Raw genomic sequence first — 196633 nt, 5'->3', positions numbered from 1 at the left:
CCCTCCAGCCGCGACACCGCGGTAAACGCCGCGTCGCGATCGAAGGCCAGGGCCGAACTCATGCATCGAACATTAGTTCGAACCACCGACAGGAACGTGCTTGCCTGAAACCGATCCGAAAGCTGCGCACACCATCCGCACACAGAACAGCCCCCGCCGTGGCGGGGGCTGCTGCTGTGGTGCAGGTCGAACGAATCAGGCGGCAGGCGGCCCGCCGTTGAGCACACGCTGCATGTCAGGGACCATCAGCTGCAGCTGCTGTCCCCAGTAGCCCCAGCTGTGCGTGCCGTTCGGCGGGAAGTTGAACACGCCGTTGGTGCCACCGGCGGCAATGTAGTTGTCGCGGAAGGTGACGTTGGTCCGCAGGGTGAAGCCCTCCAGGAACTGCGCGGCCATCAGATTGCCACCGCCACCGGAGGTGTCGAGGTCCGACGGGGTGCCGGTGCCGCAGTAGATCCAGATGCGGGTGTTGTTGGCGACGAGGCGGTTGATGTTGACCATCGGGTCGTTGCGCTTCCAGGCCGGGTCGCTCGACGGGCCCCACATGCTGGTGGCGTTGAAGCCGCCGGCGTCATTCATGGCCATGCCGATCAGCGTGGGCCACCAACCTTCGGAGGGGTTGAGGAAGCCGGAAAGCGATGCGGCGTAGGTGAACTGGTCGGGATGCCAGATGGCCTGGGTCAGCGATGCCGAACCGGCCATCGACAGACCGACCGTGGCGTTGCCGGTCCGCGACACGCCGCGGTTGGCTTCCAGCCAGGCGGGCAGCTCCTGGGTCAGGAACGTCTCCCACTTGTAGGTGTAGTTCTGGCCGTTGCCCTGCGAGGGCTGGTACCAGTCCGCGTAGAAGCTGGACTGGCCGCCGACCGGCATGATCGTCGACAGGCCGGTGTTGTACAGCCACTCGAACGCCGGGGTGTTGATATCCCAGCCGTTGTAGTCATCCTGGGCGCGGAGTCCGTCGAGCAGGTAGACCGCGTGCGGGCCGCCGCCCTGGAACTGGATGCGGATCTCGCGGCCCATCGAGGGCGACGGGATGTTCAGGTATTCGACGGGCAGACCGGGTCGGGAGAAAGCCCCGGCTGTTGCCGCGCCCCCGGCGATCCCGATCAGGCCGGGCAGCGCGGCAGCCGCAACCGCGGCGACCGTCAGCCGGCGCAGGGATGCCTTTGCCGTACCGCGCAACTTCACGCGTACTTTCTCTGCGAGCCTCACGACTGTCGCTCCTCCATATTCGTAATTACAAGCCTGTGTTACTGATGTGACGTAAGTGAAGCATGGGATTCGCGGGTGACGCCCCCGGAAAACCCCGTGCTGGTATCGCGGTTGCCTAACGATTGGGAGTCACGACGGAAGCCGATTCGTCACCGCGTTGTGACCATGCCCGGGCGTGTTGACGCACACCGATAACCCGACGGGAGAGCTGTTCTCCCAGCGCAATCGGTTGCTAGCAGTACCAGGCCGAACCCGAGGTCACAGTTCTTCGGGAGAGGAGGACAGAGCGCGGGAGACGGCTTCGTCGGCGTGTCGATGACCGATCATCTCGAAGCCGACGACCGTCACCACCGGTGCCAACATCACCACCACCAGACACACCGCCATCGTCACGCCGGCACCAGCCAGGGCGACGGCCACACCAAGGACGGCGAGCGATCCGGCGATCAGCAGCAGGTGGAATGCATCGAAGGACCGCACCAGAACGAGATAGAGCCCGAAGATGCCCAGGATGTACACCCCGACCGGCACCGCCACGGCCAACACAGTGGTGACGGAGTCCAGCTTGGACTGGTTCTCGATGAAATAGGCGGCAGCGTGTAGTCCCGCACCCGTGGCGACGACGGCGCCGAACAATGGGATGTGGCCGTAACCCCAGCGGAAGGACCGCTCGCGGTGCACGTGCAGCAGCTGCGCCGATGGCACCACGAAGTACACCCACCACATACCGAAGGTGAGGCCGATCCCGGCGACGGCCACCAGCGCCGCGTCGAGCGTCCAGCCCTGCTTGTCGAGCACCGCCGTCAGAGAGGCCACCGTGCCCACCACTCCTTCACCCAGCGCGATGATGACCAGCAGGCTGTACCGCTCGGCGATGTGGTGCGCGTGCCAGGGCGTGAGACCGAAGCGGCGCTCGGCGATGATCGGCCCGGACATCTCCACGACCGTCATCACCGCGACGAGCAGGAAGGTCACCGCCAGCGATGTGTGCGCGATGATCACCCCGACCCAGCCGAGCTGGGCGATCGTGATGGCCGCGGCGTAGGTCAGGCACGCCTGACGTCGCGCGGGATCCTGTCTGGCGGCCCGTAACCACTGAAACACCATGGCAATTCGCATCACGATGTAGCCGGCGACCAACACGCGGTTGTCGACGTGTTCGCCCTCTTCGATGGACCGGAACATCGGCGCGATGCCCAGCGCCAGGATGACGACGCCGACCATCTGCAGCATGGTGGTGAGCCGGTACACCCAGTCGTCGGTGTCATACGCCGAGGCGAACCACGTGAAGTTGATCCAGGCCCAGACCACCGCGAAGGTGGCGAATGCGAAACCGGCCAGCCCGGCGAGAATGTGGTCTTCGGCGAGCGCGTGCGCTAGTTCCGATGCGGCCACCCCGAAGCCGATGACGAAGGTCAGGTCGAACAGCAGCTCCAGCGGGGTGGCGACCCGGTGTTCCTCGTGTGGATCGCGGCCGGTCATCCGGCGCAGGCGATGTGCGGGGGTCGCCGGTCGGGAACTCGGATGGGGCTGCTCGGCTTCGAGATCGCTCACCGCAACATCCTCTCAGGCGGGGGTTCCACCCGCAGAAAAGTCACAGGTACGGTAGTTAGGCAATCCTAAATTCAGAGAGGGCGACGATGGGGCTACCACGGAGGTTGATCGCGGCGGTCGGCGCGCTGACATTGCTGCTGGGGATGTCGGGCTGTTCGAACTCCGGTGGCGGCGACGAGCTGTTGATCTACAACGCACAGCACGAATCACTGACCAAGGAGTGGATCGACGAGTTCACCAAGGAAACGGGCATCAAGGTCACCTACCGCCAGGGTGGTGACACCGAGCTCGGCAACCAGATCATCGCCGAGGGCGACGGGTCCCCGGCGGATGTGTTCCTCACCGAGAACTCCCCGGCGATGGCCGCCGTCGAACAGGCCGGGTTGTTCACCGAGGTCGGTGCCGACACCATCGCCGCGGTCCCTCCGCAGTACCGCCCGGCGTCCAACAAATGGACCGGTGTGGCGGCCCGCACCACCGTGTTCGTCTACAACAAGGCCAAGCTGCCGGTCGACCAGCTACCGAAATCACTGTTGGATCTGCAGAGCCCGGTCTGGCAGGGACGTTGGGGCGCACCACCGCAAAAGGCTGATTTCCAGGCCATCGTCGCGGCCCTGCTTGACCTCAGGGGTGAAGCCGCCACCTCCCAGTGGCTGGCCGGGATGAAGACGAATGCCGTGTTGTTCCAGGACAATATAGCCACACTGAAGGCGGTCGACGAGGGCCAGGTCGACGGTGGCGTGATCTACCACTACTACTGGTTCCGCGACCAGGCCAAGACCAAAGAGATCAGCGGCAACACCGCGCTGCACTACTTCCGCAACGAAGATCCGGGCGCCTTCGTCAGCATTTCCGGTGGCGGCGTGTTGAAGTCGAGCAAGAAGCAGGACCAGGCCCAGCAGTTCCTGAAGTTCGTCACCGGCAAGGCGGGGCAGGAGGTGCTCGAAAACGGCACCTCGTTCGAGTATCCGGTCGCCAGCGGGGTGCCGGCGAACTCCGCTCTGGAGCCGCTCGATCAGCTGCAGGCGCCCGCGGTCAACCCGTCGGACCTCGATGCCAAGAAGGTGTCCGATCTGATGACGAAGGCAGGGCTGCTGTAGGTGGCTGTTCCCGCGATGTCGCGGCGCGCCGTCGGCACCCGGCCCGGCCCGGTGGTCTCCGCGACCGTCGGTGTCCTGGTCGCCGCCACGTTCGTGCCGCTCGGCTATGTGGCCTGGGCCGTGGTGAGCATCGGACCGGCCCAGGCCTATGCCCTGCTGGTCCGCCCACGCGTCGGAGAACTGCTCGTCAATACCGTCTCTCTGGTGGTCATCACGGTGCCGCTCTGTGCACTGATCGGAGTGGGGGCGGCGTGGCTGGTGGAGCGTACCGACCTACCGGGGCGAGCCTGGTGGCGCCCGATTTTCGTTGCGCCACTGGCTGTTCCGGCGTTCGTGAACAGCTACGCCTGGACCAGTGTGGTGCCAACCATGCACGGGCTGGGGGCCGGCGTGCTGGTCTCGACGTTGTCGTACTTCCCGTTGATCTACCTGCCGGTGCTGGCGACGCTGCGTCGGCTCGACCCGGCGGTCGAGGAGACGGCCCGCGCCCTGGGTTCGGACTCGGCCGCCGTGTTCGTCCGGGTGGTGTTGCCGCAGTTGCGATTGGCGGTTCTGGGTGGCGGTCTGCTGATCGGTATCCATCTGCTTGCCGAATACGGCGCGTTCGCGCTGCTGCGGTTTGACACGTTCACCACGGCGATCTTCCAGCAGTTCCAGGCTACCTTCGACGGCGCCGCGGGCAGCATGCTGGCCGCTGTGTTGGTGCTGTTCTGCCTGGTGCTGCTCGTGATCGAGGCGGCTGCGCGCGGTAACGCCCGTTATGCCAGGATCGGTTCGGGCGTTGCGCGCTCGTCGACACCACTTCGACTCGGCGCCAACACGTTACCGGCGGAGCTGGCACTTGGCGGCTTGGCCGTGCTGGCACTGGGTGTGCCGCTGTGGACCATCGTGCGCTGGCTGTGGATCGGTGGTGCCGGCATCTGGGATCTCGGCGATCTGACCGATGCGCTGGCTCAGACCGCGGGTCTGGCCGCATTTGCCGCGATCATCACGACCGCGCTGGCATTTCCGATCGCCTGGGTGGCGGTGCGCACGAGCGGAGTGTTGGCGCGCTCGGTGGAGGGCGCCAACTACGTCACCAGTTCGCTGCCCGGAATCGTGACCGCCCTGGCACTGGTCTCCGTCGCGATCCACCTGGCGCGGCCGTTGTATCAGACGCTGGCCCTGGTCGTCGGTGCCTATGTGTTGATGTTCCTGCCGCGCGCCCTGGTCAACGTGCGGGCTGGCCTGGCGCAGGTGCCGATCGGCGTCGAGCAGGCGTCGCGGTCACTCGGTGTGTCTGCCGGCGGGACCTTCGCCCGGGTCACCCTACCGCTGACGGCACCCGCTGCGGCTGCCGGCGCTTCGCTGGTGTTCGTCGCGGTGGCAACGGAACTGACCGCCACCCTGTTGCTCGCACCGACTGGCACCCGGACCCTGTCCATGCGCTTCTGGTCGTTGAGCAGCGAGCTGGACTATGCCGCCGCCGCGCCCTATGCGCTCGTCATGGTGGTGCTCGCAATCCCGGTCACCCTGGTGCTGCTGCGCCAGTCGACGCGGCTGGTGACGCGATGAGTGCCGCCGAGATCGTCGGGGTCGACGGGCTGACCAAGAGCTTCGGTGAGCACACCGTGCTCGACGGCATCCGGCTGTCCTTGTCCGCGGGCTCGTTGACGGCGGTGGTGGGCGCGTCCGGTTGCGGCAAGACCACCCTGCTGCGGCTGATCGCGGGTTTCGACACGCCCGACGGCGGCACCGTCACCATCGCTGGACGCGAGGTCGCCGGACCGTCGGGTTTCGTTGCGCCACATCGGCGTGACGTCGGCTACGTTGCGCAGGACGGTGCGTTGTTCCCCCATCTGAGCGTCGGCCAGAACATCGCCTACGGGCTGCGCGGTGGGCGGCGAAGCGCCCGGATCAAGGCCAGGGTGGTCGAACTGCTGGAGATGGTGTCGCTGACCGCCGACCATGCCACACGTCGACCGCACGAGTTGTCCGGCGGTCAGCAGCAGCGTGTCGCGCTGGCCCGGGCGCTGGCCCGCCAACCGGTGGTGATGCTGCTCGACGAGCCGTTCAGCTCCCTGGACACCGGGTTGCGGGCGGCGACCCGCAAAGCCGTCGCCCACACCCTCGTAGAGGCCGGTGTCACCACCCTCCTGGTCACCCACGACCAGGAGGAGGCCTTGTCGATCGCCGGTCAGGTCGCGGTGATGCGGCGGGGCCGCTTCACTCAGATCGGTTCTCCGCAGCAGGTATACGCCGAACCCGAGGACCGGTTCACCGCCCAATTCCTGGGTGACTGCGTGTTTCTGCCCGCCACGGTCGGAGTAGGCAGCGCCGACTGCGCTCTCGGCGCGGTGCAGATCCGGTCGACCGATATCCACGGCGCGGCGACGATCTTGCTGCGGCCCGAACAGCTCACCGCCACCACCGTGAGCGACAGGGAACGGGGCACCGGCGTCGGCACCGTGATCGCGACGGAATTCCTCGGCTCCGACGTGGTGCTCACCATCGACCTGCAGGGCGATCAGCCGCCGATTACCGTGCGCCAGGCCAGCGTCGACCCGCCGACCGTCGACGCCACGGTGCGGTTGAACATCCGCGGCCCCGCCGTCGTATTCCCGGCATGACTGCACTGGTCCGGCACCTGGCCGATTTCGGCGACCGACCGGCAGTGGCCACGGCCACCGAAGAACTGACGTACCGGGACCTGGCCCACCGGGTCGCCGATTCCGCTGCGATCCTGGGAAATCGGCGCCGGCTGATACTGATGGAAACCCGCAATGAGCTCGGCACGCTGGTGCCGTATCTGGGTGCGCTCGCGAGGCGACACGTGGTGCTGCCCGTGCCGCCGGGCCGCGACACCGCAGATATCGTCGCGACGTATCGCCCGGACACCGTCATCACCGGTGACGGCGGCGTCGAATTCCTCGCCGAGCCGAGCGCGGATGCACTGCACCCCGAGCTGTCGCTGTTGATGAGCACCTCGGGCAGTACCGGGTCGCCGAAGTTGGTCCGGCTGTCACGCGAGAACCTGATCTCCAATGCCGACGCCATCGGTAAGTATCTCGGTATCGACGAAAATGACCGGGCGGCAACAACATTGCCGATGTCGTACTGCTATGGGCTCTCGGTGGTGCACAGCCACCTGCGCCGTGGCGCCGGGCTCATCCTGACCGACCACTCCGTGGTGGACGACGAGTTCTGGGAGCTGTTCCTGCGGCACCGCGGAACCAGCTTCGCCGGGGTGCCCTACACATTCGACCTGCTGGACCGCGTCGGCTTCGGAGAGATGGACTTGCCCGACCTGCGCTACATCACCCAAGCGGGGGGACGGCTAGCCCCACAGCGGGTGCGCCGCTACGCCGATCTCGGTGCCCGTCGCGGCTGGCAGCTGTTCGTGATGTACGGCGCCACCGAAGCGACCGCCCGGATGGCTTATCTGCCAGCCGAACTCGCGGCCGCCAGGCCCAGTTCGATCGGTCGGCCGGTGCCCGGCGGGTCGTTCGCGATCGAACCCCTCGACGACTGGCCGGACCCCGGCGTGGGCGAACTCGTCTACCGCGGGCCGAACGTGATGCTCGGGTACGCCGGGCAGCGGGCGGACCTCGCCCTCGGTAGGACCGTCGACGAGTTGCGCACCGGTGATATCGCGCGCCGCGATCCCGACGGCCTCTACCAGGTGATCGGCCGCAGCGGCCGCTTCGTCAAGATGTGGGGACTGCGGATCGATCTGCAGCGGATCGAGACGGTGCTCAGCGAGCAGGGCGTGACGGCGTTCTGCGCAGCGGTAGACAGCGACGACGAGGATCGTCTGGCCCTCGCTGTCACCGATGAACACGACCCGGGAGAGATCCGCCGGCTTGCCGCCAGGGCAGCCGGGCTGCCGTCGGCGGCCGTCTGGGTCGCGGCGCTGCCCGAACTGCCGTTGCTGCCTTCGGGTAAGCCCGATTACGCCGCGGTTCGCGGAGCTGCCCGCCGTGCCGCCGAACCCGCCGCGGGCAGTAACGACATCCGGCGGCTGTTCGTCGAGGTGCTGCACGTGTCCGAAGCCGAGATCACCGCGGACAGCACGTTTCTGCGGCTCGGCGGGACATCACTGAACTATGTCGCGATGTCGATCCGGCTCGAGCGCATGCTGGGCTACCTCCCGCCTGACTGGCAGCAGCTGCCGGTGAGGGAACTGGAACGGCTGGCCACTCTGCCAGGCCGGAACCGCCGTTGGTTCTCGGCCAGCCTGGAGACCGGCGTCGCCCTGCGCGCGGTGGCGATCATCCTGATCGTCGGATCGCATGCCGGGGCTTTCCAGCTGTGGGGTGGCGCGCATATTCTGCTGGGGTTGGCCGGATACAACTTCGGTCGCTTCTGCTTGCGGGCGGTCCCGCGCGCCGAGCGGGTGCGCCACCTGCGGATCACCATTGCCTCGATCGCGGTCCCGTCGATCGCCTGGGTAGCGATCGCGCTGCTCATCACAGATGACTATCACCTGTCTAATCTGTTGCTCGCCAACAAGATCCTGGGGCCGTTTGACAGCATGACCGCCGGCCGGCTGTGGTTTGTCGAGGTGCTGGTCTACGTGTTGATCGGTCTGACCCTGCTGCTCGCGGTACCGACAATCGACCGTCTGGAACGCCGGGTGCCGTTCACCTTCGCGGCGGTCTTCCTGGCCGCCGGGGTGGCGCTGCGCTACGACGTCCTCGGCCTACGGCTCGGCGAGCAGGCGATGTTCACCTACCTGGCCTTCTGGTTCTTCGCGGCAGGGTGGGCGGCGGCCAAGGCACAGAACAACTGGCAGCGGTTTGCCGTCACTGCAGTCGTGGTGGTCTGCACCGCGGGCTACTTCGAAGAGGGATCGCGCCAGCTTCTGGTGCTGGGCGGCTTGATTCTCCTGTTCTGGCTGCCCGCCGTCCGCTGCCCCGAGCCGTTACCCGCCCTCGCCGGCCTGATCGCCGAGGCGTCGCTGTACACGTATCTCGTCCACTTCCAGGTGTATCCGCTGTTCGCCGGACACCCCGTGGTCGGCGTCGTCGCTGCCATAACAGCCGGCGTCCTGATCGCCCGTGCGGTCACCGAGGCTCGGCGGTGGCTGCGCGGCGGATCAACTGTCGGCGGGCTGCTCGATGATGGAGTACGTCGGGTCGGTCATGAAGACAGGCCGGTTACCGTTCTGACGCGCCTTCCCGACCAGCCGTAGCACCTGACCGGTCGCGATGCCGTCACCGCCGCGGCTGAACGAGACGGTCACCTCACCGCTGTCGTCGCCGATCGTGACGAGCAGCAGTGGTTTACCGTCCCTGGACTTCTGCGTGATTTCGTTGACCCGGCCCTCGATGCTGGTCCGCTGCCCCCCGATCAGTCCGTCGATGGCGATCACCGTGGGCGGGGCCTCAGGATGCTCGTAATCGTCGACCCGATCCTGATCGGAATGAGCCATCCTGTCCTGTACTTTTTCCAGTTCGCGGGTCACGCGTTCTTCGAACATGTCGGGGAACGCTTCGCGGATCTGAGACTGCACATCGAAGGGCACGATCGTCGCCGCGGCGTGCGGCATCCGGCTCACCGCCTGCGCGATCCGGTCGGCTGTCCGGTCGTGCAGCAGCCGTCCCAACAACGGCGCGTAGCTGCGCCTCGGCAACAGCAGGGTGACGTTGGCGTCCGGATGTTCCTCGGACGTCGTGCATACCAAATCGTGTGCGGCACGGACCACCCGGCGGTCAGGGCAGTCGATAATTCGCAGCGGGGTCACCAAACCGTAGTGCTCCCAACGCTTGCGGATTCGATCGGCGACATCCTCGTCGACCATGAAGTGCACGGCGGTCAGTTGGTCGGCCCGCAGGCCGCGGCCGTAGCGCAGGGCCTCGATCACGGCCAGGTCCACCGAGTTCACCAGCACGTAGACATAGTGGCCGGTGTAGACGCCGAAGTTGTCGGGGCGGTCGGTGCGGAACCGTTCGAGGATGGCCGCTTCGGCGCGGTATTCGCGGTTGAGCCGCATCAGCGCGAAGACCAACAGCGGGAAGATCACCACCACCAGCCAGGCGCCCTCGGTGAACTTGGCGATCGCGAAGATCAGCACCACCACCGTCGAGATGATGCCCGCGGAAAGGTTGATTGCGAGCTTGTGCCGCCAGCCGTCGGACTTGTGCGTCAGATGATGTTTCGTCATGCCGTAGCCCGCCATCGCGAAGCCCGTGAACACCCCGATGGCATAGAACGGGACCAGCGCGTTCACGGAGCCACCGGTACCGATGAGTAACACCACGGCCAGGACGGTGAGCACGATGATGCCGTTGGAGAACACCAGCCGGTGCCCGCGTTTGGAAAGCTGCCGTGGCAGGAACCGGTCCTCGGAGACGAAGTTGGCCAGCGCCGGGAAGCCGTTGAAACTGGTGTTGGCGCCAGTGAAAAGAATTGCTGCAGTGGATATCTGAACCAGGGCATAGAGGATGTGGCCGGCTACCCCGTCGCCGAACACGGCCCGGGAGATCTCGGAGAGCACCGACGGGTACCCCGCCACATATGGCGTGGCGTGGGTGGCGTACGCCAGGTAGGCGACGCCGGCCAACAGGAACGCCAGAATGCAGGCCATCACCGTCAGGACGCGGCGGGCGTTGACGCCCTGCGGGTCCCGGAATGAGCCGACGGTGTTCGAGATGGCCTCCACGCCGGTCAGCGAGGCGCCGCCGTTGGCGAACGCGCGCAACAGCACCAGGATGGTCGCCCCCATCACCAAGCCGTCGCCGTGGGTGACGGGTACCGCGCCGACGAGATGTGCCGCGTCGTACTGCGGCAGCCCCCAGAACAGATGGCGGACAACGCCGGTCACGATCATCACCGACAGCATCCCGACGAAGAAATACGTCGGCATCGCGAACGGCCGGCCGGCCTCGCGCAGGCCGCGCAGGTTGGCAAAGCACATCAGCAGCACCACGCCGATGGTGATCTCCAGGCTGTAGGGGCCAAGAGATTTCACCGCGGAGATCACCGCGACGGTGCCGGCCGCAGCCTGCACGGCGACGGTCACCACGTAGTCGATCAGTAGTGCCGCCGCGGCGATCTGCGCGATCCGGGGACCGAAGTTCTCCCTGGCGACGATGTAGGAACCGCCGGCCTTGGTGTAGGTCATCACCACCTGGCGGTAGGACGCTGCGACCAGGATCAGGATGACTAGGATGACGCCGGTGATGGGCAGCAGGAGCGTGAACGCCGCCAGCGCCGCATACGGCAGCAGCTCGATCAGGATCACTTCGGTGCCGTAGGCAGTCGACGAGATCGCGTCGGGCGAAAGCACGCCGAGAGCAACCGGATTCGACAGCCGCTCGGACTTGAGCTGGTCGGTGATCAGCGGCTTGCCGAGGATCAATCGTTTGAGCGTGTAGCCGATTGATTCGCGCGGCGGTGTCACTCGGTGGTCATGTGTCACGGCAACATTCTCACCCGTACGGGCCAGAAACTGCGCGGGTTACGGTCTTTTGCGGCAGCGAGCTCAGCGCACCAGGCGACGCAGCAGGGCCGAGGCGGTGAACACCCCGACGATCGCCGCGAGTACGAGCACCCCGATATCCAGCGGCCAGTTCGACGACGTACCGATCAGCAGACCGCGTAGCGCGTTGACCTCGTAGCTCAACGGGTTCACCGCGGACAGCCAGCGCAACCAGGTGGGCATGATGTCGACGGGGTAGAGCGCATTCGAGGCGAAGAACAACGGCATGGTGATGGCCTGGCCGATACCCATCAATCGGTCCCGGTTGCGCACCAGGCCGGCCAGCGACATCGACAGACAGGCGAAGAAGGCCGAACCGAGCACCACCACGCCCATCGCCGCGAGAATCCGCAGCGGGTTGGCCGTCAGATGCACCCCCATCAGGTAGGCGATGACCAGGACTCCGATCACCTGGGCGACCGATCGCACCCCGGCTGCGAACGCCTTACCCGCGATCAGTGCCGACGCGGGCGCCGGGGTGACCATGAGTTTGGCGAGAATGCCTGCGTCGCGGTCCCAGACGATCTGGATGCCGTAGAAGATCGAGATGAACAGGGCCGACTGCGCGATGATCCCCGGGGCGAGGAACGCCAGGTAGGACACCGACCCGGTGTCGATGACGTGCAGGTGGCTGAAGGTCTGCCCGAAGATCAGCAGCCACAGCGCGGGTTGCACCATGCGGGTGAAGAGTTCGGTGCGGTCGTGGCGGAGCTTCTGCAGTTCGACGAGCGCGAAGGTACCCATCCGCAGGACGACCCCGCGCAACCGGCGCCAGCCGCGGGGTGCGCGGATCAGGCCGTGGGTCGCGGGGGATTGATCTGTCTGTTCCGGCTCAACTGACACGGCGTGCTGTCCTTCTGCTGGAGCGGATTTCACGCAGGCCAGGACGCGGTGTGTCGTCGGCGAGGTCTGAACCGGCATGGTGGCGGAAGACATCCTCCAGCGAGGCGTCCGGCCCGACAGCCGCCTTGAGTTCGGTGGGGCTGCCGACAGTCTGCAGCTTGCCGTGATGCATCAACGCCACCCGGTCGCACAACACGTCGGCTTCCTCCATGTAATGCGTGGTCAGCAGCACCGTCATGCCGAATTCGTCCTGCATCCGTTGCACCTGCGACCAGACGCCGTCGCGGGCAATCGGATCCAGTCCGACGGTGGGTTCGTCGAGGATCAGCAGCGACGGCCGGTTGACGAGCGCCTGCGCCAGCTCGAGTCGGCGAACCATGCCGCCGGAGTAGGTGCCGGCCAGGTTGTCGGCCACGTCCAGCAGGTTCATCGCCTCCAGCGCCTCGTTCACGCGGGCCTCGCGCTGGCGGCGCGGCACGTCGTACAGCCGGGCGAACCACTGCACGTTCTGCCGCCCGGTCAGCGCCGATTCGATCGAAAGTTGTTGGGGGACATAGCCGATGTTGTAACGGATGTCCATGGTGTCGCGTTTGGCGTCCAACCCGAAGATCGAGACCGTCCCGTGTTGCACCGGCGTCAGGGTGGTGAGCACGCGAACTGCGGTGGTCTTTCCGGCCCCGTTGGGCCCAAGTAGGCCCACCGTCTCGCCCGCCTGTACCTGCAACGTCAGGTCGTCGACGGCGACGAATTTGCCGTACCGGTGGGTCAGGTGCTGACAGTCGATCGCCAGGTCTGTGATGCTGCCCGCAGTCATGTCTGCCTCTCCTGGAGCATTCGGGTCAGCTTGGCCAGCACATCCAATCCTGCTGTCAACTGGTCTATTTCGGTGTCGTCGAGGTCATCGAGGGCATGGGATATCGCGGACCGGCGGGCGTTGCGTGATTCGTCGGCGGCGCTCTGAATGTCAGGGGTGAGCCGCAGTCGTCCCACTCTGCGGTCGGCGGGGTCCGCCTCGCGGATCAACGAGCCGCCCGCGCACAGACGCGACACCAGTGTCGACGCGGTGTTGGCCGCCAGTCCGAGCTCCGCCGCCGCCTGGCTCACGGAGATGCCGGGCCGACGGCCGACGAGCCGCACCAACTCGGCCTGAGATTCGGTCAAGCCGGCGACCACGTCGGGCCCATGACTCGATGTCCGGCGGATTTGGCGCCGGAATCGGCCGACGGTACCCAACAAATCGCTGATCAGCTGGCTGCGGGACGGCACCGGGCAATAATACCTCTGCAAGAGAGGTATTGCGTCCGAACTGACCGCGAACGAATCAGAACCAGGCGTCGCGCATCTCCAGCGTGGTGTGGTCCAGGCGCTCCAGCAGATCCAGCTGTGGACCCGTCTTGGGCAGTTCGTAGCGGAAGAAGTACTGCGCAGCCTGGCGTTTGCCGTCGTAGAAGTCGCCGGTCTTACCGTGCGCGGCGCACAGCTGTTCCAGCCAGATCCAGGCGATCACGAGATGGCCGAACGCTTCGAGGTAGACCACGCTGTTGGCCAGCGCGGCGTCGATATCCCCCGAGGCAAACATTCCCGCCGTCACTGACACCAGCCGGGACCAAGCGGCCGTCAGCGCAGCGGCCGGCTCGGTCAGCTCACCGCCCGCGGCGTTCGCCTCGGCGATAGTGGTCGCGATGACCCTGCCGAGCTCGGCCAGGCTGGCGCCGCCGCGTTGGATAACCTTGCGCCCCAACAGATCCAGGCTCTGAATACCATGGGTGCCCTCGTGGATGGGGTTGAGCCGGTTATCCCGGTAGAGCTGTTCCACGTCGTACTCCCGGGTGTAGCCGTAGCCGCCGTGCACCTGGATCGCCAGGCTGTTGGCCTCCAGGCACCACTGCGACGGCCAGCTCTTGCCGACCGGCGTCAGAATGTCCAGCAGGTCTGTGGAGCGCTGGAGCTCGTCGTCGGATTCGGCACTGTGCTGCCAGTCGACCAGTCGTCCGCAGTACAGTTCCAGCGCCAGGGCGCCCTCGACATATGCTTTCTGCGCCAACAGCATTCGCTTGACATCGGGATGCTCGATGATCGGGACCTGCGGTGTCGACGGATCCTTGGCAGTCGCGGGCCTGCCCTGCGGCCGGCTGCGGGCGTACTCCAGCGATTTGAGATAGCCGGTGTAGCCGAGCGCCACCGCGCCCATCCCGACGCCAAGGCGAGCCTCGTTCATCATGTGGAACATGTAAGTGATCCCGCGGTGCGGCTCGCCGATCAGATAACCGACCGCGCCCGGCTGCCCGCCCGGCCGGTGGGTTCCGTCACCGAAGTTCAGCACCGTGTTGGTGATACCCCGTTGGCCCATCTTGTGATTCAGGCCGGCCAGCGCGACGTCGTTGCGTTCGCCGATCGACCCGTCGTCGCCGACGAGGAATTTGGGCACGATGAACAGCGAGATGCCCTTGGTGCCGGCCGGGCCGCCGGGAATCTTGGCCAGCACCAGGTTGACGATGTTGTCCGTCATCTCGTGCTCGGCCCCCGAGATCCACATCTTGGAGCCGAACAGCCGATAACTACCGTCCTCCTGCGGTTCGGCGCGGGTGAGGATATCCGCCAGCGACGATCCCGCCTGGGTCTCCGAGAGCGCCATCGTCCCGGAGAACCGGCCTGACAACATCGGCGTGACGAAGGTGGCGATCTGCTCGGCGGTGCCGAACTTGGTCAGCAGGTTGGCATTGGCGGTCGTCAGCATGACGTAGCCGCTGGTGGCGACGTTGGCGGCGGCGAAATACGCGAACCCCGCCTGCGCCACCGCCATCGGCAGCTGTGACCCGCCGAAGCGCTGATCCATGCTCAGCCCGATCAGGTCCGCGGCCGCGAACGCGTCCAGCGCCTCCTTGACTTCCGGAATCACCGTGACCGTCGATCCGTCGAATGTCGGCTCGTTGGCATCGCTGCGCTTGTTGTGCGGGGCGAAGTAGTGCGTCGCCAGCTCCTCGCACAGGTCCAGCACGTCGGAGAAGGTTTCGGCGGAGTGGTCGGCGAACCGCTCACGCTTGGTCAGTTCGTCGATCCCCAGCCATTCGAAGAGCAGGAAGTCCAGATCGCGCCGGGAGAGAAGATCCGATTTCACGCACCCGAGTATGCGCTCCGTGGGTCAGGTGGCTCGGGGGATTCGGTGCAGCGTGACCTCTGCGAGGGCGCCGCCATCCACCGATGCGGTCATGTAGGTGCCGAACGGCTGGCTGCGGCGGTCGGTGGGGGAGCCGGGGTTGAGCAGCCGTAGGCCGGTCGCACTGGTGGTGTCCCACGGGATGTGGCTGTGGCCGAAAACCAGTACGTCGGTATCGGGGTAGGTGCGCGACATCCGCGCGTCGCGACCGCTGGAGGCGCCGGTCTCGTGGACCACGGTGAACCGCACCCCGGCCAGCGTCACGTCGGCGCGCTCGGGCAGCCGGGCGCGCAGCTCGTCGCCGTCGTTGTTACCCCAGCACGCGACCAGGCGGGCGGCGCGGCTCTCCAGGGCATCGAGTGTTGCGATGTCCACCCAGTCTCCGGCGTGCACGACGACGTCGGCGCGCTCCACCGCATCCCAGACCTGCGCGGGCAGGTCTTTGGCGCGCTTGGGCAGATGGGTGTCCGAGATGAGCAGTAGTTCCATCGGCATCCATGGTGCCCCACCCCGCGACTTTGGCGTGTTCCGGACCGCTGACCGGTCGAAAGCACGCCCAAATCACAGGGCCGCCACGGTGGGTGTCATGATCCGAGGAGACATTCTTCGTCAGGAGCGCAGATGACCGGACAGGTCCCACTCGTCGACTACCTGGTACTGGGTGATCAACCGCACCTGAGCGCCAACGAATGCACGCAGTGCGGTGCGCGGTTCTTCGGCCGCCGCAACGCGTGCGCCAACTGCAGTGCAACGGAATTCGCCACCGCCACGGTCGCGACAGAAGGCATCGTGCGGGCATTCACCATCGTCGCGTTCGCCGCCCCCGGCGTCCCCGTGCCGTTCGTCGCCGCCGTCGTGGACTGCGACGGCACCAGCGTGCGCGCCAACATCGTCAACACCCCGCCCGACCCCGAGCACGTGACACTCGGCATGAAAGTCCAGCTCACCACCTTTCCGCTCGGCGTCGACACGGCCGGCGTCGAAGCCATCGGGTTCGGCTTCGAACCCCAACCCGCCAAGTAGGAGACGATCATGGCCAGCGACGACATCTGGATCCTCGGCATCACGATGACCAAGTTCGGCAAACACAAGGACAAAGACGTCCTCGACCTCGCCTCGGAGGCGGCCCTGGGTGCGCTCGCCGACGGCGGCGTCACCATCAGGGACGTCGGCGTGCTCGCGGTCGGGAACCTGATGAACGCCAACGCGTCCGTCGGTCAACAGCTGCAAAAGCAGATCGGTCAGACCGGCATCCCGGTGTACAACGTGGCGAACGCCTGCGCCACCGGCGCCACCGCACTGCGCACGGCGATCATGGCGATCAAGGCGGGCGAGACTCCGGTGGGCATGGCCGTCGGTGTCGAGAAGCTCTCCGGCGCGGGACTGCTCGGCGCATCGGCTGCGCGGGAACGGTCCGACACCTGGGCGCCGTCGGGACGCGACGGCGCGGTCCTCGGGCTCGACGGCCGGGTGGGCACCGAGAACATGCCTGGCGTGTTCGCCCAGATCGGGATGGAGTACGGCCACCGCTACGGTGGCACCAGCTTTGAGCTGTTCGCGAAGATCGCCGAGAAGAACCATGCGCACTCAACGCTGAATCCCCTTGCGGCATACCAGAAGCGGTTCACCCTGGAAGAAATCATGGGTGACGTGATGATCGCCTACCCGAACACCAGGCCGATGTGCTCGGCCAACTGTGACGGGGCGGCGGCTGCGGTGGTCGTCTCGGGGGAGTACCTCAAGACACTCTCGGGCGAACAGCAGCGCCGAGCGGTCAAGGTATCGGCATCCGTGCTGACCAGTGACCCGTATCAGGAGGCGTGCCAGATCCTGCCCGATGTCAACACGCTGACCAGGGCCGCGGCGGTCCAGGCCTACGATCAGGCCGGGGTGAGCCCGCAGGACCTTGATCTGGTGGAACTGCACGACTGCTTCGCCACGGCCGAACTCGTGCATTACGACAACCTGATGCTGTGCGAAGAAGGAAACGCGGCCGACTTCTTCTCCTCCGGCGCAACCTGGCGCGACGGCTCCACCCCCGTCAACGTCTCCGGCGGCCTCGAGTCCAAAGGTCACCCCATCGCCGCCACCGGCATCGCGAATATCTGGGAGGTCTGCCACCACCTGCGCGGCGAGGCGGGCGATCGTCAAATCGCCAATGCGACAGTCGGTCTGGCTCACGTCATCGGTCTGGGTTCGGCCTGCGGCATCCACATCCTGGAACGCGCGGCCGCCTAGGTTCGATCGGCTCCCACCGCGGCCAGGCAGAAGTCGACCAGGTGACCGACATCTGCCGGATCCGGCTCGGTGGCGGAGGCGGTGTACCGACCGATGGCGCCGGTGATGGTGGTCAGGACCGCGTCGGCGTCCCGCTCGGCATCGGCCGAGCCCATCTCGGTCAGCGGCCCGATGAGCAGGTCGCGCATCGGCGCGGTGATCTGCCCGTCGGGCAACGCGGAGAACTGGCTGAGCACCGCGCGGCTGCGCGCGGCGCGGCGCGGATCGCCGACCTGCGACAGGGCGCCCTCGATCCAGGCCGACAGCTTGGCGGCCGGATCGTGTCGAGTGGCCATTTGCTGGTCCAGGTAGGACGCGGTGAGCGCGACCCCGCGTTCCAGGACGGCCAGCATCAGCTCGTCCTTGCCGGCGAAATACCGGTAGAAGGCTGCATTCGAGGTACCTGCGGCAGCGACGATATCGCTGACCTTCGGCGGGGCGGGAGCGGCCAGCTCGATGACCCCCAGCGCGGCGGCCAGAATTTTCTCGACCTCTTCGACGGCCTCGCGCTGCCGAGCATCGAGCGCCCGCTCCACGGCAGCGACAACCCGAGACATCAGCCCAGGATAAGTTGATTCGCTATGAGCGCGCAGACAAGCACCGCACCGCCGGGGTCGCCGGGACCGCTCGCCGGGGTGCGGGTCGTCGAGATCTCCAGTTTCGTCGCGGTGCCGCTGGCCGGTATGACGTTGGCGCAATTGGGTTGCGAGGTCATCCGCATCGACCCCGTCGGGGGTGCCGCCGACTACCGGCGCTGGCCGGTGACTGACAGCGGCCAGAGCATCTACTGGGCGGGTCTGAACAAGGGTAAGCGTTCGGTGGCGGTAGACATGCGCTCGCCGCAGGGCCAGCAGCTGGTTACCAGGCTGATCACCGAGAGCGGTCCGACCGGTGGCATTCTCATCACCAATGTCGTTGGTCGCGAATGGCATTCGTTCGAACAGCTGACCAAGGAGCGCCCGGATCTGATTCACCTCGAGGTGTCGGGGCGCGCGGACGGCGGCACCGGCGTCGACTACACCGTGAATGCCGGAATCGGCTTCCCACTGGTCACCGGACCACCGACCCAGGCCGGCCCGGTGAACCATGTACTGCCCGCGTGGGATGTGTCATGCGGTCTGTATGCCGCGCTGGCCATCACCGCGGCGTTGCGCGCACGCGATGCTACCGGGGTCGGGGCGCGGATCCGTGTTCCCCTCGAAGACGTCGCCCTGGCCACCGCCGGAAACCTCGGATTCCTTTCCGAGCCGATGATCAACGGTACCCAGCGCGAACGTCTCGGCAATGCCATCTACGGCCAGTACGGCGCGAACTTCACCAGCAGCGACGGCGTCGCCTTCATGCTGGTAGCGCTGACCGGCCGCCATTTCCGGGATCTGACAGAGCTCACCGGTAGCACCAAAGCCGTTGCTGCACTGGGTGATGCACTCGATGTCGACTTCACCGACGAAGGGCAGCGATACCGGCACCGCGACGCGCTGAGCGGCTTGTTCAGCATCTGGTTTCGTGAACGCACGGCCGCCGAGATCGCCGAGGCGCTGGCGGCGACCTCGATCCTGTGGGAGCGCTACCGGACCTTCGCCGAGTGCGCCGAGGATGAACGGGTCACCGCGAACCCGTTGTTCAGCACCTTGGCGCAGCCCAGGATCGGCGAGTACCTGGCGCCTGGACTGCCCATCGAGTTCGACGGCGCCCATATTCCTGCCGTCGCCGCGCCCGCTCTCGGCGATGACACCGTCGCAGTCCTGGGTGAGCGGCTCGGCATATCGCCCGATGACGTCGCTGGACTAGCCGAAAGTGGGACCGTAGCAATGGGTTCCGACGCATGAGCGCGCTACTGGAGCTGCTCGACATGCGACCCGGCGACACCGACGTCTGGGTGGCGGCCGGGCACGGACCCACCGACAAGCGGGCCTTCGGTGGGCAATTCGTCGCGCAGTCCATGGCCGCCGCCGGAAAGACGGTGCCCGACGACGCCGGCCCGACCAGCATGCACCTGCAGTTCCTGCGCGGCGGTGCGGCGGCCGATCCCGTCGGCTATGCCGTCGAACGAACCTACGACGGCCGCACCGCGATGACGCGGCGGGTGGTGGCCCGGCAGAGCGAGCGCGTCATCACCGCGGCCACCGTCTCGTTCGCGAAGGCGCTGACCGGTCCGGTGCACGGCCATTACGGGCGCCTCCCCGAGGACCCTGACACCCTGGCTGCCACCGGCCCGGCCGGGCCCGCGCCGGGGCTGCCGCTGGACGAACTCGATATCCGCATCGTCGACGAGGGCAGCGGCAGCGATTTCGTGCGCCGGCTCTGGTGGCGCGCGACGGTCGAGCTGCCGGCGGACGCGATGATTCACACCTGCGTCGCATTGTTCGTGACCGACGTGTACATGATCGACCCGGCACTACAGGTACACGGCCATTCGATGCGCGATCGCACCCACCGCAGTGGCACTACCGATTCCTCGGTGTGGTTTCACGCACCGATCCGCGCCGACCGGTGGAATCTCCTGGAGTCGCGGTCCCCGGCGGCGGCCAGGGGGCGCGGTCTGGTGACCGCATCGCTGGTCGGCGACCACGGCATCATCGCCGCGACGCTCGTTCAGGAGGGGCTGATCGCGGCCCGCGAATGAGTGGTGCGCAAGATGGGGCACAAGCCAATGCAGGGAAAGGACAGCAATGCGGACTTTCGAATCGATCGCCGAGCTCGCCGCCGCCAAGGGTGAGGTGCTGGGTACCAGCAACTGGGTGACCGTCACCCAGGAGGCGGTCAACCAATTCGCCGACGCGACCGGCGATCACCAGTGGATCCACGTCGATCCGGAGAAGGCGGCGGCGGGACCGTTCGGCACCACGATCGCGCACGGCTTCCTGACGTTGTCGCTGCTGCCGGTCCTGATGCACGAGATCTTCACCGTCAACGGCTTGAAGATGGGAATCAACTACGGGCTGAACAAGGTTCGGTTCCCGTCACCGGTACCGGTGGGTGCCAAGGTGCGCGGCTCCACCACGCTCGTCGACATCGAGGACCTGGGCAACGGCACCTCGCAGGCGACCCTGTCGACCACCGTCGAGATCGAGGGCGCGGCCAAGCCGGCCTGCGTGGCCGAGAGCATCGTCCGCTACCTCAGCTGAGTGATTTCGGCGTGCTGGGTTGCGCTCACGGCGACCGGACACGCCGAAATCACGAGTAGGCGTCGATCCCGAGCTTGATCGCCAGCACCATCCCGCCGACGCCGATCAACAACCGGATCGGCGTCGCAGGGGCGTGCCGCACGACGATCGGGCCCAGCCGGGAACCGATCAGGCAGCCCGCACCCAGCGGTACGACCGCCGCCCAGTGGACGGGCGCCACGAACACGAAGATCAGCGCCGCCACCGAGTTCGACGCCCCGAGCAGGACATTCTTCGATGCGTTCGCATGTGGCAGCGTCGCGCCGCCCGCGCGCAGCAACAGCGCGAGCAGGAGCACTCCGGCGGCCGCTCCGAAATAGCCGCCGTAGACGGCGATCGACAGGATCGCGGCCGCTTCGAGTACCCGCATGGACCTGCTTTTGCGCGGCTGCTCGCCGGGTGTCAGCGCCGGGGGCGGTAGCAGGATGGCGATCGCCGAGAGGCCGATCAGGATGGGTACGAGTTTCTCGAACCCATCGGCCGGCGTATTGAGCAGCAGCACCGCGCCGAGGACACCGCCGAGCACGGCCACTGGCACCGTGCGCAGCAGGAAAGCGCCCTGGCCTTTCAGCTCGGGCCGCGAACCCCAGATCGACCCGACGCCGTTGAACACCAGGGCCACGGTGTTGGTGACGTTGGCGGCGACGGGCGGCAGGCCCACGGCCAGCAGGGCGGGATAGGTGGTCACCGAGGCCAGGCCGGCGATACTGCCGGTTAATCCGCCGCTGATGCCCGCGACGACCAGCAGGGTGATCTGAGTCCAACTCATCGGATCGGCGAGTGCGGACTAGACGGCGCGACGGAGCTCGCGCTCGGCGAGCAGTTGCCGAGTCTCCCCAGACACGGGCGCGCCGAGGATCGCGGACACCAGGTCGATGAGGTGACTGATGAACAGTCGGTCGTCGGTGTGTGGACCCGCCTGGGCCCGTCGGGCCAGCTCCACTGCGGTGTAGAGCAGCGCATTGAGTCGGGGATGCATCTTGGCGGCGTCGGGGTCCAACAACGGCGCGACGAGTTCGCGCCAGCGCCGCAGGCTGCTGAACCGGCCGGCTTCTCCTTCCAGCACCTCCAGGCTCAGTTTCGGCCGGTTCAACAGGTCTGCGTACACCTGCAGGAAGGCCGGGCCGCCTTCGGTATCGGCCAGTTTGGCACCAAGGGGCCGGACCAGCGCACCGGCCAACGCGCGCAGCTCCGGAGCGGTTTCGGCCGCGTCGAGCAGCGCGTGCCTGCGGGCATCCACCGCGGGCAGGTGCTTGTCGAGGATGCCCTGGAGCACGCCGTCGCGGTCGGCGAAGTGGTACTGCACCGCGATGACGTTCTTCGCGCCGGCTCTGCGCGCAATCTCGCGCAAGCTGACTCCGTCGACGCCGCGGTCGGCGAATAACTGTTCGGCCGCGGACAGTAGGTTGCCGCGGGTATCGGTGGAAGTCACGACGGCACTAGAGCTCGGCGACCTCGAGCTCAAGGCGCTCGGCGAGCCGGGCCTGCGCCTCGGCGCGGCGGGTCGGGATATGCGCCGACGGGAACAGCGTGGTCACCGGCTCGTACTCCTTGAGGGTGCGGCGCGCCAGCGTCAGTTTGTGCACTTCAGTGGGGCCGTCGGCGATGCCGAGGGATTCCGCGGCGACCATCATCCTGATGAACGGCATCTCGTTGGAGACACCGAGGGCGCCGTGCAGGTGCATGGCCCGCTGCACGACATCGTGCAATACCTGAGGCATCGCCACCTTCACCGCGGCGATGTCGCGGCGCACCAACTGATAGTCGTGATGTTTGTCGATCAGCCACGCGGTGCGCAGGACCAGCAGCCGGAACTGCTCGATCTGGATCCAGCTGTCGGCGACCTTCTCCTGGGTCATCTGGAAGCTGCCGAGTGCACCTTGGCGGGTCTGGCGGGACACCGCGCGCTCACACATCATGTCGAAAGCTTTGCGCGCCAGGGCAATCGTGCGCATGGCGTGATGGATTCGGCCACCGCCGAGCCGGGTCTGGGCGATCGCAAACGCCTGGCCCTCCCCGCCGAGGACATGGTCGAGAGGTACCCGGACGTCGGTGTAGCGGACGTACCCGTGCGACGCGTGATCCGACGACTCGCCACCGACGCCGACGTTGCGGACGATCTCGATGCCCGGTGTCTCGGCCGGCACGATGAACAGCGACATCTTGTCGCGGGTGCGCGCGTCGGGATTGGTGACGGCCATGACGATGTAGAACGACGCGTGCCTGGCGTTCGAGGAGAACCACTTCTCACCGTTGATCAACCAGGAGTCGCCGTCCCGCTCGGCGCGGGTGACGAACAGCCCGGGATCGGACCCGCCCTGCGGCTCGGTCATCGAATAGCAGGAGCTGATCTCACCGTCGAGCAGTGGCTGCAGGTATCGGCGCTTCTGCTCGTCGGTTCCGAACAGGGCGATGATCTCGGCATTGCCGGAGTCCGGTGCCTGTGATCCGAATACCGATGGGGCCCAACGGGATCGACCGAGGATTTCATTCAACAGGGCCAGCTTCACCTGGCCGTAACCCTGGCCGCCGAGGTCGGGGCTCAGATGCGCCGCCCACAGCCCGTGGTCTTTGACCTTCTGCTGCAACGGTCGCAGGACGGCCATCACGTCGGGGTTGCGCTTGTCGTACGGGTCGAGTGCCACCAGGTCGAGCGGTTCCAGCTCGGTGACCATCAGCTCCTCGACCCAGTCGAGCTTTTCCTGGTATTCGGGGTCGGTCTCGAAATCCCACACGGGCTGGGCACCGTCCTAACGCGGATCGCGGATCACTTGAGTCGAGCCCATCATTTATTGATTCAAGCGAATTACGCAAGAGACGGCCCGGGCTTTCCCGGTTGCGAGAGTTCGGGTAGACCTGACGGGATGAAGACGCATCTGAACTGCCCGTGTGGCGAGTCGATTGTCGGCGCCAACGAGGACGACCTCGTGGAGAAGACGCAGAAGCACCTGTCCGAAAACCACCCAGGACACGAATACTCGCGCGACGAGATCCTCTTTATCGCGTTCTGACGATCAGCCGGGGTACTTGGCGGCCAGCTTGGTCAGGGTGGACTCGATCCCTTTGGTGTTGCCCTTGACGAAACCCGTGCGCTCGTAGTACTTCAGGCTGTCCTTGAGCGGGCCGGTTTTGCGGTAGTCGAAGGTTTCGGTCACCCGGGTCAGCGTCGGGGACAGCGCCTCGAACTCCCAGCGCCAGTGGTGTCCGATCGGATGCCGCCATTCGACCAGTTCGTCGGGCTTGAGCGCGGTGACGGTGCTGACGATCCAGTAGGGCACCCCCTTCATCCGCATTCTCGTCGAGAACTTGGCGCCGGCAACGAGTTTCGCCGGGCCTTTGATGTTGTCGTGAACCGTGCCCGAACCGTCGAGTTCGCTATGGCGACGGGGGTCGGCGACGAGGGCGAACAACTCGGCGGCGGGGGCGTGGACCTCGACCGACCGGCTGACCTGATTGGGGCCGGAATCGACGACGGTGACGGTCATGACGGTGCTCCTGGTGTCGCGGGGCCGGGTGTCTCGTGGCCCGGTGTCTCGGACACGGTGACCATATCGAGGCTGCGCTCCCACAGCTGCTCGGCCAGCACGGGGTCGAAAGCCTGCTTGTTCGGGCGGCCGGGTTTGTGCCTGGCGTAGTACTCGCCGGAGGTCCAATCCACCCCGGGCGTAGCCGAGGCCAGCCACACCAGCTGGTCCGAGCCCTGTTCGGGGCCGATCAGCGCGAAGTTCTTCAGCGGCGACTGGTAGAGGAAATTCAGCAGACCGTTGCCGGACTCGGCTCCGAAATTGGATGCCACCGGGCCGGGATGGAATGCGGCAGTGGAGATTCCGGCTCCGTGATAGCGCCGGTGCAACTCCTTGGTGAACAAGATGTTGGCGAGCTTCGCGTCCCCGTAGGCTTTCTGCGCCTTGTAGCTGCGCTCGTGGTCGAGATCGGTGATGTCGATATGGCCGAACAGCCGGTTGCCGACGCTGCTGGTGTTGAGCACCGAGGCCCTCGATTCGATCAACCGATCCAGAAGCAAGCTGGTCAGCAGGAACGGTGCCAGATGGTTGACCTGGAACGTCTTCTCGTGGCCGTCGACCGTGCTGACCCGCTCGGCGCTCATGATCCCGCCCGCGTTGTTGGCGAGCACGTCGATGCGGGGGTAGCGCGAGAGCAGCTGATTGGCCAGCTCCCGAACCTGGGTGAGATCGGCAAAGTCGGCGATGAAATAGTCGGCTCCCAGCGGCGCCGCGACGGCTTCGGTCTTCTGCGGTGACCGTCCGACCACTACGACGTTCTCGCCGCTACGACTCAGCCGCGCGGCGGCCGCCGCACCAAGCCCGTCACTGGCGCCGGTGATGACGATGGTTCGACCCGTCATGTGTGCCCTCCTGACTCGTTGAGTCCGAGGCTACCCACCATGGGTGACAGTCAGCAGCGGGTGATCAGGGCGGACCGTCGCTCAGTGGTGGCGATGAAGTCCTCCAGGAGCGCCACGACCTGCGTAGGGGACTCCACGTGGGGGAAATGCCCGAGGCCAGGCAGGATTTCCAGCCGGCTGCCCGGAAGCGCCTCATGGGCGGCATAGCCGTGGGACACCGGGATGATCTTGTCCTTGTCGCCCCAGATGAACATCACCGGCATCTGGGCCGTCAGGTGCAGCTTGTTCAGCGCGCTGACTGCTTGACCCCGGTAGTCGACGACCGAGCGCAGCGTGCGCAGGAACGCGTTGCGGGTGTCGCGATCCGACAATGAAGAGTAGGCACTCCACAGTTCGGCGCCGCGCGCGGACTGCACACCGGCCGAGGACAGCAGCGACTTGATCTTGTTGCCCGCTGACAGCACCTGTGAGGGAGCGATCACCGGCAGGATCAACTCAGCACCCGGCGCGGACAGCAGCCGCAGTGTCCAGCTCAGGTCGGGTCCGAGGCCGCCGCTGCCGATCAGGACCACGCGCTCACAGCGGTCGCGGTGCTGGTAGGCGAATTGCATGGCGATACCGCCGCCGAGGGATTGACCGATCACCGTCGCCCGCGCGATGCCCAGTTCGTCGAGCAGGTCGCGCAGCGAAGCGGCGAACGCCCCGAGGGAGTAGTCACCGCGTGGCTTGTCGGACTGGCCGTGGCCGAGTAGATCGGGCGCAATCACCCGGTAGTTCTTGGCCAGTGCAGGGATGACGTCGCGCCAGGTGGCCGAACTGCCGGCCATGCCGTGGATCAGTAGCAACGCTTCGCCGTCACCGGCGTCCTGGTAAGCGACACGTTCACCGTGTAGCTCCAGGTACCGCATGTCGTCCATCAGTGTTGCCTCCGATAACTGGATTACTGCGCGTAGTCACGAGCCGTAGTCACGAGAATAACCTAGGTTACGGGTGCGTAGGTTACTGACGGGTAACACGAGGGCCGATCTCGTGCCGATATCGTTCTGCGACCAGCTTCTATAACGATCTGGTTACCGTCGGCCACACTGCCGGATCACGATCGGATAAGACGATTGCTCCCGTCCTTAAAGACGTGCGCGAAATCTGGTTATCGCCTTAGTGAATTCACGCCGATAGAGCGGGAACTCACACCCGAAACCTGTAACGCCCGACGGGACGGACTGTGCTGGCGGCGAAGGTCGGTTTGGGGCCATTTTCCTGCGGGTACGTTGTGATTCGGGCACGGGGAATGGTGCGACCAACTCGTCGCGGATCTGTCGAATATGAAGGACAACAAACTGATGAAAATGACTGGTTTCACCATGCGCCGCGGTGTCAGCGGCGCATTCGCCGGCTGCCTGCTCGCCGGAATCGCCGCCGCCACGATCACCGCACCGGCCGCCAATGCCGCGCCGTGTTCGGCCAGCGGTGCCACTGGCACCATCAGCTCGGTGTCCGGCGCCGCCAGCCAGTTCCTGATCGCCCATCCCGGCGCCGACCAGGTGCTCACCAACGCGGCATCGCAGTCACCGGATGACGCCCGCGCCTCGGTTCGGGCCTACTTCACCGCCAACCCAGGTGAGTACCTGGAGCTCAAAGGCATCACCCGGCCGTTGGTAGACCTGCAGAAGCAGTGCGGTGTGTCCGGTTTGGGTGGCGCTGATCTGCTGCAGGCGTTCAACGAGTTCCAGAACGGTTAACGAGCGATCTACGGGGTCTGGGCCGAGTTCGGTACGGCTCAGACCCCTGTGCTCGACAGCGCTTCGGGGGATTCGGGTAGCACCTGCCCGCCGTCGACTGTCAACGTCTGTCCGGTGATGTACCCGGCCTCGTCGCTGGCCAGGAACGCGACCGCGTAGCCGATATCCGCGGGCTCGCCGAGCGCACCCGCCGGGATGGACCGCGCCATCTGGGCGATGTAATCCTCGCCCATCTCCGCAATTCCCTCGGTCAGGATGTTGCCGGGCAATACCGCGTTGACGGTGATCTTGTGCGGGGAGAGTTCGATCGCGGCGGTCCGCATGAAACCCAGCTGCGCCGCCTTGGAAGCGCCATAGTGCGTCCAGCCGGGGAAGCCGGTGATCGGACCGGTGATCGATGACGTCAACACCACCCGTCCGCGGCCGGAAGCGATCAGTGCATCCAGGCACGCCTGCACGCTGTAGAAGGTGCCCTTGACATTGGTGTCGAGCATCTGGTCGAGCTGTTCGGAGGTCATCGACTTCAGCGGGGCGTCGGGAAAGATGCCCGCATTCGCGCATAGCACGTCGATCCCGCCGAACGCCGCGACCACCTCCGCGGCCATCGCCACACACGAATCCCGTTGACTGACATCGGCACTCACGCCGATCACCGTGCCGGAACCCAGGCCGTCGAGATCCGCGACGGCGGAATCGAGGTCCACCGCGGAGCGGGCTGCGATGGCGACATTGGCACCTGCGGTGGCGAAGACCGCCGCGATCCCGCGCCCGATTCCTTTACTGCCACCGGTGACGACGACCGACTTTCCCTGCAATGAAAACATTGTCACAGTGTGGTGCACCTGCTCGCTGCGGGCAGCCTCAGAAGCCGCATTTAACGTCGATGTTGCGTGCGGCGGCCGGACTTCTGCGCCGTCGGCTCAAGCGGCAGGTATCTCGTCGGTCCAGACCCGGAAGCTGCTCAGGGTGTTCTGGCCGAACGTGTTACTCAGCGCGACGTCGGCGGCATCGCGGCCGCGTGCGATCAGCACCCGGCCGATCCGCGGCGTGTTGTTGCGCGCGTCGAAGGTATGCCATCGTCCGCCGAGGAAGACCTCGAACCAGGCCGCGAAATCCATCGGACCGTACGGCGGCGGCATCCCGATATCGCCGAGATATCCAGTGCAGTAGCGGGCCGGGATGTTCATGCAGCGGCAGAACGCGACGGCGAGATGGGTGAAATCGCGACAGACCCCCACGCGTCCGTTGAACGCTTCCAGCGCTGTCCTGGTGTTGTCCGCCTGCTGATAGTCGAACGTGATGTGCTGATGGACGTAATCGCAGATTGCTTGCACGCGAGCCCATCCCGTCGGAGCCCGCCCGAAGAGATCCCACGCCGTCTGTGACAGCCGGTCGGTGTCGCAGTAGCGGCTGCCGAGCAGGAAGAGCAGTGTGTTCTCGGGCAGATCCGGTACGGAAAGCTGGTGCGCCCCGGGAACGAGAGCATCGGGTAGGCCACTGTCGTTGACGATGGCATCGGCGGAGATGCGAGTCCGGCCCACCGGTGCAACGATGCGCGTGCACCAGTTGCCGAAGTCGTCGCGATAGGCGGCCATCGGCACCGGCGGGTCGACCAGCAGGACGTCGCGGCCGACGACATCGGAGACCCGCGTGAAGTGGACATTGAGGTTGAAGATCATCGGGGTTGGCTGCGGGCAGTCGAAGACCATTTCGAAGCCGACGTTGATTTTCATGGCGAGTTCTCCGGTATCCCAGAAGGGTTCCTGGCTGGTGACGGGTCGGGTGGGGTGGGCGGTTTTGCCGTCACGGTGGCCGTTCACCAGCTCAATTCCGGCAGATCGCGGAACACCTGCCGCGTTCCTTCGCCCCAATCATGGCTCAGGGCAGTGAAATAGGGATCGCCCTGGTCGAACCGTCGCCGGTACTGCACGGCGAGGCTGTCACGTTCGTAACAGATCAGATCGATCGGCATGCCGACCGAGAGGTTGCTGCGCAGGGTCGAATCAAAAGACACCAGAACGCATTTCGTGGCATCGGCGAGCGGGGTGTGTCGCGTCAGCACGCGGTCGAGGATCGGTTTGCCGTACTTGGTCTCGCCCGTCTGCAGGAAGGGCGTGTCGGTGCTGGCTTCGATGAAATTGCCTTCGGCATAGATCCGGAACAACCGGATCGGCTCGCCGTCGAGCTGTCCGCCGACGATGAACGAGGCGTTGAATCCGACCCGGTTGCCCTCCAGATGGCCGGCGTCGCGCTCCTCGATGGCGCGCATCGCGTCCGCCACCAACCGCGCCACATCGAACATCGTGCGGGCGCCGTAGAGGTTCGTCTCCGCGTCGCCGTCGGCGCAGCGCTGCGTCAGCACGCTGATGACCGCCTGCGTACCGGCCAGATTCCCCGAACTCAGCAGGACGATCACCCGGTCGCCGGGGCGTTCGAAGACGGTCATCTTGCAGAACTTGGCGAAGTTGTCCATGCCGGCGTTCGTGCGTGAATCCGAGGCGAAGATGATCCCGTTGTCGAGCATCACGCCGATGCAATACGTCATGGACGCCCCTTCTGGGCATCCGACTCCCGCACGCAGGGCGGTCCCAATACGGGTTGGTTCATGTCCCTCACCGGCGACAACACCCAACTGAGCCGACGTTACACGCGGTGGCTGCCCGGTGCTGGTCGGTCGAGAGTCAACGCCGGATTCAGGCGGGGCGATGCGACGTCGGAACCTGCGGCCAGATTCTCGATCATCGCGCTCGCCCAGGCGAGCAGGCCGTCGATGTCCACCGAGTGGGGCGCGGGGCTGGTCGCGTCGCGTAGGCGCTCGGATCCGCGCCGCAGCAGGGTGATCGCACCGTCGAGGTTGCCACGCTGGACGTGGGTGATACCGACGGCGAGTTGAGCGAGCCCCTGCCACAGTGGTCGCTCGATGACCGGACCGTTCTTCCATGCCGCCTCGAGTACCTCGTGCGCAGTGAACGCGAGGCCTCGGTCCAGGAGGCTCTGGGCATAGGCGAGCGACCGCGCCGCGGGCAACTCCAGATCGTCGGCGATGCGCGGCACCCCGTCGCTGCCTTTCGGAAGCGGCCGGCCCAGAGCGTCACGCGGTCGCGTGTTGCGCGGCCGCCCGGATTCGTCGCGATCCCGTTCGACCATCCACTCATCATGACCCGCGGTGGGCGGCCCGATGTTCACCAACCCACCCGATGCGGCAAGATCGTTGCAATGCCTGACTATGACGATCCAGGACCCGAGAACACATTGAGCCCCAGCGAATCGCTGGATTCCGACGAGGTGCGTAACGACGACGGCGATACCGTCGTCGATCCGCCCGAGGAGTGGATCGAGGTCGAGGAGCACGAGAGCCTCGACGAGCGACTCTCCGATGAGGAGCCCGACGTCGCCGTGGATGACCCGGTTATCGCCGAAGCTCCGCGCCCTGAGCGCCGCGACCTCGGCCAGATCGACGGGGCACCGGAGGACGGTGAGTCGTTCTACGACGTCGTCGACGAAGGTCCGCGACTCTAGGCTTACTGAGCTGCCAGTTCGGCGTCGATGTGATCGCCGTAGCTACTGCGGGGGTCGGTGTAATAGGGCGCGCGGCCAACGCGAGACGAGATCGCCGAGAGAACGAGTCCGAGCAACGACAGTCCGACGCCGAACGCGATCTCGACGCCGTTGAGCGATCCCGAAGCCAGCGAGTAGATGATCACGAAGGCCATGAAAGCCGCCCCCAACCCCGGCATCAGTCCACCGATCACGAAATCAGAAATGCTGGCGGTGATCCGGCGGCGGTAGCACCAGATCGCGGTGCTGGCGGTAAGCAGATAAAAAATCGCGGCCATCAGTCCCAGGGTGCTGACGATATCGGCGAGCGCTGCGCCAACCGAGTCGATCAAGGTCGAGCCCCACAAGAAGACGACGTTGAGCAGCCCGAAGACGATGGTCGCATTCCATGGTGTGCGGTAGCGCGGGCTGACGCCGCCGAACCACGCGGGAATGACGCGATCACGACCCATTGCAAACCCGATCCGTGACGAGCTGACGATCGCGGCCAACAGTGATGCCAGTGTTCCGCCCAGGACAGCGACGATCATCACCTGCTTCCAGAAGCCTCCGCCGATGCGCTCACCGACGAACGCGAGGATGTTGGCGGCGTGGTCTTGCATCTCCTGCAGGGGCGCGATGCCCTGGAAGGCAAGAACTGTCACCGAGTAGATGACGAAGAGCAGGATCACGCTGGTGACCGCTGCGCGACCGGCTTTCCGACCTGACGATTCCTCGCCCACGTAAGCCGCTGTGTCCCAACCGGAATAGAGGAAGATGGCCAGCAGCACGCCGGAGATCAACGACTTGAAACCACCGGCTCCGCTGACGGTGAACCACGACGAGTCGACGGTGACGACACCGTCATGGCCCTGGGCGATGTACACGACCGCGGCAATCGCGAATCCGAGGACGAGTGCGTACTCGAACACCGCCCACATCCACTGGAATCGGGCCGACAACTGCGCACCGAGCGCCGCGACGACCAACACGATGAGGTTGAAGGCGGTCCCGACCGCTGCCACCGCGGTGGAATCATTGGCCGCGTCGTCGGAGAAGAAGCTCAGCAGGTAGCTGCCCAGTGGGATGGTCAGGCTCGTGGTGCCGACGGTGTAGTACAGCAGCATGATCCAGCCGGCAAAGAATCCCGCGTGTGGGCTGAGCACTCGACCCACCCAGGAGTATGTCGCGCCCGCGCTGGGCTGCCATGCGTGCAGGCGCTGATAGCCCAGTGCGATACCCAGCATGGGTACGAAACAGATCAGAATCGGCAGGAAACCGGCGTAGGCGACGGTGGCCAGGATTGCGGCGAGTGTCACCGCCACGCTTTGTGTCGGACCCGAACTTGCCAGCGCCATCACCACCACGTCGCCGGCTCGTAACGCCCCGGACTTGAGGCCCGCGGGACGCTGGTTTTCGGTTGGTGGTGTTGTCGGCATGATGAATCTCCCATCGTCTAGCTCGTTTTCGAGCGAATGCTCTGTCTGAGGATCGGTTTGGTCGCCGTTGACTGCGAGAGCGGATAGCGCGTGAATTACGTAGCCGGATAACCGCTTTCGACCGGCGGGGGGATATCGAGCGATATCGGGTCATCGCTCGTGTCACGAGCCTGGCCGAGCCGCCCGTAACGAACACGACTAGGGATGCGCCGCAATCAACCTCTCTTTATAGTCTGTATACACAGTAAGATGAGTGGAGCGTATTGGCCCACTGTTTCGGGAATGTTGCGGATACTTTTCATTTCCGACGCGCTGACCACGCCGTCTGGCGTACCGGCATCTACACAAATGCTGATAGTTAGTATGTAGAGAGTCGGTCGCCGACGATGCGATGGAGAGATATGCCAGCAGTGGAGGGTGGGGCACCACTGTCGGGCCGAAAACTGCGTTACCAGCAGGTGTACGACCTCGTTCTGGATATCGTCGCCGACCGCGGCCTGTCACCGGGTGATCGGCTCCCGTCGACCATGGAACTCGCTGAGATTGCCGAGGTTAGCGCGATTTCGGTGCGCCGCGCGCTGGACGAACTCGAGCGGGCCGGCAAAATCATCAGGCATCAGGGGATAGGCACCTTCGTAGCAAAGCCGCGGATCGCCAGCGATCCCACTCGCCCTGGTGAACTACTGCACACGTTGATAGACGACGGAACCATCCCCCCGCTGACGACGTCATTGATCGGCGTCAGCGTTGGAATGCCCAGCAAAACGATTGCCACTGCACTCAGTGTCGAACCGGGGCAACCCGTGTGGGAGATCTGGCGCAAACGCAGCATCGACGGGACCGACCAGATCCTCGAGCGCGCCGTCCTGCCATTGAGTCGCGTGCCCGCTATCGATCAGGATCGCCTTGCCAGGGGTGAGTCTTTGTATCGATTCCTGGAGGAGCAGTACGGCTTCACCGACGTCTATACCGAGCAGGCGTTCGAGGTCGACACGCCTAGCCGGTGGGAAACCGAACAGCTGACGCTGAGCGATCGAGATAGGGTCGTTCGGGTCCGCGGTGTGAGCTTCGACGGCGACGGCAGTGCCTTTGACTGCTTTGAGCAGTGCTACGACGCAACCAAATTCACGTTCTATACCGCCGGCCAGACCCGGCACCGCATTCTGGGGCCTCCCGAACTGTCGAACTGGTCGGTGGCACCGTTTACCAGCCCGACGGCGCCGCAGGGTAGGTTCGATGACGGTCCGGCTGGATGAATATCACTGCCTAGTAACAGCATTCGTGAATCGATCTAGGGCGTCAGCGCGATCTTCACGCAATCCGCCGACCTGGCAGCCACCGCCGCATAGGCTGCCGGTGCGTCGTCCAGTGACATCGAGTGGGTGAAGATGCCGCTGGTGTCGAGGCGACCGGCCTGGATCAGCGGGATCAGTTCGGGCCAGGTCTGCTGCACCGGTGCTGTGGTCATCCGCAGCGTGACACTGCGGACCAGGCTCATCAATGCCGGAAACGGGAACGGGTTCAGATCGTGCACCCCGATCACAGAGACCGTCCCGCCTGGGCGCACGCAGGTCAGCGCCGCAGTCATGGTGGTGTCGTTGCCGACCGCATCGATCACCGCAGCCGCACCTCGCCCGGCGGTGGCCTCGGCCACCGCCGCCTCGACAGCGGATGGATCCAGCGCGGTCGCGCCGGCCGCCGCGGCGCGCTGCCGTCGGCCTTCGACCGGATCGACGGCGAACACCGTGCCCGCACCCTGGGCGATCGCACTGCGCAGCGCGCAGAGCCCGACCGCTCCGAGGCCGTACACCACAACGGTGCCGCCCGGCGGAATGTCGGCACGCTGCGCGCCGGCCCAACCGGTCGCGAGGTTGTCGGTGAGCAGCAGCGCCTCTTCGGTGTCGATACCGTCCGGGACGCGCAACAGCTGAAAGTCGGCAGCGGGTACGGCGAGCAGATCAGACTGCGCGCCGGCGAGCGCGCCGGAACCGAAGATCTTCGGCCCCGACAGGCATTGGATCGGATCGTGGGTGGCGCAGCCGATGCAGGTGCCGCAGCCGGCCACCGAGGACACCAACACCAGGTCGCCGACGGTGACGGTGCGGACGTCCGGACCGATCTCGACGACGGTGCCGACGGCCTCATGACCGAGCGGCACCGGCTCGAACAGCGGGTAATCGCCCTCGTAGAAATGCAGATCCGAACCGCAGATCGCAGTGGTCGTGACGGCGATGATCGCGCCGTCCGGTCCCGGCAGCGACGGATCCGGACGGTTCTCGACCCGGATCTGGCCTGGGCTGTCGATCACAACGGTGCGCATGTTTCTCAGTTCATCACGAAATCGTCGGGGTTCGGACTGCGGGTCCACGTCCAGTAATCGACGAGACGCCACGGACTCAGCCCGTGCACCAGCCCGTCCTCGTTCTTGTAGAAGCTGTGCTTGATGGTGGGCTGTGACCAGACCAGAGTTTTCAGTTCGGCCTGGCATCGCTCATACCAGTCGTCGTATCGGTCCTGCCGCGGCTCCATCCCGCGCTTGTCGGCAGCGATCAGCAGGTCGAGGCAACCCATGATGTAGCGCACCTCGCATTCCGAGTGGAAGATCAGGCTGCCGCCGCTGGCCAGGTTCGTGCCGGGCCCGTAGAGGCAGAAGAAATTGGGGAAGCCGGGCACCGTGATACCCAGGTATGCCGCCGGCCGTCGCCCCCAGCGATCCTGCAGCTCGATTCCATTGCGGCCGAACACTTTAACCGAGGACAGCAGGTCGTTAGCGCGGAAGCCGGTCGCGTAGACCAGAACGTCGGCCGGATAACGGGTGCCGTCGGCGTCGACCACCACGTCGGCTTCGACGTGGTCGATCGGGGTACGAACCAACTCGACATTGCCCCGGGTCAGCGTGCGCAGCCAGCTGCCGTTGTCCTGCAGGGTGCGCTTACCGGTGGCCGGATAGTCGGGGATCACCTTCGCCAGCAGCTCGGGATCTCCGTCCACCTGGCTCGAAATCCATTCGGTGAACATCATTCTGGCCAGGTCGTTCATCTCGCTGACTGCGCGCTGTTGATCGGGGAAGTCGGGATCGACCTTCGCCGCGGCCAGTCCGCTGTCACAACCCGGCCAGAAGATCAGGAACCGGTACCAGCGCCCGTAGAAGGGCAGGTGCCGCAGCGCCCACTGCACTCCCGGTCCGACGGCGCTGTGGTAGTTGGGGTTTGGGAACATCCACTGTGCGGTGCGCTGGAAGACGGTCAGGCTGCCGACCTGCTCGGCGATCGCCGGTGCCACCTGGAATCCGGTAGCGCCGGCGCCCACCATCACGACGTCTTTGCCCGTCAGGTCGACGTCGTGATCCCAGCGGGCGGTGTGAAATGCTTGTCCTGCAAAGGTTTCGGCGCCAGCCAAGGTTGGGACGAACGGGGTGTTGAGCTGCCCGACCGCGCTGATGACGGCGCGGGCGATCAGGTTTCCCCGCGTCCCGTCGGGGTTGGTCACAGCCACCGACCAGGTCGCGCTGCTCTCATCCCAGGTCGCACTCTGCACGCGGGTGTTGAACCGGACGTGTTCGGTGATGCCGTGGCGTTCCATCACGCCCTGGAAATAGGACTGCAGTTCGGGCTGCTGGGCAAAGAACTCTGTCCAGTGGTCGTCGGGTTCGAAACTGTAGCAATAGAAGTGGTTACCGACGTCCACCCGGGCACCCGGATAGCTGTTCTCCCAACAGGTTCCGCCAACGCCGGCGTTCTTCTCCAGCACAGTGAAGGGTATTCCGGCCTGTTGCAGGCGAATTGCGGCCAGAAGTCCGGACTGGCCACAGCCGATGACGATCACCGGGAAGTCGGCCCGGGCGTCGGCCCCCGACTCGAACGTGGTGTTGCGCGAATCTCGTCCGTCGAGCTCCATCTCCTCGAGCATCATCGGCACGTACTCGTCGGGCACCTCGGCGCAGGCCAGAAAGTTCATCATCCGTTGCAGCTGTGCGGCGTCCACCGGAGCAGGCTCCGGGCAGCCGCGGTCGCGGTAGTCGCGGATGATGCCCAGCGCCAGCGTGCGGGCGGCGGCCTTGTCGTCCTCGGACATGTAGCCCTGGACTTCGTTGAGGAAGATGCCCGCAGGTTTGAGGGGGCCGTCCAGCAGCGCGGGGTCGCCACTCATATGAACGCACGACAGGAGCAACGCGGGGATGGAGACATCGTCCAGTGCGGCGGCGATCTCGGCATCCGAGTTGGTGAACGGCTCGCCGGCATGTGGGTTACGCGTCACTCGCAGAAGGTTAGGCGATGATCGCCGAGCAGTGTGCAGATCACCAAAAGTGTCTACTCAGTGGATCAGTTTGTGCTGTTCCCAGATGTCGAGCACGTTTACGTAGGCGTCGGGCCGCACCGACAGCGCCCCGACGTACGGATGCTCCAGCGCGAAGATGAGGTACATGATGAACCCCAACAGGGCGCCGGTCAGCCCCACCGCGATGGCGTGGACCAGCAGGTCGCGGGTGCTGAACAGGAACGTGAACGCCATCACGATGGCGCCGCCGCCCAGCAGTAGTACCCAGAGCTCGCCAGGGATGGCTGCCTCACCGGTTTCCACCCGCACCTTGCGGTTGGCGCTGAGAACGTTCAGCCGGGCGATGTCGTCGTCGAAGAACGAGATCTCGTTGCGGGACTCCGGCTGGACGTTGAGGTAGCTGTTCCACAGGGTGGTGAGTTCGTCGGACTGCTCTTCGATCTTCTCGCCGCGGCGCATGCGGGGAAACTCGTCGTTGACTACATCCTCGGTATAGGCGATGAGGCTGTGCTGCACGCCTTCTCGTGCCGCCGGAGGTAATGCGGACGAGTGGCGAAGCAGATCGACGATCGCACTCGCTTCAGCGGCGCTGGCGTCCTCGGCAGTACCGAACTGTTCCCACACCACTACGACGAGGAAGGCGACCAAGACCGCATACAGCACCCCGGCAAGCTGGAAGACCTGACCCGACACCACGCTCGCATGCTCAAGTCGGGTGTGCGACACCGCTCTGCGGAACAGCACGAGTCCGCCCACCGAGAACCCGACGACGATGGCGACCCAGAGCAGGCCGGTGATCGGGGCCGGAAGTTGTAACAACCAGACCACAGCCCACCCACCTTCCGACGGCACCCGCTCGCGCCCTGATTATCACCGCTCGGCGGCGGGCGCGGGGCCAAGTGACCAGGACAGGTCACTCGGCCTCGGGAACCGCCTGCAGCACGATCATCGCTCGCCCCTCGACCTGGACAGCATCTGCGGCGTTGATGGGCTTGACGTCACTGGAATCGCCCGACCCGACCGCGGTGTCGATCACGGTGACCCAGGCCGGCCCGAATTCCCTGGGCGGCATGGTGAATTCGATCGGTTCGTGGTGGGCATTGAAGCACAGCACGAACGAATCGTCGGTGACCCGATGCCCGCGCTGATCCAGATCGGGAATGCCCTGACCGTTGAGGTACACAGACACCGACTTCCCGAAGCCGGAATCCCAGTCCTCGTCGCTCATTTCGGAGCCGTCGGGAGCAAACCAGGAGATATCGGGCAGCCGCTCGGACCCGCGGATCCGGACCGGGAGACCGTCGAAGAAACGGCGTCGGCGGAATACCGGATGGTTGGCGCGCAGCGACGACACCGACCGGGTGAACGCCAGCAGGTCGGTATCGGCGGTCTCCCAGTCGATCCAGGTGATCTCGTTGTCCTGGCAGTAACCGTTGTTGTTACCGCCCTGGGTGCGTCCCAGCTCGTCGCCGTGACAGAGCATCGGCACGCCCTGCGAGAGCAGCGTGGTGGTGATGAAGTTCCGCTGTTGGCGCGCCCGCAACGCATTGATCTGCGGGTCGTCGGTCGGCCCCTCCACCCCGCAGTTCCAGGACTGGTTGTTGGATTCGCCGTCGTTGTTACCTTCGCCGTTGGCTTCGTTGTGTTTCTCGTTGTAGGACACCAGATCCCGCAACGTGAATCCATCGTGTGCGGTGACGAAGTTGATCGATGCGACCGGCCGGCGGCCGGTGTGCTCGTACAGATCGGCAGATCCGGTCAGGCGGGAGGCGAACTCGCCGAGGCTGGCATCTTCACCGCGCCAGAAATCGCGGACGGTGTCGCGGTACTTTCCGTTCCACTCGGTCCATTGCGGCGGGAAGTTGCCGACTTGATACCCACCTGGACCGACGTCCCACGGTTCGGCGATCAGTTTGACCTGGCTGACCGTCGGATCCTGCTGGACGAGTTCGAAGAAAGTGGACAGTCTGTCGACGTCGTAGAACTCGCGGGCGAGCGTGGAGGCGAGGTCGAAGCGGAAGCCGTCGACGTGCATCTCGGTGACCCAGTACCGCAGCGAGTCCATGATCAGTTGCAACGAATGCGGATGCCCGACATTGAGGCTGTTCCCGGTGCCGGTGTAGTCCATGTAGTAGCGCTTGTCGTCATCCACGAGCCGGTAATAGGCCGCGTTGTCGATACCGCGCATCGACAGCGTCGGGCCCATGTGATTGCCCTCGGCGGTGTGGTTGTAGACCACGTCGAGGATGACCTCTATACCGGCTTCATGTAGGGCCCGGACCATCGCCTTGAATTCCTGCACCTGATTACCCGGCGTCGCACTGCTCGTCGAGTATTTGGCGTCGGGCGCGAAGAACCCGATGGTGTTGTAGCCCCAGTAGTTCGACAACCCCTTGTCGATGAGGGTCGAGTCATTCGCGAAGTGGTGCACCGGCATCAATTCGATGGCCGTGGCGCCGACCGTCTTCAGATGGTCGATGATCGCCGGGTGGGCGATGCCCGCGTAGGTGCCGCGACTCTGCTCCGGAATGTCCGGGTGGGTCTCCGTCAGTCCCTTGACGTGGGCTTCGTAGATGATCGAATCGGCATACTCCCGTTGCGGTGGTCGATCGACGCCCCAGTCGAAGTAGGGGTTGATCACCACCGATTTGGGCATGCTGGCGGCAGAATCGTCGTCGTTGCGGCTGTCGGGGTCTCCGAAGTTGTAGCTGAACAGCGACTGGTCCCACTGGAAGGTGCCGTCGATGGCCTTCGAATACGGGTCCAGCAGCAGCTTGTTGGGATTGCACCGCTGTCCGGAACTCGGATCGTACGGCCCGTGCACGCGGTAGCCGTAGCGCTGGCCGGACTCCACATTCGGCAGGAATCCGTGCCAGACGAAACCGTCGACCTCGGGCAGCGTCACCCGGGTCTCTTCACCGTCGGCATCGAAAAGACACAGCTCGACGCGTTCGGCGACTTCGCTGAAGACGGCGAAGTTGGTACCCGAACCGTCGTAGGTAGCACCGAGCGGATAGGCCTTACCTGGCCACACCTCTGCTGTCGCGGCGGGAATGGCTTTGGTCACGTCGTCGATCGCTTACGCCGGGGTGTCATGTGCACATTCTTTCAATCGGATGAAACCTCGACCGCTACGAATCTCGGTGGAGGGGCGGTGGAAACAACCTAGCCACTGCTCGGGCAGGCCGCACGACGCCGGGCGGTCATTCCGCTGGCCTACTCGAGAGCGCGATGGCGCCCCTCATAAGGCGAGTCAGCAGCCGTTACCGGCGCGATCGGCGGCGGTGAACTGTGCCAGCCACCTCCGTAAAGACGCTGGTCAGGGTCGCCGAAGGGCGGAGTGCTCGGGTCTGCGAAATCGGTGCGGGGTGCCACGGCATCCGGGCCGGACCCGCCATCGTCGATCGGCGCGAAGCCGGGGTCTGTGGTGTTCGCCATGTCGCCTCCTCGGCATCGATTGGGTGCACGGGTACCCGCGCAGCGCACGCCCAAAACTGACTGTGACGTCAATTCCGACCGTCTGCCGGGGTGGCCTCATGGCCTGGTTGGCCCGGTGTGCGTCGCGCCGCCTTCATCTCCGCTTCGTAGACGTGGCGGACACCGGCCATCAGGGCGTCTCGGACGGACCTCTCGTGAGCGCGTACCACTGACCAGTAGTCGTCGTCGAATTCCTCGACGACCTGAAAGGTCCACCGGCCCGATATCACGTTGCGCCCGACGAGTTCGTTCGTCAGCGTCTCGGCGAAGCCGCGGTGCCCGGCCGCGCGCAGCAGGTCGGCGGCCTCGCCCAGTTGTAGGTCGGCATGCCCCATCAGCTGGTGAAACGTATACAGCGCGCCGCGAGCGCGCTCGACCGTTTCCACGGCTTCGGACAGTTTGCCCACGGCCTCGACTGTGGCGTCGTCGGCGCCGCCCGGACGCCGATCGAGCCCGCTCTCATCCACTGTCGATCGACTCACGGCCGGGCAATACCCAGGCGGGCCCGGCGCCAAACGACCAGCACTGGATTCTGAGGTTTCTCTGAGAAATAGATTGAACGATCGCCGCGGTGGGAATCCCTCGCCGATCTGATAGTCCACCAGTCACCGCACGCCACCTAAACCGCCAGGAGCACTGTGTTTAACGCTTCAGACGATCCCGCGACGACGCAGCGGCGGCGTCTGTCGGCAGCCGGGCCGACCTCGAAATCCGACGATGAGAACGGTGTAATGAAGTGACGCCGGAATGCGGCGCGGGATACGGTGACCCGAGGTTGAGTTCGCAGCCGCCCGGAAGCGTCACTTTGGTCCCGAAGGGTTCCGTCGTTTGCGGACCTAGAGGCAGGGCATTGACGTGATCCACAGTACGAATTTGCGACTGATGGAGCCACATGTCTGTTGTTGAGGTCACTCAGGGCGGATCGTCGTCCTTACCTCCCTCGTCGTGGGAGGGTCCGAACGCGCGTTTTGCCACCCGTTGGCCGGCTGCTGATTCGGCGGTTATTCGTGCCGAGGGTGAGGTGGATGCCGCAAACGCCGCCAAACTCGGTGACTACACATTGCGGGTCGCGGTGGAGAGCCATTACCTTGTCCTCGACCTCAGTGGCGTCGCATTCTTTGGCACCGAAGGCTTTTCGACGCTGCATATGCTGAATGTGCGATGCGCGAAAGCCGGGGTGCGGTGGTCGATGGTCCCCAGTGCCGCGGTTTCCCGTGTGCTGCGGATCTGTGATCCCGGGGGCGGCTTGCCTGCGGCGATCACCGTCGACGCCGCGTTGGCGGCCAGTCAGGGTGAGCCGCGGCGCCTGCTACATCTGGTCAAGGGGCAGGAATAGAACCTTCGCGGGGCGCTATCGCCGGCGTGGAAGTGGCTATGCGGCAAAAGATTTCGTCCGAGGCGCGGTGCGAGTTCGCCTAGAGGGTGCTGCGCCAGCCCGTCACGCCGACGGTGATCATTCGGAGCTGTTTGATCGCTACCCGCTTGATCTCCTCGAGCGCCGTCGAATTCTGGGCATCCTCGATGGCCTCGGCGATGGAGATCATCGCGTTCACGAACAGGCTGGCCAGGATGTTCAGATCCTCGGTGCTCCAGGTGTTCAAACCGGGAAAACGCGCCAGGTCGGTGGCCAGTTCCGAGGTGATCAGGCGGATCTCGGTGCGGATCGCGTAGCGCAGCACGCTGACCCCGCTGTTGCGCTCGCGCCCGATGAACAGCCAGTGCTCGCGCTGCTCGTCGACGCTGGCGACCAGGATCTCCACCGATGACTCGATGACCCGGGTGGGGTCGAGCTTGCCTGCGCGCGCCCCGCGCAACATGTCGCGCAAAGCGTGAAACGACTCGTCGATGAGGACGAGCCCGAGTGCTTCCATCGACTCGAAATGGCGGTAGAAGGCGCCGGGGACGATACCGGCCTCGCGGGTGACCTCCCGCAGGCTCAGGCCGCCGAAACTGCGGTCATCCAGCAGCTTGAGTGCCGCCGCGATGATGGCGCGCCGAGTGGCTTCTTTGCGTTCTTCCCGGGAGCCGCCCTCGCGGGGCTGGTCGCGGGACCTCTCGTGTGACGAGTGGCCAGACCGGCTCGACCGATGGCTCGACCGTGAACTGGGCGTACGACTGTTCACTGTGTGAAACGTACCACAGACCTGGCGAAACCCTTGACGATCAGGGGGTATCTGTAAAACGGTATACACATGTTCACTCAAACTCTGGTGCCTCGCCTGGTGGGGAGGGTCCTGGGATCGTCCCTGGTAGATCTGCTCACCGGCCCCCACGGGGTGGACCGGTACACCGAACTCGTCGAGCCGACCTGGACGCTGGGAACGCCCAGGGCTCGCGTGCTCGCCGTCAGTCGCGCGACGCCACGCAGCGTCACCCTGACGCTGGAACCCAACGCGGCCTTCCCGGGCTTCCAGGCCGGCCAGCACGTCATCGTCGTCGTCGAGATCAACGGCCGTCGCCACACCCGCTGTTACTCGCCGGCCAGCGCCGAAGGCCAGTCCGTTCTGGAGCTGACGATCGGCCGACACGACGGCGGGGTCGTCTCGACCTACCTCTACGAGCACGCCCGGCCCGGCATGGTGATCGGTCTGGACAGTGTCGGCGGCGACTTCGTCCTACCCGCGCAGCGGCCGCAACGGATTCTCATGGTCTCCGGCGGCAGCGGGATCACCCCGGTCATGTCGATGCTTCGCACGCTGCGGGCCGAACGTTTCGCCGGTGAGATCACCTTCCTGCACTACGCCCGTTCGGCGGCCGAAGCGTGTTACCGCGAGGAACTGGCTGCGATGCCGGAGGTCACCGTCCGGCACGGCTATACCAGATCGACCGGCGGCGACATCACGGGCCACTTCGGGCCGGCGCACCTGGCCGGTGTGGACACGCCGGATGCTGTCTTCGTCTGCGGGCCGCCCGCGCTTGTCGACGCGGTCCGCCAGCTGTGCCCGGCGGCGCAATCGGAAAGCTTCGTGCCGCCGGTATTTGTCGTCCCCGACACCCCGTCGGGCGGCCGAGTCACGTTCAGCGACAGTGGTATCGACATCGTCGACGATGGCCGCTCGCTGCTGGAGCAAGCCGAGGCCGCCGGCCTCACCCCTGAGAACGGATGCCGAATGGGTATCTGCCACACCTGCACCCGCCCGAAGACCAAGGGTGTCGTGCGCAACATGACCACCGGCGCGATGTCGACGGCCGACTGCGAAGACGTGCGGATCTGTGTGTCCGCGCCAGTCGGCGACGTCGAGCTCGCGCTCTAATCCACCACTCGCACACGATGAGGAGTCCGTTATGACTGCCACGCTCGAGAAGGTCCTAGACCAGACCCCCGCGATAGAGACCAAAGATGACCGCAGGACCATCACGAAAATAGTTGCGGGCCAGTCCGTCACGATGACACCCGAGATGGCCGACGCATTCGGGCGGGAACTCGACGCGCTCAAGGAAAAGGTGATCGCCGATCTGGGCGAGCGCGATGCCACCTATATCCGCCGCGTCATCAAGGCCCAACGTGCACTCGAAGTCGGCGGCCGCGGGCTGCTGTTCGCCGGCGTCCTGCCGCCGGCCTGGATCGCCGGCACCGCCATGCTGGCGGTGTCAAAGATCCTGGACAACATGGAGATCGGCCACAACGTCATGCACGGTCAATACGACTGGATGGGCGATCCTGCACTCACCGGGCGTAACTTCGAATGGGATTCGGCCTGCCCCGGTGACCAGTGGCGGCACTCGCACAACTACATGCACCACACGCACACGAATATCGTCGGTATGGATCGCGATATCGGTTACGGCATCCTGCGGATGAGCGAGGATCAGCGTTGGAAGCCCTACTTCTTGGGCAACCCGGTGTACGCGTTTCTGCTGATGGTGCTGTTCCAGTACGGTGTCGCACTGCACGAGCTGGAGACCGAGCGAATCCGCTCCGGGGAGATCAGCATCGCCGATAAGAAAGAGACGTTGGCGGGCATCTGGAACAAGGTCAAGCGGCAGACGCTGAAAGACTATGTCGCCTTCCCGCTGCTGGCCGGACCCTTCGCGCCATGGGTGTTCGCCGGCAACATGACCGCGAACCTGGTTCGCAACGTCTGGTCCTACGCGATCATCTTCTGTGGCCACTTCCCGGACGGCACACAGGAATTCAGTGTCGAGGAAACCGAGAACGAGAGCCGCGGCATGTGGTATTTCCGGCAGATCCTCGGCTCGGCGAATCTCACCGGCGGCAAGTGGTTCCACCTGCTCAGCGGCAACCTATCCTTCCAGATCGAACACCATCTGTTCCCGGATATCCCCGCGTTCCGGCATGCGGAGATCGCCGAAGAAGTGCAGGCGATCTGCAAGCGCTACGGCGTGCCCTACAACACCGGCCCGTTGCCCAAGCAGTTCGCTTCGGTGGTTCGCAAGATCGTGAAATTAGCACTGCCATAGAGTGATTAGCACTTAATGAGGTGCGGTGACGCGACGAGACGTACCTGCTCTCCGGCGGACAGCTACTTGGGCTTGGACAGGTCGTAGGCCGTCGCACCGTCGGTGTCGATCGGGCTGAACGTCGCGGTGACCCAGTCGGTGATGTCCGAGTGTCCACGCCCGCCGGGGCCGGCGCCTCGACCGCCCTTGCGCACGACGAAGTAACTCACCCGGTGCTGTGCGACATCCTGTTTGAACTCGTCCAGCGTCGGCACCGGGTCTTGACCAGTGAACCCGCCGACTGCCATGACCGAAGTCTCGGTGGACAATTCGAGGGCGGCGGCCGCCGACGAGCCAGCGGTGGCAGCCGACCAGGTGCTGTGCGTTCCCCGCAGCAATGAATCCAGCTGGGGGTTGTCCGGGGACTGGCCCCAGCCGCCGGGGGAGTGGTCGGCCTCGGCGGGGCCCACGGTGGGGCCGCCCCCCTGATGTGGCTGACCGATGGTAACCACCGCATACGCGGCAGGTCCAGCCAGCGCCGCCACCAGGCCGAAAGCAACCGCGCCCAGGGTGACCCGTCGTCGATTGCGCAGCGTCGACACCGGCAGCAGCGCCAGTGCGGCCACGACGGTGACCAGGAGGATCGTCCACCGCAACGCCGGCATCCACTCGCTGTTGTGGTTCAGGGTCAACCAACCCCAGACTCCGGTCGTCAACACCAGTGCCACCAGACCGGCTCGGCCGTAACGGGATTCGCGACATTCCCACATCTCGCGCACACCGATCGCGAACATGCCCGCCACTGCGGGTGCCAGTGACAGACTGTAATACGGGTGGATCATGCCGTGCATGTAACTCAGCACCACGCCGTCGACCAGCAGCCAACCGCCGAACAGGATCGCCCCCGCCCGCACCATGTCGGTTCGCGGCGCACGACCCCGGGAGATCAGCACCAGCACCAAGGCAAGCAGCGCCGCGGGTACCAACCAGCCGATCTCGAAGGCGAATTCGCCGGAGAACAACCGGGTCACCCCCTCGCTCTGCGAGCCGAAACCGGCGAACCCGTGTCCGCCGCCGGGGTTGTATTGCTCTTGATCGACCACCATCGCGCCAATCTGGCCCTGCGACCAACTGCCGGGACCCATGTGGTTGCGGCCGAGCACCCTGGCGAAACCGTTGTAGCCCAGCACCAGGTTCATGAAGTTGTTGTCGGTCGAGCCGGCGATATAGGGGCGCGACGACGCCGGCCACAGCAGCGTCAACACCACGAACCAGCCCGACGAGACAAGGAACGTGACCAAGGCGCCCAACAGGTGCAGCAACCGTCGTCGCACCGGAACCGGTGCGGCTACCAGATAGGCCAGGCCGATCGCCGGCATGACCATCAGGCCTTCGAGCATCTTGGCCAGGAACGCAAAGCCGAGTGCCGCACCGGCCAGCGCCATCCACGTGGCGCTACCGCGCTGGAGAGCGCGGACCGTGCAGTAGGCGGCCAGCATCATCAGCAGCACCATGGCGGCGTCGGGATTGTTGAAACGGAACATCAACGCGGCCACCGGTGTCAGGGCCAATGCCGCCCCGGCGAGCAGCGCGGCATTGCGTCCGCTGATCCGGGCGACGGCGGCATACAGCAGCGCAACGGACGCTACTGCCATCAGCGCCTGCGGAATCAGCATGCTGGCGCTGCTGAAACCGAACAGCTGCCCGGACAGGCCCATCACCCACTGCGAGACCGGTGGCTTGTCGACGGTGATGAAGTTCGCCGGGTCAAGCGAACCGAAGAGCAGCGCCTCCCAGTTCTTCGAGCCCGCCCAGGCGGCGCCTGCGTAGAACTGGTTCCCCATGCCGTTGACGGTGATGTTCCACAGGTACAACGTCGCTGTGGCGATCAGCAGCACGGCCAGCCCGATGCGATCCCAGCGGGAGGCCGGTGCGGCCGCCCCCCGGGGGTGATCGTCGTCGCTGGCCTCGGTCGCCCGGGGCGGGTTCACCGCCGTGTTCGTTAACCCAGTTGTCACATGATCTATTGAGGCACGCGTAACCGGGGCTGGTCTGTGAGCCTGCCGGAAGGCCGCTGTGTGCGGTGGTGAATAAGGGTCTGAGCAGCTAAAGCGCTAGGTTGGCAGCGATGTCACAACCTGATAACCCGTCGCCAGGCGCGTCGCTTCCACGCGGAATGGCACTGCTGGTGGCGGGGGCGTTCTTCATGGAAATCCTCGACGCCACCATCATCACGCCCGCCATCCCGCGGATCGCCGACTCGTTCGGTGTCCAGGCCGTCGACGTCAACATCGCGATCTCGGCCTATCTCGTCACGGTGGCGGTACTCATTCCCGCCAGTGGCTGGATGGCCGACCGGTTCGGCATCCGGCGGGTGTTCATCGCGGCGATCGCCGTCTTCACGCTTGCCTCGATCGGCTGTGCGCTGGCGGTATCGCTGCCGGTGCTCGTGGTGATGCGGGTGATGCAGGGGATCGGCGGCGCGATGATGGTGCCCGTCGGCCGGCTTGCCGTGCTGCGGTTCAGTGATAAATCCGAGCTGGTCAGGGTCATCGCACTGCTCACCTGGCCGGCGCTGGCGGCCCCGGTGCTGGCGCCTGTCATCGGTGGCGGCATTGCGACGGTGGGTTCGTGGCGCTGGATCTTCATCGTCAACATCCCCATCGGCATCATCGGATTCCTGTTGGCGCGCAAGCTGGTCCGCGGTGATCCGGCACCGACGACGCGACCACTGGACTGGCGCGGCATGCTGGGCCTTGGCGTCGGGATCGCCGCAGCGCTGATCGGTCTGGAGTACATCCGGGTCAGTGGCACGGACTGGCTGGTGCTGGGAGTGTGGGCGGCGGTCGCGGTGGTGGCAGCGTCGGCCGCGCTGCGGCACTTGCTGACGTCGCCGTCGCCGTTGGTTCAGTTGCGTGTGCTTCGGGTGCGCACGTTGCGGATCACGGTGTCCGCCGGATCGCTGTACCGGTTGGTGATCACCGCCGTGCCGTTCCTGCTGCCGCTGCAGTTTCAGCTGGAATTCGGCTGGTCGCCGCTCGCGGCCGGCTTGATGGTGGCCGCGTTGTTCGCGGGAAACCTGACGATCAAGCCCACGACGACCCCGCTGATGCGCCGTTTCGGGATCCGGCGGGTGCTGCTGGTCAACGGGGTGCTGTCGGTGGGCTGGTTCGCCCTGCTGACAACGCTGGGACCCGGCATGCCGGTGTGGTTGATCGCGGTGATCCTCTATGTCAGTGGCGCGCTTCGCTCCATCGGTTTCACCGCCTACAACAGCCTGGCATTCTCCGAGGTCGACGGTGACGACCTCACCCATGCCAACACGCTGAACGCCGCCGTGCAGGAACTGGCCGCGGGCCTGGGCATCGCGGTGGCCGCGGTGCTGCTCAGCCTGTTCACCTCCTACGCGGTGACCTTCGCCGTGCTCGGCGTGGTGCTCGCGCTCACCCTGGTCGAGACGCTCCGATTACCGCGCGATGCGGGCTCGGCGGTTGTTTAGGGTTGTGCTGCCTCGTTCCTCGGCGGCATCGGTCGACTCGGCTACGGCGGTACTGCCTCGCTCCTCAACCGTCTCGTTCCTCGGCGGCATCGGTCGACTCGGCTAGGGCCGCACCAGGATTCGGATCGGATTGCCATCCTGCTTCTCCAGCATCTCGATGCCGTGGGCGATGTCCTCCAGCGGCACGACGGCGCTGATCGACCGCGACAGATCGAGACGCCCCCGCGACACCAGGTTCGCCAGGGTTTCGATGTCGACGTTCTGATAGCCGAGGTGACCGAGCACTTGCTTCTTACTCAGCCCGAACATCGCCGTCATCCCGATTGTCGGTGTCTCGGCGCTCATTCCGACTCCGACCAGCCGGCCACCGACGGTCAAGCTGTCCAGCGCCTGCTCGAAGGTGACCTTCAGCCCGACGGCGTCGAACGCGACATCGAGTTTGCGGCCGGCGGTGGCCTCGCTGATCTTGTCCTGCAACGCCTCGTCGCGGGAGTCGAACGCGTAGTCGGCGCCCAACTCGAGGGCCCGACCACGGACGGCGGGGTTGAGGTCGATGGCGATGATCGGTGCCGCGCCCACCAGTCGGGCCAGCTGCACGATGTGGGTGCCGATCCCGCCGACACCCCACACGCCGACCGATTCGCCAACTGCGACTTTGCCGGTCCGGACCACTGCACCGAACGGCGTGGACACGGCATCGGCCAGAATCGCCGCCTGCTCGAACGGCACATTGTCCGGAATCCGGGTCAGGCTTGCGGCCTGGCCGACGGTGTACTCGGCCCAGCCGCCGTCATAGGCGAAGGCCATCAACCGAATCCGCAGGCAGTTGGAGAAATCCGCTCGTCGGCAGTTCGGGCAGTCCAGGCACGGTTTACCGGCCGCCAGGATGACGCGGTCACCTTCGCGCCAGCCGGTGACGTCGGGCCCGAGCTTCGCGACGGTGCCCGACGCCTCGTGGCCTTGGGTCACGACGGGCAGCTGCGCGGGGAACGTGCCGTTGATCAGGCTGAGGTCCGAATGGCAGATACCGCAGAACTCGACCTTGACCAGCACTTCGCCGGGCCCTGGTTCGGGGACCGGCACGTCCTCTACGGCGTAGGTCCTGGTGGCGGAGTAGAAACGCTGGGCGCGCATGGTGTGAGGCATGATCGGCGCCATCACTCGACGCCGATCATCACCTCGGTGGACTTGATCAGCACCGTGGCGGGCTGACCCACCACCAGGCCGAGATCCTCCGCCGCGTCCTTGGTGATCGAGGCGGTCACGATCTGTTCGCCGCCGTCGAGCTTGACCTTGACGGTGGCCATCACCGAACCGAGGGTGACGTCGGTGATGGTGCCGGTGAGCTGATTCCGTGTCGACAGTCGCATGTTTGAGAGCGTAGCTCCCGCTGGTGCGTCACTAGAGTGAGTTGAATGGCAAGGAAGCTGGCGACTGCGGATCGGGTCGGGCTCGACGAGCTGTTGGCGTTCGTCACCCCACGACACAACATGGTGCTCACCACATTTCGTAAAGACGGCAGTCCGCAGAGCTCACCGGTGACCGGAGGCGTCGACGATCAAGGACGGCTGGTCATTTCGAGCTACCCGCAGCGGGCCAAGAGCGTCAACGCCCGCCGAACTGGTACCGCCAGCGTGCTCGTGCTGTCCGACGAATTCAACGGAGCCTATGTCCAGATCGACGGCGACGCCGAGGTGATCGATCTGCCCGACGCCGTCGAGCCGCTGGTCGACTACTACCGAGCCATCGCCGGCGAACACCCGGACTGGGCGGAGTACCGGGAGGCGATGGCCAAGCAGGGCAAGTGCCTGATCCGGGTCACGCCGCGGCGCTGGGGACCGGTGGCCACCGGTGGTTTCCCGCCGGAGATGGCCTGACGCTTCTCCGGCGTTGCCGAGCGGACGCACTCTGAAACGTCGCGATACGGCCTAACCTGACCGGTGATGGAGCTCCCGCCGATTCCGCTGCGCCAGCACGACGGGGTCTCCTGCGGTCCCAGCGTCGCCATCGTCGCCGGTGCACTGCTGGACCCGGGTTACCGCAGCGAGCTGTCGACCGCGGGCTGGTTCGCCGCCGAGCAGGGCCAGGTTCATCGCGCGATGAGACGGATCTGGCCGCGGTTTCTGGGTATGACGCCCACGGCAATGGCGCGGGCGATCAGCGGCCACAGCGGTGGGATGCGGTACCGCTGGCGGCTGGTTCGCCGCCACGATCGCCTGCTCGACGTCCGGGAGGCCGTGCTGCTGGGCTGGCCGGTGCCGATGCTGGTCGGCCGATTCATCCCGCGCCACTGGGTGCTGCTGGTCGGCGTGGCGGGAACCCAGGCATTCCAGTGCTACGAACCGTCGTCCGGGGAGGTACGCACGGTGGCTGCTGACGCGATCCGTGTCGCTCGGCTGACCGGGGTGGGTTTTCCGCGGCCGGTCGCGTTCGTACTGCCGGCCCGGGGGCGGTAGAGAACTGGCCGTGGCTCAAGAAATGGCGGCAGCGACGTCGTCGAAGGCGGCAATGGTCGGGAAAAGCTTGGCGTCGTCTTGCGGGTACGGCCAGGACGACAGCTTGGCGGCCACCATGTTCGCCGACCGATTGACGTAGATCATCTGGCCGTGAATGCCGATGCACAGCAACACATTATCGCCGGGGTATGGCAGCCAGAACTTGTTGCGGTACATGCCGCCGGGCATGCCGAAGTTGTCCGGGCTCGCTGCGAAGGCGGCGCGCGAATCGGTTCCGCCGGCGCGGGTGTCGGCGATCCAGCGCTCGGGAAGCACCTGCTGGCCCGTCAGCGAGACGCCGTCGCCCGCATACAGGTAACCGAACCGAACCAGGTCGCGCAGACAGGCGTTGATGCCGCCGTCGAACATGCCGGTGCCGACTGAGTCGACGCCGATCAGCGCGTCGCTCTGCGCGCCGAGCTTGCTCCACAGCAGCTGTGACATCAGCTCGGGCATCCGCACCCCGGACGCGGCCTCGCAGATCCAGCCGAGCACATCGGTTTCGCACGAGCGGTAGTGGAACGGGCCGCCGTGCGCCGACTCCTGTCGCAGGGTCAGCAGGTAGTCGTACATGGTCGACGGCAAGTCGGGCACGGTGCGCGGCGCCCAGCCGATCGCCTGCTCCAGCAGTCGCACCTGTGCCAGCGGATCGAGGTACTCCTCGGAAAACGCTATGCCCGAACGCATATCGAGCAGATTGCGCACTGTCGCACCCGCGTATCCCGAGTCGGCCAGGGCCGGCACATAGGTGGTCAGTTCGGCATCGACGTCGAGGACGCCGGCGTGGTCGAGCGCTCCGACGACAGTCGCCACCAGAGACTTGCTCACCGACATCAGCAGATGTGCGGTGTCGGCGGTCATCCCGTCGTAGTACTGCTCGGCCAGAACCTTGCCGTGCTGCGTGACGATCCAGCCGTCGGTGGCGGTCGTGGCCATCACCGCGCCGACGGTCCGGCCGACTGTCTGATCGGTGAGTGGGATGTCTGCGATGAGTTGAGATGCTGGGCGGAGTTCTGCCACCGGACCAGAACCACGTGAAATTGCCGCTGTCGGAAGGAAATCCGCGAGATGTTGAAACGCCCAGTGCAGATGTGTCGGCAGCTGCCAATTTGCCAGCCTCAGATCTGGCGGCACGTGGCCTGAGTTACCGCCGTTCACTGCGGGTGTCCGTACCGCAACAGGGCGGCCGAGGCGGCGACCGCGGTGCCCGCGATCCCGCGGATGTCCCCGCCGTCTTCGAGGGTGAGGGCGGTCAGCTCGCGCAACCCGCCGAGCAGGATCAGGGCCAGCGGCCGGCTGATCGGCGGCAGGTCGGCCCGCGTGAATCCTGGGTTGGCGGACAGGTCGACCAACATGTCGGTGAACCGCTGCATGCCCCGGCGTTGCACGGATCGGGCGGCCTCGCCCAAGGCCGGAAACTCCCGGATCCAGGTCAGCCAGATGGGCGGTCGCGATTCGATGGTGCCGACATAGGAATCGATGGCCTGTTCGACCTGGGTATACCAATCGGCTTCGGGGTCCACGGCGGCGCGGATATCGGCGATCATCCGGTCGTTGTCGATATCGAGTAGTTCCAGCAGGCAATCGTCCTTACTGGCGAACTGCCCGTAGAACGTGCGCTTCGAGGTCTTGGCGTGCCGAACGATGTCGGCGACGGTGGTCTCGCGGTAACCGCGCTCACGAATGGACTGGCCGAGCCCGTCGAGCAGCCGGCCGCGAAACGGGTGCCCGGTGCCGCCCGGCTCGGTCGCGCCATGGCGTTCGGCTGTATCGGGTGAGGTCACCGCCGTCGTCCTCCAATTCCGCCAGCCTCTTGCCCGGCCCTGGTACTAGGGAGTACCGTACTCCAGAAGCCGGCGGTACGACGCGGTACCGCGCCCTGCCTGGGAGGGATACCGACATGACCGAGACCGTCATCGGACAGGAGACGGATCTGCCATTGCAGGTCCCGCCTTCGCCGCGGATTCCCAAGGTGCTTCAGGCCGCCGCATTCGTGGCGCTGCGCAGGCCGATGACCCGGCTGCTGGCACCGAAATACGACGGGGCTTTCACGCTGCGGATCCCGGTTTTCGGCAATGTCGTGATCGTCACCGACCCGGCGATGGCCAAGCAGGTCTTCACCACCAGCACCGACGATCTGGGCAATCTGCAGCCGAACCTGAGCCGGGTGTTCGGCCCAGGATCGGTATTCGCCCTCGAGGGTGCCGATCACCGCAAGCGGCGTAAGTTGCTCACCCCGCCGTTTCACGGCAGGAGCATCAAGAACTACGAGAAAATCGTCGAAGAGGAGACGCTGCGGGAAACGGCGTCCTGGCCGCAGGGTGTCGAGTTCGAGACTCTCGAACCGATGATGCGCATCACCCTGAACATCATCCTGCGGGCGATCTTCGGTGCCGACGGCGCCGAATTGGAGAAGCTGCGCCGGATCATCCCGCCGTGGGTGACGCTGGGTTCGCGACTGGTGGTGCTGCCGACGCCGACGCGCGATTTCGGCCGCTTCAGTCCGTGGCGCAAGCTGGCGGACTACCGCCGCGAATACAACGCCGTCATCGATTTCCTGATCGAGCAGGCCACGGCAGACCCCCGCCTCGACGAGCGCACCGATGTGTTGGCGCTATTCCTGCGCAGCACCTACGAGGACGGTTCGGCGATGTCGCGCAGCGAGATTGCCGATGAGCTGTTGACGTTGTTGGCGGCGGGGCACGAAACGACGGCCTCGACGCTGGCGTGGGCCTTCGAGCGCCTCTCGCGGCACCCTCGGGTGCTCGCGGATCTGGTCGCGGAGGCCGACGCCGACACCGATGGCGCCGAGTTGCGTCAGGCCACGATTCTCGAAGTGCAGCGGGCCCGCACGGTGATCGACTTCGCCGGCCGCCACGTGCTCGCCCCGTCGATCGAGCTGGGGCAGTGGCGAATTCCGAAGGGCTATTCGGTGATGGTCAGCATCGGCCAGTTGCACTCCAACACTGATGAATTCCCGAACCCGGATCAGTTCGACCCGCAGCGCTTCATCGGTAACCGACCCAACACGTTCGCCTGGATTCCGTTCGGCGGCGGCACCCGCCGCTGCGTCGGTGCGGCGTTCGCGAATATGGAGATGGACGTCGTATTGCGAACGGTTTTGCGGCACTTCACTATCGAGACGACATCGAAGCCGGACGAGAAGTGGCATTCGCGCGGTGTGGCATTCACTCCGAAAAAGGGCGGCCGCGTCACTGTGCGCAGGCGCTGACTAGACTGGCCGTGTCGGAAATGCCCGGCGCGCAAGCATACTCACCGCGAGGCCGGCACCGATCAATGCCGCTGCGACCCACGGCAACCCGCTCAGACCGGTGAGCGGGAGCAACGCTGCACCGATCGCAGCTCCGCCGGCGATCCCGAAGTTGGCACTCGCGTTGACCCAGGCGCCGGCCAGCTCCGGGGCCACCGCATGGGTGCGCACCGCGCAGGCCTGGTAGATCGACGGAACGCCGCCGAACACGCCGTTCCAGATCGCCGCCGCGACGATCACCGGCACGAGCAGCGGAAATCCGGCGCCCAGGACGAGGATCGCCACGATGCTCAAGCCCAGGCCGACACCCATGGTGCGTCGCGGTCGACGGTCCAAATTCTTTGCGGCATAAGCCAGTCCGGCCAACCCGCAGACACCGCACAACAGCAGCAGCGGACCGACGAACGCCGGGCGGGCGCCCGCCGCCAGGAACAGCACGCTGACAAACGTGTACAGCGTGAACTGGCCGAGGTAAGTCAGCGAGTTGGATGCCACGACCGCCGTCAAAGCGGCACGACCGCTGTGGTTTTGCACTGGTCGCACGGGCGCCTCGTTGCTGACCGGTGGTAGCAGTTTCGCGACGAGGGCCAGGGTGAGCAACGAAAGGGCAGCCAGTCCGGTGAAGGAGACCCGCCAGCCCAGCGCGGTCCCGAGCGAGGTGGCCAGCGGGACACCGACGATGAAGCCCGCGGTGGCTCCACCGGTCGCGATGGCCAGCGCCCGCCCGACCTGCGCGCCGGTGACCAGGCGTGGCACGTAGCCGATGCAGAGGGAGAAGAACAGGGCGTGCGTGGTCCCGCCGATGGCCCGTCCGGCGGCCAGCACGGCGAAGGTGGGAGCCAGGGCGACGATCACATTGCTGATCGCGTAGCAGAGCACGGTTGCCAGCAGCAGTGGCTTGCGCGCGAACCTGGCGGTGGCCACGGTCAGGGGAACGGCCAACGACGCGACCATGACGGCGTAGAGGCTCACCAGAAGCCCGGTGACCGAGTCCGTGATCCGGAACGACTGCCCGATCGCCGGCAGGAGTCCGACCGGGAGCATCTCCGTCGTGACCGCCAGGCACGACGCCATCGCCAGGGACAGCAGTCCGGCTCGATGCTGGCGCAGACCGCCGTGCACAGGGTCGACCAGTGTCGTCGAACTCGGTGATGTCACTGCCATGAATATACTCAGTGATCGAGTTTAAACAAGTGAGAATATGACTGACTGAGATGACCCGCGAAAACCAGGACTCCCCGTCTGCGGCGCAACAGCGCTGGTTCGGTGCTGCCCAGCTCATCGCGCTAGCTCGTGCCGAGCCGGGGATCACCAGGGCCGCGGCGGCGGGGCAGCTGGGGATCAGCACCGGCGGCGCGGCCGATCTGGTCGCTCGATTGCGCAAGGCGCGGCTGCTCGACGAGACCCCGGCGCCCGCCGCGGGCCGCGGAAGGCCGACGACCATCCTCGGTGCTCATCCGGACGGGCCGCAGGTGCTGGCAGCCGAACTGCGGGCCGGGGACTGGCGGCTGGCGCTCGCCGGGCTCGACGGCCAACTCGCGATCGTGGCGCAGGCCCGCCATGCCGGCGGCAGCCAGCAGCAGCTGCTGGCGGACATGGCGGCGGCGATCGCGGCCGTCCGAGCCCGGCAGGCGGGCCGGATCCGGGCCGTCGCGGTATCGGTGGCGGGCACCGTCAGTGACGCCCGGTTGGTGCAGTTCACCACCAGGGGCTGGACCGACGTCGACCTGTCGGTCTTGACGGCAGAGCTGCCCGGCGGCGCCGCGGATATCCCGTTGCTGCTGGGCAACGATGCGACGCTGGCCGGTCTGGCCGAGGCCCGCACGGGCGCCGCCCGCGGCGCCGGCACCGCACTGCACGTGCTCGTCGCGGTCGGCCTCGGCGGCACGCTGGTGGTCAATGGTGAGCCGGTCACCGGCGCGCACGGCGCCGCGGGCGAATACGGCCACGTGCCGTTCGGCGACCGCGCGATGGTCTGTCCGTGCGGTGCACGGGGCTGCTGGGATCTGTCGATCGACGGCAGGGCCGTGGCTCGTCACCTCGGCGATCCGCCGCCCGATGACCCCGTCGGCTACGCCCATGACGTGCTGGGTCGAGCCGCTGTCGGTGACACGCGCACGGCGCTGGAGTCCGTCGCCTCGGCGCTCGGCGCCGGCATCGGAGGGCTGGTGAATCTGCACGATCCCGATGTCGTGACCCTCAGCGGCCTGGCCGTGCCGTTCCGGGCGGCGGCCCCGCAGGCCTTTTCCGACGCCTACCGCGACGGGCTGATGGCCTTCCGGAAATCATCGGCACCACCGGTTCGCGACGGCGATCACGGCGACGACGGGTCCCTGCGCGGTGCGACGACGTGGGCGCTCGACCACATAACGACAGAAATCGCACTGGCCCAATGGGCGCAGCGCGACTCGTGATACGTGCCTTACTGACTGACTACCGGCTGGCTTCTATTGGCTTCTATTGGGCGTTCTGGCCGCCGGTGTACCCGACCCGGGTCGACACGATGCCGGGTTGGTTGCGGATCAGATCCTGCATACCCGGTTCCTCCTCCTCGAAAGTCGTTGGAGGAGAGCGGCTTCGACCATTATCGCGGGAACCGGCAAGACCCGCCTGGCGACCGGCATCGTGGTTGCGACGTTGACTGGAACCCACCTTGCCGGCAACGCCCGGCTGGTTCGCGGCGAGCCACACGGCGAACTAGTGATGCTCGCTTAGGCCACCGGGGGCACCTCCGGCGGAGCTTCCAGTTGCGGATAGGCGGGGGGAGCTGCCGTGGCTCGGCGAGAGGCCCACACGCTGACCGGCTTGCTGCTCGGCCTGCAGGGCGCGCCGATGGTGGCGGCTCCGTCGAAAAGGACTGTCAGATAACCATTTTCGCGACCCAGCGCAACCGGCCGGTGATCGACTTCTCCGGCCGACGCGTCATGGCGGGTTACGCAAGGCTATTCGGCTGTGTTACACGTCGCGGTATCGGTGCCGGCTTCGCCTATATGGTGATGGACGTCGTCCTACGAACGGTGTTGCGTCACTTCACCATTGCGATAGCAGCCGCGCCGGGTGAAAAAATGGCGTTCACGCCGAAGAAGGCGGGCGCGTCGTCGGGTGTCGACGAAACGCGCCCACCAGCGGGAACTAGACGCGCGCTCGCTTCGGTAGCTTCCAACCGGCCCTGGGGAAGTGGCAGGTATAGCCGTTCGGGTAGTGCTCGAGATAGTCCTGGTGCTCCGGTTCGGCCAACCAGAAGTCACTGGCCGGCGTCACCTCGGTGACCACCTTGCCCGGCCACAGGCCGGAGGCGTCGACATCGGCGATGGTGTCCAGCGCAACGCGCTTCTGCTCGTCGTCGAGATAGAAGATCGCCGATCGGTAGCTGCTGCCGACGTCGTTGCCCTGCCGATTCTTCGTCGACGGGTCGTGGATCTGGAAGAAGAACTCCAGGATATTCCGGAAATCGGTCTGGGCCGGGTCGTAGGTGATCTCGATGGCCTCGGCATGGCCGGGGTGATTGCGGTAGGTGGGGTTGGCGTTCTGGCCGCCGGTGTACCCGACCCGGGTGGACACGATGCCGGGTTGCTTGCGGATCAGATCTTGCATGCCCCAGAAGCAGCCGCCCGCCAGGATCGCCTTCTGATAGTCGCTCACTTGTCCTCCTTGGTCTGCGTGGCCTTCTCGAACAGGGGCTGGTACTCGCCGTAGCCCTGCGCCGCGAGGTCATCGCGATGGATGAACTTCAGCGAAGCCGAGTTGATGCAGTAGCGCAACCCGCCCTCGGATTTCGGTCCGTCGTTGAAGACGTGGCCCAGGTGGCTGTCGCCGTGCGCGGACCGCACCTCGGTGCGCAGCATCAGATGACTGAAGTCGCGCTTGGAGATCACGTTCTCGGTTGAGATCGGCCGGGTGAAACTGGGCCAGCCCGAGCCGCTCTCGAATTTGTCGGTGGAGGCGAACAGCGGCTCGCCGGAGACCACGTCGACGTAGATGCCTGGCTCGTGGTTGTCCCAGTACTCACCGGTGAACGGCCGCTCAGTGCCGTTCTTCTGGGTGACCTGGTACTGCTCGGGCGACAGTGCGCTCACAGCCGCCGGGTTCTTGTTGTATGCCGGTTTCTGATTGGGGTATGCCATCGGGCCCTTCCTGGATTGTGCCTGGAACAACCTCAACTGAGGTGCAGATAATCCCATGTCAGACGCGCCCCGATGGACCACAATCGAGAGTGTGCCGACCTTGCACTCAGTCAACGTGGGGCTGCCCAAGAACGTGCCCTGGAACGACGAGATCGTGTTCACCAGCGTGTGGAAAACACCGGTGGACGGCCCGCGGATGGTCCGCAGGCTCAACATCGACGGTGACGGGCAGGGTGATCTGCACGGGCATGGCGGCGAACACCGCGCCGTCTTCGTCTACCAACTCGACTCGTACCGCTACTGGCAGGAGTTTCTCGGCCGATCAGCCATCGAGACCGGGCAGTTCGGCGAGAACTTCACCGTCGATGGCTTGACCGACGACACGGTGTGCATCGGTGATCGCTATCAGATCGGCGAGGCACTGTTCGAAGTCACCCAACCGCGTGTGACGTGCTTCCGGCTCGGGATGCGGATGGCCGAGCCGCGGATGCCGGCGCTGGTGGTCGCGCACCATCGGCCCGGCTTCTACTTTCGGGTGATCACCGAAGGTCTCGTCGCGCCCGGTGACGACATCGTGAAAACCCATTCCGGGGAGGGGCAGGTGAGTGTCGCCGAGGCGGACGCGCTGCTGTACCTGCCCAACCGGGATCCTGCCCGGCTGGCGGTCGCCGCGGCCATTCCGGCGCTGAGCCAAGGCTGGCGGCAGTCTTTCCTGGAACTGTTGGCTCCTGCCCCGGTCCCGACGGGGTGGCCGGGATTCCGGCTGTTCCGGGTCAGCCGGGTGCAGGTGGAGACGGCCGACGTCACGTCGATCTACCTGCGCGGCGACGTCTCCACACCCCCGGTGCCGGGCCAGTATCTGACCGTGCGGGTGCCTATCGGTGATCGGCGTGAGGTCCGCAGCTATTCGATCTCCGGCTGGCGCCCGGGTGAATACCGGATCAGCGTCAAGCAGGAACCGCACGGTGCGGTCAGCCGATATCTGCACCAGACCGTAGCCGTCGGCGGGGCGATCGAAATTGCTTCGCCGCGAGGCGAATTCGTTCTCGATGACGGTGACGAGCCGGTGCTGTTGGTGTCGGCGGGTATCGGTGCCACGCCGGTGCTGGCGATGCTGGCCCACCTCGCCGCGGCGGCCAGCGCCCGGCAGGTGTGGTGGATCCACGTCGCACGCGACGAGCAACTCCACGTCTTCGCTGCCGAGGCGCATGGCCTGATCGCCCGGTTGTCCGACGGCCACGAGCGAACGTTCCACACTGCCACCGAGTCGCGCCCCGACGCCACTGCGCTTGGCGCCCTTGGCCTTCCGTCGATCGCGTCGGCGTACCTCTGTGGACCGGACGCGTTCATGACCGACATGACGGCGGCACTGATCTCGCTGGGAATGGCACCGACCGCGATTCACAGCGAGATTTTCGGCGCTCGGTCGGCCATCAACCCTGGCGTGCTCGCGGCGGATCATCCCGAACCGCATCAGCCCCCGGGTCCGCCCGGTGCGGGGCCGCTTGTCACGTTCGCCAGGTCGGGGTTGGGCGTCCACTGGGCGCCGCAGCAACGGACCATCCTTGAGCTGGCAGAGGCGTGCGATGTGCCGACGCGGTGGTCATGTCGCACCGGCGTCTGTCACACCTGTTCGACGGCGGTGCTGTCGGGCGATACGGCCTACATGACGGAACCGCTCGAGCTACCGCCGGCCGGTGAGGTGTTGATTTGCTGCGCTGCCCCCACCGACGATCTGGTGCTGGATCTGTAGAGTCCCGATTCTCGACCGACCTGGCGCGCGCCGCCGAATCCCCGAGTGCCAGAATTGGCCCATCGTCGGCAACACCGCACCGGGGCAGGGGAGTTGGCGGATGGGTCCAAGACGGAGCGCTCGCCGTCATCGATTGCGGCTGCGTACCGACGCAGGCCGCGGCGTCTACGGGCGTCAGCAAGTCCGCCTGCTCCGGATCTTTCTGGGCGCCACGACTTTTCTGTTCGTCTACGGCGTGGTGTTCACTTTCTTTCCGGTCCGCCACGATCTGACGTATTCGAATCCGACGGGGGGCGTCGCGGCGATCGGTCTGGGGCTTGCGGCGCTGGCCTGGCTTGCGGTCCGGCCCGACCAACTCGCCCCGGCAACGATCGCGGCCATGGCCGCCACGCCGATCGTGATGGCCTTCCACCGCGCGATCATGGCCGAGTTCGCCTGCCTGCTCGCGCCGATGTTCCTGGCGATGTATCTGCGCGCGTTCAACCCGCCTCGCCGTGGCGTGATTCTGGTGGGTGTGCTCACCGCCGCAACGGTGCTCGCGCTGGCCGTCGCACCGGCACCGAAGTTGTCGATCGACTACTTCATCTTCGCGGTCGCTATCGTCGGCGCCGCCGAAACGTTCGGGCTGGTGACGCGGGCGCTGGTGGCCGCCGCGTGTACCGATCCCTTGACGGGTCTCCTCAACCGAGCCGGCTGGGAACTCGCCACGGCGGATCTGCTCGCGCGGTCCCGCTCGGCGCAATGGACCGTCACGGTGGTCGTCCTGGACATCGACGACTTCAAGCAGATCAACGACACCCGTGGACATCTCGCAGGTGACGAGCATCTGATCGAGCACGCCAAGAGCTGGCGCAGTATCGCGCCGGCGGGCGCGGTGGTGGCCAGACTCGGCGGTGACGAGTTCGCCGCCTGCATTTCGGATCGAGCCGGCCGCGAGCCCACTGTCGCGGAGAAATTCGTGGGAGGTATCCGACTGCACACGCCCGACACCAGTATCGGGACCGCGTCGGCAGCCGGTGACAGCGCGGATATCGCAGAGCTGTACGGCCGCGCCGACTCCGAGCTCTATGAGGCAAAGGGCAAGAACCGCCGCCGCTCGCCCGGCCCCTGATCGATGGTCCGCTGTCGATTCTCGACAAACGTAGATAGAACGTGTTCTAGTTTTTAACTGTGACTCGCACTTCTGCATCCCCGAAGGCCTTTACCCACGACGAACTGGCGGCAGCCTTTCAGACTTTCGAGCAGACGGTCGACCGGGCCGCCAAGACCCAGGACTGGGATGCATGGGTGGCGCACTACACCGACGACATCACCTACGTGGAGCACGCGGCGGGCACCATGCACGGCCGCGACGAGGTCCGCGAGTGGATATACCGGACCATGACGGTGTTCCCCGGCAGCTACATGACGGCGTTCCCGTCGCTGTGGACCGTGATCGACGAACCGACCGGTCGCGTCATCTGCGAGCTGGACAACCCGATGCGAGATCCTGGTGACGGCACCATTATCAGCGCCACGAACATCTCGATCGTCACCTACGCCGGCGACGGCAAGTGGAGCCGGCAGGAGGACGTCTACAACCCGCTGCGCTTCGTGAAGGCGACGCTCAAATGGTGCCGCAAGGCAGCCGAACTCGGCACCCTCGACGCCGAGGCCGAGGCCTGGATGAAGCAGTACGGAGACAAGAAGACGTCATGAGCAATCCTCCGAAACTTGTGATAGGCGCCAACGGCTACCTCGGCTCGCACGTCACCCGCCAGCTCGTCGCCGATGGCGCCGAGGTGCGAGTGATGGTGCGGTCCGGCGCGAACACCGTCAGCATCGACGACCTCGACGTCACCCGCTTCGTCGGCGACATTTTCGATCTGGACACCGTGCGGGAGGCGATGGACGGCTGCGATGTCGTCTATTACTGCGTGGTGGACACCCGCGCGTGGTTGCGCGACACCGGTCCGCTGTTCCACACCAATGTCGAGGGACTCCGTGGGGTGCTCGACGTGGCCAGCCAACTGGCCGCCACAGGCAGCCTGAAGAAATTCGTCTTCACCAGCAGCTATTCGACGGTCGGGCGCAAGCGTGGCCGAGTCGCCACCGAGGCCGACCAGATCGACCGCAGGCATCTGACGGCGTATGTGCAGTCCCGGATCCAGGCCGAGGATCTCGTCCTGGCCGCTGCGAAAGAGCGTGGTCTGCCCGCCGTCGCGATGTGTGTGTCCACCACCTACGGCCCCGGCGACTACGGGATGACGCCGCACGGCGCCCTGATCGCGGGCACGGTGTTCGGGAAGATGCCGTTCGTGCTGGACGGGATCTCGCTGGAAGCGGTCGGTGTCGCGGACGCCGCGCGGGCGATGATCCTGGCCGCCGAACGCGGAACCGTCGGGGAGCGCTATCTGATCTCCGAGCGAATGATCAGCAATCGCGAGGTGGTGCGGATCGCCGCCGACGAGGTCGGGGTGGCGCCGCCCAAGCGTTCGGTCCCCGTGCCTCTGCTGTACGGCATGGGCGCGCTGGGCACGCTGAAGGCTCGGTTCAAGGGCACCGACGAGCGGCTCACTCTTCAGTCGGTCCGGTTGATGCGGGCCGAGGCCGACGTGGACTGCTCCAAGGCCAAGCGTGAACTCGGCTGGCAGCCAATGCCAGTCGAGGATTCGATCCGTGAGGCCGCCAAATTCTGGTTGGCGCTGCGAGAGGCCAAGCGCAAGAGCAAGTAGACCAGCTAGACCCGACCTGCCGATGAGCTCGTCGTCGGGCGGGCCGTGTGCCTCACACCCGCAAGCGACGAATATTCGTTCCAGGGCATGACACGCCGAAGACTCGTCGCCACCGGGGTGCTTTTGTCTCGTCTGATGAAGGATCTTCATGGTGTGGGCCATCGTGGGTGTCGATGGGCCCCGTAATCGGCTCTCCCCCGGCATGTTCCGTGTCGTCGTGGGTATCCGGATGTCGGCCTGGCATTGTCCGCAGTGTGCACCGATCCTGCGCGGTGGGCATTACCCTTGAAGTCTCAGACGCAAGGGGACTGTATGGCTGACGATCGCGGGCCGAGTGGCGACGCGCGGGCAATTTTGACCGTCGCATCGTGTTTGAGCGCGAGCGTGCTCGCCCCAGTCGTGGTGGTGACAGGCCAGGATCGTCTTGACGTGGCCGTGACGTGGGTGTCGGTCATCGAGTGGCCGATTGAGAACTTCGTGTCGCCAGGTGATTTCGTTTTGACGACCGGGATGGGCTGCGACGCAGAACAACTGGAAGCTCTTGTCGAGCAGAGCGCCCACGCGGGTGCGGCAGCGGTGTGCTTGAGCGTCGGGGTGGGTGCGCATCATCCGGTGGTGCCGCCGGCCGTGCAGGACTGCGCACGCCGTCATGGGGTGGTGTTGTTGGCCATTCCCTGGGAGGTGCGGTTCTCCGATATTTCCCGGGTGCTGATCGACCTGCTCTACGTCCAGCGGTCGCACTCCGGTCGGGCCGGTGACGACCTGCCATCGGCGTTCACCCGTGCGCTTCTGGAGACCGGCGGCGTGGAGGGGATCGCGCATGCCTTGGAGGGTGTCACGGCAATGCCGTCGCTCATCCTGGACGTGAGCGGCGCGGTGATCGGGCAGGGTCCCCTTGCAGCAGACCTCACCATTGCCCCGCCAGGAGGGCCAAATCCCTTAGATCCCTTGCGGTCCCGGATGAATCACTCGCCGCCTTCCTCGCCCCGACGGATCGACGTCGCAGATGGGTCGTTCATCGTCGCGGCGATCGTCGGTCGCCGGCAGACGTTGGGTTGGGTAGTCGTGGTCGATCACGGAGGCGGGGGAGCGGTCGCCGCGGACGGTGTTGACGAAGCGGTGCGCCATGGGGCGACGGCGTGCGCGATCGAGTTGTTGCGTCAGGAGGCGGCCGAAGAGTTCGGCTCTCGCGCCAGGGGCCAGTTCATGTGGTGGGCAACTGGTTCCGAGGCGATTGGGACCGACGAACTTGCCGCTCGATCGGCCTTGTTGGGGTATCCGTCGAATGCCCGGCTTCAGGTGGCGCTCGGCCTGGTGGAGGCCTCTGATGACGGCACCGCCAGCATCAACGTTGCCGCCGACCTGACTCGGCGGGTGCGTATGCGCTTGCAGTACCCGGCCAGTGTGGCCACCCACCGCGAGAGTGAGATCTTGGTTTGCCTGGATCACCGTGAACCCGATTTGGCCTCGTTGCTCGATGAACCCGCACTCTCGCAGTTCTCCGACCGTGTGTCGTGGGGCCTCGCCGGCGGCGTTCACCATCTGGGGGATCTGTTCGAAGCCGCCGCGCAGGCGCGCACCGCGGTCGCGGTGACGCGGGCCACGGTGGGGCCTGGCAGGTTGGGACGGGCCGATGATCTAGGGCCGTTCATGTTGTTGAGCGCGTTGGCATCCGACCCGGTGGCCATCAACCTCGCTCGAGAGGCCGTCACGCCGTTGGAACGGGCCGACGGCGAACGGGGTTCCGATCTGTTGGGCACGCTGGCGGTCTACCTTGCGGAGAATGGCAACGTGTCCTCGGCGGCGCGGCGGCTGCATCTGAACCGGCACTCGTTGATCTACCGGCTCACCCGGATCGAGGAGCTGACCAAACGTGATCTCGATTCCCATGACGACCGGCTGATGCTGGACATCAGCATGCGCGTCCGGCGACTGAATTCGGCACTCTAGGTCCGCGTGCCAACTGACAGTGCCTCGATGCTGGTGGCGAGCCGCTGAATTCCCACCGCTGTGCGCTCGGGCGCTGTGGAGGCGAAGCACAGGCGCAGCGCGTCGCCGAAGTTGCCGCCGGCCGATAACGCGCGACCGGGAATGAAGGCGACGCCTCCGGCGAGCCCGGTTTCGAACAGCGTGGAGGTGTCGATACCCGGCACGGTCAGCCAGAGGAAGAAGCCTCCTGCCGGGTCGGTCCACGTCGCCTTGTCGGACAGATGGTGGGTCAGCTGGTCCTGCATCGCTCGCTTGCGGGTGCGGTAGAGGTCGCGCAGTCGGTCGAGGTGCGCCGGCAGGTGACCTCCGGTCAGGAAGTCGGCGACGACGAGTTGGCCGGGCAGATTCGTACAGGTATCCATGGCCTGCTTTGCGGCGATCATCTTCTCGACGATGCGGGGGTCGGCGTCGACCCATCCGACTCGTAGTCCCGGTGCGAGGACCTTGGAGAAGGTGCGTACCGAGAAGATCAGTGGGTCACCCTCGCCGAGGGCTCGCAGACTGGGCAGCGGTTGACCTTCGAATCTCAAGAGCCCGTAAGGATCGTCGTCGATGATGATGCAATTCCATTGCCGTGCCAGCTCGATCAGCTGGGTCCGGCGGGCCAACGACAGGGTGGTTCCCGACGGATTCTGGAAGTTCGGGATGACGTAGATGGCCTTGGGTGTGCGGCCGGCTCGTTTGACGATCTCGGGGAGCAGTTCGACAACCATCCCGTCCTGATCGGTGGGGACCTCCTCGATATCGGCGCCGTAGGACAGCATGGTGGCGGTGCCGTTGGTATAGGTCGGGGCTTCCACGATGACCAGGTCGCCGGGATCGACGAAGAGCTTGCCGGCCAGGTCCAGTCCTTGCATCCCGCCTGAGGTGATCATGAGCCGCTCGTCGACGGTGGCCTCGTCGGTGGTGTCGAGAAATTCCAGCAGCGCGGTCCGCAACAGGGGATGACCTTCGGTGGCGGCGTAGTCGAGGACGTCGGCACCGTGCGTGGCGCTGATGCGGCCGTTGATCTCACTCAGCAGATCGACGGGGATCGCCTCTGCGGCAGGGCTTCCCATCGCGAATCGGACGATATCGTGGCTTTGGCGCGCCAGCAACGAGGTGCTGGAGTCGATGACGGACCCGATCAGCGCGTCGCGTCGGGTAGACCAGGGCAGTGTGGTGGTACCGGTGGTGTAAGCGGTGGTCACGAGAGTCCTTCGTTCGGTGGCGGTGAGCGTGTTCACTGGGCGGTGTAGCCGCCGTCGATCGGCATGGTGGCGCCGGTGACATAGCGCGCGTCGTCGGAGGCGAGGTAGGCCACGGCGGCGGCGACGTCGTCGGGGTGGGCCAGCCGCCCAAGCGGGATGGCGCCCACCACGTCGTCCTCGGTCTGGGCTGGATCAGCTTGGGCCGCAAGCCATGCGTCGTAGAGCGGTGTCTTGGTCATGCCGGGAGCCACATCGTTGACGCGGATGTGCTTGGGTGCCAATTCGACGGCGGCGGCCCGAGTCAAGGACCGCATTGCCCCCTTGGAGGCGCTGTAGATCGCCATGGTGGGCACGCCGATCGTCGCTAGCCGCGACGTGATGTTGACGATGGCGCCGCCCCCGCTTTCCGTCATCGCCCGCGCTGCGGCTTGCAGCATGCGAATGGCCGCGAACACGTTGACCTCGAAGGTTTCTCGGATCTCGGCCATAGGAGTGTCGATCAGGCCGCCGGTGTGGTCGACGGCGGCATTGTTGACCAGCACGTCGAGGCGCCCGAATACCGCAGTGGCAGTATCCACGACGGTGTCGGCGCCTTCGGCGCTGGTCAGGTCGGCGGCGACGAAACGGGCCCGGTCGCCCAATCGTTGCACCACGTCGCGGCCGCGTTGTTCGTCGCGTCCGGTGATGACGACGGCCGCGCCTTCATCGTGCAGTCTGGCGGCGATCGTCCGGCCGATACCGGAGGTCGCTCCGGTCACGATCGCTGCCTTGCCATCGAAGCGGCCGGCCATTGGCTGTCTCCTGTTCGTTTGCGTCGTGGTGATGACGGTTGGTCGCGATCAGATTCGCAGTTCTGGGTACCGCCTCGGTAGCGACACAGTGATGGACAGGCGGGCTGATCCGTGCAACACCTTGCGCACAACAGTTTTCGCCCAGGTGTGGCCGCCGGCGCACCGCGCGTTCAGCGCTGCGCGATGTTGTAGAGCCGGATGTTCTGGTACTCCTCCAAGCCCTCGGAGCCACCCTCACGGCCGACACCGGAGTGTTTGATACCGCCGAAGGGTGCCGCGACGTTGGAGACGACGCCCTGATTGATACCGACCATGCCCGTCTCGAGGCGGTCGGCGACCGAAAGGACCCGGTCGATGTCCTGACCGAAGACGTAGCTGGCCAGCCCGTAGGGCGTGTCATTCGCCAACGCCAGCGCTTCGGCGTCCGTCGCGAATCGAGTGATCGTGGCGATCGGACCGAAGATCTCCGTATGCGCGATCCGTGAGTCCGGCCGCACCCGATCGAGCACTGTCGGGGCAAAGAAGCTGCCCGCAGAGTCGATCGAGTGCCCGCCGGTGAGCACCTCGGCTCCCTCCGAAATGGCCTTCTGGACCAATAATTCCATCGACGCCTGAGCCTTGGTGTCGATGAGCGGGCCCATCTGCACGCCGTGGCCCATGGCGTGCCCCACGACGGTCGCGCTCATCGCCTCGGTGAAGGCTTCGGTGAACGCCGCGGCGATCCCGTCCTGCACCAGGAACCGGTTGGCCGCAATACAAGACTGTCCACCGTTGCGCAGTTTGGCCTTCATCGCCCCGGCCACCGCGAGTTCGAGATCAGCGTCGTCCAGCACGAGGAACGGCGCGTTGCCACCGAGTTCCATCGAGGTACGCAGGACCTGGCCGGCGGCTTGCTCAAGCAGCTTGACACCGACCTCGGTGGATCCGGTGAACGAAACCTTGCGCACCCGTGAGTCGTTCATCACCGCGCTGCTCAACTCACCGGCCCGCGAGCTGGTTACGACGTTCACCACACCCTCGGGCACACCCGCCTCCCGCAACAGGTCGGCAAAGAGCAAGCTGGTCAGCGGCGTCAGTGTCGCGGGCTTGAGGATGACCGAGCAGCCTGCCGCCAGGGCCGGCGCGATCTTGCGGGTCGCCATCGCGAGCGGGAAGTTCCATGGCGTGATCAGCAGGCACAGGCCCACCGGCGAGCGGCTCGACAGCAACCGCCCGTCCCCGTAGGGGCTGGGCCGCACCGTCCCTCCCGGCCGAACCGCCTCGTCGGCGTACCACCGGACGAAGTCCGACCCGTAGACGAATTCGCCGCGCGCCTCGCTCAGAGGTTTACCCATCTCGCGAGCGATGAGCAACTCGAAGTCATTCTGGCGAGCCAGCATCAGCTCGTATGCTCGCCGCAGGACGTCGGAGCGCTGCCGCGTGGTGGTCGACGCCCACTCACGTCCTGCGTCGGCCGCCACGCCGACGGTGTGCCGGGCGGTGTCGGCGTCGGCGTCGAACACGACCTCAATCTGTTGGCCGGTGCCGGGATCGGCGATGCTCACCGGCGGGCGCGGCGACTTCTCGATCGGGATTCCGCCACCGACGCGTAACGCGGTGGGCAGGGCGGCGATGAGGTGATCCGAGGCCGCCAGCAGGCTGGGATCGGGCGCGACGAGCTGCGACGACAACAAAGGCGTCGTGGTCATACCGACACCGCCTGGGCGGCCGCGACGGCGCCAGCCACTGCCGCGGCGATCTGGTCGATCTCGCCCTCGGTTACCACGAACGGCGGACTGACTTGAATGGTGTTGCCCCGCAACATTCGAAGAATCACGCCGTTATCCAAGGCGTGATCGATGATCCGGTCGGCGGATAACGCCGCGTCGACCTGCACGCCCCCGATGAGCCCGCTGGTGCGCACCTCGACCACACCGGCTGTGCCGCAGAGGTTCCCCAGCACCTGCTCCAAGTGGTGCGCCAGGCGGGACACCCGTGGCAACAGATTCTCGTTCTGCAGGATGTCCAGGTGCGCCAATGCCACCGCGCAACCAACCGCGTGTCCGGCATACGTCGTCCCCTGCCGGTAGATCGGTGCGTCGGCACCGCTGAAGAACCGTTCCCAGATCCGGGGCGCCACCAGAACCCCACCGAGCGGGGCGTAGCCCGAGGTGATCCCCTTGGCCATCAACAGCATGTCAGGGGCGAAACCGAAGTACTCGCAGGCGAACATCTCGCCGGTACGCCCGAATCCGGTGATGACTTCATCAGCGATCAACAGGATGTCGTGCTGCGCCGCCAGCCGCTGCAGTCCTTCCAGATAGCCCGGAGGCGGCGGGTACACGCCACCGGTGCCCATGATCGGCTCGGTGATGATGGCGGCGATGTTGCCGGCGCCAAGGTCCAGGATCTGGCGCTCCACCGTGGCGATGTCGAGGTGATCGATGCGTGCGGTCTCCCGGATGAGCGATTCGGTTCCGTAGCCTTCCCGGTTGAAGTCCAAACCGGCGATGCTGGAACCGAATCCATGCACACCGTGATAGGAGTACTGGCGGCTGAGAACCATGCGCTTTCCGGTGCGGCCCTCCAGCTGCCAGTGTCGGCGGGCGAGTTTGCACGCCGCCTCGACCGCCTCGGAACCTCCGCTGCCGAAGATCACCTTCGGGTTCTTGATCGGTGACAATGCGCTGAGCCGGTCGGTCAGGGCCAGCGCCTGGTCGTTGGCGAACCGGTTGAACACGTGATAGGTCTCCAGCTTGACCATCTGCTCGTAGGCAACGCGGGCCAAGTCCGGGCGGCCGTGACCGATGTTGGCGTGCCAGAGCCCTGCTGTGGCGTCCAGTAGCCTTTCGCCGCTCCGGGTTTCGACATACGCACCGGAGCCGGCGGTGATGACGATGCGGCGGTCGGACACGGTCGGCATATGGGCTTGCGCACTCCACAGAGCGCTCCCGTCGACGGAGGTCATGAGTCGTCCTTTTCTCTGTTTCCGATGTTGCGATTGGCGATCAGTGCTGATCGAGTTGCGGTGTGGAGTCACTGATCTCGGGTGATTCCACCGGTGGAGGCGGTGTGGCGGCGTTCTCGTCGGCGATCTTGCGGCCGCGAAGCAGGTAGTAGCCGTAGGTCAGCACCATCCACGCGGCGAAGAACTTCCAGGTGGTCGAGCTGAGCCCGGTCAGGACATAGCCGCACACGACGACGGTGAGGATGGGGGTCAGTGGGTAGAGCGGAACCCGGAAGCTGGGCTTGATCGAGCTGGCCCGCCGCGCCACGATCAGCGAGATCGCCACCACGATGAACGCGACCATGGTCCCGATGCTGGTGAGGTCGGCCAGCGCGTCCAGCGGAATGAACGCCGCTGCCGGCCCCACGACCGCCGCCACGGCCAGGGTGTTGAACACGGGAACGTGCGACTGCCCACCGACGGTGGCGAATCGCTTGGACACGATCGAGTCTCGCCCCATCGAGAACAAGATGCGCGTCTGGCCGTACAGCGTCACCAGCGTGACCGAGAAGATGGAGATGACGGCCCCGGCCGCCAGCACCATGCCTGGCCACCGCTGGTGCATGATGTTGTCCAGAATCACCGACAGCCCGGCTTCCTGGCCGTCGAACTCCGTCCAGTACTGGGCTCCCACAGCCGCCACAGCGACGAGCATGTAGATCGTCAAGACGATGCCCAGGGCTATCATGATGGCCCTGGGTAGGTTCTTGCGCGGATCGCGAACTTCCTCGCCGGCCGTCGAAATCGCATCTATACCAACGAATGTGAAAAATATTGTCGCAGTACCCGCGCCGATGCCCGCCACCCCCATGGGGGCGAAGTCCTTGAAGTTGTCGGCGTTGAACGCGGTGAAGGCGATCACGACGAAGAACGCCAGCACGGTGAGTTTGACGAGCACCATGATCGTGTTCACCAGCATGGATTCACGTACCCCGCGCAGCAGCAGGACGGTACACATCAGCACCAACACCAGCGACGGCAAGTTGATCACACCGAAATGCCCAGCGGCGTCGGATGATCCGGGGGCGTGCAACGCCCAGTAGGGGATCTCCCAGCCCGTCAGATCGGAGTACAGCTGGTTCACGTAGCCGCTCCACCCCACCGCCGACGCGGCGGTCGCGACGCCGTACTCCAGCATCAGGCAGGCGGCTACACCTACCGCGGCGTATTGGCCGATCACCGCATACGCATAGGAGTAGGCCGAACCCGCAGCGGGAATCGATGACGCGAGCTCGGCGTAGCACAGGGCGGCCAGCCCTGCCGCCAAGCTGGCGATGAGGAACGAAATCACGACGGCTGGACCAGCTTTCGGCACCGCGGTCGACAGTGAGAAGAAGATGCCGGTACCGATCGTGCAACCGACGCCGATCATGGCCAGCTGAAAGGGTCCGAGGCTACGGGTCAACGGACGCTCGTCGGCACTTGCGGTGCGGACCTGCTTGCGGGCCAGTTGGGACCAGATCCCCGCTGAGGCGGGAGGGGCGGGCATTGTCATGTACTCACTCCGATGTGTCGCGTCGAGTGGGAAGCACTCGCCAGTCCTCCGAAGTATGTCGGGGATCACACTTCCCGCCGTACCGCCAAAGTGTTGGTTTTGTGGTCGCCGGCCATCCACAATCTGGCCACTGGCGGGGTCAGTTCACGTAGTGACGTGGCACCCGCGGATGGATTCCGCAAAGAATTTCGTCGGCTATGGTGCCGGCCAGCGCCGCCAACTCGTCGACGGTGACCACCTGTGCTCCCTGCGCGCCGATCAGCGTGACGTCGTCGCCGACGTCGACGGGCTGGTCGCCGCAGTCGATCAACATCTGGTCCATGGCAATCGTTCCCATGATGGGGAACCGGCGACCGTGGACGAGCACGTCGGCCCGGTTCGACAGGCGCCGGGGGTAGCCGTCGGCGAATCCGACGGGCACCGTGGCCACTGTGGTGGGCGCGGTGGTCCGCGCGGTGAAACCGTAGGAGACCCCCTGCCCGGCGGCTAGACGCTTGACGTGGCTCACCGACGTGCGCCACGCCAAGGCGGGTTCGATCTCGTGGGCGCGTGGCAGGTCGTGATCAGGCAGATATCCGTAGATGCCGATCCCCGCGCGCACCATGTCAAGATGAGCCTCCGGGTAAGCCAGAATCGCCGCGGTGTTGGCCGCGTGCAGCCACGGATCGCAGCGACCCGAGCTTCGGATCGTTTCAGCCGCCACCAGCATTCGGTTCAGCTGGGTTTCGGTCGCAGGATTGCCGAGCTGCTCGGCAACGGCGAAGTGGGTCCACACTCCGCGCACGTCGAGTCCGGCGGCGACGGCCCGGTCGGCCAACGCGGCGGCCTGCTCCGGCGGGGCGCCCACTCGGTTGAGTCCGGTATTCAGCTTGATGTGCACGCGCGGAGTCGTTCCGGTCCGTCGTCCGGCGTCGGCGACCCTGTCGATCGCCGCGAAACTGTAGACGGTCAGATCTAGTCCCGCTCGCAACGCGCGCTCCTCGTCACCGCGCGGGGCCTCGGTGGTCACCAGGATCGGGGCTGTCAGTGATGCCGACCGTAAGCCGATTCCTTCCTCGACGAAGGACACGCCCAACCACTGGGCTCCCGCGTCCAACACCGTGCGGGCGATCTCGAAAGCGCCGTGCCCATAAGCGTTTCCCTTCACCATTACCAGCAGCGCACTGCGGTGAGGCGTCAGGACGGCGGTGTTGTGGCGGACCGCCGCCAAATCCACGTCCACCCATGTTCGAGGGCTTGCCCCCGAGGTGTCCGGCTGATACGTCGCGCTGCTGCTAGCACCGACGGGGCGATCGACCACGTCAGTCCTCCGATCCCGTGGAGTGAGACTGATTGCAAGTCGGCTGTCCCCTGGAACGGCCGTGCCCCAAGCATCGGACCGGCCGATCGCCCGGTCGATACACAATGCGGTACAACAACGGCGTGACGACACCAACAACATGAAACTTCGGACCCGTTCCGATGCGCGTGCCACTGGTCGGCCACCGATGCCAGACTCGTAGGGTGTCCACACCCATCAACGGTCATGTCTCGCACTGGTTCACCGAAATCCCCGAGCCGCGCGACCCGCTGCCCGGCGACCGGGACGCCGACGTCTGCATCGTCGGGGCCGGCTACACCGGTCTGTGGACGGCGTTCTACCTCAAGAGGGCCGACCCCTCGCTGCGGATCACGGTGCTCGAGGCGCGGTTCGCGGGCTTCGGCGCCTCCGGTCGCAACGGCGGCTGGCTGTCCGGACTGGCTCCGGGGCACCGCACTCTCCTGGCCAAGAAGCACGGCCGCCCCGCTGTGGTGCGCTGGCAGCGCGCGCTCAACGGCGCCGTCGACGAGGTGATCGACGTGGCGGCCCGCGAAGGTATCGAGGCCGGGATCGTCAAGGGCGGAAGTCTTCGTATCGCCCGCAACGAACCACAGGCGCAGCGGTTGCGGGCCGAGGTCGACGAGAGCCACGAGTGGGGTGTTCCCGAGGTTCGGCTACTACCGAATAGCGAAGTAAACCAACGCATTCGGATCGATGATCTACACCTGGCCGCCTTCAGCCCGCACTGCGGGCGGATCCAGCCCGCGCAGCTGGTGCGTGGGCTCGCCGACGTCGTCGAACGCCTCGGCGTCACGATCTACGAGCAGACGCCGGTGACGCAGATCAGTGCCGGTCGCGCAGTCACCGCCCGCGGTACCGTTCGCGCGCCGACCGTACTGCGGGCCACCGAAGGATTCACCACCACCCTGCCCGGTCTGAAACGGCGCTGGCTGCCGATGAACAGCGCGATGATCGCGACCGAGCCGCTGCCCGCCGACGTGTGGGAGTCGATCGGCTGGGAGGGGCGCGAAACACTGGGCGATACTGCCCACGGCTTCTTCTACGCGCAGCGCACCGCCGATGACCGCATCGCGATCGGTGGCCGCGCGGTGCCCTACCGCTATGCGTCCGGGATCGACCGCGACGGCGCTGTCGGGCAGTACACCATCACCTCCCTCCGGGAGGTGCTGAACACGCTGCTCCCGCAGACCCGCGGGATCGGGATCGCACACGGCTGGTGTGGGGTGCTTGCGGTGCCGCGGGATTGGTCGGCCGGGGTGGAGTTGGACCGCGCGACGGGACTCGGGTGGGCCGGTGGCTACGTCGGGCACGGCGTCACTGCGACCAACCTGGCGGGGCAGACGCTCGCGGACCTGGTACTCCGGCGCGACACTGCGCTGGTCAGGATGCCCTGGGTGGGACACCGGTCGAAAACCTGGGAGCCGGAACCGCTGCGCTGGTTGGGGGTTCGTGGGATGTACCAGGCCTACCGGGCTGCGGACCGGCACGAGTCAGGCGCTCGGGCGAAGACATCGCCGATCGCGGTGGTCGCCGATGCCATCGCCCGGCGGCCTTAACGTTCGGCGTGCTCCTTGAGCCGGGCCAGAGTGGCGGCGATGTTCTTGGCATTCTCCGCATCCCGGTCGGGCACGCCGGTGGCCGCCCCTGCGATTTTGCGGAACCAACCCGGCCGGCGGTCCCAGGTCGCCTCGGTGACCAGGCACCCGTCGTCTGCCGCGGTGATGTCGTAACGCCAGTGCGCTACCGGGATCAGGCCGCTGCGCACGTCGAAGGCGAACACCTGGCCGGGAACCGACTCGGTGATGGTGCAGGTGGTCGTCCACTTCCTGGTCTTGTTGCGGTTATCGCCCTTGAACATCGCGCCCTTGCGGGCCGTATCGCCTCGATACCACGTCATCGCGACGGTCTCTTCGGCGAGCTTGGCCAGCGTCGGTAGATCGGTGATGAGCGCATACACGGCGTCGGCGTCGGCGCGGATGCGCACATCTGCCTGAGCCGACGGTGTTCCTGGCTGAGTCATGCGGGAATCGTATCGGCCGGGATGTGTTGGACTTGGGGACTCCGTGAAACCATTTCGTACCTGCAGGAGGTCCCCATGACCGAGCGGTCCGTACGCCAGCCCACCGCCGAGCACCCGATCACCGTCACCGCGACCACTGGTCGGGTGGTAGTCCGCGTCAACGGCGAGACCGTGGCCGACACCCGCAACGCGCTGACGCTGCAGGAGTCGACTTATCAGGCGGTGCAATATATTCCGTTGAGCGATGTGGAGCGCAAGCTGCTCACCCGCACCGATACCACTACGTACTGCCCCTACAAAGGGGACGCCGGCTACTACAGCGTGACGACTACCGCGGGCACCGTGGACGACGCGATCTGGACCTACGAGGAGCCCTATCCGGCGGTCGGGGCGATCGCCGGACACGTCGCGTTCTACCCCGACAAGGCTGAGATCACCGTCAGCGTGGAGTAGCCGTCTCGGCGCCGAACGCGGCGATGTTGAGCTGGGTGTCGCCGTACTCCCGCAGCGAGGTGATCAGTCCGTCGTCGGTCTCGAAGATGAACACCATCGGACAGTCGTAGCGAATCCCTGTGCTGGTGACACCCTCGGCCTGGGCCTCGACCATCACGCTCTGCCCGTCGTTGAGGCAGCCGAGCAGGTCGTAGCTCAGTTCCACGATCGCCTTTCGCCATTCGCAGAGCTGGCGCAGATCGTCCTTTCCGCTGGACCTGCGGGTGGTGTTGTTCCAATAGCTGAAGTCGTCGCTGAGTAACGCGAGCCCCTCGTCGAGGTCGCCGTCCTCGCACAGGCTCTGCAGGAACATCCATGCGAGCTCGGCCTGTGGGTCGTCGAACGGGGTCGTCATGTGGCCATCCTTGACCGCGGCGAGGTGGGGCGCAATCGTGTAGTACGCGCGGAGACTAACCTGAGCCCGGTAGCACTCACTTCAGGCGAGACGAACCCCGTCGAGCGGACGGTCACCTTTCCGGGCCCGGCCAGTCCCGGCGTCACCTTGTCGCCACTGCGTCGCGGCCCGGGTGATCCGACTTTCCAGCTCACCGCCGACCGCGCCATCTGGCGGACCAGTCTGCTGTCCTCCGGCGCCGTGACCGCGCGGATCCTGCGTGACGGCCCGACCGTGGTCCGGGCGCAGGCCTGGGGTGACGGGGCCGACGAGTTCATCGACGCATTACCTGCGTTCCTCGGTGCTGACGACGACCACTCCGATTTCGCGCCGACGGATCCGACGGTCGTCGCCGCGCTGACTGCGGTGCCGCATCTGCGGTTGGGTCGTACCGGCCAGGTGCTGGAAGCGCTGGTCCCTGCGGTGATCGAGCAGCGGGTGCCGGGCGCCGATGCGTTTCGGGCGTGGCGGCTGCTGGTGACGCGGTTCGGCACCCCCGCGCCCGGCCCGGCCCCCGAACGCATGCGGGTGATCCCCTCGGCGGAGGTGTGGCGCCGGATCCCGTCGTGGGAATTCCATCGGGCGAATGTCGATCCTGGCCGGGCCCGCACGATCGTTGCGGTCGCGCAGCGGGCGGCGTCGTTGGAGCGGCTGGCCACGCGAGTTCCGGCGGAGGCGCGGCAAGCACTGATGTCTCTGCCCGGGGTGGGGATCTGGACGGCGGCCGAGGTGGCGCAGCGCGCGTTCGGCGACGCCGATGCCTTGTCGGTCGGCGACTACCACGTCTCCAAGATGATCGGCTGGACGCTGCTCGGCCGTCCCATCGACGACGACGCCATGGTGGAGCTTCTCGAACCGATGCGCCCGCATCGGCATCGGGTGGTGCGCCTGCTCTACGCGAGCGGGCTGGCCCGTGAGCCGCGCCGCGGTCCGCGGCTACCGGTACAGAACATTCGCCCGCTCTAGCCGGTTATGCGTACTGATGTTCGGGTACCCGGTGCCCTGAGCATGAACGTCCCCCAAGGACGAGACCCCTACGCAGGCAAAGGAGCCACTGTGCCTAGTTTCACCATCCCCGGCATGACGGAAAAGCAGGGCCGGCAGGTCGCGGATCTGTTGCAAAAGCAACTCAGCACGTACAACGACCTGCATCTGACGCTCAAGCACGTGCACTGGAATGTGGTCGGCCCCAACTTCATTGGCGTCCACGAGATGATCGACCCACAGGTCGAGCTGGTCCGGGGTTATGCCGACGAGGCGGCCGAGCGGATCGCCGCCCTTGGTGTGTCACCGCTGGGTACACCCGGTGCGATCCTCAAGGACCGGACGTGGGACGACTACTCCGTCGGCCGCGACACGGTGCAGGCCCACCTGGGCGCGCTGGACCTGGTGTACAGCGGTGTCATCGAGGACACCAGGAAGGCCATCGAGAAACTCGACGATCTCGACCTGGTGTCGCAGGATCTGCTGATCGGTCACTCGGGCGAGCTGGAGAAGTTCCAGTGGTTCGTCCGCGCGCACCTGGAGAGCGCGGCAGGTGAACTGTCCAACTCTGGAACGTCCACCGAGAAGTCTGCCGCCAGCAAGGCGAAGGCCTCCGGTAGCGGTCACGCCAAGTAAATCTGCTCTGGTTCAGACCCGTGCCGACGTGGTGCGGGTCTGAACTCGTCTCCGGGAACTTCTCGGGGACCTGATGTGCCGCTCTTTTGAAGCGCGGGTGATCGCGTCGCGCAGCAGCTGAGCGCCCAGGTTCTGGCCTTGGTACTTGACGTCGATTGTCAACCGCGACAGCAGTATCGCCGGAACGGGGTCCGGCATGTTGCGGCGCACTCCTACTGTGTGCCGATGGGCGTACAGGTCAACGCGGCATCGTCGTAGCGTGAGCGCCTATCGCTTTTAAGGCTTGCGCCACGGTGATTCATGGGCAATTGGGTCGACCAATTAGTCCTGTCACATCTTGCTCGAATATGGTCCCCAGCTACTCAAACGTCTTGGCGAAGGCCGAGCCGAACGCGTCAGCACTGGGTCCGATCCTCCTAATTGCAACACCACTTCGCTTGATGGACTTTAGGAGGTCGAGGGCAGTTGCGTTCCGGTCGCCAGCTCGGCGTACTGCTGCATCAGGCGCAGGGCGGTCGCGCGGTCCAACTGCGGGTCACGCGCGACGATCCGGTAGCCGAAGTAGTCCTCCATCGACATCAGCGACATCGCGATATCGCGTGCGGCGAACGCGAGGTCGAACACCCCAGCCTCGGCCCCGGCGGTCAGCAGATCGGCGTAGAGGTCCACCTGGCGGTGGTAGATGCCCTGGACGTCGCGACGCTGATCCAGTTCGAAACCGGCGGCCAGGACCGCCCGCCAGATGGCGCGCCACTCCGCGTCCTCTGGTCCCGTGGGCAGACCGGCGGCGATGGTTTGCGCCAGCTGGGTGCGTAGGTCGTCGGTGTGATCGCCGAGTTCGAGACGGGCGTCGTAGAACCGGACGTCGGATCGTAATGCCAACTCCGACAACAACTCCTGCATATCTTTGAAGTAGTAGCGCACCGCGTTGGTGGTGAGGCCCAGCTCGGCGGCAACATCGGCGAGCTTCAGCGTGGCGAGGTCGTGACGCTCGATCAGCGCGATGGCGGCATCGAGGACCTCGGTGCGTCGCTGCACCTGCCGGTTGGGCCGTGCCATGTATCTCCCGTCGTAAAAACTCCGTCGATGTGATTCTGCCTTTCCTATTGCGCGGTCGACGAGCGGGGCGCATAGTTCTTTTCCAATTAGGAAAATAACCCCTGAACGAGAAGAAACCAATGCGTGCCAGAGATCTCGGCGTGGTCATCGGGGAGCATCCCACCGGACCGCACAACGCCATCACCGACGTGCCCGGCGTGCGCGTCGGACACACCACCTGCAATGACGACGGTCCACCGGCCGTGCGCACCGGAGTCACCGTGGTGCTCCCTCACGACGACATCTGGACCGAACCGGTGTTCGCCGGATCCCACCGGCTCAACGGCAGCGGTGAGCTCACCGGCCTGGAGTGGATACGCGAATCCGGTGAGCTCACCACCGCGATCGGGCTCACCAATACCCACAGTGTCGGCGTGGTGCGTGACGCGCTGGTGGCCGAGCAGGTCCGGGTGCGCGGTGACGGCGTGTACTGGTCGCTTCCGGTGGTGGGGGAGACCTACGACGGGCTCCTCAACGACATCAACGGCTTTCACGTCCGCCGCGAGCACGTGCAGTCCGCCTTGGTGTCCGCGGCCGGTGGCGCCGTGGCCGAGGGCAACGTCGGCGGCGGCACCGGCATGATCTGCCACGGTTTCAAAGGTGGTATCGGCACCGCGTCGCGGACTTCGGCGGCCTACACCGTCGGGGTGTTGGTGCAGGCCAATCATGGCCGGCGCGAACGACTTCGGATCAACGGAGCGCCCGTCGGCGAATTGATCGGGCCGGCCGAGGTGCCGCTGCCCGACTATCCGGCGCGCTTCGAACCCGGTTCGGGCTCGATCATCGTCATCGTCGCCACCGACGCGCCTCTCCTGCCCCATCAGTGCGACCGGCTGGCGCAGCGCGCTTCGCTGGCCGTCGGGCGGCTCGGCGGCACAGGCGAGCAGTACAGCGGCGACCTGATGCTGGCGTTCTCGACCGGCAACCGTGGGATCCCGCCGTATGCGTGGGACGAGGACGTGAACGTGGCCCAGCCCGAGATCCCGCTGCGGATGGTGGCACCGCAGTTGATGACCCGATTGTTCGACCTGACGATCGAGGCCACCGAGGAGGCGATCGTCAACGCGCTGGTCGCCGCAACCACCATGACCGGCCATCGCGGTTACACCGCGCACGCACTTGACCACGAGTTGTTGCGTTCTGCTCTGACCGCTTTCGCCCCTCACCCTCAGGAGACACGATGACCACCGCACCCGCCACCAAGACCGAAGGGCGGCGCCTCACCGGGCGCCTCGGCCCCATCGGCATCGTCTTCATGGTCGTCGCCGCTGCCGCGCCGCTGACGGTGATCGGCGGGAACATGCCGCTGGCGATGGGCCTGGGCAACGGTGCCGGCGCCCCCGTCGGTTTCGCGATCGCCTCGCTGGTGCTGCTGGTGTTCAGCGTCGGGTTCGTGACGATGACGCCGCACGTCCCTGAGGCGGGCGCCTTCTTCTCCTACGTGACGCTCGGGCTCGGCGAGCGGGTGGGCAAGGGCATCGCGGTGGTGGCGCTGATCGCCTATACGGCCATCCAGGTGGGCATCTACGGATACATCGGCTGGGCGATCAGCGATACCGTGGAGTTCTATAGCGGGCCCGCAATCCCTTGGCCCGTTTACTCTTTCGTCGTTCTGGCAATCGTCGCGGTGTTGGGCTACCGGCATATCAACCTCAGTGCCAAGGTGCTCGGTGTCGCGCTGGCGCTCGAGATCGGCATCGTGGTGCTGCTCGATGTGGTGATGGTCGCCAAGCCAGGGCCGGCCGGTATCACGTTCGCCTCCTTCGATCCCGGCGTCTTTACCCAGGGCACCATCGGTATCGCGATACTGTTCGCGCTCACCGGCTTCATCGGCTTCGAGGCCACGGCGGTATTCCGCGACGAGGCTCGCGACCCCGAGCGGACCATCCCGCGCGCAACATACGCCGCGGTGATCCTGATCGGCGCCTTCTACACGCTGACGGTGTGGGCGTTCGTGGTCGCGATCGGGCCCGATCATGTGACGGCCGTCGCGGAGCAGACGTTGGCCGGCAACGGCAACATGCTGTTGGACACCACCGATGCGACGCTGGGTCGGGTCGGACGCGACGTGGTGAACGTGCTGCTACTGACCAGCCTGTTCGCCTGCGTGTTGTCGTTCCACAACGTGATCGCCCGGTACCAGTTCGTGCTGTCGCGCAAGGGCCTGCTGCCGGCCAGGCTGGGCAGGGTGCACGACAGTCATGAATCGCCGGCGTTCTCGTCGGTGGTGCAGACCATCACAGCGGCCATCATCGTCGGTGTCCTGGCCGTGTTGGGGATCGATCCACTGGTCGGGGTCTTCGGGTCGATGGCTGGTGTCGCGACCGTGGGCATGGTGCTGCTGATGCTCACCACGTCCATCGCGGTCCTGGTGTTCTTCCTGCGCCGTCGCGAACTGGCGGCCGGGCGTTCGTGGCAGACGCGAATCGCTCCCGCTGTCGCGGTGGCGGGCCTGCTCGCCAGCATGTGGCTGGTGCTGTCGAACTTCACCCTGGTCACCGGCGGCAGCTTCACGCTGAGCGCGATTCTGGCGGCAATTCCGTTCGCCGGGTTGGTGGTTGGCGCCCTGGTGTGGCGACCGTCGCGGTCGGCGGCTTCGAGGAAGCTGGACGGACCGGACGGATTGGACGGATTGGACGGATAGGTGTCGGGTTCAGACCCGTGCCGGAGGGTGCGGGTCTGAATCGGTGCCCGGGTCCGCATCCAGTGCGTCATCGCGTACCGGCCGGTCGGCCAGTTCCTCGGTGCGCCCGAAGAGATACGGGTAGGCGATACCGGCGATGGCAGCGCCGATCAGAGGAGCCAGCCAGAAAACCCAGAGCTGCGCGGGGGCGTCCGCCCCGTTGAAGAACGCGACACCGGTGGATCGCGCCGGGTTGACCGACGTGTTCGAGATCGGGATCGAGATCAGGTGGATCAGCGTCAGCGTCAAGCCGATGGCCAGCCCGGCGAAGCCTTTGGGTGCCCGGTCGTCGGTGGAACCGAGAATGACCAGCAGGAAAATTCCGGTCAGCACGACTTCGGTGACGATGACCGCCACCAATGAGTAACCACCGGGGGAGTGCGCACCATATCCGTTGGCCGCCATATTGCCGGTGGCCTGGAAACCGTCTTTACCCTTGGCGATCACATAGATGATCGCGCCGCCGACAAGGCCGCCGATCACCTGAACGGCCCAATAACCGGGGACGGCTTTCCATTCCACCCGTTTGGCGAGTGCGGCGCCCAGGGTGACCGCCGGATTGAAATGGCCACCGGAAATCGTGCCGAACGCATAGACACCGGTCAGCACCGTCAAGCCGAAGGCCAGTGCGACCCCGAGAAAACCGATACCGACGGAGATGTCGTCGGAGAGGAACTTCGCGGCGAATACTGCGCTCCCGCAGCCGCCGAGAACCAGCCAGAATGTACCGATGAATTCAGCCGCAAGTCTGTGCAGCATTGTTGGAGGAGTCATCCGCCACCGCCTTCTTCGTCGAATTCAATGACGGTTTGAGAGTGACATGTAATTGCGAATTCCGTATGCGAAGTGTCCCAATTGTGGCCGGATAGAGATTAATGCCAGGGCTGGGCCGACCCGCCTGTGTCGTCAGTGCAGACTGATCAGTCTAGGCTGATGGAATGCCTGCGGAGTCTGACCTGGAAGTGGATATCGGGCAGCTGGCCGGTGCGCTGTTCGTCAGCGTCGGGCTGGTTCGCCGACGTCTGCGCCAACAGCAGGTGGCTGGTGATCTGAGCTTTCCCGAGACCGCCGCGCTGGCCCGTCTGGACCGTGACGGACCGGCCACGTCGGCCGAACTGGCCCGTCAGGAGCAGATCAGCCCCCAGTCCATGGGTGCGACGCTCGGCGCGCTGCAGGACCGCGGGCTGATCGCCAGAAGCGCCGACCCCGACGACGGTCGCCGCGTCGTGCTCACCATGACCGAAGGCGGCCGGACGGCGCTGCAGAATCGTCGCCGGGCCCGAGTCGAACAGCTGGCGCAGGGGCTGGTCGGATTCACCGCCGAGGAACTGGCAGCGTTGCAGACAGCGGCGCCGCTGATCGAGCGTCTGGCGCAGCAGCTGTGACATCACTGAACCAACGTGTGGCCACCGAAAGCGAACGACCGGACCGCTATCGCTGGATAGCGCTGTCCAATACGACGGCGGCCGTGTTCATGTCCGCTCTGGACGGTTCTATCGTCATCATCTCGTTGCCCGCGATTTTCCGCGGAATCCACCTGGACCCATTGGATCCGGCCAATATCGGCTATCTGCTGTGGATGATCATGGGTTACCGGCTGGTGCAGGCGGTGCTGGTGGTCACCCTCGGCCGGTTCGGGGATATGTTCGGCCGGGTCCGGGTCTACAACGCCGGATTCGCCGTCTTCACCGTCGCATCCATCCTGCTGTCCTTCGATCCGTTCATGGGCGCCGCGGGCGCGATCTGGCTGATCGGCTGGCGCGTCCTGCAGGCCACCGGCGGTTCCATGCTCACGGCCAACTCGGCTGCGATCCTGACCGACGCGTTCCCGGCCGAGAAACGCGGCTTTGCTCTGGGTTTCAACCAGGTGGCCGCCCTGGCGGGGCAGTTCATCGGTCTGATCGCGGGCGGGTTGCTGGCCGTGTGGGACTGGCGAGCGGTGTTCTGGGTCAATGTGCCGGTCGGAATCTTCGGCACGATCTGGGCCTACCGCAAGCTGCGCGACGACGGTGTACGACAGCGGGGCCGGATCGACTGGTGGGGCAACGCGACCTTCGCGCTGGGGCTCAGCGGAATTCTGGTGGCCATCACGATGGGTCTGCAGCCGCACGACGGCCAGACCACCGGTTGGCACAATCCGGCCGTGATCGGGCTGCTGATCACCGGCGTGCTCCTTCTGGTGGTGTTCGTCGTGATCGAGTCCGCAGTGGCTGAGCCGATGATCCAGCTCAGCCTGTTCAAGATCCGGGCGTTCAGCGCGGGTAACGCCGCCACGCTGTGCGCCTCGCTGGCCCAGGGCGGGCTGCAATTCGTCTTGATCATCTGGCTGCAGGGAATCTGGCTGCCGCTGCATGGCTATGACTATGCCGACACCCCGCTGTGGGCGGGCATTTTCCTGCTGCCGCTGACCGCGGGCTTTCTGGTGGCCGGCCCGCTGGCCGGCGCACTGTCGGACCGGTTCGGTGCCCGTGGTCTGTCCACGGCAGGGATGCTGCTGTTCGGCGCCACCTTCATCGGCCTGCTGGCGCTGCCGGTCGATTTCCCGTACTGGGCCTTCGCCGCGCTGATCGCCCTCAACGGCATCGGCAGCGGCATGTTCGCCGCGCCCAACACCTCGTCGATCATGGGCAGCGTGCCCACCGATCAGCGTGGCGTCGCTTCCGGGATGCGGGCCACCTTCCTGAACTCCGGCACCGCGCTATCCATCGGCGTGTTCTTCTCGCTGATGATCGTGGGTCTGGCCAGCAGTCTGCCCAGTGCGTTGACGCAAGGCCTTACCCAACAGGGTGTTCCGGATGCCACCGCGCATCAGGTGGCCAGCTTGCCGCCGGTGTCGACGATGTTCGCCGCGGTGCTCGGCGAGAACCCGTTGGAGCATCTACTCGCGCCCAGCGGTGTATTGCAGACGCTGCCTGCGGCCAACCGGGACACCATTATCGGGCACGAGTTCTTCCCGGATCTGATCTCCGCGCCGTTCCATCACGGGCTGACGGTGGTGTTCATTGCCTCGGCACTGCTGGCGCTGCTCGCCGCGGCGGCCTCGCTCTCGCGGGGCCGGGCCACTCGGCCGTCCGCACCCGATCTGCTTGTGCGGCCGCGTGATTGAGCTACTTAGCCGGTGGATCGATGCCGAACAGGGAAATCGGTAGAGGGCGTTTCAGGCGTCCAGGTCCTTCTGTACCAGCCCGGCGATCTCGTTCATCGCCGCTTCGTCGTCGGAGGCCACCGTCACCTGGGCGCCGTTGGCCGCGCCCAGTGTCATGATCATGAGGGCCGAGCCGGCGTCCACGGGTTCTCCGCCGTCGACAGAAAGCAGCACGGGGACACCTGCTTTCACGGCGGCCTCGGAAATGATGGCGGCGGGCCTGGCGTGCAGTCCGATGGCCGATCCGACGATCACGGTCTTGGTATGCATATCTTTACTCCTTGTAGTTGGTTGTCGAGATTGGTTTGCGTAGTGCGTCAGACGGCGGCGAGCTCCAGGGCTTCCTGCTCTTCCTTGCGGCCGACGAACTGTTTGGCGGCGACCACACATACCGCCGCAACGAGCGTGCCGGCGACCAGGCTGATCAGGAACCCGAGCTTGTTGTCGATGGCGAACAGGACGAAGATGCCGCCGTGCGGCGCCCGGCAGGTGACGCCGAGTGCCATGCTCAGCGCACCGGTCACCGCGCCGCCGGCCATCATCGACGGGATCACCCGAAGCGGATCAGCTGCGGCGAACGGAATGGCGCCCTCGGAGATGAACGATGCGCCGAGAAGCCAGGCGGCCCGGCCATTTTCCCGCTCGGGCTCGGTGAACAGCCCGGGGCGAACCGCGGAAGCCAGCGCCATCGCCAGCGGCGGCACCATCCCTGCGGCCATCACCGCGGCCATGATCCCGAAGGATGCCGTGGTGGCCGCCGCCAGCCCGGCGGTGGCGAAGGCGTACGCCGCCTTGTTCACCGGGCCACCGAGGTCGAAGCACATCATCAGGCCGAGGATGATGCCGAGTACGACGGCCGACGTGCCGGACAGACCGTTGAGCCAACCGGTCAGGCTGGTGTTGATCCAGGCCAGGGGACGGCCGAGCAGCAGGAACATCAGCAGGCCCATCACCAATGACGCGACGAGCGGGATGATGACCACCGGCATCAGGCCACGCAGCCACCGCGGCACGTCGATCTTGCTGATCCACAGCGCGGTGAAACCGGCCATCACACCGGCTACGATGCCGCCGATGAACCCGCCGCCGACGAACACCGCAACCGCACCCGCGGTGAAACCCGGTGCGATACCCGGTCGGTCGGCGATCGCGAAGGAGATGTAGCCCGCCAGTGCCGGGACCAGGAAGCTGAATGCCAAGCCGCCCAAGGTGAAAAGTACCGCGCCGATATACTGCGTGAGCCCGCCACTGGGCAGGTTGGTCAGCGAGTTGCCAAGCGCGATGATGTTGCCGAGCGATTTAGTCTGTCCATCAGGCGGATTGGCGATGTCGTAGCCGGCGAACAGGAAGCCTAACGCGATCAGCAGACCACCTGCCGCGACGAACGGGATCATGTAGCTGACACCGGTCAGCAGGATCTGCCGCGTCCTGGTACCCCAGCCGACGTCCCCGCCGCCCGAACCCGCACCGGCGGCTGCGGCGCCGGCGGCACCCTCGACGCGGGCGGCACCGGGGTTGTCAGACGCCGCGACCGCCTCGGCGATCATCTTGTCGGGTTCATTGATCGCACGTTTGACCCCGGAGGCGATGACCGGTTTCCCGGCGAAGCGGCCGCGGTCCTTCACCCCGACGTCGGTGGCGAAGATGACGGCATCGGCGGCGGCGATCGTGGCCGCGCTCATCGGGGTGCTACCCGATGAGCCCTGGGTTTCCACGGTGAAGTCGACACCCGCCCGCTCCGCGGCCAGCTTCAGTGAGTCGGCCGCCATGTAGGTGTGAGCGATTCCCGTCGGGCAGGCGGTGATCGCCACAATCGATTTCGGCTTCGCGGCCTGCGCCGCGGGTGCCGCGGCGGCGGGTGCCGCAGCGTCGGGTGTCGCGGCGGGCGCGGGGTTGACCACCCCGTCGACCAGGCCGACCACCTCGTCTGCGGAGCCGGCGTCCCGCAGCGCCTGGACGAAGTCGGGGCGGACCAGTGCGCGGGCGAGGCTGGACAGCAGCTTCATGTGTTCCGCACCGCCGGAGTCCGGGGCGGCGATCAGGAAGACCAGATCGGCTGGACCGTCGGGGGCGCCGAAGTCAACCTTCGGCGAGAGCCGGGCGAACCCGATGCTCGCGACATCCACGTAGGGAGATCGGCAGTGCGGGATGGCGATTCCGCCGGGCAGACCGGTCGCCGACTGCGCTTCGCGGGCCATCGCGGCGCCACGAAGACCGTCGCGGTCGGTACAGCGGCCTGCGTCGGCGAGCGCCTGGGCGAGGCGCCCGATCACCGCTTCCTTGTCGGCGCCGGCGTCCACGTCGAGGAGCACGAGGTCACGGGTGGTGACGGGCTGGTCGGGGTTGGTCATAGCTGACACCTTCGTCGCGATTGTTCGAGTGGATGGGGCGGTTTGGGAAATCTGAAAGCTCAGAGCAGGTTCGGGGCGATCGAGACGACGCGCACCGCATCGAGATCGATCTGGCCGGGCGAGGGCAGTGCGGATCCCGGCAGGCCGGCGGCCGCGCTGCCGTAGGCGACGGCCATCTGCAGGCAGCGGGGCGCCTCGGCCCCACCGACATCGGCGCGCAGATACCCTGCCAGCGACGCGTCACCCGCGCCGACGGTGCTTCTGGGAGTGATCGGCGGCGGGGTGGCCAGCCACGCACCCGTCGCATTGACCAGCACGGCCCCGGCCGCGCCCAGTGTGGTCAGTACCGTCGGGACACCGCGACCGACGAGGTCGAGGGCGGCGGTGATCACCGGCTCTGGATCACCCTGCGCCACAGCACTTTCGAGGCTCTCGGCGGAGACGCCCACCAGGCTGGCGAGCTCCTCGGCGTTCGGCTTGAGCAGGTCGGGTGCGGCGTGATCCAGTGACGAGGCCAACGCGGCCAGCGGGGCGTCGGAGGTGTCGACCGCGACCTGGCACCCATAGGTGGACAGCATCGCGACGAGGTCGGCGTACCAGCGTTGCGGGACCTCCGGTGGCAGCGAACCGGACAACGCCACCCACGATGCCGTCTCGGCTGCGTCGAGGATCGAATGGGTGAGGACGTCGAGCGTGGCCCGGTCGAGTGGCGCCCCCGGCTCGTTGAGTTTCGTTGTGGTCCCGTCGCTTTCGGTGATCGCCAGGTTAGTGCGCACCGCATCGGTGATCGGCACGCACCGGAACGGGATACCGGCGCTGTGCAGTGCCGCGACCATGGGGTCGCTGGCGGCGGCCGGAAGCAGGGCAAGCGAGTCCAGGCCGGCCAGGGTCAGTGCGCGGGTGACGTTGACGCCCTTTCCGCCGGGTTCGGACGAGACCGACTGCACCCGGTGCACAGCGCCGCGCGTCAGCCGGGTGCCCAGTGTGACGGTGCGGTCGATGCTGGGATTCGGTGTAACGGTGACGATCATGGTGTTGCTCATGCCTCTACGACCTCCACGCCGCGCTCGGTGAGTTCGGCGCGGTGATCGGCGCTGAGCTCGCTGTCGGTGACCAGTGCGTCCACCCGGTCGATCGGGGCGAAGCTGACGAACTCCTCGCGGCCCACTTTCGACGAGTCCGCGACCACGACGACGTAGTGCGCGCTGCGGACCATGGCCCGCTTGACTGCGGCTTCTTCCCCGTCGGGGGTGGACAGTCCGTGCTCGACGGTGATGCCGTTGGCCCCGATGAAGGCGATGTCGACCCGCAGTGTGTCCAGGACCCGCAGCGCCTGTTCGCCGACCGAGGCCTGGGTCAGGCCACGGACACGCCCGCCGAGCAGTTGCAGGTTCACCGTCGACATTCCCGATATCCGCGCCGCGATCGGCACCGAGTTGGTGACCACGGTCAGCTCGCGGTCGGTCGGCAGCAGAGCGGCGACCCTGGCGGTGGTGGTGCCGGCATCGAAGAGCACACTGCCGCCGCTGATCGGAAAGAACTCCGCCGCGGCGCGGGCGATGGCGTCCTTGTAGTCGGTGCGGGTGGACTCGCGCTCGGTGACATCGGATTCGACGATATGTAGGGCGCGTACCGGCACGGCGCCGCCGTGGACCCGGCGCAGCACGCCCGCGCGGTCGAGGACGGCAAGGTCGCGCCGCACGGTTTCGGTGGTGACGGCGTAGGTTTCCGCGAGTTCGGTCACGGAAGCGCGTCCGCGGGACATCACCAGGGCGGCGATCGCTTGCTGACGCTCTTCGGGGTACAAGGCACTCCGTATGGGTGGGATCGGCAGGTGTGGGATCGGTATGTCTGGGATCGACGGATGTGGGATCGGTGCTGATTTGATGTTGATATATGTTGTTTTACGCCTGTTTGTGTTGACCTGTCAACGATTTGTTGTAATCTAGTTCACATGACTTCGTCACCAGCGGTTCAGTCACTCGCGGCCCTGTCGATCGGTGCGGGCACTGTCCTCAGCGGCGTTCCCGTGGTCGCCGGTGTGCAGTACGCGCCGGTCATCCGGCCAGGTCGAGTACCTGCCCCCGACGAGCTCTCCGCCGAGCCCGACATCGCGGAGGCCGACCGGGCTGCGGAGGCGAGCCGGTTCACCGCTGCTGCCGCGGCCGTCGCGCAGCGGCTGCGGGACCGGGCAGGCCACGCCACCGGCGTCGCGTCCGAGGTGCTGGCGGCCACCGCCATGCTCGCGCAGGATCGCGCGTGGCTCGGTGCCGCGGAGAAGGGGATTGCCCAGGGGGCTCCCGCGGTTCGCGCGACCACGGCGGCCGCCGCGCAGTTCGTCGATCTCTTCACCCAGATGGGTGGGCTGATGGCCGAGCGGGTGACCGACCTGTTGGACATCCGCGACCGAGTCGTCGCCGAGCTGAATGGTCTGCCCGAACCGGGCGTCCCGGTGCCCGACGTGCCCTCGATCCTCTGTGCCGAGGATCTCGCCCCCGCTGACACTGCGGGGTTGGATCCCACTCTGATCCTCGGGCTGGCCACCACGCTCGGCGGGCCCACCAGTCACACCGCGATCATCGCGCGCCAACTCGGCATCCCGTGTGTGGTGGCCATTGCCGGGCTGAGCGAGGTGCCGGTCGGCGCGATGGTGCTCGTCGACGGCACCCGCGGCACTGTCACGGTGTCACCGGACCCGGCCGAAGCCACCGCCGCAGTCGAGGAGGCGGCGCGCGTGACCGCCGCGATGGCGAACTGGACCGGTCCCGGTGCCACGGCAGACGGGCACAAGGTCGCGATCCTGGCCAACGTCCAAGATGGTGCTGCCGCCCGTGCCGCGACCGAAACCCCAGCCGAGGGCGTGGGTCTGTTCCGCACCGAGCTGTGCTTCCTCAGCCGCGACACCGAGCCGTCCGTCGACGAGCAGGCCGATATCTATAGCGAAGTGCTGCAAGCTTTTTCGGGCCGAAAGGTAGTCATCCGCACGCTGGATGCCGGTTCGGACAAGCCGCTGAAGTTCGTCGGCCACCCGGATGAGGCCAACCCTGCCCTCGGTGTCCGTGGAATCCGCATCACCATCGGCAACCCAGGACTGATGGAGCGTCAGCTGGCGGCCATCGCCAAGGCGGCCGAGCGGACCGGGAACTCGCCGTGGGTGATGGCGCCGATGGTCGCCACGGCGGAGGAGGCGAAGATCTTCGCCGCCCAGGTGCGCGCCCACGGGCTCACGCCGGGGGTGATGATCGAGGTGCCGGCTGCGGCGCTGCTGGCCGATCGCATTCTCGAGCACGTCGACTTCCTCTCGATCGGCACCAACGACCTCGCGCAGTACACGATGGCCGCCGATCGAATGTCTGCCGACCTGGCTGCGCTGACGGACCCGTGGCAGCCCGGGGTGCTCGCACTGGTGGCCATGGCTGCTCGGGCCGGTGCCGCAGTGGGCAAGCCGGTGGGGGTCTGTGGTGAAGCGGCCGCGGATCCGTTGCTGGCCTGCGTGCTGACCGGTCTCGGGGTCACCTCGCTGTCCGCGGCCGCGGCCGCGGTCAACGCGGTCGGCACCAAGTTGGCGTCGGTCACCCTGACGCAGTGCCGCGATGCCGCCGATGCCGTGCTCGCCACGGCGAGCGCCGCCGAGGCCAGGACCGCAGCATTGAAGGCGCTGGAATAATCGGACCGCAGTCCGGTTACAGTGGGTGACTCTGATTACCAAGGAGGTATCCGATGCCTGCCGTAACCGCTGACACCTTGACCCTGACGCGCGTATCGCCGCCCACCGCCGTCGACACCGAACGACCCGTACGGTCGCTGACGACCGGTCCACGCGGCTACGAAGGCGAGGGTTTTCCGGTCGTGCGCGCCTTCGCCGGTGTTGCCGCCAAGGATCTCGACCCGTTCGTCCACATGGACCAGATGGGCGAGATCGAATACCAGCCTGGTGAACCGCGGGGCACCGACTGGCACCCGCACCGCGGCTTCGAGACGGTGACCTACATGATCGACGGTCGTTTCGAACACCAGGATTCGCATGGTGGCGGCGGTCTGATCACCGACGGCGCAACCCAGTGGATGACGGCCGGTTCGGGCATCCTGCACATCGAGACACCGCCCGCCGAACTGGTCGAGAGCGGCGGAACGTTTCATGGCATCCAGCTCTGGGTGAACCTGCCGAAGAAAGACAAGTTCGCCGACCCCGCCTATCAGGCCATCGAAGGTGGCCAGGTGACGCTGCTGTCCTCCGGCGACGGTGGTGCGCTGGTGCGGTCATCGCCGGTGAGATCGAGACCGAGGCCGGACCTGGGCGCGGTCCCGGCCGGGTGCATACGCCGATCACGTTGGCACACGCGACAATCCAACCCGGCGCTCGGCTGAACCTGCCATGGAACCGGGACTTCAACGCCCTGGTGTTTGTGCTGTCCGGCCGGGGCAGCGTAGGGCCGGTCGCGCACCCGATCCACCAGGGGCAGCTCGCTGTGCTCGGGCCTGGTGACCGGATCACCGTTTCCGCGCAGGCGTCGCAGGATTCGCACCGTCCGGCGATGGAGGTGCTGCTGCTGGGTGGCACGCCCATCCGGGAACCGGTCTTCCAGTACGGGCCGTTCGTGATGAACTCCAAATCGGATATCGCCACCGCCATCGACGATTTCAACGCCGGCCGGTTCGGGACGATCCCACCGGGCGCATTACGCCCTGCTCCCGTCAGCCGGCCACCGGTTCCGTGACAGGCTTGGCCGCATAGAGCAGTTCGAGTTCGCCGATGTGTGCGGCGACCGTGACCAACGGCAGAGCATAGGCAATCGGGTGCTCCTCGCGGTGCGCCTCGGCCCGCAGCGCGATCACGAAATCGGCACTGATCGGCTTGCCCTCGAGGGTTTCGATGCGACCGGACATCCGCTCGCACACCAGATCTGCGTGCTCGTCGATTACCGCCCGGGTCTGCAGGTAGGACCGGGCCGGCGGCGGATTGTCGACGTCGGCGATCAGATCGGCCGCCCCACGCAACCGGATGGCCCTGTTCGCTCTGCGCAGCACCGGCCCGCGGGTGTCGCTGGCGCGGCCGCTTTCGGAAAGGTACTGGCGCAGTGCGTCATCGACAGTGCGGGATGACCGCAGTGCGTCATGGCTGAGCTCGGTGACCGCCGCGGCGACGCCGAAGGAGGCACCGTGGGTGATCCGCGAGACCGCGGTGCGCAGATAGCGGGTGCCGATATCGAAGGCGGCGTCGATCGCGGCCGTGACTGCGTTACCGGAACCCCGCGGCCACAACAGCAGCGAGACCACCAGGCTCACCGCGCCCCCGACGATGATGTCCTCGATGCGGATCAATCCCACCCGCCACCCGCTCGGGGCGATGAGGTTGAACACGATCAGCACCATCATGGTGAACCCCGCCTGCCCGGCCGCGAAGGAGGCGACTTCGGGTACGTAGGCGGCGATGAACGCGACGATCGGCAGCACTGTCCAGAGCACGACGGGGTCGACACCCATGAACTCGATGAGCAGGGCGCCCAGGACGAAGCCGGCCACTGTGCCGGCGACCGCGCGCAGCACTTTGGTTCCGGTGGACAGTGCGCTGCTGCGCAACACCGACATCGCGGCGAGCACCACCCAAAAGCCGTGCTGCACGGGAAACACATGTGTGGTCGCCACCGCCAAGGCCAGTCCGAGACCGGTGCGCAGGCTGTTGCGGACCACCACCGCGCGGGTCGCCAGGTAACCCGAGGGAATATTGGCGACGGCCTGGGTCTCCGACAGCACCCGGTCCGCAGCGCCGGTCTCGGGCAGATCGCGACCGAGCACCCGCATCAGCACGGGCCGGGCGTCGGCCGCTGCGGCGAGCGCGATCACCCGGCCGGTGACGCCGACCGTCGCACCGAAGGTCCGCCGGGTCAGTAGCCGCCTGCCGACCTCGACGGCCGCGTCGTCATCGGATTCGGCCAGCACCTCGGCGATGTCCTCGCGGTAGCGGCCCTGAGCCACCGCGCGCAGTTCGGCCAGGGCGTCATCCAATTCCGTACGGCTGGGCGCCCGATCGGCGACGCGGGAGATGCGCAGCAACCGGGCCGAGGCGCGCAGCACGCGTACCGCCGGTGGCCCCATCACGCCCAGGTTCTCGGCGGTGTCGTCACGCACCCGGTCGCAGAGCCACTCCAGGTCGTCGACCACTCGCACCAGTGCACGACTCCCGGCGGTCAAACCGACCGGGCGGAAGTCGCTGCCCAGGAAGTTGATCCGCAGCTGGTCCATGGCGGTGACCACGTCGGCATCGGAAGCGTGCCCCTCGAGCCGGTGAGCCAAGGCTCCACAGACGCGGGCGGCGTGCTTGCGCAGATCGTCGTGGTGGCGTGGTGGGAACACGAACAGCGCAGCCGGTACGCAGACCACCAGCGCGATCAGCCAGCCAAGCAGGCGATCGTCGATCGGGCCCGGGGGTGTGCAGGCCGGCAGCACGAAGGTCAGCAGGGTGGCTCGTTGTGACGCCGCAATCGTGGCGCTCAGGACGCCCGAGAAGGTGACCGCCACCCCGACGGCGAACATGGTCGCCACCGCGATCCAGGGCAGCGGTGACACCAGCGAGCCGAGCGTGATGAGAGCCGCGCCGATCAGGCCCAGGCCGGCGTAGCCTGTCGCGCGGCCGGCCCGGTTGCCGGGGAAATCGGCGACGATGAGCAACGCGATCGACCCGAAGATCGTGAACAGCGGAGTCTGGCCGCCACCGATGGCGAAGCCGATACCCGCCGAGATCGGGATGACGATGCCGGCGCGCGCTGCCCGGCGCAGCGCATCACGTTCTGGATCGCGGGTGTCGATTTGGTCGAGCAGGTGACGCATCACGGTCGCCGGCATACCCATTGCTCAACCGTAAAGCCACGGCGTCGATTCAGGCGGGGCGGAGAACCGTCCGGAATCCAGCGCGTCGAGTTGTTGGGCCACCATCCACGCCAAACCGTCGGCATCGGGTGGCAGCGTGGACTGCTCGTATCCCACCAGCAGATAGAGCGCCCACCGCGCGAACAGTTGCGCCAGACGCTGGTCACCGAGAATTTCGAGGGCGGCCTTGGTCAGTACGTCGACCCGTTCCCGGTCGATCATGACTTGAACTGCCCGCACGTGCGGGTCGACGGAACTCCACGACCGAATGGCGCTCTCGGCACCGTGCGGCAGGTGGAAGCCGATGTCGAAGATGGCGTCGATGCGCTTGCGGGGATCCGGTTCGGCGCGTAGCGCCTCGACCCGCTTGACGGTCAGCGCGAGGAACCAGTCGCCGACCAGGTCCCTGGTGTAGGCCGACCAACTCTCGAAATAGTGATAGAAGGAGCCGGTTGTCACTCCCAGCCGATTACATACTTCGGCCAGTTTGAGGCCACCGTAACCGAGTGCGGAGAGCACTTCCAGACCTGTCTCGAAGTATGCCTCTCTGGTTACAACTGTTGCCATATCGCTTCACCCTAATTTGCCGAAGTGTGCCAACGGGCTGGAATGCACATCGAATTCCTCACACTTGCGAAGCTGGCAAATATGCGTCGTCGTCAACCATTTGCGGTGCGGATTTCGTTGCGAAATAGGAGTTAAGCGAGGGCATTCGCAGCAGAGTCGCGTGAATGTGCGGCTAAACGGCGCGCCGGAACCATGACGGTTCGATGACGTCCATCGTGTGGCCCGAGCTCACCATGAGCGCAGACAGGCCACGGTGGAGACCAGAATCCGCAGCTGACGTGGTGAATTCACCAACGGGGGTGCGCGGACCACGGCACCGTATCGACGCTTGGTGTTCTTCCCCGAGTGGGTTTACCTCGTGATATGTGGCACAATTTCACCGTGCCGCACACCGCCAGTAGGGGCCCAGGTCGCCCTCCCGCAGCGAAGGCGGCGGAAACGCGTGAGCGCATATTGCTCGCCGCCCGTGAGGTCTTCAGCGAACTTGGGTACGACGCCGCCACCTTTCAGGCGATCGCCATCCGCGCCGATCTGACCCGGCCCGCGATCAATCACTACTTTTCCAGTAAGCGCGTGTTGTATCAGGAGGTCGTCGACAAGACGAACTCCATGGTCGCAACGCTGGGCGCCGAACGCGCCCGAGGGGCGAAGACGCTGGTGGACCGCCTCCAGGCGTTCATCTCGGCGGCGGTGCGACCCGACGACAAGGACCGGTCCGCCGCAGCGTTTCTGGTCACCGCGGTCCTGGAATCGCAACGCCATCCCGAGCTCAGCCAGGGCCAGAACGATTCGCTGGAGAATTCTCGGATCTTTGTGACCTGGGCAGTCAACGAGGCCATCGAATCCGGTGAACTCACCACTGACACCGATGTGAAGACACTGGTCGAAATGCTGGTCGCCGTGTTGTGGGGAATGGGTTTCTACGCCGGATTCGTGGGCGACCACGACGAACTCGACCGGATCACCGAGCAATTGCGGCTACTCCTGCAACAGGAACTCTGGACCATCAAGCGTTGAGCACCCTTCGCAGTAACGACGATTCGTGGGATATCGCCACCAGCGTGGGAAGCACCGCGGTTCTGGTGGCCGCGGCCCGCGCCGCCGAGACGGAGCGCGCTGACCGGCTGATCGACGACCCGCATGCCAAATTGCTGGTCAGCGGGGCGGGAGCCGGCGTCTGGGACGCCATGTTCGACCCGTCGGTCTCGGCGCGACTGGCCGAGGTGGATCCCGAAGTGGCGACGATCTATGCCCATATGGGCAACTACCAGGCCGTGCGGACGCACTTCTTCGATGCGTTCTTCGCCGCCGCAGTCGCTGCAAGCATCCGGCAGGTGGTGATCCTGGCCTCCGGGCTGGACTCGAGGGCGTATCGAATCGAATGGCCCACGGGCACCGATGTTTTCGAGATTGATCAGCCGAAAGTGCTGGATTACAAGGCCGAGACGTTGGCCGAGCACGGTGTTCAACCGTCGGCCACCTTGCATCACGTACCCGTCGATCTGCGCTTCGACTGGCCGGCTGCGCTGACGGCGGCGGGCTTTGACCAGTCGAAGCCGACCGCATGGCTGGCCGAGGGCCTGTTGATGTATCTGCCCAGCGAAGCCCAGGACCGGCTGTTCGAGAATGTCACCGCGCTCAGTGCGCCGGGGAGTCGGATCGCGGCGGAGACCGCAGGCAAGCATGCCGACGATCGCCGCGAAGAGATGCGCAAGAGGTTTGAGCGCATCTCGAAAGAACTGGGTATCGACAAGGTGATGGATATCCAGAACCTGACCTACAACGATCCCGACCGGACCAATCTCGCAGAGTGGCTCAACCGCTTGGGCTGGCACGCCACCGAGCTGAAATCGCAGGACGAAATGCGCAGGCTGGGGCGCTGGGTCGATGTGCCGATGGCGCAGGACGATGACGCCTTCTCGACATTTGTGACGGCGGAGAAGCCGTAACTCCTACGGGTGCGTCGAATGCCCCGTTAGGCCCCTGTCGCCCAACCGACCGGTTGGCTAACATGGGCGCCCAGGACTCAGGTCCCTCCGCCTGGTCACGAACGGCGCCGGAAAGGGCAAGATGACCACCAATATCGAGGTAACCGACGTTTCCCATGAAGTGACGAGCGTCGACATCCCAGCCGTCGTCGCCGGCCTGCGAAAAACCTTCGCCTCGGGTCGTACCCGGTCGGTGGAGTGGCGCCGCGGGCAGCTCCAAGCGCTGGAAAAGCTGATGACCGAGAACGAGGCGGAGATCGCCGACGCGCTCCAGCAGGACCTCGGCCGCAAGCCGTTCGAGGCCTGGCTCGCCGATATCGCCAGCACCGCCGCCGAAGCCCACGACGCCGCCAAGAATGTCGGCAGATGGATGCGCCGCAAGTACCGGATGCTGGAGCTCTCGCAGCTGCCCGGCCGTGGCTGGATCGAATACGAGCCATACGGCACGGTGCTGATCATCGGGGCGTGGAACTTCCCGTTCGCGCTGACGCTCGGGCCCGCGGTCGGGGCCATCGCTGCCGGCAACACCGTGCTGCTCAAGCCGTCCGAAGTGGCGCCAGCCTCGTCGGCTTTGATGGCCCGGCTGGTCCCGCGTTACCTCGACAACGACGCGATCGCCGTGATCGAAGGCGACGGCGCGGTCAGCCAGGCGCTGATCGAGCAGGGCTTCGATCGGCTGTGCTTCACCGGTGGCACCGAGATCGGCCGCAAGGTGTATCAGACCGCGGCGGCGCATCTGACCCCGGTGACGCTCGAGCTGGGCGGCAAGAGCCCCGTGATCGTCGCGGCGGACGCCGACATCGACGTCGCGGCCAAACGCATAGCCTGGACCAAGCTGATCAACTCCGGCCAGATCTGCATTGCCCCCGACTACGTGTTGGCCGACGCCTCCATCCGCGACGAACTCGTCACCAAAATCGGTGATGCCGTCGCCACCTTCGAGGCCGGTGGGTCAGGGGGCAAGCGGATCGTCAACGAACGCCACTTCGGCAGGCTGACCTCCGCGCTGGCCGCCACCAAGGGCACTGTCACCGTCGGCGGCGGTTCGGATGCGGCGACGATCGAGATCGAGCCGACGGTGGTCGTCGACCCGGCGCTGGATGAACCGCTGATGACGGACGAGATCTTCGGGCCGATCCTGCCCATCGTGACGGTCCGCAACCTGGACGAGGCAATCGCGTTCGTCAACGCCCGGCCCAAGCCGTTGGCGGCCTATCTGTTCACCAAGACCAAAAGCGTGCGCGAGCGGGTGATCAAGGAGGTGCCGGCGGGCGGCATGCTGGTCAACCAGCTGCTGTTCCAGTTCTCCACCAGCAAGCTGCCTTTTGGCGGTGTCGGCCCATCGGGGACGGGTGCGTATCACGGCCGGTTCGGCTTCGAGGAGTTCAGCCACCGCAAGTCGGTGCTGACCAAGCCGACCCGACCCGATTTATCCGCCATCATCTACCCGCCGTATACAGAGAAGGCGTGGAAGTTGGCGCGTCGGCTCTTCTAGCCGCCGACGCCGCCACCCAACCACCACTCGTCAGGGAAGACCGTCAAGGAAGACAGAGGAAAGGCAAGTACATGCCCGGAGTTCAGGATCGCGTCGTCGTCGTCACGGGAGCCGGCGGAGGGTTGGGTCGCGAGTACGCCCTGACGCTGGCCAAAGAGGGCGCGAGCGTCGTCGTCAACGATCTCGGTGGGGCCCGCGACGGATCAGGCGCCGGACACAACATGGCCGACCAGGTGGTCGACGAGATCAAGGCGGCCGGCGGCCGGGCCGTGGCCAACTATGACAGCGTCGCCGAGCCGGCCGGCGCGGAGAACATCATCAAGACGGCGCTCGACGAGTTCGGCAAGATCGACGGCGTGGTGAGCAACGCCGGCATCCTGCGCGACGGCACCTTCCACAAGATGACGTTCGAAAACTGGGATTCGGTGCTCAAGGTGCACCTCTACGGCGGCTACAACGTGATTCGCGCAGCGTGGCCGCACTTTCGCGAGCAGAGCTTCGGCCGGGTGGTGGTCGCCACCTCGACCAGCGGTCTGTTCGGTAACTTCGGTCAGGCCAACTACGGTGCGGCCAAGCTGGGCCTGGTCGGCTTGATCAACACGCTGGCCCAGGAGGGCGCGAAGTACAACATCAAGGCCAACGCCGTCGCGCCGATCGCCGCCACCCGCATGACCGAGGACATCCTGCCCCCCGAGGTGTTCAAGAAGCTGACTCCGGAATACGTCGCGCCGGTGGTGGCCTACCTGTGCACCGAAGAGGTGCCCGATACCGACTCCATCTTCATCGTCGGTGGTGGCAAGGTGCAGCGGACCGCGTTGTTCCAGAACGACGGTGTGACCTTCGGATCGGTGCCGTCGGTGGACGACGTGGCCGAAAAGTGGGGTGAGATCACCGATCTGTCGGCGGCGAAGTCGGCCAGCTTCAAGCTCGGCTGAATCGGTGAAAGCTCTTGTTGCGCAAGAACTCTCCGGCCCAGCCGGGTTGGTGTACACCGACGTGTCGGAACCATCCGGTGATGGGTTGGTGGTCATCGATGTCGGTGCCGCCGGCGTCAGCTTCCCTGATCTGCTGCTGATCCGCGGCGAGTACCAACTCAAGCTGGACCCGCCGTTCGTGCCGGGCACCGAGGTCGCCGGGGTGGTCCGTTCCGCCCCGGCGGACTCGGGTGTGCGTAGCGGGCAGCGCGTGACGGCCCTGAGCATGCTCGGGGCGTGGGCGGAGCGGGTAGCCGTCCCGGTCGGGAGCGTGACGCCGACACCGGAGGGCATCGACGACGGCTCGGCGGTGTGTCTGCTGGGCAACTACTACACGATGTTCTTCGCGCTCCAGCGCCGCGCCGCGCTGCGGGCCGGTGAGACGGTGCTGGTCCTCGGCTCGGCGGGCGGTGTGGGCACGGCGGCCATCCAGATCGCAAAAGCGATGGGCGCCAAGGTGATCGCGATGGTGCACCGCCCAGGTGCGACGGACTTCGTCGCGTCCCTCGGTGCCGACGTGGTCCTACCGTTGACCGACGGTTGGGCTCAGGCGGTGCGTGACCAGACCGACGGTCGCGGGGTGGACGTCGTGGTCGATCCGGTGGGCGGGGACGCCTTCGACGACGCGATCCGCGTGCTGGCCACCGAAGGCCGGCTGCTGGTCATCGGCTTCGCTTCCGGCGGCGGCATCCCGACGGTCAAGGTCAACCGGCTGTTGCTGCGCAATGTCAGCGTGGTCGGGGTCGGGCTGGGCGAGTTCATCAACCGCACCCCGGGGGCGCAGGCCGAGTTCGCTGCCGGCCTCGGGAAGCTCGTCGATGCGGGCCTGCGTCCGCCCGCGCCGGTGCGATATCCGTTGTCCGAGGGCCGGGCTGCGGTGGAGAGCCTGGCCACCGGCGGGGTGCACGGGAAGGTCGTCCTCGAGCCATGAACCGACCGCTGGTGTTGGCATTCGACGTCTTCGGGACGGTCGTCGACTGGCGCACCAGCGTCATCGGTGAGCTGACGAGATTCGGTGAAATCCATGGCGTGCAACGTGATTGGGCAGCGTTCGCCGATGAGTGGCGCGGCGGATACTCGCCGGCCATGGAGCGGGTCCGCCGCGGTGAACTGCCTTGGACCAGGATCGACACCCTGCACCGCTGGATCCTCGACGAACTTCTCCAGCGAGCCGGTATCGACTCCATCCCCGAAGGTGACCTGGACCAGTTGAACCGGGCGTGGCATCGGCTCGACCCGTGGCCGGATTCCGTCGCCGGCCTGACCCGCCTCAAACAGCGGTTCACCATCACCACCCTGTCCAACGGCAACGTCTCGCTGTTGACGAACATGGCCAAACACGCCGGGTTGCCCTGGGATTGCGTGATCTCGGCGGAGTTGTTCCAGCATTACAAGCCTGACCGTGAGGCCTATCTGGGGTGCGCTGATCTGCTCGACGTCGCGCCCGGGGACGTCATGCTCGTCGCCGCCCATCCCAGTGACCTACGGGCAGCGCGGGAGGCCGGTCTGATGACGGCCTATGTGGTGCGTCCGCTCGAGCGTGGCGAGGGTCGCCGGCTGCCCGGGTTCGATCCCGGCGAGTTCGATTTCATCGCAGACGATTTCCTGGACCTGGCCCGACAACTCGGTACCTGAGAGATGAGCACCGGGGGGATCGTCCTGGTTGCCCTGGCGATCGCAGTGGGGTTGGTGGGCATCATCGTGCCTCTGCTACCCGGTGCGATGCTGGTCTACGCCGCCATCGCGGTCTGGGCTGTCGTCGAGCACACCATGACGTCATGGGTGGCCCTGGGCATCGTCACCGTTCTGATCGGCGGTAGCACGGTGATCAAGTACCTGTGGCCGGCCCGGCGGATGCGCCGGGCCGATGTCGGCCGGTGGAGCCTGGTCGCCGGCGCGCTGTTCGGCATCGTCGGCTTCTTCGTGATTCCGGTGCTCGGCCTGGTGGTCGGCTTCGTGCTGGGGGTCTACCTGGCCGAGCTGACGCTGCGGGGCGACGCCCGGCGGGCGTGGACGTCGACCGTGCACGCCCTCAAGGGTGTCGCGTTGTCAGTCGGCGTCGAACTCTGCGGCGCACTGCTTTCCACGATTGTCTGGGTGGTGGCACTGCTGGTGTCCTAGTGTGCGCATCGAGGAGATTCGGATGCGCCGCACACTAGTTGTCAGCATGGCTCTGATCGGCGTCGCACTCGCCCCGATCACCGTCACGCCGACGCTGGCGCGTGCCGCGACCACCGCACTGATCATGGGTGGCAGCGGTCTCGGTGATCCGACCGCGTTCACGAACTACATTCCGAACGTCGCGGACTACTACATCGCTCCGAACTCGACGTGTCAGCCCGACAGCTGCCACCTCGTCCCGGTCGTCACCCCCGGCGGGGTGATCCCGCCGTTCATCGGCAACCTCACCTTCGACCCGTCGGTGGCCGAGGGCGTCGACGATCTGAGCACTGCTCTTCAGGGCCAATTGGCGGGCCAGCCGGATGATCAGGTGGTCATCTTCGGCTACTCCCAGAGCGGCGACATCATCGCCAAGACGCTGCGCAACTTCACCGCCGATCCGACTACGGCACCGCCGACGGACCAGGTGTCCTTCGTGGTGATCGGCAATACCAACCGGCCCAACGGCGGCATCCTGGCCCGCGCGCCCGGACTGTATGTCCCGATCCTGAACCTCACCTTCGATGGAGCCGCTCCGACCGACACCGGCTACCACACCACCGATATCGCTTTCCGCTACGACCCGATCGCCGATTTCCCGCAATACCCCCTCAACCTGCTGGCGGACCTGAACTCCGTGTTCGCGTTCTTCACCGCGCACGGGGGATATCCCAACCCGTACGGGCCGGGGTCCTTCGGGCTGCCGCTGTTCGCGACGACACTGCCCGACGGGTACACCGCGGACGAATTGCGGGAGCTGATGGCAGACCCGGCCAATCGACAGACCTACGGCGATACGACGTTTATCACTATCGCCCCGAAATACCTGCCGATCCTGCAGCCGCTGGTTGATATCGGCCTGCTCACCGGTACGAGTGCGTTGATCAATCCGGTCGTCGATCTGGTCCAGCCGGCGTTGACGACGCTGATCGAGTTGGGCTACGACCGGACCGTTCCTTACGGTCAGCCAACACCTTTCGGGTTGATTCCGAATGTCGATCCCGGGAAGGTGGCGAGCGATCTCGCCGCAGCTGTCGACAAGGGTGTGCACGACGCCGTGGCCGATCTCAGTGCCGGTACCGCGACTCCGGCCGTCAAGGTGCGCAACCCTGCCGCCGCCCCGGGGCTGAAAGCGGCCAGGACCACGTCGTCGCGGGTGTCGTCGCGGGTGTCGTCGCCGGGCGCCGCTGCCAACGGAGCTGCGAAGCCGGCTGTCACACACGCGGACGGCTCGGCACCGTCGGCCAAGCGCAGCCGTCCGCGCTAGAGCCAGTCGAGCGGCGGCCCGGCCTGGGCGCGAAGTGCCAGAACCCTTTTGTGGATGCGGTGCTCGGTGGAACGGGGCATGTCGAGAGGGCCGTAGGTGCCGCGGCTGAGCCTGAGCACCCGGCCGTGGCCCTGTTCCCAGCGGAGCGCGTCGGAGACGGATGTCGGCGGATCGCCGGCGATGACGAAACCCTGGTACGTCAGGCCGTCGATCAGTTCGGTGATCGTCTTGGCGCCGTGCTGCGCCAGGTAGAGCGTGAGCGTGTAGCGCAGTTCGATGCCGCGCAGCACTTTCGAGTCGTCCATGGTGCCGACAATGGCACCGGGGTCCGACCCGGCGGCACAGGAAAGAGCACTATGCGAACTGCCCGCCTTGTAGCGAATTGCCCACCATCAGCGAATCTGCTGATTCGCTCGGTGACGGGCACTTCGAACAATGGTTCTCGGCGCCAAATGCGCGTCAGCTCAGCAGTGCCGAACGAAGCGCACTGATCTGGTGCTCGGTAACACCAAGAGAGGCAAGGTAATTCGGCAATGATCCGTACTCGTCATCGATGGTGCGCCGAGCGGCATCGAGGTAATCCTCGCGTACGCCCAGCACCTCGTCGGTCAGTCGGGCCTCGGCGAACGTGATGATCTCGTCGGTCGTGCCCTCGACCCGGTTGCGGATCGACTCCAAGATGCTCTCCCGTAACCGGGGAGCGGCATGGTTGCTCCGCAAGAAATCGGCCATGATGGCGTCGCGGCCGACGCCGATCGATTCGAGCACCAGCGCGACGGTGAAACCCGTCCGATCCTTACCGGCGAAACAGTGCGCGATCACCGGCCGTTCTTCGGCCAGCATCGAAATGACCTGGCGCACTGCGGTATGCGCGCCGGGCAGTGATGGGAAGCGCACGTACTCCTCGGTCATGAACCGCTTGGCCGCGACGCTGACATCCTCGCCGTCGGGCTTTTCGGTCATCATTCGCTCGAAGGACTGCTCGTGCGGTGCCGCTGCATCATCCTCGCCGGTGTTTTCCTTGGCCGAGAGCTCGTGGAATGGCAGCAGGTGCACGGTGACACCGTCGGGAACCAGGCCGGGTCCGCGTCGCTCCACCTCCCGCTGTGAACGCAGATCCGCCACATCGGTGATGCCCAGGCGCGCCATCGCCGCGCGGCCACCGTCGTCGAGCCCGCTCAGTTCACTCGACCGGAAGAATCGGCCGGGCCGGATCCCGGTCTCCTCGGCGATATCGCGGAAATTCCAGGCGCCGGAGAGTGAGTCGATGTTCGTCTTCACGACGCGGTGACCGCCGCGGCGAAAGCGCTTTTCTCCCTGCCGAGTTCGGCGCGTGCGGTGGCTCGGATATGCACTTCGTCGGGACCGTCGAAGATCCGCATGGCGCGCTGCCAGCCGTACATCCGGGCCAGCACCGTATCGTCGCTGACGCCCGCGGCGCCGTGCACCTGGATGGCGCGGTCGATCACGTTGCACGACATCTGCGGAGCCACCGTTTTGATCTGGGCGACCAGGTCCTTGGCTTCCTTGTTGCCGAGCTTGTCGATGGTCCACGCCGCCTTCTCGCACAGCAGCCGAGCCTGGTCGATCTCATTGCGGGACAACGCGATTGCATTCTGCACCATGCCCTGCTCGGCCAGTGGCTTACCAAATGCGATCCGCGTCTGTACCCGGTCGACCATCAGGGCCAACGCCCGCTCGGCGACCCCGATCGCCCGCATACAGTGATGGATCCGGCCCGGTCCCAGCCGGGCCTGGGCGATCGCGAAGCCGCCACCTTCCTCGCCCAACAGGTTTGACACCGGAATTCGGACGTTGTCGTACGTGATCTCGGCGTGGCCGTGCTGGTCCTGCCAGCCGAAGACCGATGTCGAGCGTTTGATGTTCACCCCGGCAGTGTCGGTGGGGACCAGCACCATCGACTGCTGCTGATGGCTGGCCGCATCCGGGTTGGTCCGGCCCATCACGATGAGCACCTTGCAGCGCGGGTCATTGGCGCCTGATGTCCACCACTTGTGGCCGTTGATGATGTAGTCGTCGCCGTCCCGCACGATCGAGGTCTGGATATTGCGGGCATCGCTGGAGGCGACGGCCGGCTCGGTCATCGAGAACGCCGACCGGATTTCACCGGCCAGCAGCGGTTCCAGCCACTGTTTACGCTGCTCTTCGGTCGCGAACAGGTGCAGCGTCTCCATGTTCCCGGTGTCGGGCGCAGCGCAGTTGATCGCCTCGGGCGCGATCTCGGTGCTCCACCCGGTCAGCTCGGCCAGCGGCGAATACTCCAAGTTGGTCAGCCCCGACTCCGCGGGCAGGAACAAATTCCACAGGCCCTGCTTCTTGGCCAGCTTCTTGAGGTCCTCGACTACCGGAGGAACGGTGAAATCACCTGGTCCGGCCTGTGCGCGGTACGCGTCGTACGACTCCTCGGCCGGAAACACGTGCTCGACCATGAATTCGGTGAGCCGCTTGTGGTAATCCTGTGCTTTAGCCGACCTCGCGAAATCCATGCCCGCCACGATATGACACGTGTCTAACGAACTTACGAGAGGTCACTCCACCGACGCGGTATAGATCGACTGGATCGCTGCGTCCAGGGTGGCGTTGAACTCCTGATCGGATTGCTGGGCGGACAGCCCTTCCGTCAGTGCCCGGCTGAAACTGGCGATCAGACCGTCGTTCTGGCCCAGCAGCACATCGGCCTCGGCGCGGGAGTAGCCGCCGGAGAGCGCCACCACCCGCAGTACCTTCGGATGCTCGATCAGCGGGAGATAGTGGTTGGCCACTGTCGGCAGCGACACCTTCAGCATCACCTGACGCCCCTCGGGGAGGCCGTCGAGGTGCTTGGTGATCTCGTCGAGCAGGATGTCCTCGGCGGCGGCCTTGTCGGCGATCGTGATGGTGACCTCAGGCTCCAGGATCGGGACCAGGCCGTGGGACAGTACCTGTTCGCCGATCTCGAACTGCTGCGCGACGATCGCGGCGATGCCGGCTCGATTCGCGCCGCCGATCACCGAGCGCTCTTTGGTGCCGAAGATGCCTTTCTCCGCGGCGCGGGCCAACAGCTCATCCAGCCCGGGGATCGGTTTCATCAACTGCGCGGCGTCGGACTCGTCGGCCAGGCCCTTGTCGATCTTCAGGAACGGCACCACATTCTTGACATCCCACAGGTAGCTCGCCGACGGGGTGCCCTCGATATCGCGGTCCATGGTCTGCTCGAAGAGGATCGCGGCCAGAATCCGGTCGCCGCCGAACACCGGTGAGGTGATGATCCGCGACCGCATCTGATGGATCAGGTCGAACATCTCGGAATCCGAGGAGTAGGCGTTCTCTTCGATGCCGTACAGCTTCAGCGCCTTGGGCGTCGACCCGCCGCTCTGGTCCAGTGCGGCGATGAAACCCCTGCCGGAGCCCATCTTCACGGTCTGCTGCTCGCTCATGTGATCTCTTCTCCCAGTTTGTTGTTGTAAGTGGCCACCTACAGCGCGGCGTTGATGGCGTCGACCCGGTCTTTGGCGTCGCCGAAGAGCATGTGGGTGTTGTCGCGGAAGAACAGTGGGTTTTGGACGCCGGCGTAGCCCGAGGCCATGGAGCGCTTGAACACGATGACGTTGTCGGCGTTCCAGACCGTGAGCACAGGCATGCCGGCGATGGGGCTGCTGGGGTCCTCGGAGGCGGCGGGGTTGACGGTGTCGTTGGCGCCGATCACGAGAACGACGGAGGTGCCGTCGAAGTCGTCGTTGATCTCGTCCATTTCCAGCACGATGTCGTAGGGCACCTTGGCCTCGGCCAGCAGCACGTTCATGTGACCGGGGAGCCGGCCTGCGACGGGGTGGATGCCGAACCGGACCTCGATGCCGCGTTCGCGCAGTTTACGGGTCAGGTCGGCGACGCCGTATTGGGCTTGAGCGACGGCCATGCCGTAGCCGGGGGTGATGATGACCGAGCTGGCCGAGGAGAGCAGTTCGGCCGCGCTGTCGGCGGTGATCTCGCGGTGGTCGCCGTAGTCCTTGTCCTCGGCGGGGCCCGCCTCGATTCCGAAGCCGCCGGCGATGACGGAGATGAACGACCGGTTCATCGCTTTGCACATGATGTAGGACAGGTAGGCGCCGGAGGAGCCGACGAGCGCGCCGGTGACGATGAGCAAGTCATTGGACAGCAGGAACCCTGATGCCGCGGCGGCCCAGCCGGAGTAGCTGTTGAGCATCGACACCACGACGGGCATATCGCCGCCGCCGATCGAGGCGACCAGGTGCCAGCCCAGCAGCAGCGCCAGCACGGTCACGGCGATGAGCAGCCACAGGTGTGGGGTGATGACGAACCACACGGTCAGGGCGAGGAACAGCACCAGGGCGCCGACATTGAGGACGTTCTTGCCGGGCAGCATCAAGGGGGTGGACTTGATGCGGGCGGAGAGTTTGAGGTTGGCGACGATCGATCCGGTGAAGGTCACCGCACCGATGAACACGCCGATGAACACCTCGGCGGAGTGGATGCCCAGCATGCCCTGGCTATCGAGCACGGCGGCCTCGGCGCCGGTGGAGTCGGCTTCGACGTGGAGGTAGCCGTTCCAGCCGACCAGAACGGCGGCTAAGCCCACAAAGGAATGCAGTAGGGCGATTAACTCGGGCATGCCGGTCATTTCGACGACCTTGGCGCGCCACAGTCCGATCGCGGCACCGACGGCCATGGCGGCCACGAGCAGGGCCAGCCCGATCGGTTCGATGTGCCGGGCCAGCGCGAGCGCGATGGTCGCGATCAGGGCCACGGCCATGCCGGTGATACCGAATGTGTTCCCGGCCCTTGATGTCTCGTGCTTGGACAGGCCGGCTAGGGCCATGATGAACAGCAACGCCGCGACGACGTAGGCCGCGGTGGCGGCGGTCTCTAGGGTGAACATGCAATCCGTTCCATCGGGGAAGGCGTGAGCGGGCGAGTCAGGTGGTGGGCAGCGTCAGCTGCGCGAGAACATGGCGAGCATGCGGCGGGTCACCGCGAAGCCGCCGAACACGTTGATGCTGGCGAGCAGGATCGCGCAGGTGGCCAGCGCGGTGATGACCGCATCACCGTGGCCGATCTGCAGCAGCGCGCCGACGACGATGATCCCGGAGATCGCGTTGGTCACCGACATCAGCGGAGTGTGCAGGGCGTGGTGCACATGCCCGATCACGTAGTAGCCGATCACGATCGCCAGCGCGAACACCGTGAGGTGGACCTGCAGCGCGGCCGGGGACAGCGCGATCAGCACGAACAGCACCGCTGCGGCGGCGAACGTCAGGCCCAACCTGCGTTGCGGCGTCATCGGCTGCTTAGCCGGCTTGGGCGCTACCGCGGCGGCGGCAGCAGCCGGCGCCGCCGAGACCTGCACGGGGGGTGGGGGCCAGGTGATCTTCCCGTCGCGGACCACGGTCACCGAGCGCTGCACGACGTCGTCGAAGTTCAGGACGAGCTGCCCGTCCTTCTCGGGGGTGAGCAGCTTGAGCAGGTTGACCAGGTTGGTGCCGTAGAGCTGGGACGCCGTGGCCGGCAGCCGGCCCGCCAGGTCGGTGTAGCCGATGATGGTCACGCCGTTATCGGTGACGATGGCTTGATCCTTGACGGTGCCCTCGACGTTGCCGCCGTTAGCCGCGGCCATGTCGACGATCACACTGCCCGGCTTCATCGAGGCCACCATCTCGGCGGTGATGATCCGCGGTGCCGGCCGGCCGGGGATCAGCGCGGTCGTGATGATGATGTCGACATCGGTGGCCTGCTCGGCATACAACGCCGCTTCGCGGGCCTTGTAGTCGTCGCCCATTTCTTTGGCATAGCCGGTCTTGGAGATCTCAGCGACCTCGGCCGTCTGCTCCACGACGTAGAGATACTCTCCGCCAAGGGATTTGACCTGATCAGCGACTTCGGGGCGCGGGTCGGTGGCGCGGACGATGGCGCCCATGCTGCCGGCGGCGCCGATCGCGGCCAGGCCGGCCACCCCGGCACCGACCACCAGCACCTTGGCCGGTGGCACCTTGCCCGCCGCAGTCACCTGACCGGTGAAGAATCGGCCGAAGGCGTGGGCGGCCTCGACCACCGCGCGGTATCCGGCGATATTGGCCATCGAGGACAACACGTCCAGCGATTGCGCCCGGGAGATGCGGGGGACCGCGTCCATCGCCAACACCGTGATCGGGCGCGCGGCCAACTTCTCGACCAGCTCGGGTTTGAGTGCCGGCGAGATCAGGCCCACCACTGTCGCGCCGTCGGCCACCGCGGCGATCTCGACATCGCTCGGGGCGTTCACCTTCAACACGATGTCGGCCGACCACACCTGATCAGCAGGCGCGACGGCGGCGCCGGCTTCGGTGAATGCCGCGTCGGAGAAACTCGCCGCGCTCCCCGCACCGGACTCGACCAGGACCTCGTAGCCCAGCTTGAGGAGCTGCCCCACCGTCTGCGGCGTGGCAGCAACACGTGTTTCCCCAGGTAGAGACTCGCGCGGAATCCCGATGATCATCGAATTCAGTCCGATCTGGTTGGTCAAGCTGCAGTCAGGCCCGGGTGGCGGGCCGACAGCGGACGGGTGAAAGGTGCAAGTGTAGAAGTTCACGAAGTGCACCTGTGCGGTCCGTCACCCTCAGTGCCGGTTCGTGGCTTCCGGTAGCCGGATCTCGCTGCTGGCGTGCGGAGTGTCAACGACCGCATCGACGTCGAGTACCGCGTCTGCGCGGCAGCTCCGATGCCCGGGAATTTAAATCTCGCTGAGCCGAACCTCGCTGGGGTGGCCTACTTGTGGGGGAAGCGTTGCTGTAACGCGTTGAGCAGCCGATGCGCCTCGGCGACGCGCTCCCCGAGTCGCACCAACTCCGGGGGGAGCTGATCATTGCCGGTGCCGCGCACGCGCAACTGCAGCCAGCGCCGCTCGGCCGCCTCGGCGACGTCCTCCAACTCGGCGATCTCGTCGCGCAATAGGGCGGAAAACAGCTGGGCCTGGGCCATATCGGCGGCTTGAACCGGGCCCGCGCGCCGACCGGATACCGACCGGATGGGGGTGACATTGGAGACGGTCGCGGGCGCCCCATAGGGCCACGGATGTGCGGCGATCGGAGAGCCGGCACCGGAGGAGGCTGTTGTCACACCGTCATCCTGTACCGCATGCGGGATATGCAGCGACTTCACAGATTCACCTGCGCTTTGCGTCTCCGACGGATTTGATTCACCGGCAATTCATTCAGCAAACAGGAACCTTTTAACTCGCTGTGAACCTGAATATTGCCGGGGAGTTGGCTGGCAGATATCAATGCTTTCGATGAGTACGACTCTGTCCGACGACTGCTGTTGTCGCTGAAGCATTTCTGACGCCGGTCGGGACGGCCGGCGTCGAGCTATCGGGTCCAGCCAGGTCCATTCCAGCGAACAGTCGGAGAGTCGTGTCAGTTTTCGTCGATATCACCCCGAGTGAAGGACACACTGGGCAGGAAGCTGCGCACCCCAGGGCGTCCGGTGTGAGCCCGTGGCGCGGCAGGGTCACCAGGGCGGCCCTGCCGTTGCTGTCGATCCTGGTCTTCCTCGGCGCCTGGCAGCTCGCCGCGGCGGCAGGGATCTGGAACCAGACCTTCGTGCCCTACCCGAGCACGGTCTGGCGCGCCTTCATCGACACCTCCACCACGCACAACGGTGTCCGGGGCTATGCGGGCTACCTGCTGTGGGAGCACCTCTACATGACGCTGCGCCGGGTGTTCGCCGGCGTCATCATCGGCGTTGCCCTCGGTGTTCTGCTCGGCCTGGCGATGGGTTCCATCGGCTGGCTGCGCAGCGTGCTGGAGCCGTGGCTGACGTTCCTGCGCGCGCTCCCGCCGCTGGCCTACTTCTTCCTGCTGGTCATCTGGCTCGGTATCGACGAGGCGCCGAAGATCACGCTGCTCGCCCTGGCCGCGCTGCCCCCGGCCGCGGTGGCGACCACCGCGGCGGTCCTTGCCGCTCCGGTCGGCCTGACCGAGGCGGCCCGCGCGTTGGGCGCCTCCCGGGCCCAGGTGATCCGCGATGTCGTCGTTCCGTCCGCCCTACCTGAAACCTTCACGGGCATCCGGTTGGCCGTCGGAATGGCCTACTCATCGGTGGTCGCCGCCGAACTGTTCAACGGCCTGCCCGGTATCGGCGGCCTGGTCAAAGACGCCAGTAATTACAACAACACCCCCGTCGTGCTCGTCGGGATCTTCGCCATCGGGATCTCGGGTCTGATCATCGACGGTCTGCTTCGCGCCGTGGAACGGCGTGCTGTCCCCTGGAGAGGAAAAATATGAGGTTCAAGAAACTGGTCGCCGCGTCGGCTGCGGTGGCAGTTGCGGCGCTGGGCCTGGTTGGCTGCTCGGTCGACCACTCCGGCCAGCAGGCCGACAAACCCACCATTCGCCTTGGCTACCAGACCTTTCCCAGCGGCGACCTCGTCGTCAAGAACAACAAGTGGCTCGAAGAAGCGCTGCCGGACTACAACATCAAGTGGATCAAGTTCGACTCCGGCGCAGATGTGAACACCGCGTTCATCGCCGGCGAGCTGGACTTCGGCGCACTGGGGTCGAGCCCGGTGGCTCGGGGGTTGTCCGCACCACTGAACATCCCGTACAGCGTCGCGTTCGTACTCGACGTCGCCGGTGACAACGAGGCCCTGGTGGCGCGCAATGACACGGGGATCAACTCGATCGCCGACCTCAAGGGCAAGCGCATCGGCACCCCGTTCGCGTCGACCGCGCACTACAGTCTGTTGGCTGCGCTGGCGGCAAACAACCTGAAGCCCAGCGATGTTCAGCTGATCGACCTGCAGCCGCAGGCGATTCTGGCGGCGTGGGACCGTGGCGATATCGACACTGCCTACACCTGGCTGCCGACCCTGGACGACCTCCGTAAGACCGGCAAGGACCTGATCACCAGCCGTCAGCTCGCCAAGGACGGCAAGCCGACGCTGGATCTGGCCGCGGTGTCCAACAAGTTCGCCGCCGATCATCCCGACGTGGTGACCACCTGGCGTCAGCAGGAAGCGCGCGCGCTGACCACCATTCACGACGATCCCACTGCGGCGGCCAAGTCCATCGCCGCCGAAATCGGCCTCAGCCCTGAGGATGTCGCAGGTCAGCTCAAGCAGGGCGTGTACCTGGCACCGCAAGAGGTCGTCTCGCCGGAGTGGCTCGGCACTGAGGGCGCACCCGGAAACATCGCGACCAACCTGGAGAGCGCGTCGACGTTCCTGGCCGAGCAGAACCAGATTCCGGCCGCCGCCCCGCTCAAGACCTTCCAGGACGCCATCTACGTCAAGGGACTACCGGATGCCATCACCAAACAGTGATACCACCGGTGATGGCGGCATCCACATCCGCAACGTCTCGCACCGGTATGGCAAGGGGGACAACGAGGTCACCGCACTGGGACCGGTCAACCTCGACGTCGATCCCGGAGCGTTCCTGGTGTTGGTGGGTGCGTCCGGCTGCGGCAAGAGCACCCTGCTACGGCTGATCGCCGGGTTCGAGGCACCGTCGGAAGGACAGGTGCAGGTGTCCGGATCGGCCCCCAGCCCCGGTGTCAGCGCCGGTGTGGTGTTCCAGCAGCCGCGGCTGTTCCCGTGGCGCACGGTCGGCGGCAATATCGACCTGGCGCTGAAGTATGCGAAGGTGCCGCGCGAGCGTAGGGCGCAGCGCCGGGACGAGTTGCTGGACCGCGTCGGCCTGGAGAGCACCGCGGACCGCAAGATCTGGGAGATCAGCGGCGGGCAGCAGCAGCGGGTGGCGATCGCGAGGGCGCTGGCCGCCGAGACTCCGACCTTCCTACTCGACGAGCCGTTCGCGGCGCTGGATGCGCTGACCAGGGAACGGTTGCAGGAGGATGTGCGTCAGGTCAGCGCGGAGTCGGGACGCACGACCGTGTTCGTCACGCACAGCGCAGACGAGGCGGCATTCCTCGGCTCGCGGATCGTGGTGCTGACCCGACGGCCCGGCCAGGTCGCGCTCGACCTGCCGGTCAACCTGCCACGGACCGGTGTCGACCCCGACGATCTGCGCCAATCCGCGGAGTACACCGAGTTGCGGGCTGAGGTGGGACGGGCGGTCAAAGCCGCCGCTGCGTAAAGGGGTGCCGGCCGCCGAGTGCCCAGCTATGGCACAGCTCGCAAGCATTCGCCGGCCGGCGCTGTCCTGCGTACCCTTTCACGGTGGCTCAGATCAGGACGCCGGCTCCCCCCGCCGGTGACGACGACACCGAGCTGATCCCCGTCGTCACCCCGGAGCGAAGCCGTCTGGCCGCCAAGCTGGCGCTGGTCGGGGGTGCGGTGGTCGGCCTCGTGCTCGTCGCCGGGATCATCGTCTCGGTCCTGACGATGTCGGGCGAGTCGACGCGGTCCGTGACACCCGAAGCCCCGCTGACCCCGATCTCGGTGCCCGCCCACGCTGCGACGACCACCGGCGAGACCTCGGCCCAGCTGTCCGCAGAGCCGTCGGCAACCGACACGGCCGCGCCGTCGTATGCGCCGCTGCCACCGGTCACGGCGACGGCGCAGACGATGACCACCGCGCCCGCGTTGCCCGTCGGACCGTCGGGCGGACCGCGTGTATTGGACCGGTTACACGAACTGTTCCCGCGGCTGTTCCCCGAAACCCCTTGAGCGGCAATCTCTTCAAATAAGCTCAATGACCTCGGCGATGGACGGCAGCACCCGGCCGGGCCGGAACGGATACTTCTGAATATCCGCCTCGCTCGTCGAACCGGTCAGCACCAGGATGGTGTCCAATCCCGCTTCGATACCCGCAACCACATCGGTGTCCATCCGGTCACCGATCATCATGGTGTTCTCCGAATGCGCCTCGATGCGATTGAGCGCGCTGCGGAACATCATCGGATTCGGCTTGCCGACGAAGTACGGTTCGCGTCCGGTGGCCTTGGTGATCAGCGCGGCCACCGATCCGGTGGCCGGTGTCGGACCTTCGGCCGACGGGCCGGTGACATCAGGGTTGGTCGCGATGAAACGAGCGCCACTGCCGATCAGCCGGATGGCCTTGGTGATCGCCTCGAAGGAATAGGTCCTGGTCTCACCCAGCACCACGAAATCGGGATCGGTGTCGGTCAGGGTGTAACCGATCGCATGCAGCGCAGTCGTCAGGCCGGCCTCGCCGATGACATAGGCCGAGCCGCCCGGCAGCTGGTCATCGAGGAAGGTGGCGGTAGCCAGCGCTGAGGTCCAGATCGACTCCTCGGGAACCACCAGGCCTGAGCGCAACAGTCGAGCCGCCAGGTCACGTGGGGTGAAGATCGAGTTGTTGGTCAGCACCAGGAACGGGCGGTGTTTATCGGTGAGCGTCTGCAGGAACTCCGCAGCGCCGGGCAGGGCGCGTTCTTCGTGAACGAGAACGCCATCCATATCGGTCAACCAACACTGAGCTTGTGCGCGCACGAGTCCAGTCTGTCAGGCCCGCTGGGGGAGGCGGATGGTTTAGACCGGCGGATAGGCCGGAGGTGGGTAGACACCCCGCAGGGCCCAGGGGAACCAGGAGAAGAAGTACTCGATCTCGTCGCTAGCGTCGTAATCCGGATTCGGATCCATGCCTGCCACCTCCCAGTAATGCCCGTGTGCGAAGTGTAGCGGTGGGCGTCCGTCCGCGACACTGAAGATGGCCAATGAGTAAACTGAACAACCAGTTGATTGACTGGTCGACTACCGGCCACGCACGCAGAGAGTGAAGCATGCCTCCAGAGAACGGGCAGACCCGCCGCGAGGAGCTGCTGGCCGTCGCAACCAAGCTGTTCGCGGCACGCGGTTACCACGGCACCCGGATGGACGACGTCGCCGATGTGGTGGGCCTGAACAAAGCCACGGTGTACCACTACTACGCCAGCAAGTCGCTGATCCTTTTCGACATCTATCAGCGGGCCGCCGAGAACACGCTGGCCGCGGTACATGACGATCCGTCCTGGACCGCCCGGGAAGCGCTGTACCAGTACACCGTGCGGCTGCTGACGCAGATCGCGGCGAACCCCGAAGGGGCCGCCGTGTATTTCCAGGAGCAGCCCTATATCAGGGAGTGGTTCACCGAAGAGCAGGTCGCGGAAATCATCGAGAAGGAAACCCAGGTCTACGAGCATGTGCACGGCCTGATCGACCGCGGTATCTCCAGCGGAGAGTTCTATGCCTGCGACTCCCATGTGCTCGCGCTGGGCTATATCGGGATGACCTTGGGGGCGTATCGCTGGTTGCGGCCGCACGGCAGACGCAGCGCTCAAGAGATCGCCGCCGAGTTCAGCACCGCACTGCTGCGCGGGCTGATCCGCGACGAGACCGTCAGGGTCGAGTCGCCGCTGGGTGCGGGCACCACGACCCGCACTGCCTAGGATCGGCGCCATGCCCATCGTGAGCAAGACGGTCGAAGTCGCCGCCACCGCGCCCGCCATCATGGCGATCGTCGCGGATTTCGAGGCCTACCCACAGTGGCACGGCGAGATCAAAGGGCTGTGGGTGCTGGCCCGCTATGACGACGGCCGGCCAAGTCAGTTGCGGCTGGACGCCGATCTGAACGGCTTCGCCGCCAGCTATATCCAGGCGGTGTACTACCCGGGCCCCAACCAGATCCAGACCGTGATGCAGCAGGGCGACCTGTTCTCCAAACAGGAGCAGTTGTTCTCGGTCGTCGAGATGGGTCCGTCCACACTGCTCACCGTGGATATCGACGTCGAGACATCGATGCCGGTGCCGGCGCTGATGGTCAAGAAAATGGCCAATGACGCGCTGGACAACCTGGCCGACCGACTCAAGGAGCGGGCCGAAGCGCTGGCCGCCGGCTAGGTCCAGATCCCGGACTTGTCGAGCATCGCTGTCAGCCGTTTCGCGCCGTCGTTGAACTGCCAGGCGGTCAGCTCCACCACGGCAGCTTTGTCCCTTGAGCGCAGGGCGGCGACGAGCTGACGGTGGTTGCGCACCGCCGCGGCCCCCCAGTCCGGGTCCGCGGCATAGATCAATTGCGGGATGTAGCGCGCGACGTGCAGAAGGAACCAGGCCAATTTGATCCGGCCGGTAGCCCGGTTGAAGGCCCGGTGGAACGCGAATTCGGCCGCCGCGACGGCGTCGCTGTCGGTGGTCGCGACCGCCGTCTCCAGCGCATCGGTGAGTTCGTCGAGTTCGTCGATCGCGTCAGTGCTGATGGTCTCGGTGGCGCCGGCCGCCAGTTCCTTGGCGATGGCCGACTGCAGCCAGAAGATGTCCTCGATATCGCGGCGGCTCAAGGGCAGGACCACGTGACCGCGATTCGGTTCGAGGCGCACCATGCCCTCACTGCGCAGCGTCAACAGTGCTTCCCGCACGGGAGTGATGCTCACCCCGAGTTGCGCCGCGGTCTCGTCGAGGCGGATGAAAGTGCCGGGCCGCAGGGAGCCTGACATGATCGCGGCCCGCAGGTACCCGGCCACCTCGTCGGACAGCTGCGCCCGCCGGAGGCCCCGCCTGCCGGGCCGAACCTCAACGGGTGCGTTCACTCGGTTCCTTTTTGGGTTCGTTTGGGGGCTCGTCGGGTCAGGTACGGATTGCACACTGCCCTTGTCAGTGTCGGGCCGAGGTCATAGTGTGACCCAGGCAACATAATGTTTGATCAAATGTAAGATCCACGCAAGTTGTCAGCTCAACAGTTGTCAGCGCAAAAGAGGGGATCCGGTCGTTGACTGCACAGCTCGGCACAGACACCGGTCGGCAGACGCCGGCCGCGCAGCCGTACCTGGCGCGCCGCCAGAACTGGACCAACCAACTCGCTCGGCATGCGCTGATGCAGCCGGACAAAACGGCGTTGAGGTTCCTCGGTCGCACCACGACGTGGGCTGAGTTGGAGCGACGGGTCACCGCGTTCGCAGGTGCCCTGGACCGTCGGGGCGTGCGGGTCGGCGACCGCGTGATGATCCTGATGCTCAACCGCACCGAGTTCATCGAAGCCATGCTGGCCGCGAACCTGCTCGGTGCCATCGCCGTTCCCGTCAACTTCCGGCTCACGCCACCGGAGATCGGCTTCCTGGTCCAGGACTGCGACGCCCGCGTCGTCGTCACGGAACCGGTACTGGCCGGGGTGGCCACTGCGGTCCGCGCACTCACCCCGACGCTGGACACCGTCATCGTCGCGGGAGACGCCCAGGGAAATGCGGAAGACGGCGTTCTCGGATATGAGCACCTCGTCGCCGAAGGGGTCGCCGAGGACGGAATGACGGTTGAGCCTGCTGACGTCTCCAACGACAGCCCGGCGCTGATCATGTACACCTCGGGCACCACCGGCCGCCCCAAAGGCGCGGTGCTCACCCACACCAACCTGACCGGCCAGACCATGACCGGGTTCTACACCCATGGTGCCGACATCAACCACGACGTCGGCTTCATCGGGGTTCCGCTGTTCCACATCGCCGGCATCGGCAACATGCTGTCCGGGCTCACCCTCGGGGTCCCGACGGTCATCCATCCGCTCGGAGCGTTTGATCCGGGCCAGCTGCTCGACGTACTGGCAGCGGAGAAGGTCACCGGAATCTTCCTGGTGCCCGCCCAGTGGCAGGCGGTTTGCGCCGCGCAGCAGGCCAAACCTCGGGAGCTCGTACTGCGGCTGTTGTCCTGGGGCGCCGCGCCGGCGTCGGACACCCTGCTGCGCAGCATGTCCGAGACCTTTCCCGGCACCCAGATCCTCGCCGCGTTCGGCCAGACCGAGATGTCGCCGGTGACCTGCATGTTGTTGGGCGAGGATGCCCTGCGCAAGCTCGGTTCGGTGGGCAAGGTCATCCCCACCGTGGCGGCTCGGGTGGTCGACGAGAACATGAACGACGTCCCGGTCGGCGATGTCGGTGAGATCGTGTACCGGGCGCCGACCCTGATGGCCGGATACTGGAACAATCCGGAAGCCACCCAAGAGGCCTTCGCAGGAGGCTGGTTCCACTCCGGGGACCTCGTGCGGATGGACGCCGAGGGCTACGTCTGGGTGGTCGACCGCAAGAAGGACATGATCATCTCCGGCGGGGAGAACATTTACTGCGCCGAGGTGGAGAACGTCCTGGCCGCCCACCCCAAGATCGTCGAAGTCGCAGTGATCGGCCGGGCCCACGAGCGTTGGGGAGAGGTTCCGGTTGCCGTCGTCGCGGTGTCGGAGGAGAGCCTGCGACTTGAGGATCTCGATGAATTCCTCAGTGAGCGGTTGGCGCGCTACAAGCACCCCAAGGGCCTCGAGATTGTCGACGCGCTGCCGCGCAATCCCGCCGGCAAAGTTCTCAAAACGGAGTTGCGGACTCGATTCAGCGCGCCTGGAGAACGTGATTCCCAACGTGGAACTCCCTCGGCGACAACAGATTCCGGCTAGCGCCCCAGTGTTTGACACAGGCGCAAAATTTGCAGAGTCGGCGGTGAAGGGTTAATCGTGCGGATGCGGTGCACGACCGTCGCAACATCGGGTACATTCCTGTGGTCCAGCTTATTACTGATGAGTAAGGAGATGGGCGTCACACATTGTGGGTCGGGTCAAGGAGGACGCGTGCGAGACGGCCGGCCGTTGCACCGCAGCAGATCGGGTGTCATCCCCGGGGTGCCCGCATGACCGCATCGACGGGTGGGTTGTCCGGCTACGTGCGTAACCAGCTACAGGGACCGCTGGAGCTCGTCGGCGGCTTCTTCCGGATGTGTGTCCTCACCGGCAAGGCGCTGACACGGCCGTTCGAATGGCGCGAGTTCATCCTGCAGAGCTGGTTCCTGATGCGGGTCGCCTTCCTGCCGACCGTCGCGGTCTCGGTGCCGCTGACCGTCCTGATCATCTTCACCCTCAACATCCTGCTGGCCGAGTTCGGCGCGGCCGACGTCTCCGGCGCGGGCGCCGCGCTCGGTGCAGTCACCCAGCTCGGACCCCTGGTCACGGTGCTCGTCGTCGCCGGCGCCGGATCCACCGCGATCTGCGCCGATCTGGGCGCCCGGACCATTCGTGAAGAGATCGACGCCCTCGAGGTGCTCGGTATCGACCCCATCCACCGGCTGGTCCTGCCCCGGGTGGTGGCATCGACGTTCGTCGCGTTCCTGCTCAACGGTGCCGTCATCACCATCGGTCTGGTCGGTGGGTTCATCTTCGGTGTCTACATCCAGAACGTCTCCGCCGGCGCGTACCTCTCGACGCTGACCCTGGTCACCGGTCTGCCCGAGGTCGTGATCTCCGTCGTCAAGGCGCTGACCTTCGGCCTGATCGCCGGGCTGGTCGGTTGCTACCGCGGACTGACCGTCTCCGGCGGCGCCAAAGGCGTCGGTACCGCCGTGAACGAGACGCTCGTGCTCTGCATCGTCGCGTTGTTCGCCGTCAACGTGGTGCTCACGACCATCGGTGTTCGATTCGGAACGGGGCACTGATATGTCCACATCCCAGGTCATCCGCAGCCGGTTCCCCCGGCTCTACTCGAGTGCAGGCAATGTCGTCACCGGCCCCGGCCGGTTCCTGGACAGCGTCGGCAAGGTCGCCTGGTTCGTCGTCACCGCGGTCGGTTCGATCGGCCATGCGCTGCGGTTTTACCGGCGGGAGATCCTGCGGCTGATCGCCGAGATCGGGATGGGGACCGGCGCCATGGCCGTCATCGGCGGCACGGTCGCCATCGTCGGGTTCGTGACCCTCTCCGGTGGCTCGCTGATCGCGATCCAGGGTTTCGCCTCGCTGGGCAATATCGGGGTGGAAGCTTTCACCGGCTTCTTCGCCGCGCTGGTCAACGTCCGGATCGCGGCGCCGGTGGTCGCCGGTCAGGCACTGGCAGCCACCGTCGGCGCGGGCGCCACCGCCGAACTGGGTGCCATGCGGATCAGTGAGGAGATCGACGCGCTGGAAGTGATGGGTATCAAGTCGATTTCGTATCTGGTGTCGACGCGCATCCTGGCCGGCTTCGTGGTCATCATCCCGCTCTACGCGATGGCCATCATCATGAGTTTCCTGTCCGCCCAGATCACCACGACGTTCTTCTACGGCCAGTCGCTGGGCACCTATGACCACTACTTCCGCACGTTCCTGCGGGCCGACGATGTCATGTGGTCGTTCGTCCAGGCCATCATCATCTCGGTCATCGTGATGCTGAACCACTGCTACTACGGCTACAACGCCGGCGGCGGTCCGGTGGGCGTCGGTGAGGCCGTCGGCCGCTCGATGCGGGCCTCGCTGGTGCTGATCGTCGTGGTGGTCCTGCTCGCCTCGTTGGCGCTCTACGGCGTCAACCCGAACTTCAACCTGACGGTGTAGCGCCATGAATACTCCGTCTACCCAGCAGGGACACGCGCTGCCGCAGAACGAGCAGCGGACACCGCCGTACAAGCTGGCCGGCCTGGTGTTGCTGCTGGTCGCCGTAGTGGTGCTGGTGCTCGTGTCCATCCAGTTCCGTGGCGGCTTCACCCCGACCACCAAGCTCACTCTGGTCTCCGACCGAGCCGGCCTGGTGATGGACCCGGGGTCGAAGGTGACGTTCAACGGCGTGGAGATCGGTCGCGTGGCCTCCGTCGTGCCCATCGAACGCAACAACACCACCAAGGCCCAGCTGGCCCTGGACGTCGATCCCCGCTACATCAAGCTCATTCCGGCGAATGTCGAGGCCAACATCCAGGCGACGACGGTGTTCGGCAACAAATATGTGTCGTTCACCTCGCCGGCCAACCCGGTCGCCGCCCGGATCTCGCCGGCCGATGTCATCGACGTCTCCGGTGTGACCACGGAGTTCAACACGCTCTTCGAGACGATCACGTCGATCTCCGAACAGGTCGACCCGGTCAAACTGAACCTGACGTTGTCGGCGACCGCGACGGCGCTGACCGGGCTGGGCACCAAGTTCGGCCAGTCGATCGTCAACGGCAACGCCGTGCTGGACGACATAAACCCGCAGATGCCCCAGATCCGTTACGACATACAGCGATTGTCAGATCTGGCCGACGTCTACACGAAAGCCTCGCCCGATCTGTTCGACTCGTTGAACAACGCGGTCACCACGGCGCGCACGCTCAACCAGCAGCAGGGGAATCTCGATGCGGCGCTGCTGGCCGCGGTCGGCTTCGGTAACACCGGCGGCGATATCTTCGAGCGCGGCGGCCCGTACCTGACCAGGGGTGCGAAGGACCTCGTGACCACTTCCAGGACGTTGGACCAGTACAGCCCATCGATATTCTGCACCGTCCGCAACTACGCGTTGACCATCCCCTCGGCATCGGCAGCCCTTGGCGGCAACGGGTATTCGTTGAACACCGTCACCTCATTCCTGGGCGCCGAGAACCCTTACGTCTACCCTGACAACCTGCCGAGGGTGAACGCCAAGGGCGGCCCCGGCGGAGCGCCGGGCTGCTGGCAGCCGATCACCAGAGATTTCTGGCCGGCGCCATACCTGGTGATGGACACCGGTGCCTCGATCGCCCCCTACAACCACTTCGAACTGGGCCAGCCGATTCTCACCGAGTACGTGTGGGGCCGCCAGGGCGGGGAGAACACGATCAACCCATGAAAATCACCGGTACAGCGATCAAGCTCGGCGCCTTCTCGTTGGTGCTGCTGCTCTTCACGGCGATCATCATCGTGGTCTTCGGCCAGTTCCGTTTCGACCGAACCAACAGCTACTCGGCCGAATTCAGCAATGCCAGCGGACTGCGCGCCGGGCAGTTCGTCCGCGCTTCGGGTGTCGAGATCGGCAAGGTCTCCAAGGTCAGTCTCGTCGACGGCGGACAGCGCGTCCGGATCGATTTCAACGTCGACCGGACGCTGCCGCTCTTCCAGTCGACCACCGCCCAGATCCGCTACCAGGATCTGATCGGCAACCGCTACCTGGAACTGCAGCGCGGCGACGGCGAGGGCGCCGACCGGGTGCTGCCGCCCGGTGGGTTCATCCCGTTGTCTCGAACCCAACCCGCACTGGATCTCGATGCCCTCATCGGTGGCTTCAAACCCCTCTTCAAGGCGCTGGATCCGGCCAAGGTCAACAACATCGCCTCGTCGATCATCACTGTGTTCCAAGGCCAGGGTGGCACCATCAACGACATCCTCGACCAGACCGCGGAGCTGACCTCGGCGCTGGCCGACCGCGATCAGGCGATCGGCGAGGTGATCACCAATCTGAATACCGTGCTGGCCACGACCGTCAAGCACCAGAAGGACTTCGACCAGACGGTGAACAACTTCGAGGTACTCATCACCGGGCTCAAGAACCGGGCCGATCCGCTGGCCGACGCCACGGCGAACATCAGCAATGCCGCAGGCACTTTGGGCGATCTGCTGGCCGATGACCGCCCGCTACTCAAAGACACCTTCAGCAAGTTGGAGACCGTCCAACAGCCGCTGGTGGATCAGCAGGCCGAGGTCGACCAGCTGCTGACCAAACTGCCGAATGCGCTCAAGGCCATCGGCCGCGCGGGCGGTATCTACGGCGACTTCTTCAACTTCTATCTCTGCGACCTGAATCTGAAGCTCAACGGTCTGCAGCCGGGCGGACCCGTCCGCACCGTGCGGGTGTTCCAGCAGCCCACGGGTAGGTGCACGCCGCAATGAGAAGCATCGAGGGTTCGAATCGGGTCAGGAACGGCATCGTCGGTATCCTGATTGTGGTGCTGGTGATCGGTGTCGGGCAGAGTTTCGCCAGCGTGCCGATGTTGTTCGCACAGCCGAAGTACTACGGCCTGTTCACTGATTCCGGCGGTCTCAACCCCGGTGACAAGGTGCGGATCGCCGGTGTCGACGTGGGTGACATTCAGTCTCTCGAAATCCAAGGCGACCACATCCTGATGGGATTCTCCTTGGGCGGCAACCAGATTGGCACCGACAGCCGATTGGCGATCCGGACCGACACCATCCTGGGTAAGAAGGTGCTCGAGGTCGATCCCCGTGGTACGCAGACCCTGCGGGCCAGCGGGGTGCTACCCATCGGGCAGAGCACCACGCCGTACCAGATCTACGACGCGTTCTTCGATGTCACCAAGGCCGCGGGTGGCTGGGACATCGACACCGTCAAGCGTTCGCTGAACGTGCTGTCGGAGACCGTCGACCAGACCTACCCGCATTTGAGTGCGGCCCTGGACGGGGTGGCCCGGTTCTCCGACACCATCGGCAAGCGCGACGAACAGTTCAAGCAACTGCTGGCCAACGCCAACAAGATCGCGACCGTACTCGGTGACCGCGGCCCCCAGATCAACGAGCTGCTGGTGAACGCGAAGACACTGCTGGCCGCTGTGAACGATCGGGGCCGGGCGATCGACTATCTGTTGGAGAACATTTCGCAGGTGTCCACCCAGTTTCAGGGTCTGGTCAACGACAACCCCAACCTCAACCACGTCCTCGAGCAGCTGCGAACGGTCAGCGATCTGCTGGTCAAGCACAAGTACGACCTGTCCGACGTGCTGGTGTCGCTGAGCAAGTTTGCCGGGTCGCTGGCCGAGGCGGTCGGATCCGGACCGTACTTCAAGGTGCTGATCGTCAACCTGTTGCCGGGTCAGGTGCTGCAGCCTTTCATCGATGCTGCGTTCAAGAACCGTGGTATCGACCCGGAGGAGTTCTGGCGCAATGCGGGCCTGCCCGCCTACCATTTCCCGGACCCCAACGCGCAGCGTCCGGACAACGGCGCGCCGCCGCCCGCACCGCAGGTGCTCGAAGGCACACCGGAGTACCCGGAGCAGGGTGTGCCGAAGGGTTCGCCGTGCTCGTATACGCCACCGGCAGACGGCATTCCGAGTCCGGCCGACCCGCTGCCCTGCGCAAAGCTGACCGAGGGCCCGTTCGGCGACAACCCGTACGGCCCGAACTACGGACCGCCCAATGTCGCCACCTCGGCGCCTAATCCGAACGGGCCACCGCCGGGACCCGCCGTGCCCGCGGCAGCCATTCCCGGCGAGCCGGCACCCGACGCCCCAGGGGTCGCGGTACCGCTGGCCCCCGGTCCGCCGGGCGCGCGTACCGTCCCGGTGGGCCCGCCGCCCGGCCCCGCTCCAGCGCCCATCGCTACGCCACCGGTACCACTTCAGGACGGCGCGCCGCCGCCTGGCCCCGGTCAGCAGCTGTCGCCGAATTCGGTTGCGCCACTGCCGGGTAACCCGCCGTTCGTCGTGCCGTCGATCGCACCCACTGACACTGGAGGGAACTGACCGGTGTCCACCATCTTCAACGTCCGCAATATGCAACTGCCGAAGGTCTCCAGGACCGCAGTGATCATCGGCACCGTTGTGATCGTGCTCGGGCTCGTCGGTGCTGTCGCCGGCTGGCAGCTCTACAAGAAGTTGACCACCACCACCGTCGTCGCCGAATTCCCGCAGGCGCTGGCGCTTTACCCCGGGGACAAGGTCCAGATCATGGGCGTCAAGGTCGGTCAGATCGACAAGATCGAACCCGCGGGCGACCGGATGCGGGTGACGTTCCATTACGAGAGCAAGTACAAAGTGCCGGCCAACGCCACGGCGTCGATCCTCAACCCGAGCCTGGTGGCGTCCCGCGCGATCCAGCTCAGCCCGCCCTACACCGGCGGACCGGTGCTGCAGAACAACGCCGTGATCGGGTTGGACCACACCCAGGTGCCGGTGGAGTGGGACGACCTGCGCAACCAGATCACCGATATCGTCAGCCAACTCGGCCCGACCAAGGACCAGCCCAAGGGCCCGTTCGGCGATGTCATCGAATCCTTCGCCGACGGCCTGGCCGGTAAGGGTAAAGAGATCAACACCACCCTGACGGCGCTGTCGGATGCGGTCACCGCGCTCAACGAGGGACGCGGAGATTTCTTTGCCGTCGCCAAGAGCCTGGCCTTGTTCGTCAATGCGCTGCACCAGAGCGATCAGCAGTTCGTCGAGTTGAACAGCAACCTCGCCGATTTCACCTCGAAGTTCAACAACAGCGACCAGGAAGTGGCGACGGCGCTCAAGCAGATCGACGGATTGCTCACCACCGCACACAAATTCATCAACGACAACGGGTCGGTTCTGGCCAAGGACGTCAACAACCTCGCCGAGGCGACGAACGCCATCCTGCAACCGGAGCCGCGCAACGGCCTGGAGACGGTGTTCCACGTCTTCCCCAACCTGGGTGCCAATGCGGCCAATATCTACTCGCCGGCGCACGGCGCACTGGTTGCCATTCCGACGGTCGCCAGCTTCGCCAACCCGATGCAGTTCATCTGCAGCTCGATCCAGGCCGGGAGCCGGCTCGGTTACCAGGATTCCGCTGAGCTCTGCGCGCAGTACCTGGCGCCGATCCTGGACGCGATCAAGTTCAACTTTCCGCCGTTCGGTGCGAACATGTTCTCCACCGCCGCTGTGCTGCCGAAGGAGGTGGGCTACTCCGAGGCACGCCTGCAGCCGCCGTCGGGGTACAAGGACACCACGGTGCCCGGAATCTGGTCACGGGACACACTTTTCAGCCACGGCAACCACGAGCCGGGCTGGGTGGTCGCACCGGGTATGCAGGGCGTGCAGGTGCAGGCCTTCACCCAGAACATGCTGACGCCCGACTCGCTCGCCGAATTGATGGGTGGCCCTGACATCGCCTCGATTCCGCCCGGCGGACCGCCCGGTGGCGCGGCGCCGAACTCCTATTCCGACACCAATCCACTGCCGCCGCCGTGGTACCCGCAGCCAGGACCGCCGCCGGCGCCAGGACCCGATGTGATCCCCGGGCCCGCCCCGGTCTCCGCTCAGGTTCCGGGCTCGGGTGCGGCACCCGCAGGTGCGCCGGCTCCCGCTCCCGGCGGACCCCCGCTACCGGCTGAGGTAGGCGGACAGTGATGCGCGCGATGACAGTGAGCCGACGCGTGCTGTGGCGCGGCCTGGTGCTGCTGGTCACGGCGATGGTGCTGGCCTCCTGCGGTTGGCAGGGGATCGCCAACGTCCCCCTGCCTGCCGGCCCCGGCACCAGCGCCAACCGTATGGTGGTCTACGTCCAGATGCCGGATACGTTGGCGCTCAACGTCAACAGCAAGGTTCGAGTGGCCGATGTTTTCGTGGGATCGGTTCGTGCGATCACGCTGAAGAACTGGGTCGCCACGCTGACACTGGACATCGACTCCGGAATCACGCTGCCGCAGAACGCATTGGCCCGGATCGGGCAGACCAGCCTGCTCGGTACTCAGCACGTCGAGCTGTCCGCGCCGCCTGATCCGTCGCCGCAGCCACTCAAGAGCGGGGATACCATCCCGCTGAAGAACTCGACGTCGTATCCGACCACCGAGCGCACGCTGGCCGGCATTTCGACGGTGCTCAACGGCGGCGGCATCTCGAACCTCGAGGTGATCCAGACCGAGGTCAACAACATCCTCGACGGTAACGCCGTCCCGATCCGCGACTTCCTCGGGAAGCTCGACCTGTTCACCCAACAGCTCAATGCCCAGCGGGATGACCTGACGCGCGCGATCGATTCGACCAACGAATTGCTGAAGATCGTCGCGGCCCGCAATGACACCCTGGACCGGGTGCTCACCGAATTCCCGCCACTGATCAAGCATTTCGCTGACCAGCGGAATCTGTTCGCCGACGCCGTGACGGCGCTTGGCCGCTTCAGCAAGGCCACCAACGACACACTGTCGCAGGCGCGCGGCGACATCGACACCAACCTGAAGCTGTTGCAGCGGCCGCTCACCCAGCTGGGTAGGTCGTCGCCCTATCTGGTCCAGGCGCTCAAGCTGATGCTGACCGCTCCGTACCCGATCGACAACATTCAGAAGGTGATTCGTGGTGACTACATCAACACCTCGGCGACCTTCGACCTCACCCTCAGCTCGGTCGACAACGCGTTCCTGACCGGTACCGGTTTCTCGGGCATGCTGCGGGCCCTGGAGCAGTCGTGGGGTCGCGATCCCAGCACGATGATCCCGGACGTGCGGTTTACCCCGAACCCGAACTCGGTCGAGGGTGGTCCACTGGTGGAGAGGAGTGAGGGGTGATCAACCCATGCTGACTCGTCTCGTCCGTATCCAGTTGGTGCTGTTCGCGGTGTTGACCGTTATCGCCCTTGCCGTGCTGGGCGTCTACTACCTGCGGTTGCCGAGCATGGTGGGCATCGGTCAGTACACGCTGACCGCGGACCTCCCGGCGTCCGGCGGGCTGTACGCCACCGCCAACGTGACGTACCGCGGGATCACGATCGGCAAGGTGACCGCCGTCGAGCCCACCGAGCGTGGCGCCAAGGCGACGATGAGCATCTCCGACTCCTTCAAGATCCCTGTCGATGCCGTCGCCAACGTGCACTCGGTGTCGGCGATCGGTGAGCAGTACCTCGATCTGGTGTCCAGCGGGAACCCCGGCCAGTACTTCGCGCCGGGCCAGACCGTCACCAGGGGCACGGTGCCACGGGAGATCGGTCCCGCGCTCGATGCCGCCAACAACGGCCTCGCGGCGCTGCCGAAGGAGAAGATCGCCGGCTTGCTTGACGAGACATCGCAGGCCGTCGGCGGGATCGGCCCGGCGCTGCAGCGATTGGTCGACGGTACCCAGGCGATCGTCGGTGACTTCAAGACCAATATCAACGACGTCAACGACATCATCAACAATTCGGCGCCGATCATCGACAGCCAGGTGAACTCCGGTGACGCCATCCACCGTTGGGCGGCGAACCTGAACAGCATCACCGCACAGGCCGCCGCACAGGACCAGGCGCTGCGCAGCGGGCTGACCCAGGCTGCGCCGACCGCTCAGGCGGTGACGGCGGTGTTCAGCGATGTCCAGGATGCGCTGCCGCAGACGCTGGCGAACCTGGAGATCGTCTTCGACATGCTCAAGCGCTATAACAAAGGCCTCGAGCAGACACTCGTACTGCTGCCGCAGGGTGCGGCCATCGCACAGACGGTCGCCGCACCGTTCAAGAACGCGGCCGTCCTGGATTTTGCTTTGACGATCAACCAGCCGCCGCCGTGTCTGACCGGGTTCCTGCCTGCCAGCCAATGGCGGTCCCCGGCTGATACCAGCGCGGCTCCGCTGCCGAATGGCCTGTACTGCAAGATCCCCAAAGACACCCCGTCAAACGTGGTGCGCGGTGCGCGCAACTATCCGTGTGTCGACGTGCCCGGCAAGACCGCGGCGACCCCGCAGGATTGCCGAAGCGATCAACCGTACGTTCCACTGGGGACCAACCCCTGGTTCGGCGACCCGAACCAGATACTGAATTGCCCGGCACCGGGAGCGCGTTGCGATCAGCCGGTGCACCCGGGCCTGGTGGTACCCGCACCCACGATCGACACCGGAAACAACCCGCTGCCCGCGGATCGGTTACCGGTCCCACCTGCACCGATCAGCGACCCGCTCACGGCGCCGGGCAACGGCTCGGTGCAGTGCAGCGGCCAGCAGCCCAATCCGTGCATCTACACTCCGGCTCCAGGTACCGCTGCGACCTACAACCCGTCCAGCGGCCAGGTTGTCGGCCCCGACGGGGTCAAGTACAACCTCAGTAATTCGACGAGCACAGGAGACGACGGATGGAAGGAGATGCTGGCTCCGGCCAGCTAGACCCGACCCCGACAGTCGTCAACGAGACCGACGACATCACCACTACCGAAGAGGACAGCACCGCCGAGCCCGGTCCCGCGGGGCGCGGCCGGTCACGACTTGCCAGTCGTGGGTGGGTGGTCGGGATCTGCGCGACCCTGCTGGTGCTCGCCGCCGGCACGGCGGCGAGCGGCTACTTCGCGCTGCGCAGCCATCACGACAGCTCGGCCATCGCACGTGCCGACGAGGCTGCGATGGCGGCGGCCAAGGATTGCGTCACCGCGACCCAGGCGCCGGACACCTCGGCGATGGAGGCCAGCCAGCGCAAGATCATCGATTGTTCGACAGGCGACTTCAGGGTTCAGGCCACGCTGTACACCGGGATGCTCGTCGATGCCTACCAGGTCGCCAATGCCCAGGTCCAGGTTTCGGATATGCGGGCGGCCGTGGAGCGGCACAACGGCGACGGCTCGATCGACGTCCTGGTCGCCCTGCGGGTGGCCCTGTCGAACGCGACGGTCCAGAATCAGGACACCGGCTATCGACTGAGGGTGACGATGGCGCCGGACGACGGAACCTACAAGATCGCCAAGCTCGACCAGGTGACGAAGTGACAGCTGTGCTCAGCGAAACCGGTGCCGCGCCCGATTCGGTCGATCTCGCCGAGTCGGACCGCGGCACGCAGGAGCAGCCGGCATCGTGGTCGGCGCGGGTGGCGGCGTTCGTCGTCGACGTGCTGGTCGGCCTCGGCGTGGTGACCGCCTTCGTGCTGGTGGCCTGGTCGACTGCGCAACGCGACTGGCTGTGGTGGCTGTGCGTGTCGGCGGCAGCGGTCGTGTTGTTGTCGATCGCCGTGAACCGCCTGTTGCTCCCCGGGGTCACTGGCTGGAGCCTGGGGCGCGCACTCACCGGTACTGCCGTGGTGCGCCGCGACGGCAGTCCCGTCGGACCGTGGCGGCTGCTGGTCCGCGATATCGCCCATCTGCTGGACACATTGGCGCTGTTCGTCGGCTGGCTCTGGCCGCTGTGGGATCGGCGGGGCCGGACATTCGCCGACCTGTTGGTTCGCACCGAGGTCAGACGCCGCGACGATGCGCCGGCGCGGGCCGGGCGCTTCGCGCTGATCGCCGTCTGCGCGGCTGCAGTACTTGCCGTAGCGGCCGCAGTGCTGGGCTACACCGTGGTGTACCGCAACGACTTTCGGGCCGCTGCGGCCCGTGAGCAGATCGCGGTGGCGGGTCCCAAGATCGTCGAGAGCATCCTCAGTTACGACCCGGCGACTCTGCAGGCCGACTTCGATCGCGCGCAGTCATTGGTCACCGACGGCTACCGACCGCAGCTGGTGGCCCAGCAGCAGTCGATCACGGCAGGCACCAAGAAGGCGCCGATCGTGGCCAACGATTACTGGGTGACCAACAGTGCCGTGCTCAGCTCGACCGAACACGACGCCACCATGCTGATCCTGATGCAGGGTCAGCGCGGGGTGGCGCCCGACATGCGGACCATCACCGCGACGGTCAAGGTCAACTTCCAGAAGTCCGGCGACGGCCAGTGGCAGGTTGCCGCGCTGACGGTGCTGGCGAAACCGAAGCCCGGTGGGGGCGGCCGGTGAGCCCGCGCCGCCGGATCGACGGCGCCGTGGCGTTCGAACAGCGGCCGCCGCGTCGGCGCCGACGGTGGGGTCTTGGCCTGGCCATCTCGGCGGCGGCGTTGATCGTCGTCGCCGCGGTCGCGGCGAGTGCGCTGGTATTGATCACGCATGAGAAGGACCGGCGCGCAGCCGTCAGGGAAGTTGCGGCTATCGACTATGTCCGGTCGTTCATGACGCAGTACACCTCGTTGGATCCGTACCACGCCAACGACTATGCCGATAAGGTGCTGGCCCAGGCGACGGGGGAACTCGCCAAGATGTACAGCGACCGGATGAACGAGATCGTCATCCAGGTGGCCCGGGCCGAGCCGACGAAGGGCGTGGTGCTCGACGCCGGTGTCGAGCGCTGGAATGACGACGGCAGCGCTGACGTGGTGGTGGCTACGCAGGTCACGACGCTGCTGCCGGACGGTAACCGCACCGAGAGTGGAAATCGTTGGGTGGCAACGGCGATACAGGAAGGTAACCAGTGGAAGATCAGCAATCTGCTGCAGGTGATCTGACCGGCAGCGCCGAGTCCGTCGAGGTCCCCGAGTCCGCCGAGGTCCCGGAGGAGACCGACAGCGCGCGTCGGCGGCACCGCATGCCGGTCGGTAAGGCGCGGCGGCAGAGTGCGCCGGCGTCGCTCGCCGAGGATGCCGAACCCGCCGAACCCGGCCCCGAGGAACCCGAACCCGCCGAGGCCGAACCCGAACCCGCCGAGAACGAGGGTGCCGAGACCGACATCGAGCCGCCGACCGCGGCGGATGATGCGACCGGTCGGGTGGTCTTCGTCGAGCGCAAGCCGCCGGGCGGGCGGGCGCCGATCGCGATAGCGGTGGCGGTCGCCCTGTTCATCGGCGCGGGTGCCTTCGCCGGGGCAATGCTGCAGCCGTACCTGGCCGACCGGGCGCTGGTCGACACCAAGCTGAATATCGCCCGTACCGCTGCGGACGCGATCACGACGTTGTGGACGTACACGCCGGACAACATGGAAGCGCTGGCCGATCGGTCAGCCAGATTCCTCGGCGGTGATTTCGAGGCGCAGTACCGCAAGTACGTCGACGCGATCGTCCCGACCAACAAGCAGGCGCAGGTCACCAACACCACCCAGGTGGTGGGTGCGGCCGTCGAATCACTGTCCGGGTCAGACGCGACCGCGATCGTCTTCACGAACACCACGTCGACCAGCCCGCTGACGAAGAACATCCCGTCGATGAGGTACCTGTCCTACCGACTGACGTTGACACGTGACAATGCACAATGGCTGGTCACAAAGATGACCACGATTACCTCGCTGGACCTCACCCCGCAACTGTGAGTGACATTTCCGACAATCTGACTTATCCGTCAATAATGTGGTCACCGTCGTGTACATTTCGACCACGCGAGCCGAAGCATTCGGTGTCGGCGACAGAATTCGGCGATGGTGTGGGCCTTGGCGGCCCGTGACCGTCGCGGAAACGACTCGGGGCAATTCGCCCGTCGGAGTCGGGGGCGGACACCGGGCAGGTGACTTGGCCAATGGCCGTCGCCTCCCCGGTGTCTGAAAACCGGCCGACTAAGGTCGGATCATGCCCAGTGTTCTCGTGACCGGAGCCTCCCGCGGGATCGGTAGATCTATCGTCGCGCGTCTTGCCTCCGACGGGTGGGACGTGTTCGCCGGCGTCCGCACCGACGCCGACGCGGCCGCTGTTTCTGCGATTCCGCGGGTGCGCGGGGTCCTGCTTGATGTGACCTCTGGCGAACACGTTGCGGCACTGGCTGATTCGCTACCGGACCGGCTGGATGGGGTGGTCAACAATGCCGGCATCGTGGTCGGTGGTCCACTGGAAGCCCTCAGCGTCAACGAGTTACGGCGACAGCTCGAGGTCAATGTGATCGGGCAACTCGCGGTCACGCAGGCGGTCCTGCCGCGGCTTCGCCATTCGCGGGGGCGAATCGTCTTCATCTCCAGTGTCAACGGCAAGATCGCCACGCCGATGATCGGTGCTTATTGTGCGTCGAAATTCGCACTCGAAGCCGCGGCGGATGCGTTGCGAATGGAGTTGCAGCCCTGGCACATTCAAGTAAGTGTGGTGGAGCCGGCGCAGACCGCCACTGATATCTGGGACGATGCGGAACGGACCGTCGAAGAGTTGGAGGCCGCGATGACGCCCGGTCAGCGCGTGTTGTATGCGAAACACGTTGCGGGCTTCCGGAAAATGATCCCGATGTCGCGCAAACTGGCCGTGCCCGCAGAGAGGGTGGCTGATGTCGTTCACGGAGCGTTGACGGCGCGACGGCCGCGTGCGCGGTACGCGGTGGGTCTCGGCCCGAGGCTCCAGATTGCGCTGATCGGCAACCTGCCGACCCGGGCGACGGACATCGTCCTGCGGAAGGCCTTCGGGCAACCGTGACACCGTCGGGTGGGCATACCAAGAGTTATTGACAGCTATGTCATTTTCTGTCGTGGAGCTGCAGGAAAACTGATTTCAGCAATTGCCTGCGCAGGTTTTCTGCGGTGTTACGATCCTGAAATCAGCCTGAGAGACCGGGCAAAAGGAGTGCTCCAATGGCATCCAAGCACCGTAAGCGCTCTCGGTCCGCCAACCGGGCCGCCACCGTCGGGGTTGCCGCGGCCACCGTCACGGCTCTCATAATCGGTTCGGCTCCGCCGCAGCGGGCAAACTCTGCGACGCCGCCCGGTCGCGGTGTCGAGGCGCCGCCGGTCGAACTGAGCGCCGCCGCCGCCGGACTGGTCAGCGCGCTGGCCGCGACAACGGGTACACCGGGCCTTCCTCCCATGCAATTGGCGCCAGGAGCGCCCGACCCCGCATCGATTCCCGATCTGAGCTTCGGGCTGGGAACGCGGGGTTACGACCTCGTCCAGACACTCGCCGCGGCGCTGGAGTCGGGAATTCTCGACAACGTCAACCTGTCGGGATTGCTGCAGTACCTCGGCTACGACCCGACCAGTGCCATCAACACCGCGCTCGGCAACCTGCTCACCCAGGCCCTGAGCGGCGTGCCGGTCGATCTCAGCGGTGTGCCGGTGCTCGGTTCGATCCTGACCGGGGCCGGGATCACCAACGTGGCGGCCGTGCTCAATCTGCTCGGATTCAATCTCGCCGATCCGCTCAACCTCGCCGGCGTGCCCACACCCGGTATCAACGTCATCACAGCCGGCGGGCCGTTCACTCTGCTGAAGTTCCTCGGGGTGGATCTGGGCTGGGTGCCCGGGTTGCCGAACTCGGTCGCCGAGGAGATCAACGGCACGCCGTATCTCGAAGTCGGCGCACTCGGAGTGCTCAGCACGCTGTTGGCTGCGTATCCCGTTCCGCCGCTAAAGAACACCGTCGCGAATGCCACCCTGCAGGGGCTGATAGCCACGGTCAAGTTGCTCCCGGGCGGTGACCTCAACGCAATCGACGTGCGCGTGCCCCTGGTGGCGGGCTTCGGGCTCGGCGCCTTCGCCGCCGGAATGGCTTACCCCCAAGTCGTCGAACAGCTCGCCGGCCAACCGGGCGGCGCAGACTTCACGGGTACCAGCCCACTGGCGGGCAGCCTCACGATTTTGCCGCTGGTCCTGCTGCGTAATCCCGGCCGCGCCAACGGTGGTGTGTTCGCCCGCTTCTACCCCGAGGCGGCACTGCTGGGTATCGATACCGTCACCCCGGATACCGAGGTGAGCAGCAGCACCAACCCGGATAACCAGCTGGACGCGCCGGTCGGCACCACCGGCATCGTCGCCGGCGGGGCGAACCTCGTCCCGATCAAGCTCGACGGCACCGTCGAATACGATCCGCTCTCGGACTTCCCGGCGTGGCCGAACCCGATCTCGCTGGCGAATTCTGTTGCCGCTCTCTTCTTCCCGACCTACCTCCTGCGCGGTATCACCGCCGCCAGCCTGACCGAGGTTGTCGATGGCCAGCTGAACCCGCAACTCGACGCCGCACTCGCCAACACCAGTGGCCCGCTCGCGCTGAACCTCTACCTGACGGTCCCCGTCAACGACGCGCTACCGCTGCTGGAACCGATCAGGTTGCCGATCGACGTGATCAACCTCTTTACGGGTGCAAACCTGAACAACCCCATCGCCACCGCCCTGGAGCCGGTGCTGACCAGCCTGGTGAACCTCGGCTACACCGATGTGCAGCGCAACGTCGTCAACGGTGTGCCGGAGTATGACCGCACCCTCGACCAGGCGAATGTCATCACCCCATTCGGCTCGTTGCCGCAGAACATCAACTGGGGTCAGGTCCCCGGTGATCTGTTCCAGCAACTGGCGGCAGGTGTCCAGAAGGCGATCGCCGACGGGCTGGTCAGCGATACCCCGGTGGTGAATCCGCTGGCGACCCTGGCCCAGCTACTCGGTATCGACGGCCTGCCGGGCGAAGGGAGCGCGACGGCTCAGTTGAGCGCACCGAAGGCATTGGTGGCCAACACTACTGGCAGCAGGGCTACTCACGCAGACACGGCGACCACCAGCATCAAGCCGGGGGCGCCCGCTCAGGCCGACAACTCCGTCAAGGCCGCGACCGCCCGCACCGAGGCCGTCGCCAAGCGAGCGCAAGACAGTGTCGACGCCACCCAGAAGAAGGCAACCGACGGTCTGGACACGACCGCCACGGACGGGCAGAAGCAGATTCAGAACGTGGCCAAGAGTGCACAGCGCAATGTGCAGAAGACGGGTAAGGCCGTGACCGGCGCTGGCAAGGCCGGCAAGTCGGCTGCGAAGGACAGCACCAGCGACGGCGAGTAAGGCCTGCGGCGGGCATACTCTGTTGCGTGCGCACCTTCGTCAAACGCAACGCGTCGGCACCCTCGGGTTTCTTCGCGTTCGAAGCTGCGGGCCTGCAATGGCTTTCGGCGGCCCCGAGCGGCGTCAGATGCGCCGAGGTGGTAGCGCACGATGACGTGAGTCTCACGCTGGGATATCTGGAATCGACCCGTCCGACGCACGAGGCCGCTGAGCAGTTCGGTAATCGGCTCGCGCGCACTCACGCCGCCGGCGCGGCCGGCTTCGGTGTGCCACCCGAGGGATGTTCGGGCCCAGGCTTTTTCGGGCCACTGCAAAGCCCGCTACCGATGAGTCTCGGCGAGCACGGTCGCTGGGGTGAGTTCTACGCCGACGACCGGTTGCTCCCGATGGCGCAACGGGCCGCGCATCGGCTCGATGATAGTGCGCTATCCGCCGTCGAGGCGGTGATAAGCCGTTGCCGGGCAGGCGACTTCGACGATGACGAGCCACCCGCCCGCATTCACGGGGATCTGTGGAGCGGCAACGTGATGTGGACGCCGACCGGCGTGGTGCTCGTGGACCCCGCCGCACATGGTGGACACCGCGAGACCGATCTGGCGATGCTCGGACTGTTCGGCTGCCCGTATCTTGACATCATCGTCGAGGGGTATCGGTCCGTACATGTGCTCCGGGCGGGCTGGCGGGATCGGATCGGCTTGCACCAGCTGTTCCCGCTGCTCGCCCACGTCGCACTGTTCGGCGGCGGCTATTCGCGACAGGTTGAGGTCGCTGCTCACAGCGCACTGAAAATCAGTTGAACGCAAGCCAACTGGGCAACGCACGTTCGTGCGAGTCGCACAGTACGGCCATGGTGTCACACGAGCCTTTGGGCGCACCGGCGCCGGCCCACATGCCGCCGGTGTCGCGGCGCAGCACGATCGACGACGAACCTCCACCGTCCAGCCCGACCGCCACATCGCTGCCCAGGCTGCGGAAGAGGTCCTGCATGTTGTCCAGTGTGTAGTTGCCGCCCTGGAACACATACATCTCGTCGCGCTGCTGGGAGTATCCGATGGCCGTGCGGGCTGCGCTGGGTCCGGGGTCGTTCATCTGACCGGTGTGCCCCGGGCCCAGCAGCCCGAACCCGCTGACCGCGACGAAGCGGGAGCCCTTGTCGAGCAGACCTTCGATTGTCGAGGACGCGGCATCGAAGTCGTCGGGACCTTGCGGCCACACGACGTACGGTGCGCCGCCTACCGGAAGGATCATGGTAGTCAGGGCGATCCAGTTCTCGTCGCCTCCCGAAAGCGCTTGTTTGCCTGCATAACTCACGTTGCCGGTGACTGCGGTGTTCACCCGGCCCTGGCCGTTGGTGCTGTCCACGTAGGCGCCGAGCGGCGAGCTGCAGCCGGTGGTCTTCCAGGAGCCGCCCTGCTGCCCGCGAATGTCGAAGAAGTTGGCATTGATCGCGATGGCCGGCTGCCCCAGCGCCTGCCACGCGGCCAGCGGCGTGTAGATCTCGGACGCCTGATACAGCCCCTCGTTCGTCCGCGCACCCGGCGTGCGTTCGCACCGGGCCTGATAGCCGGTGTGGGAATCGACCAATAGGCGCGGGGTTAGCCGCTTCGACGCTGCCTTGATGGTCATCAGACGCCCACCGTTGCTCATCTCGTATGTGCTGCCGTCGGCCTTGAGCATCGGGGCGGGAAAGCCGCTGCCGAAGTTGTAGACCAGATACGAGCCCCGCGTGTTCGCGATCGCGTTTGCCAGCTGCTCGCGGGCGTCGGCCTGCGCCGCGGGCATGGCAGTGAGTGCTGGGCAGAGTGTGAGCGTGGCGCAGAGTGCGGCGAGGCGGCGGACAGCTGCGGCTCGGATGATCACGTTGCTGTCCTCTCGATCCGCAAAGCGAGTGTGGGATAACAGACACAATAGTCACAGCTGTCACACAGTCAACTTTGATAACAGGGCGATGACGATTCGAGATCGAGCGAATCACGTTCGCTCACAATGTGTTTGCTGGAATCGCTGGTCAGCGTCCGGGCGGCGCCAATCGGTAGACCGCGCCGGCGTCGTCATCGGTGATGTAGACCGCACCGTCCGGACCGGCGACCGCCGCCACCGGGCGTCCCCATCGACTGCCGTCGGCGTCCTGGAAACCGCCGACGAGGGTCTGCTGGTTCCCGAGGCCGCCGTCGCGCCAGGGATAGAACGAGACTTCCGGCGCCCGCGGTGGCTGGCGGTTCCACGAGCCGTGCACACCGATGAGGGCGCCGCTGCCATAGGGTGCGGGCAGGTCGGCGAAGCTCATCCCCAGCGGGGCGGAGTGCGCGCCCATGCTCTGCTCGACCGGCGGCAGCGCTGTGCAGTCCAGTTTCGTGCCGTCGGCATTGGTCTGCACGTCGCGGATGAACGGAAGGTCGGCCGGTCCGCCGTCGGGATTGCAATAGGGCCAACCCAATTCACGCCCGGGGGTGAGAAGGGCGACGGACTCGGGCGGGTGGTCGTTGACGTACTCGGTCAGGACCTGGCCGAAATCCGGCCCGGCCTCCGGGTATTCGACGTTGTCGCGATTGTTGACGGCGGTCCAGACCGAGCCGTCGGGCGCGACGGCCAGCCCGGTGCCGTTGCGGACCCCGGTCGTGAACGCCGCGGCGGGCCCGCCTTCCGGTGGGACGCGCATGATGGTGGCTCTGGGCGGGGATGCGTCCCGGTCCTGCTCGGAGATGTTGCCGGTCGAGCCGATCGAGAAGTAGATCGCACCGTCAGGGCCGATCGCGACGCTTTTGAGTGCATGTGAGTAGGCGCCCCGGAGGTCAGGGCTTTTTGCGTCGGGCAGTCCTGGAGCGGCGACGCGTGGTCCGGTCGCCTGCCCGTCGACGTACTGATAGGCGTCGACCTGACCGCTTTCCGCGACGTAGAGCGTGGCGCCTGCGAAGGCCAGGCCGTGGGGCTGATCCAATCCGTCCAGCAGAACGCTGGATTCGGGTGCGCCCCCCGGTCGCGGCGTCAGCTTGACCACCTGTCCGGTGGAGGGCAGCGAGATCAGGAGCGCACCATCGGGCATCCAGGCCGCCAGGCGCGCCTTGGGTACCCGCGCCCAGACCGACAGCGACCAGCCCGGCGGCACCATGGCCTGGCGGGCGGTGTCGAACGGTGCCTGCCCGAGTCCGGCCGGCACCTCGACGGTGACCTGCGCCAGTCCGTGCGACGCCGGTTGGGTGGGCGTGCTCGAGCTCGCGCCAGGAGAGCTGGTCGAGATGGGGGACGGTCCCGCGCAGGCCGCGACCAGTACGGTCGCGGCGAGCGCCGTCGGTTTAGCCAGCCAAGCCGGCATGCATTTCCCAGAGCAGGATCTCGGCGGGCTCGGTCGCGGTCACCCGCTGCCCACCTGAGGCGGTGAATCGCACCGCGTCACCTTCGTGCAGTTCGCCAGCGCCCTCCAGCGTGACATCGCCGCGCGGGATGAACAGGTGCAGGTATGGGGCGTAAGGCAATTCGATGCTCTCACCGGGCTGCAGCCGCGCACCGCGTAGTGCGGCGTATTTGTTTTGGATCGAGATCGCCGTCTCGTCCTTGTACTGCGGCATGCCGGAGGCGATGGTCACCAGGCCCTTGCGCAGCAGCTCGTCGTCGACCTCCTGCTGCTGGTAGCCGGGCGTGATACCGGCTTCGTCCGGGACAACCCACATCTGAACGAAATGCACCGGCTCTGAGTGGGTTTCGTCACCGGTCAGAGTCCAGGAGTCGTTCTTCTCCGAGTGCAGAATGCCGCGGCCTGCCGACATCCGCTGCGCCAGGCCGGGATAGATGACACCCGAGTGGCCGGTGGAGTCCTGGTGGACCAGTGAGCCACGCATGACCCACGTGACGATCTCCATATCGCGGTGCGGGTGGGTTTCGAATCCGCTGCCGGGCTTGACGGTGTCGTCGTTGTTCACCAAGAGCAGGCCGTGGTGGGTGTTGGCGGGGTCGTAATGGCTGCCGAACGAGAACGAGTGTTTCGAGTCCAACCACGAGATCTTGGTCTTGTCGCGATCTGCGGCGCGGCGAACATCGACGATGGGTGTGGTGGTGCTGGTATGCGAGCTGGTCATGGTCATCACTCCTTGTGACGTGGCTGCCAGCCTAGGCGGTCGCCGGGCGGCATGCAGTGAGCAACCTAGATGACGTGTCATGTATTCCGGTAGTGTCTCCGTATGTGGTTGAGCGACGAGCAGCAACACGTGTGGCGCAACTACTTGACGATGGTCGGCCGATTACAAGTGGCGATGCACCGGCGGCTGCAGGACGACTGCGGCCTGTCATTGGCCGACTACGACGTGCTGGTCGCCCTCGACGAGCGCTGCCCGATCCGGGTCGGCGAACTCGGCGACGTCCTGGGTTGGGAGCAGAGCCGGCTGTCGCATCAGTTGCGCCGGATGCGGGAACGCGGGCTGCTCACCCGCGAGGGGCGCGCCGACGACCGTCGCGGAGCCAACGTCGACCTCACCGACGGGGGCCGGGCGGCATTGGCTGCCGCCGCGCCGGGGCACGCGGAACTCGTGCGGTCGGTGGTTTTCGACGGCATGGGCACACAGGAGCTGCGGGCACTCGCCTCGCTGACCGAACGGGTGCTCGGCCGGCTGGGCTGAGTGGTGAATTGTGCGGGCGCCGCAGGTCGGTCAGAGTTCCTGATGTGTTGGCGATGCGGGACTTGAATGACTACCCGAACGTCCACTTAGAGAGCACTTTTCGTCGAGGAACGTGTCTTAAGTGGACCTTCGGCGGGGAGAAATGAGTGGATTGTTCCTGGGTAGCGAAGCGCTGGCTGCCGGCATGGTGACCCGACGGCGCCTGCGTCGCGACCATCAACTGGTCTATCGCGACGTGTATCTACCGAAAGGTGAGGCCCTCACCGCGGCCTGGCGTGCGGAGGCGGCGTGGCTTTGGTCGGGGCGCCGCGCCGTCGTGGCCGGGAAATCGGCGGCGACACTGCACAGGGCGAAATGGGTCGATGCTCGGTTGCCCGCAGAGCTCATCCGCCGGAGCGGAAAAGGTGTGCAGGGCATCACGATCTACCGCGACGGGCTGCGTGCAGACGAGGTGCAAGCCGTACGTGGAATATCGGTGACTACGCCAGCGCGTACGGCGTTTGATATCGGTCGGCGAAATCAGCTGATAGACGCAGTTATCCACCTCGACGCACTGGCGAATGCGACCGGTCTTGGCCCATCTGAGGCCGCCGACCTCACGAAGCGCCACAGCGGCGCTCGCGGAGTGACTCGACTCCGGCGGGCGCTGGAGCTGATGGATGGCGGCGCGGAATCGCCACCGGAGACGCGCACCCGGATGCTTCTCGTCGAAGCCGGCCTGCCCAAACCGCAGACCCAGATTCACGTCTATGACGAGGGCGGCTACCCCTTCGCGCGTATCGACATGGGGTACGAGGACTGTCTCGTCGGCGTCGAATACGACGGTGAACAGCACTGGACTGACCCACAGCGGCGGGCCCATGACATCGACAAAAGTGTGGAGCTGACCGAGCACGGCTGGATCATCGTGCGGGTCAGCGCCGACATGTTGCGCTACCGGCCGTGGGTGGTGGTATCCCGAGTGGTCGACGCCCTGCGGGCCGCAGGATGCCCCTGGCTTGCCGAGTGTCCACTTACCACCCGGTTTGCCCGAGGAAACGTGTCCTAACTGGACACTCGGCGCGGGAGCTACAGGTTCTCGGGCAGGCCGAATCGCGGGAACAGCGACACATCCAGGAACGCGACGACATGTGAGATCCCGCCGGGCTTGATGTCGAGCACATGCAGCTGAAATGGCAGGTGCTGACCACTTGCCTTGTCCAGCATGTACATCGCGGCGGCGGGTTGGCCGTTGGCGGCGGTGCGGATGAATTTCATATCGCCGGGCTTCTCGGCCGGGCACTTCTCGCGTGAGAGCCTGCCGATGTTCTCCGGCCCGCGGTACCACTGGGGGAACGGTGGCATTTCCCAGATGGCATCGGCGGTGAACAGCGCGACCAGCGTGTCGATGTCGTAAGCCTCGAACGCCGCGATGTAACAGTCCAGCAGGTCCCTGGCCGCGGGCTCGTCGGGCGGGGCGATCGTGTCGTCCAGGCTGGGGCCGACCTCGGCGAGCTGAGCGTGCGCCCGCTGCAGCAGGCTGTTGACTGCTGCCGTGGTACTGCCGACCGCGTCGGCAACCTCGGCGGCCTTCCACTGCAGAACATCGCGCAACACCAGCACCGCACGCTGACGTGGCGGCAGGTGCTGGAGAGCGGCGACGAACGCCAACCGCACCGATTCGCGGGAGCCGACGATCACCGAGGGATCGGCGGGATCCTCTCCACCGTCGGGTATCGGTTCGAGCCAGGGCACCTCGGTGCGCTCGGTGATGTCATCGCTGGGGTCCGAACTCGGTGCGCCCAACCCGGTCGGTAGCGGGCGCCGCCCGCGACCTTCGAGCGCGGTCAGGCAGGTGTTGGTGGCGATCCGGTGTAACCACGTGCGGACCGTCGATTTACCCTCGAACCGGTCGTAGGCCTTCCAGGCCCGTAGGAAGGTTTCCTGCACCAGGTCTTCTGCATCGTGCAGGGAGCCCGTCATTCGGTAGCAGTGCGCCAAGAGTTCGCGCCGGAAGCGCTCGGCGTCGGCGAGAAATGCGTCCCTACCCTCGGCTGTGCCGTGTGACGAGCCACCGAGTGACGAGCCACCGTGATCGAGGGTTCCTGCGAGCACGCTCACCTGGCCGAGCTTACCCAGCCGTGGTGACAAAAACGGCGCAGTAGTGACAGCTACGCTGCCTGGATGGCCACCACCCGGACCGAACGTAGCTTTGATGGCGTCGGCGGCGTCCGCATCGTGTACGACACCTGGACGCCGGACGACTCGCACGGGCAAGGGGGTGCGTCGGGCCCCAGCGGGGTAGTGGTCCTCTCCCACGGCTTCGGCGAGCACGCACGCCGCTATGACCACCTCGCGCAGCGGTTCGGTGATGCCGGACTGGTGACCTACGCGCTCGACCACCGCGGCCACGGCCGATCCGGTGGCAAGCGGGTCTATCTCAAGAACATGTCGGAGTTCACCGATGATTTCGGCACCCTGGTCGGCATCGCCGACACGGAGTACCCGACGCTGCCCACGATCGTCCTCGGCCACAGCATGGGCGGCGCCATCGTCTTCGCCTACGGCACTGACCACGTGGACGACTATGACCTGATGGTGCTCTCGGGTCCGGCGGTCGCGGCGCAGGCCGATGTGTCGCCGTTGCTCACCATCGTGGGCAAGGTGGTCGGCTCGATTGCGCCCGGCGTGCCGGTGCAGGAGCTCGACGCCAATGCGGTCTCGCGCGATCCCGCGGTGGTCGCGGCCTACAACGCCGACCCGTTGGTCCACCACGGAAAGGTCCCGGCGGGTATCGCCAAAGCGCTGCTGGAAGTCGGCGAGACGATGCCGCGTCGGGCGGTAGCGATCACCAAGCCGCTGCTGGTCGTGCACGGCGAAAAGGATCGGCTGGTCCGCGCGACGGGCAGCGAACGCCTCGTCGACTGCGTCGGCTCGCAAGACGTGCACCTCAAGGTGTATCCCGAGCTGTACCACGAGGTGTTCAACGAGCCCGAACGTGACCGCGTACTCGACGACGTGGTGGCCTGGATCGAGGCACGCCTGTGAAAGCGGTTGTCGCCGTTTGGCTCTCGCTTCTCCTGGTGGTCGGTCTCGGGACGGCGTGTTCGTCGAAGGACAGTTGGGTCGAGGACGAGGTGACGTTTACCGCGGACGGGTTGACCATCCACGGCACCTACCGCCATCTCAAGAGCAACTCCGTGGGGCCGGCAGCGCTGCTCATCTCCGAGAGCGGCAACACCGACCGCAACGGTGACAACGCGGTGGTCGGTCCGGTCGGCAACATGCGTCAACTCGCCACCTACCTGTCCGACCACGGGGTGGCGACGCTGCGCTACGACAAGGTCGGCACCGGCAAGACCGGCCTCGGCCCGTACGCCAGCCACCGTGCCGACGTCGGGAGCGCGGTCTACACCACCGGAGCCAAGGCGGCGGTCCGCTTCCTCGCCGACCAATCCGGCACCGACAAGGCCCGCATCTCCACGTATGCGATCGGCGAGGGCACCACTCACGCGATGGCACTGGCCACCGACACCGACCCGGCTGCACCGAAGATCCATTCGCTCGGATTGCTGTTACCGCTGACGGGCCGCTACCTCGATCTGATCACCGGCCGGGTGAACGCGGACAACGCCCTGCAGTTGAAACAGGGTTCCAAGACCCAGCAGCAGGCCGACGGAGTGCTCGCGGCCTGGACGGATGCCGTCAACCAGGCGCGCGCGACCGGGACCGTCCCGCCGGGCCAGTTGCCCGACGGTCTCAGCGCCGTTCTCAACCCGAGCAATGTGAAGGCCGTCGTCGAACAGGACAAGATCGACCCGGTGGCCGAGGCCCAGCACATCCCCGCCGGCACGCCCGTCCTCCTGGCCTGCTCCGATACCGACAGCCAGGCCCAGTGCACGGCGACGACGGCACTGGCTGACGCGCTGGCGCACACCGCGCTGACTTTCGTCCAGCTCAAGGGTGTCAGTCACGTGCTGCGCGACGACCCCGCCGACAACGCCGCCAACTACGCCAAGCAGGATCCGCTGTCCCCGCAGCTGATCACCGCGCTGGATCAGTTCGTCACCAAGTAGGCTTCCTGCCATGACTAAGACGGTGGTTGCCACGGGCTACGGCGGACCGGAAAAGCTTGCGGTACAAGACATCGTGCTTCCCGAACCTGGTCAGGGGCAGGTGTTGATCGACGTCAAAGCCGCGGGCACCAACCCCATCGACTACAAGCTCTACAGCGGTTATATGGGTGATGATCCTGCCGCGTTGCCGATGCCGGTGGGTATGGAGGCCGCCGGTGTCGTGGCCGCCGTCGGCCCTGGAGACACCGTCGGGTACACCGGAGCGCTGCAGGTCGGCGACGAGGTGATCGCCACCAATATCAGGGCCGGTTACGCCGAGCAGGTGCTCGTCGACGCCGCCGAGGTCGGGCACAAGCCTGCTGCTCTGTCCTTCGAGCAGGCGGCCGGTCTGCTGTTGGTCGCCGAAACGGCCTGGCACCTGTTGGTGAAAACCAGAGTGGGGACAGGTGACACCGTGCTGATCCACGGCGGCGCCGGTGGCGTCGGTCTGATGGCCGTCCAGTTGGCGGTCGCTCGCGGCGCCACGGTGATCGCCACGGCCAGCCCGAAGAACCACGAGCAACTCCGCAAGTACCACGCGCAGCCGGTTGCCTACGGTCCGGGACTGGCCGACCGGGTCCGCGGCATCGGCCCGGTCACGGCAGCTCTTGACCTGGTCGGATCCGACGAGGCGCTGGATACCTCGGTCGAGCTCGTCGCCGATAAGAGCCGGATCGCGACGATCGCCGGTTTCGCCCGGGCCGCAGAGTTGGGCATCCAGGCACTCACCGGCGCCGACGGCGGACAGGAGATTCGCGACGCCTCCCGGGCCGAACTGCTCACGTTGGCCGCGGCCGGTGAGCTGAGTGTCATCGTCGACAAGGTCTTCCCGCTCGAGGCGGCGGCCGATGCGCATCGGTATCTGCAGACCGGGCACGCGCAGGGGAAAGTCGTACTGGTCCCTTAGCGTGGCCCCATGACCGACGACAAGATGCTGGCGCGTATCGCCGCCCTTCTGCGCCAGGCCGAAGGCACCGACAACGCCCACGAGGCGGAAGCGTTCATGGCGGCGGCTCAACGCCTCGCCACGGCCACCTCGATCGACCTCGCCGTGGCCAGATCGCATTCCGCGAAACGTTCTGCCGCACAAGAACCGACACAACGCACGATCACCATCGGCGAACCCGGCACCAAGGGGTTGCGCACCTACGTCCAGTTGTTTGCGGTGATCGCCGCGGCCAACGACGTCCGCTGTGATGTGGCGTCGAACTCGGCGTATGTCTACGCCTATGGTTTCGCCGAAGACATCGACGCCACTCACGCGCTCTACGCCAGTCTGGTGGTGCAGATGGTGCGGGCCTCCGACGCCTACGTCGGGTCGGGTGCGCACCGGCCGACCCCGACGATCACCGCGCGGCTGAACTTCCAGCTCGCATTCGGCGCTCGGGTGGGTCAACGTCTCACCCAGGCTCGCGACGACGCCCAACGCGATGCCAAGAGAGACAGAGCCACCGCGCCCGGTACGGCTATTGCGCTGCGCGACAAGGAAATCGAGCTCAAAGACCATTACCGCAACGCGTCGAAGGCGCGTGGCACCTGGCAGGCTTCACGAGCCTCGGCCGGGTACTCGTCGGCCGCGCGGCAGGCGGGGGACCGGGCAGGCAAGCGGGCCCGGTTGGGCAGCAGCCCCCAGTTGCCCGGCGCGCGATCGCCGCTGGAGAAGTGAGCGAACGCGATTCGCAGCGCTCCAAGGTCTACGCCGCCGAGGAGTTCGTGCGGACGTTGTTCGACCGCGCCGCCCAGCACGGCGCCCGCGGTATCGACTTCTTCGGCGCGTCGCTGACGCTCCCACCTGAAGCCCGCTTCGGCTCGATCGAGGCCGTTGCGCGCTATGTGGACGAGGTGTTGACGCTGTCCGCGGTGGCGCAGCGGTGGCCGTCCGCGGGTGCGCTGCGGGTCAGGGCCCGGCGCGGCGCCACTGCCGCACATTACGAAAATGCCGACGGGACAGCGATTATCGCCGTGCCCGACCGCCGATCTGCGGACTGGGCAATGCGTGAGTTGGTGGTACTGCACGAGGTCGCCCATCATCTTCACCCCATGGAACCGGCCCACGGGCCGGGTTTCGTCGCTACATTCTGTGAGCTCGCCGAACTGGTGATGGGCCCAGAGGTCGGGCACGTGCTGCGTGTTGTCTATGCGAAAGAAGGGGTGAAGTGATGGATGATCAGAAGGCCGTCGATCAACTACTCGATGATGTTCTGCTCGGCGATGATCCGGCTCTGACCGCGGCACTGGCCGATTCCGCGGCAGCCGGTCTGCCGCCGATCGAGGTCACCCGGCAGGCTGCGCACTTCCTGTCGCTCTTGATCCAGATGTGCGGAGCCAGAAGAGTATTGGAGATCGGCACTCTCGGTGGCTACAGCACGATCAGCCTGGCCCGTGCCGTCGGACCCCAAGGAAGGGTGGTCACACTGGAATTCGAGCCGCGGCACGCCGAGATCGCCGCGGCGAACCTCGAACGCGCCGGCATCGCCGATCGCGTCGAGATTATCGTGGGCGCGGCACTGCTGACGCTGCCGAGGCTCTCCGGTGAGTTCGACTTCGTCTTCATCGACGCCGACAAGGAGAACAACTCCGCCTATGTGCAGTGGGCGATCGACCTGGGGCACCCCGGCACGGTGATCGTCGTCGACAACGTCATCCGCAACGGGCGCGTGCTCCATCCCGCTGCCGATGATGCCCAGGCCACGGCGGTCCGCGCGATGTTGGAGATGATGGGTCGTCATCCTCGGCTCGACACCGCGGCCATTCAGACCGTCGGCGGCAAGGGCTGGGACGGATTCGCGTTGGCGCTGGTATCGGGCTGAACGCTGCGCTAATGCTGCTCGCCCGGTGACGTCCCGGTGGCGTCCCGGTGGCGTCCCGGTGTCGTCCCGGTGTCGTCCCGGTGTCGTCGTAGTGATGCGGCTTTGTTATGCGCCAGGTACTGCTTCTGGCTGGGCGACGGGCCTATCGTGGATCGCCGGAAGCCGCAAAGGCGAACGCGGCGGTGCGCCCACTCGCGGCGCGCGACTTCGGAAACATCCGGCAAAAGTGTCTTTGACCTGCCAATTTTTGCTCCCAAAGTGCTATTTTAGCTATGAGTCGATTCTGGCCACCGATGCGTGTGATGTGTGATTTAGACCGCGGTTGGCACTTTCAGCAAATTTGTTGCTATCCTCGTCGAATATTGTTGACATCGGCGAGTGGCGGGGTTTTGAATGCGCATCACGTGGAGTAGTCGCGTGCTTCGTTGGTGTGCTGTGCTGGTCGTGGCCGCCGTCAGCGTGTCCGCGTGCGGAAGGGCCGGCGGCGCCGACACCGACCGGGATCAGGCAGCCAAGGACGGGTTGGCGCTGACGGCGTTCACCTCCTCGCAGCCCGGCTGGAATGCGGTCATCCCCGCGTTTCTGGCCAGCCCACAGGGTGCCGGGATCAAGATCGAACCCACCTACGGCGGGTCCGGTGTGCTGGTGCAGAACATCAAAGACGGCAAACCTGCCGACATCGTCAACCTCGCCGATGCGCCGAGCATTGATCAACTCGTGCAGGCCGACAAAGTGACCCGAGACTGGAACGCGGGCACCGCGGCAGGTAGTCCGTTCGGGTCGGTGGTGACCTTCGTTGTGCGCGAGGGAAATCCGAAGAACATCCATAACTGGGGCGATCTGCTCCAGCCGGGGCTGCAGGTCGTCACGGCCAATCCGGTCCTCACCGGTTCCGGCAAGTGGGGACTGGTCGCGGGCTACGCGGTGATGAGCAACGGCGGTCAGGACCCGGCCGCCGGGATGGCCTTTCTCAACGCCCTGGTGCTCGAGCACATCAAGGGCGCCGGCCCGGGCACTGGCCGCGAAGCGGCGGACAACTTCGCCAACGGCGCCGGGGACGTGCTGCTGACCACCGAGGCGAACGCCCTCGAGCTCGAACGAGCCGGTAAGTCCGTCGAGCACGTCATCCCACCGCAGACGCTGCGGGTGGACAACGTGGTGGCCGTGGTCGAGGACGGCCCGCATGTCGACGCGGCGAGCCGGCTCAACGACTTTCTCTATACGGCCGATGCGCAACGGTTGTGGGCGCGAGCCGGCTTCCGGCCGACTGATCCGGCGGTAGTCGCCGAATTCGCCGGTCAGTACCCGGCGCCGGAGAAGTTGTGGACCGTCGCCGACCTCGGCGGCTGGCGTTCGATCGATCCGAAGTTCTTCGACAGCGAAAACGGTGCGGTCACCAAGATTTTCAACCAAGCCGTTAGCTAAACCGCCACTGGGCTATGTCGATAATGTCCGTAAATATGCGCTCATACTCTATTTTGTTACTTCGGCGCTATTTTTAGCAAAGTTTGATAGCGTGGTCGCTACCCGTTGAACTCATCGGCATGGCAAGGACTGACATGAGCATTACGCACCGTCGCCGCGTGCTCCATTGGACTTCGATTCTTCTGATACTGCTCGTGGCCGCTACGGGTGTCTCGGCCTGCGGGAAAGCGGGCGGCGTGGACACCGAGCAGGGCAAAACGCCCAATAATGGCCTCGCGCTGTCCGCCTTCACCTCCGCGCAGGCAGGCTGGAATGCCGTCGTTCCGGCGTTCCTCGCCAGCCCGCAGGGTGCGGGGATCACGATCGACAACCCCGACTACGGCGCCTCGGGTGATCTGGCCCAGGCCATCATCGACGGTCACTCCGCCGACCTGGTGAACTTCTCCGATGAGCCTTCCGTCAACCGGCTCGTCCGGGCGGGCAGGGTGGCCTCGGACTGGAACGCAGGCCCCGCGAAAGGCAGTCCGTACGGCTCGGTGATGACACTGATGGTCCGCGCCGGCAATCCGAAGAACATTCACGACTGGTCCGACCTGCTCCAGCCCGGGCTGGAAGTCGTCACCCCTAACCCGGTGCTGTCCGGCTCCGGCAAATGGGGATTGCTCGCGGGCTACGCCGCCATCAGCAACGGCGGACAGGACCCGGCAGCGGGGCAGGAGTTTCTCAGGGCGCTCGTCCTCGAGCACGTCAAGATCGCACCGTCGACCGCCCGTCAAGCCACCGATGCATTCCTGCAGGGCGAGGGCGATGTGCTGATCACCGCGGAGAGCGGCGCCATCGACGCCGAGCGGCACAGCCAGGCGGTCATTCACGTCACGCCGCCGCAGACGATGGCGGCCGACAACCTGGTGGCGATCATCAAGGACGGCCCGCACGTCGATGCCGCCACCCGGCTGAACGACTACCTGTACACGCCTGACGCGCAGCGGTTGTGGGCGCGGGCCGGATTCCGGCCGTCGGACCCCACCGTTGCGGCGGAGTTCGCCGACGAGTTCCCCATGCCGCAGAAGCTGTGGACCATCGACGATCTCGGCGGCTGGAACGCGACCGACGCCCGCTTCTTCGACAGCCAGAACGGCACGATCACGAAGATCTTCAAAGAAGCCGTGCAGTAAGCGCCGGTCGGCTCAGCCGCAGACCGCACCCTGGGCGGCCGACCCGACCAGCTTCCGGTACTTGGCCAGCACGCCGGTTGGGTACTTCGGCGCCGGTGGATTGAAACCCGTCTTGCGCGAATCGAATTCGCCGGCGTCGACGAGCAGGTCCAGGGTGCCCTTGCCGACGTCGAGACGGATCTTGTCGCCGTCGCGCACAAAGGCGATGGGTCCGGCGTCGACGGCCTCGGGCGCGATGTGCCCGACGCAGAGGCCGGTGGTGCCTCCCGAGAACCGGCCGTCGGTCATCAGCAGGACGTCCTTACCCAGGCCCGCGCCCTTGATGGCACCGGTGATGGCCAGCATCTCGCGCATGCCGGGACCGCCCTTGGGGCCTTCGTAGCGGATGACGACGACGTCGCCGGCGACGATGGTGCCGTCCTCCAAGGCGTCCATCGCCTTGCGCTCACCGTCGAAAACCCTTGCGGTGCCTTCGAACACGTCGGAATCGAAGCCGGCCGACTTGACCACGGCGCCCTCGGGTGCCAGTGAACCGTGCAGGATGGTGATGCCGCCGGTGGGATGGATCGGATTGGCGAGTGCGCGCAGCACCTTGCCGTCTGGGTCCGGTGGGGCGATGTGTGCGAGGTTCTCGGCCATCGTCTGCCCGGTGACGGTCAGGCAGTCACCGTGCAACAGGCCGGCGTCGAGCAGCGCCTTCATGATCACCGGGACGCCCCCGATCTTGTCGACGTCGTACATCACGTGCTTGCCGAATGGCTTGACGTCGGCCAGGTGCGGGACCTTCGCGCCGACGCGGATGAAGTCGTCGAGGGTCAGCTTGACGTCGGCCTCGTGGGCGATCGCCAGCAGGTGCAGCACCGCGTTGGTGGACCCGCCGAACGCCATCACGACCGCGATGGCGTTCTCGAACGCCTCCTTGGTCATGATGTCGCGGGCGGTGATACCGCGCTTGAGCAGTTCGACGACGGCCGCGCCGCTGGCCTTGGCGAACCCGTCGCGGCGACGGTCGGTGGCGGGCGGGGCGGCGCTACCGGGAAGCGACATGCCGATCGCCTCGGCCGCACTGGCCATGGTGTTCGCGGTGTACATGCCGCCGCAGGCGCCCTCACCCGGACAGATGGCGCGCTCGATGGTGTCGACGTCTTCGCGGGACATCAGCCCGCGCGAGCAGGCGCCGACAGCCTCGAAGGCGTCGATGATCGTGACGTCGCGCTCGCTACCGTCGGACAGCACGGCCTTGCCGGGCATGATCGAGCCGGCATAGAGGAAGACACTGGCCAGATCCAGCCGAGCGGCGGCCATCAGCATGCCGGGCAGGGACTTGTCGCAACCGGCGAGCAGAACGGACCCGTCGAGGCGCTCGGCCATCATGACCGTCTCGACGCTGTCGGCGATGACCTCGCGGGAGACCAACGAGAAGTGCATGCCCTCGTGGCCCATCGAGATGCCGTCGGACACCGAGATGGTGCCGAATTCCATCGGGAACCCGCCCGCGGCGTGCACGCCCTCCTTGGCGGCCTTGGCCAGGCGGTCAAGGGACAGGTTGCACGGGGTGATCTCGTTCCACGACGACGCGACGCCGATCTGCGACTTGACCCAGTCGTCGTCACCCATGCCGACGGCTCGTAACATGCCACGGGCGGCGGTCTTCTCCAGGCCGTCGGTGACGTCGCGGCTACGAGGCTTGATATCGGGGGCAGATCCGGACGGACCCGAAGAGTCGGAGGGCATCGCATAAGTATGCCTCTGTGGTATCGGTCACCAAAATCAGTTAGGCATACCCCACTGGGGTATCGGGTACGGTGGGTGCCATGACGCGTCTGCTCTCGCTCACCCCTGCTCGGATCGTCGCGGTCTTCGCTGCTCTGGCAACTGCGCTGGTGATCTCCGGGTGCACCAGCCCCTCGGCATCCGACGGCCACGCCGACCATACGCACGCCGAGACCACGCCGGCGATCAGTGGGCAGCCTGCCGGATTCAACGCCGAGGACGTGACTTTCGCCAGCGGAATGGTCCCACATCATCAGCAGGCGATCGAGATGTCGGCGCTGGTCCCCACGCGCAGCACCGATCCGCAGGTGATCAAGCTCGCCGCGGCCATCTCCGCCGCGCAGGAACCGGAAATCGAGACGCTGAAGGCCTTCCTGGTGCAGTGGCAGGAGAATCCCGACGACAACACCGGGCACGGCGATCATGGCGGCATGGCGATGAACGGCATGGTCGACGACGCCACGATGAAACAGCTCGAGTCGCTCACCGGCGCCGAGTTCGACAAACTGTGGCTGCAGTCGATGATCGGCCACCACCAGGGCGCGATCGAAATGGCCAACACCGAGATCGCCAAGGGTGCCAACGCCGACGCCAAGACGCTCGCGCAGCAGATCGTGACCGATCAGGAGGCCGAGGTCGCACAGATGAAACAGATGTTGGGCACCGGCTAAGAGAAAGGGGCGGTGGCAATGGAACCCTCGGAGCGCGGCTATTCGCCGAACAAGGACAACTACGCCAAACGCTTGCGCCGCATCGAAGGTCAGGTTCGCGGTATCGCGAAGATGATCGAAGAGGACAAGTACTGCATCGACGTGTTGACCCAGATCAGCGCGGTGAACAGCGCCATGCAGTCGGTGGCGCTCGGCCTGCTCGACGAGCACCTCGGCCACTGTGTCAGCCATGCCGTCGCCGAGGGCGGCGAGGAGGCGGAGGCGAAACTCGCCGAGGCGTCCGCGGCGATAGCCCGGTTGGTTCGTTCCTGAGGCTCAGCCCTCGAGCGCGCGCTCGAGGCGCTCAACCTTGGCGGTGAGCTGGCCGCTGAACCCGGGCCTGATATCGGCCTTGAGGACCAGGCTCACCCGCGGTGACGCCGCGGCCACCGCATCGACTGCCTGCTTGACGACTGCCATGACCTCGTCCCAGTCGCCCTCGATATTGGTGAACATCGCGTTGGTCTCGTTCGGGAGCCCCGATGCCCGGACCACGCGGACCGCCTCTGCGACGGCAGCGCTGACACCGCCGGTGTCGTCTCCGGCTGACGGGCTGATGCTGAAGGCGACGATCACCGCGCCAGCCTATTGCGTGCTGAACGCGCTGGACATCTACGGCCATCCTGGGTGCCGACGGTGTTGTTGCTGAAGGTAGGTCGAGCGACGCGAGCGGCACCCGGCGCGGGCAGTGCCGGTGAGCCGCAGCCGGTGCCCGGCTGTAACAAACAGCGTGGTCGGCACGATTATCCCCACAGTTCAGGGCGGTGATCGATCGCTGTTTCACCCTTTTGTGCGGTTGAACGACCTGGTAGCTGGTCGATCAGCTGTGCGACACTGGACCGAGAAAGAGAGTGGAGGTTGGCCCATGCCAGCATCATCAATACGCCAATCACGCCGCCGTCCGGCGAAGGCTCGTACCCGAACGATGGCGGTCGCGATCGGTGTTGTCGGACTGGTCGCGACGATGGCGTTCGGGGTAACGCCGGCGTACGCGGACCCCGAGGTCAATCCCAACGATCCCGGGGTGATCACCCAGCCGCCGATCGATCCGATGGCACCCCCGCCACCCGCTGATCCGTTCGCCGCACCGCCGGCAGATCCGATGGCGCCGACACCGGTCGATCCGATGGCGCCGCCGCCGGCGGCTGATCCGCTGGCCGCTCCGCCGGCCGACCCGCTGGCTGTGCCTCCGCAGGGCATCCCGGCCGGGCAGAACCCGCTGCCCTTCACCGGCACACCCCCGTTCCGGCCCCCGTCCTTCAATCCGTCGAACGGGTCGATGGTCGGCGTCGCGAAGCCGATCGCCATCAACTTCGCCGTGCCGATCGCCAACCGGCAGATGGCGCAGGACGCGGTCCACGTGTCGTCCGTCCCGGCCGTTCCCGGAAAGTTCTACTGGCTCAGCGACACCCAACTGCGCTGGCGGCCGATCGACTTCTGGCCGGCCAACACAGTCGTCAACATCGACGCCGGCGGCGCCAAGTCGAGCTTCCGTACCGGTGAGTCGCTGGTGGCGACCGTCGACAACAAGACCCACCAGATGCAGATCGTCCGAAACGGTGTGCTGGAGAAGACATTCCCGGTCTCGATGGGTAAGCCCGGACACGACACCCCCAACGGTACCTACTACGTGCTGGAGAAGTTCCCGTCGATCGTGATGGACTCCGCGACCTACGGCGTGCCGAGCACGTCGGCGCAGGGGTACAAGCTCACGGTGCAGAACGCCGTGCGGATCGACAACAGCGGTAACTTCGTGCACTCCGCGCCGTGGTCGGTGGCTGATCAGGGCAAGACAAACGTCAGCCACGGGTGTATCAACCTCAGCGCCGCGAATGCACAGTGGTTTTACGACAACTTCGGCAGCGGTGACCCGATTGTGGTGAAGAACTCGGTCGGTACCTACAACCAGAACGACGGTGCCCAGGACTGGCAGATGTAGTTCCGTCTCCTGCCGAGCAGTCCCCCGCAAGCGGGGGACTGCTCGGCAGGAGAACGGTTACCAGATGCGTACGCGCAGCTGCGGATCCAGATACAGCTCGTCGGACTCGTGCACATCGAAGGCGTCGTAGAACGCGTCGATATTGCGGACCACGCCGTTGCACCGGAACTCTGGAGGTGAATGCGGGTCGGTGGCCAGGCGCCGGATGGCTTCGGCATCACGCGATTTCGTGCGCCACACCTGCGCCCAGCCATAAAAGACCCGCTGGACGCCCGTCAGGCCGTCGATCACCGGGGCCTCCTGACCGTTCAGGGACAGCTGATACGCCAACAGTGCGATGGACAACCCACCGAGATCGCCGATGTTCTCACCGACAGTGAAGGCGCCGTTGACGTGGTGGTCGGGGGACAGCGCCTTAGGTGAGAACGCGTCGTATTGTTCGATGAGTGCCTTTGTGCGCGCACCGAATTCGGTGCGGTCGGCATCGGTCCACCAGTCGACCAGGTTTCCGTCGCCGTCGTATTTGGCGCCCTGATCGTCGAATCCGTGCCCGATCTCATGTCCGATGACCGCGCCGATACCGCCGTAGTTGGCGGCGTCATCAGCCTCGGCATCGAAGAACGGTGGCTGCAGAATGGCCGCGGGAAAGACGATTTCGTTCATCCCCGGGTTGTAGTAGGCGTTGACGGTCTGCGGGGTCATGAACCACTCGTCGCGGTCGACGGGGGAGCCAAGCTTGGCGAGGTCGCGGTCCGACTCCACCTCGGCGCCGCGACGGTAGTTGCCGTAGAGATCGTCACGCTCGATCACCAGTGCCGAGTAGTCCCGCCACTTCTTCGGGTAGCCGATCTTGGCGGTGAACTTGTCGAGCTTGGTCAGCGCCCGCTCGCGGGTCTCCGGGGTCATCCACTCCAGGTCGTCGATGCTGACGCGGTAGGCCTCGCGCAGGTTGGCCACCAGCACGTCCATCCGGGCTTTCGAACCGGGCGGGAAGTGCTTCTCGACGTAGAGTTTGCCCAAGGTGTCGCCCATCAGGCCCTCGACCAGTGAGACGCCGCGCTTCCAGCGTTCCCGGATCTCTTCGGTGCCGCTGAGCAACGTGCCGTAGAAGGCGAAGTTTTCGGCCACCAGTGCCTTGGTCAGCATGCCGGCGCGGGCGTTGATGAGCCGCCACGCGGCCCAGTCCTTCCAGTCCGTCAGCGTCTCGGCGGACCACAATGCGGCAAACGCCGTCAGGTAGTCGGGCTGACGGACGACGAGTTCGGAGGCCTTCTCCGCGGTGGTTCCCAGCGCAGTCACCCAGCCGGCCCAGTCGAATCCGGGCGCCTCCACCGGCAGGTCGGCGAAGTTGCGCAGGTTGTAGGTCAGGTCGGCGTCACGGCGCTTGACGACGTCCCAGTGCGCGGCGGCCAGTTTGGTCTCCAGGGCCACGATGCGGTCCGCGGTCTCCTGGTAATCCGGCGCCTTATCCAGTGAGCCACCGTTGACCAGGGCGAACATTCTGGCGATATGGCCGGGGTAGGCGGCCAGGATCGCGGCGTGCTGCTCGTCGCGGTAGTACGACTCGTCGGGCAGCCCGATCCCGGACTGCGAGACGTGCAGGAGGTAGCGGCTGGAGTTCTTCGAGTCGGTGTCGACGTACACGCCCGCACCGCCGCCGACGCCGGTGCGCTGCAGCGCGCCCAGCACCGCGGCCAGCGCCTGCGCGTCGGGGGCGCCGTCGATCAGCGCCAGCTCGTCGAGCAGCGGCTGCACACCGCGCCCCTCGACGGCGTCCTCGTCCAGGAAGCTGGCGTAGAGATCGCCGATGCGCTGCTGATCGGTGCCCTTCCCCGCCTTCGCCTCTGCCGCCTCCGCGATCAGGTCACGGACCTGCTCCTCGGCCTGGTCGTACAACAACCGGAAGGCGCCGTCGGTGGCGCGGTCGGCGGGAATCTCGTATTCGGTCAGCCAGCGGCCGTTGACATGGCCGAACAGATCGTCTTGGGGGCGGGCATGGTCATCGACGTAGCTCAGCTCGATACCTGAGCGAATGGCTTCTACCGTCACCCCGTCATTCTTCCAGAACACGCCGAGTACCCTCACGGCCATGCCTGAGGCGGACGACGACGAGCCCGGCGTGGCCGATTCGCACAGCCCTGTCTTCTCGCGATACGGGATCGTCTCGACGGTGCTTGCTGTGGTGTCCGTCGTCGCGGTCGTCCTGGTCGGGCTGATCTGGAAAGAACACCGCAGTGACGTCGCTGAGCTCCGCTACCGGACCGATGTCATGCAGACCGCAGCCGACTGGACCGGTGTGCTGATCAACATGAACTCTGGCAACGTCGAGGCCAGCCTGCAGAAGCTGCACGACGGCACCGTCGGCGAGCTGAACGCCGATTTCGAAACTTCGGTCGCCCCCTACCGCGATGTGGTGCAGACCCTGCAGTCCCGCACGACGGGTCAGATTCAGGCGGTCGCACTGGAATCCGTGCACCACGATCTCGACACTGCGCCCGGTACGGCGCCGCCGACCAAGCAGGCGTTGCCGCCCGGACTGGCCTCGCGGACCGACACGGTGCTGGTCATCGCCTCCTCGGTGAGTGAAAACGTCGGTGGCACACCACAAACGGTGCGCTGGAACCTACGCCTGGATGTCTCCGACGTGGACGGCAAATTGCTGATCTCGCGGCTGGAGTCGATGCGATGAGAAACCTGTGGCGTCTGTTGGCCTTCGATATCGTCGGCCCGCTGATCGCGATCGCGGCGCTGGTGATGGTCGGGGTGTTCCTCGGCTGGCCGCTGTGGTGGGTGTCGGTGTGCTCGATGCTGTGCCTGCTGGTGGTTCAGTCGATTATCGTGAATTTCGTTCTGTTGCGCCGCGACCGGGTGACGGTCGGCACCGACGACGACGGCGCACCCCTGCGCTTGGCGGCGGTCGCCTTGACGACGGCTGCGCTCGTCGCGGCAGTCCTGGTCGGTTACACCCGCTGGACCGTGCCGGACCGCGATATGAACAGCGATACCGAGGAAGTGGTGCGACTGGCCACCGCAGTCTCGGAGGCGACGGCCACGTTCTCCCCGCAGGACCCGGAATCGTCGATCGACCGGGCCGCCGCGTTGATGGCGCCGGATCAGGCTGCGGCCTTCAAGGCGAACTTTGGCAAATCCACCGAAGATCTTGCCCGCAAGAACATTTCGGCTCAAGCGCAGACGATATCTGCCGGTGTCGAGGCGCTCGGCCCCGCCGCGGCCAGCGTCGCCGTCGTGATGCGCGGTACTCAGAACGTGCCGGGCCAGCAGCCGAGCAAGGCGGTGCTCGCGCTGCGTGTCGCACTAACCAAACAGGACGGCAAGTGGCTGGTGTACGACGTCGCCCCGATCAACGCCGCGGGCGGATCCTGAAACCGCGCAGGGAAACTAGCGCCGGCGCGAGTCGATCACGCCGGTGTTGAAGCCGGCCAGGTGCAGGCCACCGTTGAACCGGGCGTGTTCGATCTTCAGGCAGCGGTCCTGCACCACCTCGAGGCCGGCGGCCTCCCCGTCGCGGACGACGTCGTCGTGGCGCAGACCCAGTTGCAGCCACAGCGTCTTGGGATGTTGCGGCAGGGCCAGTACCTCGGCCAGCACCGAGGGTAGATCGTCGCGTTTGCGGAACACGTCGACCAGGTCGGGTATCACGGGAAGTGCGGCCAGGTTGGGATATACCGGTGCGCCGTCGATTTCACTGATCGACGGGTTGACCAGGTAGATCTCGTAGTCGCTGGTCGACTTGAGGTAGGTGTAGACGAAGTAGCTGGCGCGTGAGGGATTCGCCGACGCACCGATGATCGCCACCGTCTTGGTGTGGCGCAGAATCCGTTGTCTTTCAACCGCGTCCAACTCAGTCATCGCTGCGACTCCTCAAGCGCCTGGTCCAGATCCCACAGTATGTCGTCGGCGTCCTCGAGGCCGACGCTGATGCGGATGAGCTCCGGGCCCACACCGCCCGCGCGCAGCTGCTCGTCGGTGAGCTGACGGTGCGTGGTGCTGCCCGGGTGGATCACCAGCGTGCGGACATCGCCGATATTGGCCAGATGGCTGGCCAGCTGGACGGAGTTGATGAATCTCTCCCCGGCCGCGCGGCCGCCCTTCACCCCGAATGCGAACACCGAGCCCGGCCCGTCGGGCAGGTACCTCGCCGCCCGGTCGTGATGAGGATGCGACGGCAGTCCGGCCCAGCGCACATACTCGATCCGTGGATCGGCGTCCAGCCACTGCGCCACCGCACGTGCGTTGGCGACGTGCGCGGTCATCCGCTGCGGCAGCGTCTGCACACCCTGCAGCAGCTGGAACGCCGACTGCGGGGCAAGGGCGGCCCCCAGGTCGCGGAGCTGTTCGCTGCGCAGTTTGGTCAGGAACCCGAACTCGCCGAAGTTGCCCCACCAGCTCAGTCCGCCGTAGGCCGGTACCGGATCCGTCAACTGTGGGAAACGTCCTGCACCCCAATTGAATTGACCGGACTCGATGACGATTCCGCCCAGGGTCGTGCCGTGCCCGCCGAGGAATTTGGTCGCCGAGTGCACGACGATATCGGCCCCGTGCTCGATGGGTCGGCACAGCGCCGGGGTGGCCACGGTGGCATCGACCACCAATGGCAGCCCGGCGTCATGGGCGACAGCAGCCAGCCCGGCGAGGTCGGCGATCTCCCCGGACGGGTTGGCGATCACCTCTGCGTACACCAATTTGGTCTTCTCGGTGATCGCCGCGGCGTAGTCGGCGGGATCGGTGCCCGCGACGAACGTGGTGTCCACCCCGAATCGGCGCAGCGACACATCCAGCTGGGTGACGGTGCCGCCGTACAGGCTGCCGGCGGCCACGATGTGGTCACCCGCTCCGGTCAGTGCGGCGAAGACGGCGAACTGGGCGGCCAGTCCGCTCGCGGCCGCCACGGCGCCGATACCGCCTTCGAGGCTCGCGACGCACTCCTCGAGCGCGGCCACTGTCGGATTGGCGATCCGGCTGTAGATATTGCCGTATTTCTGCAGGGCGAACAGGTTGCCGGCGTCCTCGGTGTTCTCGAAGACGAAGCTGGCGTTCTGATAGATCGGGACGACCCGAGCGCCGGTCTCAGGGTCGGGGCGCTGGCCCGCATGGATGGCGCGCGTGGCCAGTCCGAAGGTTCTTTGCGTCACGGGTCAAGAGCATGGCAGGCCCGAGCGCAGGGTCCAACACATATCTCCTGCCGGATTAAAACCGCGCTGAGTCAAACGTGTCCGGTCGATGACGAGCGGGGCTGGTGTCAGCCCGCGGAGTTCGGGCGTTGCGCACGCATCTTGGCGAACCGGTCGGACAGTCGGCGCATACGGATCATCAGCGACGCCGGGGGGCTGATCTTGCCGTCGAGATAGATCGCGAGATCGGCAGCGGGGACGCCGATGCGGGAGGCGAACTCCTGCTCGCTCAGTCCTGAGCGAGCAAGCAGCATCCGGACGTGACGGGCTGCTTCGGCGCGCTCGTTGGCTTCGAGGTGCTCGCGGCTGCGGGTCAGGACTTCGGACAGGGCTTTGGAGATGCCGAGCGGTTCGGTGCGTTCGAGAACTTCCTCGACCTGCCGGGCGGTGCGGCCGAACGGGTCGCGTTTGATCGCGACGACGATCCGCTGCCAGACGGTGATATCGCCGGTTTCCAGGGCCGCCCTGATGGCGGACGTCGTCCAGAATTCGACCGGCCGGTCGTCGTGGACGCGCGGTTCGTTCGGAAACGGCGATGCAGTGTTCGATTCTGGGTGGCGCGCATTACCGGCCTCGCTGGGGGCCAACGTCACCTCGCCTCCTCCAGCATCGCTACGGCTACAGACAAGCATCGTTGCCTGACCCGTTCCCAGTCTGCCTCGCCGTCGGGTCCTGACCAGTCGTCCGCGTCGAACGGGCGCGGATCGCCGAGTCGGCGGACCAGTTGGGTGGCAACCCATAGTCGGTTAGATCGTTGACCACAGTAATACCGGTCCATGCCCGCCAGCACGACGGCCGCGGTCTGCGGGTCCATCGCGTCGCACAGGTCGGCGAACTCGGCGTAATCGCGGCTGCTGTTGCGGCACATGATGAGATAACCCTTGAGTCGCAGCGTCTCGGCCCCGGTGGGAATCTGCAGGCGGTCGCCCGTCGGCAACTGCACGTTGGTGGTCTCCATCGGACTGGACCGCAGCAGTGTGGTGTTGCTCACGTCGGCGTCGTGGTCGGCCGCCTCGCTCAACGCGTCCAGCGCGACAGACAGCCGGCCGCGCCACATCGTCACCGGGTGCACCGGCCGCGGCACCTTACCGGCCCCCCGCGACTTCTCACTGTGACCGTTGCTGTGCGAGCGGCTGCCACCGCTGCGGGTCAAGGCCGCGCCGATGCGCGCCTGAGCTGCCTTGTGGGCTCTGGCGTCGTCACTGCCCTTGACCTTGCCGTGCAGTTCGCCGAGGCCGGCGCAGCCGCTGAACGCCAACGGGTCGGCGACGGTGATGGCGTCGGGCGCCAGATCTTTGAGCTTGGCCGCCGACTTGACCACCATTCGCATATCCCCGCCGGGAGCGACCAGGGCGGAGATGTCGTCGGGAATGATGACCAGATCGCCGAGATCGACCTTCGGCAGGGGCTTTTCGAAGTCCACCGAAGGCAGGATCCGTCCCAGCCAGTTCGGCAGCCACCAGTTCCACTGGTCGAACATCGCCATCAGCGCCGGTACCAGCACCAGGCGTACGACGGTGGCGTCGACGGCGATTGCGACGGCACAGGCGACGCCGAGTTCGGCAACCAGCGGCATCCCGGCGAAGGCGAAGCCGATGAACACGGCGATCATGATCAGGGCCGCGCTGGTGATCGTGCGGGCGCTGGTGGACACGCCGTAGGCGACCGCGTCACGGGTGTCACCGGATTGCAGGAAACGTTCCCTGATGCGGGTTAGCAGAAAGATCTCGTAATCCATCGACAGACCGAAGGTCAATGCCAGGACCAGCGGCGGAATGGTGCTGTCGATCGAGCTGATCGGCTGGAAGCCGAGGTCTTGCAGCCAGCCCCACTGGAAGATCATCACCAGGCTGCCGTAGGCGGCGGCGACCGAGAGCACCGTCATGACGACGCCTTTGAAGGCCAGGAAGACCGAGCGCACCGAGATCAGCAGCATGACGAAGGCGATCAGCGAGACGAACCCGAACACCAATGGTTCGGTCTTGCTCACCCGGTCGTCGAAATCCTTGATCAGCGCAGTCGGTCCGCCGACATCGATCTGCGCATTGGCGGCCCCTGGCACCTTCGGCAACTGTTCGCGCAACCAGTCGACGGTGTTGCGGGCCGCCAGGTCTTCGGGGTCGACGGACATCACCGCGCTGAACAGCGCACTGCGGTTGTCATTGGAGAACTCCGGGCGCGAGACGGAAACCACGTTGATCGCCCGGCTCATCTCCTTGCCGATGGCGTCGACGACCGCGGAATTCGGTGGTGTCGAGGCGTTGCCGTCGGGGAAGGTGACCAGGATCCGCACCGGTCCCAGCGCCCCGGGGCCGAGGGCTTCCGCCGCGGCGCCCACGCCGGCCCGGATCTCGTGCGACGGCGCGAACTGTCGCAGCATGCTGTTGCCCATCACCATCGAGAACGCCGGCGCGGCCAGCACCAGCAGGAACGCGGTGGCGCCCAGTGCCGACAGCCAGGGGCGTCGCATCACCGAGCCGACCCAGCGCGTCCAGAATCGGGACTGGGTGGTCTCCACGCGGCGTCCCCAGTGCAGGGCCCGGGATCTCCTGGCCGCCGACCGCCCGAAGGTCGCCAGCACCGCCGGAGTCAGTGTCGTCGCCGTCAGCACCGCGACCGCCACCGCCAGAATCGCGCCGGTGGCCATCGAACTCAGCACCGGTGTGTGGATGAGGTAGATACCGGTGACCGACGCGATCACCGTCGCGCCCGAGAGCACGACGGCCAGCCCGGAGGTGGCCATCGCTGCGTCGGTGGCCTGCTTGGGGTCCCGGCCGGCCCGCAGTTCCTCGCGGAACCGCATCAGGATGAACAGGGAATAGTCGATGGCCAGCGCGATGCCGAACATCGACACCGTCGACGTCACGAAGACCGACATCTGGGTGTACATCGACAACAGATAGACCAGGCCCATCGTCACCACGACGGTGCAGATGCCCAGCACCAGCGGGATGGCGGCGGCTGCCAGGGAACCGAACACCGCGAGCAGCACGATCAAGACGATCGGCAGGTTCCATTGCTCGGCCTGGGCGATATCGTGCTTCGTCGCCGCCGAGGCCGCCGCGCCGAGGGCGCCCTGGCCGATCACGTACAGCCGGACCCGGCCGTCCTGGATCTCGCCGGGCTGTTCGCCGTCGATGCCGACCTTGTCGCGCAACTGTTTGGCGATATCCACCGCGCCGGTGTTGTTGAAGTCGAGCTTCAGCGACACCACATAGGGCCGGTCCGGCTGCGGAGCGGGCTGCATGGGATTGGGCACGATGGTGACGCTCGGTACCTCGGCCGCCATGCGTTCCAGTGCTGCGACGGCCGCGGTCATGTCTTCGTAGGTGGCGTCGGCGCGCGGTGCGGCCACCAGCGCCAAGGGTGAGGCGCCCTCGTTCGGGAAGTGGTCCTGAACCTGATACTGCACATTCAGTGATTGGGAGCCGGCCACTTCGAAGCCGCCACCGGTGAGATTGTCGGACTGCGTCAGCGTGAGCCAGATGGCCGGCACCAGGGCCAGCAACCAGGCAGCGAAGACGAACCAGCGGAACCGGCGCAGGTTGCTGCTCAGCCGCATCATGAACTGCTGGATGGTTGTCTCCCCGCATTCTCCCCGAATTGCGTGTCGTGAGCGTACCGCAGCAACCTGGGCGCCACGTGCTTGACAGACCTCTGAGCTGCGGTGACCCCGGGTTGCGGGGGCTGTCCCTCGAAAGCTGCCTGGCGACCGGTCGAGTGGAGATGGCAGGATGTCGCTTGGCCGTTCCAGGTCGGGGGACCGTGTGCCGTCAGCAGTCGCTGTCCGTCAGCGAGTTTGCTTCGTGCGTGCATATGTTCGTAATCCGTAAGGAGTAACCCCGTGCACCAACCTCGACTGACCCGGCCAGTGGCCAGACGTTGCATCGGCAGTGTCGTCACCGCGGTGATGCTCGGTGGTGCCGCGGCCGCCCTGTTCGGGATGCCTACGGCGGGGGCTGCGCCGGACCCGTGTGCGGCCAGCAGCATCGCCCGCACCGTCGGCTCGGTCGGTACCAACACCGGTATCTACCTCGACGCGCATCCCGACACCAACCAGGCGCTGACGACGATCTCGCAGCAGCAGGCGGGGCCCCAGGCGCTGGGGGCACTGAAGTCTTATTTCGACAGCAATCCGCAGGCCGGTCAGGACCTGCAGGCGATCCAGCAGCCGCTCACCAGCCTGTCCACCAAGTGCAAACTGCCGATCAGCCTCCCTGCGCTGCTGGGTCTGCTGCAGACCGCGCAGCAGAGTGGCGGCCTGCCCGGTGGGCTCCCTGGGAGTTTGCCGGGAGCGGCGACTGCGGCGCAGGCGGTGGCCGGCACGACGGGTGCCACCCCGGCGTCAGGCGCGGCAGAGGCGGCGACACCCACCTCGGCAGGGCCGCTGCCGGGGCCCGCAGCAGCGTCGACTCGTTAGCGAGACTCAGTTCATGGCGCGCCCGTCGGCTCACTGACCTGCGCTTTCGTACTTTCTTGGGATTGCCTTGCCCCAAGGCAGGAAAGTGGTCACAGAATCTGCTTAGCTTTCTCTCGTCAGTACGGTGTTTTGTCGTCCTGCGATCTGGCCTCTCTACTCCCAATGAAGGAGCCTGACCATGTTGCTCACTGTCCGTCGCGCGGTTGTCGGTGTGATCGGAACCGGCGCGGTTGCCAGTGCGATGCTGTTCGCCGCGGCGACCCCGTCGGCGCTCGCCGACGCGCCGCCGAACTGCACTGCCGGCGACCTCGCGCAGGTGTCCGCAGGCGTCTCCGCGAGCACCTCGGTGTATCTGTTCACGCATCCAGACGTCAACGCCTTCTTCACCGGCCTTGAAGGTGCGCCCCGCGACACCGTCCGCGCCCAGGTGAAGCAGTACCTGAACGCCAACCCGCAGACGAAGGATGAGCTGACCGCGATCCGTCAGCCGCTCGTTGATCTGAAGAACCGCTGCGGCGCGGCTCCGGGTCCCGTCAACTAAGTGCCATTGGCAGGCCTGGGGGCACAGACAGCCGGGGGAGACCAGCCCGCGCGTGAAGGCGCGGGTCATATGGTGCTGATGGTCGACGACGACGCGGACGTCCGTACTTCGGTCGCTCGCGGGTTGCGGCACTCCGGTTTCGACGTCCGGGTCGCTGCCAACGGCAAAGAGGCACTGCGCCTGCTGTCCAGTGAAAGCCACGACGCCCTCGTCCTCGACGTTCAGATGCCTGAACTGGACGGGGTCGCCGTGGTGACGGCGCTGCGTGCGCTCGGCAACGACATCCCCATTTGTGTGTTGTCGGCCCGCGACACCGTCAACGACCGCATTGCAGGTCTGGAAGCCGGAGCCGACGACTACCTCACCAAACCGTTTGATCTCGGTGAGCTGGTCGCCAGGCTGCATGCGCTGCTGCGCCGGTCATCTCATTCCGATGAGCATTCCGACGCGATGACCATCGGCTCCCTGACGATCGACACCGCCAGGCGACTGGTATTCGTCTCTGGCGAGCGGGTCGAGCTGACCAAGCGGGAGTTCGATCTGCTGGCCGTGCTGGCGGAGAACGCCGGGGTGGTGCTGAGTCGGCAGCGGCTGCTCGAACTGGTCTGGGGATACGACTTCGACGTCGACACCAATGTCGCCGACGTCTTCATCAGCTACCTGCGGCGCAAGCTCGAACGCGACGACGTGCCGCGGGTGATCCACACCGTTCGCGGGATCGGGTACGTGCTGCGCGCGGACCCATGAACCAACCGGTGAGCTCTGGGGACGGCCCGCCGCGCAAGTGGCACACTCGGCGCCTGCAGCCCAGCGCATCCCTGCGCACTCGGGTCGCCATCGCTGCCGCCATCGCAGCGGCGGCCGTGGTCGGCGTGCTGGTGGTGCTGACGTCCATCGTTCTTGCGAATAACGATGTGACACAGCTGGATCGGCGGCTCGATGCCATCGTCGACGCCAGTATGCGGCCCGACGAATTCCAGGATCCGCAACGCGGTGTGCTGTCGACGGGACGGTCCGCCGCCACCGGCCAGGTGGTGTTCCAGCGTGGATTCCAGCTGCCGCGGCTCTCCGAAGGCACGACCACGGTCACCGTCAACGGCGTCGAATACCGGGTGCGCACGGTGTCGCAGAACAACACCCAGGGTGTGTTGCTGGTATCGATCGGTATCCGCGCCGACAGCATTTTGCTCAACCGGGCACGGATCCCGCTGTATGCGACGATCGGCATCGGGGCGGTGCTCATCGCGGGCGGCTTGGGCTGGCTGCTCGGCGGTGCGGCGAGCCGGCCGCTGCGCAAGCTGACCGAACAGACCCGGCGGCTCGGGCAGGACGGCACCGAACAGATCGCGCCGGTGCACGGCGTCAAGGAAGCCGAAGACCTGTCTGATGCGATGACCGGGATGCTCACCCGGCTGGCCGCAGCCCAGCTGGCTACCACCAATTCGCTGCAAGCCGCCCAGGATTTCGCAGCGAACGCAGCCCACGAGCTGCGCACTCCCCTGACCGCCATGCGCGCCGACCTGGACACTCTGCGCATCCACAACCTGCCGCCGGAGGAGCGCGATGAGGTGGTCGCCGACCTGTCCCGGGCGCAGCGCCGGGTCGAGGCGATCATCACGGCGCTGGGCCAGCTGGCGTCGGGTCAGTTGGCGCAGGCCGAGGACCGGGAAGCCATCGACGTCGAGGAACTGCTGGACCGAGTGGCCCGGGAGAACCAACGCCCCGGCGGGGCAGTGGAGATCAGGGTGGACACCGGCGGCGCGGCGAACCTGACCATCCTCGGCTGGCCCGGAGGTTTGCGGCTCGCGGTCGACAATCTGGTCCGTAATGCGGTCACCCACGGCAACGCGACGACGATCGTGCTCGCAGCGCACCGCGCGGGCAACCAGATGGTGATCCTCGTCGACGACAACGGCCGCGGCCTGCCCGCCGACGAACACGTCGCCGTGCTCGGGCGGTTCTCCAGGGGCAGCACGGCCACTCAGGGCGGCTCCGGGCTTGGCTTGGCCCTGGTCGCGCAGCAGGCCGTGCTCCACGGCGGTCACATCGAATTGTCCGACGGGCCACTGGGTGGCCTACGGGCGACGCTGACGGTCGCTACTTCGCCCGAGCCGCCCGAGTAACTCGCACGATTCTGCCGACCAGGCGCCACCCCAGCAGGAAGGCCGCGGTCACCAATGAGGCGACGATGACGAAACTGACGGCGACGCCCTGAGAACTGGCCTTGCGTAACAGCATTCCGATGATCACGGTGGCGACCCACACACTCACGCCGGTGGGCACGATCGCCGTCGGTTGCCGCCAGCCCCGCGAGAGCAGCCAGCCGGCCGCGGTGCCGGACAGAAACGGCCAGGCGGTCTGGGCGACACCGGCCAGGGTGATGCCCTCGTCATGGCTACGCCGGCCGATCGCGCAGAACACCAGCACGCAGGCGATATCGATCGCGAGGCCGGCCGAAGCAGCGCGGGTGGGGGCTGGCGAATGCTGCATCGAACTCATTGTCCGACCGAGTAATTCATGATGTCGAGCACCAAGGGGGAGACCTCCGACTGGTCGCGGGCGGCAAAGCCGGGTTGTAGTGGGGCGGGCTGTCCGCTGAACAGGGTATCCAGTCCCGATTGTGAGACCACCCGCTGATCCAGCCGGAACTTGTTGATGATGAAGGGTAAGCCGTTGGACGCCAACGGATCCGGACCGTCCATCAGGTGGAAATGCAGGTGCGGGGCATCAGTGTTGCCGGTGTTGCCCAACGTGGCGATCTGCTGCCCGGTCTTGAGGCCGTCGCCCGGTTTGACCGTGATGCTGGCTGTTTTCAGGTGCGCGTAGAAGGCGAAGTTTCCGTCCCCGATGTCCTGGACGATGTAGTTGCCGCCGTACTGATCCAACGGCAGGCCGCTCGGGGTCTTACTCGCGACCTGTTCGGGCAGGTTGTCGAGGACGGCGATCACCTTGCCGTCGGCGACGGCGTGAATAGGTGCGCCGAAGTACGGGTAGCTCTCCAGCTTGGTCGGGTCGCCGTTGAACAACCGGAAATCCGGGGTCAGCTGGACGTAGTCGATGGCGAAACGCTCTGCGAGATAGATCTTTCCGTTGATCGGGTTGGCGGCCATCCGGTGCGCGGTGGTATCGCAGCAGCCGTTCCCGTCGAGCCAGTTCGGGCCGTCCAACGGTGGCGCGATCGACATCGGTTTGCGAGCCTGGACCTGTACGGGCGCGATCATTTGGGTCAGGTTGCCCTCGACCAGACCGGGGATCGGTTTGGCGACGGTGAGAGCCACCGAATGGTCTATCTCGGCGGGGGGCTGCATGCCGGTGTCGAGGGTGACGTCGAGCCAGATCATCGCCGAGCCGCCGGACGGGATGTGGTTGGTCGGGGTACCCGAGTTCCCCAGTGCGCGTGTCCAGTACGCCAGATTGGCCCCGGCCAAGGTGAGCAGTCTGCGATCGCCGCTGAGCGCGGTCAGTGAGTCGACGGTGACGTCACCGGGCAAGGTGTTGGTCAGCAGCAGCTCGTAGACGATGTGGGTCTTACCGTCGGTAGCGGGCACCGGAATCGGATCGGCTGTGGACGAGCCGATCAGCGGTGTCACCATCGCCGGTGGCCGCGATATCGTCGGGCTGGTCGCTGTGGGTGGGGCGGCTGATGAGCAGGCGGCCACGGTCACCAGCGCGGTCAGCGTCGAGGCTGATTGGACCAGACGTCTGGCGAACGCACTCAACAGCATGGGCCGATCCAACCACGCGCGAGACCGGACCGGAACCGGTCAGCGATCGCGCTGTGCTCGCTCATCCGCCGGTCCCGGGGGTGGCAAGGGTCCCTGGAGTGCGGTGTCGCCCGGGTCCGGGGGCGGCTCGGTCGGGGCCGGCTGTGCGACGGGTTGTTCTAAGCCTTCTCGTTCGGCGGCCGCGAGGTCCATCTCCTCCTGCACATCGGGATCGATTGTGCTTTCGGTGCGGAACATGAAGAAGAACACCACCCAGCCGATGGCGGAGATAAAGATCCAGCTGACGAGTCGGTAGATCAGCATCGCCGAGATCGCGGCGGGCAGCGTCATACCGCTGGAGACCAGCCCCGGCACCAGCACCGCCTCGACCACCAGCAGCCCGCCCGGCATCAGCGGGATGGACCCGACGGCGCGCGCCGCGGCGTACGCGACGGTCAGCCCAGCCAGCGAGGGTTTCCCGCCCGCTGCGTAAGCCGCGAACGCCAGGCAGGCCACGTCGGCGGTCCAGTTGAACAGCGACCAGCCGAAGGCCAGTCCGAGTTGGCGCCGGGTCAGGCTGACCGATTCCAGCTGCTGCAGCGTTTCGCGCCATTTGGCCAGTCCGGTGTCCGCGGGCTTGCTGCGAATCTGGTTGACCCAGGACAGCACTCGCACACCGATACCGTCGATGAGGTCGGGGCGCGACGCCACAGCCTGCGCCAGTAGCAGGAGAGTGATGAACCCACCGAGGGTGAACAACAGCGAGAACGGATTGTTCTTTGCGCCCAGCAGGAACGCGCCGCCAAGGCCGAGCAGGGCCAGGCCCACCACCTGCAGCGCGCCGGACATCACCAGCTGCCAGGACGCCACCACGGGCGATGCGCCCCAGATGCGCTGCTGCCGGTAGACGAACGTGGCCGAGAGCACAGGACCGCCAGGCAGTGTGGTGCTCAGGGCGTTACCGGCGTAGAAAGCAGCTTCGGAGCGAAGTTGACGCACGCGCACCCCGGCTGCTTTGAGCAGTTCCCGCTGGATCTGGGCGAAGCTGTGCATGGACATCATCGCCGCGAACACCGCGGCCAGCACCCACCACCAGTTCGCCGTCAGCAGGCTTTTCCAGGCTTTGGCCAGCTGGTCCCAGACCAGAGTGGCTTCGATCGCCAGCACCACGATGGCCACGCAGAGCACCACCCAGCGCAGCCACCAGTACTTGCTCCTGGCCTGTCCTTCCTGGCGGCTCACGGCATCGCTGGCCTGCGCGTCGTGTGACACGTGCTTCAGGGTAGCGGTGCACGTCGCGCCCTTTGTCCCTTCAGCGTGACGACCGTGGCCGTGTCGGCGCGCCCCCGGATCCGGCGTTCCCGGTGCCGGCGAGCGCTACGCTCACAGCCATGGCCTCGTCCCCCCAGCCGCGAACGGCGCCTGATGATCAGGCTGTCAGCCCATTGGTACGCAAGATGGCGGCGTGGGCGTGGCGTCTGCTGATCCTTCTCGCCGCTCTCGTCGCCGTGCTGTGGGTGGTGGCGAAAGTCGAGGTGATCGTCGTCCCGGTCGCGTTGGCGACCATGCTGGCAGCGCTGCTGATACCGCTGGTCGACTGGCTGGACCGCCGCGGCGCACCCCGTGGTGGCGCGGTGGCGCTGGTGCTGCTCAGTAGCTTTGCGATCCTCGGCGGAATCCTGACTTTCGTTGTCAGCCAGTTCATTACCGGCCTACCCGGACTGGTGGAGCAGGTCACGCACAGTATCGACTCACTGCAGACCTGGCTGGTCGAGGGTCCGGCACATTTGAGCCGCGAGCAGATCGAGCACGCCGGCGATTCTGCGGTGCAGGCGCTTCGGGACAATCAGGAGAAGCTGACCAGCGGTGCACTGTCGACTGCGTCGACGCTCACCGAGATCGTCACCGGCGCGCTGCTGGTGTTCTTCACGGTGATCTTCTTCCTGCACGGCGGCCGAAATATATGGGACTTCGTCGCGAAGATCTTTCCGGTCACGGTTCGCGATCGCGTCACCGATGCCGGCCGGGCCGGGTTCCACTCCCTGATCGGCTACGTGCGGGCCACGTTCGTGGTCGCCCTGGTCGACGCCGTCGGGATCGGCACCGGCCTGGCGATCATGGGTGTGCCGCTCGCGCTGCCGCTGGCGTCGCTGGTATTCCTCGGTGCGTTCATCCCGCTGGTCGGTGCCGTCGTCACCGGGTTCCTCGCGGTCATCGTCGCCCTGTTGACCAAGGGCGTCGTCTACGCCTTGATCACGCTGGGTCTCATCGTCGCCGTCCAGCAGCTGGAAGCGCACATCCTGCAGCCGTTGGTGATGGGCCGGGCGGTCTCGCTCCATCCGCTGGCCGTCGTGCTCGGCATCGCCGGCGGCGGCGTGCTGGCGGGCATCGTCGGCGCGCTGCTGGCGGTACCCGCGATCGCCTTCGTCAACAGTGCGCTGCGGGTGCTGCTCGCTGACGACCCGGCCGCCGAGGAAGCCAAACAGAGCATCGACGAGGGGCCACAGTTCTCAGCCCGCGGCGACGTCGTCGAGGATAAGGAGTGATTTGGGCGTGCTCATCGGCGCTCGTCAGCGCCAATGAGCACGCCCAAATCCCAGTTAGAGCCGACCTTCGCGGCGCAGCAGATCCTGCGCGCTGACACCGCCGCCGCCACGACGGGTCGGCTTGTCATCGCCTTCGGGTGCGTCGGCTCGCGAATTCAGCTTCTCGGTGGCCGTCTCGGTGTCCTTGGCGCGCGGGTTCGCGATGGGGATGGCCCTGGTGGCCGCCTCAGGAGACGCAGCCCCGGCCTCGTCGGAATGTGTGCCGTTCGGCCGCGCCACGGGGATCGCCGTGGTCTTGTCTGCCGACGGTTCGCCGGCCGACGGCGGATTCATCGATCGCGTCGGGTCCGATGATGGTTGCGAATGTGGTTGTGGCGCAGCAGTACCCGGCTTGCCGCGGAGCTCGCCCAGCCAGGACTCGATCTCCCGCTCGCCGTTGGGGGTTGGGCGTGGCTGGCGGTGGGTGGCGGCCGTCGCCGCTCCGGTTGCGGTGTTGACCGCCGTGCGCACGGCATTCTTCGCCGACGAGAAACGCGTGGTGGGCGCTTCGCTGTCGTCAGAGTCCGGCATCGTCGGGATGCGGGTGGTACCCGCGCCGGACGGCAGGTCCTGCGGGGGCGGCACAAAGCGGGGGTTCGCCCGCGGGTACGGCGGTCCGTCCGGGCCGGGATGGGTGGGATCGTGCGGGCGAGGAGGTACCGGTGCTCCCACTCCGACGAGGGCTGCGAGCTCTTCGTCGTGGTCCCGCATGACCGGACGCTTACGCTCGTCGGGCAGGTGGGTCTCACCGAGACCGATCCTGACCTGGAGCCGCTTCATCCAGCGGGGCGCCCACCAGCAATCGTCGCCGAGCATCTTCATGATCGCCGGCACCAGGAACATCCGGACCAGCGTCGCGTCCAGCAACAAGGCGATGAGCAGGCCGAAGGCCAGGTACTTCATCACCACCAAGTCGGAGAACGCGAACGCGGCGACCACCACGGCCAGCACCAGCGCGGCGCCGGTGATCAACCTACCGGTGGTGGCGGTGCCGATCCGGATGGCCTCGGCGGTGGACAGGCCGCGTTCGCGGGCCTCCACCATCCGGGACACCAGGAACACCTCGTAGTCGGTGGACAGACCCCAGATCACCGCGATGATCAACCCGATCATCGGGGCGAACAGGGGCTGTGGCGTGTAATTCAACAGCCCAGAGCCGTGTCCGCCCTCGACGAACATCCAGGTCAGGATGCCCATCGTAGAGCCCAGCGTCAACGCGCTCATCAAGGCGGCCTTGATGGGCAGCACCACCGATCCGAACGCCAGGAACATCAAGATGGTGGTGGTGATCACCAGGATCAGCACCATCAGCGGCAGCTTGTCGAACAGCGTCAGGATGCTGTCCTGTGCCAGCGCCTGGGTGCCGCCGACCAGCACCGTGGTGCCACGCGGCGGGGTCAGCGCGCGCAACTCCTCGATCTTCTTAGGTGCGGTGCTGCTGTTTATCAGGCCGTTCTGGATCACCCGCACGGATGGATCCTTGGATCCGCCCTCCTGGACCGCGCGCTCGGCCCACATCTTCGTCGGGTCATCGCTGCCCGCGAACCCGGACACGGTCTGCGCCTCAGCACGCAGCGCATCGAGCTGCTGGTCGGTCACCGGCTCGCCGTTATTGGTTTTGATGACAAGGGTCAGCGGTTCGGTGCGGAAACTGGAGAATTCTTTGTCGAACTGCTCCTGGGCGCTGCGCACCGGGTTGTCCGGCGGCAGGTACTTCTCGCTGAGCCCGCCCAGCGCCAGCTGCCCGATCGGGATGACAAGCAAAATCATGATGATCACGATGGGAGCGGCAAAGGCGATGGGTCGCTTCATCACCACATTGACCAGCCGGCCCCAGAAGCCCTTCTCGACTTCTTCGCGGGTCTTGGTCTTCTGGGTCTTCTCGATGAACCAGTCGATGATCTTGCGTGAGAACGGCCAGTTGGCCAGGAACGGCACTCGCAGCAAAGTCCGCACCCCGAGGGCGTCGACGTTGGCGCCTAGAATTGCCAGGGTCGCGGGTAGCACCGTGATCGACAGGAACGCCGCCAGCAGCACTGAAGCGATGATCGCGTAGGTGATCGACCGCAGGAAGCCGAGCGGGATCAGCAGAAGCGGTAGCGAGGACGCCACGATGATGACCGAAGAGAACGCAACGGTGCGGCCTGATGTCATCACCGACCGCCGTACAGCCGCTTCGACGTCGTAGCCTTCGGCGAGTTCCTCCCGGAACCGGCTGACCACGAACAGTCCGTAGTCGATGGCGATGCCGAAGCCCATCATCGTCACGACGGGCTGGGCGAAGAAGTGCACCGGCCCGAATTCGGCGGTCAGCCGGAGGATGCCGAGCGCCCCGCCGATGGTGAGGCCACCGATGATGGCGGGCAACGCGGCCGCGACGGCGCCGCCGAATACGAAGAACAGCACCACGGCCACCAGCGGGACGATCGCGAGCTCGGCGCGTTGCTGGTCGGTGCCGATGGTCCCGGTGAGCTCGCTGGCCAGCGGGTTGAGGCCGGCAAGTTGGATCTCGCCGCCGTTGACCTGCTTGAGAGCTGGCGCTATGGCCTGATAGTTCTTCAGGATGGTGTCGTCGTCGTCGCCCTTGAGTGGGACGCTGATGAAGGTTTGACGTAGATCCGGGGTCTTCATCTGGCTGACGGTCGGGTCGGTGGTGTCGGGGGCTTTCAGCCAGCCGACCCAGCCCACGATCTGATCCGGATGGTCCTTGACCACCTGGTCCAGCTCATCGGTGACTTTCTTCTGCCAGTCCTTGTCGGTGACCTTTTTGTCGTCCGGCGGCGTCAGGATGGCGACCACGTGGCTGGTGCGGTCACGGCCGTACACCTGGTCGGCGAGCGTCGAGGCCCGGACCGACTCGCTGCCGTTATCGTAAAAACCGCTCTGGGTGACGTGGGAGCCCAGGCTAGCCCCGTATACGGCACCGCCGAGGCACGCCGCGACCATGACCGCGATGACGACGTACCTGTACCGGAACACCGTCCGACCCCACCAGGCGAACACGTAAGCTCCTTACCGTCAAAAAGTCTTTTGCGACCTGCTGTGCATGGCTCTGAAGTTTTAAAACCGTTGCGCTCAGGCCCGTGAAGCCAGCAGCGCCGAGAGCGGCCGGAACGGCTGCAACCAGGCACCTTGCTCTGGTAGCGAATCTAGGCCGATTCGCGGGAGTGGTTCCCGGAAAACACCAGGAATGTCTTCCAGGTCGACGAACTCCAAGGTATCCGACGCTAGCGCCCAGCTCGCATGTTCGCGAAATCCGAGCACGTGGACGGGGGTACCGTCCTCGCGGGCGATTTCCTCCAGCGGCAGGCGGAAAGCCTGCCCGTCGGCCGACGCGACCAACAGGCCCGCCAGGCCCTCGCGACGCCGCAGCGCGATGTGCTCGAGCATGTCGGCGTCGACGTCACTGTCGTCGTCGATCTTGGGCTTGGCGAAGACCGCAAAACCCACGTTACGCAGAGCTTCCACCCACGGCCGCACCACGTCAGCGCTACCGGGGGCGATATTGGTGAACACGGTGGCTTCCGGCTCCAGCGAAACCGGCGTCGGATCGTCCGGGTCCGGCCGCGACAGATCCGCGGTCTGCGCGAGCAGCCAGCGACCCAGCGCGTCGAACCGCGGGCGATGAGCGGCGGTGGGCCGGCCACCCAGGATCGAACCCAGTCCCATATCGAGGTTGGGGGCATCCCACACCAGCAGGACCCGACGGATTTTGAGCGTGACCGGAGTCACTGAATCGGTGTCCGATTCGGGTGCGGTGTCGTCGAGCAGGTCCATACTCACAACCGCTCCCATAGGAGTTCGGCCACGGCGCTGCCCGCGTGCTGAGCCTTCGATTCGTATTTGGTGGTCGGCCGCTCGACCGAGACGGGCAGGTTCGCATCCGGCGCCACCCGCCGAAGATGAGGGTCGGCGTCCCCGGCGGCAGCGATCTGCTCGGCGTAGTGGGCGTTGTCGGTCGCGGCGTGCAGGACGCCGCCAGGCCGCAGCCGGTCGGCGATCAGGGCGATAGTGGGGGGTTGCAGCAGCCGACGCTTGTGGTGGCGCGACTTCGGCCAGGGATCCGGGAAGAACACCCGCACCCCGGTCAGGGAACCCGGCGCGAACATGTGCTCCAGCACGTCCATACCGTCGCCCCGCACCAGCCGGATGTTGGCGACGTGCTCGCGTTCGATGGCGGACAGCAGCTGGGCCAGGCCACGGCGATAGACTTCGACGGCCACCACGTCGATGTGGGGTTCGGCCTGGGCCATCGCCAGTGTTGAGGTGCCTGTTCCCGAGCCGATCTCCAGGATCACCGGGGCCGCGCGGCCGAACCAGGCGGCCGTGTCGAGTAGCTCGGCCGGCCGATCCGGGAATCGGGCCTGGGTGCCGTAGCGCGACCACAGCCGGTCCCAGGTGTCCTGCTGGGCGTCGTTGAGACTCGATCGCCGGGACCGGAAACTGGTCACCCGGGGATAGAGGTGCGCATCCGGTGGCTCGTCAGGCCCGGCGGACAGCTCCGCAGACCCGACTCCACGTTGCGCATGCATCCGTCCATGGTCGCTCATGAAGCCACATCGACCCTCATCGTGGCGCAGATTGATACCCAACAGTTGCTTTCGTGCCGGTCACAGCGCTCGGTTATCCCCAGCCGCGGTGCCGTCGTGGCTCGCGCGAACGAGGGTCCGCTGCCACCATGGCGCGACATGAACGAGGGAATCCCGGGCACCGGCCGCCGGCTTTTCGCCGACGCGCTGGTGCGACGTGCCACCGACGGCGGGCAGTGGGCGTGGTTGGCGCGCCGGGTCGCGGCTCCGGTCCGGATCGCCGTGCACGGCCGTCCCGGCGTGGGGGTCGCCACGGTGCGGGCGGCGCTGGTCGCCGTGGGGCTCGACATCCTGGACGCCTCGGTGGGCTCCTCGGGTGCCGGCGAGGCGGATATCGGCATCCGGGTGGTCGCCGAGGTCGCCAAGCCTGAGGATGCGGGCCTGCCGTTCGCCCTGGCTGTCCTCAATAAGGCCGACCTGACCGGTTTCGGCCCCGGCGGACCGCTGGTGACGGCGAGCCGGCGCGCTGTGAGCGTGGCCGGACTGCTGGGTGCGCCCACCGAGCCGATGGTCGCGCTGCTGGCGGTGGCCGCGCTGGACCCCGCAGTGCTGGACGACACCCTGATCGACGCGCTGCGTATTCTTGTCGGCGAGCCTGCCGATCTGCGCTCACCGGACGATTTCCTCACGTGCACCCACCGGCTCTCACGTGAGGTGCGGCAACGCCTGGTCGATTCCCTCGACCTGTTCGGTATCGCGCACAGTGTGGTCACGCTGCGCGCGAACCGGCTGGCCGACGTCATTCAGGTGCGCGCGGAGCTCCGGCGGGTCAGCCGGATCGACGAGGTGCTGGACCGGATCGCGCCCCTGATCGCCGAAGCCGGATACCGCCGTGTCCTCGCCGTGGTCGACGAGTTGCAGGTGCCGGCGATCACCGACACCGAGATCGCCACGTTCCTGGCCGCGGACGACACCGTGTTGGCGCGGATGGCCGCCGCGGTCGATGTCGTCGCGGCGGCCGGCCTGCGGGTCGATCCCGCCGACGATGCGACGGCCCATCTGATTCGGGCGGTGCACTGGCGTCGCCTGGCGGCTGGACCCCTTGGTGCGCTGCACCGTGACTGCGCGACCGCTATCGCCAGGGGATCGTTGCGGCTGTTGGCGGCCACTGCCGGCCCGGGTTGTGCGGCGTGACGGGGGACGCCGCGGAGCCGGAGCGGACGGTCGACGCGTTCGTGGCCGAGATCGCCCCCGGGGTCCTGGCGCCGGGGGTGCGCCGCCGCGATGCGGTGCTGGTGATGGGACCCTGGCTGGCCGGCACGTCCAGCGTGCTCGCCGCGCTGCGGAATCGGTTGCCGCAGAACACTTTCATCGAGTCCACCGGGCTGTGTGACGGAGATGCCCCGATGGCGGTGGTCTTCGTGGTGTCTGCGGTGGCGCCGCTGACCGAGTCCGATTGTGCGTTACTCGACGCGGCGGCGGTGCACACCGATCTGGTGGTGTGCGCGGTGGCCAAGATCGACCTGCACCGCCGATGGCGGGAGGTGCTCGACGCTGATCGGCAACTGTTGGCAGCGCACGCCCCGCGCTATGGCGCGGTGACGTGGGAAGGGGTGGCCGCGGCCCCGGATCTGGGCGATATCCGGCTCAACGGGCTGGTCGAGGCGCTCGGTACGCAGCTTGCCGACAGCCAGCTTAGAGGCCGAAACAGATTGCGGTCCTGGGAGTCTCAGCTCGCCATGGCGGCGTGGCGCTATGACGGCGCCGCCGACAGTTCGGCCCGGGCGGCGCGGGTGGCCGCGCTCGGGGCGAGCCGCGTCGAGGTGGGCCGCCAGCGCAGAATGGCCAGGACCGAACGCGCGGTCGCGCTGCGCAGCCGGTTGCAGCAGGCCCGCGTGCAGCTGTCCCACTTCGCCAGGAATCGCTGCACCTCGGTGCGATCGGAACTGCAGGAGGACGTCGCGTCGATGACGCGGCGGTCGATGGCCACCTTCCCGGCCGATGTCCGTCGACGCGTCGCCGGCGTGGCGCGTGAGGTCGACGAGAGTATCGGCGAGCACCTTGCCGAGGTGGCCGATGTGCTTGGACTGCAGACCGATTCGTCTTTTTCGGAGTCTGTGTCGGCCGAACCGGTCGGTGAGCCACCGCTGACGTCGCGCCGCGTCGAGACCCGGTTGATGATGCTGCTCGGCGCGGGGTTCGGCCTCGGGGTGGCCTTGACTTTGAGTCGGATCTTCGCCGAACTGGCACCCGAGTTGACCGTGGCCGGCGCCGTTCTCTGCATTCTGGTTGGCCTGGCGGTGACGGTCTGGGTCGTCGGGATGCGGGGTCTGTTGCACGATCGCGCCGTACTGGACCGGTGGGTCTGCGACGTCACCGCGGCCCTGCGTGCCGACGTCGAGCAGTCGGCGGCCACCAGGGTCCTGGCAGCCGAGACGGCGTTGACGGTCAGCCTGGCCGAGCATGACGAAACCCGCAGCGCGGTACTCGCGGCCGAACTCCGAACGATCGACGCGGAGCTGCGGCAGCATGCGCTGGCCCGAGCCCGGGCTGTCACCGCCCGCGATGAACACCTGCCGATAGTGCAACGGGCACTTGACGCCGTTCGGGCCGAACTCGCGCAACGGGGATACGCTCGAATCACGCATGAGGAGGAGGGGCGATGAGTTCGCTGCTGATGCCGGTCGAACCCGAGGACTGGCTCGTCGAAGACCTGCCCGCCGTCATTCATCACCTCGGCGCTGTCGTGCCCGGCCGGGTCCGTTCGCTGGCAGGGCCCGATGGTTACCAGTCAGTAGCCAGCGACGACGGTCCCGGTGGTGTCGACGACGGGACTGTTCTTGTGGTGGTGGCCGGGGACGACGAATATGGCGGCGAATTAGTCGGCGTTCCTGAGATATTCGGCATTCCTGGAGCGATTGCGCATTTGACAGAACAATCTGAATCGATGAACTCCCCAGTTAGAGGTTTCTGAATCGTTCTTGTGAGTCAACGGACATAGTCTCGATTTACCGTGGGTATGTCACCCGCGTTAACGTGTAACGAGAGATAACCAAGTCCTTCATCCGTGGAGATCCTGATGGAGGAATATGGTCTGCGTGCTGGGCGGGGAACGCCTCGATAAATCGGGTAGGAGATGCAAATGACCTCAGCGACTATTCCAGGTCTGGATACCGCGCCGACGAAACATGAGGGGCTGCTCGCCTGGGTTCAGGAGATCGCCGAACTGACTCAGCCGGACCGAGTGATGTTTGCTGACGGGTCCGACGAAGAGTACGAACGCCTGACGGCCCAGCTGGTCGAGGCGGGCACCTTCCAGAAGCTCAACGAGGAGAAGCAGCCGAACTCCTACCTCGCACTGTCCGACCCGTCCGATGTGGCCCGCGTCGAATCGCGGACCTTCATCTGCTCCGAGCGTGAGATCGACGCGGGTCCGACCAACAACTGGATGGCTCCCGCCGAGATGCGCGAGCTGATGACCGAGCTCTACCGCGGCTCGATGCGCGGCCGGACTCTGTGGGTGGTGCCGTTCTGCATGGGCCCGCTGGACGCCGAGGATCCCAAGCTGGGTGTTGAGATCACCGACTCGGAGTACGTCGTGGTCTCGATGCGCACCATGACCCGAATGGGCAAGGCCGCGCTGGACAAGCTCGGCGATGACGGCTTCTTCGTCAAGGCGCTGCATTCCATCGGGGCGCCGCTGGAGGACGGTCAGGCCGACGTGCCGTGGCCGTGCAACGACACCAAGTACATCACCCACTTCCCCGAGACCCGCGAAATCTGGAGCTACGGTTCGGGTTACGGCGGCAACGCGCTGCTGGGCAAGAAGTGTTACTCGCTACGGATCGCCTCGGCGATGGCCCACGACGAGGGCTGGCTCGCCGAACACATGCTGATCCTCAAGCTGATTTCGCCGGAGAACAAGGCCTACTTCATCGCCGCCGCATTCCCGTCGGCCTGTGGTAAGACCAACCTGGCGATGCTGCAGCCCACCATCCCCGGCTGGCGCGCCGAAACAGTCGGCGACGACATCGCCTGGATGCGGTTCGGTAAGGACGGCCGGCTGTATGCCGTCAATCCCGAGTTCGGCTTCTTCGGTGTGGCGCCCGGTACCAACTGGAGCTCCAACCCCAACGCGATGAAGACCATCGCCGCAGGCAACACCGTCTTCACCAACGTCGCCAAGACCGACGACGGCGACGTGTGGTGGGAGGGTTTGGAAGGCGAGCCCGACCACCTGATCGACTGGAAGGGTCACGACTGGAACCTTCGCGAGACGGAAAGCAAAGCGGCGCACCCGAACTCGCGCTACTGCACTCCCATCTCGCAGTGCCCGACGCTGGCCCCCGAATGGGATGACCCGCAGGGCGTGCCGATCTCGGCGATTCTGTTCGGCGGCCGCCGCAAGACCACCGTCCCGCTGATCACCCAGGCCCGTGACTGGCAGCACGGCGTGTTCATCGGCGCCACCCTGGGCTCCGAGCAGACCGCTGCGGCCGAGGGCAAGGTCGGCACGGTCCGCCGTGACCCGATGGCGATGCTGCCGTTCCTCGGCTACAACGTCGGCGACTACTTCCAGCACTGGATCGACATCGGCAAGAACGCCGACGAGTCCAAGCTGCCCGCCGTGTTCTTCGTGAACTGGTTCCGCCGCGGCGACGACGGCCGATTCCTGTGGCCGGGCTTCGGCGAGAACAGCCGCGTACTGAAGTGGGCCGTCGAGCGCATCGAGCACCAGGCCGAAGGCAAGAGCACTCCGATCGGTATCGTCCCGACGGCCGCCGATCTTGATCTGGACGGTCTCGATGTCGATGCGGCTGATGTAGACGAGGCGCTGGCCGTCAACGCCGACGAGTGGCGCAGCGAGCTCCCGCTGATCGAAGAGTGGTTCGAGTTTGTCGGTGAGAAGCTGCCGACGGGTATCAAGGATGAGTTCGACGCGCTGAAGACCCGGCTGGGGGAGGCCGACTAACCCCGCGCGAGCAGTCGCAAAAGGCCCCGTGACATGGCGTGTCACGGGGCCTTTTGCGACTGTTCGTCGAGTCCGGTGTCACATCCCGCGGAGGCCAAAGGGTAGCCGTATAACCAGTATCGGCTAGCCGAACATCTCGATTTCATACCTCTGATCAGCAACTTTGCAACCCATACTGATGCAATTCGGTAGGTAGGCTAAGTTGCCAGCGTCCGCGCACCCGGGGTACTGTCGTGCTCAGCGAAGGGGAGTAGTTCCCACCCGCAGCCTCCGGGTCGCGGAAGCGGATGATCGACATACTGGCGGCGGTGCCGCCCGGTCATCCACCGGATCAATCCGGCGAGCGAGACCTTCGGTTGACAGACCACTGTCGACCTGAGGCCTCGCCATTGCACGTCGAGGCCGCGGGTCGCTGACCGAAGGACCGACGATGGCCACCGGTACGAAGCTCAGCCGAGATCCGTTTCGCCGCTTCGCCATTCACCCGATGATGCGGTCACTGGCGATCACCGCCGCGCTGATCGTTCCCGCGCTCATGCTCCGTTTCGGTGGCCTGAACCCCAATCCCGTGATCTCCCTGCTGATCTACGGCGCCGCCGTGGTCTCGGCCAGCTTCCTGCTCGCCTGGGCGGCCGAGGCGGCCCAGATCGACGTGTCCGGTGGCTTGGCGATCGCCGTCCTGGCCTTGATTGCCGTGCTCCCGGAGTACGCCGTCGACCTGTACTACGCCTACACCGCCGGCCATGACCCCGGCTACGCGCAGTACGCCGCGGCCAACATGACAGGTTCCAACCGGCTGCTGATGGGTATCGGCTGGCCCGTCGTGGTGCTGGTCAGCCTGTACGTCACCCGCAAAGTCTCGGCCAACCCCGCCGCCAAACGCAGTGAAAACACCAAGACTCTCCTGCTCGAGCCCGGTAACCGCGTGGAACTCGGCTTTCTGCTGATCGCCGGCATCGTCGCGTTCATCATCCCGGCCACCGGCCGGATTCACCTGGTACTCGGAGTGGCCTTGCTGGCCTGGTTCGGTCTCTACCTGTACAAGCTGACCCGCGGCGACGTCGAGGAGCCGGAGCTGATCGGCACCGCCGCCGCGATCGGCGCCCTGCCTACCAGGGCGCGACGCAGCACGGTGATCGCGCTCTTCGTCGGCGCAGCCGCGGTGATCCTGCTGTGCGCGGAGCCTTTCGCCGAGAGCCTCATCGGTGCGGGCACCGAACTGGGGATCGACAAGTTCCTGCTGGTGCAGTGGCTTGCCCCGCTGGCCTCGGAGGCCCCGGAGTTCATCATCGCGATCATCTTCGCCGCCCGCGGCAAGGGCACCGCGGCCATCGCCACGTTGATTTCGTCGAAGGTCAACCAGTGGACCCTGTTGATGGGATCGCTGCCGATCGCCTACCTGGCCGGCGGGGGCGGGCCCGAACTGGTGCTCGATGGGCGGCAGATCGAAGAGGTACTGCTGACCGCGACGCAGACGATGATGGGTATCGCACTGATCCTGGCGCTGCGGTTCCACCGCCGGACGGCGTGGGCGCTGCTGGCCTTGTTCGTCGTGCAGTTCCCGATCACGTCGACCGAGGGGCGGCTGGCCCTGTGCGGCGTCTACGGCGCCCTGTCACTCGTCGGCTTGATCGTCAACCGCAAGCACCTGCTGCCGACGCTGCGGGCGCCGTTCTCGGGTGCTCCGCAGGAGGTCGAGCCGAAACCGGAGCTGGTCTCGGCGCGATAGCAGGACCGGGAAACCGGGGCCTTGACACCTGTCAACTTTGGCCGTCGTACAGTGCCTCCATGCAGATTCGTGAGCACGCCGCAGTCAGCCCGGACAAGCCGGCCATCGCCATGTACCCGTCGGGGACTGTGGTCACCTTCGGTGAGCTGGAAGCACGGGCAAACCAGCTGGCGCACTACTTCCGGCAAGCCGGGCTGGTCGAGGGCGATGCCGTCGCGATTCTCATGGAGAACAACGAGCATTTCCACACCGCGATGTGGGCGGCGCGGCGTAGCGGGCTGTACTACGTGCCGATCAACACGCACCTGACTGCGGCCGAAGCCGCGTACATCATCGACAACAGCAATGCCAAGGGCATCGTCGGGTCGGCGAAGCTCGCCGACACCCTCGCCAAGCTGGGCGATGAGTTGCCGGGCGGCCTACCTCCGGTCCTGCTCGTCGCGGGCGGCCACCTCGACGGCTGGCAGAGTTACCCCGATTGCGTTGCCGACCAACCGGTCACGCCGATCGACGACGAGATCGAAGGCGACCTGCTGCAGTACTCGTCGGGCACCACCGGACGCCCGAAAGGCATCAAACGCGCACTGCCGCATGTTCATCCGTCCGAGTCGCCCGGCCTGATGTCGGCGCTGGTGTCCTTCTGGATGCACCCCGACGCCGTCTACCTCAGTCCGGCGCCGCTCTATCACACCGCACCGTCGGTGTGGTCGATGCAAACCCAGGCCGGCGGTATCACCACTGTCGTGATGGAGAAGTTCGACGCCGCTGGCGCTTTGGATGCCATCGCCAAACACCGTGTCACGCACGGCCAGTTCGTCCCGGTCATGTTCACCCGCATGCTGAAGCTGCCTGACGACGTGCGGACGTCCTACGACGTGTCGAGCCTGGAGCGGGTAATGCACGCGGCGGCGCCATGTCCGGTCGAGATCAAGAAGCAGATGATCGACTGGTGGGGACCGATCGTCGACGAGTACTACGCCTCATCGGAAGCGCACGGCTCCACGCTGATTGGTGCCGAGGATTGGCTGACCCACCCCGGTTCCGTCGGGCGGCCGATGGCGGGCAACCTGCACATCCTCGACGAGGACGGCAACGAGCTCCCGCCCGGTCAGGCCGGCGAAATCTACTTCGAAGGCGGAGTCGATTTCGAATACCTCAACGACCCGGACAAGACGGCTAAGTCCCGTGACACCCGCGGTTGGAAAACGGTGGGCGACATCGGTTATGTGGACGAAGAGGGCTACCTGTACCTGACTGACCGCAGGCACCACATGATCATCTCCGGCGGTGTCAACATCTATCCGCAGGAAGCCGAGAACCTGCTTGTCACCCATCCAAAAGTGATGGACGCCGCCGTCTTCGGCATTCCTGACGAGGAGATGGGCCAGTCAGTCAAGGGCGTGGTCCAGACCGTCGATCCCGCCGACGCCACCGAGGACTTCGCGCGTGAGCTTCTCGACTGGCTCCGCGATCGGTTGGCGCACTACAAATGCCCGCGCTCGATCGCGTTCGAGGCCCAGCTGCCCCGCACCGATACCGGCAAGCTCTACAAGCAGGGCCTCATCGCGAAGTACTCGTGAACACCGACAGCCCGGTCGAACTCGCCGGGGGAGTGCTCGTCGCCATCGGAACTCCCTCGGAGGAAGCCACTTTCACGCTCACCGAGGACGCGACGCAGGACCGCCGCGCGGTCACCGTCGCGTCGGTCTCCGACGCGCTCGCCGAACTGCGCCGACGATGCCTGCGCTGGCCGCAGGCCGCTGCGGTCTGCGATGACGTGCTTCGGGCGCTCGACGTCGACGCGCCCGCTCGGTCAGGGGTGATCGCCGAATCGCTGGCCTACTCGACGCTGCAGGCCGGGCCGGAGTTCGCCCGATGGCTGGCCGAACGCGGCCCGGCGCAGCTGCCCGACATCGCGAATCCGGTTGTCGCCCAGCGTGATGGCGATACATTGCGGATCAGTTTCAATCGCCCGCAACGGCACAACGCCTTCAGCACCGATGCCCGGGCCGAACTCCTGGAGTTTCTCGGTGTGGCCCAGCTGGACACCTCGGTCGACGAAGTGGTGCTCACCGGGAACGGTCCGTCCTTCTGCAGTGGTGGCGATCTCGGCGAATTCGGTACCTTCGACGATCCGGCGAGTGCCCATTTGGCCCGCACCCGTCACAGCCCGGCGCTCGTCCTCGACGAACTCACCGACCGGCTCGGCCGGGCCTGCCGCGCGGAGGTGCACGGTCAGGTGCTCGGCAGTGGACTGGAAATGGCGGCGTTCTGCGGGCACGTGACATGTGCGCCCGGCGCGACGCTGGGCCTGCCGGAACTCGCACTGGGGTTGATTCCCGGCGCGGGCGGCACGGTGAGCATCACCCGCCGGATCGGGCGTTGGCGGACCGCCTATCTGGTGCTCTCGGGTGCGTCCATCGACGCGGAAACGGCCCTGGCGTGGGGCCTGGTCGACGAGGTCGGCGCTGGGCGGCCGGGCGAATGATCAGCCCGCTGACATCGACATCGACATCGGCGGGCTCGGTGATCGCGTAGGCGATCCCCCTGGCGATCGCATCGGGAGCGATCGCGCCGGCTCGGTAGGTACGCATCGCGTCGCCGAACCGAACACCCCCAGTGCCGATGCGCTGAAACTGCTGGGCGGTATCGCCGCGACACCACGTCACTTGGGCGTGCGCCCGACCGGTGAGCGGCGATGAACACGCCGAAATCACCGACCGTGACCCGGTATGCGAGCATGTGAACCTGTGAGTCTGTCTGGCCAGAGTGAGCGCGATCATGCCGGTCCCTATTTCGACGAGCTGACCCGCGGGCAGGTTTTCGACTCGGCACCGTCGATGACACTGACCCCCGGTGCCGCCGCGGTGCACCAGTCGATCCTCGGAGACCGGCTGCGGCTGCCGCTGGACGCCGTCCTGACGCATGCCGTCACCGGCGAGTCGGCGGCGTTGGCGCATCCCGGGCTGGTCACCGACGTGGCGATCGGGCAGAGCACGCTGGCCACCCAGCGGGTCAAGGCGAACCTGTTCTATCGCGGCCTGAACTTCCACCGTTTCCCGATCATCGGTGACACCATTTACACCCGCACGGAAGTCGTTGGACTCAAGCAGAATTCGGCGAAGCCCGGGCGGGCGGCCACCGGGCTTGCCGCGCTCCGGATGACCACCATCGACCAGGCCGACCGGCTGGTGCTCGACTTCTACCGCTGCGCCATGCTTCCGCTGAGCCCCGACGCCCCCGACACCGGTCACAACGACGACCTGTCGGTCGTCGGCACCGATCTTCCACCGGCCATCGACCCCACCAGCGGCTGGGACGCGGAGACGTTCCGGCTGCGCGTACCGGGAACCCATTTCGACGCGAGCGTGGTCGGCTCAGTCCTGCGCAGCACCGGCGACGTGGTCAGCAGCGCACCAGAGTTGGCCCGGCTCAGTCTGAACATTGCTGCCACCCATCATGATTCGCGGGTGGGCGGCCAGCGTCTGGTGTACGGCGGCCACACCATCGGGCTCGCGCTGGCCCAGGCCAGCCGGCTGCTACCGAATGTGGTGACGGTGCTGGGCTGGGAGTCCTGCGACCACTCCGGCCCGGTCCACGAGGGTGACACCCTCTACAGCGAGTTGCACGTCGAAGCGGCGGCGCCCGCAGAGCAGGGTGGCGTGCTGAGTCTGCGATCCCTGGTCTATGCCGTCGGCGATCCCGATCGCCAGGTGTTGGACTGGCGATACACCGTCCGGGTGTTCTGACGCCGGCTGATGGGCGCGCTCGGTATCGCCGATGGCGTGCTCCGGCGTGCCGCTGTAACTGCCGACGCCATTGCAGCAGCCACCGGCACGGTCGTCGACGCCACCGAACTGCTGACCGGACGGGCCGCCCTGTCGGGGCACGCTCCGCAGGGCCGGATCTCTGCCGGTGGTGCCACCCAGCTGATCCGGGCGGGAGACGGGTGGTGTGCGCTGACGCTGTCGCGGGCCGACGATATCGCCGCAGTACCCGCCCTGGTCGGAGCTGACCAGCTCCCCGCCGACCCGTGGCCGGGCATCCACGGATGGGCAGCGCAACGGTCGGTGGCCGAACTCGTCAGCCGCGCGGTCCTGCTCGATCTGCCCGTGGCGGCCCTCGGGGAAACCGAGGCGTCGGCCCCGCGGGTGCTCGGGTGTGGAACGGCCGGTCCGGCTCGCGGCCTCGACGGCCTGCTGGTCGTCGATATGACATCGATGTGGGCAGGACCGTTGTGTGCACGGCTGTTGGGTGCCGGCGGAGCCACGGTCGTCAAGGTCGAGAACCCGACCCGCCCCGACGGAACCAGGGCCGGCGACCCACGGTTCTTCGACTGGATGAACACCGGAAAGCTCAGCTACGCAGTAGATTTCGACACCGACCGCGATGCGCTGTCGGACCTGCTGGCCGTCGCCGACATCGTACTGGAGGGATCGCGGCCCGCCGCGCTGGCCCGGCGTGGACTCGGCCCGCATGACTGCCCGCCCAGACCCGGCCGGGTGTGGCTGTCGATCACCGGCTACGGAGCCGATACCCACCGGGTGGCGTTCGGCGATGATGCCGCGGTGGCCGGTGGTCTGGTTCGGCGCACCGCGGATGGTCCGGCTTTCGTCGGCGACGCGATTGCCGATCCGCTGACCGGCCTGACCGCGACGGCCGCGGTCATCGAGGCACTGGCGCACGGCGGGGGAGTGCACATCGGTGTCGCGATGGCAGCGGTGGCCGCCACCTACGCGTCGGCCATGGATGCCGCTGACACGGAGGCTCTCCCGGTACCACCAGCGGCTGCGCCGCGCGCGTCGGGTCTCGGCGCCGACACCGCCGCCGTGCACCGCCTGGTCGCGGAAAGGAGTTGGGCCTGATAATCATTCGGGGCGCCACTCTGATCGACGGGACGACCGTCGACATCCGTGCCGACAAGATGATCGTCGCCCTCGCCGAACGACTCGATGCGCTCCCCGGTGATGACGTCCTCGACGCGCACGGCGGCCTGGTCATACCCGGTCTGCACGATCATCATGTGCACATCCGCGCTGCCGCCGCTGCCGCCGGTTCGGTGCGGCTGGGGCCACCGCAGGTCCGCTCACGCATCGAGTTGATCGCCGCACTCGCCGCCGCCGAGATCGGTGCCGACGGATGGATCCGGGCTGTGGGTTATCACGACAGCGTCGCCGGCCCGCTGGACCGCCACACCCTCGATGCCCTCTCGCCGCCGGTACCGGTTCGGGTGCAGCACCGCAGTGGTGTGCTGTGGACACTCAATACGGCGGGCCTCGCCGCGATCGGTCAATCGGATCACCATGATGGCCGGCTGCGCAGCTCCGATCCAGAATGGGCCGGCGATCTACCGCGGCGCGCCGGCGGCCTGGCCGAGCTCGGCAGTCGGCTGGCATCCTACGGCGTCACCGGAATCACCGATGCCACACCGGATCTGGCCGGAACAGACGCTGAGCTGCTGTCCGCGGCACTACCGCAACACGTTCACCGGCTGAGCCCGGGTAAACGGATCCTGCACGATGACCTGCTCGACCTCGACGGGCTCACCGACTGGGTACGCAGCAGCCACGACCGAGGCACCGCCGTCGCGCTGCACTGCGTCACCGTCAGTCAACTGGTGGTGGCGATGGCTGCCCTGCGCGTCGCCGGCGTGCACCGCGGAGACCGGATCGAGCATGCCGCGCTGGTACCGCCGGACTGCCTCACGGAGCTGGCCGAACTCGGTGTCACCGTCGTGACGCAGCCGAACTTCGTCGCCGAACGGGGCGACGAGTATCTGGCCGACGTGCCCGCCGAAGACCACGGTCTCCTCTGGCGGGTGCAGACCCTGGTGAACGCCGGTGTGCGGGTGGCACTGTCGACGGATATGCCCTTCGGGCTAGGGGACCCATGGGGGGCGATGCGCGCGGCCGTCGATCGCCGTACCGGGACCGGTGAGGTGCTCGGGCCCGACGAATGTGTGCCGCCGCGAACCGCCCTGGAGATGTTTCTCGGCGCCGCCGACGACCCCTCGAAGCCACGCACCCTGGCGCCGGGTCAGCCCGCCGACCTCTGTGTGCTGGCCGCGCCCCCGGATGCCGTCCTGGCCGAACTGGACGCCCGCCTGGTCCGCACCACCATGGTCGGCGGCCGGCCGATTTACGGCAGCTAGTGCGGTAGCTCGCGAAAGGCGGTGTTGCGGTAGGGGTCCGGCTCTTTGGGAAGGCCGAGCACACGCTCGCCGACGATATTGCGCTGGATCTGATCGGTACCTCCGCCGATCGAGGTGAAATAGGCATTGAGAGTGCGGAACGTGACTGCGTCGCCGACGGGGTTGTCCGGTCCGGCGAGCATCGACTCGGCGTCGACGATCTCCGTTTGCACGCGGGCCGTCTCGTGCAGGATCCGCGACATGGCGATCTTGCCCAACGCCATCAGGGTGGCCGCCTCTGTGCCGCCGGAAGCCTTGGCGCGTTGGGTATTCCAGCGATTGACCGCCGCAAGTGCGTCGATGCGGGCGATCTGCTGACGGGTGTGGCCGTCCTCGAGCTTGTCGTAGGTGCGGGCGAGCCCGATCAGGCTCTCCTTGTCCTCCTGCGGTTTGGTTGCCGACTTGGTGGTGCGGGCCAGATCCCCCATCAACCGTCGCTCGTAGCCCAGCGCCGTCTGCAGGACTGCCCATCCGCCGCCGAGTGGTCCGACCAGGTTCTCCGCCGGCACCAGCGCATCGGTGATGAACACTTCGTTGAACTCCGATTCACCGGTGATCTGGTGGATGGGCCGCACGTCGACGCCGGGCTGGCGCATCGGGAACATGAAGAAGCTGATGCCGTTGTGCTTGGGCACGTCCCAGTCGGTGCGGGCGACGAGCAGGCCGTAATCGGCGGTGGTCGCGAATGAGGTCCAGACCTTCTGCCCGTTGACGACGTACCGGTCGCCGTCCCGGTCGGCGCGGGTCCGCAGCCCGGCCAGGTCCGAGCCGGCGCCCGGTTCGCTGTAGAGCAGGCACCATTTCGACTCACCGCGCAGCGACGGCGGGATCAGCCGGCGCTTCTGCTCGTCGGTACCGGCGTCGTGCAGCGTGCAGGCAAACAGGTTGGCCCGGTCGTGTCCGGTGCCCGGTGCGCCGACAGCAGCGAATTCGGCCGCCACGATCCGGGATTCGGCGTCGCTGAGCCCGCGGCCGAACCACTCGGGTTCCCAGCTGGGGGCCGACCAGCCGGCGTCGAGCACCAGATCAGCCCAGCGGTTGCGGTCCATCCCAGGCGTCCAGTTGGCGGCCAACCACTCCCGGACTTCGGTGCGCACGGTGTCGTCTCCGGAGCTCACGTCACTCACACTCCTTTGAGTTGCAGATAGCGGTCGCGGTGATATGTCGGTGGTCCGAGCAGTTGCGCGTCGGTGCGGGCGCGGCGCAGATACAGGTGCGCCGGGTGCTCCCAGGTGAAGCCGATCCCGCCGTGCACCTGGATGGTGGTGGCCGCGGTGAAAACAAAGGCCTCCGAGCAGTACGCCTGGGCCAGGGCAAGATCGGACCACCGCGATTGCGCGGTTTCGTCGAAGGCGGCGGCAACATGGCGGGCCGCGGAGATCGCCGATTCGGCTTCCAGCAGCATGTCGGCGCACAGATGCTTGACCGCTTGGAAACTGCCGATGGCGCGGCCGAACTGCATGCGGGTTCGCGCATAGTCGACGCCCATCTGCATGGCCCGATGAGCGCCCCCGGCCTGCTCGCTCAGCAGTGCGACAGCGGCGTGATCCACGGCGGTGGTGACCACGTCGATACCGGCACCCGGGGTGCCCACGAGACGGGCTGCCACGTCGGCGAATTCGACGCGGTACTGCTTGCGGGTCAGGTCGATGGTCGTCAGGGCGGCGATCGTGATGCCTGCCGCGGCGGTGTCGACCGCGAAGATCGAGGGCCCGGAGTCGGTGTCGGCCAGCACGTAGAGCAACCCGGCCGCACCGGCGTCCAGCACGAACGTCTTCTGGCCGGTCAAGGACCACTGCCCAGCGATCTGTGCCGCGGCGGTGTCCACCCGGACCGGCGGTCGCGTCGACGAGTCCTCGGCGTAGGCGAGGCTCACGACGAGTTCACCGGCGGCGATCCGGGGCAGGATCTCGCTGCGCTCACGGTCGTCGCCGGCGGCCGCCAGCAGTCGGGGGGTCAGCACCGCCGTCGAAAAGTACGGCGCACACAAAAGTGCGCGGCCCATCTCCTCCATCACGATGCCCTGCTCGGCATACCCGGCTCCGGCTCCGCCGACTTCTTCGGGCAGCGTCAACCCGAGCAGCCCCATCTCGGCCATCTCCCGCCAGGCGCTGGTGTCGTGCCCGGTGTCGGTTGTCATGAGGTCGCGCACCCTGGCCTGTGACGAACGCTTGTCGAGGAAGATCGCGACGGCGTCCCGCAACGCCCGTTGTTCGTCGGTTTCGCGCATCGCCATGTGACCACGGTCTCATACCGATCTGAGTATTTTGGAACAAACCCAGCTCACGCCGACTTGGAGGTTGGCATGGAGCACTTCACTTTCGGCCGCAACAACGGTCTGCGTGTCTCGGCGCTCGCCCTCGGCGCAGGCAATTTCGGCACCCGGTGGGGCTACGGCGCCGAGTTCGACACCGCCAAAACGATGTTCGACGCGTTCGCGGACGCGGGCGGCACGTTCATCGACACCGCGGCCAGCTACCAGGTCGGCGAGTCCGAGGAGAACCTGGGCAGGTTGCTCGCCGGGCGGCGAGAGCAGTTCACCGTCGCCACGAAGTTCGCGATCGGTGGTCCCGAAGGCGCCGGTGTGCTGCAGACCGGGAACGGTCGCCGGGCGATGCTGCGCTCGGTGGAGGCCAGCCTGCGTCGACTCGACACCGACTACCTCGACCTGCTCTGGGTGCATTTCCCCGATTTCGTCACCCCGCTCGACGAGGTGGTGCGTGCGTTCGACGATCTCGCCGCCGCGGGCAAAGTCCTTTATGTCGGACTGTCGAACTTCCCCGCCTGGCTGACCAGTCGGGCTGCGACCATCGCCGAGATCCGTGGTAGGACGCCCATCGCCGGTATCCAGTTCGAGTACAGCCTGGTGGAACGCAGCGGTGACCGGGAGAACCTCCCGATGGCCGAAGCCCTCGGCCTGGGTGCCGCGCTGTGGTCGCCGCTGGGAGGCGGGCTGCTCACCGGCAAGTACCGCTCCGGCGACGGCGGCAGGCTGACGGACTGGGGTGGCCGGCTCACCCACACCGAGGACGACGCCCGCAAAGTGGCCACCGTCGACGCGGTGCTCGCCGCGGCCGAGGATCTCGGTGTGCCCGCCGCGCAGGTCGCGGTGGCGTGGCTGTTGGAACGGGCTCGCCGGTCCCCGACGGGTGTGGTGCCGGTGATCGGCCCGCGCACCCCGGAGCAGCTGGACTCCTACCTGGCGGCGCTGGGCATCACCCTCGGCGACGACTGGTACGCCAAACTCGACGAGGCCAGCCGCATCGATCTGGGTCAGCCGCACAACCAGCTGGCAGAGCGACGCGAGACGGCGGTCGGCGGCGATCTCGGCGCGTTCCGCTTCCATCCGGTGCCCACGGCCTGATCAGATCCCGAACGCGCCTTTGAGGACAGCGCACTGGCTGTCGATGAAGGACCGGGAGACGCTCGCTTTCGGGGCCACCGCATCGAAACCATGGAACGCGCCGGGAACCACGACGACCTCGCACGGCACGCCGGCCGCTGTGAGGGCATCGGCGTAGGCGAGATCCTCGTCGTGGAACAGGTCATGGGAGCCGACGCCGATCCAGGCCGGCGGCAGACCGGCGAGATCGGTGCGCCGCGACGGGACGGCGACGCCGGGGTCGGCACTGCCCAGGTAGGACGACCAGCCCCAGCGGTTGGCATCGCGGGTCCACATCACGTACTTGGTGTCGTCCAATTCGGTTCGCGCCGACGATCGGTCGTCGAGCATCGGGTAGACCAACAGCTGCAAGACCGGGGTGACCATGCCGCGGTCGCGCGCGGTGAAGGCCAGTGCGGCAGTGAGGCCGCCACCCGCGCTGGCGCCGCCGATCGCGACCCGGTCCGGGTCGACGGCGGGCAGCCCGGCCAGCCAGGTCAGGGCGGTGTGGCAGTCGTCTAGTGCCGCCGGATAGGTGTGTTCGGGAGCCAGCCGGTAATCGACCGCGGCCACCGTGATGCCCAGCTGCGCGGCGAACCGTTTGCAGATCCGGTCGTCCTGCTGGGCCGAGCCCATCAGGTAGCCGCCGCCGTGGATCCACAGCAGGGCCGGCCCCGGTGCGGTCTGACCAGGCGGCCGGTGCAGCCTGATCTTGATTCCGTCTGTTGTGGTCAGAACTTCCACACCGTTGACGGGCACCCGCTCCTGCAACTTCTGCATGGCGCGGATCAGTGGAAGCGTCCTCGGACGGATCAGGTTGCTCGGCGCCCATCGTGCGGCTTTGCGCAACTCCGGGTGGAAGTCGGTGATCGTCACGGCCCCGACAGTACTGGGCGGCCATGTGCTCGGCTGGCGGGTCCCGGGTTGCCGTGATGAGGTTGAGCGCAACGGCACTTCATCAACTTCCGCCGGACTCCTCGACGGTGCACTGGGGTTACTTCGACCCGCGGTGGGCGCCGCCATTGACCGTCGCGGCCGGTGATCTGGTTGCCATCGAGACGCTGACCCACCGTGCCGGCGACGCTCCAGATCTGTTGACGGACGCAGGCAGGGCGCGCATCGTCGCATCGGCCAACGGTGCTGCCCCTGGCGGTGGCGCCGTTCGCGCACGCCACGGCGGCAGGGCAGACGCTCTATGTCACCGGCCAGATGCCGACGGATATCACTGGTGTACTCGTCGAGGGCGGCATCGCAGCCCAGACCGATCAGGTGATGCGCAACCTGGCGCGGGTCACCGAATTGTGCGGCGGCAGCCTGGCCGATGTGGTGTCGGTGCGGGCATACCTGATGAACTGGGACGACTATCCGGTGTTCAACGCGGCTTACGCGGACTGGTTCCCCAGCCGGTTGCCTCCTTCTCCCTTCGTCCTCCCTTCGTCGAGTGAGCGCTCACGTGTGACATCCGCGCGGAATCCGCGTCGTCAGTGCTCAATCAACGGTCGGTGAGCAGGGCCTCGAAGGCGACGCGGTCACCGCGGTACAACGACCGGACCACTTCGATCGGCCGGTCTTCGGTATCCACCGAGCGCCGGTTGAGCCGCAGCATCGGCATCGCCGTCGTCGACTCGAGAAGCTCCGCCTCGCGCGGTGACGCCAGGACCGTCTCGATCCGCTCGACCGCGGCACCGAACACCACCCCTGCCGCCCGGACCGCGGCGTACAGCGATGTTTCCGGGTCGAAAGTCTCGGTGAAGTGACCGAATCGGTGCTTCGGCAGGTAGGTGCTCTCCAGGCCGATGCGCTGATCGTCGGCAAGCAGTAGCCGTTCCAGGCGCATCACCTGCTGGCCGGATTCGATCTCGAGGGCGGCGGCCAGTTCCGGGGTCGGATCGACATCCTCCCAGCCGACCAGCAGGCGGCCGGGCTTGCGGCCCATCGTCTGCGCGCCCTCGGTATACGACTTCAGTGAAAGTGGCTGTATCAGTTTCGGTTTCGATACCACCGTGCCGCGACCGCGGCGCTCGATCCGACCTTCGACGAGGAGCTCGTGTACGGCCTGCCGGACGGTTTCGCGGGCCACCGCGAACTGCGCGGCCAGATCGCGCTCGGAAGGCACGGGATCACCCTCCACGAGGTCGGCCAGGATCTCCTCGAGTGCGGTCCGGATGAGATAGGGCTTGGGTACCGGTTTCGGCGCGTTCACCTGTTTTCCTGTTGTCGTATAACGCGTTCCGCGATGGCGAGCACGTCCTCGATTGTCGCACCCTGCGCTGCCGGATCCTTGGCGCCGTCGTCGTAGCGGCGCAGCCGCACGGCGTCGACCCACCACGGATGGTCGACGAAGTCGGCGTCGACCCCAGCGCCGCCCTGTGCCTGGAGGGAGACGACCGAGGTGCCCGAGAGTCCGTCGCAGTAATCGGGTTGCGTAGCCGCCAGATAGCGCTTGGCGGCGACGTGCGCACCCGCCAGCCAGCCCACCCGCTCGCCGAAGCGTGGCGTCAGCCACGTGCGCGCAGCCATGTCGTGGTGGGTGTAGGCGTGATCGTCGAACAACGGGCTGTGCCCGAGATCGTGCAGCGCGGCCGCGAGGACCAGTTCGTCGTCAGCCCCGTCCTCGATCGCCCGGGCAGCGCTCTGGAGCGCGTGATCCAGCTCGTCGACCGCTTCCTCGTCCCAGATTCCCCGCAAGGAGCGCAACACTTCCGCGGTCCCGGTCAGCGTTTGGTCAACAACCGAAGTCATGTGTTGCAGCGTACCCCAATTGGTCTATACCAATTGTTAACCGGGTGTTCGGGCGGTCAACATCGAACGGTGGGGTCGCCGTAGTGATCACTGTGAAAGGTCTATTCCCATGCGTGTGAACATCATCGGAGGTGGAATCCTCGGGACTGCGCACGCGCTGGAAGCGGTCCGCCGTGGTCACCGTGTCACCCACTTCGAGCGAGAGGTCGAGGCACGCGGCGCGACGGTCCGTAACTTCGGCCTGGTCTGGGTGTCCGGTCGGGCCACCTTCGAACTCGAGACCGCGCTACGCTCGCGCGAATTGTGGGAACAGCTCGGCGCCCGTATCCCCGGCATCGGCTTCCGGCCCGCCGGATCGCTCACCTTGTTGCGGACCCCACGCGAGATCGCCGTGGCCGAAGAGGTCACGGCTCGACCGGATGCCGCGGCCCGCGGGTTCGCCCTCCTCGACCCTGATCAGATCCGCTCGCTCAATCCCGCCCTGCGCGGAAAATTTCTTGCCGGACTGCACTGTTCGCGCGATGCCGCTGTCGAATCTCGCCAGGCGCTGCCCGCCATCCGTGAATACCTCAGTGCCACCGGTCGCTACACCTTCCTGCCCGGCACAGAGGCGCGCTCACTCGACGGCCGGACCGTGCGCGACGACCGCGGTAATCGCCACGAGAGCGACCTTGTGCTGCTGTGCCCCGGTGCGGCGCACGGCGGCCTGACTCGCGAGGTCGCCGGAGAGTTGCCGGTGCGAAGGGTGCGGCTGCAGATGATGCAGACCGACCCGCTCGGCGAACACCTGACCACCGCGATCGCCGACGGCGACAGTTTCCGCTACTACCCCGGATTCGCGGGTGCGACGCTGGATGCGTTGCGCGACAACGAACCGCAGCATCCGGTGGCCGGCGGACACCGGATGCAACTGCTGTGCGTGCAGCGGTTGCACGGCGGTCTGACCATCGGGGACACCCACGAATACGAGGAACCTTTCGCGTTCGATGTCGACGACGCGCCGTACGCGTACCTCGTCGACCTCGTCGAAGAATTTCTCGGCAGCCCACTACCGCCGGTACGGCGCCGATGGGCCGGGGTGTACAGCCAGTGCGTCGATCCGGATCAACTGGTCAGCCGCACGTCGGCCGCCGACGGGGTCTGGTGCATCACTGGTCCCGGTGGTCGCGGCATGACGTTGGGGCCGGCGATCGCCGAACAGACCGCCGACCTGATCGAACTCTGATGCACGCAGGAAAGGAAAATCGATGACAAGCAACAAGATTCAGCTAGCGGTCGTGGATATGGCGGGTACCACGGTTGCTGACGACGGCTTGGTGGTGGCGGCATTCGAGACGGCGGCCAGCATCGCGGGGGTACCCGAGGAGGGAGCGGAGCGCGAACGCGCCCGCCAGTACGTGCTCGATACCATGGGCCAGTCGAAGATCACCGTGTTCCGCGCCCTATTCGGGACCGAGGAACTGGCTCAGCAAGCCAACGCCGCCTTCGAGAACGCCTACTCCGGGCTGATCGACGAGGGGCACGCCCGCGCGATCGACGGTGCGGCAGAAGCGATCACTCGACTGCGCGACGGTGGCGTACGCGTTGCGCTGACCACCGGGTTCAGTGGCGTCACCCAGGGGAAACTGTTGGCCGCGCTGGGCTGGCAGTCACTGGCCGATCTCGTGCTGGCGCCCGGCGACGGGGTCCGGGGCAGGCCGTTCCCCGACCTGATCCTGACCGCCCTCATGCGCCTGCAGATCGACGGTGTGCGCAACGTCGCGTCCCTCGGTGACACCAGCAACGACGTCGACAGCGCGTTGCGAGCCGGCTGCTCCATCGCCGCCGGCACTCTCACCGGCGCACACACCGAGGAGCAGCTGCGCGCTGCCGCAGCCACCCATGTCGTCGGCACCGTTGCCGATTTTGCCGACCTGATCCTGCTCGACCGTTAACTGCAGAAAGAAGAACGATGGGAATCCGAAAGTCTTTACGGGTGACGGCAATTGCGCTTACAGCAGTGTCCGTCAGCCTGACCGCGGCCTGCGGAGGCACCGGATCGTCCGGCTCAGGCGGCGGTGAGACGCTCACCGTCTACAGCGCCGACGGTCTCGGTACCTGGTACAAGGGGCAGTTCGACAAGTTCACCAAAGACACCGGCATCAACGTCAACGTGGTCGAGGCCGGCTCCGGGGAAGTGGTGTCGCGCGTCGAGAAGGAGCAATCCAACCCGCAGGCCGATCTGCTGGTGACCTTGCCGCCGTTCATCCAGAAGGCCGACAAGTCCGGTCTGCTGCAACCCAGCGGTGTCGACACCGCGGGGATCCCGGCCGACCAGGTCGGCCCCGGTGGCAATTACCTCCCGATCGTCGACAACGCGCTGAGCTTCATCGCCAACCCTGGTGCGCAGCCGCAGCCGGCGACCTGGGACGACCTGCTCAAACCGGAATATAAAGACAAACTGCAGTATTCGACACCGGGGCAGGCCGGCGACGGCACCGCGGTGCTCGTCCTGTTGCAGCACCTGCTCGGCAAGCCCGGCGCGCTGGAATATTTGGCGAAACTGCAGGCCAACAACGTTGGTCCGTCGTCGTCCACCGGGAAGCTGCAGCCCAAGGTCAGCAACGGTGAGCTGCTGGTGGCCAACGGCGATGTCCAGATGAACCTGGGCTCCATCAAGGATGAGGGCTCGAAATTCGCCATCTTCATCCCCACCGCCGCCGACGGGACGAAGACGACGGTGTCGCTGCCGTATGTCGCCGGCGTCACCAAGGGTGCCCCGCACGCCGACGCCGCCAAGAAGCTGCTGGCCTACCTGGTCACCGAAGACGTGCAGAAGACGGTTGCCCCGCAGGCACTGGGTATGCCGGTGCTGGAGTCTCTGGTGAACCCCTCGGAGTCCGCCGTGGAGCCGAACACTCCGGCGGCTGTACTCAAGGGCGTCACCGTCTGGGTGCCGGACTGGGACGCGGTCCTGACCGATCTCGACGCCGATGTCGCCGCATACCAGAAAGCCACCGGTAGCTGAGATGGCTGACGTTGGGGTGGTCGCACCCAACAGTGTGGTGGCCAGCGAAACAGACGTACCCGCAATCATCTTCGACCGGGTCGGGGTTGCCTACGGGCACGGCAAGAAGACGACGCACGCGCTGGTCGATCTCAACCTGCGCGTCGCTGTCGGCGAGACCGTCGCCCTCCTCGGTCCCAGTGGATCGGGTAAGTCGACCGCGCTCAACGCGCTGGCCGGTTTCGTCCGACCGACGTCGGGCCGGGTCCGGCTCGCCGGCCGGGACGTGACCGATCTGCCGCCGGCGAAGCGGGGGATCGGCGTGGTGCTGCAGTCCTACGCCCTGTTCCCGCACATGCGGGTCTCCGACAATGTGGCGTTCGGGTTGAAATCGCAACGGGTGCCTCGTGGGGAGATCGCCGACCGGGTCGCCGAGGCGCTCGACATGGTCGGCATGGGCGACTACGGAAAGCGGTTGCCCCGTGAGCTTTCCGGCGGCCAGCAGCAGCGGGTGGCGATCGCCCGCGCCCTGGCGATTCGGCCCAGGGTGCTGCTGCTCGACGAGCCGCTCGCGGCGCTGGACGCCCGGTTGCGCCAGTCGATGCTCGCCGAACTGCAGCGACTCAAGGAAGCGCTGCCCGACACCGCGATGCTCTACGTCACTCATGATCAGGCCGAGGCGCTGGCCCTGGCGGACCGGATCGTCGTGATGAACGACGCGAGGCTGATGGATGTCGACACCGCGGAGAACCTGTGGCGACGGCCGCCGACCAGCTTCACCGCGGCGTTCCTGGGTGGCGCCAACCTGATTCCGTGCACGGTGGGCCGGGTGATCGGCACGTCGGCATTGGTGACCATCGCTCACAAGACGGTCAGCGCGGAGGCGCCACAGCCCAGGACCGGCAAGGTCGACTGGGCTCCTGGGTCACGCGCACTGCTGTGCATCCGGCCGCATGCCCTACAGATCGTCGGACTGGGTAACCGGGATGCACTGCGTGCCAACGTCAATGCGACGGTCTGGCGTGGGGCGACGACTCGGGTGGTGTTGTCGGTCGGCGGGATGCCGGATCAGCTGATCGAGGTTGACGCTCCAGGCAATGCGAAATTCGAGATCGGCGCAGAGATCGGCGTGCGGATCCCCGAGCCTGCCGGTGTTCTGGTGCGGATTCCGACATGACCGCCCTGCTCGATCAGCCCGCGCCGATCGACACCGCGAACGCGGCGCCGCGGGGTCGGACGCGCGCAGCGCTATGGGCGCTGGCGCCCCTGCTGGTGGTCCTGGTCGCCGCGGTGTACCCACTGATCCGGGTGTGCCTGGAATCGGCGAAAGTCGGCACCGGCTACGGGTGGTCGACGTGGACCTCGGTGCTCTCGGCGGAGATCTTCCGCGATGCGTTGTGGCGCACGGTGTCGATCGCCATGGTGTCGACACTCGGGTGCCTGGTGCTCGGCACATTCCTGGCGGTCGTGCTTGGCTTCGTGCCGTTTCCCGGCTCGGCGTTGGTCGGGCGGCTCATCGACACCGTCCTGGCATTGCCGTCATTCCTGATCACGCTGGCGTTCACCTTCCTCTACGGCACCGCGGGCGCCGCGAATGCGCTGATTACCGGTATCACCGGATCTGCTTCGCCCGCAATCGATTTCCTCTACACCCCGGCAGGCGTAGTGGCTGCCGAGATCACCTTCTTCACTCCGTTCGTGGTCCGCCCGCTGCTGGCGTCGTTCTCGCTGCTGCCGCGCCAACAACTGGACGTTGCGGCCAGCCTCGGTGCCTCACCGCTGCGGGTGCTGCGCACCGTGGTGCTGCCCGAGGCGTGGCCGGCACTGATCGCCGGCGGCAGTCTGGTCCTGCTGCTGACGCTCAACGAGTTCGGGATCGTGTTGTTCACCGGCGCCAAGGGTGTCGTCACGCTTCCAGTGCTGATCTACACCAGGGGCATCGTCACGTTCGACCTGCCGGGCGCCGCGGTGGTCGCGACCGTGCAGGTGGTGTTGTCGCTGGCGCTCTACGTGACGTACCGAATCGTATTCGCGCGGTTGATGACCGGGAAGGAGGCGCCGGATGTTGTTGTGGAACCCGCGAAGTAGGGCGACTGTTCTCACCGTCTTCGGGTCGGTCGTTCTCGTCGTCTTCGTCGCACCGCTGGCCATCGTCGTCTTCGCCGGACTGGCGGGATCGTGGAACGGCGCCCTGCCGTCGAATCTGGGGCTCGGGCACGTCAGCGCCGCGCTGTCCGGGGAAAACCTGGCCAGCCTGTCGGTGAGCCTGCAGAGCGCGATCATCGCCGGGGGTCTGGCCCTGATCCTGGGGACCTGGGCGGCGCTGGCCGCGCGGGAGGCGCCGGCCTGGTTGCAGCGGCTCACCGATGCGGTATTCCATCTGCCCATCGCGGTGCCGTCGGTGACGATTGGGCTCGGCCTGCTCATCGCGTTCAATGCGCGCCCGCTGCTGCTGGGTGGCACCCGATGGATCGTCATCCTGGCCCACACCGTGCTGGTCCTCGCCTTCGCGTTCAGCGCGGTCTCGGCGGCGCTGGATCGACTGGACCCGGCCTATCGACAGGTCGCCGAATCGCTGGGAG

185 protein-coding genes and 4 pseudogenes (1 of these 189 only partly in view) are annotated in these 196633 nt (G+C 66.2%); 104 read left to right on the top strand and 85 right to left on the bottom strand.

Annotation, left to right across the window (positions count from 1 at the left end):
• Positions 1-195: 195 nt before the first annotated feature.
• Positions 196-1215 carry an esterase family protein gene (locus tag H7J73_RS07455; protein ID WP_264066658.1) on the bottom strand — a complete coding sequence of 340 codons (1020 nt, stop codon included), beginning with the start codon at positions 1213-1215 and terminating at the stop codon, positions 196-198.
• Between the two features lie 258 nt (positions 1216-1473).
• Positions 1474-2697 carry a low temperature requirement protein A gene (locus H7J73_RS07450; protein WP_264066689.1) on the bottom strand — a complete coding sequence of 408 codons (1224 nt, stop codon included), beginning with the start codon at positions 2695-2697 and terminating at the stop codon, positions 1474-1476.
• A 158-nt stretch (positions 2698-2855) separates the two neighbouring features.
• On the opposite strand from H7J73_RS07450, the gene H7J73_RS07445 reads away from it, so the two are divergent.
• The 4 genes from H7J73_RS07445 to H7J73_RS07430 are packed head-to-tail and all read left to right on the top strand — an operon-like array spanning position 2856 to position 9042.
• Entirely contained in the window at positions 2856-3869 is a 1014-nt protein-coding gene (locus H7J73_RS07445) for an iron ABC transporter substrate-binding protein (protein ID WP_264066657.1), read from the top strand.
• A gap of 15 nt (positions 3870-3884) precedes the next feature.
• The gene (locus H7J73_RS07440) at positions 3885-5423 is read left to right on the top strand and encodes an ABC transporter permease (RefSeq protein WP_264066688.1); all 1539 of its coding nucleotides are present in this window, start codon (positions 3885-3887) and stop codon (positions 5421-5423) included.
• On the top strand, positions 5420-6478 hold the full coding sequence (locus H7J73_RS07435; RefSeq protein ID WP_264066656.1) for an ABC transporter ATP-binding protein: 1059 nt from the start codon (positions 5420-5422) through the stop codon (positions 6476-6478). Before H7J73_RS07440 ends, H7J73_RS07435 begins: the two co-directional genes overlap by 4 nt.
• Positions 6475-9042, top strand: a complete 2568-nt coding sequence (locus H7J73_RS07430; protein ID WP_264066655.1) for an AMP-binding protein — start codon at positions 6475-6477, stop codon at positions 9040-9042. Before H7J73_RS07435 ends, H7J73_RS07430 begins: the two co-directional genes overlap by 4 nt.
• On the opposite strand, the gene H7J73_RS07425 is transcribed toward H7J73_RS07430, so the two are convergent.
• From H7J73_RS07425 to H7J73_RS07400, 6 genes are all read right to left on the bottom strand, one after another.
• On the bottom strand, positions 8947-11271 hold the full coding sequence (locus H7J73_RS07425; RefSeq protein ID WP_264066654.1) for an amino acid permease: 2325 nt from the start codon (positions 11269-11271) through the stop codon (positions 8947-8949). The two genes, H7J73_RS07430 and H7J73_RS07425, sit on opposite strands and share 96 nt — an antisense overlap.
• A 63-nt stretch (positions 11272-11334) precedes the next feature.
• Entirely contained in the window at positions 11335-12075 is a 741-nt protein-coding gene (locus H7J73_RS07420) for an ABC transporter permease (protein WP_264066687.1), read from the bottom strand.
• Positions 12076-12163: 88 nt separating this feature from the next.
• Complete coding sequence (locus H7J73_RS07415; protein WP_264066653.1) at positions 12164-12988, bottom strand: ATP-binding cassette domain-containing protein; 825 nt, start codon at positions 12986-12988, stop codon at positions 12164-12166.
• On the bottom strand, positions 12985-13440 hold the full coding sequence (locus H7J73_RS07410; RefSeq protein WP_264066652.1) for a MarR family winged helix-turn-helix transcriptional regulator: 456 nt from the start codon (positions 13438-13440) through the stop codon (positions 12985-12987). Before H7J73_RS07410 ends, H7J73_RS07415 begins: the two co-directional genes overlap by 4 nt.
• Before the next feature lie 55 nt (positions 13441-13495).
• Positions 13496-15292: an acyl-CoA dehydrogenase gene (locus H7J73_RS07405; RefSeq protein WP_264066651.1), complete on the bottom strand. Its 1797-nt coding sequence runs from the start codon at positions 15290-15292 to the stop codon at positions 13496-13498.
• Between the two features lie 24 nt (positions 15293-15316).
• Positions 15317-15820, bottom strand: coding sequence for a metallophosphoesterase family protein (locus H7J73_RS07400; protein WP_264066650.1), 504 nt, complete (start codon positions 15818-15820; stop codon positions 15317-15319).
• A gap of 132 nt (positions 15821-15952) precedes the next feature.
• On the opposite strand from H7J73_RS07400, the gene H7J73_RS07395 reads away from it, so the two are divergent.
• Both H7J73_RS07395 and H7J73_RS07390 read left to right on the top strand, forming a co-directional pair.
• A complete protein-coding gene (locus H7J73_RS07395; protein WP_264066649.1) occupies positions 15953-16354 on the top strand; it encodes a Zn-ribbon domain-containing OB-fold protein in 402 nt (133 codons plus the stop codon).
• A gap of 6 nt (positions 16355-16360) precedes the next feature.
• The gene (locus H7J73_RS07390; protein ID WP_264066686.1) at positions 16361-17569 is read left to right on the top strand and encodes a thiolase family protein; all 1209 of its coding nucleotides are present in this window, start codon (positions 16361-16363) and stop codon (positions 17567-17569) included.
• Here H7J73_RS07390 and H7J73_RS07385 read toward each other — a convergent pair.
• Positions 17566-18165 (bottom strand): TetR/AcrR family transcriptional regulator, encoded by a 600-nt coding sequence (locus H7J73_RS07385; protein WP_264066648.1) that lies wholly within the window; start codon positions 18163-18165, stop codon positions 17566-17568. The genes H7J73_RS07390 and H7J73_RS07385 overlap by 4 nt on opposite strands.
• A gap of 24 nt (positions 18166-18189) precedes the next feature.
• On the opposite strand from H7J73_RS07385, the gene H7J73_RS07380 reads away from it, so the two are divergent.
• Genes H7J73_RS07380 through H7J73_RS07370 form a run of 3 tightly spaced genes read left to right on the top strand, consistent with a single transcriptional unit; the run spans position 18190 to position 20736 of the window.
• The gene (locus H7J73_RS07380; protein WP_264066647.1) at positions 18190-19437 is read left to right on the top strand and encodes a CoA transferase; all 1248 of its coding nucleotides are present in this window, start codon (positions 18190-18192) and stop codon (positions 19435-19437) included.
• Positions 19434-20234: an acyl-CoA thioesterase gene (locus tag H7J73_RS07375; RefSeq protein ID WP_264066646.1), complete on the top strand. Its 801-nt coding sequence runs from the start codon at positions 19434-19436 to the stop codon at positions 20232-20234. The genes H7J73_RS07380 and H7J73_RS07375 overlap by 4 nt, the downstream gene beginning before the upstream one ends.
• Before the next feature lie 46 nt (positions 20235-20280).
• A complete protein-coding gene (locus tag H7J73_RS07370; RefSeq protein ID WP_264066645.1) occupies positions 20281-20736 on the top strand; it encodes a MaoC family dehydratase in 456 nt (151 codons plus the stop codon).
• A gap of 49 nt (positions 20737-20785) precedes the next feature.
• Here H7J73_RS07370 and H7J73_RS07365 read toward each other — a convergent pair whose 3' ends face one another.
• Genes H7J73_RS07365 through H7J73_RS07355 form a run of 3 tightly spaced genes read right to left on the bottom strand, consistent with a single transcriptional unit; the run spans position 20786 to position 23510 of the window.
• Entirely contained in the window at positions 20786-21544 is a 759-nt protein-coding gene (locus H7J73_RS07365; RefSeq protein WP_264066644.1) for a sulfite exporter TauE/SafE family protein, read from the bottom strand.
• Positions 21545-21562: 18 nt separating this feature from the next.
• Positions 21563-22207 (bottom strand): TetR/AcrR family transcriptional regulator, encoded by a 645-nt coding sequence (locus tag H7J73_RS07360; RefSeq protein ID WP_264066643.1) that lies wholly within the window; start codon positions 22205-22207, stop codon positions 21563-21565.
• 7 nt (positions 22208-22214) lie between these two features.
• Positions 22215-23510 (bottom strand): acyl-CoA dehydrogenase family protein, encoded by a 1296-nt coding sequence (locus tag H7J73_RS07355; RefSeq protein WP_264066642.1) that lies wholly within the window; start codon positions 23508-23510, stop codon positions 22215-22217.
• 129 nt (positions 23511-23639) lie between these two features.
• Between H7J73_RS07355 and H7J73_RS07350 the strand changes: the two genes are divergently transcribed.
• A complete protein-coding gene (locus tag H7J73_RS07350) occupies positions 23640-23786 on the top strand; it encodes a DUF1059 domain-containing protein (RefSeq protein ID WP_264066641.1) in 147 nt (48 codons plus the stop codon).
• A 3-nt stretch (positions 23787-23789) separates the two neighbouring features.
• Here the strand turns inward: H7J73_RS07350 and H7J73_RS07345 are convergent, their stop codons facing one another.
• From H7J73_RS07345 to H7J73_RS07335, 3 genes are read right to left on the bottom strand one after another with little or no spacing between them, the layout of a single operon-like run.
• Positions 23790-24260: an SRPBCC family protein gene (locus H7J73_RS07345; protein ID WP_264066640.1), complete on the bottom strand. Its 471-nt coding sequence runs from the start codon at positions 24258-24260 to the stop codon at positions 23790-23792.
• Complete coding sequence (locus tag H7J73_RS07340) at positions 24257-25141, bottom strand: SDR family NAD(P)-dependent oxidoreductase (protein WP_264066639.1); 885 nt, start codon at positions 25139-25141, stop codon at positions 24257-24259. The genes H7J73_RS07345 and H7J73_RS07340 overlap by 4 nt, the downstream gene beginning before the upstream one ends.
• 50 nt (positions 25142-25191) lie before the next feature.
• The gene (locus tag H7J73_RS07335; RefSeq protein WP_264066638.1) at positions 25192-26058 is read right to left on the bottom strand and encodes an alpha/beta fold hydrolase; all 867 of its coding nucleotides are present in this window, start codon (positions 26056-26058) and stop codon (positions 25192-25194) included.
• A gap of 429 nt (positions 26059-26487) precedes the next feature.
• Here H7J73_RS07335 and H7J73_RS07330 point away from each other — a divergent pair, with 429 nt between their 5' ends.
• The gene (locus H7J73_RS07330) at positions 26488-26880 is read left to right on the top strand and encodes a heme-binding protein (RefSeq protein ID WP_308207396.1); all 393 of its coding nucleotides are present in this window, start codon (positions 26488-26490) and stop codon (positions 26878-26880) included.
• Between the two features lie 38 nt (positions 26881-26918).
• Here the strand turns inward: H7J73_RS07330 and fabG are convergent, their stop codons facing one another.
• From fabG to H7J73_RS07310, 4 genes are all read right to left on the bottom strand, one after another.
• On the bottom strand, positions 26919-27704 hold the full coding sequence (fabG, locus tag H7J73_RS07325; protein ID WP_264066636.1) for a 3-oxoacyl-ACP reductase FabG: 786 nt from the start codon (positions 27702-27704) through the stop codon (positions 26919-26921).
• Between the two features lie 96 nt (positions 27705-27800).
• Positions 27801-28700, bottom strand: coding sequence for a transglutaminase-like domain-containing protein (locus tag H7J73_RS07320; protein ID WP_264066635.1), 900 nt, complete (start codon positions 28698-28700; stop codon positions 27801-27803).
• Positions 28697-29425, bottom strand: coding sequence for a proteasome-type protease (locus H7J73_RS07315; protein WP_264066634.1), 729 nt, complete (start codon positions 29423-29425; stop codon positions 28697-28699). Before H7J73_RS07315 ends, H7J73_RS07320 begins: the two co-directional genes overlap by 4 nt.
• Positions 29426-29523: 98 nt before the next feature.
• Positions 29524-30027: a DUF309 domain-containing protein gene (locus H7J73_RS07310; protein ID WP_264066633.1), complete on the bottom strand. Its 504-nt coding sequence runs from the start codon at positions 30025-30027 to the stop codon at positions 29524-29526.
• Positions 30028-30096: 69 nt separating this feature from the next.
• On the opposite strand from H7J73_RS07310, the gene H7J73_RS07305 reads away from it, so the two are divergent.
• A complete protein-coding gene (locus H7J73_RS07305; protein ID WP_264066632.1) occupies positions 30097-30399 on the top strand; it encodes a hypothetical protein in 303 nt (100 codons plus the stop codon).
• A gap of 2 nt (positions 30400-30401) precedes the next feature.
• Here H7J73_RS07305 and H7J73_RS07300 read toward each other — a convergent pair whose 3' ends face one another.
• Positions 30402-31856, bottom strand: a complete 1455-nt coding sequence (locus H7J73_RS07300; RefSeq protein ID WP_264066631.1) for an APC family permease — start codon at positions 31854-31856, stop codon at positions 30402-30404.
• 401 nt (positions 31857-32257) lie between these two features.
• Here H7J73_RS07300 and H7J73_RS07295 point away from each other — a divergent pair, with 401 nt between their 5' ends.
• Positions 32258-33112 carry a GntR family transcriptional regulator gene (locus H7J73_RS07295; protein WP_264066630.1) on the top strand — a complete coding sequence of 285 codons (855 nt, stop codon included), beginning with the start codon at positions 32258-32260 and terminating at the stop codon, positions 33110-33112.
• Positions 33113-33147: 35 nt separating this feature from the next.
• Here the strand turns inward: H7J73_RS07295 and H7J73_RS07290 are convergent, their stop codons facing one another.
• The 6 genes from H7J73_RS07290 to H7J73_RS07265 form a co-directional block, all read right to left on the bottom strand.
• Positions 33148-34176: a zinc-binding dehydrogenase gene (locus tag H7J73_RS07290; RefSeq protein WP_264066629.1), complete on the bottom strand. Its 1029-nt coding sequence runs from the start codon at positions 34174-34176 to the stop codon at positions 33148-33150.
• A 5-nt stretch (positions 34177-34181) separates the two neighbouring features.
• A complete protein-coding gene (locus tag H7J73_RS07285) occupies positions 34182-36113 on the bottom strand; it encodes a flavin-containing monooxygenase (protein WP_264066628.1) in 1932 nt (643 codons plus the stop codon).
• A 57-nt stretch (positions 36114-36170) separates the two neighbouring features.
• Positions 36171-36962: a bestrophin-like domain gene (locus H7J73_RS07280; protein ID WP_264066627.1), complete on the bottom strand. Its 792-nt coding sequence runs from the start codon at positions 36960-36962 to the stop codon at positions 36171-36173.
• Positions 36963-37047: 85 nt separating this feature from the next.
• Positions 37048-39201, bottom strand: a complete 2154-nt coding sequence (glgX, locus tag H7J73_RS07275; RefSeq protein ID WP_264066626.1) for a glycogen debranching protein GlgX — start codon at positions 39199-39201, stop codon at positions 37048-37050.
• Positions 39202-39350: 149 nt separating this feature from the next.
• Positions 39351-39572 (bottom strand): hypothetical protein, encoded by a 222-nt coding sequence (locus tag H7J73_RS07270; RefSeq protein WP_264066625.1) that lies wholly within the window; start codon positions 39570-39572, stop codon positions 39351-39353.
• Positions 39573-39640: 68 nt separating this feature from the next.
• Positions 39641-40093 carry a hypothetical protein gene (locus H7J73_RS07265; RefSeq protein ID WP_264066624.1) on the bottom strand — a complete coding sequence of 151 codons (453 nt, stop codon included), beginning with the start codon at positions 40091-40093 and terminating at the stop codon, positions 39641-39643.
• Between the two features lie 410 nt (positions 40094-40503).
• Between H7J73_RS07265 and H7J73_RS07260 the strand changes: the two genes are divergently transcribed.
• Entirely contained in the window at positions 40504-40947 is a 444-nt protein-coding gene (locus H7J73_RS07260; protein ID WP_264066623.1) for an STAS domain-containing protein, read from the top strand.
• 79 nt (positions 40948-41026) lie between these two features.
• On the opposite strand, the gene H7J73_RS07255 is transcribed toward H7J73_RS07260, so the two are convergent.
• Positions 41027-41734 carry a TetR family transcriptional regulator gene (locus tag H7J73_RS07255; RefSeq protein WP_264066622.1) on the bottom strand — a complete coding sequence of 236 codons (708 nt, stop codon included), beginning with the start codon at positions 41732-41734 and terminating at the stop codon, positions 41027-41029.
• Between the two features lie 69 nt (positions 41735-41803).
• On the opposite strand from H7J73_RS07255, the gene H7J73_RS07250 reads away from it, so the two are divergent.
• Positions 41804-42865, top strand: coding sequence for a ferredoxin reductase (locus H7J73_RS07250; protein ID WP_264066621.1), 1062 nt, complete (start codon positions 41804-41806; stop codon positions 42863-42865).
• A gap of 133 nt (positions 42866-42998) precedes the next feature.
• Positions 42999-44033 carry a fatty acid desaturase family protein gene (locus tag H7J73_RS07245; protein WP_264066685.1) on the top strand — a complete coding sequence of 345 codons (1035 nt, stop codon included), beginning with the start codon at positions 42999-43001 and terminating at the stop codon, positions 44031-44033.
• A gap of 62 nt (positions 44034-44095) precedes the next feature.
• Here the strand turns inward: H7J73_RS07245 and H7J73_RS07240 are convergent, their stop codons facing one another.
• Entirely contained in the window at positions 44096-46003 is a 1908-nt protein-coding gene (locus H7J73_RS07240) for an ArnT family glycosyltransferase (RefSeq protein WP_264066620.1), read from the bottom strand.
• Between the two features lie 185 nt (positions 46004-46188).
• Here H7J73_RS07240 and H7J73_RS07235 point away from each other — a divergent pair, with 185 nt between their 5' ends.
• Positions 46189-47511 carry an MFS transporter gene (locus H7J73_RS07235; RefSeq protein ID WP_264066684.1) on the top strand — a complete coding sequence of 441 codons (1323 nt, stop codon included), beginning with the start codon at positions 46189-46191 and terminating at the stop codon, positions 47509-47511.
• Positions 47512-47613: 102 nt separating this feature from the next.
• On the opposite strand, the gene H7J73_RS07230 is transcribed toward H7J73_RS07235, so the two are convergent.
• Together H7J73_RS07230 and H7J73_RS07225 are read right to left on the bottom strand one after the other, a co-directional pair.
• A complete protein-coding gene (locus tag H7J73_RS07230) occupies positions 47614-48657 on the bottom strand; it encodes a zinc-binding dehydrogenase (protein WP_264066619.1) in 1044 nt (347 codons plus the stop codon).
• An 11-nt stretch (positions 48658-48668) separates the two neighbouring features.
• Positions 48669-48881: a TOBE domain-containing protein gene (locus tag H7J73_RS07225; RefSeq protein WP_264066618.1), complete on the bottom strand. Its 213-nt coding sequence runs from the start codon at positions 48879-48881 to the stop codon at positions 48669-48671.
• 45 nt (positions 48882-48926) lie between these two features.
• On the opposite strand from H7J73_RS07225, the gene H7J73_RS07220 reads away from it, so the two are divergent.
• The gene (locus H7J73_RS07220) at positions 48927-49388 is read left to right on the top strand and encodes a PPOX class F420-dependent oxidoreductase (protein WP_264066617.1); all 462 of its coding nucleotides are present in this window, start codon (positions 48927-48929) and stop codon (positions 49386-49388) included.
• Between the two features lie 66 nt (positions 49389-49454).
• The gene (locus H7J73_RS07215) at positions 49455-49967 is read left to right on the top strand and encodes a hypothetical protein (protein ID WP_264066616.1); all 513 of its coding nucleotides are present in this window, start codon (positions 49455-49457) and stop codon (positions 49965-49967) included.
• Positions 49968-49982: 15 nt separating this feature from the next.
• Here the strand turns inward: H7J73_RS07215 and H7J73_RS07210 are convergent, their stop codons facing one another.
• On the bottom strand, positions 49983-51164 hold the full coding sequence (locus H7J73_RS07210; RefSeq protein ID WP_435405438.1) for a serine hydrolase domain-containing protein: 1182 nt from the start codon (positions 51162-51164) through the stop codon (positions 49983-49985).
• The gene (locus tag H7J73_RS07205; RefSeq protein ID WP_264066683.1) at positions 51161-51715 is read right to left on the bottom strand and encodes a TetR/AcrR family transcriptional regulator; all 555 of its coding nucleotides are present in this window, start codon (positions 51713-51715) and stop codon (positions 51161-51163) included. Before H7J73_RS07205 ends, H7J73_RS07210 begins: the two co-directional genes overlap by 4 nt.
• A gap of 191 nt (positions 51716-51906) precedes the next feature.
• On the opposite strand from H7J73_RS07205, the gene H7J73_RS07200 reads away from it, so the two are divergent.
• Positions 51907-53238 (top strand): cytochrome P450, encoded by a 1332-nt coding sequence (locus tag H7J73_RS07200; protein ID WP_264066614.1) that lies wholly within the window; start codon positions 51907-51909, stop codon positions 53236-53238.
• Here the strand turns inward: H7J73_RS07200 and H7J73_RS07195 are convergent, their stop codons facing one another.
• Complete coding sequence (locus H7J73_RS07195) at positions 53239-54441, bottom strand: MFS transporter (protein WP_435405437.1); 1203 nt, start codon at positions 54439-54441, stop codon at positions 53239-53241.
• Positions 54442-54491: 50 nt separating this feature from the next.
• Here H7J73_RS07195 and H7J73_RS07190 point away from each other — a divergent pair, with 50 nt between their 5' ends.
• Positions 54492-55691, top strand: a complete 1200-nt coding sequence (locus H7J73_RS07190) for an ROK family transcriptional regulator (RefSeq protein ID WP_264066613.1) — start codon at positions 54492-54494, stop codon at positions 55689-55691.
• A 52-nt stretch (positions 55692-55743) separates the two neighbouring features.
• On the opposite strand, the pseudogene H7J73_RS07185 reads toward H7J73_RS07190, so the two are convergent.
• The 3 genes and pseudogenes from H7J73_RS07185 to msrB all read right to left on the bottom strand — a co-directional run.
• Positions 55744-55812 (bottom strand): annotated as a pseudogene (locus H7J73_RS07185) (peptide-methionine (S)-S-oxide reductase MsrA); the annotation flags it as partial.
• Between the two features lie 597 nt (positions 55813-56409).
• Complete coding sequence (gene msrA, locus H7J73_RS07175) at positions 56410-56919, bottom strand: peptide-methionine (S)-S-oxide reductase MsrA (RefSeq protein ID WP_264066612.1); 510 nt, start codon at positions 56917-56919, stop codon at positions 56410-56412.
• Entirely contained in the window at positions 56916-57401 is a 486-nt protein-coding gene (gene msrB / locus H7J73_RS07170) for a peptide-methionine (R)-S-oxide reductase MsrB (protein WP_264066611.1), read from the bottom strand. The genes msrA and msrB overlap by 4 nt, the downstream gene beginning before the upstream one ends.
• 91 nt (positions 57402-57492) lie before the next feature.
• On the opposite strand from msrB, the gene H7J73_RS07165 reads away from it, so the two are divergent.
• The 5 genes from H7J73_RS07165 to H7J73_RS07145 all read left to right on the top strand — a co-directional run bounded on the left by H7J73_RS07165 (position 57493) and on the right by H7J73_RS07145 (position 63818).
• A complete protein-coding gene (locus H7J73_RS07165) occupies positions 57493-59154 on the top strand; it encodes an MOSC and FAD-binding oxidoreductase domain-containing protein (RefSeq protein ID WP_264066610.1) in 1662 nt (553 codons plus the stop codon).
• A gap of 133 nt (positions 59155-59287) precedes the next feature.
• Positions 59288-60265 (top strand): GGDEF domain-containing protein, encoded by a 978-nt coding sequence (locus H7J73_RS07160; protein ID WP_308207397.1) that lies wholly within the window; start codon positions 59288-59290, stop codon positions 60263-60265.
• A gap of 59 nt (positions 60266-60324) precedes the next feature.
• Entirely contained in the window at positions 60325-60852 is a 528-nt protein-coding gene (locus H7J73_RS07155) for a nuclear transport factor 2 family protein (protein ID WP_264066608.1), read from the top strand.
• Complete coding sequence (locus H7J73_RS07150; protein WP_264066607.1) at positions 60849-61868, top strand: NAD-dependent epimerase/dehydratase family protein; 1020 nt, start codon at positions 60849-60851, stop codon at positions 61866-61868. The genes H7J73_RS07155 and H7J73_RS07150 overlap by 4 nt, the downstream gene beginning before the upstream one ends.
• 384 nt (positions 61869-62252) lie before the next feature.
• Positions 62253-63818 carry a PucR family transcriptional regulator gene (locus H7J73_RS07145; protein ID WP_494337794.1) on the top strand — a complete coding sequence of 522 codons (1566 nt, stop codon included), beginning with the start codon at positions 62253-62255 and terminating at the stop codon, positions 63816-63818.
• On the opposite strand, the gene H7J73_RS07140 is transcribed toward H7J73_RS07145, so the two are convergent.
• From H7J73_RS07140 to alr, 6 genes are all read right to left on the bottom strand, one after another.
• Positions 63815-65047 carry an aminotransferase-like domain-containing protein gene (locus H7J73_RS07140; protein ID WP_264066605.1) on the bottom strand — a complete coding sequence of 411 codons (1233 nt, stop codon included), beginning with the start codon at positions 65045-65047 and terminating at the stop codon, positions 63815-63817. The genes H7J73_RS07145 and H7J73_RS07140 overlap by 4 nt on opposite strands.
• A 32-nt stretch (positions 65048-65079) precedes the next feature.
• Complete coding sequence (locus tag H7J73_RS07135; protein WP_264066603.1) at positions 65080-65838, bottom strand: SDR family NAD(P)-dependent oxidoreductase; 759 nt, start codon at positions 65836-65838, stop codon at positions 65080-65082.
• A 170-nt stretch (positions 65839-66008) separates the two neighbouring features.
• Positions 66009-67526 (bottom strand): NAD-dependent succinate-semialdehyde dehydrogenase, encoded by a 1518-nt coding sequence (locus H7J73_RS07130; RefSeq protein WP_264066602.1) that lies wholly within the window; start codon positions 67524-67526, stop codon positions 66009-66011.
• A complete protein-coding gene (locus H7J73_RS07125) occupies positions 67523-68785 on the bottom strand; it encodes an aminotransferase family protein (RefSeq protein ID WP_264066600.1) in 1263 nt (420 codons plus the stop codon). The genes H7J73_RS07130 and H7J73_RS07125 overlap by 4 nt, the downstream gene beginning before the upstream one ends.
• A 40-nt stretch (positions 68786-68825) precedes the next feature.
• Positions 68826-70313, bottom strand: a complete 1488-nt coding sequence (locus H7J73_RS07120) for an APC family permease (RefSeq protein WP_435405443.1) — start codon at positions 70311-70313, stop codon at positions 68826-68828.
• Between the two features lie 145 nt (positions 70314-70458).
• The gene (gene alr / locus H7J73_RS07115) at positions 70459-71535 is read right to left on the bottom strand and encodes an alanine racemase (protein WP_264066598.1); all 1077 of its coding nucleotides are present in this window, start codon (positions 71533-71535) and stop codon (positions 70459-70461) included.
• Positions 71536-71780: 245 nt separating this feature from the next.
• Between alr and H7J73_RS07110 the strand changes: the two genes are divergently transcribed.
• Positions 71781-73196 carry an NAD(P)/FAD-dependent oxidoreductase gene (locus H7J73_RS07110; RefSeq protein ID WP_264066597.1) on the top strand — a complete coding sequence of 472 codons (1416 nt, stop codon included), beginning with the start codon at positions 71781-71783 and terminating at the stop codon, positions 73194-73196.
• Here H7J73_RS07110 and H7J73_RS07105 read toward each other — a convergent pair.
• Positions 73193-73660, bottom strand: coding sequence for an SRPBCC family protein (locus tag H7J73_RS07105; RefSeq protein WP_264066595.1), 468 nt, complete (start codon positions 73658-73660; stop codon positions 73193-73195). The two genes, H7J73_RS07110 and H7J73_RS07105, sit on opposite strands and share 4 nt — an antisense overlap.
• A gap of 75 nt (positions 73661-73735) precedes the next feature.
• Here H7J73_RS07105 and H7J73_RS07100 point away from each other — a divergent pair, with 75 nt between their 5' ends.
• The gene (locus H7J73_RS07100) at positions 73736-74113 is read left to right on the top strand and encodes a DUF427 domain-containing protein (RefSeq protein WP_264066592.1); all 378 of its coding nucleotides are present in this window, start codon (positions 73736-73738) and stop codon (positions 74111-74113) included.
• On the opposite strand, the gene H7J73_RS07095 is transcribed toward H7J73_RS07100, so the two are convergent.
• Positions 74100-74507, bottom strand: coding sequence for a nuclear transport factor 2 family protein (locus tag H7J73_RS07095; RefSeq protein WP_264066590.1), 408 nt, complete (start codon positions 74505-74507; stop codon positions 74100-74102). The two genes, H7J73_RS07100 and H7J73_RS07095, sit on opposite strands and share 14 nt — an antisense overlap.
• Before the next feature lie 60 nt (positions 74508-74567).
• Between H7J73_RS07095 and H7J73_RS07090 the strand changes: the two genes are divergently transcribed.
• Together H7J73_RS07090 and H7J73_RS07085 are read left to right on the top strand one after the other, a co-directional pair.
• On the top strand, positions 74568-75512 hold the full coding sequence (locus H7J73_RS07090) for a DNA-3-methyladenine glycosylase family protein (RefSeq protein WP_435405442.1): 945 nt from the start codon (positions 74568-74570) through the stop codon (positions 75510-75512).
• 90 nt (positions 75513-75602) lie between these two features.
• Positions 75603-76166 carry a Dps family protein gene (locus tag H7J73_RS07085; protein ID WP_264066588.1) on the top strand — a complete coding sequence of 188 codons (564 nt, stop codon included), beginning with the start codon at positions 75603-75605 and terminating at the stop codon, positions 76164-76166.
• A gap of 93 nt (positions 76167-76259) precedes the next feature.
• Here the strand turns inward: H7J73_RS07085 and H7J73_RS07080 are convergent.
• Both H7J73_RS07080 and H7J73_RS07075 read right to left on the bottom strand, forming a co-directional pair.
• Positions 76260-76397 (bottom strand): annotated as a pseudogene (locus tag H7J73_RS07080) (GNAT family N-acetyltransferase); the annotation flags it as partial.
• Positions 76398-76613: 216 nt separating this feature from the next.
• Positions 76614-77225, bottom strand: coding sequence for a TetR/AcrR family transcriptional regulator (locus tag H7J73_RS07075; protein WP_264066587.1), 612 nt, complete (start codon positions 77223-77225; stop codon positions 76614-76616).
• A gap of 119 nt (positions 77226-77344) precedes the next feature.
• On the opposite strand from H7J73_RS07075, the gene H7J73_RS07070 reads away from it, so the two are divergent.
• Together H7J73_RS07070 and H7J73_RS07065 are read left to right on the top strand one after the other, a co-directional pair.
• Positions 77345-78448: a DmpA family aminopeptidase gene (locus H7J73_RS07070; RefSeq protein WP_264066585.1), complete on the top strand. Its 1104-nt coding sequence runs from the start codon at positions 77345-77347 to the stop codon at positions 78446-78448.
• Positions 78445-79908: an APC family permease gene (locus H7J73_RS07065; RefSeq protein ID WP_264066584.1), complete on the top strand. Its 1464-nt coding sequence runs from the start codon at positions 78445-78447 to the stop codon at positions 79906-79908. The genes H7J73_RS07070 and H7J73_RS07065 overlap by 4 nt, the downstream gene beginning before the upstream one ends.
• A gap of 9 nt (positions 79909-79917) precedes the next feature.
• Here H7J73_RS07065 and aqpZ read toward each other — a convergent pair whose 3' ends face one another.
• Complete coding sequence (gene aqpZ / locus H7J73_RS07060; RefSeq protein WP_264066583.1) at positions 79918-80721, bottom strand: aquaporin Z; 804 nt, start codon at positions 80719-80721, stop codon at positions 79918-79920.
• A 164-nt stretch (positions 80722-80885) separates the two neighbouring features.
• Between aqpZ and H7J73_RS07055 the strand changes: the two genes are divergently transcribed.
• Complete coding sequence (locus H7J73_RS07055) at positions 80886-81332, top strand: MarR family winged helix-turn-helix transcriptional regulator (RefSeq protein ID WP_264066582.1); 447 nt, start codon at positions 80886-80888, stop codon at positions 81330-81332.
• Complete coding sequence (locus H7J73_RS07050; RefSeq protein WP_264066580.1) at positions 81329-83053, top strand: MFS transporter; 1725 nt, start codon at positions 81329-81331, stop codon at positions 83051-83053. Before H7J73_RS07055 ends, H7J73_RS07050 begins: the two co-directional genes overlap by 4 nt.
• 51 nt (positions 83054-83104) lie before the next feature.
• Here H7J73_RS07050 and H7J73_RS07045 read toward each other — a convergent pair whose 3' ends face one another.
• The 4 genes from H7J73_RS07045 to H7J73_RS07030 are packed head-to-tail and all read right to left on the bottom strand — an operon-like array spanning position 83105 to position 87250.
• Positions 83105-83362 (bottom strand): HPr family phosphocarrier protein, encoded by a 258-nt coding sequence (locus tag H7J73_RS07045; RefSeq protein ID WP_264066578.1) that lies wholly within the window; start codon positions 83360-83362, stop codon positions 83105-83107.
• A gap of 47 nt (positions 83363-83409) precedes the next feature.
• Complete coding sequence (locus H7J73_RS07040; protein ID WP_264066576.1) at positions 83410-85443, bottom strand: PTS fructose transporter subunit IIABC; 2034 nt, start codon at positions 85441-85443, stop codon at positions 83410-83412.
• Between the two features lie 59 nt (positions 85444-85502).
• Positions 85503-86474: a 1-phosphofructokinase family hexose kinase gene (locus tag H7J73_RS07035; protein WP_264066680.1), complete on the bottom strand. Its 972-nt coding sequence runs from the start codon at positions 86472-86474 to the stop codon at positions 85503-85505.
• An 8-nt stretch (positions 86475-86482) separates the two neighbouring features.
• Positions 86483-87250 carry a DeoR/GlpR family DNA-binding transcription regulator gene (locus H7J73_RS07030; RefSeq protein WP_264066574.1) on the bottom strand — a complete coding sequence of 256 codons (768 nt, stop codon included), beginning with the start codon at positions 87248-87250 and terminating at the stop codon, positions 86483-86485.
• A gap of 147 nt (positions 87251-87397) precedes the next feature.
• On the opposite strand from H7J73_RS07030, the gene ptsP reads away from it, so the two are divergent.
• Both ptsP and H7J73_RS07020 read left to right on the top strand, forming a co-directional pair.
• Positions 87398-89110: a phosphoenolpyruvate--protein phosphotransferase gene (gene ptsP, locus H7J73_RS07025; protein WP_264066573.1), complete on the top strand. Its 1713-nt coding sequence runs from the start codon at positions 87398-87400 to the stop codon at positions 89108-89110.
• 53 nt (positions 89111-89163) lie between these two features.
• A pseudogene (locus tag H7J73_RS07020) lies at positions 89164-90161 on the top strand (pirin family protein).
• Here the strand turns inward: H7J73_RS07020 and H7J73_RS07015 are convergent.
• Positions 90139-92292: an FUSC family protein gene (locus tag H7J73_RS07015; protein ID WP_264066572.1), complete on the bottom strand. Its 2154-nt coding sequence runs from the start codon at positions 92290-92292 to the stop codon at positions 90139-90141. The pseudogene H7J73_RS07020 and the gene H7J73_RS07015 sit on opposite strands and share 23 nt — an antisense overlap.
• A gap of 3 nt (positions 92293-92295) precedes the next feature.
• On the bottom strand, positions 92296-92877 hold the full coding sequence (locus H7J73_RS07010; protein ID WP_264066570.1) for a TetR/AcrR family transcriptional regulator: 582 nt from the start codon (positions 92875-92877) through the stop codon (positions 92296-92298).
• A 381-nt stretch (positions 92878-93258) separates the two neighbouring features.
• On the opposite strand from H7J73_RS07010, the gene H7J73_RS07005 reads away from it, so the two are divergent.
• The 8 genes from H7J73_RS07005 (at position 93259) to H7J73_RS06970 (ending at position 100761) form a co-directional block, all read left to right on the top strand.
• The gene (locus H7J73_RS07005) at positions 93259-93894 is read left to right on the top strand and encodes a TetR/AcrR family transcriptional regulator (protein ID WP_264066569.1); all 636 of its coding nucleotides are present in this window, start codon (positions 93259-93261) and stop codon (positions 93892-93894) included.
• The gene (locus H7J73_RS07000) at positions 93891-94826 is read left to right on the top strand and encodes an SAM-dependent methyltransferase (protein ID WP_264066568.1); all 936 of its coding nucleotides are present in this window, start codon (positions 93891-93893) and stop codon (positions 94824-94826) included. The genes H7J73_RS07005 and H7J73_RS07000 overlap by 4 nt, the downstream gene beginning before the upstream one ends.
• Positions 94827-94947: 121 nt before the next feature.
• Positions 94948-96360 carry an aldehyde dehydrogenase family protein gene (locus tag H7J73_RS06995; protein ID WP_264066566.1) on the top strand — a complete coding sequence of 471 codons (1413 nt, stop codon included), beginning with the start codon at positions 94948-94950 and terminating at the stop codon, positions 96358-96360.
• 71 nt (positions 96361-96431) lie between these two features.
• Positions 96432-97295: an SDR family oxidoreductase gene (locus tag H7J73_RS06990; protein WP_264066563.1), complete on the top strand. Its 864-nt coding sequence runs from the start codon at positions 96432-96434 to the stop codon at positions 97293-97295.
• Between the two features lie 4 nt (positions 97296-97299).
• A complete protein-coding gene (locus tag H7J73_RS06985) occupies positions 97300-98265 on the top strand; it encodes an NADPH:quinone oxidoreductase family protein (protein WP_264066561.1) in 966 nt (321 codons plus the stop codon).
• Positions 98262-98969: a haloacid dehalogenase type II gene (locus H7J73_RS06980; protein ID WP_264066560.1), complete on the top strand. Its 708-nt coding sequence runs from the start codon at positions 98262-98264 to the stop codon at positions 98967-98969. The genes H7J73_RS06985 and H7J73_RS06980 overlap by 4 nt, the downstream gene beginning before the upstream one ends.
• 3 nt (positions 98970-98972) lie before the next feature.
• A complete protein-coding gene (locus H7J73_RS06975; protein WP_264066558.1) occupies positions 98973-99455 on the top strand; it encodes a DUF456 domain-containing protein in 483 nt (160 codons plus the stop codon).
• Positions 99456-99477: 22 nt separating this feature from the next.
• Positions 99478-100761, top strand: a complete 1284-nt coding sequence (locus tag H7J73_RS06970) for a PE-PPE domain-containing protein (protein WP_264066557.1) — start codon at positions 99478-99480, stop codon at positions 100759-100761.
• Here the strand turns inward: H7J73_RS06970 and H7J73_RS06965 are convergent.
• From H7J73_RS06965 to H7J73_RS06935, 7 genes are all read right to left on the bottom strand, one after another.
• Positions 100758-101066, bottom strand: a complete 309-nt coding sequence (locus tag H7J73_RS06965) for a hypothetical protein (protein ID WP_264066556.1) — start codon at positions 101064-101066, stop codon at positions 100758-100760. The two genes, H7J73_RS06970 and H7J73_RS06965, sit on opposite strands and share 4 nt — an antisense overlap.
• 154 nt (positions 101067-101220) lie before the next feature.
• A complete protein-coding gene (locus H7J73_RS06960; RefSeq protein WP_264066555.1) occupies positions 101221-102042 on the bottom strand; it encodes a tyrosine-protein phosphatase in 822 nt (273 codons plus the stop codon).
• The gene (locus tag H7J73_RS06955; RefSeq protein ID WP_264066554.1) at positions 102039-103268 is read right to left on the bottom strand and encodes an acyl-CoA dehydrogenase family protein; all 1230 of its coding nucleotides are present in this window, start codon (positions 103266-103268) and stop codon (positions 102039-102041) included. The genes H7J73_RS06960 and H7J73_RS06955 overlap by 4 nt, the downstream gene beginning before the upstream one ends.
• 42 nt (positions 103269-103310) lie before the next feature.
• Entirely contained in the window at positions 103311-104198 is an 888-nt protein-coding gene (locus H7J73_RS06950; RefSeq protein WP_264066553.1) for a fructose bisphosphate aldolase, read from the bottom strand.
• 38 nt (positions 104199-104236) lie between these two features.
• Entirely contained in the window at positions 104237-105658 is a 1422-nt protein-coding gene (gene pntB / locus H7J73_RS06945; RefSeq protein ID WP_264066552.1) for a Re/Si-specific NAD(P)(+) transhydrogenase subunit beta, read from the bottom strand.
• A gap of 54 nt (positions 105659-105712) precedes the next feature.
• Positions 105713-107251 carry a Re/Si-specific NAD(P)(+) transhydrogenase subunit alpha gene (locus tag H7J73_RS06940; RefSeq protein ID WP_264066679.1) on the bottom strand — a complete coding sequence of 513 codons (1539 nt, stop codon included), beginning with the start codon at positions 107249-107251 and terminating at the stop codon, positions 105713-105715.
• A gap of 269 nt (positions 107252-107520) precedes the next feature.
• Positions 107521-107913, bottom strand: coding sequence for a hypothetical protein (locus tag H7J73_RS06935; RefSeq protein ID WP_264066551.1), 393 nt, complete (start codon positions 107911-107913; stop codon positions 107521-107523).
• A 251-nt stretch (positions 107914-108164) separates the two neighbouring features.
• On the opposite strand from H7J73_RS06935, the gene H7J73_RS06930 reads away from it, so the two are divergent.
• The 4 genes from H7J73_RS06930 (at position 108165) to H7J73_RS06915 (ending at position 111382) form a co-directional block, all read left to right on the top strand.
• Positions 108165-109037, top strand: a complete 873-nt coding sequence (locus H7J73_RS06930; RefSeq protein WP_435405436.1) for an ABC transporter permease — start codon at positions 108165-108167, stop codon at positions 109035-109037.
• Complete coding sequence (locus H7J73_RS06925) at positions 109034-110074, top strand: taurine ABC transporter substrate-binding protein (RefSeq protein WP_264066550.1); 1041 nt, start codon at positions 109034-109036, stop codon at positions 110072-110074. The genes H7J73_RS06930 and H7J73_RS06925 overlap by 4 nt, the downstream gene beginning before the upstream one ends.
• Positions 110055-110849 carry an ABC transporter ATP-binding protein gene (locus H7J73_RS06920; protein ID WP_264066549.1) on the top strand — a complete coding sequence of 265 codons (795 nt, stop codon included), beginning with the start codon at positions 110055-110057 and terminating at the stop codon, positions 110847-110849. The genes H7J73_RS06925 and H7J73_RS06920 overlap by 20 nt, the downstream gene beginning before the upstream one ends.
• Before the next feature lie 83 nt (positions 110850-110932).
• The gene (locus tag H7J73_RS06915; RefSeq protein ID WP_264066548.1) at positions 110933-111382 is read left to right on the top strand and encodes a hypothetical protein; all 450 of its coding nucleotides are present in this window, start codon (positions 110933-110935) and stop codon (positions 111380-111382) included.
• 12 nt (positions 111383-111394) lie between these two features.
• On the opposite strand, the gene H7J73_RS06910 is transcribed toward H7J73_RS06915, so the two are convergent.
• Both H7J73_RS06910 and H7J73_RS06905 read right to left on the bottom strand, forming a co-directional pair.
• Positions 111395-112135 carry an HAD-IIA family hydrolase gene (locus H7J73_RS06910; protein WP_264066677.1) on the bottom strand — a complete coding sequence of 247 codons (741 nt, stop codon included), beginning with the start codon at positions 112133-112135 and terminating at the stop codon, positions 111395-111397.
• A 72-nt stretch (positions 112136-112207) separates the two neighbouring features.
• Positions 112208-112318: pseudogene (locus H7J73_RS06905) on the bottom strand (CAP domain-containing protein); the annotation flags it as partial.
• 140 nt (positions 112319-112458) lie between these two features.
• Between H7J73_RS06905 and H7J73_RS06900 the strand changes: the two are divergent.
• Together H7J73_RS06900 and H7J73_RS06895 are read left to right on the top strand one after the other, a co-directional pair.
• The gene (locus H7J73_RS06900) at positions 112459-113103 is read left to right on the top strand and encodes a TetR/AcrR family transcriptional regulator (RefSeq protein ID WP_264066546.1); all 645 of its coding nucleotides are present in this window, start codon (positions 112459-112461) and stop codon (positions 113101-113103) included.
• Between the two features lie 10 nt (positions 113104-113113).
• Entirely contained in the window at positions 113114-113554 is a 441-nt protein-coding gene (locus tag H7J73_RS06895; protein WP_264066544.1) for an SRPBCC family protein, read from the top strand.
• Here H7J73_RS06895 and H7J73_RS06890 read toward each other — a convergent pair.
• Complete coding sequence (locus H7J73_RS06890) at positions 113551-114240, bottom strand: GntR family transcriptional regulator (RefSeq protein WP_264066541.1); 690 nt, start codon at positions 114238-114240, stop codon at positions 113551-113553. The genes H7J73_RS06895 and H7J73_RS06890 overlap by 4 nt on opposite strands.
• 170 nt (positions 114241-114410) lie before the next feature.
• On the opposite strand from H7J73_RS06890, the gene fadD5 reads away from it, so the two are divergent.
• The 16 genes from fadD5 to H7J73_RS06810 all read left to right on the top strand — a co-directional run bounded on the left by fadD5 (position 114411) and on the right by H7J73_RS06810 (position 133340).
• Positions 114411-116084, top strand: a complete 1674-nt coding sequence (gene fadD5, locus H7J73_RS06885; RefSeq protein WP_435405441.1) for a fatty-acid--CoA ligase FadD5 — start codon at positions 114411-114413, stop codon at positions 116082-116084.
• Positions 116085-116314: 230 nt separating this feature from the next.
• The gene (locus tag H7J73_RS06880) at positions 116315-117112 is read left to right on the top strand and encodes an MlaE family ABC transporter permease (protein WP_264066539.1); all 798 of its coding nucleotides are present in this window, start codon (positions 116315-116317) and stop codon (positions 117110-117112) included.
• A gap of 1 nt (position 117113) precedes the next feature.
• Entirely contained in the window at positions 117114-117983 is an 870-nt protein-coding gene (locus H7J73_RS06875; protein WP_264066538.1) for an MlaE family ABC transporter permease, read from the top strand.
• 4 nt (positions 117984-117987) lie between these two features.
• Positions 117988-119226: an MCE family protein gene (locus H7J73_RS06870; protein WP_264066536.1), complete on the top strand. Its 1239-nt coding sequence runs from the start codon at positions 117988-117990 to the stop codon at positions 119224-119226.
• On the top strand, positions 119223-120263 hold the full coding sequence (locus H7J73_RS06865; protein WP_264066535.1) for a virulence factor Mce family protein: 1041 nt from the start codon (positions 119223-119225) through the stop codon (positions 120261-120263). The genes H7J73_RS06870 and H7J73_RS06865 overlap by 4 nt, the downstream gene beginning before the upstream one ends.
• Positions 120260-121849 carry a virulence factor Mce family protein gene (locus H7J73_RS06860; protein WP_264066534.1) on the top strand — a complete coding sequence of 530 codons (1590 nt, stop codon included), beginning with the start codon at positions 120260-120262 and terminating at the stop codon, positions 121847-121849. The genes H7J73_RS06865 and H7J73_RS06860 overlap by 4 nt, the downstream gene beginning before the upstream one ends.
• 3 nt (positions 121850-121852) lie before the next feature.
• Positions 121853-123478 (top strand): virulence factor Mce family protein, encoded by a 1626-nt coding sequence (locus H7J73_RS06855; RefSeq protein WP_264066532.1) that lies wholly within the window; start codon positions 121853-121855, stop codon positions 123476-123478.
• Between the two features lie 8 nt (positions 123479-123486).
• Positions 123487-124632: a virulence factor Mce family protein gene (locus tag H7J73_RS06850; RefSeq protein WP_435405435.1), complete on the top strand. Its 1146-nt coding sequence runs from the start codon at positions 123487-123489 to the stop codon at positions 124630-124632.
• A gap of 7 nt (positions 124633-124639) precedes the next feature.
• Positions 124640-126190, top strand: a complete 1551-nt coding sequence (locus H7J73_RS06845; RefSeq protein ID WP_264066530.1) for an MCE family protein — start codon at positions 124640-124642, stop codon at positions 126188-126190.
• The gene (locus tag H7J73_RS06840) at positions 126160-126783 is read left to right on the top strand and encodes an Rv1363c family protein (protein WP_264066529.1); all 624 of its coding nucleotides are present in this window, start codon (positions 126160-126162) and stop codon (positions 126781-126783) included. Before H7J73_RS06845 ends, H7J73_RS06840 begins: the two co-directional genes overlap by 31 nt.
• Before the next feature lie 5 nt (positions 126784-126788).
• Positions 126789-127781: an RDD family protein gene (locus tag H7J73_RS06835; protein ID WP_435405440.1), complete on the top strand. Its 993-nt coding sequence runs from the start codon at positions 126789-126791 to the stop codon at positions 127779-127781.
• Complete coding sequence (locus tag H7J73_RS06830; RefSeq protein WP_264066526.1) at positions 127778-128323, top strand: Rv1363c family protein; 546 nt, start codon at positions 127778-127780, stop codon at positions 128321-128323. The genes H7J73_RS06835 and H7J73_RS06830 overlap by 4 nt, the downstream gene beginning before the upstream one ends.
• On the top strand, positions 128290-129120 hold the full coding sequence (locus H7J73_RS06825) for a mammalian cell entry protein (RefSeq protein WP_264066525.1): 831 nt from the start codon (positions 128290-128292) through the stop codon (positions 129118-129120). Before H7J73_RS06830 ends, H7J73_RS06825 begins: the two co-directional genes overlap by 34 nt.
• A gap of 253 nt (positions 129121-129373) precedes the next feature.
• Positions 129374-130198, top strand: coding sequence for an SDR family NAD(P)-dependent oxidoreductase (locus H7J73_RS06820; protein ID WP_264066523.1), 825 nt, complete (start codon positions 129374-129376; stop codon positions 130196-130198).
• 155 nt (positions 130199-130353) lie between these two features.
• Positions 130354-132543, top strand: a complete 2190-nt coding sequence (locus H7J73_RS06815; protein ID WP_264066521.1) for a PE-PPE domain-containing protein — start codon at positions 130354-130356, stop codon at positions 132541-132543.
• A gap of 26 nt (positions 132544-132569) precedes the next feature.
• Positions 132570-133340, top strand: coding sequence for a fructosamine kinase family protein (locus H7J73_RS06810; RefSeq protein ID WP_264066520.1), 771 nt, complete (start codon positions 132570-132572; stop codon positions 133338-133340).
• Here the strand turns inward: H7J73_RS06810 and H7J73_RS06805 are convergent.
• The 3 genes from H7J73_RS06805 to H7J73_RS06795 all read right to left on the bottom strand — a co-directional run bounded on the left by H7J73_RS06805 (position 133333) and on the right by H7J73_RS06795 (position 136616).
• Positions 133333-134325 carry a phosphodiester glycosidase family protein gene (locus H7J73_RS06805; RefSeq protein WP_276031011.1) on the bottom strand — a complete coding sequence of 331 codons (993 nt, stop codon included), beginning with the start codon at positions 134323-134325 and terminating at the stop codon, positions 133333-133335. The genes H7J73_RS06810 and H7J73_RS06805 overlap by 8 nt on opposite strands.
• A 226-nt stretch (positions 134326-134551) precedes the next feature.
• Positions 134552-135856, bottom strand: a complete 1305-nt coding sequence (locus tag H7J73_RS06800) for a PQQ-dependent sugar dehydrogenase (protein WP_264066518.1) — start codon at positions 135854-135856, stop codon at positions 134552-134554.
• On the bottom strand, positions 135837-136616 hold the full coding sequence (locus H7J73_RS06795) for a pirin family protein (protein ID WP_264066516.1): 780 nt from the start codon (positions 136614-136616) through the stop codon (positions 135837-135839). The genes H7J73_RS06800 and H7J73_RS06795 overlap by 20 nt, the downstream gene beginning before the upstream one ends.
• 102 nt (positions 136617-136718) lie before the next feature.
• Between H7J73_RS06795 and H7J73_RS06790 the strand changes: the two genes are divergently transcribed.
• The gene (locus H7J73_RS06790; protein WP_264066515.1) at positions 136719-137153 is read left to right on the top strand and encodes a MarR family winged helix-turn-helix transcriptional regulator; all 435 of its coding nucleotides are present in this window, start codon (positions 136719-136721) and stop codon (positions 137151-137153) included.
• A 142-nt stretch (positions 137154-137295) separates the two neighbouring features.
• Complete coding sequence (locus H7J73_RS06785) at positions 137296-138201, top strand: type IV toxin-antitoxin system AbiEi family antitoxin (RefSeq protein WP_264066513.1); 906 nt, start codon at positions 137296-137298, stop codon at positions 138199-138201.
• A gap of 20 nt (positions 138202-138221) precedes the next feature.
• Here H7J73_RS06785 and H7J73_RS06780 read toward each other — a convergent pair whose 3' ends face one another.
• Positions 138222-139283 carry a sigma-70 family RNA polymerase sigma factor gene (locus H7J73_RS06780; RefSeq protein ID WP_264066511.1) on the bottom strand — a complete coding sequence of 354 codons (1062 nt, stop codon included), beginning with the start codon at positions 139281-139283 and terminating at the stop codon, positions 138222-138224.
• Between the two features lie 33 nt (positions 139284-139316).
• Here H7J73_RS06780 and H7J73_RS06775 point away from each other — a divergent pair, with 33 nt between their 5' ends.
• The 8 genes from H7J73_RS06775 to H7J73_RS06740 all read left to right on the top strand — a co-directional run bounded on the left by H7J73_RS06775 (position 139317) and on the right by H7J73_RS06740 (position 146657).
• A complete protein-coding gene (locus H7J73_RS06775) occupies positions 139317-140180 on the top strand; it encodes an alpha/beta hydrolase (protein WP_264066510.1) in 864 nt (287 codons plus the stop codon).
• The gene (locus tag H7J73_RS06770) at positions 140177-141208 is read left to right on the top strand and encodes an alpha/beta hydrolase family protein (protein WP_264066509.1); all 1032 of its coding nucleotides are present in this window, start codon (positions 140177-140179) and stop codon (positions 141206-141208) included. Before H7J73_RS06775 ends, H7J73_RS06770 begins: the two co-directional genes overlap by 4 nt.
• A 10-nt stretch (positions 141209-141218) precedes the next feature.
• A complete protein-coding gene (locus H7J73_RS06765) occupies positions 141219-142154 on the top strand; it encodes an NADP-dependent oxidoreductase (protein WP_264066507.1) in 936 nt (311 codons plus the stop codon).
• Between the two features lie 9 nt (positions 142155-142163).
• Positions 142164-142913: a DUF2786 domain-containing protein gene (locus H7J73_RS06760; protein WP_264066506.1), complete on the top strand. Its 750-nt coding sequence runs from the start codon at positions 142164-142166 to the stop codon at positions 142911-142913.
• Positions 142910-143407: a TIGR04338 family metallohydrolase gene (locus tag H7J73_RS06755; RefSeq protein ID WP_435405434.1), complete on the top strand. Its 498-nt coding sequence runs from the start codon at positions 142910-142912 to the stop codon at positions 143405-143407. Before H7J73_RS06760 ends, H7J73_RS06755 begins: the two co-directional genes overlap by 4 nt.
• Entirely contained in the window at positions 143407-144057 is a 651-nt protein-coding gene (locus H7J73_RS06750; protein WP_264066505.1) for an O-methyltransferase, read from the top strand. Before H7J73_RS06755 ends, H7J73_RS06750 begins: the two co-directional genes overlap by 1 nt.
• A 444-nt stretch (positions 144058-144501) precedes the next feature.
• A complete protein-coding gene (locus tag H7J73_RS06745) occupies positions 144502-145482 on the top strand; it encodes an extracellular solute-binding protein (protein ID WP_264066504.1) in 981 nt (326 codons plus the stop codon).
• 134 nt (positions 145483-145616) lie between these two features.
• Positions 145617-146657: a sulfate ABC transporter substrate-binding protein gene (locus H7J73_RS06740; protein ID WP_264066503.1), complete on the top strand. Its 1041-nt coding sequence runs from the start codon at positions 145617-145619 to the stop codon at positions 146655-146657.
• 12 nt (positions 146658-146669) lie between these two features.
• Here the strand turns inward: H7J73_RS06740 and ilvD are convergent, their stop codons facing one another.
• A complete protein-coding gene (gene ilvD, locus H7J73_RS06735) occupies positions 146670-148391 on the bottom strand; it encodes a dihydroxy-acid dehydratase (RefSeq protein ID WP_264066502.1) in 1722 nt (573 codons plus the stop codon).
• An 80-nt stretch (positions 148392-148471) separates the two neighbouring features.
• Between ilvD and H7J73_RS06730 the strand changes: the two genes are divergently transcribed.
• Both H7J73_RS06730 and ricR read left to right on the top strand, forming a co-directional pair.
• Positions 148472-149101, top strand: a complete 630-nt coding sequence (locus H7J73_RS06730; protein WP_264066500.1) for a DUF305 domain-containing protein — start codon at positions 148472-148474, stop codon at positions 149099-149101.
• Positions 149102-149119: 18 nt separating this feature from the next.
• Positions 149120-149413, top strand: coding sequence for a copper-sensing transcriptional repressor RicR (gene ricR, locus H7J73_RS06725; protein ID WP_264066498.1), 294 nt, complete (start codon positions 149120-149122; stop codon positions 149411-149413).
• A gap of 3 nt (positions 149414-149416) precedes the next feature.
• Here the strand turns inward: ricR and H7J73_RS06720 are convergent, their stop codons facing one another.
• The gene (locus H7J73_RS06720; protein ID WP_264066495.1) at positions 149417-149716 is read right to left on the bottom strand and encodes a thiamine-binding protein; all 300 of its coding nucleotides are present in this window, start codon (positions 149714-149716) and stop codon (positions 149417-149419) included.
• Positions 149717-150065: 349 nt separating this feature from the next.
• On the opposite strand from H7J73_RS06720, the gene H7J73_RS06715 reads away from it, so the two are divergent.
• On the top strand, positions 150066-151079 hold the full coding sequence (locus tag H7J73_RS06715; RefSeq protein ID WP_264066675.1) for a L,D-transpeptidase: 1014 nt from the start codon (positions 150066-150068) through the stop codon (positions 151077-151079).
• 57 nt (positions 151080-151136) lie between these two features.
• On the opposite strand, the gene H7J73_RS06710 is transcribed toward H7J73_RS06715, so the two are convergent.
• Positions 151137-153128: a M13 family metallopeptidase gene (locus tag H7J73_RS06710; RefSeq protein WP_264066494.1), complete on the bottom strand. Its 1992-nt coding sequence runs from the start codon at positions 153126-153128 to the stop codon at positions 151137-151139.
• Positions 153129-153168: 40 nt separating this feature from the next.
• On the opposite strand from H7J73_RS06710, the gene H7J73_RS06705 reads away from it, so the two are divergent.
• Together H7J73_RS06705 and H7J73_RS06700 are read left to right on the top strand one after the other, a co-directional pair.
• Positions 153169-153768, top strand: a complete 600-nt coding sequence (locus H7J73_RS06705; protein ID WP_264066493.1) for an Rv1363c family protein — start codon at positions 153169-153171, stop codon at positions 153766-153768.
• Positions 153765-154463, top strand: coding sequence for a hypothetical protein (locus H7J73_RS06700; protein WP_264066491.1), 699 nt, complete (start codon positions 153765-153767; stop codon positions 154461-154463). Before H7J73_RS06705 ends, H7J73_RS06700 begins: the two co-directional genes overlap by 4 nt.
• A 15-nt stretch (positions 154464-154478) precedes the next feature.
• Here H7J73_RS06700 and H7J73_RS06695 read toward each other — a convergent pair whose 3' ends face one another.
• The 4 genes from H7J73_RS06695 to H7J73_RS06680 all read right to left on the bottom strand — a co-directional run bounded on the left by H7J73_RS06695 (position 154479) and on the right by H7J73_RS06680 (position 159836).
• On the bottom strand, positions 154479-154949 hold the full coding sequence (locus tag H7J73_RS06695) for a CoA-binding protein (RefSeq protein WP_264066490.1): 471 nt from the start codon (positions 154947-154949) through the stop codon (positions 154479-154481).
• Entirely contained in the window at positions 154946-156232 is a 1287-nt protein-coding gene (locus H7J73_RS06690; protein WP_264066489.1) for an O-acetylhomoserine aminocarboxypropyltransferase/cysteine synthase family protein, read from the bottom strand. The genes H7J73_RS06695 and H7J73_RS06690 overlap by 4 nt, the downstream gene beginning before the upstream one ends.
• A 107-nt stretch (positions 156233-156339) precedes the next feature.
• On the bottom strand, positions 156340-156864 hold the full coding sequence (locus H7J73_RS06685; protein WP_264066488.1) for an XRE family transcriptional regulator: 525 nt from the start codon (positions 156862-156864) through the stop codon (positions 156340-156342).
• The gene (locus tag H7J73_RS06680) at positions 156861-159836 is read right to left on the bottom strand and encodes an MMPL family transporter (protein ID WP_264066487.1); all 2976 of its coding nucleotides are present in this window, start codon (positions 159834-159836) and stop codon (positions 156861-156863) included. Before H7J73_RS06680 ends, H7J73_RS06685 begins: the two co-directional genes overlap by 4 nt.
• Positions 159837-160181: 345 nt before the next feature.
• Between H7J73_RS06680 and H7J73_RS06675 the strand changes: the two genes are divergently transcribed.
• The 4 genes from H7J73_RS06675 to H7J73_RS06660 all read left to right on the top strand — a co-directional run bounded on the left by H7J73_RS06675 (position 160182) and on the right by H7J73_RS06660 (position 163355).
• On the top strand, positions 160182-160691 hold the full coding sequence (locus H7J73_RS06675; RefSeq protein ID WP_264066674.1) for a hemophore: 510 nt from the start codon (positions 160182-160184) through the stop codon (positions 160689-160691).
• Positions 160692-160869: 178 nt separating this feature from the next.
• Positions 160870-161232, top strand: a complete 363-nt coding sequence (locus H7J73_RS06670; protein ID WP_264066485.1) for a heme-binding protein — start codon at positions 160870-160872, stop codon at positions 161230-161232.
• A gap of 69 nt (positions 161233-161301) precedes the next feature.
• Positions 161302-161979, top strand: coding sequence for a response regulator transcription factor (locus H7J73_RS06665; protein WP_264066673.1), 678 nt, complete (start codon positions 161302-161304; stop codon positions 161977-161979).
• A gap of 8 nt (positions 161980-161987) precedes the next feature.
• Positions 161988-163355 (top strand): sensor histidine kinase, encoded by a 1368-nt coding sequence (locus H7J73_RS06660; RefSeq protein WP_264066484.1) that lies wholly within the window; start codon positions 161988-161990, stop codon positions 163353-163355.
• Here H7J73_RS06660 and H7J73_RS06655 read toward each other — a convergent pair.
• Genes H7J73_RS06655 through H7J73_RS06645 form a run of 3 tightly spaced genes read right to left on the bottom strand, consistent with a single transcriptional unit; the run spans position 163330 to position 166208 of the window.
• Positions 163330-163722 carry a DUF3054 domain-containing protein gene (locus tag H7J73_RS06655; protein ID WP_264066483.1) on the bottom strand — a complete coding sequence of 131 codons (393 nt, stop codon included), beginning with the start codon at positions 163720-163722 and terminating at the stop codon, positions 163330-163332. The genes H7J73_RS06660 and H7J73_RS06655 overlap by 26 nt on opposite strands.
• A 5-nt stretch (positions 163723-163727) precedes the next feature.
• Complete coding sequence (locus tag H7J73_RS06650) at positions 163728-164957, bottom strand: M23 family metallopeptidase (protein ID WP_264066482.1); 1230 nt, start codon at positions 164955-164957, stop codon at positions 163728-163730.
• Positions 164958-164996: 39 nt separating this feature from the next.
• On the bottom strand, positions 164997-166208 hold the full coding sequence (locus H7J73_RS06645; RefSeq protein ID WP_264066481.1) for a lysylphosphatidylglycerol synthase transmembrane domain-containing protein: 1212 nt from the start codon (positions 166206-166208) through the stop codon (positions 164997-164999).
• 119 nt (positions 166209-166327) lie between these two features.
• Between H7J73_RS06645 and H7J73_RS06640 the strand changes: the two genes are divergently transcribed.
• Positions 166328-167482 (top strand): AI-2E family transporter, encoded by a 1155-nt coding sequence (locus H7J73_RS06640; RefSeq protein WP_264066480.1) that lies wholly within the window; start codon positions 166328-166330, stop codon positions 167480-167482.
• Positions 167483-167536: 54 nt separating this feature from the next.
• On the opposite strand, the gene mmpL3 is transcribed toward H7J73_RS06640, so the two are convergent.
• The 3 genes from mmpL3 to trmB form a co-directional block, all read right to left on the bottom strand.
• Positions 167537-170524: a trehalose monomycolate exporter MmpL3 gene (gene mmpL3, locus H7J73_RS06635; RefSeq protein ID WP_264066479.1), complete on the bottom strand. Its 2988-nt coding sequence runs from the start codon at positions 170522-170524 to the stop codon at positions 167537-167539.
• Between the two features lie 72 nt (positions 170525-170596).
• Positions 170597-171298 (bottom strand): NYN domain-containing protein, encoded by a 702-nt coding sequence (locus H7J73_RS06630; protein WP_264066672.1) that lies wholly within the window; start codon positions 171296-171298, stop codon positions 170597-170599.
• Positions 171299-171300: 2 nt separating this feature from the next.
• Complete coding sequence (gene trmB, locus H7J73_RS06625; RefSeq protein WP_435405433.1) at positions 171301-172071, bottom strand: tRNA (guanosine(46)-N7)-methyltransferase TrmB; 771 nt, start codon at positions 172069-172071, stop codon at positions 171301-171303.
• A 138-nt stretch (positions 172072-172209) separates the two neighbouring features.
• Between trmB and H7J73_RS06620 the strand changes: the two genes are divergently transcribed.
• From H7J73_RS06620 to H7J73_RS06575, 10 genes are all read left to right on the top strand, one after another.
• The gene (locus tag H7J73_RS06620; RefSeq protein ID WP_264066478.1) at positions 172210-173244 is read left to right on the top strand and encodes a hypothetical protein; all 1035 of its coding nucleotides are present in this window, start codon (positions 172210-172212) and stop codon (positions 173242-173244) included.
• Positions 173241-174716, top strand: a complete 1476-nt coding sequence (locus tag H7J73_RS06615) for a hypothetical protein (protein WP_264066477.1) — start codon at positions 173241-173243, stop codon at positions 174714-174716. Before H7J73_RS06620 ends, H7J73_RS06615 begins: the two co-directional genes overlap by 4 nt.
• Positions 174713-175024 carry a hypothetical protein gene (locus H7J73_RS06610; RefSeq protein ID WP_264066476.1) on the top strand — a complete coding sequence of 104 codons (312 nt, stop codon included), beginning with the start codon at positions 174713-174715 and terminating at the stop codon, positions 175022-175024. The genes H7J73_RS06615 and H7J73_RS06610 overlap by 4 nt, the downstream gene beginning before the upstream one ends.
• A 168-nt stretch (positions 175025-175192) precedes the next feature.
• Positions 175193-177022, top strand: a complete 1830-nt coding sequence (locus H7J73_RS06605) for a phosphoenolpyruvate carboxykinase (GTP) (RefSeq protein WP_264066475.1) — start codon at positions 175193-175195, stop codon at positions 177020-177022.
• Positions 177023-177452: 430 nt separating this feature from the next.
• Positions 177453-178751 carry a calcium:cation antiporter family protein gene (locus H7J73_RS06600; RefSeq protein WP_435405432.1) on the top strand — a complete coding sequence of 433 codons (1299 nt, stop codon included), beginning with the start codon at positions 177453-177455 and terminating at the stop codon, positions 178749-178751.
• A 59-nt stretch (positions 178752-178810) separates the two neighbouring features.
• Positions 178811-180331 carry a fatty-acid--CoA ligase FadD4 gene (gene fadD4, locus H7J73_RS06595; RefSeq protein WP_264066473.1) on the top strand — a complete coding sequence of 507 codons (1521 nt, stop codon included), beginning with the start codon at positions 178811-178813 and terminating at the stop codon, positions 180329-180331.
• Positions 180328-181239: an enoyl-CoA hydratase/isomerase family protein gene (locus H7J73_RS06590; protein WP_264066472.1), complete on the top strand. Its 912-nt coding sequence runs from the start codon at positions 180328-180330 to the stop codon at positions 181237-181239. The genes fadD4 and H7J73_RS06590 overlap by 4 nt, the downstream gene beginning before the upstream one ends.
• A gap of 352 nt (positions 181240-181591) precedes the next feature.
• A complete protein-coding gene (locus tag H7J73_RS06585; protein WP_264066668.1) occupies positions 181592-182500 on the top strand; it encodes a hotdog family protein in 909 nt (302 codons plus the stop codon).
• Positions 182501-182509: 9 nt separating this feature from the next.
• Positions 182510-183616, top strand: a complete 1107-nt coding sequence (locus H7J73_RS06580) for a CoA transferase (RefSeq protein ID WP_264066471.1) — start codon at positions 182510-182512, stop codon at positions 183614-183616.
• The gene (locus tag H7J73_RS06575) at positions 183616-184902 is read left to right on the top strand and encodes an amidohydrolase family protein (RefSeq protein ID WP_264066667.1); all 1287 of its coding nucleotides are present in this window, start codon (positions 183616-183618) and stop codon (positions 184900-184902) included. The genes H7J73_RS06580 and H7J73_RS06575 overlap by 1 nt, the downstream gene beginning before the upstream one ends.
• Here the strand turns inward: H7J73_RS06575 and H7J73_RS06570 are convergent.
• Together H7J73_RS06570 and H7J73_RS06565 are read right to left on the bottom strand one after the other, a co-directional pair.
• On the bottom strand, positions 184899-186068 hold the full coding sequence (locus H7J73_RS06570) for an acyl-CoA dehydrogenase family protein (RefSeq protein ID WP_264066469.1): 1170 nt from the start codon (positions 186066-186068) through the stop codon (positions 184899-184901). The two genes, H7J73_RS06575 and H7J73_RS06570, sit on opposite strands and share 4 nt — an antisense overlap.
• Entirely contained in the window at positions 186065-187177 is a 1113-nt protein-coding gene (locus H7J73_RS06565; protein ID WP_264066468.1) for an acyl-CoA dehydrogenase family protein, read from the bottom strand. The genes H7J73_RS06570 and H7J73_RS06565 overlap by 4 nt, the downstream gene beginning before the upstream one ends.
• 69 nt (positions 187178-187246) lie before the next feature.
• Here H7J73_RS06565 and H7J73_RS06560 point away from each other — a divergent pair, with 69 nt between their 5' ends.
• Positions 187247-188305 (top strand): aldo/keto reductase, encoded by a 1059-nt coding sequence (locus H7J73_RS06560; RefSeq protein ID WP_264066466.1) that lies wholly within the window; start codon positions 187247-187249, stop codon positions 188303-188305.
• Here H7J73_RS06560 and H7J73_RS06555 read toward each other — a convergent pair whose 3' ends face one another.
• Positions 188306-189199, bottom strand: coding sequence for an alpha/beta hydrolase (locus tag H7J73_RS06555; protein WP_264066464.1), 894 nt, complete (start codon positions 189197-189199; stop codon positions 188306-188308). It abuts the gene before it with no gap.
• 261 nt (positions 189200-189460) lie between these two features.
• Here H7J73_RS06555 and H7J73_RS06550 point away from each other — a divergent pair, with 261 nt between their 5' ends.
• A complete protein-coding gene (locus H7J73_RS06550) occupies positions 189461-189829 on the top strand; it encodes a RidA family protein (protein ID WP_264066463.1) in 369 nt (122 codons plus the stop codon).
• Here the strand turns inward: H7J73_RS06550 and H7J73_RS06545 are convergent.
• Complete coding sequence (locus tag H7J73_RS06545; RefSeq protein WP_264066462.1) at positions 189816-190526, bottom strand: GntR family transcriptional regulator; 711 nt, start codon at positions 190524-190526, stop codon at positions 189816-189818. The genes H7J73_RS06550 and H7J73_RS06545 overlap by 14 nt on opposite strands.
• Positions 190523-191065, bottom strand: a complete 543-nt coding sequence (locus H7J73_RS06540) for an HD domain-containing protein (protein ID WP_264066461.1) — start codon at positions 191063-191065, stop codon at positions 190523-190525. Before H7J73_RS06540 ends, H7J73_RS06545 begins: the two co-directional genes overlap by 4 nt.
• Before the next feature lie 109 nt (positions 191066-191174).
• Here H7J73_RS06540 and H7J73_RS06535 point away from each other — a divergent pair, with 109 nt between their 5' ends.
• The 6 genes in view from H7J73_RS06535 to H7J73_RS06510 are tightly spaced (at most 22 nt apart) and all read left to right on the top strand, a layout consistent with a single transcriptional unit that may run on beyond the window.
• Complete coding sequence (locus H7J73_RS06535; RefSeq protein WP_264066460.1) at positions 191175-192290, top strand: TIGR03364 family FAD-dependent oxidoreductase; 1116 nt, start codon at positions 191175-191177, stop codon at positions 192288-192290.
• Positions 192291-192312: 22 nt separating this feature from the next.
• A complete protein-coding gene (locus tag H7J73_RS06530) occupies positions 192313-192999 on the top strand; it encodes a phosphonatase-like hydrolase (RefSeq protein ID WP_264066459.1) in 687 nt (228 codons plus the stop codon).
• Between the two features lie 17 nt (positions 193000-193016).
• Positions 193017-194072: a 2-aminoethylphosphonate ABC transporter substrate-binding protein gene (locus tag H7J73_RS06525; RefSeq protein ID WP_264066458.1), complete on the top strand. Its 1056-nt coding sequence runs from the start codon at positions 193017-193019 to the stop codon at positions 194070-194072.
• Between the two features lies 1 nt (position 194073).
• Complete coding sequence (locus H7J73_RS06520; RefSeq protein ID WP_264066456.1) at positions 194074-195228, top strand: ABC transporter ATP-binding protein; 1155 nt, start codon at positions 194074-194076, stop codon at positions 195226-195228.
• Positions 195225-196139 carry a 2-aminoethylphosphonate ABC transporter permease subunit gene (locus H7J73_RS06515; protein ID WP_264066455.1) on the top strand — a complete coding sequence of 305 codons (915 nt, stop codon included), beginning with the start codon at positions 195225-195227 and terminating at the stop codon, positions 196137-196139. The genes H7J73_RS06520 and H7J73_RS06515 overlap by 4 nt, the downstream gene beginning before the upstream one ends.
• Positions 196114-196633 carry the 5' portion of an ABC transporter permease gene (locus H7J73_RS06510; protein ID WP_264066454.1) on the top strand. The gene runs 278 nt beyond the window's last position, so the window shows 520 of its 798 coding nt (coding positions 1-520); the start codon lies at positions 196114-196116; the stop codon falls past the right edge of the window. The genes H7J73_RS06515 and H7J73_RS06510 overlap by 26 nt, the downstream gene beginning before the upstream one ends.

This window comes from Mycolicibacterium komossense (assembly GCF_025822605.1).
Taxonomy (GTDB): Bacteria; Actinomycetota; Actinomycetes; order Mycobacteriales; family Mycobacteriaceae; genus Mycobacterium; species Mycobacterium komossense.
This window is presented reverse-complemented; position numbering and strand designations above follow the sequence as displayed.

Bases quoted from the DNA above. Each gene is read 5' to 3' on its own strand.
- H7J73_RS07450 (WP_264066689.1), bottom strand. From the start codon at position 2,697: ATGACCGGCCGCGATCCACACGAGGAACACCGGGTCGCCACCCCGCTG.
- H7J73_RS07445 (WP_264066657.1), top strand. From the start codon at position 2,856: ATGGGGCTACCACGGAGGTTGATCGCGGCGGTCGGCGCGCTGACATTG.
- H7J73_RS07440 (WP_264066688.1), top strand. From the start codon at position 3,885: ATGTCGCGGCGCGCCGTCGGCACCCGGCCCGGCCCGGTGGTCTCCGCG.
- H7J73_RS07435 (WP_264066656.1), top strand. From the start codon at position 5,420: ATGAGTGCCGCCGAGATCGTCGGGGTCGACGGGCTGACCAAGAGCTTC.
- H7J73_RS07430 (WP_264066655.1), top strand. From the start codon at position 6,475: ATGACTGCACTGGTCCGGCACCTGGCCGATTTCGGCGACCGACCGGCA.
- H7J73_RS07420 (WP_264066687.1), bottom strand. From the start codon at position 12,075: ATGGGTACCTTCGCGCTCGTCGAACTGCAGAAGCTCCGCCACGACCGC.
- H7J73_RS07415 (WP_264066653.1), bottom strand. From the start codon at position 12,988: ATGACTGCGGGCAGCATCACAGACCTGGCGATCGACTGTCAGCACCTG.
- H7J73_RS07400 (WP_264066650.1), bottom strand. From the start codon at position 15,820: ATGGAACTACTGCTCATCTCGGACACCCATCTGCCCAAGCGCGCCAAA.
- H7J73_RS07395 (WP_264066649.1), top strand. From the start codon at position 15,953: ATGACCGGACAGGTCCCACTCGTCGACTACCTGGTACTGGGTGATCAA.
- H7J73_RS07385 (WP_264066648.1), bottom strand. From the start codon at position 18,165: ATGTCTCGGGTTGTCGCTGCCGTGGAGCGGGCGCTCGATGCTCGGCAG.
- H7J73_RS07380 (WP_264066647.1), top strand. From the start codon at position 18,190: ATGAGCGCGCAGACAAGCACCGCACCGCCGGGGTCGCCGGGACCGCTC.
- H7J73_RS07375 (WP_264066646.1), top strand. From the start codon at position 19,434: ATGAGCGCGCTACTGGAGCTGCTCGACATGCGACCCGGCGACACCGAC.
- H7J73_RS07370 (WP_264066645.1), top strand. From the start codon at position 20,281: ATGCGGACTTTCGAATCGATCGCCGAGCTCGCCGCCGCCAAGGGTGAG.
- H7J73_RS07365 (WP_264066644.1), bottom strand. From the start codon at position 21,544: ATGAGTTGGACTCAGATCACCCTGCTGGTCGTCGCGGGCATCAGCGGC.
- H7J73_RS07350 (WP_264066641.1), top strand. From the start codon at position 23,640: ATGAAGACGCATCTGAACTGCCCGTGTGGCGAGTCGATTGTCGGCGCC.
- H7J73_RS07345 (WP_264066640.1), bottom strand. From the start codon at position 24,260: ATGACCGTCACCGTCGTCGATTCCGGCCCCAATCAGGTCAGCCGGTCG.
- H7J73_RS07340 (WP_264066639.1), bottom strand. From the start codon at position 25,141: ATGACGGGTCGAACCATCGTCATCACCGGCGCCAGTGACGGGCTTGGT.
- H7J73_RS07335 (WP_264066638.1), bottom strand. From the start codon at position 26,058: ATGGACGACATGCGGTACCTGGAGCTACACGGTGAACGTGTCGCTTAC.
- H7J73_RS07330 (WP_308207396.1), top strand. From the start codon at position 26,488: ATGACTGGTTTCACCATGCGCCGCGGTGTCAGCGGCGCATTCGCCGGC.
- fabG (WP_264066636.1), bottom strand. From the start codon at position 27,704: ATGTTTTCATTGCAGGGAAAGTCGGTCGTCGTCACCGGTGGCAGTAAA.
- H7J73_RS07315 (WP_264066634.1), bottom strand. From the start codon at position 29,425: ATGACGTATTGCATCGGCGTGATGCTCGACAACGGGATCATCTTCGCC.
- H7J73_RS07310 (WP_264066633.1), bottom strand. From the start codon at position 30,027: ATGGTCGAACGGGATCGCGACGAATCCGGGCGGCCGCGCAACACGCGA.
- H7J73_RS07305 (WP_264066632.1), top strand. From the start codon at position 30,097: ATGCCTGACTATGACGATCCAGGACCCGAGAACACATTGAGCCCCAGC.
- H7J73_RS07300 (WP_264066631.1), bottom strand. From the start codon at position 31,856: ATGCCGACAACACCACCAACCGAAAACCAGCGTCCCGCGGGCCTCAAG.
- H7J73_RS07295 (WP_264066630.1), top strand. From the start codon at position 32,258: ATGCCAGCAGTGGAGGGTGGGGCACCACTGTCGGGCCGAAAACTGCGT.
- H7J73_RS07290 (WP_264066629.1), bottom strand. From the start codon at position 34,176: ATGCGCACCGTTGTGATCGACAGCCCAGGCCAGATCCGGGTCGAGAAC.
- H7J73_RS07270 (WP_264066625.1), bottom strand. From the start codon at position 39,572: ATGGCGAACACCACAGACCCCGGCTTCGCGCCGATCGACGATGGCGGG.
- H7J73_RS07260 (WP_264066623.1), top strand. From the start codon at position 40,504: ATGTCTGTTGTTGAGGTCACTCAGGGCGGATCGTCGTCCTTACCTCCC.
- H7J73_RS07250 (WP_264066621.1), top strand. From the start codon at position 41,804: ATGTTCACTCAAACTCTGGTGCCTCGCCTGGTGGGGAGGGTCCTGGGA.
- H7J73_RS07245 (WP_264066685.1), top strand. From the start codon at position 42,999: ATGACACCCGAGATGGCCGACGCATTCGGGCGGGAACTCGACGCGCTC.
- H7J73_RS07235 (WP_264066684.1), top strand. From the start codon at position 46,189: ATGGCACTGCTGGTGGCGGGGGCGTTCTTCATGGAAATCCTCGACGCC.
- H7J73_RS07230 (WP_264066619.1), bottom strand. From the start codon at position 48,657: ATGCCTCACACCATGCGCGCCCAGCGTTTCTACTCCGCCACCAGGACC.
- H7J73_RS07225 (WP_264066618.1), bottom strand. From the start codon at position 48,881: ATGCGACTGTCGACACGGAATCAGCTCACCGGCACCATCACCGACGTC.
- H7J73_RS07220 (WP_264066617.1), top strand. From the start codon at position 48,927: ATGGCAAGGAAGCTGGCGACTGCGGATCGGGTCGGGCTCGACGAGCTG.
- H7J73_RS07215 (WP_264066616.1), top strand. From the start codon at position 49,455: ATGGAGCTCCCGCCGATTCCGCTGCGCCAGCACGACGGGGTCTCCTGC.
- H7J73_RS07200 (WP_264066614.1), top strand. From the start codon at position 51,907: ATGACCGAGACCGTCATCGGACAGGAGACGGATCTGCCATTGCAGGTC.
- H7J73_RS07195 (WP_435405437.1), bottom strand. From the start codon at position 54,441: ATGGCAGTGACATCACCGAGTTCGACGACACTGGTCGACCCTGTGCAC.
- H7J73_RS07190 (WP_264066613.1), top strand. From the start codon at position 54,492: ATGACCCGCGAAAACCAGGACTCCCCGTCTGCGGCGCAACAGCGCTGG.
- msrB (WP_264066611.1), bottom strand. From the start codon at position 57,401: ATGGCATACCCCAATCAGAAACCGGCATACAACAAGAACCCGGCGGCT.
- H7J73_RS07150 (WP_264066607.1), top strand. From the start codon at position 60,849: ATGAGCAATCCTCCGAAACTTGTGATAGGCGCCAACGGCTACCTCGGC.
- H7J73_RS07135 (WP_264066603.1), bottom strand. From the start codon at position 65,838: ATGGCCGGCCGCTTCGATGGCAAGGCAGCGATCGTGACCGGAGCGACC.
- H7J73_RS07130 (WP_264066602.1), bottom strand. From the start codon at position 67,526: ATGACCACGACGCCTTTGTTGTCGTCGCAGCTCGTCGCGCCCGATCCC.
- H7J73_RS07125 (WP_264066600.1), bottom strand. From the start codon at position 68,785: ATGACCTCCGTCGACGGGAGCGCTCTGTGGAGTGCGCAAGCCCATATG.
- H7J73_RS07120 (WP_435405443.1), bottom strand. From the start codon at position 70,313: ATGCCCGCCCCTCCCGCCTCAGCGGGGATCTGGTCCCAACTGGCCCGC.
- H7J73_RS07110 (WP_264066597.1), top strand. From the start codon at position 71,781: ATGCGCGTGCCACTGGTCGGCCACCGATGCCAGACTCGTAGGGTGTCC.
- H7J73_RS07105 (WP_264066595.1), bottom strand. From the start codon at position 73,660: ATGACTCAGCCAGGAACACCGTCGGCTCAGGCAGATGTGCGCATCCGC.
- H7J73_RS07100 (WP_264066592.1), top strand. From the start codon at position 73,736: ATGACCGAGCGGTCCGTACGCCAGCCCACCGCCGAGCACCCGATCACC.
- H7J73_RS07095 (WP_264066590.1), bottom strand. From the start codon at position 74,507: ATGACGACCCCGTTCGACGACCCACAGGCCGAGCTCGCATGGATGTTC.
- H7J73_RS07075 (WP_264066587.1), bottom strand. From the start codon at position 77,225: ATGGCACGGCCCAACCGGCAGGTGCAGCGACGCACCGAGGTCCTCGAT.
- H7J73_RS07070 (WP_264066585.1), top strand. From the start codon at position 77,345: ATGCGTGCCAGAGATCTCGGCGTGGTCATCGGGGAGCATCCCACCGGA.
- H7J73_RS07065 (WP_264066584.1), top strand. From the start codon at position 78,445: ATGACCACCGCACCCGCCACCAAGACCGAAGGGCGGCGCCTCACCGGG.
- aqpZ (WP_264066583.1), bottom strand. From the start codon at position 80,721: ATGACTCCTCCAACAATGCTGCACAGACTTGCGGCTGAATTCATCGGT.
- H7J73_RS07055 (WP_264066582.1), top strand. From the start codon at position 80,886: ATGCCTGCGGAGTCTGACCTGGAAGTGGATATCGGGCAGCTGGCCGGT.
- H7J73_RS07045 (WP_264066578.1), bottom strand. From the start codon at position 83,362: ATGCATACCAAGACCGTGATCGTCGGATCGGCCATCGGACTGCACGCC.
- H7J73_RS07040 (WP_264066576.1), bottom strand. From the start codon at position 85,443: ATGACCAACCCCGACCAGCCCGTCACCACCCGTGACCTCGTGCTCCTC.
- H7J73_RS07035 (WP_264066680.1), bottom strand. From the start codon at position 86,474: ATGATCGTCACCGTTACACCGAATCCCAGCATCGACCGCACCGTCACA.
- ptsP (WP_264066573.1), top strand. From the start codon at position 87,398: ATGACTTCGTCACCAGCGGTTCAGTCACTCGCGGCCCTGTCGATCGGT.
- H7J73_RS07015 (WP_264066572.1), bottom strand. From the start codon at position 92,292: ATGGGTATGCCGGCGACCGTGATGCGTCACCTGCTCGACCAAATCGAC.
- H7J73_RS07010 (WP_264066570.1), bottom strand. From the start codon at position 92,877: ATGGCAACAGTTGTAACCAGAGAGGCATACTTCGAGACAGGTCTGGAA.
- H7J73_RS06995 (WP_264066566.1), top strand. From the start codon at position 94,948: ATGACCACCAATATCGAGGTAACCGACGTTTCCCATGAAGTGACGAGC.
- H7J73_RS06990 (WP_264066563.1), top strand. From the start codon at position 96,432: ATGCCCGGAGTTCAGGATCGCGTCGTCGTCGTCACGGGAGCCGGCGGA.
- H7J73_RS06980 (WP_264066560.1), top strand. From the start codon at position 98,262: ATGAACCGACCGCTGGTGTTGGCATTCGACGTCTTCGGGACGGTCGTC.
- H7J73_RS06975 (WP_264066558.1), top strand. From the start codon at position 98,973: ATGAGCACCGGGGGGATCGTCCTGGTTGCCCTGGCGATCGCAGTGGGG.
- H7J73_RS06970 (WP_264066557.1), top strand. From the start codon at position 99,478: ATGCGCCGCACACTAGTTGTCAGCATGGCTCTGATCGGCGTCGCACTC.
- H7J73_RS06965 (WP_264066556.1), bottom strand. From the start codon at position 101,066: ATGGACGACTCGAAAGTGCTGCGCGGCATCGAACTGCGCTACACGCTC.
- H7J73_RS06955 (WP_264066554.1), bottom strand. From the start codon at position 103,268: ATGGATTTCGCGAGGTCGGCTAAAGCACAGGATTACCACAAGCGGCTC.
- H7J73_RS06950 (WP_264066553.1), bottom strand. From the start codon at position 104,198: ATGAGCGAGCAGCAGACCGTGAAGATGGGCTCCGGCAGGGGTTTCATC.
- pntB (WP_264066552.1), bottom strand. From the start codon at position 105,658: ATGTTCACCCTAGAGACCGCCGCCACCGCGGCCTACGTCGTCGCGGCG.
- H7J73_RS06940 (WP_264066679.1), bottom strand. From the start codon at position 107,251: ATGATCATCGGGATTCCGCGCGAGTCTCTACCTGGGGAAACACGTGTT.
- H7J73_RS06925 (WP_264066550.1), top strand. From the start codon at position 109,034: ATGAGGTTCAAGAAACTGGTCGCCGCGTCGGCTGCGGTGGCAGTTGCG.
- H7J73_RS06920 (WP_264066549.1), top strand. From the start codon at position 110,055: ATGCCATCACCAAACAGTGATACCACCGGTGATGGCGGCATCCACATC.
- H7J73_RS06910 (WP_264066677.1), bottom strand. From the start codon at position 112,135: ATGGATGGCGTTCTCGTTCACGAAGAACGCGCCCTGCCCGGCGCTGCG.
- H7J73_RS06900 (WP_264066546.1), top strand. From the start codon at position 112,459: ATGCCTCCAGAGAACGGGCAGACCCGCCGCGAGGAGCTGCTGGCCGTC.
- H7J73_RS06895 (WP_264066544.1), top strand. From the start codon at position 113,114: ATGCCCATCGTGAGCAAGACGGTCGAAGTCGCCGCCACCGCGCCCGCC.
- H7J73_RS06880 (WP_264066539.1), top strand. From the start codon at position 116,315: ATGACCGCATCGACGGGTGGGTTGTCCGGCTACGTGCGTAACCAGCTA.
- H7J73_RS06875 (WP_264066538.1), top strand. From the start codon at position 117,114: ATGTCCACATCCCAGGTCATCCGCAGCCGGTTCCCCCGGCTCTACTCG.
- H7J73_RS06870 (WP_264066536.1), top strand. From the start codon at position 117,988: ATGAATACTCCGTCTACCCAGCAGGGACACGCGCTGCCGCAGAACGAG.
- H7J73_RS06865 (WP_264066535.1), top strand. From the start codon at position 119,223: ATGAAAATCACCGGTACAGCGATCAAGCTCGGCGCCTTCTCGTTGGTG.
- H7J73_RS06860 (WP_264066534.1), top strand. From the start codon at position 120,260: ATGAGAAGCATCGAGGGTTCGAATCGGGTCAGGAACGGCATCGTCGGT.
- H7J73_RS06850 (WP_435405435.1), top strand. From the start codon at position 123,487: ATGACAGTGAGCCGACGCGTGCTGTGGCGCGGCCTGGTGCTGCTGGTC.
- H7J73_RS06845 (WP_264066530.1), top strand. From the start codon at position 124,640: ATGCTGACTCGTCTCGTCCGTATCCAGTTGGTGCTGTTCGCGGTGTTG.
- H7J73_RS06840 (WP_264066529.1), top strand. From the start codon at position 126,160: ATGGAAGGAGATGCTGGCTCCGGCCAGCTAGACCCGACCCCGACAGTC.
- H7J73_RS06820 (WP_264066523.1), top strand. From the start codon at position 129,374: ATGCCCAGTGTTCTCGTGACCGGAGCCTCCCGCGGGATCGGTAGATCT.
- H7J73_RS06815 (WP_264066521.1), top strand. From the start codon at position 130,354: ATGGCATCCAAGCACCGTAAGCGCTCTCGGTCCGCCAACCGGGCCGCC.
- H7J73_RS06805 (WP_276031011.1), bottom strand. From the start codon at position 134,325: ATGCCCGCGGCGCAGGCCGACGCCCGCGAGCAGCTGGCAAACGCGATC.
- H7J73_RS06800 (WP_264066518.1), bottom strand. From the start codon at position 135,856: ATGCCGGCTTGGCTGGCTAAACCGACGGCGCTCGCCGCGACCGTACTG.
- H7J73_RS06795 (WP_264066516.1), bottom strand. From the start codon at position 136,616: ATGACCAGCTCGCATACCAGCACCACCACACCCATCGTCGATGTTCGC.
- H7J73_RS06790 (WP_264066515.1), top strand. From the start codon at position 136,719: ATGTGGTTGAGCGACGAGCAGCAACACGTGTGGCGCAACTACTTGACG.
- H7J73_RS06785 (WP_264066513.1), top strand. From the start codon at position 137,296: ATGAGTGGATTGTTCCTGGGTAGCGAAGCGCTGGCTGCCGGCATGGTG.
- H7J73_RS06775 (WP_264066510.1), top strand. From the start codon at position 139,317: ATGGCCACCACCCGGACCGAACGTAGCTTTGATGGCGTCGGCGGCGTC.
- H7J73_RS06765 (WP_264066507.1), top strand. From the start codon at position 141,219: ATGACTAAGACGGTGGTTGCCACGGGCTACGGCGGACCGGAAAAGCTT.
- H7J73_RS06760 (WP_264066506.1), top strand. From the start codon at position 142,164: ATGACCGACGACAAGATGCTGGCGCGTATCGCCGCCCTTCTGCGCCAG.
- H7J73_RS06750 (WP_264066505.1), top strand. From the start codon at position 143,407: ATGGATGATCAGAAGGCCGTCGATCAACTACTCGATGATGTTCTGCTC.
- H7J73_RS06740 (WP_264066503.1), top strand. From the start codon at position 145,617: ATGAGCATTACGCACCGTCGCCGCGTGCTCCATTGGACTTCGATTCTT.
- ilvD (WP_264066502.1), bottom strand. From the start codon at position 148,391: ATGCCCTCCGACTCTTCGGGTCCGTCCGGATCTGCCCCCGATATCAAG.
- H7J73_RS06730 (WP_264066500.1), top strand. From the start codon at position 148,472: ATGACGCGTCTGCTCTCGCTCACCCCTGCTCGGATCGTCGCGGTCTTC.
- ricR (WP_264066498.1), top strand. From the start codon at position 149,120: ATGGAACCCTCGGAGCGCGGCTATTCGCCGAACAAGGACAACTACGCC.
- H7J73_RS06715 (WP_264066675.1), top strand. From the start codon at position 150,066: ATGGCGGTCGCGATCGGTGTTGTCGGACTGGTCGCGACGATGGCGTTC.
- H7J73_RS06705 (WP_264066493.1), top strand. From the start codon at position 153,169: ATGCCTGAGGCGGACGACGACGAGCCCGGCGTGGCCGATTCGCACAGC.
- H7J73_RS06700 (WP_264066491.1), top strand. From the start codon at position 153,765: ATGAGAAACCTGTGGCGTCTGTTGGCCTTCGATATCGTCGGCCCGCTG.
- H7J73_RS06695 (WP_264066490.1), bottom strand. From the start codon at position 154,949: ATGACTGAGTTGGACGCGGTTGAAAGACAACGGATTCTGCGCCACACC.
- H7J73_RS06680 (WP_264066487.1), bottom strand. From the start codon at position 159,836: ATGATGCGGCTGAGCAGCAACCTGCGCCGGTTCCGCTGGTTCGTCTTC.
- H7J73_RS06675 (WP_264066674.1), top strand. From the start codon at position 160,182: ATGCTCGGTGGTGCCGCGGCCGCCCTGTTCGGGATGCCTACGGCGGGG.
- H7J73_RS06670 (WP_264066485.1), top strand. From the start codon at position 160,870: ATGTTGCTCACTGTCCGTCGCGCGGTTGTCGGTGTGATCGGAACCGGC.
- H7J73_RS06665 (WP_264066673.1), top strand. From the start codon at position 161,302: ATGGTGCTGATGGTCGACGACGACGCGGACGTCCGTACTTCGGTCGCT.
- H7J73_RS06655 (WP_264066483.1), bottom strand. From the start codon at position 163,722: ATGCAGCATTCGCCAGCCCCCACCCGCGCTGCTTCGGCCGGCCTCGCG.
- H7J73_RS06650 (WP_264066482.1), bottom strand. From the start codon at position 164,957: ATGCTGTTGAGTGCGTTCGCCAGACGTCTGGTCCAATCAGCCTCGACG.
- H7J73_RS06640 (WP_264066480.1), top strand. From the start codon at position 166,328: ATGGCCTCGTCCCCCCAGCCGCGAACGGCGCCTGATGATCAGGCTGTC.
- H7J73_RS06630 (WP_264066672.1), bottom strand. From the start codon at position 171,298: ATGGACCTGCTCGACGACACCGCACCCGAATCGGACACCGATTCAGTG.
- trmB (WP_435405433.1), bottom strand. From the start codon at position 172,071: ATGAGCGACCATGGACGGATGCATGCGCAACGTGGAGTCGGGTCTGCG.
- H7J73_RS06620 (WP_264066478.1), top strand. From the start codon at position 172,210: ATGAACGAGGGAATCCCGGGCACCGGCCGCCGGCTTTTCGCCGACGCG.
- H7J73_RS06610 (WP_264066476.1), top strand. From the start codon at position 174,713: ATGAGTTCGCTGCTGATGCCGGTCGAACCCGAGGACTGGCTCGTCGAA.
- H7J73_RS06605 (WP_264066475.1), top strand. From the start codon at position 175,193: ATGACCTCAGCGACTATTCCAGGTCTGGATACCGCGCCGACGAAACAT.
- H7J73_RS06600 (WP_435405432.1), top strand. From the start codon at position 177,453: ATGGCCACCGGTACGAAGCTCAGCCGAGATCCGTTTCGCCGCTTCGCC.
- fadD4 (WP_264066473.1), top strand. From the start codon at position 178,811: ATGCAGATTCGTGAGCACGCCGCAGTCAGCCCGGACAAGCCGGCCATC.
- H7J73_RS06585 (WP_264066668.1), top strand. From the start codon at position 181,592: ATGACACTGACCCCCGGTGCCGCCGCGGTGCACCAGTCGATCCTCGGA.
- H7J73_RS06580 (WP_264066471.1), top strand. From the start codon at position 182,510: ATGGGCGCGCTCGGTATCGCCGATGGCGTGCTCCGGCGTGCCGCTGTA.
- H7J73_RS06565 (WP_264066468.1), bottom strand. From the start codon at position 187,177: ATGGCGATGCGCGAAACCGACGAACAACGGGCGTTGCGGGACGCCGTC.
- H7J73_RS06560 (WP_264066466.1), top strand. From the start codon at position 187,247: ATGGAGCACTTCACTTTCGGCCGCAACAACGGTCTGCGTGTCTCGGCG.
- H7J73_RS06540 (WP_264066461.1), bottom strand. From the start codon at position 191,065: ATGACTTCGGTTGTTGACCAAACGCTGACCGGGACCGCGGAAGTGTTG.
- H7J73_RS06535 (WP_264066460.1), top strand. From the start codon at position 191,175: ATGCGTGTGAACATCATCGGAGGTGGAATCCTCGGGACTGCGCACGCG.
- H7J73_RS06530 (WP_264066459.1), top strand. From the start codon at position 192,313: ATGACAAGCAACAAGATTCAGCTAGCGGTCGTGGATATGGCGGGTACC.
- H7J73_RS06525 (WP_264066458.1), top strand. From the start codon at position 193,017: ATGGGAATCCGAAAGTCTTTACGGGTGACGGCAATTGCGCTTACAGCA.
- H7J73_RS06520 (WP_264066456.1), top strand. From the start codon at position 194,074: ATGGCTGACGTTGGGGTGGTCGCACCCAACAGTGTGGTGGCCAGCGAA.
- H7J73_RS06515 (WP_264066455.1), top strand. From the start codon at position 195,225: ATGACCGCCCTGCTCGATCAGCCCGCGCCGATCGACACCGCGAACGCG.